Annotated in this window: 158 protein-coding genes, 1 tRNA gene and 3 pseudogenes; 89 read left to right on the top strand and 73 right to left on the bottom strand. The window is 69.3% G+C overall.

What is annotated here, in order from left to right:
- Positions 1 to 326, top strand: a pseudogene (locus NGJ44_RS12820) (hypothetical protein); the annotation flags it as partial.
- 350 nt (positions 327 to 676) lie between these two features.
- A complete protein-coding gene (locus NGJ44_RS12815; protein WP_053246439.1) occupies positions 677 to 871 on the top strand; it encodes a YjfB family protein in 195 nt (64 codons plus the stop codon).
- A 158-nt stretch (positions 872 to 1,029) separates the two neighbouring features.
- On the opposite strand, the gene lpdA (NGJ44_RS12810) is transcribed toward NGJ44_RS12815, so the two are convergent.
- The 3 genes from lpdA (NGJ44_RS12810) to aceE are packed head-to-tail and all read right to left on the bottom strand — an operon-like array spanning position 1,030 to position 7,188.
- Positions 1,030 to 2,796, bottom strand: coding sequence for a dihydrolipoyl dehydrogenase (gene lpdA / locus NGJ44_RS12810; RefSeq protein ID WP_251864149.1), 1,767 nt, complete (start codon positions 2,794 to 2,796; stop codon positions 1,030 to 1,032).
- A gap of 12 nt (positions 2,797 to 2,808) precedes the next feature.
- Complete coding sequence (aceF, locus tag NGJ44_RS12805) at positions 2,809 to 4,467, bottom strand: dihydrolipoyllysine-residue acetyltransferase (protein WP_251864148.1); 1,659 nt, start codon at positions 4,465 to 4,467, stop codon at positions 2,809 to 2,811.
- Between the two features lie 12 nt (positions 4,468 to 4,479).
- Positions 4,480 to 7,188 carry a pyruvate dehydrogenase (acetyl-transferring), homodimeric type gene (gene aceE, locus NGJ44_RS12800; protein WP_251864147.1) on the bottom strand — a complete coding sequence of 903 codons (2,709 nt, stop codon included), beginning with the start codon at positions 7,186 to 7,188 and terminating at the stop codon, positions 4,480 to 4,482.
- Between the two features lie 373 nt (positions 7,189 to 7,561).
- On the opposite strand from aceE, the gene NGJ44_RS12795 reads away from it, so the two are divergent.
- From NGJ44_RS12795 to NGJ44_RS12780, 4 genes are all read left to right on the top strand, one after another.
- Positions 7,562 to 9,316: a PAS domain-containing sensor histidine kinase gene (locus NGJ44_RS12795; protein ID WP_053244768.1), complete on the top strand. Its 1,755-nt coding sequence runs from the start codon at positions 7,562 to 7,564 to the stop codon at positions 9,314 to 9,316.
- Positions 9,313 to 9,939 (top strand): response regulator transcription factor, encoded by a 627-nt coding sequence (locus tag NGJ44_RS12790; protein ID WP_053244767.1) that lies wholly within the window; start codon positions 9,313 to 9,315, stop codon positions 9,937 to 9,939. The genes NGJ44_RS12795 and NGJ44_RS12790 overlap by 4 nt, the downstream gene beginning before the upstream one ends.
- A gap of 85 nt (positions 9,940 to 10,024) precedes the next feature.
- The gene (gene folD, locus NGJ44_RS12785; RefSeq protein ID WP_053244766.1) at positions 10,025 to 10,876 is read left to right on the top strand and encodes a bifunctional methylenetetrahydrofolate dehydrogenase/methenyltetrahydrofolate cyclohydrolase FolD; all 852 of its coding nucleotides are present in this window, start codon (positions 10,025 to 10,027) and stop codon (positions 10,874 to 10,876) included.
- A 201-nt stretch (positions 10,877 to 11,077) separates the two neighbouring features.
- Entirely contained in the window at positions 11,078 to 13,141 is a 2,064-nt protein-coding gene (locus tag NGJ44_RS12780; protein ID WP_251864146.1) for a M3 family metallopeptidase, read from the top strand.
- 51 nt (positions 13,142 to 13,192) lie between these two features.
- Here the strand turns inward: NGJ44_RS12780 and NGJ44_RS12775 are convergent, their stop codons facing one another.
- Positions 13,193 to 13,924: a class I SAM-dependent methyltransferase gene (locus NGJ44_RS12775; protein ID WP_082308313.1), complete on the bottom strand. Its 732-nt coding sequence runs from the start codon at positions 13,922 to 13,924 to the stop codon at positions 13,193 to 13,195.
- Positions 13,925 to 14,156: 232 nt separating this feature from the next.
- Here NGJ44_RS12775 and NGJ44_RS12770 point away from each other — a divergent pair, with 232 nt between their 5' ends.
- On the top strand, positions 14,157 to 14,771 hold the full coding sequence (locus tag NGJ44_RS12770) for an SCO family protein (protein ID WP_251864145.1): 615 nt from the start codon (positions 14,157 to 14,159) through the stop codon (positions 14,769 to 14,771).
- 102 nt (positions 14,772 to 14,873) lie between these two features.
- Entirely contained in the window at positions 14,874 to 15,125 is a 252-nt protein-coding gene (locus NGJ44_RS12765) for a GlsB/YeaQ/YmgE family stress response membrane protein (protein WP_053244764.1), read from the top strand.
- A 95-nt stretch (positions 15,126 to 15,220) separates the two neighbouring features.
- Here NGJ44_RS12765 and adeC read toward each other — a convergent pair whose 3' ends face one another.
- The 3 genes from adeC to NGJ44_RS12750 are packed head-to-tail and all read right to left on the bottom strand — an operon-like array spanning position 15,221 to position 21,080.
- Positions 15,221 to 16,690: an AdeC/AdeK/OprM family multidrug efflux complex outer membrane factor gene (gene adeC, locus NGJ44_RS12760; RefSeq protein ID WP_053244763.1), complete on the bottom strand. Its 1,470-nt coding sequence runs from the start codon at positions 16,688 to 16,690 to the stop codon at positions 15,221 to 15,223.
- The gene (locus tag NGJ44_RS12755; RefSeq protein WP_053244762.1) at positions 16,687 to 19,863 is read right to left on the bottom strand and encodes an efflux RND transporter permease subunit; all 3,177 of its coding nucleotides are present in this window, start codon (positions 19,861 to 19,863) and stop codon (positions 16,687 to 16,689) included. The genes adeC and NGJ44_RS12755 overlap by 4 nt, the downstream gene beginning before the upstream one ends.
- Before the next feature lie 14 nt (positions 19,864 to 19,877).
- Positions 19,878 to 21,080 (bottom strand): efflux RND transporter periplasmic adaptor subunit, encoded by a 1,203-nt coding sequence (locus NGJ44_RS12750; protein WP_502802127.1) that lies wholly within the window; start codon positions 21,078 to 21,080, stop codon positions 19,878 to 19,880.
- 301 nt (positions 21,081 to 21,381) lie between these two features.
- Between NGJ44_RS12750 and NGJ44_RS12745 the strand changes: the two genes are divergently transcribed.
- The gene (locus NGJ44_RS12745) at positions 21,382 to 22,287 is read left to right on the top strand and encodes a LysR family transcriptional regulator (RefSeq protein WP_053244761.1); all 906 of its coding nucleotides are present in this window, start codon (positions 21,382 to 21,384) and stop codon (positions 22,285 to 22,287) included.
- A 48-nt stretch (positions 22,288 to 22,335) separates the two neighbouring features.
- Here NGJ44_RS12745 and NGJ44_RS12740 read toward each other — a convergent pair whose 3' ends face one another.
- Positions 22,336 to 23,067 (bottom strand): pseudouridine synthase, encoded by a 732-nt coding sequence (locus NGJ44_RS12740; RefSeq protein WP_053244760.1) that lies wholly within the window; start codon positions 23,065 to 23,067, stop codon positions 22,336 to 22,338.
- 53 nt (positions 23,068 to 23,120) lie between these two features.
- Between NGJ44_RS12740 and NGJ44_RS12735 the strand changes: the two genes are divergently transcribed.
- Together NGJ44_RS12735 and NGJ44_RS12730 are read left to right on the top strand one after the other, a co-directional pair.
- On the top strand, positions 23,121 to 23,741 hold the full coding sequence (locus NGJ44_RS12735; RefSeq protein ID WP_251864143.1) for a chorismate--pyruvate lyase family protein: 621 nt from the start codon (positions 23,121 to 23,123) through the stop codon (positions 23,739 to 23,741).
- A 65-nt stretch (positions 23,742 to 23,806) separates the two neighbouring features.
- Positions 23,807 to 24,487 carry a glutathione S-transferase family protein gene (locus NGJ44_RS12730; protein ID WP_251864142.1) on the top strand — a complete coding sequence of 227 codons (681 nt, stop codon included), beginning with the start codon at positions 23,807 to 23,809 and terminating at the stop codon, positions 24,485 to 24,487.
- A 16-nt stretch (positions 24,488 to 24,503) separates the two neighbouring features.
- Here the strand turns inward: NGJ44_RS12730 and NGJ44_RS12725 are convergent, their stop codons facing one another.
- Together NGJ44_RS12725 and NGJ44_RS12720 are read right to left on the bottom strand one after the other, a co-directional pair.
- Positions 24,504 to 26,210, bottom strand: coding sequence for a sensor domain-containing diguanylate cyclase (locus NGJ44_RS12725; protein WP_251864141.1), 1,707 nt, complete (start codon positions 26,208 to 26,210; stop codon positions 24,504 to 24,506).
- Positions 26,211 to 26,350: 140 nt separating this feature from the next.
- Complete coding sequence (locus NGJ44_RS12720; protein ID WP_251864140.1) at positions 26,351 to 26,887, bottom strand: YaeQ family protein; 537 nt, start codon at positions 26,885 to 26,887, stop codon at positions 26,351 to 26,353.
- Between the two features lie 93 nt (positions 26,888 to 26,980).
- Between NGJ44_RS12720 and NGJ44_RS12715 the strand changes: the two genes are divergently transcribed.
- Complete coding sequence (locus NGJ44_RS12715; RefSeq protein ID WP_251864139.1) at positions 26,981 to 27,640, top strand: LysE family translocator; 660 nt, start codon at positions 26,981 to 26,983, stop codon at positions 27,638 to 27,640.
- 29 nt (positions 27,641 to 27,669) lie between these two features.
- Here the strand turns inward: NGJ44_RS12715 and NGJ44_RS12710 are convergent, their stop codons facing one another.
- The 6 genes from NGJ44_RS12710 to ggt all read right to left on the bottom strand — a co-directional run bounded on the left by NGJ44_RS12710 (position 27,670) and on the right by ggt (position 35,845).
- On the bottom strand, positions 27,670 to 28,650 hold the full coding sequence (locus tag NGJ44_RS12710) for a Bug family tripartite tricarboxylate transporter substrate binding protein (protein WP_251864138.1): 981 nt from the start codon (positions 28,648 to 28,650) through the stop codon (positions 27,670 to 27,672).
- 209 nt (positions 28,651 to 28,859) lie between these two features.
- Positions 28,860 to 30,719 (bottom strand): dipeptide ABC transporter ATP-binding protein, encoded by a 1,860-nt coding sequence (locus NGJ44_RS12705; protein WP_251864137.1) that lies wholly within the window; start codon positions 30,717 to 30,719, stop codon positions 28,860 to 28,862.
- Between the two features lie 16 nt (positions 30,720 to 30,735).
- Positions 30,736 to 31,614, bottom strand: coding sequence for an ABC transporter permease (locus NGJ44_RS12700; protein WP_251864136.1), 879 nt, complete (start codon positions 31,612 to 31,614; stop codon positions 30,736 to 30,738).
- Positions 31,611 to 32,555: an ABC transporter permease gene (locus NGJ44_RS12695; RefSeq protein WP_053245367.1), complete on the bottom strand. Its 945-nt coding sequence runs from the start codon at positions 32,553 to 32,555 to the stop codon at positions 31,611 to 31,613. The genes NGJ44_RS12700 and NGJ44_RS12695 overlap by 4 nt, the downstream gene beginning before the upstream one ends.
- A gap of 88 nt (positions 32,556 to 32,643) precedes the next feature.
- Positions 32,644 to 34,155: an ABC transporter substrate-binding protein gene (locus tag NGJ44_RS12690; RefSeq protein WP_251864135.1), complete on the bottom strand. Its 1,512-nt coding sequence runs from the start codon at positions 34,153 to 34,155 to the stop codon at positions 32,644 to 32,646.
- Between the two features lie 61 nt (positions 34,156 to 34,216).
- Positions 34,217 to 35,845, bottom strand: coding sequence for a gamma-glutamyltransferase (gene ggt / locus NGJ44_RS12685; RefSeq protein ID WP_251864134.1), 1,629 nt, complete (start codon positions 35,843 to 35,845; stop codon positions 34,217 to 34,219).
- Positions 35,846 to 35,947: 102 nt separating this feature from the next.
- On the opposite strand from ggt, the gene NGJ44_RS12680 reads away from it, so the two are divergent.
- Complete coding sequence (locus NGJ44_RS12680) at positions 35,948 to 36,850, top strand: LysR family transcriptional regulator (protein ID WP_053245366.1); 903 nt, start codon at positions 35,948 to 35,950, stop codon at positions 36,848 to 36,850.
- Between the two features lie 21 nt (positions 36,851 to 36,871).
- Here NGJ44_RS12680 and NGJ44_RS12675 read toward each other — a convergent pair whose 3' ends face one another.
- The 4 genes from NGJ44_RS12675 to NGJ44_RS12660 form a co-directional block, all read right to left on the bottom strand.
- Positions 36,872 to 39,046 (bottom strand): phosphocholine-specific phospholipase C, encoded by a 2,175-nt coding sequence (locus tag NGJ44_RS12675; protein WP_251864133.1) that lies wholly within the window; start codon positions 39,044 to 39,046, stop codon positions 36,872 to 36,874.
- Positions 39,047 to 39,086: 40 nt separating this feature from the next.
- Complete coding sequence (locus tag NGJ44_RS12670) at positions 39,087 to 39,269, bottom strand: hypothetical protein (protein WP_251864132.1); 183 nt, start codon at positions 39,267 to 39,269, stop codon at positions 39,087 to 39,089.
- Between the two features lie 49 nt (positions 39,270 to 39,318).
- The gene (locus NGJ44_RS12665; RefSeq protein ID WP_251864131.1) at positions 39,319 to 41,322 is read right to left on the bottom strand and encodes a LamG-like jellyroll fold domain-containing protein; all 2,004 of its coding nucleotides are present in this window, start codon (positions 41,320 to 41,322) and stop codon (positions 39,319 to 39,321) included.
- A gap of 226 nt (positions 41,323 to 41,548) precedes the next feature.
- Entirely contained in the window at positions 41,549 to 43,489 is a 1,941-nt protein-coding gene (locus NGJ44_RS12660) for a PhoX family protein (RefSeq protein WP_251864130.1), read from the bottom strand.
- Positions 43,490 to 43,692: 203 nt separating this feature from the next.
- On the opposite strand from NGJ44_RS12660, the gene NGJ44_RS12655 reads away from it, so the two are divergent.
- The 12 genes from NGJ44_RS12655 to NGJ44_RS12600 all read left to right on the top strand — a co-directional run bounded on the left by NGJ44_RS12655 (position 43,693) and on the right by NGJ44_RS12600 (position 52,494).
- On the top strand, positions 43,693 to 44,139 hold the full coding sequence (locus NGJ44_RS12655; RefSeq protein WP_251864152.1) for a general secretion pathway protein GspC: 447 nt from the start codon (positions 43,693 to 43,695) through the stop codon (positions 44,137 to 44,139).
- A gap of 59 nt (positions 44,140 to 44,198) precedes the next feature.
- Positions 44,199 to 44,627 carry a type II secretion system major pseudopilin GspG gene (gene gspG, locus NGJ44_RS12650; protein WP_353506957.1) on the top strand — a complete coding sequence of 143 codons (429 nt, stop codon included), beginning with the start codon at positions 44,199 to 44,201 and terminating at the stop codon, positions 44,625 to 44,627.
- On the top strand, positions 44,599 to 45,093 hold the full coding sequence (gene gspH / locus NGJ44_RS12645; RefSeq protein ID WP_251864129.1) for a type II secretion system minor pseudopilin GspH: 495 nt from the start codon (positions 44,599 to 44,601) through the stop codon (positions 45,091 to 45,093). Before gspG ends, gspH begins: the two co-directional genes overlap by 29 nt.
- Positions 45,080 to 45,469 carry a type II secretion system minor pseudopilin GspI gene (gene gspI / locus NGJ44_RS12640; protein WP_251864128.1) on the top strand — a complete coding sequence of 130 codons (390 nt, stop codon included), beginning with the start codon at positions 45,080 to 45,082 and terminating at the stop codon, positions 45,467 to 45,469. Before gspH ends, gspI begins: the two co-directional genes overlap by 14 nt.
- Positions 45,466 to 46,074 carry a PulJ/GspJ family protein gene (locus NGJ44_RS12635; RefSeq protein ID WP_251864127.1) on the top strand — a complete coding sequence of 203 codons (609 nt, stop codon included), beginning with the start codon at positions 45,466 to 45,468 and terminating at the stop codon, positions 46,072 to 46,074. Before gspI ends, NGJ44_RS12635 begins: the two co-directional genes overlap by 4 nt.
- The gene (gspK, locus tag NGJ44_RS12630) at positions 46,071 to 47,003 is read left to right on the top strand and encodes a type II secretion system minor pseudopilin GspK (protein ID WP_251864126.1); all 933 of its coding nucleotides are present in this window, start codon (positions 46,071 to 46,073) and stop codon (positions 47,001 to 47,003) included. The genes NGJ44_RS12635 and gspK overlap by 4 nt, the downstream gene beginning before the upstream one ends.
- Positions 47,000 to 47,986 (top strand): type II secretion system protein GspL, encoded by a 987-nt coding sequence (gene gspL, locus NGJ44_RS12625; protein WP_251864125.1) that lies wholly within the window; start codon positions 47,000 to 47,002, stop codon positions 47,984 to 47,986. Before gspK ends, gspL begins: the two co-directional genes overlap by 4 nt.
- Complete coding sequence (locus NGJ44_RS12620) at positions 47,983 to 48,564, top strand: type II secretion system protein M (RefSeq protein WP_251864124.1); 582 nt, start codon at positions 47,983 to 47,985, stop codon at positions 48,562 to 48,564. The genes gspL and NGJ44_RS12620 overlap by 4 nt, the downstream gene beginning before the upstream one ends.
- Complete coding sequence (locus NGJ44_RS12615; RefSeq protein WP_251864123.1) at positions 48,564 to 49,322, top strand: type II secretion system protein N; 759 nt, start codon at positions 48,564 to 48,566, stop codon at positions 49,320 to 49,322. The genes NGJ44_RS12620 and NGJ44_RS12615 overlap by 1 nt, the downstream gene beginning before the upstream one ends.
- A 168-nt stretch (positions 49,323 to 49,490) precedes the next feature.
- The gene (locus NGJ44_RS12610) at positions 49,491 to 50,111 is read left to right on the top strand and encodes an isochorismatase family protein (protein WP_251864122.1); all 621 of its coding nucleotides are present in this window, start codon (positions 49,491 to 49,493) and stop codon (positions 50,109 to 50,111) included.
- Between the two features lie 283 nt (positions 50,112 to 50,394).
- On the top strand, positions 50,395 to 51,747 hold the full coding sequence (locus NGJ44_RS12605) for an MFS transporter (protein ID WP_251864121.1): 1,353 nt from the start codon (positions 50,395 to 50,397) through the stop codon (positions 51,745 to 51,747).
- Positions 51,748 to 51,876: 129 nt separating this feature from the next.
- On the top strand, positions 51,877 to 52,494 hold the full coding sequence (locus NGJ44_RS12600; RefSeq protein ID WP_251864120.1) for a LuxR C-terminal-related transcriptional regulator: 618 nt from the start codon (positions 51,877 to 51,879) through the stop codon (positions 52,492 to 52,494).
- A gap of 44 nt (positions 52,495 to 52,538) precedes the next feature.
- On the opposite strand, the gene gspE is transcribed toward NGJ44_RS12600, so the two are convergent.
- Positions 52,539 to 53,966 (bottom strand): type II secretion system ATPase GspE, encoded by a 1,428-nt coding sequence (gspE, locus tag NGJ44_RS12595; RefSeq protein WP_251864119.1) that lies wholly within the window; start codon positions 53,964 to 53,966, stop codon positions 52,539 to 52,541.
- Positions 53,963 to 56,563 carry a type II secretion system secretin GspD gene (gene gspD / locus NGJ44_RS12590; RefSeq protein WP_251864118.1) on the bottom strand — a complete coding sequence of 867 codons (2,601 nt, stop codon included), beginning with the start codon at positions 56,561 to 56,563 and terminating at the stop codon, positions 53,963 to 53,965. The genes gspE and gspD overlap by 4 nt, the downstream gene beginning before the upstream one ends.
- Positions 56,564 to 56,741: 178 nt before the next feature.
- On the opposite strand from gspD, the gene gspF reads away from it, so the two are divergent.
- Positions 56,742 to 57,947 carry a type II secretion system inner membrane protein GspF gene (gene gspF / locus NGJ44_RS12585; protein ID WP_251864117.1) on the top strand — a complete coding sequence of 402 codons (1,206 nt, stop codon included), beginning with the start codon at positions 56,742 to 56,744 and terminating at the stop codon, positions 57,945 to 57,947.
- 313 nt (positions 57,948 to 58,260) lie between these two features.
- Here the strand turns inward: gspF and NGJ44_RS12580 are convergent, their stop codons facing one another.
- The 3 genes from NGJ44_RS12580 to NGJ44_RS12570 all read right to left on the bottom strand — a co-directional run bounded on the left by NGJ44_RS12580 (position 58,261) and on the right by NGJ44_RS12570 (position 62,221).
- A complete protein-coding gene (locus tag NGJ44_RS12580; RefSeq protein ID WP_251864116.1) occupies positions 58,261 to 58,599 on the bottom strand; it encodes a P-II family nitrogen regulator in 339 nt (112 codons plus the stop codon).
- Between the two features lie 131 nt (positions 58,600 to 58,730).
- Entirely contained in the window at positions 58,731 to 60,791 is a 2,061-nt protein-coding gene (locus tag NGJ44_RS12575; protein WP_251864115.1) for an NAD(+) synthase, read from the bottom strand.
- 35 nt (positions 60,792 to 60,826) lie between these two features.
- Entirely contained in the window at positions 60,827 to 62,221 is a 1,395-nt protein-coding gene (locus NGJ44_RS12570) for a mechanosensitive ion channel family protein (protein ID WP_251864114.1), read from the bottom strand.
- Positions 62,222 to 62,358: 137 nt separating this feature from the next.
- Here NGJ44_RS12570 and argH point away from each other — a divergent pair, with 137 nt between their 5' ends.
- A complete protein-coding gene (gene argH / locus NGJ44_RS12565) occupies positions 62,359 to 63,777 on the top strand; it encodes an argininosuccinate lyase (RefSeq protein ID WP_251864113.1) in 1,419 nt (472 codons plus the stop codon).
- 94 nt (positions 63,778 to 63,871) lie between these two features.
- Here the strand turns inward: argH and lpdA (NGJ44_RS12560) are convergent, their stop codons facing one another.
- The 6 genes from lpdA (NGJ44_RS12560) to cadR all read right to left on the bottom strand — a co-directional run bounded on the left by lpdA (NGJ44_RS12560) (position 63,872) and on the right by cadR (position 70,224).
- Complete coding sequence (gene lpdA, locus NGJ44_RS12560; protein WP_251864112.1) at positions 63,872 to 65,272, bottom strand: dihydrolipoyl dehydrogenase; 1,401 nt, start codon at positions 65,270 to 65,272, stop codon at positions 63,872 to 63,874.
- A 2-nt stretch (positions 65,273 to 65,274) separates the two neighbouring features.
- Entirely contained in the window at positions 65,275 to 66,603 is a 1,329-nt protein-coding gene (locus NGJ44_RS12555; RefSeq protein WP_251864111.1) for a dihydrolipoamide acetyltransferase family protein, read from the bottom strand.
- Position 66,604: 1 nt separating this feature from the next.
- Positions 66,605 to 67,648 (bottom strand): alpha-ketoacid dehydrogenase subunit beta, encoded by a 1,044-nt coding sequence (locus NGJ44_RS12550; RefSeq protein ID WP_251864110.1) that lies wholly within the window; start codon positions 67,646 to 67,648, stop codon positions 66,605 to 66,607.
- A 2-nt stretch (positions 67,649 to 67,650) separates the two neighbouring features.
- Positions 67,651 to 68,883 carry a 3-methyl-2-oxobutanoate dehydrogenase (2-methylpropanoyl-transferring) subunit alpha gene (locus NGJ44_RS12545; protein ID WP_053246558.1) on the bottom strand — a complete coding sequence of 411 codons (1,233 nt, stop codon included), beginning with the start codon at positions 68,881 to 68,883 and terminating at the stop codon, positions 67,651 to 67,653.
- A gap of 198 nt (positions 68,884 to 69,081) precedes the next feature.
- Positions 69,082 to 69,675, bottom strand: a complete 594-nt coding sequence (locus NGJ44_RS12540) for a nitroreductase family protein (RefSeq protein WP_053246560.1) — start codon at positions 69,673 to 69,675, stop codon at positions 69,082 to 69,084.
- A 114-nt stretch (positions 69,676 to 69,789) separates the two neighbouring features.
- Complete coding sequence (gene cadR / locus NGJ44_RS12535) at positions 69,790 to 70,224, bottom strand: Cd(II)/Pb(II)-responsive transcriptional regulator (RefSeq protein WP_053246557.1); 435 nt, start codon at positions 70,222 to 70,224, stop codon at positions 69,790 to 69,792.
- Between the two features lie 100 nt (positions 70,225 to 70,324).
- Here cadR and NGJ44_RS12530 point away from each other — a divergent pair, with 100 nt between their 5' ends.
- Positions 70,325 to 72,688 (top strand): heavy metal translocating P-type ATPase, encoded by a 2,364-nt coding sequence (locus NGJ44_RS12530; protein WP_353506956.1) that lies wholly within the window; start codon positions 70,325 to 70,327, stop codon positions 72,686 to 72,688.
- A gap of 19 nt (positions 72,689 to 72,707) precedes the next feature.
- Here NGJ44_RS12530 and speG read toward each other — a convergent pair whose 3' ends face one another.
- Positions 72,708 to 73,292, bottom strand: coding sequence for a spermidine N1-acetyltransferase (gene speG, locus NGJ44_RS12525; RefSeq protein WP_251864109.1), 585 nt, complete (start codon positions 73,290 to 73,292; stop codon positions 72,708 to 72,710).
- Between the two features lie 211 nt (positions 73,293 to 73,503).
- Between speG and NGJ44_RS12520 the strand changes: the two genes are divergently transcribed.
- From NGJ44_RS12520 to NGJ44_RS23125, 4 genes and pseudogenes are all read left to right on the top strand, one after another.
- On the top strand, positions 73,504 to 73,818 hold the full coding sequence (locus NGJ44_RS12520; protein WP_251864108.1) for a hypothetical protein: 315 nt from the start codon (positions 73,504 to 73,506) through the stop codon (positions 73,816 to 73,818).
- 67 nt (positions 73,819 to 73,885) lie between these two features.
- Positions 73,886 to 74,608: pseudogene (locus NGJ44_RS23190) on the top strand (Tar ligand binding domain-containing protein); the annotation flags it as partial.
- A 21-nt stretch (positions 74,609 to 74,629) separates the two neighbouring features.
- Positions 74,630 to 75,152: pseudogene (locus NGJ44_RS23185) on the top strand (methyl-accepting chemotaxis protein); the annotation flags it as partial.
- A gap of 48 nt (positions 75,153 to 75,200) precedes the next feature.
- Positions 75,201 to 75,527 carry a hypothetical protein gene (locus tag NGJ44_RS23125; RefSeq protein ID WP_286012354.1) on the top strand — a complete coding sequence of 109 codons (327 nt, stop codon included), beginning with the start codon at positions 75,201 to 75,203 and terminating at the stop codon, positions 75,525 to 75,527.
- 114 nt (positions 75,528 to 75,641) lie between these two features.
- Here the strand turns inward: NGJ44_RS23125 and NGJ44_RS12505 are convergent, their stop codons facing one another.
- Positions 75,642 to 76,343: a riboflavin synthase gene (locus tag NGJ44_RS12505; protein WP_053245883.1), complete on the bottom strand. Its 702-nt coding sequence runs from the start codon at positions 76,341 to 76,343 to the stop codon at positions 75,642 to 75,644.
- 100 nt (positions 76,344 to 76,443) lie between these two features.
- Complete coding sequence (locus NGJ44_RS12500) at positions 76,444 to 77,877, bottom strand: aldehyde dehydrogenase family protein (RefSeq protein WP_251864107.1); 1,434 nt, start codon at positions 77,875 to 77,877, stop codon at positions 76,444 to 76,446.
- 301 nt (positions 77,878 to 78,178) lie between these two features.
- On the opposite strand from NGJ44_RS12500, the gene NGJ44_RS12495 reads away from it, so the two are divergent.
- Positions 78,179 to 78,982 carry a FadR/GntR family transcriptional regulator gene (locus NGJ44_RS12495; protein ID WP_251864106.1) on the top strand — a complete coding sequence of 268 codons (804 nt, stop codon included), beginning with the start codon at positions 78,179 to 78,181 and terminating at the stop codon, positions 78,980 to 78,982.
- A 61-nt stretch (positions 78,983 to 79,043) separates the two neighbouring features.
- Here NGJ44_RS12495 and NGJ44_RS12490 read toward each other — a convergent pair whose 3' ends face one another.
- The 3 genes from NGJ44_RS12490 to NGJ44_RS12480 form a co-directional block, all read right to left on the bottom strand.
- The gene (locus tag NGJ44_RS12490) at positions 79,044 to 80,660 is read right to left on the bottom strand and encodes a GGDEF domain-containing protein (protein ID WP_251864105.1); all 1,617 of its coding nucleotides are present in this window, start codon (positions 80,658 to 80,660) and stop codon (positions 79,044 to 79,046) included.
- 119 nt (positions 80,661 to 80,779) lie between these two features.
- Complete coding sequence (locus NGJ44_RS12485) at positions 80,780 to 81,010, bottom strand: hypothetical protein (RefSeq protein WP_152968124.1); 231 nt, start codon at positions 81,008 to 81,010, stop codon at positions 80,780 to 80,782.
- 237 nt (positions 81,011 to 81,247) lie between these two features.
- Complete coding sequence (locus tag NGJ44_RS12480; RefSeq protein ID WP_053245881.1) at positions 81,248 to 81,451, bottom strand: cold-shock protein; 204 nt, start codon at positions 81,449 to 81,451, stop codon at positions 81,248 to 81,250.
- Between the two features lie 394 nt (positions 81,452 to 81,845).
- Here NGJ44_RS12480 and xth point away from each other — a divergent pair, with 394 nt between their 5' ends.
- The 5 genes from xth (at position 81,846) to NGJ44_RS12455 (ending at position 85,514) form a co-directional block, all read left to right on the top strand.
- Complete coding sequence (xth, locus tag NGJ44_RS12475; RefSeq protein WP_053245880.1) at positions 81,846 to 82,628, top strand: exodeoxyribonuclease III; 783 nt, start codon at positions 81,846 to 81,848, stop codon at positions 82,626 to 82,628.
- A 65-nt stretch (positions 82,629 to 82,693) separates the two neighbouring features.
- Positions 82,694 to 82,769 (top strand) — tRNA-Ala (locus NGJ44_RS12470).
- Positions 82,770 to 83,018: 249 nt separating this feature from the next.
- Entirely contained in the window at positions 83,019 to 83,372 is a 354-nt protein-coding gene (locus tag NGJ44_RS12465) for a DUF4189 domain-containing protein (RefSeq protein ID WP_286012355.1), read from the top strand.
- Positions 83,373 to 83,480: 108 nt separating this feature from the next.
- Positions 83,481 to 84,506 (top strand): TauD/TfdA family dioxygenase, encoded by a 1,026-nt coding sequence (locus NGJ44_RS12460; RefSeq protein ID WP_251864103.1) that lies wholly within the window; start codon positions 83,481 to 83,483, stop codon positions 84,504 to 84,506.
- 54 nt (positions 84,507 to 84,560) lie between these two features.
- Positions 84,561 to 85,514 carry a Bug family tripartite tricarboxylate transporter substrate binding protein gene (locus NGJ44_RS12455; protein WP_251864102.1) on the top strand — a complete coding sequence of 318 codons (954 nt, stop codon included), beginning with the start codon at positions 84,561 to 84,563 and terminating at the stop codon, positions 85,512 to 85,514.
- 78 nt (positions 85,515 to 85,592) lie between these two features.
- On the opposite strand, the gene NGJ44_RS12450 is transcribed toward NGJ44_RS12455, so the two are convergent.
- The 9 genes from NGJ44_RS12450 to NGJ44_RS12410 form a co-directional block, all read right to left on the bottom strand.
- Entirely contained in the window at positions 85,593 to 86,123 is a 531-nt protein-coding gene (locus tag NGJ44_RS12450; RefSeq protein WP_053243777.1) for a MarR family winged helix-turn-helix transcriptional regulator, read from the bottom strand.
- A gap of 445 nt (positions 86,124 to 86,568) precedes the next feature.
- Positions 86,569 to 87,219 (bottom strand): metallophosphoesterase, encoded by a 651-nt coding sequence (locus tag NGJ44_RS12445; protein WP_353506955.1) that lies wholly within the window; start codon positions 87,217 to 87,219, stop codon positions 86,569 to 86,571.
- A 136-nt stretch (positions 87,220 to 87,355) separates the two neighbouring features.
- Positions 87,356 to 89,020, bottom strand: a complete 1,665-nt coding sequence (locus NGJ44_RS12440; RefSeq protein ID WP_251864101.1) for a N,N-dimethylformamidase beta subunit family domain-containing protein — start codon at positions 89,018 to 89,020, stop codon at positions 87,356 to 87,358.
- A 14-nt stretch (positions 89,021 to 89,034) separates the two neighbouring features.
- Positions 89,035 to 90,036: an ABC transporter ATP-binding protein gene (locus NGJ44_RS12435; RefSeq protein WP_053243780.1), complete on the bottom strand. Its 1,002-nt coding sequence runs from the start codon at positions 90,034 to 90,036 to the stop codon at positions 89,035 to 89,037.
- Positions 90,033 to 91,016: an ABC transporter ATP-binding protein gene (locus tag NGJ44_RS12430; RefSeq protein ID WP_053243781.1), complete on the bottom strand. Its 984-nt coding sequence runs from the start codon at positions 91,014 to 91,016 to the stop codon at positions 90,033 to 90,035. Before NGJ44_RS12430 ends, NGJ44_RS12435 begins: the two co-directional genes overlap by 4 nt.
- A complete protein-coding gene (locus NGJ44_RS12425; protein ID WP_251864100.1) occupies positions 91,016 to 91,909 on the bottom strand; it encodes an ABC transporter permease in 894 nt (297 codons plus the stop codon). The genes NGJ44_RS12430 and NGJ44_RS12425 overlap by 1 nt, the downstream gene beginning before the upstream one ends.
- Entirely contained in the window at positions 91,902 to 92,846 is a 945-nt protein-coding gene (locus NGJ44_RS12420) for an ABC transporter permease (RefSeq protein ID WP_251864099.1), read from the bottom strand. Before NGJ44_RS12420 ends, NGJ44_RS12425 begins: the two co-directional genes overlap by 8 nt.
- 12 nt (positions 92,847 to 92,858) lie before the next feature.
- The gene (locus NGJ44_RS12415; RefSeq protein ID WP_251864098.1) at positions 92,859 to 94,406 is read right to left on the bottom strand and encodes an ABC transporter substrate-binding protein; all 1,548 of its coding nucleotides are present in this window, start codon (positions 94,404 to 94,406) and stop codon (positions 92,859 to 92,861) included.
- 74 nt (positions 94,407 to 94,480) lie between these two features.
- Positions 94,481 to 96,709: a penicillin acylase family protein gene (locus tag NGJ44_RS12410; RefSeq protein ID WP_251864097.1), complete on the bottom strand. Its 2,229-nt coding sequence runs from the start codon at positions 96,707 to 96,709 to the stop codon at positions 94,481 to 94,483.
- Positions 96,710 to 96,842: 133 nt separating this feature from the next.
- Between NGJ44_RS12410 and NGJ44_RS12405 the strand changes: the two genes are divergently transcribed.
- The 4 genes from NGJ44_RS12405 to NGJ44_RS12390 all read left to right on the top strand — a co-directional run bounded on the left by NGJ44_RS12405 (position 96,843) and on the right by NGJ44_RS12390 (position 100,799).
- Positions 96,843 to 97,574: a GntR family transcriptional regulator gene (locus tag NGJ44_RS12405; RefSeq protein ID WP_053243784.1), complete on the top strand. Its 732-nt coding sequence runs from the start codon at positions 96,843 to 96,845 to the stop codon at positions 97,572 to 97,574.
- 106 nt (positions 97,575 to 97,680) lie between these two features.
- The gene (locus NGJ44_RS12400) at positions 97,681 to 98,937 is read left to right on the top strand and encodes an aminotransferase class III-fold pyridoxal phosphate-dependent enzyme (RefSeq protein WP_251864096.1); all 1,257 of its coding nucleotides are present in this window, start codon (positions 97,681 to 97,683) and stop codon (positions 98,935 to 98,937) included.
- 9 nt (positions 98,938 to 98,946) lie between these two features.
- A complete protein-coding gene (locus NGJ44_RS12395; RefSeq protein ID WP_251864095.1) occupies positions 98,947 to 99,816 on the top strand; it encodes a transketolase in 870 nt (289 codons plus the stop codon).
- Positions 99,813 to 100,799 (top strand): transketolase family protein, encoded by a 987-nt coding sequence (locus NGJ44_RS12390; RefSeq protein ID WP_251864094.1) that lies wholly within the window; start codon positions 99,813 to 99,815, stop codon positions 100,797 to 100,799. Before NGJ44_RS12395 ends, NGJ44_RS12390 begins: the two co-directional genes overlap by 4 nt.
- Positions 100,800 to 100,833: 34 nt before the next feature.
- Here NGJ44_RS12390 and NGJ44_RS12385 read toward each other — a convergent pair whose 3' ends face one another.
- A complete protein-coding gene (locus NGJ44_RS12385) occupies positions 100,834 to 101,757 on the bottom strand; it encodes a LysR family transcriptional regulator (protein ID WP_251864093.1) in 924 nt (307 codons plus the stop codon).
- Positions 101,758 to 101,913: 156 nt separating this feature from the next.
- Here NGJ44_RS12385 and NGJ44_RS12380 point away from each other — a divergent pair, with 156 nt between their 5' ends.
- Both NGJ44_RS12380 and NGJ44_RS12375 read left to right on the top strand, forming a co-directional pair.
- Entirely contained in the window at positions 101,914 to 103,227 is a 1,314-nt protein-coding gene (locus NGJ44_RS12380; RefSeq protein WP_251864092.1) for an MFS transporter, read from the top strand.
- Positions 103,228 to 103,232: 5 nt separating this feature from the next.
- Complete coding sequence (locus tag NGJ44_RS12375) at positions 103,233 to 104,729, top strand: M81 family metallopeptidase (protein ID WP_251864091.1); 1,497 nt, start codon at positions 103,233 to 103,235, stop codon at positions 104,727 to 104,729.
- Positions 104,730 to 104,808: 79 nt separating this feature from the next.
- Here NGJ44_RS12375 and NGJ44_RS12370 read toward each other — a convergent pair whose 3' ends face one another.
- The gene (locus tag NGJ44_RS12370; RefSeq protein ID WP_251864090.1) at positions 104,809 to 105,411 is read right to left on the bottom strand and encodes a hypothetical protein; all 603 of its coding nucleotides are present in this window, start codon (positions 105,409 to 105,411) and stop codon (positions 104,809 to 104,811) included.
- A 230-nt stretch (positions 105,412 to 105,641) separates the two neighbouring features.
- On the opposite strand from NGJ44_RS12370, the gene hutG reads away from it, so the two are divergent.
- On the top strand, positions 105,642 to 106,448 hold the full coding sequence (hutG, locus tag NGJ44_RS12365) for an N-formylglutamate deformylase (protein WP_251864089.1): 807 nt from the start codon (positions 105,642 to 105,644) through the stop codon (positions 106,446 to 106,448).
- Positions 106,449 to 106,511: 63 nt separating this feature from the next.
- On the opposite strand, the gene NGJ44_RS12360 is transcribed toward hutG, so the two are convergent.
- Positions 106,512 to 107,480: a LysR substrate-binding domain-containing protein gene (locus NGJ44_RS12360; RefSeq protein WP_251864088.1), complete on the bottom strand. Its 969-nt coding sequence runs from the start codon at positions 107,478 to 107,480 to the stop codon at positions 106,512 to 106,514.
- 116 nt (positions 107,481 to 107,596) lie between these two features.
- Between NGJ44_RS12360 and NGJ44_RS12355 the strand changes: the two genes are divergently transcribed.
- Positions 107,597 to 111,175: an ABC transporter ATP-binding protein/permease gene (locus tag NGJ44_RS12355; RefSeq protein WP_251864087.1), complete on the top strand. Its 3,579-nt coding sequence runs from the start codon at positions 107,597 to 107,599 to the stop codon at positions 111,173 to 111,175.
- 10 nt (positions 111,176 to 111,185) lie between these two features.
- Here the strand turns inward: NGJ44_RS12355 and NGJ44_RS12350 are convergent, their stop codons facing one another.
- A complete protein-coding gene (locus tag NGJ44_RS12350; RefSeq protein ID WP_251864086.1) occupies positions 111,186 to 113,762 on the bottom strand; it encodes a penicillin G acylase in 2,577 nt (858 codons plus the stop codon).
- Between the two features lie 137 nt (positions 113,763 to 113,899).
- Between NGJ44_RS12350 and NGJ44_RS12345 the strand changes: the two genes are divergently transcribed.
- The gene (locus NGJ44_RS12345) at positions 113,900 to 114,850 is read left to right on the top strand and encodes a LysR family transcriptional regulator (protein ID WP_251864085.1); all 951 of its coding nucleotides are present in this window, start codon (positions 113,900 to 113,902) and stop codon (positions 114,848 to 114,850) included.
- 358 nt (positions 114,851 to 115,208) lie between these two features.
- On the top strand, positions 115,209 to 117,092 hold the full coding sequence (locus NGJ44_RS12340) for an ABC transporter ATP-binding protein (RefSeq protein ID WP_251864084.1): 1,884 nt from the start codon (positions 115,209 to 115,211) through the stop codon (positions 117,090 to 117,092).
- On the opposite strand, the gene NGJ44_RS12335 is transcribed toward NGJ44_RS12340, so the two are convergent.
- The 3 genes from NGJ44_RS12335 to NGJ44_RS12325 are packed head-to-tail and all read right to left on the bottom strand — an operon-like array spanning position 117,093 to position 119,542.
- The gene (locus NGJ44_RS12335; protein ID WP_251864083.1) at positions 117,093 to 117,767 is read right to left on the bottom strand and encodes a DJ-1/PfpI family protein; all 675 of its coding nucleotides are present in this window, start codon (positions 117,765 to 117,767) and stop codon (positions 117,093 to 117,095) included.
- A gap of 51 nt (positions 117,768 to 117,818) precedes the next feature.
- Positions 117,819 to 118,541: an SDR family oxidoreductase gene (locus NGJ44_RS12330; RefSeq protein ID WP_053246260.1), complete on the bottom strand. Its 723-nt coding sequence runs from the start codon at positions 118,539 to 118,541 to the stop codon at positions 117,819 to 117,821.
- On the bottom strand, positions 118,538 to 119,542 hold the full coding sequence (locus tag NGJ44_RS12325; protein ID WP_053246261.1) for a Bug family tripartite tricarboxylate transporter substrate binding protein: 1,005 nt from the start codon (positions 119,540 to 119,542) through the stop codon (positions 118,538 to 118,540). Before NGJ44_RS12325 ends, NGJ44_RS12330 begins: the two co-directional genes overlap by 4 nt.
- Positions 119,543 to 119,649: 107 nt before the next feature.
- Between NGJ44_RS12325 and NGJ44_RS12320 the strand changes: the two genes are divergently transcribed.
- The 7 genes from NGJ44_RS12320 (at position 119,650) to NGJ44_RS12290 (ending at position 127,179) form a co-directional block, all read left to right on the top strand.
- Complete coding sequence (locus tag NGJ44_RS12320) at positions 119,650 to 120,684, top strand: cyclase family protein (protein WP_053246262.1); 1,035 nt, start codon at positions 119,650 to 119,652, stop codon at positions 120,682 to 120,684.
- A 26-nt stretch (positions 120,685 to 120,710) separates the two neighbouring features.
- Entirely contained in the window at positions 120,711 to 122,312 is a 1,602-nt protein-coding gene (locus NGJ44_RS12315; protein ID WP_251864082.1) for an AMP-binding protein, read from the top strand.
- A gap of 15 nt (positions 122,313 to 122,327) precedes the next feature.
- Entirely contained in the window at positions 122,328 to 123,071 is a 744-nt protein-coding gene (locus tag NGJ44_RS12310) for a GntR family transcriptional regulator (protein ID WP_251864081.1), read from the top strand.
- Positions 123,072 to 123,185: 114 nt separating this feature from the next.
- Positions 123,186 to 124,436: an ABC transporter substrate-binding protein gene (locus NGJ44_RS12305; protein WP_053246264.1), complete on the top strand. Its 1,251-nt coding sequence runs from the start codon at positions 123,186 to 123,188 to the stop codon at positions 124,434 to 124,436.
- Positions 124,437 to 124,447: 11 nt separating this feature from the next.
- Positions 124,448 to 124,885, top strand: coding sequence for an NUDIX hydrolase (locus tag NGJ44_RS12300; RefSeq protein WP_251864080.1), 438 nt, complete (start codon positions 124,448 to 124,450; stop codon positions 124,883 to 124,885).
- An 87-nt stretch (positions 124,886 to 124,972) separates the two neighbouring features.
- The gene (locus NGJ44_RS12295; RefSeq protein WP_251864079.1) at positions 124,973 to 126,367 is read left to right on the top strand and encodes a GntP family permease; all 1,395 of its coding nucleotides are present in this window, start codon (positions 124,973 to 124,975) and stop codon (positions 126,365 to 126,367) included.
- Between the two features lie 68 nt (positions 126,368 to 126,435).
- Complete coding sequence (locus tag NGJ44_RS12290) at positions 126,436 to 127,179, top strand: SDR family oxidoreductase (protein WP_053245149.1); 744 nt, start codon at positions 126,436 to 126,438, stop codon at positions 127,177 to 127,179.
- A gap of 18 nt (positions 127,180 to 127,197) precedes the next feature.
- Here NGJ44_RS12290 and NGJ44_RS12285 read toward each other — a convergent pair whose 3' ends face one another.
- The gene (locus NGJ44_RS12285) at positions 127,198 to 129,294 is read right to left on the bottom strand and encodes a TonB-dependent receptor (RefSeq protein ID WP_251864078.1); all 2,097 of its coding nucleotides are present in this window, start codon (positions 129,292 to 129,294) and stop codon (positions 127,198 to 127,200) included.
- A gap of 404 nt (positions 129,295 to 129,698) precedes the next feature.
- Here NGJ44_RS12285 and NGJ44_RS12280 point away from each other — a divergent pair, with 404 nt between their 5' ends.
- A complete protein-coding gene (locus NGJ44_RS12280) occupies positions 129,699 to 130,583 on the top strand; it encodes a crotonase/enoyl-CoA hydratase family protein (RefSeq protein WP_053244949.1) in 885 nt (294 codons plus the stop codon).
- Between the two features lie 60 nt (positions 130,584 to 130,643).
- Here NGJ44_RS12280 and pdeR read toward each other — a convergent pair whose 3' ends face one another.
- Positions 130,644 to 132,638 carry a cyclic di-GMP phosphodiesterase gene (gene pdeR, locus NGJ44_RS12275; RefSeq protein WP_053244950.1) on the bottom strand — a complete coding sequence of 665 codons (1,995 nt, stop codon included), beginning with the start codon at positions 132,636 to 132,638 and terminating at the stop codon, positions 130,644 to 130,646.
- Between the two features lie 191 nt (positions 132,639 to 132,829).
- On the bottom strand, positions 132,830 to 133,828 hold the full coding sequence (locus tag NGJ44_RS12270; RefSeq protein ID WP_053246316.1) for a Bug family tripartite tricarboxylate transporter substrate binding protein: 999 nt from the start codon (positions 133,826 to 133,828) through the stop codon (positions 132,830 to 132,832).
- A 220-nt stretch (positions 133,829 to 134,048) separates the two neighbouring features.
- Between NGJ44_RS12270 and NGJ44_RS12265 the strand changes: the two genes are divergently transcribed.
- On the top strand, positions 134,049 to 135,821 hold the full coding sequence (locus tag NGJ44_RS12265) for an IlvD/Edd family dehydratase (protein WP_251864077.1): 1,773 nt from the start codon (positions 134,049 to 134,051) through the stop codon (positions 135,819 to 135,821).
- Positions 135,822 to 135,829: 8 nt separating this feature from the next.
- Positions 135,830 to 136,522: a GntR family transcriptional regulator gene (locus NGJ44_RS12260; RefSeq protein ID WP_251864076.1), complete on the top strand. Its 693-nt coding sequence runs from the start codon at positions 135,830 to 135,832 to the stop codon at positions 136,520 to 136,522.
- Between the two features lie 16 nt (positions 136,523 to 136,538).
- Here the strand turns inward: NGJ44_RS12260 and NGJ44_RS12255 are convergent, their stop codons facing one another.
- A complete protein-coding gene (locus NGJ44_RS12255; RefSeq protein WP_251864075.1) occupies positions 136,539 to 137,447 on the bottom strand; it encodes a LysR family transcriptional regulator in 909 nt (302 codons plus the stop codon).
- Between the two features lie 124 nt (positions 137,448 to 137,571).
- Between NGJ44_RS12255 and NGJ44_RS12250 the strand changes: the two genes are divergently transcribed.
- From NGJ44_RS12250 to ccmI, 16 genes are all read left to right on the top strand, one after another.
- A complete protein-coding gene (locus tag NGJ44_RS12250) occupies positions 137,572 to 138,534 on the top strand; it encodes a 3-hydroxyacyl-CoA dehydrogenase family protein (RefSeq protein ID WP_251864074.1) in 963 nt (320 codons plus the stop codon).
- Positions 138,531 to 139,385, top strand: coding sequence for a beta-keto acid cleavage family enzyme (locus NGJ44_RS12245; RefSeq protein ID WP_251864073.1), 855 nt, complete (start codon positions 138,531 to 138,533; stop codon positions 139,383 to 139,385). The genes NGJ44_RS12250 and NGJ44_RS12245 overlap by 4 nt, the downstream gene beginning before the upstream one ends.
- 172 nt (positions 139,386 to 139,557) lie before the next feature.
- Positions 139,558 to 139,716: a periplasmic nitrate reductase, NapE protein gene (gene napE, locus NGJ44_RS12240; RefSeq protein WP_053246323.1), complete on the top strand. Its 159-nt coding sequence runs from the start codon at positions 139,558 to 139,560 to the stop codon at positions 139,714 to 139,716.
- A gap of 21 nt (positions 139,717 to 139,737) precedes the next feature.
- Entirely contained in the window at positions 139,738 to 140,052 is a 315-nt protein-coding gene (locus NGJ44_RS12235) for a chaperone NapD (protein ID WP_053246322.1), read from the top strand.
- Positions 140,036 to 142,531, top strand: coding sequence for a periplasmic nitrate reductase subunit alpha (gene napA, locus NGJ44_RS12230; RefSeq protein WP_251864072.1), 2,496 nt, complete (start codon positions 140,036 to 140,038; stop codon positions 142,529 to 142,531). Before NGJ44_RS12235 ends, napA begins: the two co-directional genes overlap by 17 nt.
- 18 nt (positions 142,532 to 142,549) lie before the next feature.
- Positions 142,550 to 143,026: a nitrate reductase cytochrome c-type subunit gene (locus NGJ44_RS12225; protein WP_053246320.1), complete on the top strand. Its 477-nt coding sequence runs from the start codon at positions 142,550 to 142,552 to the stop codon at positions 143,024 to 143,026.
- Between the two features lie 15 nt (positions 143,027 to 143,041).
- Positions 143,042 to 143,668, top strand: a complete 627-nt coding sequence (locus tag NGJ44_RS12220; RefSeq protein WP_053246319.1) for a cytochrome c3 family protein — start codon at positions 143,042 to 143,044, stop codon at positions 143,666 to 143,668.
- The gene (gene ccmA, locus NGJ44_RS12215; protein ID WP_251864071.1) at positions 143,655 to 144,317 is read left to right on the top strand and encodes a heme ABC exporter ATP-binding protein CcmA; all 663 of its coding nucleotides are present in this window, start codon (positions 143,655 to 143,657) and stop codon (positions 144,315 to 144,317) included. The genes NGJ44_RS12220 and ccmA overlap by 14 nt, the downstream gene beginning before the upstream one ends.
- Positions 144,283 to 144,948 carry a heme exporter protein CcmB gene (ccmB, locus tag NGJ44_RS12210; RefSeq protein WP_251864070.1) on the top strand — a complete coding sequence of 222 codons (666 nt, stop codon included), beginning with the start codon at positions 144,283 to 144,285 and terminating at the stop codon, positions 144,946 to 144,948. The genes ccmA and ccmB overlap by 35 nt, the downstream gene beginning before the upstream one ends.
- A gap of 7 nt (positions 144,949 to 144,955) precedes the next feature.
- A complete protein-coding gene (gene ccmC / locus NGJ44_RS12205; RefSeq protein WP_251864069.1) occupies positions 144,956 to 145,720 on the top strand; it encodes a heme ABC transporter permease CcmC in 765 nt (254 codons plus the stop codon).
- Entirely contained in the window at positions 145,717 to 145,881 is a 165-nt protein-coding gene (ccmD, locus tag NGJ44_RS12200; RefSeq protein WP_251864068.1) for a heme exporter protein CcmD, read from the top strand. Before ccmC ends, ccmD begins: the two co-directional genes overlap by 4 nt.
- A 44-nt stretch (positions 145,882 to 145,925) precedes the next feature.
- Complete coding sequence (ccmE, locus tag NGJ44_RS12195) at positions 145,926 to 146,378, top strand: cytochrome c maturation protein CcmE (RefSeq protein ID WP_251864067.1); 453 nt, start codon at positions 145,926 to 145,928, stop codon at positions 146,376 to 146,378.
- Positions 146,375 to 148,381 (top strand): heme lyase CcmF/NrfE family subunit, encoded by a 2,007-nt coding sequence (locus NGJ44_RS12190; RefSeq protein ID WP_251864066.1) that lies wholly within the window; start codon positions 146,375 to 146,377, stop codon positions 148,379 to 148,381. The genes ccmE and NGJ44_RS12190 overlap by 4 nt, the downstream gene beginning before the upstream one ends.
- Complete coding sequence (locus NGJ44_RS12185; RefSeq protein ID WP_251864065.1) at positions 148,381 to 148,902, top strand: DsbE family thiol:disulfide interchange protein; 522 nt, start codon at positions 148,381 to 148,383, stop codon at positions 148,900 to 148,902. The genes NGJ44_RS12190 and NGJ44_RS12185 overlap by 1 nt, the downstream gene beginning before the upstream one ends.
- Positions 148,899 to 149,351 (top strand): cytochrome c-type biogenesis protein, encoded by a 453-nt coding sequence (locus tag NGJ44_RS12180; protein ID WP_251864064.1) that lies wholly within the window; start codon positions 148,899 to 148,901, stop codon positions 149,349 to 149,351. Before NGJ44_RS12185 ends, NGJ44_RS12180 begins: the two co-directional genes overlap by 4 nt.
- A complete protein-coding gene (gene ccmI, locus NGJ44_RS12175) occupies positions 149,348 to 150,667 on the top strand; it encodes a c-type cytochrome biogenesis protein CcmI (protein ID WP_251864063.1) in 1,320 nt (439 codons plus the stop codon). Before NGJ44_RS12180 ends, ccmI begins: the two co-directional genes overlap by 4 nt.
- Positions 150,668 to 150,750: 83 nt before the next feature.
- Here ccmI and NGJ44_RS12170 read toward each other — a convergent pair whose 3' ends face one another.
- The 3 genes from NGJ44_RS12170 to NGJ44_RS12160 form a co-directional block, all read right to left on the bottom strand.
- Positions 150,751 to 151,278 (bottom strand): DNA-deoxyinosine glycosylase, encoded by a 528-nt coding sequence (locus NGJ44_RS12170; RefSeq protein WP_251864062.1) that lies wholly within the window; start codon positions 151,276 to 151,278, stop codon positions 150,751 to 150,753.
- A gap of 2 nt (positions 151,279 to 151,280) precedes the next feature.
- Positions 151,281 to 153,137 (bottom strand): phosphoenolpyruvate carboxykinase (GTP), encoded by a 1,857-nt coding sequence (locus NGJ44_RS12165; RefSeq protein ID WP_251864061.1) that lies wholly within the window; start codon positions 153,135 to 153,137, stop codon positions 151,281 to 151,283.
- A gap of 163 nt (positions 153,138 to 153,300) precedes the next feature.
- Positions 153,301 to 154,929 carry an acyl-CoA synthetase gene (locus NGJ44_RS12160; protein ID WP_251864060.1) on the bottom strand — a complete coding sequence of 543 codons (1,629 nt, stop codon included), beginning with the start codon at positions 154,927 to 154,929 and terminating at the stop codon, positions 153,301 to 153,303.
- Positions 154,930 to 155,039: 110 nt separating this feature from the next.
- Between NGJ44_RS12160 and NGJ44_RS12155 the strand changes: the two genes are divergently transcribed.
- Positions 155,040 to 155,777: a TetR/AcrR family transcriptional regulator gene (locus NGJ44_RS12155; protein ID WP_053245832.1), complete on the top strand. Its 738-nt coding sequence runs from the start codon at positions 155,040 to 155,042 to the stop codon at positions 155,775 to 155,777.
- Here NGJ44_RS12155 and NGJ44_RS12150 read toward each other — a convergent pair.
- The gene (locus NGJ44_RS12150) at positions 155,741 to 156,655 is read right to left on the bottom strand and encodes an SDR family oxidoreductase (RefSeq protein WP_251864059.1); all 915 of its coding nucleotides are present in this window, start codon (positions 156,653 to 156,655) and stop codon (positions 155,741 to 155,743) included. The genes NGJ44_RS12155 and NGJ44_RS12150 overlap by 37 nt on opposite strands.
- Positions 156,656 to 156,789: 134 nt before the next feature.
- Between NGJ44_RS12150 and NGJ44_RS12145 the strand changes: the two genes are divergently transcribed.
- The 4 genes from NGJ44_RS12145 to NGJ44_RS12130 are packed head-to-tail and all read left to right on the top strand — an operon-like array spanning position 156,790 to position 160,213.
- Complete coding sequence (locus NGJ44_RS12145; protein WP_251864058.1) at positions 156,790 to 157,599, top strand: enoyl-CoA hydratase/isomerase family protein; 810 nt, start codon at positions 156,790 to 156,792, stop codon at positions 157,597 to 157,599.
- A gap of 54 nt (positions 157,600 to 157,653) precedes the next feature.
- Positions 157,654 to 158,919 (top strand): N-carbamyl-l-glutamate amidohydrolase ErtE, encoded by a 1,266-nt coding sequence (gene ertE, locus NGJ44_RS12140; protein ID WP_251864057.1) that lies wholly within the window; start codon positions 157,654 to 157,656, stop codon positions 158,917 to 158,919.
- A 14-nt stretch (positions 158,920 to 158,933) separates the two neighbouring features.
- Positions 158,934 to 159,269 (top strand): thioredoxin family protein, encoded by a 336-nt coding sequence (locus NGJ44_RS12135; protein WP_053245830.1) that lies wholly within the window; start codon positions 158,934 to 158,936, stop codon positions 159,267 to 159,269.
- The gene (locus NGJ44_RS12130) at positions 159,269 to 160,213 is read left to right on the top strand and encodes a DMT family transporter (RefSeq protein ID WP_251864056.1); all 945 of its coding nucleotides are present in this window, start codon (positions 159,269 to 159,271) and stop codon (positions 160,211 to 160,213) included. The genes NGJ44_RS12135 and NGJ44_RS12130 overlap by 1 nt, the downstream gene beginning before the upstream one ends.
- A gap of 74 nt (positions 160,214 to 160,287) precedes the next feature.
- Here the strand turns inward: NGJ44_RS12130 and NGJ44_RS12125 are convergent, their stop codons facing one another.
- On the bottom strand, positions 160,288 to 161,031 hold the full coding sequence (locus NGJ44_RS12125) for a GNAT family N-acetyltransferase (protein WP_053245840.1): 744 nt from the start codon (positions 161,029 to 161,031) through the stop codon (positions 160,288 to 160,290).
- Between the two features lie 97 nt (positions 161,032 to 161,128).
- Between NGJ44_RS12125 and pdxR the strand changes: the two genes are divergently transcribed.
- Positions 161,129 to 162,580 (top strand): MocR-like pyridoxine biosynthesis transcription factor PdxR, encoded by a 1,452-nt coding sequence (gene pdxR, locus NGJ44_RS12120; protein WP_251864055.1) that lies wholly within the window; start codon positions 161,129 to 161,131, stop codon positions 162,578 to 162,580.
- A gap of 15 nt (positions 162,581 to 162,595) precedes the next feature.
- Here pdxR and NGJ44_RS12115 read toward each other — a convergent pair whose 3' ends face one another.
- Entirely contained in the window at positions 162,596 to 162,895 is a 300-nt protein-coding gene (locus NGJ44_RS12115; protein ID WP_053246829.1) for a hypothetical protein, read from the bottom strand.
- A gap of 290 nt (positions 162,896 to 163,185) precedes the next feature.
- Between NGJ44_RS12115 and NGJ44_RS12110 the strand changes: the two genes are divergently transcribed.
- On the top strand, positions 163,186 to 164,004 hold the full coding sequence (locus NGJ44_RS12110) for a DUF72 domain-containing protein (RefSeq protein ID WP_251864054.1): 819 nt from the start codon (positions 163,186 to 163,188) through the stop codon (positions 164,002 to 164,004).
- A gap of 25 nt (positions 164,005 to 164,029) precedes the next feature.
- On the opposite strand, the gene gorA is transcribed toward NGJ44_RS12110, so the two are convergent.
- Positions 164,030 to 165,388, bottom strand: a complete 1,359-nt coding sequence (gorA, locus tag NGJ44_RS12105) for a glutathione-disulfide reductase (RefSeq protein WP_251864053.1) — start codon at positions 165,386 to 165,388, stop codon at positions 164,030 to 164,032.
- A 108-nt stretch (positions 165,389 to 165,496) separates the two neighbouring features.
- Between gorA and NGJ44_RS12100 the strand changes: the two genes are divergently transcribed.
- Positions 165,497 to 166,192, top strand: coding sequence for an aspartate/glutamate racemase family protein (locus tag NGJ44_RS12100; RefSeq protein WP_251864052.1), 696 nt, complete (start codon positions 165,497 to 165,499; stop codon positions 166,190 to 166,192).
- Here the strand turns inward: NGJ44_RS12100 and NGJ44_RS12095 are convergent.
- Positions 166,183 to 166,893, bottom strand: a complete 711-nt coding sequence (locus NGJ44_RS12095) for a Crp/Fnr family transcriptional regulator (RefSeq protein WP_053245498.1) — start codon at positions 166,891 to 166,893, stop codon at positions 166,183 to 166,185. The two genes, NGJ44_RS12100 and NGJ44_RS12095, sit on opposite strands and share 10 nt — an antisense overlap.
- 182 nt (positions 166,894 to 167,075) lie before the next feature.
- Here NGJ44_RS12095 and NGJ44_RS12090 point away from each other — a divergent pair, with 182 nt between their 5' ends.
- Together NGJ44_RS12090 and NGJ44_RS12085 are read left to right on the top strand one after the other, a co-directional pair.
- Entirely contained in the window at positions 167,076 to 168,731 is a 1,656-nt protein-coding gene (locus NGJ44_RS12090) for an acyl-CoA synthetase (RefSeq protein ID WP_251864051.1), read from the top strand.
- Between the two features lie 34 nt (positions 168,732 to 168,765).
- Complete coding sequence (locus tag NGJ44_RS12085) at positions 168,766 to 170,535, top strand: acyl-CoA dehydrogenase (protein ID WP_251864050.1); 1,770 nt, start codon at positions 168,766 to 168,768, stop codon at positions 170,533 to 170,535.
- Here the strand turns inward: NGJ44_RS12085 and NGJ44_RS12080 are convergent.
- Entirely contained in the window at positions 170,517 to 171,443 is a 927-nt protein-coding gene (locus tag NGJ44_RS12080) for a LysR substrate-binding domain-containing protein (RefSeq protein ID WP_251864049.1), read from the bottom strand. The genes NGJ44_RS12085 and NGJ44_RS12080 overlap by 19 nt on opposite strands.
- A gap of 142 nt (positions 171,444 to 171,585) precedes the next feature.
- Between NGJ44_RS12080 and NGJ44_RS12075 the strand changes: the two genes are divergently transcribed.
- Positions 171,586 to 172,224 (top strand): flavodoxin family protein, encoded by a 639-nt coding sequence (locus NGJ44_RS12075; RefSeq protein WP_251864048.1) that lies wholly within the window; start codon positions 171,586 to 171,588, stop codon positions 172,222 to 172,224.
- A 20-nt stretch (positions 172,225 to 172,244) separates the two neighbouring features.
- Here NGJ44_RS12075 and NGJ44_RS12070 read toward each other — a convergent pair whose 3' ends face one another.
- The 3 genes from NGJ44_RS12070 to hmpA form a co-directional block, all read right to left on the bottom strand.
- Positions 172,245 to 173,492, bottom strand: a complete 1,248-nt coding sequence (locus NGJ44_RS12070; protein ID WP_251864047.1) for a D-amino acid dehydrogenase — start codon at positions 173,490 to 173,492, stop codon at positions 172,245 to 172,247.
- Positions 173,493 to 173,653: 161 nt separating this feature from the next.
- On the bottom strand, positions 173,654 to 174,091 hold the full coding sequence (locus NGJ44_RS12065; protein ID WP_251864046.1) for an Rrf2 family transcriptional regulator: 438 nt from the start codon (positions 174,089 to 174,091) through the stop codon (positions 173,654 to 173,656).
- Between the two features lie 44 nt (positions 174,092 to 174,135).
- Positions 174,136 to 175,356: an NO-inducible flavohemoprotein gene (hmpA, locus tag NGJ44_RS12060; protein WP_053245495.1), complete on the bottom strand. Its 1,221-nt coding sequence runs from the start codon at positions 175,354 to 175,356 to the stop codon at positions 174,136 to 174,138.
- 142 nt (positions 175,357 to 175,498) lie between these two features.
- Between hmpA and NGJ44_RS12055 the strand changes: the two genes are divergently transcribed.
- Positions 175,499 to 175,957, top strand: a complete 459-nt coding sequence (locus NGJ44_RS12055) for a GatB/YqeY domain-containing protein (RefSeq protein ID WP_053245494.1) — start codon at positions 175,499 to 175,501, stop codon at positions 175,955 to 175,957.
- A 31-nt stretch (positions 175,958 to 175,988) separates the two neighbouring features.
- Here the strand turns inward: NGJ44_RS12055 and dinB are convergent, their stop codons facing one another.
- Positions 175,989 to 177,068, bottom strand: a complete 1,080-nt coding sequence (dinB, locus tag NGJ44_RS12050) for a DNA polymerase IV (protein WP_053245493.1) — start codon at positions 177,066 to 177,068, stop codon at positions 175,989 to 175,991.
- Between the two features lie 115 nt (positions 177,069 to 177,183).
- Here dinB and NGJ44_RS12045 point away from each other — a divergent pair, with 115 nt between their 5' ends.
- A complete protein-coding gene (locus NGJ44_RS12045; RefSeq protein ID WP_053245492.1) occupies positions 177,184 to 177,600 on the top strand; it encodes a PaaI family thioesterase in 417 nt (138 codons plus the stop codon).
- 12 nt (positions 177,601 to 177,612) lie between these two features.
- Here NGJ44_RS12045 and NGJ44_RS12040 read toward each other — a convergent pair whose 3' ends face one another.
- A complete protein-coding gene (locus NGJ44_RS12040; RefSeq protein WP_053245491.1) occupies positions 177,613 to 178,065 on the bottom strand; it encodes a BPTD_2524 family lipoprotein in 453 nt (150 codons plus the stop codon).
- Positions 178,066 to 178,253: 188 nt separating this feature from the next.
- Here NGJ44_RS12040 and NGJ44_RS12035 point away from each other — a divergent pair, with 188 nt between their 5' ends.
- On the top strand, positions 178,254 to 180,158 hold the full coding sequence (locus tag NGJ44_RS12035) for a S9 family peptidase (RefSeq protein ID WP_369798757.1): 1,905 nt from the start codon (positions 178,254 to 178,256) through the stop codon (positions 180,156 to 180,158).
- Here the strand turns inward: NGJ44_RS12035 and NGJ44_RS12030 are convergent.
- Positions 180,148 to 181,401: a GGDEF domain-containing protein gene (locus tag NGJ44_RS12030; protein WP_251864045.1), complete on the bottom strand. Its 1,254-nt coding sequence runs from the start codon at positions 181,399 to 181,401 to the stop codon at positions 180,148 to 180,150. The two genes, NGJ44_RS12035 and NGJ44_RS12030, sit on opposite strands and share 11 nt — an antisense overlap.
- Positions 181,402 to 181,732: 331 nt before the next feature.
- On the opposite strand from NGJ44_RS12030, the gene NGJ44_RS12025 reads away from it, so the two are divergent.
- Entirely contained in the window at positions 181,733 to 181,870 is a 138-nt protein-coding gene (locus NGJ44_RS12025; protein WP_251864044.1) for a hypothetical protein, read from the top strand.
- A gap of 5 nt (positions 181,871 to 181,875) precedes the next feature.
- Here NGJ44_RS12025 and NGJ44_RS12020 read toward each other — a convergent pair whose 3' ends face one another.
- The gene (locus NGJ44_RS12020) at positions 181,876 to 183,126 is read right to left on the bottom strand and encodes an MFS transporter (RefSeq protein WP_053245487.1); all 1,251 of its coding nucleotides are present in this window, start codon (positions 183,124 to 183,126) and stop codon (positions 181,876 to 181,878) included.
- Between the last annotated feature and the right edge of the window lie 157 nt (positions 183,127 to 183,283).

Genomic DNA, 183,283 nt, shown 5'->3' with positions numbered 1-183,283 from the left:
GCCCCGCCCCCGCCGCCAAGCCCGCCGACACGCCGCAAGCCCTGCACCAAGACGCGGCGCCGCGGCCGTCTGCCGCCCCGGCAGACGACGCGCCCAGAACGCAGGCGGCGGTTCCTTCCCCTGCCGGACCGCAGTCCACCCTGCGCATTACGGAGATCCCGGCGCAGGACCCGAGGGCCTGGCTGCGCGAACTGCGCCAGGCGCTGGACGCCTGCGCGGAGCGCGGGTTCTTCGAGCGCCCGGAATGCGCCTGGGAAGCGCGCGAACGGTACTGCGCGCCGCATCGCGCCTGGGGCGCGGTCAAGGAGTGCCCGGACCGGCCTTGAGCGGGCATGCGCCCGAATCGAAGTTCAATGAACTCACCGGCCGTCGCGGCCTGAGCCAGGCCGAGGCCGCCGCCATCGCCGGCGTGCCGCAATCCAACGTCCCCGGGTCCGCCGCTGCAAGCTGCGGAACATTTCGCCGGAACGCCTGATGCGGCCCCTGGTGGCGCTGGACCAGCATGCCGGGATCGCGGTGGCGCCGGCACGCCGGTCCTGCAAACGCGGCATTTCCGTCGCCGCATGACGCTGCGACGCCGCGTCCGCGGAATGCTTTGGCTTTGCGCCGCGCCCGGTCCGCGCCATAATGCGCAACCGCGGCTTGCGCCGCCCCTCATGCACAGGAACTCCTGAATATGGACGCTACCCTCAGCAGCACCGTCGACACCGCCCTGGCTTTGCAGGGCGCGAACGTCAATCAGGAGATCCAGGCCCGGGTGCTGAAAAAGGCCCTGGATGCGCAGGCCGATACGGCCCTGACCCTGATGCAATCGCTGCCGGTGCTCGCCGTGGACGCAACGCTGGGTTCGCGCATCGACACCTACGCCTGACCGGCCGCGACGACCGGCAGCGCCTGCGCCCGCCCACAGCCTGTCGGACGCCGCAATAAGCGCGTCACGCTCGCCACAAGCGCCAGCCGATCAAGAAAAACGCCGGCCCTTTGGAGGAACCGGCGTTTTCCGTTGCACCCTGCGGCTTGCCCGCGGACTTATTTCTTCTTCATCGGCGGCAAATCCGTGCACACGCCTTCGGCGACTTCGGCGGCCATGCCGACGGATTCGCCCAGGGTCGGGTGCGGATGGATGGTCTTGGCGATGTCGACGACGTCGGCGCCCATTTCCACGGCCAGGGCCAGTTCGCTGATGAGGTCGCCGGCGTGGGTGCCGACGATGCCGCCGCCGAGGATGCGGTGCGTTTCGGCGTCGAAGATGAGCTTGGTGAAGCCTTCGTCGCGGCCGTTGGCGATGGCGCGGCCGGAAGCGGCCCAGGGGAAGACGCCCTTCTCGATCTTGATGCCCTGCTTCTTGGCTTCGTCTTCGGTGAGGCCGACCCACGCGACTTCGGGGTCGGTGTAGGCCACCGAGGGAATGACGCGGGCGTCGAAGAACGACTTCTGGCCGGCGGCCGCTTCGGCGGCGACGTGGCCTTCATGGACGGCCTTGTGGGCGAGCATGGGCTGGCCGACGATGTCGCCGATGGCGTAGATGTGGGGCACGTTGGTGCGCATCTGGCGGTCGACTTCGATGAAGCCGCGGTCGGTAACGGCGATGCCCGCCTTGTCCGCGCCGATCTTCTTGCCGTTGGGGCTGCGGCCCACGGCCTGGAGCACCAGATCGTAGCGCTGGGGCTCCTTGGGCGCGCCTTCGCCTTCGAAGCTGACGTAGATGCCGTCCTTCCTGGCTTCGGCGCCCACGGTCTTGGTCTTCAACATGATGTTGTCGAAGCGGCCGGCGTTTTTCTTCTGCCACACCTTGACCAGGTCGCGGTCGGCGCCCTGCATCAGGCCGTCGAGCATTTCGACCACGTCCAGGCGCGCGCCCAGCGTGGAATAGACGGTGCCCATTTCCAGGCCGATGATGCCGCCGCCGATGATGAGCATCTTCTTGGGGATTTCGCGCAGCAGCAGCGCGCCGGTCGAGTCGACGATGCGGTCGTCCTGGGGCAGGAACGGCAGTTTCACCGACTGGCTGCCGGCGGCGATGATGGCCTGCTTGAAGCGGATCGTCTGGGTCTTGCCGTCCTTGGCGGTGACGGTCATGTGGTGCGGATCGGCGAATTCGCCGACGCCGCGCACCACGGTGACCTTGCGGGCCTTGGCCATGCCGGCCAGGCCGCCGGTCAGCTTGGCGACCACGCTGTCCTTGTAGGCGCGCAGCTTGTCGAGGTCGATCTTGGGCTCGCCGAAACTGATGCCGTGGGCGGCCAGTTCGCGGGCCTCGTCGATGACTGCGGCGTTGTGCAGCAGGGCCTTGGACGGGATGCAGCCCACGTTGAGGCAGACGCCGCCCAGCGTGTCGTAGCGTTCGACCAGCACGGTGGCCATGCCCAGGTCGGCGGCGCGGAAGGCGGCCGAGTAGCCGCCGGGGCCGGCGCCCAGCACCAGCATGTCGCATTCCAGATCGGCCGAACCCGAGTAACTGGCCGCGGCCGGCGCGGCAGGCGCGGCCTGGGCGGGCTGCGGCTGGGCGGCCTCGGCCCTGGGCGCTTGCGGCGCGGCCGCCGCGGCGCCGCCTTCGGCCGCTTCCACTTCCAGGATCACCGAGCCTTCCGACACCTTGTCGCCCACCTTCACGCTGACCGACTTCACCACCCCGCCCTGCGAGGCCGGAATCTCCATCGACGCCTTGTCCGATTCCACGGTGATCAGGCTCTGCTCGGCCTTGATCGTGTCGCCCGCCGACACCAGCACCTCGATGACTTCCACTTCCTTGAAATCGCCGATGTCGGGAACTTTGATTTGCACGGTATTGCTCATGAGGCTCCCCGTTTACAGCGCGATGCGGCGGAAGTCGCCCAGCACGGCGCCCAGATAGGCGTTGAAGCGCGCGGCGGCGGCGCCGTCGATGACGCGGTGGTCATATGACAGCGACAGCGGCACGATCAGGCGCGGCACGAACTGCTTGCCGTCCCAGACCGGCTTGTGCGCCGAGCGCGAAACGCCCAGGATGGCCACTTCGGGCGCATTGATGATGGGAGTGAACGAGGTGCCGCCGATGCCGCCCAAAGACGAGATCGAGAAGCAGCCGCCCTGCATTTCCGCGGGGGAGATCTTGCCGTCGCGGGCCTTCTTGGACAGCTCGCCCATTTCCTTGGCGATTTCCAGGATGCCCTTCTTGTCGGCGTCGCGGATCACGGGCACCACCAGGCCGTTGGGCGTGTCGGCGGCGAAGCCGATGTGGTAGTACTGCTTGAGCACCAGGTTGTCGCCGTCGAGCGAGGCGTTGAATTCCGGGAACTTCTTCAGGGCCGCGACCACGGCCTTGATGATGAAGGCCAGCATGGTGACCTTGATGCCGGACTTCTCGTTTTCCTTGTTGAGCGTGACGCGCAGGGCTTCCAGGTCGGTGATGTCCGCTACGTCGTTGTTGGTGACGTGCGGGATCATGACCCAGTTGCGGTGCAGGTTGGCGCCCGAGATCTTCTTGATGCGCGACAGCGGCTTGGACTCGATGGGGCCGAACTTGGTGAAATCCACCTTGGGCCACGGCAGCAGGCCCAGCGCCGCGCCGTCGGCCGAACCGCCGGCGGCGGCGCCCGGCGCCGCGCCCGAGGCCAGCGCCTGCTTGACGTAGGCGCGCACATCGTCGGCCGTGATGCGTTCTTTGGGTCCGGTGCCCTTGACCTTGCTGAGGTTCACGCCCAGCTCGCGGGCAAACTTGCGCACCGAGGGCGAGGCATGCGGCAACTGGCCGGGTTTCAGGCCCGGGTCTTCGAGCGCGGCGGTAGGCGCGGGACGCGCGGCAGGGGCCGGCGCGGACGGCACGGCGCTTTCCGCCTTGGGCGCGGGCGCGGCGGCCTCGGCCTTGGGTGCGGGCGCGGCGGCGGCCGGCTGGGCCTTGGGCGCGGCCTGGCCTTCGACCACGGCGATCACGGAGCCCTTGGACACCTTGTCGCCCACCTTGACCTTCACTTCCTTGACCACGCCGCCCTGCGAAGCGGGGATCTCCATGGAAGCCTTGTCGGATTCCACGGTGATCAGGCTCTGCTCGGCCTTGATCGTGTCGCCCGCCGAGATCATGACTTCGATGACTTCGACTTCCTTGAAGTCGCCGATATCGGGAACCTGGATTTCAACCGGGCCGGAGGAAGCGGCTTGCTCGGCGGCGGCCGGCGCGGCCTGGGCGGGCTGCGGCTGGGCGGCCTCGGCCCTGGGCGCTTGCGGCGCGGCCGCCGCGGCGCCGCCTTCGGCCGCTTCCACTTCCAGGATCACCGAGCCTTCCGACACCTTGTCGCCCACCTTCACGCTGACCGACTTCACCACCCCGCCCTGCGAGGCCGGAATCTCCATCGACGCCTTGTCCGATTCCACGGTGATCAGGCTCTGCTCGGCCTTGATCGTATCGCCCGCCGACACCAGCACCTCGATGACTTCCACTTCCTTGAAATCGCCGATGTCGGGAACCTTGATTTGCACGACGTTGCTCATGTCTCTTTACCCTTAGGCGTATTGCGGGTTGGCTTTGTTCGGATTGATGCCGTACTTCTTGATGGCTTCGGCCACCTTGGAGGCGGGAACCTTGCCTTCGTCGGCGAGCGCGCGCAGCGCGGCCAGCACCACGAAATGGCGGTCCACTTCGAAGTGCTCGCGCAGCTTGTAGCGGAAATCCGAGCGGCCGAACCCGTCGGTGCCCAGCACCTTGTATTCGCGGCCCTTGGGCATGAACGGACGGATCTGGTCGGCAAACAGCTTCATGTAGTCGGTGGAGGCGATGATGGGGCCCTCCGTCTTGGCGAGCTGTTCGGTCACGTAGGCGACCTGCGGGGTCTTGTCTTCGGGATGCAGCATGTTGTGGCGCTCGGCGTCCAGGCCGTTGCGGCGCAGCTCGGTGAAGCTGGTCACGCTCCAGACGTCGGAAGCCACGCCGAAGTCGGCCTCCAGCAGTTCCTGGGCGGCCAGGACTTCGCGCAGGATGGTGCCCGAGCCCATGAGCTGCACGCGGTTCTTGCCCTTGCCGTGCGATTTCAGCTTGTACATGCCGCGGATGATGCCTTCCTCGTCGCCCGGGGTCAGGCCGGGCTGCGGGTAGTTTTCATTCATCACCGTCAGGTAGTAGTACACGTTCTCCTGGTCTTCCACCATGCGCTTGAGGCCATGCTGGATGATGACAGCCAGTTCGTGCGCGAACGTGGGGTCGTAGGACACGCAGTTCGGGATGGTCGAGGCCAGGATGTGGCTGTGGCCGTCTTCGTGCTGCAGGCCCTCGCCGTTGAGCGTGGTGCGTCCGGCCGTGCCGCCCAGCAGGAAGCCGCGCGCCTGCATATCGCCGGCGGCCCAGGCCAGGTCGCCGATGCGCTGGAACCCGAACATCGAGTAGTAGATGTAGAACGGGATCATGATGCGGTTGTTCGAGGAGTACGACGTGGCCGCCGCGATCCACGAGCTCATGGCGCCCGCTTCGTTGATGCCTTCCTGCAGGAGCTGGCCGTCGGCCGCCTCCCGGTAATACATGACCTGGTCCTTGTCGACCGGCACGTATTTCTGGCCTTCCGGCGCGTAGATGCCGATCTGGCGGAACAGGCCTTCCATGCCGAAGGTGCGCGATTCGTCGGCCAGGATGGGCACGACGCGCGGACCGAGCTGCTTGTCGCGCAGGATCTGGTTGAGCACGCGCACGAAAGCCTGGGTGGTGGAGATCTCGCGGCCCTCGGCGGTGGGTTCGAGCACGGCCTTGAAGGCGTCCAGCGCCGGCACCTTGAGCTGCTCGTCGGCCTTCTGGCGGCGCTTGGGCAGATAGCCGCCCAGGGCCTTGCGGCGCTCGTGCAGGTATTGCATCTCGGGCGAGTCTTCCGCCGGCTTGAAGTACGGCAGCTCGGCCAGCTTGTCGTCCGGGATCGGTATGGCGAAGCGGTCGCGGAACTCGCGGATGGAATCCAGCTCCAGCTTCTTCTGCTGGTGAGTGGGGTTCTTGGCCTGGCCGACGTGGCCCATGCCATAGCCCTTGATGGTCTTGGCCAGGATGACGGTGGGCTGGCCCTGGTGCTTGACGGCGGCGTCGAAGGCGGCGTAGACCTTGTGCGGATCGTGGCCGCCGCGGTTCAGGCGCCAGATGTCTTCGTCGCTCATGCGCGAGACGGCCTCCAGCAGCTTGGGATGCTTGCCGAAGAAGTGCTCGCGCACGAACTTGCCGTCGTTGGCCTTGTAGGCCTGGTATTCGCCGTCCACGGTTTCTTCCATGATGCGGCGCAGAATGCCTTCCTTGTCGTGCGCCAGCAGCGGATCCCAGTAGCCGCCCCAGATCAGCTTGATGACGTTCCAGCCCGAGCCGCGGAAGTCGCCCTCGAGTTCCTGGATGATCTTGCCGTTGCCGCGCACCGGGCCGTCCAGGCGCTGCAGGTTGCAGTTGATGACGAAGATGAGGTTGTCGAGCTTTTCGCGGGCCGCCAGGGCGATGGCGCCCAGCGACTCGGGTTCGTCCATTTCGCCGTCGCCGCAGAACACCCAGACTTTGCGCTTGCTGGTGTCGGCGATGCCGCGGGCGTGCAGGTACTTGAGGAAGCGCGCCTGGTAGATGGCCATCAGCGGGCCCAGGCCCATGGACACCGTGGGAAACTGCCAGAAGTCCGGCATCAGCTTGGGGTGCGGGTACGACGACAGGCCCTTGCCATCGACTTCCTGGCGGAAGTGGTTGAGCTGGTCTTCAGTGAGGCGGCCTTCGAGATAGGCGCGGCCGTACATGCCGGGCGAGGTGTGGCCCTGGAAATAGACCAGGTCGCCGCCATGGTCTTCCGTCTCGGCGTGCCAGAAGTGGTTCTGGCCGCAGCCGATCATGGTGGCCAGCGAGGCGAACGAGGCGATGTGGCCACCCAGGTCGCCGCCGTCGGGCGGGTTGTGCTTGTTGGCCTTGACCACCATGGCCATGGCGTTCCAGCGCACGTACGAGCGGATGCGCGCCTCGAGTTCGAGGTTGCCGGGGTGGGCGGGCTCCAGGCCGGGAGGAATCGTGTTGACGTAGGCGGTATTGGGCGAGAACGGGATGTGCGCGCCGGAACGGCGGGCTTCGTCGATCAGGCGCTCCAGCAGGTAGTGCGCGCGCTCCGGCCCTTCGCGGTCGAGGACTGCCGCCAGGGCTTCAAGCCATTCCTGGGTTTCTTGGGTGTCTTCGTCGTTGGCGGCCTGCACGGCGCCGGCCTGGGCGTAAGAGGACATCGTGTGTCTCCTGTTGGGGTTCGTTCATGACCACGCCCGCTTATTCGATGTATATGTCGATGTACTCGCGGACCAGGCGCGCCGGCCGGGATCTTCCGGGCCGCCACGGCAGGATGGGTCGGGCTGTATCGAGAAAGACCGCTGCAGGGTCGGTTCCCTATCAGCGGGCATTCTAAGAAAGAAGACGGATCGCCCGCAAGGAAAATTTCATGTTGCGGTACGGCATTTTATAATGTGAAAAATTGACGAAAAGCTGAACACCTGCGACCGCGATTTCGTCATACTTTGCGGACTATGGCAAAAGAGAGGCCCGGTCTCCGGGAATTACGTCCCGACACGAATTAAAATGCGGACTCATTCCCAGCCTAATTCCATGTCCAGCGCGCCAAAGTCGAATATACCCACTCCGTTTCACGATCACGCCCGCACGCGCCGGCGTGGGGTGTACTGGCTGACGCCCGCCCTGGTGCTCGTCCTGTACATCTGCGTGATGGGGGTGTTTTTCTGGTTGCAGCGCATCCATGACGACAGCGTCATGTTTGTGACCATCGACCAGGAAATGCGCCAGCAGCGCCTCATCTGGGTGGTGCTGGCGCTGTCGTGCGTGATTGTCATCAGCCTGCTGATGCTGTGGCGCTACACGCGCTTCCGCTCGGCCGCCGAGGCCGCGCTCATCGCCGAGACGGGTTTCCGCCGCGCCATGGAGAACTCCATGTCCACCGGCATGCGCGTGCTCGACATGGAAGGCCGCATCGCCTACGTGAATCCGGCGTTCTGCCGCATGATCGGCTGGAACGAGGCCGACCTCATCGGCCGCAGCCCGCCCTTCCCCTACTGGGTGCCCGGCCGCCACGAGCAGCACCAGCACACGCTGGATGTGCTCATGTCGGGCAAGACGCCCAGCAGCGGGCTGGAAGTGGAGGCGCAGCGCCGCGACGGCTCGCGCTTCACGGCGCGCATGTACGTGTCGCCGCTGCTGGACCCCAACGGCAACCAGATCGGCTGGATGACCTCCATGACCGACATTACCGAACCCAAGCGCATCCGCGAGGCGCTGACCGCCGCGCACGAGCGTTTCATGACCGTGCTGGAGGGCCTGGACGACGCGATTTCCGTCACCGCCGACACGCACGACGGCCTGGAGCTGCTGTTCGCCAACCGCACGTACCGGCGCGTGTTCGGCGCCCAGACGGGCGGCCACGACGAGCTGCTGGCCGGCCGCCGGGGCCGTTTCACGGACGAATCGGTGGAAGTGTTCGCGCCCTCCGTGCAGCGCTGGTTCGAGGTGCACCACCGCATGCTGGCCTGGACCGACGGCCGGCGCGTGCGCATGCAGGTGGCCCGCGACATCACCGAGCGGCGCAATCACGAGGAAGCCTCCCGCATACAGCAGGAAAAGATCCAGCTCACCAGCCGCCTGACCACCATGGGCGAGATGGCCTCGTCGCTGGCGCACGAGCTGAACCAGCCGCTGACCGCCATCGCCAACTACAGCATGGGCGCCGTGGCCCTGGTGAAAGCCGGCCACACCAGCCCCAACATGCTGCTGCCGGCGCTGGAAAAGGCCGCCTCGCAAGCCGAGCGGGCCGGCAAGATCATCAGCCGCATCCGCGAATTCGTGAAGCGCAGCGAGCCGCGCCGCCAGCGCGTGGCCATCGGCCGCATCGTGGAAAACGCCATCGGCTTCGCGGAAATCGACGCGCGCAAGCGCCGCATCCGCATCGAGAGCTTCGTGCCCTCGAACGCGCCCGACGTGCTGGCCGACCCGATTCTCATCGAACAGGTGCTGCTCAACCTGCTCAAGAATGGCCTGGAGGCCATGGAAAAGAGCGAGTCCGACGAACTCAAGGTGGCGGTCATTCCGCACGAGCAGCATATCGAAGTGGCGGTGGTGGACCGCGGCCACGGCCTGGCCGAGCCCGAGCGCCTGTTCGAACCGTTCTTCAGCACCAAGTCCCAGGGCCTGGGCATGGGATTGAATATCTGCCGTACCATTATCGAATCGCATCACGGCCGCCTGTGGGCAGATCCCAACCCCGCCGGCGGCACCATCTTCCGCTTCACCCTGCCCTGCGCAACCTCCCAGGCGCAGGCCCAGAACGATCAGTCCGAGGAGTTGCATGCATGAACACGCCCCCCCTGTCGAGCACGGTTTTCATCGTCGATGACGACGAAGCGGTACGCGATTCGCTGCGCTGGCTGCTGGAAGCCAATGGCTACCGCGTGCGCGCCTACGCCAGCGGCGAGACCTTCCTCGAAGATTACGACCCCGCCCAGGTGGGCGTGCTCATCGCCGACGTGCGCATGCCCGGCATGAGCGGCCTGGAGCTGCAGGAGCAGATCATCGCCCGCAACGCGCCCCTGCCCATCGTCTTCATCACCGGCCACGGCGACGTGCCCATGGCGGTGTCGACCATGAAGAAAGGCGCGGTGGACTTCCTGGAAAAGCCGTTCAACGAATCCGACCTGCGCGAGATCGTGGCCCGCATGCTGGAGCAGGCCACCGAGCGCGTGAGCAAGCACCAGGCGCAGAAGGATCACGAAGCCATGCTGGCGCGCCTGACCGCGCGCGAGCAGCAGGTGCTGGAGCGCATCGTCGCCGGCCGCCTCAACAAGCAGATCGCCGACGACCTGGGCATCAGCATCAAGACCGTCGAGGCGCATCGCGCCAACATCATGGAAAAACTCGAAGTGACCACCGTAGCAGACCTGATGAAAGTCGCCCTGGCAAAGCCGGAGGCGCACGCATGACCGCCATCCGGCCGAACCAAGGCGGTTCCGCAAGCCGCGAGCCCCTGACCCCTGGCCTGCGCGCCGGGCGCGCGGAGGCCCGCGCATGACCGCAAGAATCATCGACGGCGCCGCCCTGTCGCAACGCATCCGTGAGGAAGTCGCCCGGCGCGTGGCGGCCCTGTCGGCCCGGGGCGTGCGTCCCGGCCTGGCCGTGGTGCTGGTGGGCGAAGACCCGGCCTCCCAGGTGTACGTGCGCAACAAGGTCGCCGCCTGCGAAAAAGCCGGCCTGCATTCCGTCAAGGAGCAGTACCCGGCCGACATGACCGAGGCCGAGCTGCTGGCCCGCATCGACGCGCTGAACCAGGACCCGTCCATCCACGGCATCCTGGTGCAGCTTCCCCTGCCCAAGCACATGGACGCCCACCGCGTCATCGAGGCGATCGCGCCCGAGAAAGACGTGGACGGCTTCCATATCAGCAACGCCGGCCTGCTCATGACCGGCCAGCCGCTGTTCCGGCCCTGCACGCCCTACGGCGTCATGAAAATGCTGGAATCCGAAGGCGTGCCGCTGCGCGGCGCCGAGGCGGTCATCGTGGGCGCGAGCAACATCGTCGGCAAGCCCATGGCCATGCTGCTGCTGGCGGCCGGCGCCACCATCACCATCTGCAATTCCAAGACGCGCGACCTGGGCGCCCAGACCCGCCGCGCCGACGTGCTGGTGGTGGCCACGGGCAAGCCCGGCATGATCGACGGCTCCATGATCAAGCCTGGGGCCGTCGTCATCGACGTGGGCATCAACCGCGGCCCCGACGGCAAGCTGTGCGGCGACGTGGATTTCGCCTCCGCGAAGGAAGTCGCCGGCGCCATCACGCCCGTGCCCGGCGGCGTGGGCCCCATGACCATCGCCATGCTGCTGGTCAACACCGTCGAAGCGGCCGAGCGCGCCGCGGGCTGACGCGCGCGCCATGCCGGGAAGGCGCGCCGCTTTCCCGGCCGGCGAGCCCCGCCCCGCCGGCGGGATCCTCCGGTGAACCCTTGCCGATGCGGCCTTTCCGGCAAAGCCCGTTCTCTGGCGTCCGCCGCGCCGGCCGCGCTTGATTTCCCGCGTTCAGCCCCCACCCTTTACCTATTCCCGTTTTCTTTACGCGTGCAGGCCATGACCCAGAATCCCCTTCTCGCTCCCGTTTCAGACCTGGTCGATTACGCGGCCGTCAAGCCCGCGCACATCGTGCCCGCCGTCGAGGAGCTGCTGGCCGGCGCGCGCCTGGCGGTGGACCGCGCCGCCGATCCCGCCCTGCCCCCCACCTGGGAGGCCGTGATCGAGCCGCTGGACACCGCTTCCGAACGCTTGTGGCGCGCCTGGTCGGTGGCCGGACACCTGAACGCCGTGGTCAACACGCCCGAGCTGCGCGAGGCCTATAACGCCGCGCTGCCGCGGGTTACCGAATTCTCCACCTGGGTGGGCCTGCACGAAGGACTCTACCGGCAGTACCAGCGCCTGGCCGCGTCCGCCGATTTCGCCTCGTGGAGCCCCGTGCGCCGCCGCATCGTCGAACTGGCCCTGCGCGACTTCCGCCTGAGCGGCGTCGAACTGCAAGGCGCGGACCGCGAGCGCTACGCCGAGATTTCCGACCGCGAGGCCCAGTCCTCGCAGAAGTTCTCGGAAAACGTGCTGGACGCCATCGACGCCTGGTCGCTCCACGTCGAAGACGAATCGCGCCTGGCCGGCATTCCGGCCGACGTGCTGCAGGCCGCGCGCGCCGACGCCGAACAGGAAGGCAAGGCCGGCTGGAAACTCACGCTCAAGATGCCCTGCTATCTGCCCGTGATGCAGTACGCCCGCGACCGCGCGCTGCGCGAGGCGCTCTACCGCGGCTACGGCACCGTGGCCTCCGAGCAGGGCGACGCCCGCTACGACAATTCGCCGCTCATCGAAGAGCTGCTGGCGCTGCGCGCCGAGGAGTCGCGGCTGCTGGGCCTGGGCACCTTCGCGGCCTTGCGGCTGCAGACCCGCATGGCGCGCGACGCGGCCGAGGTCACCGCCTTCCTGCGCGACCTGGCGGCGCGCGCCAAGCCCTATGCCGAACGCGACCTGGCCGGGCTCAAAGCCTACGCGGCCGCCGAGCTGGGGCTGTCCGACCTGCAGCCCTGGGACGTGCCCTACGCCTCCGAGCGCCTGCGCGAGGCGCGCTATGCCTATTCCGAAGACGAGGTTAAGCAGTATTTCACCGAGCCCAAGGTGCTGTCCGGCCTGTTCGAGGTGATCGAGACGCTGTTCGGCGTGCGGCTGCGCGAAACCCCGGTTTCGTCCTGGCACGCCGACGTGCGCGGTGTGCGCGTGGAAAGCCCCTCGGGCGAACTCATCGGGCACCTGTACCTGGACCTGTACGCCCGCGCCGGCAAGCAAAGCGGCGCCTGGGTGGACAGCGAGCGCACCCGCCGCGTGGCGGGCGGACGCCTGCAGACGCCGGTCGCCTACCTGACCTGCAATTTCTCGCGGCCGGCGGGCGGCAAGGCGGCCATGCTCACGCACGACGACGTCATCACCCTGTTCCACGAAACCGGGCACGCCCTGCACGCCCTGCTCTCCGAAGTGGACGAGCCCGGCGCGGCGGCCTTCGCCAGCGTCGAATGGGACGCCATCGAGCTGCCCTCGCAATTCATGGAAAACTTCTGCTGGGAGTGGGCCGTGGTGCAGAAGCTGTCGGCCCACGTGGACACGGGCAAGCCCCTGCCCCGCGAACTCTACGACCGGCTGGTGGCCGCGCGCAACTTCCAGAGCGGCATGCAGACGGTGCGCCAGATCGAGTTCGCGCTCTTCGACATGCTCATGCATGACCGCCCGCAGGGCATTTCCATCGCCGACGTGCTGGCCCTGCTGCAGGAGGTGCGCGCCGAGGTGGCCGTGCTCTTCCCGCCTTCGTGGCACCGCCTGCCCCATGCTTTCTCGCATCTGTTCGCGGGCGGCTACGGCGCGGGCTACTACAGCTACAAATGGGCCGAAGTGCTGTCTGCCGACGCCTACGAGGCTTTCGAGGAAGCGGCGGCGCGCCAGCCCGGCAATGTCCTCGGCACGCTGGACCCCGAAACCGGCGCGCGCTTTCGCCGCGAAGTGCTGGCCGTGGGCGGCTCGCGCCCGGCGGCCGAGTCCTTTGCCGCCTTCCGGGGCCGCGCGCCCCGCATCGACGCGCTGCTGCGGCACAGCGGCATGGCCGCCTGACGCAGGAACCGGGGCCCGCCGCGCGGGCCCCGTTGCCATGGAGCGGCCGCTTCAATCCGCGGCGGGCCTGCGCGCCGAAACCACCAGCCAGCGGCCGTGCACCGACTGGCGCGAAGCCGCCTGGCGCCAGAAACTGCGGCATTCCTCGTTTTCGGCGCGGCGGATGCGGCGCCGGTAGTACAGCTGCGAAGGCACCGCCAGCAGGTGCTCGATGGCCCGCTTGGGCTTGACCTCGTCTACCTCGTGCAGGGTGATGTCCTGGAAGCCATAGTGATGCAGCAACAGGTGCAACTGCGGGAAATTCCAGGGAAAGTACGTGATGTAGTCGCGGCCGCGCTGGCGCCCCACCATGGGCCGGAAGCCCGAATGGAACCCGCGCAGCAGGAACTGCAGCCGCGAGCGGAAATACCAGGTGTTGGGCGTGGTGACGATGAGCGTGCCGCCGGGCCGCAGCGCCCGGTAAAAGCTCTGCGCGAGCACGCCGGGGTTCGTCAGGAGATGGATGGCTTCGCAGCAGACCACCGCGTCATAGGCGCGCTCGCCCCGCAGCGGGGTGTCGAGATCGTGTTCGGCCACATGGCGGTAGCCGCCGTCCGGCCCGGGGAATTCCCAGAGGCCCAGGCCGTCGAGCTGGATGGCGAGATCGGGATGGCGCCTGAGCGCGCTGCCCAGCCAGCCGTCGCCGCATGGGGCGTCCAGCACCTCGGCGGCGCCGCGTTGTCTGAGGATGTCCAGCACGACCGGCTGGTAGGGGAACGTGATTGGGACCTGGGTTGACTGCATGTTACTGTTGCTGGCGCCGGCGGCGTTGGGAATGCTTATCATGGCTGACGAAACCCCGACTTTATTTCATCGCCGCGATAATACGGGGGATTCTCCCAACTGCTCACAATTTAGAGAGTTTTCTTAATTCGTTTTCCCGATCGGCCCGCCCCGGCGGGATTGCGCCAGGACAAAGCCGCCGGGCGCCCGCACGGGTAGAATCCGGGATCGACCCTGGCTGACTGTCCGACTCATGCGAATCCCGCTTGCCCTCCGCGCATGGCGCGGCCTGCTTCTCGCCCTCTGTGTCCTGGTTGCGGCCTGCGGCCCGGCCGCGGAACCGTGGGCCCTGCACGACGTCAAGGGCCACCTGCCCGATCTGAAGTTCTCGCTTTCCGGCGCCGGCGGCAAGCGCGTGAGCGCCGACGACTTCAAGGGCAAGACCGTGCTGCTGTTCTTCGGCTACGCGAGCTGCCCCGACATCTGCCCCACCACCATGGCGCAACTGAGCGCCGTGCTGCAGAAGCTCGGCGACAAGGCCGCCGACGTGCGCATCGTATTCGTCAGCGTCGATCCGCACCGCGACACGCCCGACGTGCTGCAAGCCTATGTGGACGCCTTCTCGGCCAACGCCATCGGGCTGACCGGCAACGAGAAGGAAATCGCCGACCTGGCGCGCCGCTACCGCGTCGCCTACCAGATCGAAAAACCCCGGCCCGGCGACGCCCCCGACTCGTACGAAGTGACCCACAGCCGCGGCGTCTATATTTTCGACAACCGCGGCAAGGCCCGCCTGCTGGCTTCGGACACCGACAGCACCGAAGCCCTCGTGCACGACCTTTCCCGGCTCGTCGACGCCGCTTCCTGAGCGGCCCGGCGTTCCGCATACGTGTTGTTACACCCGCCCCGCGCCGGGCATGGGTATCATCACTGCGCAAGCCCAACTTTCCTTTGGACAAGGAGCAAGCGCATGAGCATTATCATCATGATCATCGTCGGGTTCGTGGTCGGGCTGATCGCCCGCGCCATCATGCCCGGAGACCAGAACATGGGCATCATCATGACCACCATCCTGGGCATCATCGGCTCGGTGGTCGCCGGCTTCCTGGGCCAGCAATTGGGCTGGTACGCGCCAGGCGAACCGGCAGGCTGGATCGGCTCGGTCGTGGGCGCCATCATCGTGCTTTTCGTCGTTGGGCTGATTGCCAAGAAACGCGCCTGACGCGTCAGCGCAAGAAAAAAGCCGATCGCGCGATCGGCTTTTTTCTTGCCTCTTCGGGAGCGGGGCGGGCTCGCAGAGCGTCCCGCCCTGCCCCGTCAGCCGCCTTCGGCCTGCGCGGACCTGACGGTGCGCTCGCTCCAGCCGCCGCCCAGCACTTTGTAGAGCGTGACGAGGTTGGAGAGCCGCGACAGGCGGGTGTTCACCAGCACCTGCTGCGAGCTGTAGAGCGCGCGCTGGGAATCGAGCACGCTGAGGTAGTCGTCGATGCCCTGCCGGAAACGCTGCTCGGAAAGATCGTAGGAGCGCTGGTTGGCGGCCACGAGCTGTTCCTCGGCGAAGATCTGGCGGTTCAGGGTGCCGCGGCCGGCCAGCGCGTCGGCCACTTCGCGAAAGCCCGTCTGGATGGCTTTCTCGTACTGCGCGACCTGGATGTTCTTCTGCACCTTGGCCAGGTCCAGGCCCGCCAGCAGCGAGCCGCCGGCGAAGATGGGCATGGTGATCTGGGGCGTGAAGCTCCAGGCGCCCGAGCCCGCGTCGAACAGGCCGCCCAGGCTGGCGCTGGCGGTGCCGGCCGAACCGGTGAGGCTGATGGTGGGGAAGAACGCCGCGCGCGCCGCGCCGATGTTGGCGTTGGCCGCCTTGAGCTGGTGCTCGGCGGCGCGGATGTCGGGCCGGCGCGCCAGCAGGTCCGACGGCAGGCCGGCGGGCAGGTTCGCGGCGAGCATGCCGTCGTCGAGCCGGGCGGCGCGGTCGAGCCCGTCCGCCACGTCGGGCGGCAGCGGCTGGCCCGCGAGCAGCACCAGCGCATTGCGGTCCTGCGCGGCCTGGCGGGTGTAGAGCGACAGGTTGCGCTCGGCCGTGCGCAGCGACACCTCGGCCTGGCTGAGATCCAGCGCCGTGGACAGGCCCTGGTCGTAGCTCTGCTTGGTGAGCGCGTATGAATCCTGCTGGCTCTTGAGCGTTTCGCGCGTGAGCTGCAGCAGTTCCTGGTCGGCGCGCAGGGTGAGGTAGGCGTTGGCCACTTCCGCGATCAGGCTGAGCTGCGTGGCGGTGCGCGTCTCGTCCAGCGCGAGGTAGGTTTCCAGCGCCTTGTCGCTCAGGCTGCGGATGCGGCCGAAGAGGTCGATCTCCCAGGACGCCAGCGCCCCGCCCACCTGGTAGCTGTGGCTGGTGGTGGCCTGGCCGCCGTAGGACAGGTCGGCCGGCGTGCGCTGGGCCGATTCCTGCGCCGCCACGCCCACGCTGGGCATGAGGTCGGCACGCTGGATGCGGTACTGCGCGCGCGCGGCCTCCACGTTGAGCGCGGCCACGCGCAGGTCGCGGTTGTTGGCCAGCGATATCTCGATGAGCCGCTGCAGCAGCGGGTCGGCGAAGAAGTCGCGCCAGCCGATGTCGGCGGCATTCACGCCGGGCGCGCCCTGCCCTTCGGCCTGCGCATAGGCGGGGCCGGAGGGATAGGCCGCGTCCACCGGCGCCTGCGGCCGCTCGTAGGTCGGAGCCAGCGAGCAGCCCGCCAGGGCCGCCGCCAGGGATACAGACAACAAAGTTCTCATCGGGTAATTCATTTCGGTTGTCCTTCCTCGCCCAGCGGACCCTCGGCGGCGGGCGCGTGCTTGTCGCCGCGCTCGCTCTGGCGCTGCACCTTGAAGACGCGCAGCATCACGACGAAGAAGGCGGGCACGAAGAAGATGGCCAGGAAGGTCGCGGTCAGCATGCCGCCGATCACGCCGGTGCCGATGGCGTTCTGGCTGCCCGAGCCCGCGCCGGAGGAAATGGCCAGCGGCACCACGCCCAGAATGAACGCCATGGACGTCATCAGGATGGGACGCAGACGCTGGCGCGCCGCATGGATGGCGGCTTCCGTCAGGCTGGCGCCCTGCTCGTAGTGCTCCTTGGCGAACTCCACGATCAGGATGGCGTTCTTGGCCGCCAGGCCGATGGTCGTGAGCAGGCCCACCTGGAAGTACACGTCGTTGGACAGGCCGCGCAGCAAAGTCGCGCCCAGCGCCCCGATGATGCCCAGCGGCACCACCAGCATGACGGCGGACGGGATGGTCCAGCTCTCGTACAGCGCGGCCAGGCACAGAAACACCACGATCAGCGAGATGGCATAGAGCGCGGGGGCCTGGGCGCCCGAGAGCCGCTCTTCGAACGACAGGCCGGTCCATTCGTAGCCCACGCCGGTCGGCAGCTTGGCCGCCAGGCGCTCCATTTCCTGCATGGCCGCGCCCGAGCTGTAGCCGGGCGCCGCCTGGCCCTGGATGTTGTACGACGGCACGCCGTTGTAGCGGTTGAGCTTCTGCGGACCGAAGGTCCATTTAGCGGTGGCGAAGGCCGAGAACGGCACCATGCCGCCTTCCTGGTTGCGCACGTACCACTTGTTCAGGTCTTCGGGCAGCATGCGCGCGGACGGCTCGCCCTGCACGAACACCTTCTTGACGCGGCCGCGGTCGATGAAGTCGTTGACGTACGACGAGCCCCAGGCCGTGGCCAGCGTGGCGTCGATGTCCGAGACGGCCACGCCCAGGGCGCGCGCTTTCTCGCGGTCGATGTTCAGCTCGTACTGCGGCGCGTCTTCGATGCCGTTGGGACGCACGCCCACCAGCATCGGGCTCTGCGCCGCCTCGGCCAGCAGCTGGTTGCGGGCGGCCAGCAGCTTCTCGTGGCCCACGCCGGCGCGGTCCATGAGCTGGAAGTCGAAGCCGCTGGCATTGCCCAGCTCCATGACCGAGGGCGGCGGCACCACGAACAGCATGCCGTCGCGGATGGTCTGCCGGAAATGGGCGTTGGCGCGGGCGGCGACCGCGGCCGCCTTCAGCGACGAATCGGTGCGCTCTTCCCAGTCGCGCAGCTTGACGAACAGCAGCGAGGCGTTCTGGCCGCGGCCGCCGAAGTTGAAGCCGTTGACCGCGAACACCGACGCGACCGCGTCCTTCTCGTTTTCGAGCAGGTACTTGGTGGCGGTGTCGATCACCTGCTTGGTGCGCTCCGCCGTGGCGCCCGGCGGCGTCTGGATCTGCGCGAACAGGATGCCCTGGTCTTCGTCGGGCAGGAAGGCCGTGGGAATGCGCATGAACATCCAGCCCATGGCGATCACGATGACCACGTAGATGAGCATGAGGCGCTTGGTGCGGTGCAGGCCGCGCGCCACGGAGTTGGCGTAGCCGTGGCTGCTGGCCTCGAACTTGCGGTTGAACCAGCCGAAGAAGCCGCGCTTGGTGCCGTGATGGCCCTTGGGAATAGGCTTGAGCAGCGTGGCGCACAGCGCCGGCGTGAAGACGATGGCCACCAGCACGGACAGCACCATGGACGAGACGATGGTGATGGAGAACTGGCGGTAGATCACCCCGGTCGACCCGCCGAAAAAGGCCATGGGCACGAACACGGCGGCCAGCACCATGGCGATGCCGATCAGCGCGCCGGTGATCTGCGTCATGGACTTGCGCGTGGCCTGCTTGGGCGTGAGCCCCTCCTCGGCCATCACGCGCTCCACGTTCTCCACCACCACGATGGCGTCGTCCACCAGCAGGCCGATAGCCAGCACCATGCCGAACATGGTGAGCGTGTTGATGGAGTAGCCGAAGGCCGCCAGCACGCCGAAGGCGCCGAGCAGCACCACCGGCACGGCCAGCGTCGGAATCAGCGTGGCGCGGAAGTTCTGCAGGAAGAGGTACATCACCAGGAAGACCAGGACGATGGCCTCGACCAGCGTCTTGAACACTTCCTCGATCGACAGGCTCACGAAGGGCGTGGTGTCGTATGGGTAGACCACGTCCATGCCCGGCGGGAAGTACGGCTTCAGGCTGTTGATGGTGTCGCGCACGTTCTGCGCGGTGTCCAGCGCATTGGCCCCGGGCGCCAGCTTGATCGCCAGGCCCGAAGCCGGCTTGCCGTTGTAGAAGCTGTCGATGGCGTAGGTCTGGCCGCCCAGCTCGATGCGGGCCACGTCGGCCAGCAGCACCCGCGAGCCGTCGGCGTTGACCTTCAGCAGGATGCGGCCAAAGTCCTCGGGCGTCTGCAGGCGCGAGGGGCCGATGATCGTGGCGTTGAGCTGCTGGCCGCGCACGGCGGGCAGCCCGCCGAGCTGGCCGGACGAAACCTGGACGTTCTGTTCCTTGATGGCGTTGACCACGTCGACAGTGGTCAGGTTGTAGTTGACCAGCTTGTCGGGATCCAGCCAGATGCGCATGGCGTACTGCGAGCCGAAGAGCTGGAAGTCGCCCACGCCCTGCGTACGGCTGATCGGATCCTGGACGTAGGAGGCCACGTAGTCGGCCAGGTCTTCCTTGGTCATGGAGCCGTCGGTGGAGACGAAGCCCGCCACGATGAGGAAGTTCTTCGTGGCCTTGGTGACGCGGATACCCTGCTGCTGCACTTCCTGCGGCAGCAGCGGCTGGGCCAGCGACAGCTTGTTCTGGACCTGCACCTGGGCGGTGTCGGGGTTGGTGCCCTGGCGGAACGTCAGCGTGATGCTCATGCTGCCGTCGGAATTGCTTTCCGAGGAGATGTATTCCAGCCCGTCAAGGCCGTTCATCTGCTGCTCGATCACCTGCACCACGGTGTCCTGCACGGTCTGCGCCGAGGCGCCCGGATAGGTCACCGAGATGCCGATGGCCGGCGGCGCGATGTTGGGGTACTGCGACACCGGCAACTGCAGGATGGAAAGCGCGCCGGCCATCATGAGCACGATCGCGATCACCCAGGCGAACACCGGCCTGTCGATAAAAAACTTTGCCATGCAAGGCTCCCTGACTACTGCTGCTTCGCGGCGGCTGCGCCGGCCTGCGATTGCGCGGGCGTGGGCGCCGCGGCCTGCGCTTCGTTGGCCACGACTTCAATGCCGGGCCGCACCATCTGCAGACCTTCGACGATGACCCTGTCGCCGGCCTTCAGGCCGGACGTGACCAGCCATTTGTCGCCGATGGCGCGGTCGGTCTTGAGTTCGCGCAGCTCCACTTTGTTGTCGGCGTTGACCACCAGCGCCGTGGGCAGGCCGCGCTGGTTGCGCGTGACGCCGCGCTGGGGCACCAGCAGGCTGTCGGCGTCCACGCCATCGGCCAGCCGGGCGCGCACGAACATGCCGGGCAGCAGCCGGTGCTCGGGGTTGGGGAACACCGCGCGCAGCAGCACCGAGCCGGTGCTCGGGTCCACCGTCACTTCGGAGAACTGCAGCTTGCCCGGCACCGGGTACTGCGAGCCGTCTTCCAGTGTCAGCGCCACCTGGGCCGCCTGCTCGCCCTCGGCGCGCTTGAGCTGCCCGCTGGCCAGCGCCTTCTGCAGGCGCAGCAGTTCCACGCTGGACTGGGTCACGTCCACGTAGATGGGATCGATCTGCTGCACCGTGGCCAGGGCCGCGCTCTGGTTGGCGGTGACGAGCGCGCCTTCGGTGACCGTGGAACGCCCGATGATGCCTTCGATGGGCGACAGCACCTTGGTGTAGACCAGGTTGATGCGCGCGGTCTCCAGCGCGGCCTTGGCCGACAGCACATCGGCCATCGCCTGGTCGCGCGCCGCCACCGCGTTGTCGTAAGTCTGCTGGCTGACCGCGCGCGTGGCGACCAGCGGCTTGTAGCGCTCGACGAGCAGCGCCGCGGTTTTCTGCTGCGCCTGCGCGCGGGCCAGCGCGGCCTTCTGGCTGTCGAAGCTGGCCTGATAGAGCGCGGGATCGATCTGGTAGAGCTGCTGGCCCGTCTTGACCTCGCCGCCCTCGGTGAAGAGGCGCTTCTGGATGATGCCGTTGACCTGCGGCCGCACCTCGGCCACGCGGTAGGCCGAGGTGCGGCCCGGCAGTTCCGTGCTGAGGGAAACCGGCTGGGTAGCCAGGGTAACGACGGTAACCTGGGGCTTGCCCGCCTGGGCCGCCTCCTGTTTCTTGCCGCAAGCGGCCAGGGTCAGGGCCGTTGCGGTCAGCGTCGCTACGGCCGCGCTGCGCCACAGGGCGCTGTGCTTGTTGATAGATTGCATTCCGATTTCCAAGAGAGTTACCCCTTTGCTGCAAAGTCGGGCCGCGGCGCCGCGGGACCGCGGGGCCGGCCGACGGTAAACAGGATTCCGCCGGGGCGGCGGGCGGCCGCGGCGCCGGAAGGAAAAATGTCGTACACGGGGGAACGGGAGATGATGCTGCGTTGCAAAAGTTGCATTTTGCGTTATCCCGCACGAGAAACAAAGAGGCACTTTGCGAAAACATCGTTCCAGTTATGGGACAATTTAAGCTCCGCCTCCATGACAAAATGCCCCCATGAAACGCCTGCAAGGAATGGAACTCTTCGTCGAGGTCGCCAAGACGCACAGCTTCAGCCGCGCCGCGGCCGCCCTGGGCGTGCCCAAGTCGACCCTGTCGAGGCAGGTGGCCGAGCTGGAACGCTCGGTGGGCCTGCGCCTGCTGAGCCGCACCACGCGCAAGGTCGAGCTGACCGACGCCGGCCGCCTGTATTTCGAGCGGTGCCAACGCATCGTGGCCGAGGCGCAGATCGCGCACGAAGAACTGCAGAAACTGGTCGACAGGCCGGCCGGACCGCTGCGGGTCAATATGCCCGCCGATTTCGGCACGGATTTCCTGGCGGAATCGTTCATGGATTTCTCCCGGCTTTATCCGGACGTCACTTTCTATCTGGACCTGGCCAATCCGGACCACGCGCAGCGCGTATTCCAGACCTGCGACATTTCCATCGAAATCGGCGAACTTCCCGATTCGAACCACATCGCGCGGCCGCTGGGCATGCTGCCCGCCTACCTGTATGCGTCGCGCGACTACCTGGAAAAGCACGGCGAACCGCGCCATCCCCATGACCTGACCCGGCACGAATGCATCGAGTTCCGCGCGAAAGGCGCGGGACAGGTCACACGATGGCCGCTCAACAACGGGGACCAGCACATCGAATTCACGCCGGGCAAGCGCTTTTCGGTCAACGGCGTCGCCATGGCGAGGCGGCTCGCCATGCTGGGCGCGGGCATCGTGGTGCTGGTGGGAGGGCAGTCCGCCGAACAGAAATCCGGCCAGTTGCAGCGGGTGCTGCCCGATTGGCAACTGGGGCCGTTTCCTGTCTATGCGGTGACCGAAACGCGGCTTCTGCCGGCAAAAACCCGGATCTTCATCGAGTTCCTCATGCAGCGGCTCGGCGCGGACGGCCAGGGCAAGAATACTCCCGCTTTCATGAAATAAAGATTAACGGGACGGTAATCGAAACCAACTGAAAAATCTGCAACGAGGTCAGAAGCGCTCGTCCTGGCGCAGATAGCGCCATTGCCCCAGCGGCAGGTCGCCCAGGGCCACGCGGCCGATGCGCACGCGCTTCAGGCCCACTACCTTCAGCCCCACCAGTTCGCACATGCGGCGGATCTGCCGCTTCTTGCCTTCGCGCAGCACGAAGCGGAGCTGGTCGCCGTTCTGCCAGCGCACCTGGGCCGGGCGCAGGGGCTTGCCGTCCAGCGACAAGCCATGATTGAGCAGGGCCAGGCCGTTCTCGGCCAGGCTGCCCTGCACGCGCACCAGGTATTCCTTCTCGACCGTGGAGTCCTCGCCGATCAGCTGCCGGGCCACCCGGCCGTCCTGCGTCAGCACCAGCAGGCCCTGCGAATCGATGTCGAGGCGGCCGGCCACCGCCAGGCCCTCGAGATGGCGGCGCTCGAAGCGCAGCGGCGAACGGTCGCCCGCGTAGCGGGAGCGCGCGTCGATGAGCGCCACCGCCGGGGTGTAGCCCTTTTCGGCCTGGCCGGACACATAGCCCACCGGCTTGTTGATGAGTATGGTCACGCGGGCGGTCTGCCGCGCCCGGGCGGCCCGCTCCAGCGTGATTTCCTGGTGGGGATAGGCGCGCGCGCCCAGCTCGGAAACCACTTCCCCGTCCACGCGGACCCAGCCGCGCTCGATGTAGTCGTCGGCTTCGCGGCGCGAACACAGCCCCCGCTCGGACATGAGCTTGGAGATACGTACTTTTTCCATGGGCGGTATTGTATGCGCGGGCCGCCCGCCGCCTCTTGGCATAATACGCAGCCATGATTACCGACGCAGCGCGATACGCCCCTCTTGCCCCCGGCTGGCTGGCCGGTCCGCCTCCCCTGCTCTCCCGCGCCCAGCGCCATTGGCTGTTCCGGCCCGGCGCGCTGACCGCCGGACTGCGGCAGCTCGGCCGGGTGCGGCTCGAGGTGCTGGCCGAATACGCCGAGGGCGCGCGCGCCGACGAGGCCTGCGCCATGCGCATCGCGGCCGGCTCGCCGGTATGGGTGCGCGAAGTGCTCATGTCCATAGACGGCGTGGACGGCGTGCCCGCCCGCAGCCTGACGCCGCTGCGGGCCTCGCACGGCCCCTGGCAGGGCATGCGCCGTCTTTCGACCCGGCCCCTGGCCGACATGCTCTACCACGACCGCACGGTGCAGCGTTCGCCCTTCGCCTGCCGCCGGCTGTCGCCGGAAGTGCCTTTTCACGCCACCGCCGCCCGTGTGCTGGCCGCGCGGCCCGGCGCTCGCGCCGATGTCTGGGCGCGGCGCTCGGTATTCTGGCGCCTGGGCGAGCCGCTGCTGGTGGCCGAGGGTTTCCTGCCCGCTTTCTGGGAAATCGCCGGGCGGCGCCCCGCCCCGCCGCTGCGGCCCCACCAGCGCACGCCGGGCGCGCGCTGAACTTTTTTCCGCGCGCCGCCATGGCCGGCTTATAGTGTCCTGCCCCCCAGGCAAGGAGACATGCCATGGCTTTGACGCTCTACCTGCACCCGCTGGCGTCGTTCTGCCACAAGGTGCTGATCGCCTTTTATGAAAGCGAGGTGCCGTTCCGGGCGGTGACGGTGGATCTGCAGGACCCCGAATCGGCCGCGCCCGTGCGCGACGCATGGCCGGTGGGCAAGATCCCGCTGCTGCGCGACGAAGACGCCGGCCGGGCGGTGCCGGAAAGCAGCATCATCATCGAGTACGTCCAGGCGCGCCGCCCCGGCCCCGCGTCCCTGCTGCCGCAGGATCCCGACGCCCGGCTGCAGGCGCGGCTCTGGGACCGCTTCTTCGACCAGTACGTCTCGGTTCCGATGCAGAAGATCGTGCTCGACCGCCTGCACCCGGAAAACGCGCGCGACCCGCAGGGCGTGGCCGCCGCCCGCCAGACCCTGAACACCGCCTACGCCATGATCGACGAGCGCGCGCGCCGCCACGACTGGGCGGCGGGCAACGCCTTCACGCTGGCGGACTGCGCGGCCGCCCCGGCCCTGTTCTACGCCGCCATCGTGCATCCGTTCCCGCCCGCGCTGGACGGCCTGGCCGCCTACTTCGAGCGCCTGCTGGCCCGCCCGTCGATGCGCCGCGTGCTGCGCGAGGCGCGGCCGTACTTCGGGATCTTCCCGTACCGCGACGCCATGCCGGCGCGCTTCCTGCAAGACTGAAGGCCGCCGCCCGCCCTCAACGCGACGCGCCCGCCGGCGGATCGGCCTGCCATTCGATGCGGTTGCGCCCGCGCTGCTTGGCGTTGTAGAGCGCGCGGTCGCTGCGGTTCAGGGCGAGTTCCGCGTTCTCGTCGCGCCAGTGCATGGCGGCGATGCCGATACTGACCGTCAGCGCGATGCCGCGCCCGCCGGCGGTGAACGACGAGGCAGCCACGCATTCCTGCAGGCGCACGGCGAAACGGTGCGCGTCGTCGAGCGCGGCGCCGGGCAGCAGCACGGCAAACTCCTCGCCCCCGATGCGCCCGCCCACGTCGCTGGTCCGCAATTGCCCGCGCAAGGTCTGGGCGAATTGCTGGAGCACGCTGTCGCCCGCGGCATGGCCCCAGGTGTCGTTGATGCGCTTGAAATGGTCCAGGTCGCACATCAGCACGGCGGCGTCCGGGCCGCCATGGCGCCGGATGCGCGCCAGTTCCTCGGCGATGCGGGCCATGAAATGGCGGCGGTTGGGCAGTGCGGTGAGCGCGTCGGTGGCGGCCAGTTCGCGCAGCTCGAATTCGGCCCGCTTGCGATCGGTGATGTCGGTGATGAAGCCGTGCCACACCATGTCGCCGTCCGGCCCGGTCTGCGGGCGGGCCTCCCCCTGGCGCCAGCGCGTGCCCAGGCCGGGCAGGCAGACGCGGAACTCCAGGCGCCAGCATGCCTGGCCGGCCATGGCGGCGCGCAGCGAGGCCCGGTAAGCCGCCAGGTCTTCCGCGTGCACCCGGCGTTCCACCGCCAGCGGATCGGCCACCGCCTCGGCCGGCGTCAGGCCGAACATGTCGGCGATGCCCGCGCTCACGTAGGTGAACCGCGAATCGCCGTCGCCGCGGTAGCGGAACTGGAATACCAGGCCGGGCACCGCATCGGTAAGATTCACCACCAGGTCCGCCGTGCGCTGCAGCCGCTCGGCCATGACGCGCATGGCGGTGATGTCGGTGGTGGTGCCTATCATGCGCAGCGCCCGGCCCTGCGCGTCGCGGCTGACCACCTTGCCCCGGCTGCAGATCCATTTGTAGGAGCCGTTCTTGCAGCGCACGCGGTGCTCGACTTCGTAGGCGTCGGTCTTGCCGTCGAAATGCGCCTGCATCGCTTCCCGCACGTAGGCCGCGTCGTCGGGATGCAGGCGGCCGTAGGCGTCTTCGATGCGGTCGGAAAGCTCGTGCGGGCCGTAGCCCAGGAGGGCCTTCCAGCCCGCCGAGTAATGGATCTGGCCGGTGACCACGTTGCGGTCCCACACACCCGTGCCGCTGCCCTCCACGGCCAGTTCCAGCTTGCGCGCCTCGTCTCGCCAGGACGCGTCGCCGGCCGGCGGGGAGCGCTGCGCCATCACGGCCGCGGCGAGCGCGGCGAAATCGCGCAGCGCCGCCACGTCTTCGCCGGACCAGGGCCGCGGCTGCCGGCGCAACAGGCGGAACGCGCCCAACGGGCGGCCGTCGGCGCCTTCGAGCGCGCAGGCGGCATGGAAATGGCAGTGGGCGTACGGCTGCGGCAGCGGGGCGCCCGCCCCGCCGGCCGGCCAGGCGGCGGCTTCGGCATCCGGAGTCACCAGCGCCAGGTCGACGGAGAAATGGCTGGCCGCCAGCCCGCACAGCCTCCGCAGCGCCGCGTCCGCTGCGGACGCCGCCGCCGGTTCCGCGCCGCCTTCGGCAAGCAGCGGCATGGCGGTTTCACGTGTCGCGCGCATGTCCCGTCGTGATGGCAAATGGGCTCCGGTCGCGCCCCGAGTCAAGCCGGACGCGCTGACATTTTGTCACGTTGCGGCGCGTTTCGGCATTAATTAATTGAGGAGCGAAAGCCGGCATGCCTGCGGCGCGCCGACACGCCCTAACGCCAGGCTTGCGGTTCCAGCGTGACCTCGCCCTTGTCGGCGGACAGGTACAGCACGCCGTCGGCCACATTGGCGTTGAGCCGCATGGTGCGTTCGGCCAGCGCCGCCAGCGCGCGGGTCTGTTCCGAGGGCAGGTTGACCACCCGCAGGTTGCGCGCGCGCTCCACCTTGTTGCGCACGCCGTCCCACCAGATCCGGCTGGCCGAGCCGCCGTAGCAGTAGATGATGACTTCCTCGGCCTTGCCGCAGGCGCGCAGGATGCGGCGCTCCTCGGGCTGTCCCACCTCGATCCAGCGGCGCACGGCCCCGGTGAGGTCTTTTTCCCAGAGGTCGGGCTCGTCGGTTTCGCTCAGGCCCTTGGTGAAGGCCAGGTCTGCGCTGGCGTGGAGCGCGTAGGCGGCCAGCCGCACCATCATGCGCTCGTCCGTTTCCGAGGGATGGCGGGCCACGGTCAGGGCATGGCTGCCGTAATAGTGGCGGTCGGTGTCGGCGACGTTGAGGTCGGCCTTGTAAATGGTGGCGCGCAGGGCCATGGGCGAATCCGGCGGAAAAATATGGGAAGGCGGCAATGATACCGCCCCCGGCCGGCGCTACACTGGCGCCACCGCCCCGACGCGCTGCCCGCCATGACCGCTACCGCCGCCCTGCTCGCCTTTGCGCTCGCCGCCGCCGTCCTGACCGTGACGCCCGGCCTGGACACCGCCCTGGTCTTGCGCACCGCCGCCATCGAAGGCGGCCGCCGCGCCCTGATGGCGGGCCTCGGAATCTGCACGGGCTGCCTGCTCTGGGGCGTGATCGCGGCGCTGGGCCTGGGATCGCTGCTGGCGGTGTCGCGCAGCGCCTACGACGTCCTGCGCCTGTGCGCGGCGGTCTACCTCTTTTACCTGGGCGCGCGCCTGCTGTGGCGCACCCTGCCCGGCCGGAGCGCGGGCCCCGCCGCCGCGGCCGGCCCCGTGCCGGTGCCGGCCGCGCGCGCGGAGCGCGCGGGCGCGTCCGGCTGGTTTCTGCGCGGCTGCCTGACGAACGCCCTCAATCCCAAGGTGGGCATTTTCTACGTGACCTTCCTGCCCCAGTTCATTCCCGCCGGCGCCGACGTGCTGTCGTTCAGCCTGCTGCTGGCCGCGGTCCATGCCGCCCTGGGCGTGGCATGGTTCGCCGTGCTGGTGGCCGCGACCCGCCCGCTCGCGCGCTGGCTGTCCCGTCCGGCGGTCATGCGCGCGCTGGACCGGCTGACCGGCGGCGTGTTCATCGCCTTCGGCCTGCGGCTGGCCCTGGAACGGCGCTGAATCGCGCCCCCGTCCGGCCGCCCTGTTGCCTATTGCACCGGCAGCCGGGCGGCCCGCACCACCCCGGCCCATTTGGCGGTTTCCCGTTCCGCATAGTCGAAAAGCGCCTGCGGCGGGCCGCCCACGATCTCGTCGTTGCCGATGGCCATGAGCCGCGACCGCACGGCGGGGTCCGCCAGCGCCTCGTTGAAGCAGCGATTGAGCCTGTCGATGAGCGCGTCCGGCGTGCCGGGCGGCGCCACGATGCCGCCCCAGGCCACGCCCTCGAAGCCGGGCAGCGCGCTTTCGGCCACCGTGGGCAGGTCCGGAAACTGCGGCGAACGCCGCAGGCTGGTGATGGCCAGCGGGCGCAGCTTGCCGGACCGGATGTGGGGCGTGATGCTGATCGTGTTGTCGAAAATGGCGTCGACCTGGCCGCCGATGACATCCGTGGTGGCGGCGGGGCTGCCCCGGTAAGGCACGTGCACCATTTTCAGCCCCGACGACTGAGCCAGCAGCTCGCCCGTCAGGTGGCCGGAAGTGCCCTGCCCCGGCGAGGCGTAGGTGACCTCGTCCGGATGCCTGCGCGCGTAGTCCACGAACTCGGCGAGGCTGCGCACCGGCATTTCCGGATTGACCGCCAGGATATTGGCCACCTTGAGCACGAAAACGACCGGCTTGAGTTCGCGCGGGTCGTAGGGCAGCTTGGCGAAGGTGCTGCGGTTGATGGCCAGCGTGACGTTGTTGGCGTAGCCCAGCGTATAGCCGTCAGGGGCGGCGCGGTATACCTCCAGGATGCCCGCGATGCCGGAAGAGCCCGGCTTGTTCTCGACGACCACAGGCTGGCCCAGGCGCCTGGCGGCTTCCTGCGCCAGGAGGCGCATGACCGTGTCGGGCGACCCGCCCGGCGCGGAGGGCACGACGAGCCGCAGCGGCCTGGAAGGAAAATCCTGGCCGTGGCTGGCCGGCGCGAGCAGCGCGGCCGCGGCGGCGCACAGGGCGGCAACTGCGTGTTTCAGTCGGTATGGCATGGATTCCCCTGGGCGGTTCTACGTCTGCGTGCTGCATCGTAAACGCCCATGAAACACATGATCCATTAATGTTTACCCTGAACTGTTTGTTCCACAAACAGGCTGGCGGCGCTTCCTGGCGGAGGCGTCTGCCCAGGACAGCCGCAAAGACGGAAACGCCGCCGGCGACGCCCCGAAAGACGCGCGCCGGCGGCGGGGAAGCGCGCCCTTCAATACACGCCGATGGGATGCCGGGCCACGAAGTGCCCCTCGCCCACCTGCGCCAGCGGCTGCACCACGGGATCGTCGCCCACCTTGCGCACCGGACTGGGAATCTCGTCGACCAGCAGCGAGCGCTCGCGGTGCCGCCGCTGCGGATCGGCGATGGGAACCGCGGCCATGAGCTTCTTCGTGTACGGGTGCTGCGGGTTCTCGAAGATGGCGCGGCGCGGCCCGATTTCCACGATCTGGCCCAGGTACATCACGGCCACGCGGTGGCTGATGCGCTCCACCACGGCCATGTCGTGCGAAATGAAGAGGAACGACACGCCCAGCTCGCGCTGCAGGTCGAGCAGCAGGTTGACGATCTGGGCCTGGATGGACACGTCCAGCGCCGATACCGACTCGTCGGCGATCACCACCTTGGGGTTCAGCGCCAGGGCCCGCGCGATGCAGATGCGCTGGCGCTGGCCGCCGGAAAACTCGTGCGGATAGCGGTCGATCATTTCGGGCGCCAGGCCGCATTTGTCCATGAGCCAGCGGACCCGTTCCTGGGCCGCCTTGCCGCGCGCCACGCCGTGGATGAGCAGCGGCTCCATGATGGAATAGCCCACCGTCATGCGCGGATCGAGCGAGGCGAAGGGGTCCTGGAAAATGAACTGGATGTGCTGGCGCAGCGTCTGCATGGCCGCGCCGCGCAGCGAACCGATGTTCTTGCCGTCGAACTCGATGGTGCCCGAGGTGGGCTTGACCAGTTGCAGCAGCGAGCGGCCGGTGGTGGTCTTGCCGCAGCCCGATTCGCCCACCAGCGACAGGGTTTCGCCGGGATAGAGATCGAAGCTGACCTTCTCCACGGCGTGCACGCGCTGGCGCACGCGGCCCAGGATGCCGCCCGCGATGTCGAAGCGGGTGGTCAGGTCGCGCACCTTCAGGACCGGGCCGTGCTCGCGGCGCACCGTGCTGCCCTGCGCCGGCGCGGCGGGAGCGGGCTGCGCGCCTTCGGCCGCCTCCTCCACGCGCAGCAGCGGGAAAGGCGCGGGCTCGCCGGTGCCGTGCATGGCGCCCAGGCGCGGCACGGCCGACAGCAGCGCGCGCGTGTAGGCATGGCGGGGCTGCGCGAACACCTCGTCGCAGCCGCCCTCCTCGACCTTGTCGCCGCGGTACATGACCAGCACGCGGTCGGCCACCTCGGCCACCACGCCCATGTCGTGCGTGATGAAGATCACGCCCATGTCCATTTCTTCCTGGAGCTGGCGGATAAGCTGCAGGATCTGCGCCTGGATGGTCACGTCCAGCGCGGTGGTGGGTTCATCGGCGATGAGCAGTTGCGGCTTGCAGGAAAGCGCCATGGCGATCATGACGCGCTGGCGCATGCCGCCGGAGAGCTGGTGCGGATAGCGGTCCAGGATGGCGCGGGCCTCGGGGATGCGCACGCGCTCGAGTATGCGCAGCGTTTCGGCGCGCGCGGCCGCCGCGTCCAGCCCCTGGTGCAGCTGCAGCGCCTCGGCGATCTGGTTGCCGGCGGTGAAGCTGGGGTTCAGCGAGGTCATGGGCTCCTGGAAGATCATGGCCACGTCGGCCCCGCGCACGCGCTGCAGCGTGGCGTCGGGCGCCTTGACCAGGTCCAGCACCTCGCCGCTGCGGCGGCGCAGCAGGATGTCGCCGTTGACGATGCGGCCGCCGCCGTATTCCACCAGGCGCATCAGCGCCAGGGAGGTGACGGATTTGCCCGAACCGGACTCGCCCACGATGGCCAAGGTTTCGCCGCGGTTCACATGAAACGATACGTCGCGCACCGCTTCCACGACGCGCTCGGGGGTCTTGAAGCGCACGGTCAGGCCATCGACCTGCACGACGCGTTGGGAATCCATTGTTGCCATGTCGAGGTTACTTGTCTTGTCGCGGATCGAGCGCGTCGCGCAGGCCGTCGCCCAGCAGATTGAAGCCCAGCACCACCAGGAAGATGGCCGAGCCGGGAAAGAGGGACATCCAGGGCGCCTGGGTCATGAAGTTCTTGGCCGTGTTCAGCATCGAGCCCCAGGACGGGTTGGGCGGCTGCAGGCCCAGGCCCAGGAACGAGAGGCTGGCCTCGGCGATGATGGCCGTGGCGATGGTGATGGTGGCCTGCACGATGAGCGGCGGCATCACGTTGGGGAACACGTGCCGCGCGATGATGCGCAGGTCGGAGGCCCCCAGGGCGCGCGCGCTCTGCACGTAGTCTTCGCTCTTGACGGCCAGCACCTGCCCGCGCGTGAGCCGGATGAACTTGGGCGCGGCCGACACGCCGATGGCGATCATGGCGTTGGTGAGGCTGGGCCCCAGGAAGGCCGCCAGCGCGATGGCCAGGATGAGGAACGGAATCGCCAGCAGCGCCTCCGTCGCGCGCGAGATGATGCTGTCGGTCCAGCCGCCGAAGTAGCCGGCCGCCAGGCCGAACGGCACGCCCGCGACGAGCGCGATCAGCACCGACACCAGGCCCGCCATGAGCGAGGCGCGCGCCCCGTAGACCATGCGGCTGAAGATGTCGCGGCCCAGTTCGTCGGTGCCCAGCCAGTAGGAGGCCGAGGGCGCCTTGCGGATGGTGGTGAAGCTGGTCTGGAACGGATCGTGGTTGGCCACCCAGGGCGCCAGCAGGGCGATGACGACGAAGAACAGCACGATCGCCAGGCCCAGCATGGCCACGCGATTGCGCTTGAATTTGCCCCAGGCGCGGCTGCGGCTCCCGGGCGGCGTGACGGCCTGCGCCGTCGGAGAAATGACGCTCATGAATGCCTCAGGCGGGGATTGACCAGGATGTAGAGAATGTCGGCCAGCAGGTTCATCAGGATGAAGCCCACCGCCACGCAGAGCACCACGCCCTGCACCACGGCGTAGTCGCGGGTGAACACCGCGTCCACCACCAGCTTGCCGAAGCCGGGAATCGTGAAGACCTGTTCCGTGAGCACGGCCCCGGCCAGCAGTTCGCCGAAGAGCAGCGTGACCAGCGTCACGATGGGCATCAGCGCGTTGCGCAGCGCATGGCGCAACACCACCCGGCGCGGCGACACGCCCTTGGCGCGCGCCGTGCGCACGTAGTCGGCCGACAGCGCCTCCAGCATGGCCGAACGGGTGTGGCGCATGAGATAGGCGGCAATGGCGGTGGACAGCACCAGCGAAGGCATCAGCATGGTCTTGATGGACAGCCAGAAGTCCTCGGCGGGCGACACGTAGCCCGAGGCCGGCAGCAGCTTCCATTGCACCGACACCACCATGATGAGAATGATGCCCAGCCAGAAATTGGGAATCGACATGCCCGACAGGGCCGCGATGTTGGCCCCCATCTCGATGGGCTTGCCTTTGCGCACGGCGGCGATGATGCCCATGGGTATGCCCACCAGCAGCGCGAAGAACATGGCCATGGCGGCCAGTTGCAAGGTGACGGGCAGCTTCTGGCCGATGAGCGTGGTGACGGGCACGTCGGTGCGCAGGGACTTGCCCAGGTCGCCCTGCAGGACCTGGCCCGCCCAGGCCGCATATTGCACCGGCAGCGGATCGTTCAGGCGGTATTTCTCGCGCAGGTAGTCCAGCACGGCCGGGTCGCGCTCTTCGCCGGCCAGGGTCAGCACCGGGTCGCCCGGCAGGATCTTCTGCAGCATGAAGACGATCATCGACACCAGTATCAGTGTCGGTATCGCGACGATCACGCGGCGCAGGATGAGTTTAAGCATGGGGAACAACCGTCAAACAAGCGCGGCAGGCCGGCGCCGGATGCGCCGCGCCTGCCGCCGGGAACGGGGGCCCTGGCGGGCCCCCGCCTCACTTCTGGGCCAGGCTGACGCCCTTGAGCCGGATCATGCCGTCGGGATAGGGCGTGAAGCCCTTGACCTTGCGCGACAGCGCGAACGGCCACGGCTGGTAATACGTGTAGACGCCCGGCAGCTCGTCCTGGATGATGGCCTGGGCCTGGTCGTAGATGGCGCGGCGCCTGGCCTCGTCGGTGACGGTGCGCGCCTCGTTGAGCAGCTTGTCCACTTCGGGGTTGCAGTAGTGGGCGTCGTTCAAAGCGCCCTTGCAGGTCACGAAGGCATGGATGTTGCCGTCCGGATCGACCCGGCCCGACCAGCCCAGCATGACCGCCTGGAAGTTGCCGCCGGCCGATTCCTTCTGCAGGGCGGCGTATTCCGTGGGCCGCAACGACAGGTCGAAGCCTGCCTCGGACGCCATGGCCTGCACCATTTCGGCCACCGACGAGGTGGTGGTGTTGTTGCCGAACATGAGCTCGGCCTTCACGCGCTCCAAGCCGGCCTGCTTGAGCAGCGCGCGCGCCTTGGCCACGTCGCGCTTGGTGACCGGGAACTTGTCGCTGTGGTAGGGGCTGGCCGGCGGGAACGGCTGCTGGGCGGGCTGGAAGATGCCGCCGCCGATCACCTCGTTGATGGCGTCGCGGTCGATGGCGTACTGGAACGCCTGGCGCACGCGCTTGTCCTTGAACGGATTGTCTTCGGCGCGCTTGCCGTTGGCGATGTTGAACATGAACTGCTGAAAGCCCAGCCCCGCCACCGGCGCGAACTGCAGGCTGGAATCGCCCTTGACCTGCGCGGCGTCGGAGGGGTTGAGCCGCTCCAGCATGTCCAGGTCGCCCGCGCGCAGGTTGGACAGGCGCACGGTGGTGTCCGGAATGGGCAGGAAAGTCACGCGCTGGAAGGCGTAGTCCTTGGCGTCGTAGTACTTGTCGAACTTCTCGAGCACGATGCGGTCGTTCTGCACGCGCTCGACGAACTTGTAGGGGCCCGAGCAGACGGGCTTGCGTCCCACGGCGGCCACGTCGTCGGTGAAGGTCTTGGGCGAGAGCATCATGCCGGCGCGGTCGGAAAGCTGCGCCAGCAGCGTGGCGTCGGGCTGCTTGAGCGTCAGCACCAGCGTCTGGGGATCGGGCGCTTCCACCTTCTCGATCGAGCGCAGCTCACCCTTGCGCAGGCTGTCGGGCAGCGTCATGGCGCGCTCCAGGTTGGCCTTGGCGGCGGCCGCGTCGAACTTGCTGCCGTCGTGAAACAGCGCGTCGGTGCGCAGCTTGAAGGTCAGCACCTTGTTGTCGGGGCTGAACGTCCACGAGGTGGCCAGTTGCGGCACGAAATGCAGCTTGGGATCGATGTCGACGAGCTTGTCGCACAGCGACGTGAAAACGATGCGGCCCACATAGGTGCGGGCGCGATGCGGGTCCAGGATGTCCGGGTCTTCCTGCAGGCCGATGCGGAAATTCTGGGCGCAGGCCGCGCCCGCGGCCAGCGCCAGCAGCGCGCCGCCGAAGGTGAGGGTCAGGCGTTTCATTATGGAGTTTCCCCTTGTGGTGCACGGACCGCGGCCCGCCGAAGCGGACCGCGGAGAATGATCAGAAGCCGACGGCCTGGCCGTCGCGGCGGCTGTCGCTGGCGGCCACATAGCCCAGTTCGTTGTCGCTTTCGGACATGCGCCAGATGAACTGGCCGGCGCCGAAATCCATGTACGGATCGTCGACCGACTTCAAAGCATGCCCCAATTGCCGCAGGCCGGCAACGGTGCCGGCCGGCATCGAGGTTTCGATATCGAGCGTGAAGTCGCGGTTGACCTTCCAGCGCGGGGCGCAGCACGCGGCCTGGGGCTGCTGGTGGTAGTCGAGCATGCGCACCACGGTCTGCAGGTGGCCCTGGGGCTGCATGTCGCCGCCCATGACGCCGAAACTCATGACCGGCTTGCCGCCGCGCGTGAGGAACCCCGGGATAATGGTGTGGAACGGCCGCTTGCCGCCTTCGACCACGTTGGCCGACTTGGGATCCATCGAAAAGCCCACGCCGCGGTTCTGCAGGCTGATGCCCGTGCCCGGCACCACCACGCCCGAGCCGAAGCCCATGTAGTTGGACTGGATGAACGAGATCATCATGCCGCTTTCGTCGGCGGCGGTGAGATAGATGGTGCCGCCGGCATGCGGGCGCCCCGCCTCGAAATGCGTGGCGCGGTCCAGGCGGATCAGCTTGGCGCGGCTCGCCAGGTAGGCGTCGGAGAGCATCTGCTCGGGCGTGACCGCCATGGCGCGCGGGTCCGCCACATAGCGGTACAGGTCGGCGAAGGCCAGTTTCATGGCCTCGATCTGCACGTGCTGCGACTGCACGGAGTCCACCGGCATGCCGGCCATGTCGAAATGCTCCAGGATGCCCAGCGCCATCAGCGCCGCGATGCCCTGGCCATTGGGCGGGATCTCGTGCAGCTCGTAGCCGCGGTACGACTTGGAAATGGGCTTGACCCAATCCGGACGGTAGTTGCGCAGGTCGTCCAGCGTCATCGCGCCGCCGCACTCCTTGCTGAAGGCGGCAATGCGCTCGGCCAGCTCGCCTTCGTAGAAGTCGCGGCCCTTGCTGGCGGCGATGCGGCGCAGCGTGTAGGCGGCGTCGGGGAAACGGAAATGCTCGCCCACCTTGGGCGCGCGGCCTTGCGGCATGAACGCCTGGGCATAGCCCGGCTGTTCGCTCAACTCGCTGGCGGCGGCGGCCCACTTGTGCGCCACGACCGGAGGCACGGCGTAGCCGCGCTCGGCGATTTCGATGGCGGGCTCGAACAACTGCTCGAACGGCAGCTTGCCCAGCTTCTCGTGCAGCGCGGCCCAGCCGGCCACCACGCCGGGCACCGTTACCGCGTCCCAGCCGCGCTTGGGCTGGATCGCCAGGCCGTTGGGGCCGGTGCCGTACTTGCGCTTGAAATACTCCACATTCCAGGCCGCCGGCGCCACGCCCGAGGAATTCAGGCCATGCAGCTGCTTGCCGTCCCAGACGATGGCGAAGCAGTCGCCGCCCAGGCCGCAGGAAACCGGCTCCACCAGCACGATGGTGGCCGCCGCCGCGATGGCGGCGTCGACGGCGTTGCCGCCCTTGAGCAGCATGCGCAGGCCGGCCTGCGCGGCCAGCGGATGCGAAGTGGACACCACGTTGCGGGCAAACAGCGGGATGCGCACGGAGGGATAGGGATTGGCCCAGTCGAAGGTCTTCATAGGGGTCTCGCAATGCAAGCCGGAAAGGGGAAGCCAGGGACGTTACTCTCGTGATTTAATTAAATCAATTTGAATTTTTGTTCTGTCATTTAAAAAATTCTTATGAGCACGATCCGCTTTTTCCGGACGTTCCTGGCCGTCGCGCACCATGGATCGTTCTCCGAGGCCGCCGAGCAGGTCGCGCTCACCCAGGCGGCGGTGAGCTTCCAGATGCGCTCCCTGGAGGCCGAACTCGGGCGCGAGCTGTTCGACCGCAGCGGCCGCCTCGCCATTCTCAATGCGGCCGGACGGGAGTTGCTTCCAGAAATCAAGCAGTTGCTTGATTTATACGACCGAATGAAGCTTCCGCGCACGGCCCCCGGTGAACTGGCCGGCTCGGTGTCGGTAGGCAGCATCGTCTCCTGCATGGGCACGCTCTCCAAGGTTGTGTCGGGCCTGAAGAAACGGCACCCCCGGCTGGACGTGCGCGTGCTGTCGGGCAAGGCCAGCGAACTGGCGGGCAAGGTCGAGGACGGCGAGCTGGACGCGGCCTTCCTGGTGGAGGCCGGGCGCAAGATGGCCAGCACGCGCTGGGTGCCGCTCTATGAAGAACCGCTGGTGGTGCTGGCGCCGCCCTCCGCCCCGGGCGCGGACGTGCGCGAGGTGCTGACGCGCAATCCTTTCCTGCGCTTCGACCGCACGCAGCGCACCGGCCTGCAGATCGACCGCCTGCTGCGCCGGCTGGGCGTGGCGCTGAACGAATTCCTGGAACTCAATGCCATCGAGACCCTGGTGGAGCTGGTGCGCCAGGAGGTGGGCGTCACCCTGCTGCCGCTCATCAATGGCGCCAACTGGCAGGCCAGCCCCGCGCTGCGCATCCTGCCCTTGCCGGCCGATCTGGGACCGGCGATGCGGGCGGTGGGCATGCTCGAACGCCGCGAGCATGCCCGCCAGGGCATCACGGCCGCCATCTGCGCCGAATGCGCGGCGGCCTTCCAGGCGCGGGCGGCGCAGGCCTCGGCCTGAACCGCCCGCGCCGCCCGCGCGTCAGGCCAGTCCCATGGCCGGGTCGGTCACCGAGGGCTTGCCCGTTTCCACCCGGCCCGCGAAACGGCGCAGATAGGCCGGGTCTTCCGCCAGGCCGACGCTGAAGTCGTACCAGCCGCCGCTGGCCGCCAGCGCCCAGTGCTCTTCCACCTGGGCGCCGGCCGGCACCGTGAATGTCCAGCGCTCGTGGTTGGCGTAGTACGCGTTGGGCGTGACGACGAAAGTGCAGGCGGCCGTGCCGGTATTGATGAAGCTCGCGTACACGTTGCCGTTGGCCACGTCGTAGCAGACGCGGATCTCCGGCTCCAGGCCCGCCGCGCGCGCCAGCGACAGGTCGCCCGCGAAGTGCCGGTGGTAGCCGTTGGGGCCGAGCACCCACAGATCGTACTTGCCGCCGTCGCCGGCCGCGTCCCAGCTGCCTTCGAGCTGCTTGCCCGGCTCCACCGTGTAGCGGCGCGGCAGCCGGTCCAGATGCAGGCGGTCGTACACATGGAACACCGCGCCGGCGCGGCCGCTGTTGGCGAAAACCAGCCACATGGCGGCCGAGCCGGCCTGGGCGCGGCCGCTGGTGTGCAGTTCGTAGGGCAGCGGCCGCGAATAGCGCACCCCGGTTTCCTGCACGGGCCGCGCCTGCGCCGTCGCGTCGGGCAGCGGCACCGCCGCCAGCGCCTGCTGCGCGGCGCGCAACTGGTCGGCGCCGGCGCGCGTCAGCAGGTTCAGGTCGGGCAACTGCTCGTTGTTGGGCGTGGCGAAGTTGAAAGCCGAGGTCAGGTCGCCCAGCACGGCGCGGCGCCAGGGGCTGATGTTCTCCTCGCGCACGCCGAAGCGGGCCTCCAGGAAACGCAGCACCGAGGTGTGGTCGAACGCCTCGGAGTTGACCCACCCTCCCCGGCTCCAGGGCGACACCACATACATGGGCACGCGCGGCCCGGGGCCGTATACCCGGTTGTCCGCCGGGTCCTGCGCCGAGGCGCGGGTGTGACGCTCGAGGTCGGTGGCGACCGTGGACGCCCCGGCCTGCGAACCGTCGGGGTTGATCGAGGGCGCGGCCGGCGGCGGCACGTGGTCGAAGAAGCCGTCGTTCTCGTCGAAGTTGATGAGCAGCACCGTCTTGCTCCAGACTTCGGGGTTGGCGGTGAGCGCGTCCAGCGTCTCCTGGATGTACCAGGCGCCCTGCACGGGGCTGGATGGCCCCGGGTGCTCGGAATACGTGGCGGGCGCCACGATCCACGACACTTGCGGCAGCGCGCCCGCCATGACGTCGTCGCGCAGCGCCTGCAGGAAGCCGCCGTCGGGCATGGTGTTGGCCACGCCCTTGTAGAGCGGATTGGAAGCGTCGGCCGCGGGAGTCCAGGCCGGGTACGGCGCGCCGCTGGCCTGGTTGCCGGCCTGCGCGTTGGCGCGGCGGTACTGCTGGAAGCCGGCCAGCGGGTTGTCGGTGTAGTTCTCCGGCAGGTTCTGGTAGAGCTTCCAGCTCACGCCGGCTTCCTGCAGCCGCTCGGGATAGGTCTTCCAGGTCCAGCCGACGGACGGATCGCCCAGGTCGTCCCACTGGTTGCGGGTGGACGGTCCGTTGCCCTCGCCCAGCGGATCGTTGGTGCCGGTCCAGTGGAACAGCCGATTGGTATTGGTGCCGCCGTGATGCGAGCAATGGTAGGCGTCGCACAGCGTGAAGGCCTCGGCCAGCGCGAACTGGAACTCCACTTCCTGCCGCCGGTAGTAGCCCATGGACTGGTTCTGCTTGTAGCGCGGCCATTGGTGCATGCGGCCGCCGTCCCAGGCCATTTGCGCGTCTACATAATCGTGCGGAGTGCCCGACACGCGCTGCGCGTTGCCCTGCGTGCTGTCCAGGTGGTAAGGCATGACCACGCGCGTGCCGTTGTGCTGCTCCCATACCGAGCGGCCTTCCGGCAGCGGAATGGTCAGCCGGTCGCCGAAGCCGCGCACGCCTTTGTAGGTGCCGAAATACATGTCGAAGGAGCGGTTTTCCTGCATCAGGATGACCACGTGCTCCACATCGTTGATCGTGCCGGTGCGGTTGTTGGCGGGAATGGCCAGCGCCCGGCGGATGGCGGGCGGGAACGCGGACAGCGCGGCGGCGCCGGCCGCGGACAGCGCAGTGGTGCGCAGGAAGCGGCGCTTGCCGGCGTGGACGGAATCTTTTTCTGACTTCACGGATGCGATTTCCTGTGTGGCGGATGGTGGGCCGTTGCGATCAGGGCGCGCAGCGCAGCTCGGGCCTGGCGGGCGGCTGCGGCTGCGGCGTCTCGGGCTGCGAGCCGTTGTCGGGAGGCGGCGTGGCGTCGTCGTCATCGCCGCCGCAGGCCGCCAGGGCCGCGGACAGCGCCAGCACGGCGCCGGCCCGCAGCAGGCGGCGCAGGATCAGGGAGTGGTTCATGGCTTGTTTCCTCGGTGCTTCAGGGAAAACGATGGGGGAAGGGAAAATCTCAGGGCAGCAGCGCGGACACCGACTTGCCCGATAGCGCGAGCGACTTGACCTCGTCCGGCGTGAGCGCGCGCGACCAGAGCGCCAGGTCGTCGAAATACATGGTGGAAGGGCTCTTGTCGTAGCTGCAGCAGGCGTTGTAGGTGCCGCGCCCGTCTTCGTTCAGGCCCAGGTGCGGCCCGAAAACGCCGGCCACCTTGCCCAGGTCCACCGATCCGGTGGAGACGGAACGGCTCATGAAGCCCAGCTCGGCGTCGTACACGTAGGCGCTCAGCTTCTTCGCGGCCTTGTCCACCGTCATCGCGATGTAGACCGGCTTGTTGGCCGTGAACTTCAGACCGTTGATGTCCACCCGGCCGCTGCCGCCCAGGTTGAAGCGCAGCTCCGCGCCCGCCCATTGCGCAATGGTGATGCCGGGGTTGCCGCCGCTGTTGTAGTCCTTGTTGGACACGATGGGCTTGTCGTTGCCCACGCCGTCCGACTGGTACCAGAAGCCGATGGTGAAGGCGGACAGCGTGTCCAGCAGGCCGGCCGGGTACTCCAGCCGGAAGGCGCCCATGGCGGCGGTGCCGCGTTCGTTCTTCAGGGATTGCCCGAAGATGCCGGGGTCGGCGTAGGCGGGCGCCTGGACGCCGTCGTAGGGCAGGATGCCGCCGCCTCCGGCGGCGCGGTCGTCCAGCGAGCCCTCGAACGGGAACAGCAGGGTCAGTCCGTTGCGCAACGAATCCAGCAAAGGCACCGGCTTCACATAGTTCACGGTCGCGCGCGCCGAGGCCGACGAGCCCGCCGCCGAAATGCCGTAGTTCAACGTATGCAGGCCGTCGGTGTCGAAAGAAAAGCCGCTGTCCTCGTACGAACCGGCAGTGCCGGGCAGGCGCGCGACCTCGGCGCCGTCGCGCGTGATCGCGATTTCCCGCGGCGGCTGTCCCACGCGCGTCCACGAGAGCGCCACGGTCTTGTTGTCCATGGACGTGCGCGCCAGGGCTCGGCGCAGGGCCGTCTGGCCGCCCAGCGGCGCGCCCGCGAGGTCGTACTCCGCGGCCGCGGGCAGGGCCTGCATATGCGCGAGAATGGTCGGCGCCACGTCGGCCGCGCTCGGCAGCCCATACCAGCCCGGATCCCACTGCCCGTCCACCGCGCTGTCGTCGGCGCTCGCGCCCAGCATGGCGGGCAGGCTGGCGCCGATCAGCACGGTCTTGTTGGACGCGAGCGGCAGGCCGTCCGCGGTGCCGGTCTTGCCCAGGCCATGGCTGCTGGCCAGCACCAGCAGCCAGTTTTCCTCGGGATGCTCGGCGCGGCGGGCCGCCACCTGCGCGTACAGGGCTGCGACGGACTCGTCGGTCTTCTTCAGCGTGGCCTCATAGGCCGCGCCGAAGCCGTTCTGCGCGGCCGCGCGGCCCGGCGCGCCGAACTGCGCCAGCACGACGTCATAGCCCTCGTTGATGCGGTCGCGCGCCTGCGCGGCCACGCAATCGTCCACGCCCGCGCAGTCGGTGAGCGCCTGCAGCGAGCCGGCGTCCCGGTCCGCGCCGGCCAGCGCGGCCACCCGCGACGAGTGAAAGGCCGCCCCCAGGCGGGCCTGCGGATGCGCCGCCCTGATGCGCGCAAACAGCGAGTCCGCCTTGAGCGCCTGGTTGTCCGCGTCGGACCGCACGCCATGGCGGTCGGCCCACAGCCCCGTGAGCAGCGTGGCCCAGCCCGGCAGCGCCAGGGTGGGCTGCTGCGTGGCTTCTCCCGTCACGCCGCCGGTCCAGCCGCGCGACACCGTAAACTGCGCCAGACCGGGCAGCGCCTGGGTCCCCATGCCCTGCCGGTAGGCCGGATAGGTGAGCCCGTCCACGCCGATGAACAACACCTTGGATACCGGCGCCGCGGGCTCGGTGACGGGCGGCTGGGGCGCCGGCTGGGCCGATTCCTCATCGTCGCCGTCCCCGCCGCCGCAGCCGGCCAGCAGGCTGGCCGCCGCCATCGTGGCGAGCCAGCGTTTCCAATTTCTGCTTTGCATGCTTCTCCCTCGCGCATACTGCTGGTTATGACGGATGCCATCATCGGGGCCGAAGGTGAATCCGCCATGAAACCAAGCGGAGATTCGTTGATCGAGGGATCAGGTTTTTTGCGGCCAGGCTGCCGCGGCCGGAAAAAAGCCCCCTCTGCACGCAGAGGGGGCCGCAAACCCCGCGACGCGGCGCGCAGGCCGCCGCGCCCGCCCCGGATCCGGGACGGGGGCCGCGCTAGGCGCCGATCTTCACGCCGGTGAGATAGCCCACCGAGGCGCCGAAGCCGTTCTTGTAGTTGGCCTTGACCAGCGGCTCCAGCGTGGGCTTGACCACCGAATGCACGCGGCCCCAGTCGGCCGCGTGCTGGAAGTTGCTGGTGATGTAGGTCCAGCCGTTGATCTCGTCCACCGCCTGCAGGCCGGTGGATTCGGCCGCCACCGGGCACGACAGGATGCGCGACAGCGCCTTGGTGTCCACGTTGTAGGCCCACAGGAAGTTGTTGACGTGGCCGCCGCTGTCCTCGCCGATGAACAGCGTGCGCAGTTTCTCGGAGAACTTGAGGTTGTCGGGGTTGGAGATGCGGTCGGCGTTGTGCGTGTTGCCCAGCGCATCGCGCGAGGCGAGCACCTCTCCCACCAGCTCCGGCACGGCGGCCATGTCCACGGGCACCCATTCGCTGTCGATGGCCTTGCCCGACGTGTCGGCCTGCCCGCCCTGCAGGTGGAGCTGGTACACCGCGCCCGCCGAGGGGCCTTCCACCTTGAGGTCGGGCGACGAGCCGTCGGTCATGGACGCCTCCACGCGCGACATCGCGCTGTAGGCGATCTTGTCCTTGATGTTGACGGTCGTGCCCTCCATCTTGGTGAACGCCAGCGTGCCGCCCACCAGCGCCGCGTAGCGGTGCGTCTCCAGGAACGCGGCGGCCTTTTCCCGGCCCCGCACCACGCGCACCCAGTTGTCCTTGCCCGAATAGCGGATGCGGGTGTAGCTCGCGTCCAGCGGGTCTTTGGTGGCCACGTCCATGATGTCGGGCGCGGTGAGCTGATCGGCCAGCGCCTTGATCTCGTCGCTGGTGGCGTGGCCCAGGTTGATCCACTTCAGCGCGCCCGCGCCGGGGCCCGCGCCCGAAGTCTGCGTCCACTTGGCCACGTACAGCGTGCCCGAGGAGAGGTCCGCCTTGCGGTCGGCCACGAACATGAACAGGCCGCCGTTGGTGGCGTCGTCGCCCATCAGCGCGGTGCGCTGGTCGGGCATGACCTGGATCAGCTCGTGCGAAATGCGGCCCATACAGTAATGCTTCTTGATGGTGCCCGTGCCGTCGGGATTCACCACCACCTCGGGCAAGTGGCCGTAGTGGTACGGATTGGCCTTGGCAGCGTCTCCGTACAGGTTCTTGCTGAACGCCTGGAACGACGCCTGCGTGGGCGCCACAGTGGCGTCGGGCTCGTACTCCTCGCTGGACAGGTGCGTGTTCCAGGGCGAGAGACTGGCGCCGCAGGTGATCCACAGGCCGTGCACCGACGAGGTGTCGACATTGCTGTACTTGACCAGGCTCAGCTTGCCGGTGGCGGGGTCTTGCGCCAGCGTCAGCACCGCGATGGGCGACGGCAGCAGGCCGTACATGTCGCCGCCCGCCTGGTCCATGGAAAGGTATTCGAATTGCACCACGGCGAACAGCGTGTTGCCGTTCACGCCCTCGACCTTGGGATCGGGCAGCGCCAGCAGCGACATGCCGTCGGGACAGTTCGAGAAGAACTGGCGCACCTGGCCGGCCACGGAGTTGTCCATGATGGGCGCGTTGTTGATGTCGAAGTAGCCGCCGGCCACCATGGCGCCGCCCTTGCCGTCGGGCACGCTGTCGCCCGTCATGAAGAACGGCTCGTAGCCCAATTGCACGGTGCGCTGGCTGCCGTCGCTGAAATTCAGCACCATCGACGAGCCCACCGTGGTGGTCGCCATGGCGGCGGGATCGGACAACGAAGGCGCGGCCATGGCCACGAACGAGGCCGATGAGAAGGCCGCGGCGGGCGGCCTGGTCTCGTCGTCGTCATCGTCGCCATCGGAATGACAGCCGGCCAGCAGCGCGCTCAGGGTAACGCCGCCCAGCGGCAGCATGGGTGCGCCCCCCAGCATCTTGAGTAGGCGTCGGCGATTGGCTTGCGTAATGTCTTGCATGCGGGTGTTCCCTTGTAGGAATGGAGGTGCGCCCTTCCGAATCCGGGCGTGGCCGCATGCTAGAGAGCCGGCGTTTAAGGTTCATGACAGTGCGCAGTGCCCGATTGAAAGCCCGCGCCGCCGGCTCGCGCCATCGGCGTGTCATGAAACGCGGCTATCGTGCTGCGCTTTCTCCTTTTCTCCACGCACCCGCCTTGCCTCGCATGATCGCGCTGCCGCGTCCCCGACTGCCCGACGGCCCCCGCGCCGCGCGCGCCTGCGCCTGCCTCGCGCTGGCTGCCGGCCTGGGCGTGTGGGGCGCCATCCTGCCCGCGCCCTCGCCCGGCCTGCCGCCGCCGGCGCTCGGCGCCCCCGCGCCGCGCGCCGCCGACAACGGCGCGGTCGCGCTGTGGTTCGGCAAGGACCAGGCCATCTCCACGCAAATCTCGGTGCTGGGCGTGATCGCAGCCGGCCCCGAAGGCGCCGCGGTGCTCAGTGTGGACGGCGGGCCGCCCGTGGCCGTGCGCGCCGGCGCCGAGGCCGCGCCCGGCATCGTGCTGCGCCGGGTCGCGCCGGACGCCGTCCTGGTGGAACAGGCCGGGCGCCAGAGCCGGCTGGCCGCGCCCGAAGCGCCCGCCGCGCCCGGCGGCATCATGCAAGCCCCGCGTTAGCGTTGCTGTCATATTTCAAGACCAGAATACGGCGCTCCATCCAGAACCGGAGTTGCAAAGTGCGTCAGTCAGCGCGCGGGCTTGCCCGCCAGCGGGGTTTCACCCTCATCGAAATCATGGTGGTCATCGTGATCATGGGGATCCTGGCAGCGCTGATCGTGCCCCGCGTGCTGGACCGCCCCGACCAGGCGCGCCAGGTCGCGGCGCGCCAGGACATCGCGGGCATCATGCAGGCGCTCAAGCTCTACCGGCTGGACAACGGCCGCTATCCCGCCGCCGCCCAGGGCCTGCGCGCGCTGGCCGAGAAGCCCGAGGGCGCCGCGAACTGGCGCGGCTACCTCGACAAGCTGCCCGCCGATCCCTGGGGGCACCCCTACCAGTATCTGAACCCCGGCGTGCACGGCGAGATCGACGTCTTCTCGCTGGGCGCCGACAACAAGCCTGGAGGCGAAGGCAGCGATGCCGACATCGGGTCCTGGGCGTTGTGAGCGCGGCTTCACGCTGGTCGAGATTCTCGTCGTGCTTGTAATCGTCGCCATCGCGGCCGGCATGGCGAGCCTGTCGGTGCGCCGCGGCGAAGACGGCCTGCGCGCCGACGCCGAGCGGCTGGCCGACGCGTTCGCGGTGGCCCAGAGCGAGGCGCGCAGCGACGGCCGCGTCATCCGCTGGCGCGCCGACGCGCAGGGATGGCGCTTCGAGCGCCAGGGCCGCCCGCCCGGCCCCAGCGCGCAGGACGGCGCGCCCGCGCCACCGGACCGTTTCGAGAACGACCCGCTGCTGCGCCCGCGCGCCTGGCAGGCCGCGCCCGTGCAGGTGCGGATCGAGCCGGAGCAGACGCTGGCTTTCACGCCCGAGTGGGTGGCCGATCCCTTCACGGTGCGCCTGAACCCCGGCGCGGCCGCGCCCGGCGTCGCCGTGTCGCGCGATGCCGAGGGACGCTATGCGCTGCATTGAACGCCGGCGCGCGCCCGCGGCGCAGGCCGGCTTCACCCTGATCGAAGTGCTGGTGGCGCTGGCCATCATCGCCGTGGCGCTGGGCGCGGCCCTGCGCGCCACCGGCCTCATGGCGGCCAACAACCGCGCGCTGGCCGACCGCACGCTGGCCCTGGTGTCGGCGCAGAACGCGCTGGCCCAGCTGCGGCTCGAAGGCGCGCTGCCGCAGGCCGGCGCCCGCACGCAGGACTGCCCGCAGGGCGGACTGGCGATGCGTTGCGAGCTGGTCTTCACGAACTCGATGAACCGCAGCTTCCGGCAGGTCGAAGTCCGCGTGCGCGACGCCTCGGGCGGCCTGCTGCTGCGCCTGAACGGCCTGCTGTCGCGCCTGCGATGAAACCGCACCGCCCCCCCGCCCGCGCGCAAGCCGGCTTTACCCTCATCGAAGTGCTGGCGGCGCTGTCGCTGATGGCGCTGGTCAGCCTGCTGGCCTGGCGCGGGCTGGACCGCCTGGGCGCGGCGCGCGCGCACCTGGCCGCGCAGGCCGAGGACACCGACGCCATCGCCCGCAGCCTGGGCCAGCTCTCGCGCGACATCCAGCTCTCCTACCACGGCCCCGCCTTCGACGCCCCGCCCCGCGACGCGCGCGCCATCACCACCGGATTGCGGCTGCTGCGCGGCACGCAGGGCGAGATGCTGGAAATCCTGCGTCCCGACGCGGGCGGCGCCGGCCTGTGGCAGCGCGTGCGCTGGCAGGTGAAGCCCGACGGCCTCTGGCGCGCCAGCGGGCCGGCGGCCGCCCGCTCGCCCCTGCCCGACACGCGCGACGGCGCGCTGCTGCTGCCCGGCGTGCGCGCCATGCGGCTCAGGCTCTGGGTGCGCGGCCGCGGCTGGGTGGACGCCGCCTCCACGCTGACCATCGCGCCGGCCGGCCTGGAAATCACGCTCGAACGCGGCGCCGCGCCCGCCCTGCGCTACACGCGCGTGCTGGAGCTGCCATGAGACTGCCGGGCCGCCCCCCGCGGGAACGCGGCGCCGCCGTGGTCAGCGCGCTCATCGTGGTCGCCATCGCGGCGGCGCTGTCGGCCAGCCTGTTCCAGCGCCAGACGGCCGCGGTGCGGCGCATGGAGAACGAGCAGTCGCGCGTCCAGGCCCTGGCGCTGCTGGCCGGCGGGCTGGACTGGGCGCGCATGGCCGTGCGCGAGCACGCCCGCCGCGAAGCCACCACCCGCAACGACCAGGTGTGGGCCACGCCCATCCTGGACACGCGCATCGAACAGCCCGGCGACGAACGGGTGGCAGTCTTCTCCGGCTTCCTGCAGGACGAACAGGGCAAATACAACCTCTACAACCTGGCCCGCAACGGCGTGCCGCAGCCCGCCGAGGAAAAAGTGCTGCGTCGCCTGCTCGCGCTGCTGGGGCTGCCCGACACGCTGGCGCCGCGCCTGGCCGAGGCCGTGGCCGAGGCGCAGGCGCCCGCCGCCTCGCAGGGGCCGCAGGCCGCCCCGCCGGCCGCCGCGCCGCTGCCGCGCGGGGTGGACGAGCTGGCCGCGCGGCTGGACCTGGAGCCGGCCGTGCGCGCCCAGCTGCGCCGGACGGCGACGCTGCTGCCCGCGCAGACCACGGTCAACGTCAACACCGCGCCGCCCGAGGTCATCGCCGCCCTCGTGCCCGGCCTCTCGCTGGCCCAGGCCCGCGCCCTCGCAGGCGAACGCGACCGCGGCAACTGGTTCAACAACGGCGGCGACTTCGCCAACCGCCTGGCCGGCGCCGGCGTCGAAGGCGCTGCGCCAGCCGTCACGACCGCCAGCGGCTGGTTCATGGCCACCGGCACCGTGGTCTACGAACGCGCCCGGCTGTCCATGCAGACCCTGCTGCGCAGCGCGCCGCCGGCCGCGCCCGAACCCATCTGGACAAGGGAAATCCCGTGACACGCCCTCTGCGCAATCAGTTGCGCATCGCCCTCCCTCCCCTGGACAGCCTCGGGCCGGACGCGCCGCTCGAATATGCCTGGTTCGACCGGCGCGGCCGGCGCGCGGGCCAGGGGGAAATGACGCTGGCCGCGCTGTCGCACGCTTATCCGCACGCTGCCTGCGACGCGGTGCTGCATCCGGCCGACGTGATCGCCGCCAGCGTGCGCATTCCCGCGCTGCCGGCCGGGCGCGTACCGGCCGCGGTGCGCGGCGCGCTGGAACCGCTGGTGCTCAGCGATCTCGACGCGCTCGCCATCGGCCATGGTCCGCGCGCCGGCGACGGCGCCGTCCCGGTGGCCTGGACCGCACGCGAGCCGCTGCGGCGCGCCTGGAGTCTGCTGGCTGCGCGGGGCCTGCGGGTGCGCTCGCTCACGCCGGCGCAGAGCCTCGTCCCGGCTTCGGAAGCGCCGCTGCGCGGCCCGGATGATCCCCGCTGGCTCGCGCCCGCGCCGGGCTGGTCGCTCGCGCTGCCTCAACTCGCGCCCGCCTCGGGCTCGCGCTGGCGCGGCGCGCGGCGCTGGGGCGCGGCGGCCGCCGCGGTCTGGATCGCCGGACTGAACCTGCACGCCGTCCAGCTGCGCGGAGAAGCGCGCGCCTTGCGCGAGGCCATGACGCGGCAGGTGCGCGAGGCTTTTCCCGGCATTGCCGTGGTGCTGGACCCCGCGCGCCAGGCCCGCCAGGGCCTGGAAGCGCTGCAGGCCGAGCGCGGCGCGGCCGGCGCCGCCGGCTTCCTGTCCCAGGCGCGCGCCGCCGCGCAGGCGCTGCCCTTCGCGCAGGAACGCGTGGTCCGGCTGGGCTATGACGGCCGCGCGCTGACCCTGCAGTTGGACGCTGCCGGCCCGCCGCTGCCCACCCTGGTCCCGCAGGCCGCCGCCCAGGGTCTGAAACTCGAACGCGGCGACAGCGATCTCGTCTGGCGCCTTTCCCGCAATCCGCAATGAAACCCCTGCCCTCCCTCTCTCCGCTCCTGGCGCCCGCCCGCGCGCGGCTTGCGCCCCTGCTGGACCAGGCCCGCCAGCGGCACCAGGCCCTGTCCGCGCGCGAGCGCCGCCTGCTGCACGCGCTGGCGCTGCTGGCCGCCGCCGCGCTGGCCTACCTGCTGCTCATCGAACCGGCGGCGCGCGACGTGCAGCGCCTGCGCGCCGAGCTGCCGGCCTTGCGCGCCCAGGCCGCGCAGGTGGCGGGCTTCGTCCGTGACGCGGCGGCGCTGCGCCGCCAGACGGCGGCCGCACGGCGCGAACTGCCGCCCGCCGCCGACGTGCAGGCCAGCCTGGCGCGTGCGGGGCTGGAAAGCAAACAGGGCGCGCTGGCTGCCGCCGACGGCGGGCTGCGGCTCACACTGGCGCAGGCCCCGGCCGCGCGGCTCATGCGCTGGCTGCAGGCCTGCGAACAGGACTGGGGATTGACCGTGAAGCAGGCCGACCTCGTCCGCGCCGCCAATCCCTACGGCAGGCTGCTGCCCGGCCTGGTGGACGGCACGCTGCTGCTGGATCTGCCGGACAAGGCGCCGGGCTCGTGATGGCGCGCCTGGCTGTATCCTGGCGGCGCGCCGCGTTGCCGCTCGCCTGCGCCGCCAGCGCCCTGGCCGGCGCGCTGGCGGTGCTGCCGGCCAACTGGCTGCTGGGCTGGCTGCCCGCTTCGGGGCCGGTGGCCCTGGCCGCGGCCGACGGCACGATCTGGCGCGGCAGCGCGTGGATCGCGCTCGGCCCGCCGGGCGCGCGCCGCCTGCTGCCGCAGCCCGTACAGTGGCAATGGCGCTGGTCGCCCCTGGACCTGGTGGTCACCCATCCCTGGCTGCAAGGCCCGTTGCGCCTGCGCCCCGCCTGGGGCGGCCTGGGTCTGTCGGCCCAATCGCTGCGCGCGCCCGCAAGCGTGCTCGCGGGCCTGGGCGCGCCGTGGAACACGCTGGCGCCGCAAGGCATGCTCGAACTGCGTTGGCAGGCGCTGGAATGGGGCGGCCGCCTGCCCGCCGGGCCGCTGGCGGAGCTGCGCTGGCGCGATGCGGCCACCGCGCTGGCCGCCGTCAATCCGGTAGGCAGCTATACGCTGCGCGTGCAAGGCGACGGCAAGTCCGGCGTCTCACTGACCCTGGGCACCGACGCGGGCCTGCTGGATGTCAGCGGACAAGGCAGCGCCGGACCGCAAGGCCTGCGCTTCAACGGGCAGGCCACGTTTGCGGCCAAGGCCGGGGAAACCGAACGCGCCGCGCTCGACGGCTTGCTGTCGATGCTGGGCCGGCGCAGCGCGGACGTGGTGACTTTCGGAACCGGCGGATGACTTCCGCGCCGCCACGCGCACGGCTTGCGCCGCCATCCCGCAAGCATGACGCGGATGCCAGCCCGTAAGGGTAATTCCATACGTGTCCGATACGTATTGTTGTAGGTATTTCGCAGTCCTAGACTTTTCCGTACCGCAACCAACAACCGTGGAAATTCGGAGAGGAAAATGGACGACTACAAGAATCGCTCGTACGGCGCCGTCGAGATCGGCATGAAAGGTAAGATCGGGATTGTCGTGGTGGACTACCAACTGGCCTTCACGGATGCCCGCTATCCGCTGGGCGGCGCGCCGCTGGTCATGCGCGGGCTGGACAACACCGCGCGCCTGCTCGGCGTCGCTCGCGCGCACGGGGTTCCCGTCGCGTCCTGCTTCACGGCCTACAAGTCCGAGCGCGACATGCCGCACTGGAAGATCACGGCCGTGCGCGAGCAGTTCCGGCACGACCATCCCAGCTCGGCCCTCGATCCGAAGATCCACGACCCGGACTATGACGTCGTGGTGTGCAAGTCCGGGCCGTCCATCTTCTTCCAGACGCCGGTCGTTCCCTACTTCATCAAGGAAGGGGTCGAAACCGTCATCATCACCGGCTGCAATACCAGCGGCTGCATCCGTGCATCCACCATCGACAGCTTCCAGTGGGGCTTCCGCACGATCGTGCCGGAAGACTGCGTCGGGGACATCGAAGAAGGGCCGCACCGGGACAACCTGCGCGACGTCGGCCGCCGTTACGCGGATGTCTCCAGCGCGGACGAGGTAATCGCCTACATCCAGCGTTCCTCGCGGTAGCCCGCGCGGGGCCGGGGCGCGACGGAGTCGCGCGCCAGCCGGACGGACCCGCCCTGCCCTGGCCGGCAGTCCGCCGCGCGCCTGCGCGTCCGCCGTCCGGCGGCGCCGCGTCCCGCGCCATGACCGCCGGCCGCGCGCCCGCAAGCCTGGCGGGCGGAGCAGGCGGCGCAGCCCCGCCATCGAGCCGCCGCAGCGACACCGCAGCGGGCTGCCGATTTGCCCGCGATCTTTCAGTATCCCAGCAACGGTCCGGTCTCCGGATCCCCTTCTCCTGGACAGCGCCATGCATCTCGAACATGCTCCCACTTCGCAGCCGGAAAAGGGCCAGCCGCCTCGCAGCATGAAGAAGATCGCCGCGGCCAGCGTCATTGGCACGACGGTCGAATGGTATGACCTCTTTATCTTCGCAACCGCGTCCGCGCTGGTCTTCAACAAAGTCTTCTTTCCGTCGTTCGACCCGCTGACCGGCACGCTGCTGGCGTTCGGCACGTTCGCCTCCGCCTATGTGGCCCGCATGGCGGGCGCCGCGCTGTTCGGCCATTTTGGCGACCGGGTCGGCCGGAAATCCATGCTGCTGGTGTCGCTCGTCATGATGGGCGCGGCCACCTTCGCCATCGGCCTGCTCCCGGACTACGACGCGATCGGCATCTGGGCGCCGACCCTGCTCCTGGCCTTGCGGGTCGTCCAGGGCCTGGCCCTGGGCGGGGAATGGGGCGGCGCGGTGCTGATGGCGGTGGAACACGCGCCGGCCGGACGCCGCGGCCTGTATGGCTCGTGGGTGCAGATCGGCGTGCCCGCCGGAACGCTGATCGCCAACCTGGTGTTCCTGCTGTGCAGCGCGGTCATGTCCGCCGAGGCGCTGCTGTCCTGGGGCTGGCGCATCCCGTTCCTGGCCAGCATTGTGCTCGTGGGCGTAGGCATGTACATCCGCCTGAACACGTCGGAAACGCCGTCGTTCAGCAAGATCAAAGCGTCCGCCGCGCAAGTGAAAATTCCGCTGGCGGAGGTGCTGGCGCGGTCCTGGAGGCAGGTCCTGCTGGGCGGCGTGGCGACCATGCCGACCGGCGCCTCGTTCAACCTGATCGTGGCGTTCGGCCTGTCGTATGGCACGCAGACGCTGGGCTACTCGCGCAACCAGATGCTGGCCATGGTGCTGGCCGCCTGCGCCCTGTGCATGGCGCTATTGCCGCTGTTCGGGCTGCTGTCGGACAAGATCGGCCGCAAACCGGTGATTGTCGGAGGCATCGTGGCCGAAGCGTTGCTGGCCTTCCCGCTGTTCTGGCTGCTGGACACCGGCGCGTTCCCGCTGGCCCTGCTGGGCTACCTGCTGATGATGAGCGCCTTCGCCGCGAACTATGGCCCCATCGCCACGTTCCTGGCGGAACTGTTCGGCGCCAACGTCCGCTACTCGGGGCTCTCCGTCAGCTATATGCTCTCCGGGCTGCTGGGCAGCGCCGCCACGCCCATCGTCACCACGGCGCTGCTGTCGGCCACTGGCCGCGGATCATCGGTCGCCTGGTACATGATCGGATCGGCGGCGGTTTCAGCCCTTGCCCTGCTGATGCTGGCCGAGACGCTGAGGCGCGAAGCCCCGGCGCATGTGCCGGCCGCCCGCGCCAAGGCCCAGCTTTCCTGAACGGCGCGGCGGACGGGCGGCGGCGTCCCCGCCGCTGCGCCACGCGGGCTGTTTCAGGAGTAAAAAGCAGTCATCGTGGTGTCCGCCGTCCGCCAGGCGCGGGTTTCGCGCCCGCCGGCGGGAGAACGTATGAACCGAAGACTTGGGATAGCCCCCCCGCAAGGCTCCCCGCTCGACTACCGGCATGTGTTCCTGAGCATGCCCGCGGCCCTCATGGTCACCCGCTACCGCGTGATATGCGACTGCAACAGTGCATTCCTGGACATGTTCAGGGCCTGCCGCAACGACTTCATCGGTCAGACCGTGCGAGTGCTGTATCCGAACCAGACGGATTTCGAGCGTTGCGGGGCCCGGGTGATTCCGACGCTCAAGCGTCACGGGCGGTTTACCGAGGCGCGGGTCATGCAGCGGATCGGCGGCGATCTGTTCTGGGTCAGCGTGACGGGCTTTACCGAAACGCGCGACGATCCCTACCGCGAGGCTTTCTGGTTCTTCTCGGAGCTCGGGCTGGCCGCGGCCGCCCCTGACGGCAAGACGTCCGTGCACCAGGCCGTCTCGGACGCCAAGAACTCGATGACGCAGCGCGAGCGCGACGTGGCGGCCCTGTTGATCCAGAACCAGACCGCCAAGGAAATCGGCAGGGCCCTGGGCATCAGCCCGCGCACCGTCGAGGTCTTCCGCAGCAAGCTCCTGAAGAAATTCAATGCTCCCTCGACCGCGGTCCTGGTCAAGTACCTGCTTGCCTAGGGCCATGCGGACCGCGCGCCGGGCCGGCCTTGCGCGACAGCCGCCTAAGCGTCTCGCGTCACCCGCAAGATTTCTTCCGGCGAAGTCTTGCCCTCGTCGATCCAGCGTTGTCCGTCATCACGCATGCTGCGCATGCCGGCGGCCACCGCGGCCAGACGCAGTTCGCGCTCGTCGCGCCCATCATGGATCAGCCGGCGCGCCTCGTCGTCGACGGTAAAGAGCTCGTGGATGCCGGAACGTCCGCTGTAGCCGGTGTGATTGCAGGCGGGGCAGCCCACGGGCTGGTAAACGCGCCGGCCGTCGACGGTGGCGGGCCGCTTGCAGACCGGGCACAGTTTGCGCACCAGGCGCTGCGCCAGCACGCCCAACAGCGAAGACGCCAGCAGAAAAGGTTCCACGCCCATGTCGGTCAGACGCGTCACCGCCGAGACCGCGTCGTTGGTGTGCAGGGTCGCCAGCACCAGGTGGCCCGTCAGCGAAGCCTGCACGGCGATCTGGGCGGTTTCCAGATCTCGGATCTCGCCGATCATGATGACATCCGGGTCCTGGCGCAGGATAGCCCGCAGCGCCAGCGCGAAGCTCATGTCGATCTTGGCGTTGACTTGCGTCTGGCTGATGCCGGGCAGGTCGTACTCGATGGGATCTTCCACCGTGAGAATGTTGCTGGTACTCGCGTCAAGCCGGCTCAGGGCGGCGTAGAGCGTGGTAGTCTTGCCGCTGCCCGTGGGGCCGGTGACGAGCACGATGCCGTGCGGCTGGCGGATCAGCCGGTCCAGCCGCGCCAGCACCTCGGGGCTCATGCCCAGCGTCTCCAGCCGCAGCCGCCCAGCCTCCTTGTCGAGCAGGCGCAGCACGGCGCGCTCGCCGTGGCCCGTGGGCAAGGTGGAGACGCGCACGTCGATGGGGCGCCCGCCCACGCGCAGCGCGATGCGGCCATCCTGCGGCAGGCGCTTCTCGGCGATGTCCAGGTGCGCCATGATCTTGATGCGCGAGATCAGCGCCGCGTGCAGCGCCTTGCGCGGCGACACCACGTCGCGCAGCGTGCCATCCACGCGGTAGCGCACCACCGAATGCGTCTCGAAGGGCTCGATGTGGATGTCGCTCGCACCGTCGCGCGCGGCCTGCGCGAACAGCGCGTTGATCATGCGGATGACGGGCGCGTCGTCCTGCGCCTCCAGCAGGTCGGCCACTTCGGGCATGTCCTGCAGCAGGCGGTCGAGGTCGATCTCGTTTTCCGCCACGCCCATGACCGAAGCCGCGTCCTCCGAATGCGTGTAGGCCGCCGTCAGCAGGGTTTCCAGCGCCTCGTCGTCCACGCACTCGATCTGCGCCTCTCCGTGGCAGCGGCGCACTTCCTGCAGCGCCCAGGCGGGCGTGCGCGGGCTGACCGTCAGCCGGGCCTGCCCCGCGCGCAGCGACAGCAGCGCCCGCTGCGCGCGCGCCCAGGCATAGGGCAAGGGATGCGTGCTCACAGCGACGACACCACCGTGCTCTTGAAGCCCAGTTCGCGCAGCAGCGCCGTGGCGGTGGACAGCGTGGCGGGATCCTTGGCGACCTGGCTGCGCACCACATAGCCCATGCCGCCGGGGCCCGTCTGCACATAGGCCTGCAGGCCGCTGGCCTGCACGCGCCGCGCGATGCGGTCGGCGTCGGCCCGCCCGTCCACCGACGCGAACTCCAGCGTGGCTACGCTGTCGTCGGTCTCGCCGTAGAGCGACGACGGGTCGCGCGCCACGCTCACGCCCAGCGGCAGGTTCGCCCGGATCGGCAGCGCCGGATCGCCCGCGCCGGGCGCGGCCGGCAGCTGGCGCACGGCAAAGGATTCCAGCGTCGCGGGCGGCGGGCGGCGCAGCGTTTCGGCCAACTGGCCCGGCCGCAGGTCGTACGCGTTGTTCGAGACGGGAGACGGCGCATCGGACGGCGGCAGCAGCGGCGCCTGCATGTCGGGCAGCAGCCAGTGCCGGCCGGGCTGCGCGTCGGCCTGGGCCCGCCGCATGTATTCGTAGCGGTCCAGCGTCACACCCGCGCTGCGGCGCGCGTCGCGCACCACGTAGGGGCGCAGGAACACCATGAGGTTGGTCTTGGTGCGCTTGCGCGAGTCATAGCGGAACAGCGAGCCCAGCACGGGAATGGAGCCCAGCCCCGGCACGCTGTCGGAGCTTAGCGTCACGCTGTCTTCCAGCAGGCCGCCCAGCACGATGATCTGGCCGTCGTCGACCAGCACGCTGGTGTCGATGGCGCGCTTATTGGTGACGATGCCCGTCGTGGCCGAGGACGCGCTTTCGTCGATGCTGCTGACCTCCTGGTAAATGTCCAGCTTCACCGCGCCGCCTTCCGAGATCTGCGGGCGGATGTTGAGCTTCAGCCCTACGTCTTCGCGCTCGATGGTCTGGAAGGGGTTGGAACTGCCGTTGCTGCCCGAGGTGACGTACTGTCCGGTCACGAACGGCACGGTCTTGCCCACCAGGATGCTGGCCGACTGGTTGTCCAGCGTAAGCAGGTTGGGCGTGGACAGGATATTGGCGTCGCCCGAGTTCTGCATGGCGCGCGCCAGCACGCCCAGGTTGATGACCTGGTTGCCCAGCACGTCCACCGTGCCCTTGACCACGCCCAGCGACAGGCCCTTGCCGATCGCGTCGATGGCGGTGGGCCCGGCGCCCGTAATGCCGCTGCCGCCGAGGTTGGTGCCGCCGATGAAGCTCGTGCCGCCGCTGTTGATGTTGCCCGCCCCGGTCATCCACTGGATGCCGAACTCGGCCGCTTTGGCCTCGCTCACTTCCACGATCAGGCTTTCCACCAGCACCTGCGCGCGGCGCTGGTCGAGCTGGTCTATCACCTCGCGCAGGCTGCGGTACAGCGGCTCGGGCGCGGAGACGATGAGCGAGTTGGTGGCCGGATCGGCCTGGATGGTGGCGCCGCCCGCCGAATACGACACGGCCTGGTTGCCGCCGTCGTCGCGCGCGATGCGCTCGGTGTCGCCGGACAGGCCGCTTTTCGTTCCACCGCCCGTGTTCGGCACCGGCGCCGCATGCGCGGCGTTCTGCTGCGCGCCGGCCGCCTGCGGTCTCGCCGGCGCGCCCGCGACGCCGCCCTGCCCGCCCGGCGCGTTGCCCGCCTGCCCCGCCAGCAGGCCGCCCAGCACCTCGGCGATGCGCGAAGCCTGCGCATTGCGCAGGTACACCACGTGCAGATTGCCCGAGCGGCTCTGCTGCGCGTCGAGCTTGACGATCAGGTCGCGCGCCAGGCGCGTGCGCGCCGGACTGCCCGAACGCACCAGCACGCTGTTGCTGCGCGGGTCGGCCACCACCGCGATGCGCTGCGTGGGGTCGTTGCCCTGCGTATCCAGCAGCTGCGCCGCCAGCGCCGCGATGTCCGAGGCGATGCCCGATTGCACCGGCACCACGTCCGTGTCGATGGCGCTGGGCACATCGATGCGAGCGATCACCTGCGCGATGCGTTCCAGGTTGTCGGCATAGTCGGTGATGACCAGCGTGTTGTTGCCCGGATAAGCGTTGACGGGATTGTTCGGCGGCACCATGGGGCGCAGCACCGGCACCAGGTTGGCGGCATTCTCGTACTTCAGTGGAAACACCCGCGTGATCATCTCGCCGCCGCCGGCGGCGCGCACGAACGACGATACGGGCACGGGACCGCCGCGCGCCGGGGACGCCGCGGCGCGGCCTGCCGCGGCGGAACCGGCTGTGGCGCCGCCCGCCACCGTGCTGCCCTGCAGCTTGGCGTCGGCCTCGGGCACCACGCGCGTCACGCCGTCCACCTCCACGATGGCGTAGCCCTGCATGCGCAGCGCGCCGCCCAGCATGGCAAGCGCCTGCGCGCGATCCACCGGATGCTCGGACACCAGCGTGAGCTTGCCCTTGACGCGCGGGTCCACCAGGAAATTGCGTTGCGTAAAGACGGACAGCGCCCGCAGCACGGCGGGAATGTCGGTGTCGACGAAATTGAGGCTGACGCGATGGTCTGCCTGCTGGGCCTGCGCGGGCCGCACGCCGGGCCCGAACTGGCTGGCGGCGAGCAGAACCGCAAGGCTGAATTGCGCGATGTGACGCATGGCGTGATAGCTGTCCGTGGCGAGAAAAGCGGAGAGAGAAAGCCGAATTCGCGTCGGAGTATACGGGGTGCCCCTGCAACACTACCGTCATATTCCAAAGGCATCGTGACGGCCTCGAAACCCTTTATCCACGGGCCTTCCGGGGCCGCGTGCTTTCGCGCGCCCGAGGCCGTTTCCCATGCCCGCCTTCCGATATGAAGCCGCCGACGCGCTGGGCAACACCGTGCGCGGCACGCTCGAGGCCGACAGCGAGCGCGGCGCGCGCAACCAGCTGCGCGCGCGCGGCCTGCTTCCGCTTTCCACCGAGCTCGCCTCACGCGCCGCCGGCGGCGCACGCGCATTCGGCGCCCGCCTTTCCGATGCCGATCTCGCCTGGCTGACGCGCCAGCTCGCCAGCCTGCTCGCGGCGCGGCTGCCGCTGGATGCGGCGCTCAACGCCACGCTGGAGCAGGCCGAAAAGAAGCACATCGCCGCCGTGCTGCAGGCCGTGCGCGACGACGTGCGCGCCGGCCACCGCCTGTCCGCCGCGCTGGCCGCAAGACCGCGCGACTTCCCCGAGATCTACCGCGCCCTGGTGGGCGCGGGCGAAGAATCGGGCGACCTGGCGCTCGTCATGGAGAAACTGGCCAGCTATATCGAAGAACGCAACGCGCTGCGCGGCAAGGTGCTCACGGCCTTCATCTATCCGGCCGTGGTGGCCTGCGTGTCGGTCATCATCGTGATCTTCCTGCTGGGCTACGTCGTGCCGCAGGTCGTGTCGGCTTTCAGCCAGGCGCGCCAAACGCTGCCGCTGCTCACCCGCGCGATGCTGGCGCTGTCCGCCTTCGTGCGCGACCAGGGCGCGGCCAGCGGCGCGGCCCTGACGCTGGGCATCGCGCTGTGGCGCCACGCGCTGCGCGCGCCCGCCGCGCGCAAGGCGTGGCATGCGCGCCTGCTGCGCATGCCGCTGGCCGGCCGCTTCGTGCTCGGCGTCAACGCGGCGCGCTTCGCCTCCACGCTGGCCATACTGTGCGGCAGCGGCGTCGCCCTGCTGGCTTCCCTGGAAGCGGCGCGGCGCACGCTGGGCAACGACGTGCTGCGCGACGCCGTGGACCAGGCCGCCTCCCGCGTACGCGAAGGCGCCTCGCTCTCGGCGTCGCTGGGCGCGCAGAAAGTTTTTCCCTCACTGCTCGTGCACCTCATCGCCAGCGGTGAAAAAACCGGCCGCCTGCCCGAGCTGCTCGACCGCGGCGCCCAGACCCTGTCGCGCGACCTCGAACGCCGCGCGCTCGCCATGACCGCCCTGCTCGAACCTGCGCTCATCCTGCTCATGGGCGGCTTCGTGCTGCTCATCGTGCTCGCCGTCATGATGCCCATCCTGGAAATGAACCAGCTGATCCGGTGACGCCACGCCTCGCCGGGCGGCAAGCATGACGCATCTTCGACGCGCATTGCAGGATCTCGCCGATTCCCTGCCCTCGCGGCCGATTTCCATCCTGCTTTCTCCAAGGCCGTCCGGTCGCGGCGTGCGCACGCAACCGGAACGTCGTCGTCCCCCGAAAGCACAGGCAAGCAGGGTGCTTGATCGTCTTGCACCAGATTCAACAATGACCGCGGCTGAAATGCCGAGGCCGACACCCCTGCAGGCGCGGCGTCGCGTCGCCATGAAACAAAACCCGCCACGAAGGGCGGGTTTGCGGCGGCGTCGGGGTGCGCGGTCAGAGGGCTTCTTCGTCGGCCTCGCCGGTGCGGATGCGGATGGCCTGTTCCACCGGGGTGACGAAGATCTTGCCGTCGCCGATCTTGCCGGTGCGGGCGGCCTTGAGCACGGCGTCGATGGCCTGCTCGACGCGGTCGTCGGGCAGCACCACTTCGACGCGGATCTTGGGGAGGAAGTCCACCACGTACTCGGCGCCGCGGTACAGCTCGGTGTGGCCTTTCTGGCGGCCGAACCCCTTGACCTCGGTCACGGTGAGGCCGCTGACGCCGACTTCGGCCAGCGCTTCGCGGACTTCGTCGAGTTTGAAGGGCTTGATGATGGCGGTGACTTGTTTCACGTTGCTCGTCCTGGTTTCTGGATCTGTTGCGGCGCCCGCCGGGCGCGATCGCCGGCCGGGCGCGATGGGTAAGAGAATACCACCGCCGGGGCGCCCCGGCGGGCCCGCCCGCCGCGCCGGGTAAACCCGGATCAGGGCTCCCGGTCGGGGATGAGATCGGCCTGGCGCAGCCAGACGGCGGATTCCGAATCGCTGGGCGCGCGCCAGTCGCCCCGCGGCGACAGCGACCCGCCGGAACCCACCTTGGGCGCATTGGGCACGCAGGTGCGCTTGAACTGGCTGAGGCGGAAAAAGCGGTCCAGGAAGAGCTTGAGATTGCGTTTGATGGCCGCCAGGTCGTAGGCGTTGCGCGCCACGTGGCCGCCCTCGGGCCAGTCGCCGGCGTCGCGGTCGCGCCAGGCGGCCAGCGCCAGGAACGCGACCTTGGTCGGCGCGAATCCGTAGCGCAGCGTGTAATACAGGTTGAAGTCCTGCAGCTCGTAGGGGCCGATGGCTTCTTCGCTCTTCTGCACCGGCTTGTCGTCGGCGTCGCCGGGCACGAGCTCGGGGCTCACGTCGGTGCCCAGCACGTCCAGCAGCACCGCGGCGCCCTCCCCGCCCAGGCGGCCCGATTCGGCGACCCAGCGCACGAGGTGGGTGATGAGCGTCTTGGGCACGCTGGCGTTGACGCTGTAGTGCGACATATGGTCGCCCACGCCGTAGGTGCACCAGCCCAGGGCCAGCTCGCTCAGGTCGCCGGTGCCGATCACGATGGCATTGTTCAGGTTGGCCAGCCGGAACAGGTGATTGGTGCGCTCGCCGGCCTGCACGTTCTCGAACGTGATGTCGTACACGGGCTGACCGCTGGCGTAGGGATGGCCCAGGTCTTTCAGCATCTGCAGGCAACTGGGCCGGATGTCGATTTCGGAGGCCGTGCAGCCCACCACCGCCATCAGGCGGCGCGCCTGCTGCAGCGTGCGCGCGCTGGTGGCGAAGCCCGGCATGGTGTAGGCCAGGATATTGGCGCGCGGCAGGCCCAGCGTGTCCATGGCTTGGGCGCAGACCAGCAGCGCGTGAGTGGAATCCAGCCCGCCCGAGATGCCGATGACGACCTTGGACATGCGGCTGGCCGACAGCCGCTGGACCAGGGCCTGCACCTGGATGTTGTAGACCTCCTTGCAGCGCTCGTCGCGCTGGCGGGGATCGGCCGGCACATAGGGAAAGCGCGCCACGCGGCGCGCCAGCGGCAGCTTCTGCGCCGCGCGCGGACCGCTCACCGGCACCGCAACGGCGCGAAAGCGCCGCACCTCGTCGTGGTGCCGCCGCACCGACTGGCCGAAGGTGGTCTGGCGCATGCGCTCGCGCGACAGGCGCTCGAGATCGACGTCGGCGAACACCAGATGCGAATGCGCCAGGAAGCGCTCCGATTCGGCCAGCAGTTCGCCGTTTTCGCAGATGATGGCCTGGCCGTCCCAGGCCAGGTCGGTGGAGGACTCGCCCCGGCCGGCCGAGGTATACAGGTAGGCCGACAGGCAGCGCGCCGACTGCTGGGCCACGAGCTGGTGCCGGTATTCGGACTTGCCGACCACGATGTTCGAGGCCGAGAGATTCACCAGCACGGTGGCGCCCGCCAGCGCCGCGTAGGAAGACGGCGGGATGGGCACCCAGACGTCTTCGCAGATCTCGACGTGGAACCGGAAAAGCGGCAGCCCCGCGAGCTGGAAGAGCAGCTCCGGACCGAAGGGCACGGTCTGCCCCAGCAGGGAAATCTCGCTGGCCGCCGCGCAGTCGGCCGCGCTGAACTGCCGGGCCTCATAGAATTCGCCGTAGTTGGGCAGGTAGCTCTTGGGCACCACGCCCAGGATGCGGCCGCCCGACACCACCACCGCGCAATTGAAAAGCTGGTGCGCCACGCGCAGCGGCGCGCCCACCACCAGCGCGATGTCCAGGTCGGCGGACGCCCGCGCCACCTCGGCCAGCGCCGTCTCGCAGGCATCGAGCAGCGCCTGCTGGTGAAAGAGATCGTCGCAGGTGTAGGCCGACAGGCCCAGCTCCGGAAACGCCGCCAGCACGGCGCCGCCCTGGGCCGCCTGGCGCGCCAGTTCGATGGTCTGCGCGGCGTTGTAGACCGGATCCGCGACCCTGCATTCGGGCACGCCCACGGCCACGCGAGCAAAGCCGTGGGAATACAGGTTGAAAAACGGGTTCGACATCGGGTTTCGCCTAGGATTCCAAGCGGAAAATTATCTCATGGGCCGTCGCCGCCCCGGCCGCGCGGCGCGGCGGCATCGCCGTCGCCGGCCGTCCCCGGCAGCATGGCCGGGCCCGGGCCGCCGCCCGGCCCGCTCTCGATGTCGCGTTCGGCCACGAGCGCCGCGCGGATCGCCCCCTCGCGCAGATAATTGCCCATGGCGCCGATGTCCGAACCCGAAGGCTGCTGGTACAGGCGCAGCCCGAGCTCGGGCAGGATGGCCAGCAAGTGGTCGAAGATGTCGCCCTGGATGCGCTCGTACTCCACCCAGGCCGTGATCGCGGTAAAGCAGTACACCTCCACCGGAATGCCGTCGGACTGCGGCTCCATCATGCGCACCATCATCGCCATGTCCTGGCGCACTTCCGGATTCTGCTTGAGATAGGCCAGCGCATAGGCGCGGAACGTGCCGATGTTGGTCAGGCGGCGGCGGTTGGCCGGCACCTGGGCCAGCTCGCCCATGCGCTGGTTGGTCTGGGCGATATCGGTGGTCTTGGCCTGCAGGTAGTCGCGCAGCAGCCTGAAGCGCATGAGCTGCTCGGCTTCCTCGCTGGTGAGAAAGCGCACGCTGCCGGCGTCGATGCGCAGGGTGCGCTTGATGCGCCGCCCGCCGGACTCGAACATCTGGCGGTAGTTGCGGTAGCTTTCCGAAAAAAGCTTGTACGTCGGCACCGTGGTGACGGTGTTGTCCCAGTTCTGCACCTTGACGGTATGCAGGGCGATGTCCTTGACGAAACCGTCGGCATTGGCCTGGGGCATTTCGATCCAGTCGCCGATGCGCAGCATGTCGTTGCTGGTGAGCTGGGTGCTGGCCACCAGCGAAAGCAGCGTGTCCTTGAAAACCAGCAGCAGCACCGCCGACAGCGCGCCCAGGCCGGAGATCATCCAGAGCGGCGAGCGGTCGATGAGAATGGAAAGCACCAGAATGGTGCACACGCCCAGGAGCACCAGCTTGCCGATCTGGATATAACCCTTGATGGACCGGGTCTGCGCCCGGGTGGAAGCCGAATAGGTGTCCTGCCAGGCGCTCAGCACGCCGGAAAACGCCGTGAAGAGGCAGATCCAGGCGCCCGCATGCGCCAGCCGGCCCACCACCGCGGCCACCTTCTCCACGTGCGGCACCAGTTCGATGCCCAGCGACACCACGGCGAACGGCACGGCGTACCAGAGATTGCGGTAGGCGCGCCGGCGCTGCAGGGCCTGGTCCCAGTCGCTGCGGCCGCTGAGCACCAGCAGGCGGTGCGCGAAAAACAGAACGATGCGCGCCACCACCCACTGGACGAAAAGCGCGGCCAGCACGAGCACGGCCAGGCCCACCAGGGTCTGGGCCCATATCTCGCGCGGCAGGTAGGTGTCGATCTGCGCGGTCAGGTCTTGCCATTCCACGGGCATAAGCGACGTATTCTCCGAGAATCGTTGTCAACCAGCAGGAATTATGCTGCATCCGCGCCCGGCCCCGCCGCCGGCCGGGATTCCGCGGGGCGGGGCCGGGCGCCCGCCGCCGGCGATCACCTATAATTCCGCCCATCATGGCAAAGACTCCCTCCTCCGACCAAAACCAGTTCGCCAACAAGGCGCAAGCCTGGTCCGCCCGGTTCTCCGAGCCGGTTTCCGAACTCGTCAAACGCTACACGGCGTCCGTGGACTTCGACAAGCGCCTGGCCCGCTGCGACATCCAGGGCTCGCTCGCCCATGCCGACATGCTGGCCGCCCAGGGCATCATCGGCGCGCAGGACCTGGCCGACATCCAGCGCGGCATGACGCAGATCCTGTCCGAGATCGAAGCCGGCAGCTTCCAGTGGCTGCTCGACCTCGAAGACGTGCACCTGAACATCGAGAAGCGCCTGGTGGAGCTGGTGGGAGACGCGGGCAAGCGCCTGCACACCGGCCGCTCGCGCAACGACCAGGTCGCCACCGACATCCGCCTGTGGCTGCGCGCCGAAATCGACAACCTGCTCGACCTGCTGCGCCAGTTGCGCCGCGCGCTGGCCACGGTGGCGCTGGAAAACGCCGCCACCATCATGCCAGGCTTCACCCACCTGCAAGTGGCCCAGCCCGTCACGTTCGGCCACCACCTGCTTGCCTACGCGGAGATGTTCGGCCGCGACGCCGAGCGCCTGGCCGACTGCCGCAAGCGGGTCAACCGCCTGCCGCTGGGCGCGGCCGCCCTGGCCGGCACGTCCTTTCCCATCGACCGCGAGCGCGTCGCCAAAACGCTGGGCTTCGACGGCGTGTGCCGCAACTCGCTGGACGCGGTGTCCGACCGCGACTTCGCCATCGAGTTCTGCGCCGCCGGCGCGCTCATCATGACGCACGTCTCGCGCCTGTCCGAAGAGCTGGTGCTCTGGATGAGCCCGCGCGTGGGCTTCATCGACCTGGCAGACCGCTTCTGCACCGGCAGCTCCATCATGCCGCAAAAAAAGAACCCCGACGTGCCCGAGCTGGCGCGCGGCAAGACCGGCCGCGTCAACGGCCACCTGGTCGCCCTGCTCACCCTCATGAAGGGCCAGCCCCTGGCCTACAACAAGGACAACCAGGAAGACAAGGAAGGCCTGTTCGACACGGTGGACACGCTGCGCGACACGCTCACCATCTTCGCGGACATGGCCGCCGGCATCAAGGTGAAGGCCGACAACATGCGCGCCGCCGCGCTGCAGGGCTACGCCACCGCCACCGACCTGGCCGATTACCTCGTCAAGCGCGGCGTGCCTTTCCGCGACGCCCACGAAGTGGTGGCGCACGCCGTGCGCGACTGCGAACAGCGCGGCTGCGACCTGGCCGACCTGTCGCTCGCCGACCTCAAGGCCTATCATCCGGCCATCGGCGACGACGTGCACCAGGTGCTCACGCTGGAAGGCTCCGTGGCCGCCCGCAAGCACGTGGGCGGCACCGCGCCCGAGCGCGTGGCCGAGGAGGCGCGGCGCGTGCTGGCCGAAACCGCGGCCTGATCCCGCGACTTCCGTTTCCGCACCCCGAACGGCCCCGGCGGCATCGACCGCCGGGGCCGTTTGCATCGGGCGCGGCGCCCGCCGCCGGCACGCGCTAAATATGCAGCGCGTGCCCCAGCGCCTTGAGCGCGGCTTCCTGCACCGCCTCGCCCAGCGTCGGATGAGCGTGGATGGTGCCGGCCGCGTCTTCCAGCGTGGCGCCCATTTCGAGCGATTGCGAGAACGCCGTCGCCAATTCCGACACGCCGCGTCCCACGGCCTGCCAGCCCAGCACCAGGTGGTTGTCGCGCCGGGCCACCACGCGCACGAAGCCGTCGGTGGATTCGAGCGTCATGGCGCGGCCGTTGGCCGCGAAGGGGAACTGCGCGACGACGCAATCCAGCCCGGCGGACTCGGCCTGCGCGGGCGAAAGACCGGCCACCACGACCTCAGGGTCGGTGAAGCACACGGCCGGGATGCTGGCCGGCTGGAAGTGCCGGCGCCGGCCCGCCACCAGCTCGGCCACCATCTCGCCCTGGGCCATGGCGCGGTGCGCCAGCATGGGCTCGCCGGTCAGGTCGCCGATGGCCCAGACGTTGCGCATGGAAGTGCGGCACTGGTCGTCCACGCGCAGCGCGTTGCCCTTGCGGTCGAGCTGCAGGCCCTCCAGCCCCCAGCCCTGCGTGCGGGGACGCCGGCCCACGGCGAGCAGCACGCGGTCGGCCGCGAGCAGCGTCTCGGCGCCGGCGCCGTCCTGCACGCGCAGCGCGTTGCCCGCCGCGTTCAGGCCGAGCACCTTGCGGCCCAGGTGCAGTTCGACGCCCATTTTCTCCAGCGCCGCCGCCACGGGCTTGGTGAGATCCGCGTCGTATGTGGGCAGAATGCGGTCCTGCGCCTCGACCACGGCCACTTCCGCCCCCAGCTTGCGATAGACCGTGCCCAGCTCCAGGCCGATATAGCCTCCGCCCACGACCACCAGCTTGCGGGGAATGCTGTCGGGCGACAGCGCCTCGGTGGAAGAGATCACCATGCCGCCGAACGGCACGGAGGGCAGCGGCGTGGGTTCGGAGCCGGCCGCCAGCAGCAGATGCTCGCACTGGATGCGCAGCCGGCCGTCGGCCGTCTGGACTTCGGCCGTCTTGCCGTCCAGCAGGCTGGCCCAGCCGCGCACCACTTCGACGCCGTTTTTCTTGAGCAGCGCCGCCACGCCGCCCGTCAGGCGCGAGACGATGCCGTCCTTCCAGGCCACGGTCTTGCGGATGTCGATGGCGGGCGCCTGCACCGAGATGCCCAGCGCCGACTCGCCCGCGTAATGCCTCGCCTTGCCGAACTCCTCGGCGGCGTGGATGAGCGCCTTGGACGGGATGCAGCCGATGTTCAGGCAAGTGCCGCCCAGGCTGGCGCCCTCCACGAGCACGGTGGGCACGCCCAGCTGCCCGGCTCGGATGGCGGCCACGTAGCCGCCGGGACCGCCGCCGATCACGAGCAGGGTTGTCGTCTTGGTAGTCTGGCTCATGATCACTCCACGAAAAGCAGCGCGGGTTGTTCCAGCAGCGCGCGCACGGCCTGGATGAAGCGCGCCGCGTCCATGCCGTCGACCACACGGTGGTCGAACGAGGAGGACAGGTTCATCAGTTTGCGCGCCACCACCGCGCCTTCCTTGAAGGCCGGGCGTTCCACGATGCGGTTCACGCCGACGATGCCCACCTCGGGATGGTTGATGACGGGAGTGGTGACGATGCCGCCCAGCGGCCCCAGGCTGGTGATGGTGATGGTGGACCCGGACAGCTCGTCGCGGGTGGCCGCGCCGGCGCGCACCGCCTGCGCCAGCCGCGCGATTTCGTCGGCCATGGACCAGAGGTCGCGCGCCTCGGCGTGGCGCATCACGGGCACCATGAGGCCGCCGTCGCTCTGGGTGGCGATGCCCAGGTGCACTGCGCCGTAGCGCGTCACCACGCCCGCTTCGTCGTCGTAGCGCGCATTGATCTGCGGGAAGTCGCGCAGCGCGATCACCATGGCCCGGGCCAGGAACGGCAGCAGCGTGAGCTTGCCGCGCGACTCGCCCCAGCGCTGGTTGAGCTGCGCGCGCAGCGCTTCGAGCTCGGTCACGTCGATTTCCTCGACGTAGCTGAAATGCGGGATGCGGCGCTTGGACTCCTGCATCTTCTGCGCGATCTTGCGCCGCAGACCGATGACGGGCACCGCTTCCTCGTCGTGGCGCTGCGCATAGGCGCCGCCGCGGACGGCCTGGCCGCTCCCGGACGACTTCAGGTAGGCATCCAGGTCTTCGTGCAGGATGCGCCCGGCCGGGCCGCTGCCCGGCACGTAGCGCAGCTCGATGCCCAGGTCCCAGGCGCGCTTGCGCACCGCGGGCGAGGCCAGCGGTTTTTCGCCCGGCTGGCGCGCGGCGGCGGGCGCTGCGGCGGGCCGCTCGCGCGGGATGCGCGGCGCGGGCGGCGGCGCGGGTTCGCGGGCGGCCGGCTCGCGCCGGGACTCGGGCCCGGTCGCGGGCCCGGTCGCGGGCCTGGCCGCCGGCGCGGCGGGCGCCGCCTTGGGATGCGCGGGTGCGGCTGCCGGCGCGGCGCCCGGCTTCTCGTTGCCCTCGCCTTCCACCTCCAGCCGGATCAGCTCGCTGCCCACGGTCATCACCTGGCCGACTTCGCCGCCCAGCGACACTACCTTGCCCACCACGGGCGAGGGAATCTCCACCGTGGCCTTGTCGGTCATGACGTCGGCCAGCGGCTGGTCTTCGGCGACCTCGTCGCCCACCTTGACGTGCCAGCCCACCAGTTCGACCTCGGCAATGCCTTCGCCGATGTCGGGCATCTTGATGACATGAATCCCCATCTCACACCTCCATCGTGCGTTTGAACGCTTCGCCGACCCGGCGCGGGCCGGGGAAGTACGCCCATTCCTGCGCGTGCGGATACGGGGTGTCCCACCCCGTCACGCGTTCCACGGGCGCCTCCAGGTGATGGAAGCAATGTTCCTGGACCAGGGCCACCAGCTCGGCGCCGAAGCCGCAGGTGCGCGTGGCCTCGTGCACCACCACGCAGCGGCCGGTCTTCCTGACCGAGTTCACGATGGTTTCCAGGTCCAGCGGCCACAGGCTGCGCAGGTCGATGATCTCGGCGTCGATGCCGGTTTCCTCGGCGGCCGTCGCCGAGACGTGCACGGTGGTGCCATAGGTGAGCACGGTGAGCGCCGAGCCCGGCCGCACGATGGCGGCGCTTTCCAGGGGCACGGTGTAGTAGCCCGTGGGCACCATGCTGCCCGGCCGCCCGGTCCAGGGCGTGACGGGCCGGTCGTGGTGGCCGTCGAAGGGACCGTTGTACAGGCGCTTGGGCTCCAGGAAGATCACCGGATCGTCGTTCTCGATGGCGGCGATGAGCAGGCCCTTGGCGTCGTAGGGGTTGGACGGCATCACGGTGCGCAGGCCGCAGACCTGCGTGAACATGGCCTCGGGACTCTGGCTGTGCGTCTGCCCGCCATAAATGCCGCCGCCGCAAGGCATGCGGATGGTCATGGGCGCGATGAACTCGCCCACCGAGCGGTAGCGCAGGCGCGCGGCCTCCGACACGATCTGGTCGGAGGCCGGATAGAAGTAGTCGGCGAACTGGATTTCGCACACGGGACGCAGGCCGTAGGCGCCCATGCCCACCGCCACGCCCACGATGCCGCCCTCGGAAATGGGCGTGTCGAACACGCGCGAGGCGCCGTACTTGGCCTGCAACCCTTCGGTGCAGCGGAACACCCCGCCGAAATAGCCCACGTCCTGGCCGAACACCACCACGTTGCCGTCGCGCTCCAGCATGACATCCATGGCCGAGCGCAAAGCCTGGATCATGGTCATCGACACGGAGGCCGGACCAGCGTTGTTATCGATAGCCATGATCACACTCCGAGCTGCTGGCGCTGCCGGCGCAGGTGCTCCGGCATGTCCTTGTACACGTCTTCGAACATGCTGGCGGCGCTGGGCACGTGGCCGTCGACCAGCGTGCCGTAGCTTTCCGCTTCCTTCTGGGCGGCCTGGATCTCGGCCTCGAGCTCGGCGCGCAGCGCCTCGTGCTGCTCGTCGGACCAGATGCCGCGCACGATCAGGTGCTTCTTGAAGCGCGCGATCGGGTCGCCCAGGGGGAAGTGGCTCCAGTCGTCGCCCGGCCGGTACTTGGAGGGGTCGTCGGACGTGGAATGCGGGCCGGCGCGGTATGTGACCCACTCGATGAGCGTGGGGCCCAGGTTGCGGCGGGCGCGCTCGGCGGCCCACCGCGAAGCCGCATACACGGCCAGGAAGTCGTTGCCGTCCACCCGCAGCGAGGCGATGCCGCAGCCCACGCCGCGCCCGGCGAAGGTGGCGCCCTCGCCGCCCGCGATGGCCTGGAACGTCGAAATGGCCCACTGGTTGTTGACCACGTTCAGGATGACGGGCGCGCGATACACGTGCGCAAAGGTGAGCGCGGTATGGAAATCGGCCTCGGCCGTGGCGCCGTCGCCGATCCAGCCCGAGGCGATGCGGGTGTCGCCCTTGATGGCCGAGGCCATGCCCCAGCCCACGGCCTGGATGAACTGCGTGGCCAGGTTGCCCGAGATGGAGAAAAAGCCCGCCTCGCGGTCGGAATACATGACCGGCAACTGCCTGCCCTTGAGCGGATCGCGCTCGTTGGACATGAGCTGGCACATCATGGTGACGAGCGACACGTCGCGCGCGAGCAGGATACTCTGCTGGCGGTAGGTCGGAAAACACATGTCGCCGCGTTCCAGCGCCATGGCATGCGCCGAGCCGATGGCTTCCTCGCCCAGGCTCTGCATGTAGAAGGAAATCTTTTTCTTGCGCTGGGCGGTCAGCATGCGCGCATCGAAAATGCGCGTCTTGAGCATGGCGCGCATGCCCGCGCGCAACTGGTCGTCGCTCAGCTCCGGCGCCCAGGGCCCCACCGCGCGGCCGTCGTCGTCGGTCACGCGCACCAGGCTGTAGGCCAGGCCCAGCGTATCGACCGCCGCGACATCAATAGGGGGTTTGGGCACCTCGCCGGCCGGCGAGACCTGCAGATAGGAAAAATCCGTCTTGCAACCCGGACGCCCGGTAGGCTCGGGGACGTGCAGCTTCAGCGGCCCGTATTGGCTCATGTATTGTCTCCACGCTTGATCGTGTCATGCGTCTTTCTTCTGTACAAGGCGCCGCGCGGAGGGATGGCCCGCGCGCCGCCGTCGCCGTCCGCGCATAAGGGATAAGCCATGCGCGGACCCGAGGAGATTAGCACAGGGGAGCGTCCCCGCACATCGCGCCCATGGCGGTGCGGGATGTGCCGGGCCGGGGCTGTCCGCTTATTTCGGGCCGGTCCATTCCGTGACGTAATCGCGGAAGTCCGGACGCTCGACCTGAGGCACGGCGCAGGCGGGCGTGCCCACGGCCAGAAAACCCAGGAAGCGGTAGTCCAGCGGGTCCAGCCCCAGGGCCTCCTGCACCGCCTCCACATATGTGCCCATGCCCGTGCTCCAGAATGCGCCATAGCCCAGCATGTGCACCGCGTTCAACAGGTTCATCGCGGCCGCGCCCGTGGCCAGCAACTGCTCCTGCTCGGGAATCTTGGTGTTGTCGTGGGCGATCTTCTGCGCCACGCCGATGAACAGCGGCACCGCCGCCATCCATTCGCGCACGGCCTTTTCCTTTTCCGGCGTCATGCGCGGATCGCCGCTTTCCTTCACGGCGGCCAGCGCCAGGTCCGCCAGCTTGCCGATGGCTTCGCCGCGGATCAGCACGAAGCGCCACGGACGCAGCTTGCCGTGGTCCGGGGCCGACATGGCGGTCTGCAGGATCTGGTCGAGCTCTTCGGGCTTGGGCGCGGGCGCGCGCAGGAACTTGACCGAACGGCGGGAAGCAAGGGCGTGCAGGGGCGTGACGGCAGTGGAGGAAGTCATGGGCAGGTGGGTGCGCAAACGTCGTAAATGGTAAAGAAACAGATTCTCATGATACGCCACGGCGCCGCCGCGGCCGGGCATCTCCACGCCCCGGCCGCGGTTATCGGCCGCGGGTCAGCCCAGGTGCGTGTGGCGCTCCTGGCGCTCTTCGACCTGCATCTCGGACAGGCCATGCAGAATGCCGCAGTCTTCGGCGTCGGGCCGCGCGCGCAGGCAGCGCTGCCGGATTTCCATCAGCTGCGTCTTGAGATGGGTCAGCTCGGCGATGCGCTCGTCCACGTGCGCGATATGTTCGTCGAACAGCTCGTTGATGGGGCCGCAGCCGCTCTGGTGGTCGTCGGCCAGCGACAAAATGGCGCGGATTTCGTCCTGCGTCATGTCCAGCGCCCGGCAGTTGCGGATCAGCCGCAGGCGGTCCAGATGGGCCTGCCCGTAGCTGCGGTAATTGTTCAGGCTGCGCTGCGGCGCAGGCAGCAGCCCCTCTTTCTCGTAGTACCTGACCGTCTCGACCGTGGTGCCGGCCGCCGAAGCCAATTCGCCAATTCTCATCGCTGCCTCCCGGGCCGGGCCCGCTGGGATCGTTACTTGACCCTATAGTAACTCCAAGGTGTGCAATAGCGTCGTCCAGCTTATCGGAGCCTCATACGCCATGTCCTTACCCCCGGTCAAATCCCCTGCAGATCACCCCGACGGCGACGCCCTGCGCTGCGCGGGCCATGGCTGCCGCCACGGCCATGGCGCTGCTCCCGACCATGGGCACGACCATAGACACGGCGGCGGACACGACGGCCACGGCCATCCTGCCCACGACCATGCCCCCGCCGGGGCCGGATCCCCCTCGCCCGGGCTGACCGCGGGCCCCGGACAGGCCGTCGCCCGGCTGCGCATCGGCCAGATGGACTGCCCCACCGAAGAAACCCTCATCCGCAAGAAGCTCAACGGCCTGGAGGGGGTGCACGCGCTGGATTTCAACCTCATGCAGCGCGTGCTCACCGTGGTGCATGCCGAAGGGGCGCTGGACCGCATCATGGCGGCCATCCACGCCCTGGGCATGACGCCCGAGCCGCTGGCCCGCGAGGCCGGCCGCGCGCCCGCCCCCGCGCGATCCCGCTCGCGCGCGCAGCTCTGGACCATGGGCGCGGCGGGCGTGCTGGCCGCGCTTTCCGAGGCGGTCCATTTCGCCGGCCTGCCCCTGGCGCTGTCGGCCGTGCTCGCCGTGGCCGCCATCCTGACCTGCGGCCTGGACACTTACCGCAAGGGCTGGATCGCCGTGCGCAACGGCAATCTCAACATCAACGCGCTCATGAGCATCGCCGTCACGGGCGCGGCGCTTATCGGGCAGTGGCCGGAAGCGGCCATGGTGATGTTCCTGTTCAATGTCGCCGAGCTCATCGAGGCCCGTTCGCTGGACCGCGCCCGCAACGCCGTGCGCGGACTGCTCGACCTGGCGCCCGAGAAAGCCACCGTGCGCCAGGCCGACGGCCAATGGCGCGAGACGCTGGCCGCAGCGCTACGGCCGGGCGACATCGTGCGCGTGAGGCCCGGCGAGCGCATCGCGGCCGACGGCGTCATCGTGGACGGCCGCTCCGCGCTCGACCAGTCGCCCATCACCGGCGAGAGCCTGCCAGTGGAAAAAACCCGGGACGATCCGGTATACGCCGCCACGGTCAACACTTATGGCTCCTTCGAATACCGGGTCACGGCCGCCGCCGGCGACACCACCCTGGCCCGCATCATCCACGCGGTGGAGCAGGCCCAGGGCGCGCGGGCGCCCACGCAGCGCTTCATCGACCGCTTCTCGCGGATATACACCCCGGCAGTAGTGGCCATCGCGCTGCTCGTCGCCGTGCTGCCGCCGCTGGCGCTGGGCCAGGCCTGGCACGAAGCCATCTACCGGGCCCTGGCCCTGCTCATCATCGCCTGCCCCTGCGCGCTGGTGATATCCACCCCGGTCAGCATCGTCAGCGGCCTCACCGCCGCCTCGCGGCGCGGCATCCTCGTCAAGGGCGGCGTGTATCTGGAAACCGGCCGCCACCTGAAATGGCTGGCGCTCGACAAGACCGGCACGCTCACGCACGGCAAGCCCGTACAGACCGACATGCGGGAATGGAACGCCGCGCCGACCGGCGCGGCGCCGGCGGCGCAGATCGCGGCCAGCCTCGCGGCCCGCTCGGACCACCCGGTGTCGCTGGCGCTGGCCCAGGCGGCCCGCGCGGCCGGCGAACCGCTGCTCGAGGTGCAGGACTTCGCCGCCCTGCCCGGCCGCGGCGTGAGCGGGCGCGTGCAGGGCAGGCTGTTCCACCTGGGCAACCTCCGGCTCATGACCGAGCTGGGCGTTTCCTCGGCCGAACTCGAAGCCCGCATGGACGAGCTCGAAAAACAGGGCAAGAGCGTCATCGCGCTCACCGATGGCGAGCGCCCGCTGGCGCTGGCCGCCGTGGCCGACACGGTGCGGCCGGCCAGCGCCGCGGCGGTGGCCGACCTGCACGGCCTGGGCGTGCGCACCCTCATGCTGACGGGCGACAATGCGCACACGGCGCGAGCCATCGCCTCCCAGGTGGGCATCGACGAAGCCCGGGGCGACCAGTTGCCCGAAGACAAGCTCGCGGCCATCGAATCCAAGCTCTCCGTCCAGGGCAAGGTCGGCATGGTGGGCGACGGCATCAACGACGCGCCCGCGCTGGCGCGCGCCGACATCGGATTCGCCATGGGCGCGGCCGGCACCGGCACCGCCATCGAAACGGCGGATGTCGCCCTCATGGACGACGACCTGCGCAAGATCGGCACCTTCGTGCGCCTGTCGCGGGCCACGCACCGGGTGCTGGTGCAGAACATCGTGCTGGCGCTCGGCATCAAGGCGGTATTCCTGGCGCTGGCCATCACGGGCCACGCCACGCTGTGGATGGCCGTGTTCGCGGACGTGGGCGCCAGCCTGCTGGTGGTGGCCAACGGGCTGCGCCTGCTGCGCGCAGCGCCTGCCGCGCCGCCTCCCGCGGCCGCCGGCGCGGCCTGAAAAGCGCGGGCCGGCGGCCTCAGCCGGCCTGCTCCTCCTGGGGCCAGTCTCGCAGCACGGGCGCGTCCGCCGCGCCCGGGCCCACGTCCCTCAGGTGGTCGTCCTGCAGGATCGACATGCGGTAGGCGTCGCGGTAGGCGCCGTTGGAAAAGAACTCCTCGCGCAGCAGCCCTTCCACCTTGAAGCCGCAACGCTCGTAGATGTGCACGGCGGCGGCGTTTTCCTTGTCCACCACCAGATAGACCTTGTGCAGGTTGAGCACGCGGAAGGCGTAGCCCACCGCGATGCGCGTGGCCGCCTTGGCGTAGCCCCTGCCCTGGAAGCTCGGCGCGATGATGATCTGGAACTCCGCCCGCCGGTGGATGTAGTCGATCTCGACCAGTTCCACCAGGCCGGCCGGCTGCCCCGTGTCGTGCTCGATGATGAAACGGCGCTCGCTCTGGTCGTGCAGGTGGCGGTCGTACAGTGCCACCAGCTCGTCGTAGGCCTCGTAGGGCTCTTCGAACCAGTAACGCATGATGACGTCGTTGTTGTTGATCTTGTGCACAAAATGCAGATCGCCGCGCTCCAGCGGCCTGAGCCTGATATCGGACACCGTGGTCATGTTTGCCTCTCGAAGTGCGGCCCATTGTAGGCCCGGCCGGCACGGCCCCCGCACGCGGCCCCGCCTCACGCCAGCCCGAGTTTAAGAAAACTCTTATCCATGGTGGCCCGCTCCTCCCTCAAGATTGCAAAATATTTCCGCACCTTTCAGAAATATTGCATTGCTGTGCCCAGCACAGGCCACCGCCGAGCCACCAGGAGGAATTCGGGCCATGGAGAACCAAGAACGCGAGCTGCTGCTGACGCTCACCGAAACCGTCCACAAGCTCGCCGAAATCATCGCGCACAACCACGCGCAGCTCGAGGCGCTGCGCACCGTCATGGTCGGCGTGCACGGCGCGCTCTGCGGCGAGCCCGAACTGCGGGCCCGCATCGAGGAATCGCTGGCCGCCTCGCTGGAAGGCAGCTACGCCATGGTGCTGGGCACATCCTTGTCCGACGACATCCTCACGCTGCGCGAGCAATGGCTGTCGGCCCTCATCCCCGCCGACGTCTGGAAACGCCTGCGCGCCCGCACCGAAGCCTGACCCCGCCGCCTGTTTTCCCGCGCGGGCGCTCTTTCCATGCCTGCGTCCCACCCTCTGGAGCCCCCCGATGTTCAGAAATATCACCCTGCGCCGCGGCATGCTCGCCCTGTTGCTGCTGCTGGCGGGCGCCATGTTCGTGTCCAACGGCACCGCCTGGATGAGCCTGCGCACCAGCAACCAGAACCTGGCCGCCGTCAACGACAGCTATTCCCTGCAGGCCATCGAGCTCAGCAACGCCTACCTGGTCTTCCTGCGGGCGCGGCTGATCATGGCGAACGCGTACATGGACCTGCAGCAGGGAGATTCCAAGCAGGCCGCCGCCGACCTGCAGCGCGCGACCGCCATGCACGCGCAAGCCGCGGCCCGCCTGCGGGATTTCATCGACGCGCCGCAGCTCGACGGCACCCGGGACCACGTGGCCGCCCTGACCCAGGCCTACGAGCGCTACCAGGCCGCCGTCGACGCCCAGGTGGAGGCGCTGGCCGCCCAGGACCCCGCCAGTTTCCAGAAGCTCGCGGCCCAATCCCGCGCCGTCACCTCCGAGTTCAACGCCGCCGCCATGGCATTCCTCGAGGCCATCGACAGAATCACCAACACCATGGTGACCGACGCCGCGCGCGATTATGCCCGCGCCCGCGCCATCGCCATCGCCATGGTGCTGATCTGCGTGGCGCTCACCGTCCTGGGCTGGACCTTCATGCGCAAGGTGGTGCTGCAGCCCCTGCAGGAAGCCGGCGCGCACTTCGAGCGCATCGCCCAGGACGATCTCACCGCGCGCATCGAGGTGCGCAGCGCCAACGAAATCGGCCAGATGTTCGCCGCCATCAAGCGCATGCAGGAGGCGCTGACGCGCACCGTGTCTTCCGTCTATCGCGGCGTCGAGGAAATCACCGTGGGCGCGCAGCAGATCGCCGCCGGCAACATGGACCTGTCGCGCCGCACCGAAGAACAGGCCGCCTCGCTGGAAGAAACGGCCGCCTCCATGGAGCAGCTTGCCGCCACCGTCAAGCAGAACGCCGAAAACGCGCGCCAGGCCAATGCGCTGGCGGGCGGCGCGTCCGAGGCCGCCGGCCGCGGCAGCGCCGTCATGGCCGAAGTCGTGCAGACCATGGAAGGCATCGCCACGAGCTCGGGCAAGATCGTCGAAATCGTGTCGGTCATCGACGGCATCGCCTTCCAGACCAACATCCTCGCGCTCAACGCGGCGGTGGAAGCGGCGCGCGCGGGCGACCAGGGCAAGGGTTTCGCCGTGGTCGCGGGCGAGGTGCGCGCCCTGGCCCAGCGCAGCGCCCAGGCTGCCAAGGAAATCAAGAATCTCATCACCCGATTCGGCCGCCTCCGTGCGGGCCGGCTCCGAACAGGTCGAACGCGCCGGCGCCACCATGAACGACCTGGTGACGTCCGTGGCGCGCGTGGCCGACATCATGGGCGAGATCAGCGCCGCCTCCGAAGAGCAATCGGTGGGCATCGACCAGGTCAACCTCGCGGTGTCGCAAATGGATAACGTCACCCAGCAGAACGCGGCGCTGGTCGAACAGGCGGCCGCCGCGTCCAAGTCGCTGGAAGAGCAGGCGCAGCATCTGCGCCAGGCCGTGCACATCTTCAAGATTTCGCCGGCCGATGTCATCGACATGAATGCCGGCTCGCTGGAGGTGCGCAAGCACGGCGGGGCGCTGAACGCGCCCGCCGCCGCGCTCGGGCGGGCCTGACCCGGCCGGGCCTGACCTGGCCGGGCCGGGCCGGGCCGGGCCGGGCCTGGACAGCGGCGGCGCGGGCCGCGGCGAACTGCCGCGGCCCGCGCCGCCGTCCGGAAACCGGAAAAATCAGCCCTTGGGCCGGGGGCTCGCGAAGTCTTCCAGCGCCAGCCCCTTTTCCTTCAGGATGGCTTCCAGCACCGGCTGCAGGCGCCCCAGGCTTTCCTGCACGGCCTCGCGCACGGTGTCCACCATGACCTGCGTGCCGCGCTCGATTTCGATGTTCACCAGATCGCCCGGCCGCTTGTCCTCGAAGACGGTCATGCGCCGGGTTTCCGGAATGAGCCACACCTCGAACCAGCCCTCGGCGCGGTTCACCTCGGACACTGTCAGGCTGGCCCCGTTGATGGCGATGTAGCCCTTGGCGAAAACGTATTTGCGAAACGCCTCGGGAATGTCGAAGCGCATGCGGCAGTTGGTGTCGGACGCGTCCACCTCCAGGACGCGCGAGGTGAAATCCACGTGGCCCGACAAAGGGTGGCCGCCGATTTCGGCGCCGTCCTTGGCCGCCCGCTCCACGTTGACGCGGCCGCCTTTCCGGTAGGCGCCCAGCGTGGTGATGGCCAGGCTTTGCAGCATGACATCGAAAGTGGCGCGGTCCGGCCCCAGGATTTCAGTTACCGTGAGGCAGACGCCGTCGGTGGACACGCTGGCGCCCACGGCCAGGTCGGCGCAGAAGCCCGGCGGAAAATCCAGCGTGAAGGTGCGCAGGCCCTCGCGGTCGGCGATGCCCGCAATGGCGGCGGTGCCTTGAACAATACCTGTGAACATACGGATCCTGAATGCGGGGCGGCGCGCCCCGCAGGCAAAACATCAACGGTAACCGATATTTTGCCAGCCGGCCGCGCCGTCCGGGGATCCGCCGCCGCGTTCAGTGGCGCACCGCGATGGTCTTGAGCGTGGTGAAGCCGTACAGCGCCTCGAAGCCCTTCTCGCGGCCGTAGCCCGATTGCCGCGAGCCGCCGAAAGGCAGCTCCACGCCGCCGCCCGCGCCGTAGTTGTTGACGAACACCTGCCCGGCGCGCAGCTTGCGTGCCAGGCGCAACTGGCGCGCGCCGTCGCGCGTCCAGACTCCCGCCACCAGACCGTACAGCGTGCCGTTGGCGATCTCCAGCGCCTGCTCCTCGGTGTCGAACGGAATGGCCGCCAGCACCGGGCCAAAGACCTCTTCCTGGGCCAGGCGGCTCTGCCAGGGCACGTCGCGGAACAGCACCGGCGGCTGGTAGAACCCGCCGGCGGGCGCGCCGTCCTTCAATTGGCCGCGCGCGGCCACCTTCATGCCCTGCGATTCGGCCTCGGACAGGAAACCGCGCACGCGATCCTGCTGGCGCGCATTGATGAGCGGGCCCACGTCCAGGTCCTGGGCGGCCGGGCCGGTCACCGTGGCGGCGAATGCGTCCGACAGGCGCTTGATGACGGTTTCGTACACGCCGCGCTGCACCAGCACCCGGCTGCCCGCCGAGCAGGTCTGGCCCGCGTTCTGGATGATGGCGGCCACCAGCACCGGCATGGCCGCATCCAGGTCCGCGTCGTCGAACACGATCTGGGGCGACTTCCCGCCCAGTTCGAGCGTGACCGGCACGTGGTTCTCGGCGGCGGCATGGGCCACCAGCTTGCCCGTCTGGGGCGAGCCGGTGAAGGAAATGTGGTCGATGCCGGGATGGGCGGACAGGGCCGCGCCGGCTTCGTGGCCGTAGCCCGTGCAGATATTCAGCGCGCCGGGAGGCAGCCCCGTCTCGGCGGCGATCTCCGCCACCTTGAGCAGCGACAGGCAGGCGTCTTCGGCCGGCTTCACCACGCAGGCGTTGCCCGCCGCCAGGGCCGCGCCCACGCTGCGGCCGAAGATCTGCAGCGGATAATTCCAGGGCACGATATGCCCGGTGACGCCATGCGGCTCGCGCACGGTCAGCACGGTAAAGCCCGGCGTATAGGGAATGGTTTCGCCGTGCAGCTTGTCTACCGCGCCGGCGTAGAACTCGAAGTAGCGGGCGACGGCGGCGGCGTCGGCGCGGGCCTGCTTGATGGGCTTGCCGGTGTCGGCGGACTCGATCTGCGCCAGCTCCTCCTGCCGGTCGATCAGCGCGAAAGCCAGGCGCATCAGCAGCCGGCTGCGCGCGGCCGGGGCCATCTGGCCCCACTCGCCCTCGAAAGCGGCGCGCGCGGCCCGCACGGCACGGTCCACGTCTTCCTCGCCCGAGCGGGCGATAGCGTCAAAGGGCTGGCCGTCCGAGGGGTTCAGGACGTCGATGGTTTCTCCGGTGGCGGCAGCCACCCATTCATTGGCGATAAAGTTCTTATGGCTCACGGTATGCGCGGGGTAAAGTGGCGGCCATGCGGCCGGAAATGGAAAGTGTCTCCGCATGCCAGGGCCGGACGGCGCGGGCATGGCCGGCGGAACGCGCCGGTTCTTGTCTGTCTGGTTCTGGCAGACAAAGTACGGGAGCGCCCTCCGACTTGTCAATTGCACTAACAGCTTTACACCCGAACCCCGCCGTTATCTGCATAAAAATACGGGTTTACCCTAAAACCGGTACCGATTTCTTGCACCGATCGTTTGTCACCATGATTGACAGCCTGACCGATAGCCTCCCCGCAGGACGGCGCCCATGAATTCCCTGGCAACGCCTGCCGCCACCGGTCCGGCCGACGACGCCGCGCGGCCCCGCCCCGACCTGGACGTACTGGCCGAAGTGGCTTCCGGCCTGGGCTACGTGCGCGCCGAACGCTTCGCCGAACGCGTGTACGAAAGCCTGTTCTATGCCATTGCCACCGGCAAGATCGCCCCCGGCGGCCGGCTGCCCTCCGAAATGGAACTGGCCGCCCTTTTCGAGGTGTCGCGCCCGGTCGTGCGCCAGGCGCTGGACCGCCTGCGCGAAGACCAGCTCGTGGAATCGCGGCGCGGCTCCGGCAGCTACGTCCGCGCCAAGCCCGACCTCATGGGCGGCCTGCCCGCCATGGACCCCGCCAAGCGGGTCAGCCACATCCTGGAAGGGCTGGAACTGCGCCGCGTCATCGAGCCGGAATGCGCCTATCTCGCCGCCCTGCGCCGCACCGACGCCGACCTGCGCGACATGGACCGCATGCTGACCGGCTACGAAGAAGCCGACGCCAGCGGCGCCATCGCGCACCACCACGACTACGGCTTCCACCGCGCGATCGCGGCCGCCACCGGCAACCAGCGCTTCGTGCAGGTGCTCAAATCGCTGGAATACGACGTAAGCCATGCCGTGAACCTCATGCGCCACCTGGTGCACATCCAGCCCTGGAAGCGCACCCGAGCCGCCATAGAGGAACACCGCCACATCTACCGGCTCATCCGCGACCAGGACGCGGAGGGCGCGCGCAACGTCATGCGCGCCCACATCGAAAAAGCCCGCAGCCGCATGCTCAACAGCGGCTCCGAAACCTGACACCTGTCCCGCCGCGCGAAGCGCGCAACGGCGCCGAAGCTCCTGCTTCCCCTGCGCCCCGTCAGGGGGCGGAATCCGGCGGCGTATGGCGGGCCGGCGCCGCGCCGAGCTTCGCGTCCGTGTCGGACACCGACCACGCCACCACGCGGTTGCGGCCGCCCCTCTTGGCCCGGTAGAGCGCCTGGTCGGCGCGCTCCAGCGCCTTTTCCGCATCGGGCGCATCGTCCGGACAGCGGGCCACGCCGATCGAAATCGTGATGCGGCCCACTCCGCCCGGCATCTCGCGCTTGGCCGTGGCCGCGCGGATGCGCTCGGCCACGGCGAGCGCCGCCTTGGCCGTCGCGCCCGGCATCACCACCAGGAATTCCTCGCCGCCGATCCGGCAAGGCGCATCCTCGCGCCGCACCTGGGCGCGCATGATCGTGGCCAGCTCGACCAGCACGCGGTCGCCGGCGGCATGGCCGTAGGTATCGTTGACCCGCTTGAAATGGTCCAGGTCCAGCGCCAGCACCGCGAAGGCCCGCCCGCTTGCCCGTTCCAGGGCATGGGCCAGACCCCGGCGGTTAAGCAGCCCGGTCATGGGATCGGTCAGCGTCTCGGCGTTCAGCTCGCCGATCCGGCGCTGATGCTGCTCCAGGGGGGCGCGCACCGCCTGGCGCAACTGGTCCGCCTCGAAATACCAGGCGCGCACCGACCGCAAGATGGGCTCGCCCCGCCCGCAATCGAGCTCGCGCACCGCTCGCGCCAGCGTCGAAAGCGGCTTGGCGATGCCATACCCCATCAGCGCGATGAGCACAATGCACACCAGCGCCGCCGGGATGGAATAGAGAAATATGGTCCACATCAGGCCGCGCAGCGGGCGCAGCGTCACGGACAGCGGCCGCTGCACCACGATGCCCCAGCCGCCATGCCTCATGGGCGCGTAGGCGGCCAGCATGTCTTCGCCATCGGCCCGCACCACCCTGCCCTCGGCGCCCCCGCCTTCCTTGAGCGCGCGCACCACGGCATGGTTGCGCGCGCGCAGTTCGCCGCGCTCGCTCTCCTGCCGGTACAAAACCTGGCCCGAGGCGTCGATGACGTAGCTGTATGAGCCGTCGCGATGGAAATGCTGGCTCAGCAGCTTGTCCACCTCGGTATCGCGCTGCAGGAAGATCGCCCCCGCGACCAGACCCAGGTAGTTGCCCTGCGCGTCGCGCACGGGCTCGGTAACCGCCACCGTCAGGCGCCCCGCGCACAGATAGGGCGCGGTCACGTTGCCGCGCTCCTCGCGCGCGCGCAGATCCGCCCCGCTCAGATCCCAGCGCTCCTGCGGCAGCGAGGGGTCCGCGGCGGCCTGGGCCAGCACCTTGTTGTCGCGGTCCACGATGAGCACCCCTGCCAGGCCGTCGGACTGCTGCGCCACGCGCGCAGCCTCGTCCTGCAACGCCGCGGGCGAATCCATGATGGCGGGGATCCGGCGAGCGCTCACGGTCAACTGGCGCTCGATGGATTCCATATAGAGGTCCACGACCTCGGCCAGCTTTTCCGCATAGGCCAGGTTCGACTCCAGCGTGCTCGCGACCAGCAGCTCCTTCTGGGCCCGGTACGCCGCGAACAAGGCATTGGAAAACGCAATGCCGGCGCTCAGGACGGCCAGCGCCACGATGAGGTAGACCAGGGTGATGCGCGTGCCCTTCAATCCGCGAGTCCTCCGCCGCCCAATGCGCGCCGCGGCCGCCATGCGGCCGGATTGCGCATCCTACAGCGAGAATCGGCCCCCGCGCATGAAATTCGCGCCGGCGCCACACGCCGCACGCGTCATCCAGGCACTTGCCGCCGCTCCAGCTCGACCAGCCTTTCCCCGCCCGCGCGGCGGTAGATGCGGTCGGATTCCCGCGTCAGCCGCTCCCCGGAGGTCAGGCGAAACACATAGTCGGGCACGACGCCCTCCTGGGTGCGGCGTCCCACCCGGAACCGCTCGATGCGAAACAGCTCGCCCGTATCCGAACGGGCAAGCACATCGTCGAGCCTGCGTATTTCCATTGACATGGCGCTCCCCTCGGGTAACGGCGCGCTCCCCCGCCACCGCCCCTCCTGCGCAAAAACCAGGCCTTATTTGGAAACGCCAAAATACGCCGGCCAGATTCCTCAACAATAGGGAGTATCACTAACGGCGGCATCGCCGCCCCGCCGCCGTTTCCCGGCGCGGAAACAAACAAGCCCTCTTGCGAGGGCTTGTCTGCATGGGCTGCCGCATGGCGCGGCGGCCGGGTAAGCCGCCGATATTTACAGCGGCGTGATCTTGGTGGCTTGGGGGCCCTTGGCGCCCTGGCCGGCGATGTAGCTCACGCGCTGGTTTTCGCGCAGCTCTTTGTAGCCGTTGCCCTGGATTTCGGAGAAATGGGCGAAAAGATCTTTGCCGCCATCTTCAGGGGTAATGAAACCAAAACCCTTGTCAGCGTTGAACCACTTTACGATGCCTGTTTGCATGGATATTCCTTGATGAAAGACGGACACGTGTCCGGAACGAGACGATCAAGGAAGGATATGGACAATGATGGCGCACTCTGCAATTCGCACACAACCGAACGGAATCGCTACTCTTGAAGATCTGCGGGCACTATGAGGCCCGGGACCGGACGAGTCAAGCGATATTTGACTCCCCGCCCGGCGCGCTTGCGGAAAAACATGTAACCGGGCGGATTTCACGGCATTCGCGGCGGCGGCGCGCCGTTCCTGGGGACGCAGCGGCGGCGCGCCTCGCCCCTGCGCGGGGCCACGGTATCATGTGCCATCGTCCGCCACGGCAAGCCCGCCATGGCACCATAAGAACCACCGCCGGGCCGTCCGCGGGCCCGCGCCTCCATAACGATCTGCCGAAACCATGAAGTTAGCCACCTGGAACGTCAACTCCCTCAACGTACGCCTGCCCCAGGTGCTCGCCTGGCTCGACGCGAACCCGGTGGACGTGCTCTGCGTCCAGGAGCTCAAGCTTCCCGACGACAAGTTCCCCCAGGCGGCGTTCACCGAAGCCGGCTACCACGCCGTGTGGGCGGGCCAGAAAACCTATAACGGCGTGGCGATCCTGTCGCGCGAGCCGGGCCAGGCCATGGTGCGCAACATCCCCGGCTTCGAAGACCCGCAGCAGCGCGTGCTCGCCCTCACCCTGCCCAGCCCCGACGGCGACCTGCGCGTGGTCTGCGCCTACTGTCCCAACGGCCAAGCCATCGGCTCCGACAAGTACGCCTACAAGCTCGAATGGTTCCAGGCCATGCGCGACTGGCTCGCCAGCGAACTCGAACAGCACCCGCGCCTGGCCGTGCTGGGCGACTACAACGTCGCTCCCGCCGACGAAGACGTGCACAACCCCGAAAAATGGGAAGGCCAGGTGCTCGTCTCCGAGCCCGAGCGCCACGCCTTCCGCGCCCTGCTCGATCTCGGCCTGACCGACTCCTTCCGCCTCTTCGAGCAGCCCGAGAAATCCTTCAGCTGGTGGGACTACCGCCAATTCGCGTTCCGCCGCAACGCCGGCCTGCGCATCGACCACGTCCTGCTCTCCGAGCCCCTGGCCAAGCGCTGCATCGCCTGCGTCATCGACAAAGACCCCCGCCGCAACGAACAACCCTCCGACCACGCCCCCGTCGTCGCAACGCTGCAGTTCGCGTAGAAAAAAATTCGAGTCCAGTTGCACACGCATCCGGATTTCATGTATAGTTGCGGTCTTCTGATTTTGGGGCGGTAGCTCAGCTGGGAGAGCGTCGCGTTCGCAATGCGAAGGTCGGGAGTTCGATCCTCCTCCGCTCCACCAAGATTCCAGACGGAAAAGCCTTGGACACGTAGCGTGTTCCAGGGCTTTTTTGTTTCTACGGGCTTGATTTCATTGGCCCACGGGCGATTTGAAGGACCAAAGCCACGACTGGGGAAACGACAGGCATCGTGGGCGCGGTGACCACAGCGTGGCGCGCCTCGCCTCGTTTCCTGGCGCCCGCCCTGCCCGGGACGATTCCTCCCCCCTTGAAATCGACGACCGCCTCCTGCTTGCGCTTCATGTGCGTTCCTGCAAGTCGCGTTCGCCACGAATGACGGGGATTCCAGCGCGGCCGTGGATCGACCCGATCGAGCGGCTGCGGAACAGGCCGCGCGCAATGAGCGCCATGCCAAGGGCAGCAAGACCTGCCGGGTCGAACTTTGTTGCGCCAACGCTTGCGCGGTCATGGTGCTCGGCGCCAGGAAATACGACATGCGCTCCGCCCCATCCGTCGAAGAAGGCATAAAAGCCGGTATGGCGCAATGCAAGGCGGCGAACGGCAGTTGCGACCTGTACCGCTCGGCACGCAGCAGACAGCAGCCGGAGTTCATGCCCTACCGGAAGGCGCTTTTCCCCAGGGGACCGCTGGTCCAGCCACCATAGCGGGCGGCATTTGCCGAGGGCGCCAGACCGGCTTGTGGACATCTGGACAGATCGCCGGCCCAGGCATATAGTCAACTTACTTTACCAAATAATCGTAAGGAGACTGCGATGCCAGCCACGCCGCACATGACGCCGATCCAGGGGCCGGACACCTGGAAAGCCGCGAATTTCAAAGAGCCCCGCACGTGGGTCGAGCATTACACGGAACGCGAGCTCAAGGAGATCGAGCAGGCGGTTCAGCGGTTTACGGCTCGATTCGATGGATTCGAGGCGATCACCCGGGAAGACGTGCAGATGCCTTTTTTGCAGGCAAAACTGGAGCGTATCCGGAATGAGATCGAAGGAGGCAAAGGCTTTCAGGTGCTGCGCGGCCTCCCCGTGGCCCGCTACACCATCCGCCAGTGCGAACAGCTGTTCTGGGCGCTCTCCTTGCTCGTCGGCGAGCCGGAAGCCCAGGACAAGAGCGGCAGCCGCCTGCACAGCGTCTACAACAAAGGCAAAAAGCTGACCGACGACCATTCCGCTCGCGGCTACGAAACGGATAACGAACTCACGTTTCACAATGACGGAGGAGACGCTTTCATGCTGCTGTGCATCAAGACAGCAGTGTCCGGCGGGGTCAGCAAGCTGGTCAGCGTGAACCAGGTATTCAACCAGATCCTGAAGCGCGCGCCGCATCTGGCTGCGACGCTGCAGCAGCCCTATTACTTCGACGCGCGCGGCCAGTATCCCGCCGGGCATGAAGTCCAATGTGTTCCCGTCTTCAACTATTTCGAAGGAAAGCTCAGCGCGCTGTACAAGCGCGACTACCTCGACATGGCGCAGCGCTTTGACCATGTCCCGCGCCTGACCGGCGACCAGATCGCCGCGCTCGATCTCCTGGATGAAATTTGCAGCGAGCCGGACATGCAGCTCTCGTTCATGATGGAGCCCGGGGATATCCAGATCGGCAACAACTACTCGATATTTCACTCGCGGACCAAGTACGAAGACCACGAAAAACCGGAAGACAAGCGGCGGCTGCTTCGCACCTGGCTGACGCTGCCCAATGGCCGCGCGCTTCCTGCGGCCTTCGCGGACACTCGTGAGTTTTGCCATTCTTACCGGGCCCGGCATGCGGCGGCAACAGCCTGACCCAGCAAGGTTCGCTTTCAGAAGATCGGCCCATAACGAACCCGGAGAGACAATATGTTCAGGCTTCCCACGCTTCTCGCAGGCTGCGTTCTTCTTGCCATGACTGCCCCGGCATGGGCCGCCTGGCCCGACAGGCCGATCAAGCTCGTGGTCCCCTACGCACCTGGCGGGTCTTCCGATCTCATCGCCCGAAAGTATGGCAGCTACGTCCAGTCCGTTCTGGATCAGCCCGTGGTGATCGAAAACAAGCCGGGCGCGTCAACCAATATCGGCAGTGAGCAGGTCGTTCGCGCCAGCCCCGACGGCTATACCTTTCTGTGGGGCATCGACACGCTTGCCACCAACCCTTCCACCGGCCCCGTGCCGTCGTTCGATCCGCAGAAAGATCTCGAGCCCGTCGGATTGGTTACGAGGATTCCCGGCCTGGTGGCGTCCAACGTCGATCTTGACGCCGGATCGCTTGAAGAATTGCTGGCAAAGGCGAAAGCAAACCCAGGAAAGTACAGCATTTCGAGTGCGTCGCTGTTCTTGCAAGTTGCGCTGCTGCAGGCGCATTCGGGCATCAGCCTCACTCATGTTCCCTATAAGGGCGGCGCACAGGCCGCCATGGACGCTGTGGGAGGACAAGTGAATCTGGTCTTCGCAAATATCCCCGTGTTGAAACCCCTCGTCGCCAGCGGGAAACTGCATCCTGTTGCCGTGACATCCGCCGAGCGCAGCAAGAGCCTGCCCGACGTACCCACGCTGGCCGAAGGAGGGGTGCACGCGGAAATCGCGAACTGGTATGCGGTCTTTGCCCCCAAGGGCACTCCCGCGAAGATCATCGAGCGCCTCAACGAAATCACGGTCGGATTCGTGAGCGACCCCAAGATCCGGGACGAGCTGGAGCCGCTGGGTTATCTGCTGGAGTCTTCCAGCCCCGAACATCTGGGCGCCCTGCTTCGGAAAGATACGGCCGTCACGGCTGATTTCGTACGCAAGAACCCGAAGCTGGCCCGGCCCAACTAGACACGCCTCCGGCCGCTGCCGACCGTGGCCGATACGGGAAACTCGCAGGGAGGAATGCCGTGCGCCAGCGGAAAGTCATTATTGCCCGCGCGGGCGCATCCGTTTTGCATCCGCGCGCCCCGTGACCTGGCGGCCGGCTCGATTCGCGTCCGGCCGCCACTGGTACGCCATTATTTCCAGGGCGGCGCGCAGATTTTTCATCTGCGCCTTGCCCAGCTTGCTGGCCAGATCATGCTCAACACGGTCGATCGCGGCATGCATGCCGGTGAGATATTCAATGCCCTGATCGGTGAACGAGACTAGCGTCGCCCGCGCATCATGGGGATCGACCAGTTTCTGCACCAAACCGTGGCGCTCCATCAGTTGAATCAACTGTGTCACCGCCTGCTTGGTCATGCCGGCCCGTTGGGCGATTTCGGTACTGCGTGTTCCTTCGAGGTCGATGTGCGGCAACAGCATCATGCACGAGTCGGGCACGCTTGGATTGCCGGTTTCGCTGATCACATTGCCAATGGCCAGGACAAAGTTCCGGCGGGCCAGCAACAGCAGCCGGCTCAGGCCCTTGGAACGCCGAGACTGAAGTCCTTTGAGATCGGGGTTGTCTGTCATCGTCGGTATGGAAACAGGCTATGTCCAAATAGTCAAACATGCTCCGCATGCCCGCGCTTTGACGCCGGCGACGCGCGAGCGCATGTCGCCTGCCTGTGCCGTTCGCGCGAGAACGTCGGGGCGCAATGCCCGCCGCCGGGCGTCTGGGTCGGGCCGGAGGCAATCCGCGAGATCGCTGCGCGACATGGTGCCGGTCGGACACAGCCCGATGCCAAGCGAAAAGATGCGATCAGCACGGTACGGAAAACCGGGGCAGGCGGCGGCAGGTTTTACTTCATGACGCCGCTCCGGTCAAAAGGCATCGTGGCGGCGAATGCGCGCGGCGATCAGGGAATAGCAGAACGGCGCGCGCGGTTGGGCCCGTCGTCCAGCGGCAGCTCCTTGGACGACTGCGTCCAGACTCGTCGATTTGGCGGTTTCCGGCCCGAGGGCGGGAAACGGAAACTCATCGCCCAGGCTTGAGCGTATGCAGATCCAGCAACGTAAACCTTCCGCCGTCCTGCCATCCGCCGGTGTCGATGTAATAGACATTGCCGAGCTGGGTCGGTTCGCGCAGTGTCATGTGCCCGTGCACCACGGCGCGCACGTTTCGGATGGGCCGGGCATATTGCATCCGATAGCGGTCTATGGACCACAGGCAGGCGTCTTCGTCTTCCGGGCTGAAGGCAGCGCCATGGATGGCTTGCCAATCGTCGTACGGAAAGTCGGCATGGACCAGCCCGACGACGCCGTTCGCCGTTTCCACCTCGATCGCCAGCGGCAAGGCCCGCAGGCATGCTGCGATGCGTGCCCGGGTGGGGCCATCGCAGGCATCCAGCCATCTGCCGCCATGGGCAAGATGGTCGACGTCGGGAATCGGGTCGTTGAGGGCCCGCCGCCAGGTCATCAGGTCATGGTTGCCGCAGATGGCATGGAACCAGGGCCGCTCCAGCCACGCCAGGACGTCGGCGGATTCCGGCCCGCGATCCACGAGATCGCCCACGGCGAACAATCTGTCGCGCCCGGGCGAGAATCCGATGGCCGTCAGCGCGGCGTCGAGGCGGTTAAAATGGCCGTGGATGTCGCCTACGGCCAGGTCGCGGCCCCTGGCGTTCAAGCCAAAGCGCCGAACGCGGCAATTGCCGGACTCCGTTCCTGACTTCATGTATGTTTCTGGCGGCGCGTGTTCATGATCGCGCTCATGATACTTGGCTGGCCGGCCAGCATGAGGGCCGAGCCTGCCCGCCCTCCCCTCACCCGCCCGCCAGAAACCGCCTGAGCACGTTGTGCGTCACGCCCTGGGTGTAGGGGCAGTTGCGGGTCAGGCCCATGACCCATTCGCAGCTGCCGGCGGTGAACACCTCGCCCTTGCCGCGCCGGAACGATACGATCATGCCGGAACCGTACTGATGACGGGCGATGGATTCGGGGCTTGCGTCGCCGCTGAGGGCTTCGGCCTTGCGCGCCAGGCCGCCGTCTTTGAGGTAGTAGCGGAAGCCTTCGCCGTCGTGCATTTCCTCCCCGTACAGCGCCGGCGACATGGCGAGGATTTCGGTGCCTTCGGGCGCGCCGTCTTCGTGGGTCGGATACGGCAGGCCGTGGCGGAAGGTGTATTCGAGCCCGTCGACCTCATACGCGAAGATGCCGGCCTGGGCGCCCATGACGTCGCCGTAGTGCACGTCCAGCCCCGCGTAGGCCCAATGGCGGGGGCGGTAGATGGTGAAGCCGCGGCTGGCGCGGGGAGCGAATCCGCCCCATGAGGAATACACGCCCCGCATTCCGTTGACGCCGAAGGTGGCCGCGCCGGGCCAGTTGACGGCCAGTTCTTCCCAGGCGCCGGTCAGGCGGGCATGGTCGGGCCCGCCCGCCACGGGGTCTTCGTCCTTGGCGCGCGCCTTGTAGCAGACTTGCCGGGCGCCCTCGTCTTCGAGCCGGATCTGCCACATGAAATTGCCGGCAAAACGCGCGACGCGTCCTCCGTCCTCGACGAAACGGTCGATGGTTTCGCGCATTTCGCGGGTCCAGTATTCGTCGTGGCCGGCGATCACGACGGCGCCGTAGGCCTGCAGGATTTCGGGCCGGTAGTGCAGGTCGGTCTGGGTGAGGTAGTCGAAGGCATACCCTTCCCGCTCAGCCCAGAGCGCGAAGTGGCGCTCGAACTGGGCCCAGCCCGAGGAGGCATAGTATTGGGCGTATCCGTTGGTGTAGGCCCACTCTTTGGTGGGGTAGCGCGGGGCTTCCCAGGGTTCGCGCGGCACGGGGTCGCACAGGCGCGGCGCGCCCGGCGGCAGCCACACCAGTCCGCGGGTCCAGGGCCGGCGGGTGCTCAAGACGGGCGAGAAGTCCTTGCCCTGCGGGCCGTCGATGCCGTCGTAGCTGTTGGCGCCGCCCCAGTCGTTGTAGGCCGTCCAGGTCGAGGTGCAGAGCAGGAAAAGGAAACGGTCTGGCTGGCGGGGCTGGCCGGCCGGCGGGCGCACGACGAAACAGTGATGCTGCAGGAAGCGCGAGCCGTCGGGCCGCTGGCACCATGCGGCCACGCGGTAGAAGCCGCTGGGGGTTGCGGCCGGCACGGTCCAGCGGTCGATCTCGGGCCATTGGCAGCCGTCTCGATAGGCGTGGGCGGGCATGGGCGCGAAGGGCGCGGCGATGCCGTCCCGCGCATAGACGCATTCGGGCCGCAGCCCGTCGCGCCAGATTTCGAGGCTTATGCCGGGCGCGGTGCTGGATCCGTGGAAGATGACTTCGTCGCCCGGCGCATAGGACATGGCATCGGTGTACACATAGACTTCCGGCTGGGCCGGGTCTTCGCGCGGCGCCTCATACCAGTGCGAGAGATGCCAGCCCTGATCGGGATGCATGATGCCCGTGGGACGGGCGCGCTGGTTGAGGGAACCGAATTCGGGACGTGGGCGGGACATCGCGCGGCTTCCTTTCATGAAGACGAAGATCCGGGCTGCGCCGGACGGATGGATTCGTGGAAATGGCAGGCCACCTGCCAGCCCGGCTCCACTTCGCGCAGCCGGGGCTTCTCCGCGCGGCAGCGTTCGGCGGCGTGCGGGCAGCGCGGGCTGAGGCTGCAGCCCTGGGGCCGGTTGAGCACGCTCAGCAGCTCTCCCTTGATGGGCGGCGTGCGGACGCGGCCCACGACCGGGCGGGGCACGGCCTGCAACAGGGCCTGGGTGTAGGGATGGCGCGGCGCGGCGTACAGGCGGCGCTTGTCGCCGATTTCCACGACCTCGCCGGCATACAGCACCGCCACGCGGTGCGAGATGGCCTTGACGATGGCCAGGTCGTGGGCAATGAACAGGTAGCTCAGGCCCAGCCTGTCCTGCAGGTCCATCAGCAGGTTGACGATCTGCGCCTGCATGGAAACGTCCAGGGACGCGACGGCCTCGTCGCAGACCACGAAGTCGGGGTTCAGGGCCAGGGCCCGGGCGATGACGATGCGTTGCCGCTGCCCGCCGGAGAATTCGTGGGGAAAGCGCGTGGCGAAGGCGGGCGGCAAGCCCACCATCTCGAACAGCTGGGCGATGCGTTCCTGGCGCTCGCGCGGCGGGGTGCGGCCGGCGATGTCCATGGGCTCGGCCACGGCATCGCCCACGCGCATGCGCGGGTTGAGCGAGGAATACGGGTCCTGGAACACGAACTGCAGCCGGCGCCTCACGGCGGCCAGGTTGGCCCGGCCCTGGCCGCCGGTAATCGATTTTCCGAAAAGCCGGATGTCTCCCTGCGAGGGGGCAAGCAGGCCGATCATCATGCGGCCGATGGTGGATTTTCCGGACCCGGATTCGCCCACGAGTCCCAGGGTTTCGCCGCGCCCGATGTCGAAGTTGACGTCGTCCACCGCGCGCAGCACCGCGTGCCGGCCCGCGGCGCGGCCCAGCTTGAAATCGCGCGTCAGGCGGCTGACCTGCACAATGGGTTCGGCCGTCATGCGCGCGCCTCCGAGGCCGCGCGGCGCGGCGGACAGCGCAACAGGCGTCCGTCGCGCAGCGTTTCGAGGGGTACGGGCGCGGCCAGGCACTCGGGCCGCGCCAGCGCACAGCGCGGGCCGAACCGGCAGCCGCGCGGCCATGCGCCGCCGGCGGGAATGTTTCCCGGGATGGCCGCCAGCCGAGGCGCGTCGTCGTCCAGGTTGGGAATGGCGTGCAACAGTCCCTCCGTATAGGGATGCAAGGGCCGCTCGAACAGGTCGGCGGCGGCGGCCTCTTCCACGATGTGGCCGGCATACATGACGATCACGCGCTCGACGAATTCGGCCACCAGGCCCAGGTCGTGGGAAATGAGAATGACGGACATGCCGATCTCGGCCTGCAGCTCGCGCAGCAGCTGCATGATCTGCGCCTGGATGGTCACGTCCAGCGCGGTGGTGGGCTCGTCGGCGATGAGCAGCCTGGGCCGGCAGGCGATGGCCATGGCGATCATGACGCGCTGGCGCATCCCGCCCGAGAGGCGATGCGGATATTCATCCAGGCGCCGCGCGGCGTCGGGAATGCGCACCATGTCCAGCAGTTGCGCCGCCCGGCGGCGCGCGGCCGCCTTGTCCAGGCCCTGGTGGATCCGCAGGGTTTCGCCGATCTGGTCGGCGATGGTCAGCACGGGGTTGAGCGAGGTCATCGGATCCTGGAAAATCATGGCGATGTCCGCGCCGCGCAGCTGCCGCAGCTCGCGCTCCGGCATGGCCAGCACGTCCCTGCCGTCGAAGCGCACGCGCGAGCCGGGCATGCGCGAGGTGCGCTTGTGGTGCAGGCGCAGCAGCGACAGGGCGCATACGCTCTTGCCGCTGCCGGACTCGCCCACGATGCCCAGCGATGCATTTTCCTCGAGCGAGAAGCTCACGTCGCTGACGGCCCGCGTCCAGCCCGCGTCATCGCGGAAATCCACGCTCAGGTTGTCGACTTCCAGCAGGCTCATCAGTTGCCCTCCACTTTCAGGCGCGGGTCGAGCACATCGCGCAGGCCGTCGCCCAGCAGGTTGATCGCCAGCGCGGACAGGCTGATCGCCAGGCCCGGGAACAGCATGATCCACCAGGCTTCCACGGCATAGTCGCGGCCCTCCGAAATGATGTTGCCCCAGCTCGGCATGGGCGGCGGCGGCCCGATTCCCAGGAAGCTCAGCGTGGCCTCGGCCAGGATGGCGTAGGCGAAAATGAAGGTGAGCGACACCAGCAGGGGCGCCAGCGTGTTGGGCAGGATGTGCTTGATGATGATGCGCCACGCGCTCGCGCCGCTGATGCGCGCCGCATCGACGTAGTCGAGCCGGCGTATGACCAGCACCGAGGCCCGCACGATGCGCGCGGTGCGCGGAACGTAGGCGCTGGCCAGCGCGATGATGACGCTGTGTATCTGGGGCCCCAGCACGGCGTTGATGCCGATCGCCAGCAGGATCGCCGGAAAGGCCAGCAAGGCGTCCATGACGCGCATCAGCAGCGAATCCAGCCACGGAAAGTAGCCGGCCGCCATGCCTACGACGGCCCCGCCGATGGCCGCCAGGATGGACACGGTGAACCCGATCCACAGCGACAGTCGCGCGCCATAGAGCACGCGCGCGAATACGTCGCGCCCATACTGGTCCGCGCCGAAGGGGTATTCCCACGAGGGTGCGTGAAAGCGGTTGACGATGCGCATCGCCATCGGATCCGACGGATAGAGCCAGGGGCCGAGGATGGCGGCCGCGACGATGAGCACGAGGATGACGGCGCCGATGCGGAAGGAGCGGTGGCGCCACAGGCGCCGGACCACCCGCATGCCGGCTCCGGCCTGGGGCTGTTGCGCCGGATTGGCCTGGTCGATGGCAAGCTCAGTCATAGCGCACCCGCGGATCGATGAAGGTGTAGACGATGTCGATCAGCACATTGATCAACACAAAGGCGAACCCCAGCAAGAGCATGGTGCCCTGCACGGTGGGGTAGTCGCGCGCCAGGATGGCCTGCACGAGCAGGCGGCCGATGCCCGGCAGGGCGAAGACCTGCTCCACCACGACGGAGCCGCCGATCAGCAGGCTGAGGATGTAGCCGCCCACGGTCACGACCGAAACCAGGGTATTGCGAAACGCATGCTTGCCCACCGTGCGGAACTCCGACACCCCCTTGGCGCGCGCGGTGCGCACGAAATCCTGGTCGAGTATCTCCAGCATCTCCGAGCGCGTCATGCGCGCGAGAAAGCCGATCTGGAACAGCGCCAGCACGACGGCCGGCTGGATCAGGGCGGCCAGCCAGGCGCCGAAGCCGTCCGACATGGGCACATAGCCCGCCGACGGCAGCCAGCCCAGGTTGACGCTGAACAGGATCACCGACAGGGTCGCGATCCAGAAGCTGGGCACCGACACCCCGACCAGCGCGAACCCCATGACGGCCGAGTCCAGCCAGGAATTGCGCCAGTAGGCGGCGACGATGCCCAGCGCCACGCCCACGGGCACGGTAATGGCGAACGCCACCGCGGCCAGCGAGAGCGTGACGGGCAGGCGCTCGGCGACGGCCTGAAGCACGGGCTGGTTGAGGATCAGGGAATCGCCGAAGTTGCCCTGCGCCAGGTGCGTGAGCCAGCGCCAGAGCTGCTCCGGCACCGGGCGATCCAGGCCCAGGCTGTGGCGCACGGCGGCGATCGCCTCGGGGCCCGCCTGGTCGCCCGCGATGATGACGGCGGGATCGCCGGGCAGCATGTGCATCAGCAGGAACGTCAGGATCGCCACGATGAGCATGACGGGCAGGGCCTGCGCAATGCGCGCGGTCACGATACGGTACATGGCGCGCCGTCCTTATTTCAGCCAGACGTTCCAGAAGTGGTTCATGTAGTAAGGCTCGAAGCCCCCGACCTTGCGGGTGTTGATGATCTGCACATTGCCCCGGTCGGCGACCTTGATCATGTAGCCTTCGTCGAGCACGCGCTGTTCGATGGTGAGCCAGGATTTCTTGCGGCCTTCGAGATCCGGGGTCTTGTAGAAGGCGTCGTAGGCGTCATCGAGCACCTTGTCGTTCTTGACGTGCGGAAAGTTGTAGATCATGGTCTGCCACTGCTGGGGCCCGAGAATGGGGTTGGAGCAGAAGCTGGTGGTCGAGACGTTCCAGTTGCCCTTGCCGGTCTGCAGGTTGGAGGCGTTGGTGGTCCAGTCGGTGATGTCGATCTTCACGTTCATTCCGGCGTTCTTGAGCTGCTCGGACAGCACCAGAATGGAGTCGCGCATGTAGTCGTAGTTGTTGTTGGTCTGCAGCACGATGGGCGCGTTCTGGTAGCCCGCCTCCTTGAGCAGCGCCTTCGCCTTGCCAGGGTCGTTCTCGTTATAGCGGCCGTCGGTGGCCTCGCCGCCGTAGTAGGCGCCGTCCGGGTACACCATGGAGTGGTTCTTCCTCGACGCGCCGATGACTTTCATGATGTCGTCCACGTGCACCGCGGTGCGGATGGCCTGGCGCACCTGCGACTTGTCCGTGGGCGGCTGTTGCGAGTTCACGATGAAATACTGCTGGCAGTATGGGTAGACCGTCACTTCCTGCAGGTGCTTCTGCGACTTCAGGCGCGCGGCCAGCTCCGGCGGAATGGTCGAGGTGAACACGGCTTCGCCGGTCTGCATGGCGGCCACGCGCGCATTGGCTTCGGGCACGAAGTTGAAGCGCACCGTATCGACATAGGCGGTGCGCTTGCCGGCGAAGCCGTCGGGCCCGCTGGCGCTGTCGTCGGGCACATAGTCGTCGAAGCGCTGGATCGTCAGGTAGCTGTCCTTGACCCATTGCCCGAGCTTGAAGACGCCCGTGCCGATGACGTCGATGCCGCGCGCGGGCTTGTCCTTCTGTTCGGCGGGCAGGATGACGAACGGGTAGACGGGCGTCTTGAGCACGTCCAGGAACACGGCATTGGGATTCTTCAGCCGAATGACGAAGGTGTCGGGGTCGGGCGTGTCGTAGCCCGCCACATCGTCGAGCACGGATTTGTTCGGGCTTACGCGGGCATAGCGCTCGAACGTGGCCTTTACGTCGGCCGAGGTCATGACCTTGCCGTTGTGGAATTTCACGCCCTTGCGCAACAGGAAAGTGAAGGTCTTCTGGTCGTCGCTGATCTTGATCTCGCGGGCCAGCAAAGGCTTGGTGTTGTAGTGGGAGTCGATGGTCACCAGGCCCTCGAAGAGGTGGTGTATGACTTCCAGGTCGACCATGCTGGCCGCCACCTGCGGGTCCAGCGTGCCCGGGCCGGACAGGCTGGCATACACCAGCGTGCCGCCCTTCCTGGGGATCTCCTCGGCCGCCGCGGCCGTCCACGTCAGGCTCAGCGCCGAGCACAGTGCCGCGGCTGTCAGGATCCGATGGGTTTTCATGATGTTCCCCTTGTGTAGGCTTCCGCCGCGCGGAAGACCGGATGAACGAGGACGAGGACGCCGCGCGTCCCGGCTCAAGGAATTTCGGGCACGTCGAGCGTCTGGCGCGATACGGCGGCCGCATCGACGGCGGCGCGCGAAAACGGCGCCGGCGCCAGCTCGCATCTCGCCCAGAGCGGGTTCTGGTCGCTGTAGTGCGGCGCGCCGGGCTCGCCGGCGCTGCCGTGGAATACGATCCAGCGGCTGCGGTCCCAGTCGGACGTGTCGAACACATAGCGCGCCACGGGACCGTAGGTCGCGGGCAGCCCCGAAGTCGGATAGGCGCCATTGGCGTTGACGCAATCTCCGTCGCCGGCCACCGGGTGCGAAGCCGGCGCGGGCAGCGCGCCGGGAAACTGCCTGCCCAGGGGATGGGCGTAGACCGGCTTGTGCGCCTCCCCCCAAGGGCCGGGCCGCAGCCTGGCGGCGGTGCAAGCCAGCGCCTGCGCCATGATCTCGTCCCAGGAACCCCCGCCCAGCAGGCTCGCATCGTCGCGGCGCAGGAGCTCGGGCAGCGTCCACCAGAGCTGGTTGACCGGCGCCACGCCGGGCGCCGCGAGCGTCGCGAACATGTCCGTGGCCGCGCCGTCCAGCCCGGACCTGGCGGCCAGCAGACGGGTCATTTCCTGGCGCACCGCCATATAGACGGTGGGCGCGGCCGCGTCGGGCGTCATGCGGCCGTCCCACTGGCGCAGGGTTTCCTGCAAGGCCCGCGCGGCCTCGTCTTCCACCCGCACGGCAATCAGGCGGGCGACGATTTCCCGCGCCCGGGCGCTGTCCACGTCGCCCAGGATGGACACCATGTCTTCCACGCCGGCGCGCGCCAGCGGCGCCAGACGCTCGGCGATGCGGCGCGCCCGGGTGGAAGGATGGCAGTCGGTGCAGAGATAGTCGCCATGGCCATCGGCGGCGATTCGGTTGTTGGCCGTCACCAGCAGGCCGTCTTCGGGATCCACCTGCCTGGGCATGCGTTCCCAGGGGATGAACCCCCGCCATTCGTGGCGCCCGGTCCACCCGGGCACCGGCAGCCAGCCGTTGAGGCGGTCGCGCTCGGGCACGATGGCGCGCACGTTGACGCTGATGTGCCCCGCGGTATCGGCCGAAACCACGCTGTGGTCGATCACACCCCAGGGCCGGCAGGCCTCGTTGAAGGCATGGACGTCGCGCGCGAGCAGCATCGGCAGCAGGCAATCGAGCGAACGGTCTACCGGGTCGAGCTGCACCGAGCGCAGGGCCACGCCCGTATTGCCGTGCCGGGCGATCACCGGGCCGTGGCGCGTCGTCGTCACCTCGACCTCGACGTCGCTGCCGCCCCGGACGCGGATGCGTTCGACGCGGCGGGACGAAGGCTGCCAGCCCTGCTCCGTTTCGTGCCGGCCGGCGTCGTCGAAGCGTTCGATATACAGGTCGTGGATGTCCGCGAACGCATGCGTGACGCACCAGGCCACCGAATCGGTATGGCAGAAATGCGGAAACGCGGGAACGCCGGGCACCGAGAACCCCAGCGCGTCGAAGGCATCGCAGCTCAGATGGAGCTGCGCATACATGGCGGGGATCTCGAAAATCCGGTGGGGATCGCCGGCCAGCAGCGGCAGGCCGCTGGCCGTGCGCGAGCCCGCGACGGCCCAGTTGTTGGAGCCGGCGATCGTGGCGTCGGGCGGCGCCAGCGCCAGCAGGGCCTCGATGCAGGGTTCCAGATCCTGCAGGCTGGCGATCCAGCGCGGCTCGTCGGCCAGCGCCTGCGAGGCGACCAGCCGCTCCTGCCCGCCGTCATCGTAGCGCAGCCACCGGACGGCTTGCGGCCCGACGGTGCGCAGCGCCGCGGCACGCCAGAGCTTGAACCAGATGCTGCCCATGAGCAGGCCGCGCTGGCGCATCACGGCCACGCAGTGCCAGGGCTCCCAGGGTTCGGGGCGTTCTTCGAGCAGCCGGTACTCCCGGGGCAGGGGCAGTTGCGCCATCGCCGCGTTGACGCCTTGCGTGTAGCAATCGAGCATGCGGCGGGTCTGCCCGGAAAGATGTTCGTAGTCGCGCCGCGAGGCGGCTGCCACGCCCATGCGGCGGGCGAGCGCATCGGCCTCGACCGCCTCGGCCCCCGCCCACTCCGCGTAGCGGCCGACCGCGCGGCGGCGCGCCGCGTCCATCTGCCAGAGGCGGTCTTGCGCATGCACATAGCCATTGGCGTAGAACAGCTCGTCGACACCGCGGGCCCGCACGTGCGGAATTCCCCAACGGTCTCGCAACACTTCCAGGGATGCAGACATCCGGCCTCCTATGCGGCAGCGCCTCGATTCGCAATCACAATATATAATATATCGTGTTACTTCAACCGCCCCGATATCGGTAGTTCTACCTAGATTCCCTAAAATATCGGCCGACGCCACCCGCAAAGACAACATGGCCACCGCAAAACCCTCTGTCGTCCGTTCCAGCCTCACGCACCAGGTCTACCGCACCCTGCGCGACCGGCTGATGTCCGGGCGCTTCCAGCCCGGGCAGCGGCTGAAGATCGGCGAACTGGCCGCCGACCTCAACGTCAGCGAAACGCCGGTGCGCGAAGCCATCCTGCTGCTCACCAACGATGGCGCCATCGAAATGAAGGCGGGCTACTACTTCCTCACGCGCCGCCTGTCGCTGGCCGAGTACATGGAAATCCGCCGGCTGCGCCTGATGCTCGAGCCGGTGGCCGCGGTCGAGGCCCTGCCCCATGTCGACGAGGCTTTCATCGCCGAGCTCGAGCACATCCACGCCACGCTGATCCGCGCCGAGAAGGTGAAAGACTATCCGCAGGCGGTGCAATCCAACTTCGATTTCCATTTCGCCCTCTATCGCCGTTCGGGCATGAGCCAGCTCACCGACATTCTCGAGCGGCTGTGGATCCAGGCCGGCCCGCTCCTGAATTACCTTTATCCGCACGGGCATCCCACCTATCGCGGCGAGCACCAGCACCAGCGCATCATCACGGCCCTCAAGCAGGGCGACGCCAATGCGCTCGCGACGGCCGTCGAGCAGGACCTGATCGAGGGCGGCGAGAGGTTCGTCGCCTATCTCGAAACCATCGACGGCACCGAGCCCGAACCCATCAAGAAGTCCTCGACGAAATCGGTGCGCCGCAAGCCGCGCGGCTGAACGTTTTGCATCGCGCCCGCGGCAAAGGCTTTACCCTGCGTCAAAACATCATATATCATGTATCGTGTTCACGCCCGGCCCCTGCAACGCAACGACAGGAAAAAAAATGACCGCCACCTCCATGGTAGTAACTCCTGGCAGTAGCAGTGTTCTCGAAGACGCGCGGCTGCGCAGCCGCGCCGAAAAGGTGATTCCAGGCGGCATGTACGGCCACCTGAACGCCAGGCTGTTGCCGCCGGGGTATCCGCAATACTTCGCGCGGGCGCAGGGATGCCGGGTGTGGGATGTCGACGGCAGGGAGTTCGTCGATTTCATGTGCAGCTGGGGTCCCGTCATCGCGGGGCACCGGCATCCGGCCGTGGAAGAAGCGGCGCGCCGCCAGGCCCTGCAGGGCGACTGCATGAACGGGCCCACCGCCCGCCTGGTCGAGCTGTCCGAGCGCATGGTCGCGCTGCTGCCGCACGCGGACTGGGCGCTTTTCCAGAAGAACGGCACCGACGCCACCACCGCGGCGCTGACCATTGCGCGCGCCGGCACCGGCAAGCGCAAGATCCTGCTGGCCCGCGGCGCCTATCACGGCGCGGTGCCCTGGTGCAGCCCTTCCCTGGCCGGCGTCACCGCCGAAGACCGCGCCCACCTCATCTACTTCCGGTATAACGACGTCGAGAGCCTGGAGACGGCCGCGCGCGAAGCGGGCGACGACCTGGCCGCCATCCTGGTGTCGGCCTTCCGCCATGACCTCGGCCAGCCCCAGGAACTGCCGCGGGCCGCCTTCGCCCGGCGCGCGCGCGAGCTGTGCGACCGCGCCGGCGCGGCCCTGGTCATCGACGAGGTCCGCGCGGGTTTGCGGCTGTCGTTGCACGGCAGTTGGGAACCGCTGGGCGTGCGGCCGGACCTGTGCGCCTGGAGCAAAGCCATCGCCAATGGCTATGCGCTGGCGGCGGTGACGGGCAACGACGCCTTCCGCCAGGGCGCGCAGCAGGTCTACATCACCGGCTCGTTCTGGATGGGCGGCGTGGCCATGGCCGCGGCGCTGGCCACGCTGGACGTGCTGGAAAACGCGCAGGCCGTGCGGCATTTCGAGCAGATGGGGCAACGCCTGCGCGAGGGCCTGGCGCGCCAGGCGGCGCGGCATGGCGTGGGCATCAGCCAGACCGGGCCGGCGCAATTGCCGCTGGTGCTGTTCGACGACGATCCCGACTACGCCAAGGGCGCGCGCTTTGCGGCCGAGGCGCTCAAGGCAGGCATTTACCTGCACCACCGGCACAACATGTTCCTGAGCCTTGCCCACACGGCCCAGGACATCGACCTGGCGCTGCAGGTCACGGATCATGCCTTCTCGCGCCTGGCCGCGACCCTGTGAGGAACTTCCATGGAAGCACCGCTCTCTTTCGCCCCCACCCGCGACATCGCCGGACTCGGCCGCATCGCGCATACGCTGCGCAAGCAGGTCGTGCGCATGGTGGCCCGCACGGGCCAGGGCTATGTGCAGCAGGGCCTGGGGGCCGCCGATCTCTTCGCCGTGCTGTATTTCGCCGAGATGCGCGAGCAGCCGGACGCGCCCGGCTGGCCGCTGCGCGATCGCTTCATCCTGTCCACGGCGCACAACACCGCCATCTTCTACGCCACGCTGGCGGCGCGCGGCTATTTCCCGCCGGCGCAGCTCGACACGTACTGCGCCGACGGCTCGCCGCTGGAAATCAACGCATCCGAACGGCTCGGCCCCATGATCGAGGCCACCTGCGGCTCGCTGGGCCAGGGCCTGTCCGTCGGCGTGGGCATGGCCGCCGCCATGCAGCGTGCGGGGCGCGACAGCCCGGGGCGCGACAGCCGGGTCTACGTCATGCTGGGCGACGGCGAATTGCAGGAAGGCCAGGTCTGGGAAGCCGCGCTTGCGGCCGGCAACTGGAAGCTGGACCGGCTCTGCCTGATCATCGACGCGAACAACATGCAGGTGGAGGGCCACGTGGACCAGGTCCAGCCGCACGAACCGCTGGCCGACAAATGGCGCGCCTTCGGCTGGCACGTGCAGGACATCGACGGCAACGACATCGCCGCCATCCTGCAGGCCCTGGCGCAGGCGCGGGCCGTCCGCGGGCAGCCGCAGTGCATTATTGCGCGCACCCTGGTCGGCAAGGGCGCGCCTTCCCTGGAGGGCATACTCGGCCACAATCTGCGCCTGCCCGCGGAAGCGGCGCGGCTGGCGCTGGAGGAACTCGACGCGCTGGAGGCACAACAATGAGCAGCCCTATGCTGACCGTCAACGATTTCACCGACCGCTCCGGCAATGCCGCGACGCCCAAGCCCTACGGACAGGCCCTGCTGGAGGCGGCCCGGCGCGATCCCCGCATCGTTGCCCTGACGGCCGACCTGAGCGGCCCCACCGAGACCGATCTCATCCGCGACGCGCTGCCGGCGCAGTTCTTCCAGGCCGGCATCGCCGAGGCCAACATGGTCGGCATGGCCGGCGGCATGGCGCGCTGCGGCTGCATTCCTTTCGTCCACACCTTCAGCGTTTTCGCGACGCGGCGCGCGTATGACCAGGTGGCGATGCAGCTCGCCTACCCGAATCTCAACGCCAAGCTGGTCGGCTTCATTCCCGGCCTGGACACCCTGCTGGGCGTGAGCCACCAGGCCATCGACGACATTGCCCTCATGCGCGCCCTGCCGAACATGCGCATCATCGAGCCGGCGCCGGGCCAGACGGCCCAGGCGGTGGCCGAGGCGCTGGCGCACGAAGGGCCGGTCTATCTGCGGCTGGCCCGCGCGGGCGGCGGCGCCGGCAAGGCCGGCATTCCGGCGGCCAACGGCCTCGCCCGGCTGCGCGCCGGGCGCGACGGCCTGCTGCTGGCCTGCGGCCTGAGCGTGCCCGCCGCCCAGGCCGCCGCCGGGCAACTGCAAGAGCGCGGGCTGGACGTGGGCGTAATCGCCGTCACGCGGCTCAAGCCCCTGCCCGAGGAACTGCTGGCGCACGTGCTGGAAGCCGGCACGGTGCTCACCATCGAAAACCACTCCGTCATCGGCGGCCTGGGCGCGGCAGTCGCCGAGGCCATTGCGGAAAGCGGCCGGGCCGTGCGCTTCAAACGCATCGGCGTGCCCGACCGCTTCGCCTACGGCGCCAGCACGCCCTACCTCATGCGCGAGTTCGGCCTGGACGCGCCCGCGGTCGTGGAAGCCTTCCTCGCCCTGAAAGCGAGCTCGGCCGGCGGACGCGCTGACGCTTGAGCCGCGCGGCGCCCCGGCCGCCCTGGCGCCGCCCTCATTGCCCGGACGTGCCCTTGAATAGCGGCAAACGCAGCTCGATCCTGCGCAGCAGTTCGGCGGCGGCGGTGGACAAGGGCCGGCCCAGGCGCACCATCAGCTGCATTTCGGTCTGCCGCAACAGCGGGTGGTCGATGGGCACGTGCACCAGCGCCCCGCCGGCCGCCTCGGGAGGCTGGCCGATGTCGGCCATGAGCACGGCGCCGGCTCCGCTCAGGGCGTACTGGCGCAGCACGGCCAGCGAGTTGGTGGTCAGGGCCGGCGACAGGTGGATCTTTTCGCTGAATTCCAGCATGTCCACGATGCGGCGCAGGCCGTAGGGCAGCGTCATCAGCGCCAGGGGATACTTGACGAGCTCCTTCACCGCGATGGCCCGGCCCTTGCGCGCGAGCGGGTGGTCGGCGCGCACCAGGGCGCCGACCGGAATGATGTGCCGCGCGCGCACGCGCACTTCGGGATGCACGGGCGGATTGAAGGCCAGGCCGATGTGGGCGCGGTCGGTGCGCACGGCTTCGACCACCTCGTCCACCGAGGCGGTATTGATGGCCACGCGGATGTGGGGAAACTCCTTGCAGTAAGGGCCCAGCGCATGGGTCATCAGCGCCTCGATCATGCCCTCGCTCATGCTGATTTCCACGTAGCCGCGCCGCATGCCGCGCAGCTCCTGCAGGCGGGTTTCCAGGTGTTCGCGCTGGGCGCGGTAGCCGCGCAGGAATTCCTCCAGCATCTCGGCCGCATCGGTGGGCGCCAGGCCGCGCGGACGCCGCTCGAAGAGCGGCAGGCCGATTTCTTTTTCCAGCAACTGGATCTGGCGGCTGATGACCGAGGGCGACATGTCCAGTTTTTCGGCCGCGCCGCGTATCGAGCCGCAAACGATGACCTCGTGCATGTAGCGCAGCCGGGTCTGGTTGAGATCCTTCATGGCGGGGCCGCGCCGGGGTGCGCGTGCGTTGCTCAAAAGCGAACGATAAGTGATGAAAACGGTTGTTGTCTACAACACCATGGTCTGCGAGCATGGCGCCTGCTGCGTGCAATGCCATCAGGGCCACGGGCCCGACAATCACAAAGGGAAACTTGCATGAGTTTGAGCGCCACGTCCGCCCGCGCCTGCGGTGCGCCGGCATCCGCCGACCTCGATTCGGTCTATCGCAAGATCAGCTGGCGCCTGTTGCCGCTGCTGCTGCTCTGCTACACCTTCGCCTACCTGGACCGCGTCAATATCGGCTTTGCGAAGCTGCAGATGCAGGCCGACGTGGGGCTGTCCGATGCCGCCTATGGCCTGGGAGCCGGCATTTTCTTCCTGGGCTATGTGCTCTTCGAGATTCCCAGCAACCTGCTGCTGGTGCGCATCGGCGCGCGCAGGACGATCTGCCGCATCATGATCCTGTGGGGCCTGACCTCGGCCTGCATGCTGTTCGTGCGCGGCGAGTACAGCTTTTATGCGCTGCGTTTCCTGCTGGGCGTGTTCGAGGCCGGCTTCGCGCCGGGCATGATTTTCTACCTGACCTATTGGTACTCCGGCAAGCGCATGGCGACGGTGATGGCGGTGGTGATGTGCGCCGGCCCGATCGGCGGCATGCTGGGCGGCCCGCTGTCGGCGTGGATCATGACGCGGTTCAGCGGCGCGCACGGCATGGAAGGCTGGCAATGGATGTTCCTGGTGGAGGGTCTGCCCTGCGTGGCCCTGGGCGTGGCGGCGTTCCTGTGCCTGGCCGACAAGCCGGACGAGGCGCGCTGGCTCGCGCCGCGCGAGCGCGAGCTGCTTGCCGCGGACCTGCAGCCGCGCCATGCCGCCCAGGCCACGCACTCGTTTCGCGACGTGCTGCGCGACCCCGGCATCTACGCGCTCGCCATCCCTTATTTCTGCCTGATCAGCGGCATCTACGCGGTGAGCTTCTGGCTGCCCACGATGCTGCAGGCCGCGGGCGTGCGCGACACCATGGAAATCGGCATCTGGTCGGCCGCGCCGTATCTCGCCGCGATGGCGGCGATGTTTGCGCTGTCGCGCAGTTCCGACCGGCTGCGCGAGCGCCGCTGGCACGTGGTGGGCGCAGCCCTGGCTGCCGGCGCCGCGCTGGCGGGCGCGCTCGCCCTGCCCCAGCACTTTTCCGTTTCCATGACGCTGCTCGTTCTCGCCACGGCGCTGATGTGGGGCGCGTACACGGTATTCTGGGCCGTGCCCTCGCAACACCTGAAAGGCGCGGCCGCTGCCGGCGGCATCGCGCTCATCAACAGCATCGGGCTGCTGGGCGGCTTCGTCAGCCCGGCGCTGATCGGCTGGGCGAAGTCGGCCACGCACTCGCTCGACGCCGGCCTGTACGCCATCGCCGCCCTGCTCGCCGCCGGCGTGCTGCCCCTGCTTTTCACGCGGCATGCCCGCGTCCAAGGATGAATGCCATGAAGATACTGGTTGCCGGTTTCCAGCACGAAACCAACACGTTCGCGCCCACCCGGGCCGATTACGCAAATTTCGTCAACGGCGAGGGGTTCCCGGCCATGGCGCGCGGCGCCGACGTGCTGGCCTATGCCGACGTCAACATCCCGGCGGGAGGCTTCATCCGCACGGCGCGGGCAGACGGCCACCAGCTCGAGCCCGTGATCTGGGCGGCGGCCAGCCCTTCTGCGCATGTGACGCGCGAGGCGTTCGAGCGCATCGCGGGCGAGATCGTGGAAGCCGCCCGCACCCGCCGCTACGACGCCATCTACCTGGACCTGCACGGCGCCATGGTCACGGTGGACAGCGACGACGGCGAAGGCGAGCTGCTGACGCGTCTGCGCGCCGCCATCGGACGCGCCGTGCCCATCGTGGCGAGCCTGGACCTGCATGCCAACGTCACGGCCGCCATGCTGCGCGAAGCCACGGCGCTGGTGGCCTACCGCAGCTATCCGCACGTGGACATGGCGGAAACCGGCGAGCGCGCGTACCGCCTGCTGATCGATGCCGTGCGGGCCGGCGGCGCGCTGCGCACGCACGCGCTGCGCCTGCCCTTCCTGATTCCCATCAATGGCATGTGCACGATGCTGGAGCCGGCCAGGTCCGTCTACGAGGCGCTCGCGACGCTGGAGCGCGACGCGGGGCTGGCCTCGCTGTCGTACGCGCCGGGTTTTCCGGCCGCGGATTTTCCGGAATGCGGGCCGGTGGTGTGGGGCCATGGCGTGGACGTCGGCCGGCTGGAACGGGCAGTGGCCGAACTGTACGAACTGACGGTCAGGGCCGAGCCGCAGTGGGCCGTGCCGTTCCTCGCACCGGACGAGGCGGTGCGCCAGGCGCAGGAAATCGCGCGCGGGGCCGGCCGGCCCGTGGTCATCGCCGACACCCAGGACAACCCGGGCGCGGGCGGCGACTCCAACACCACCGGCATGCTGCGCGCCCTGATCGAGGCCGATGCGCAGGACGCGGCGCTGGGGCTGCTGTGGGACCCGGACGCAGTGCGCGAGGCAATGCGCGCCGGCGTGGGCAGCCGCGTCGCGCTGGCGCTGGGCGGCAGATCGGGCGTGCCGGGCGATGCGCCGCTGCGCGGGGAGTTCGTGGTGGAGCATCTGGGCGACGGCAAATGCCGCTTCGACGGCCCCATGATGCACGGCGTGCAGGCCAATGTGGGGCCCGTGGCCTGCCTGCGCACGGGCGGCGTGCGGGTGGTGGTGAGCTCGGGCAAGTCGCAGATGCTGGACCGCAACCTCTTTCGCACCGGCAACGTGCATCCTGAGCAGATGAAGATCGTGGTCGTGAAAAGCTCGGTGCATTTCCGCGCGGACTTCCAGCCCATCGCGGAAGAAGTGCTGGTGGCCAAGGCGCCCGGCCCCATGCAGGCCGACAGCGCCGACCTGCCCTGGACGCGGTTGCGGCCGGGCATCCGCACCCGGCCGATGGGCGAGCCGTTCGCGCCCGCCTGACGGCACCGGCCCGGGCCTTCCGGTTCCACCGGCCGCCGGCCCGGGCGTTCTCCCGGCTTCCCTCCGCGCGGGCCGGCGCTCAGAATGCCGGCTTGACCGTCTTCGAGGCTTCCACGAACCTGATGCGCGCGTAAGTCCAGGCGGGGTCGATGAGTTCCATCTTGACCTGGCTCAGGGTGAGCCGGGCCTGGTCGCTGTCGCAGCCCATGCCGGGGTTGGGGCTGGGCTTTTCGCACCATTGCATGGGGAGCTTGTTGGGCGCATTGGATTGCACGCCGTACTTGGCGAGCGCGGCCTCGGCCATGGCCTGGGAGTTCTGCTGCGACCAGGGCAACTCGTACCGGACCATGGACACGGCCAGCGGACGGCGCTTGTCCACGGGCACGCGGCCTTCGAAGTAGACCGCGAAGCGCATGCCGCCCTGCTCATAGGTGAAATAATCGGGCAGCTTGGTGTGCGTGACCGGGTTCTCGGATGGCAGGGGGTCCGGCTTGAACTGGCCGGGCGCGACCTTGAAGTGGCTCGCGGCGGCGGCCAGCGCCTCGTCGTAGGACATGCCGGTCCTGACCCCGGCGATATCCAGCGTGCGGGCGTCGACCGACCGGGGCTGGGCCGCCTGGACCGAGGCCGCCAGGGCCATGCCTGCGACGATGACGATGGAGGCCGCGCTTGCTCTGCTCATGATGTTCCTGCTGTGAGGGTTGGGACGGCCGAAATTCTAGTGTCCCGCGCCGGCCTGCGCCGGCGCATTTGTGACAGTACGTCAATCATCATGACGAAACCCGTCGACCGGCGGGAGCGCGGCCCGCCAGGGCGCTTGGGCTATCATGGCGCGAGGCACCGGCCCGTCCGTTGCATGCCCGTGTTGTTCATGGAAGCGCGCGCCGCGCTTTCTTCCCGGAGTCTTTTGTCTTGAGCGCCATTTTCCATTTCAGCCGCGGCACCGCGCCGCTCCTGATTTCCATTCCCCATCTCGGCAGCCAGATCCCCGACGACCTGCGTGCGCTCTATACGCCGCTGGCCCTGCAGTCGGGCGACACCGACTGGCACCTGGATACGCTGTACCGCTTCGCCGAATCGCTGGGCGCGTCGGTGCTGGGCGCGCGCTATTCGCGCTACGTCATCGACCTGAACCGCTCGCCGGAAGACGAAGACCTGTACCCGGGCCAGACCAAGACCGGGCTGTGCCCGCTGTACACCTTCCGCGGCGAGTCGCTGTACAACGACGCGGCCGCGCTCACCGACGCCGAACGCGCGCGCCGGCTGGAAACGTACTGGCGGCCCTACCACGCCCAGCTGCGCGCGGAGCTCGACCGCCTGCGCGCCGAACACGGCGCGGTGCTGCTGTGGGAGGCGCATTCCATCGCCAGCGTGCTGCCGCGTCTCTTCGAGGGCAAGCTGCCCGACCTGAATATCGGCACGTCCGCCGGGGCAAGCTGTGCGCCGCAGGTGCAGGACGCGATCCGCGCGCGGCTGCGGGCCTGCCCGGACTATACCTGGGCCATCGACGGCCGCTTCAAGGGCGGATACATCACCCGCCATTACGGCGCGCCGGCGGACGGCATTCACGCCGTGCAGCTGGAAATGTGCCAGTCCACCTATATGGACGAAACCTACCCCTACGCCTACCGGCCGGATCTGGCCGAGCGCGTCATTCCGGTGGTGCGGGATATGGTGGGCGGGGCGTTCGAGCAGGTCCGGGCGCTGGCGCGCCGCTGACGCGCGCCGTTGACGGCATGCGCCGCGGGACGGCCTGGACGGCCCGGCCGGGACGCGGCGCGCTCAGGCCGTTTCCGTCTCCACCTGCCAGGCGCCCGGGCTGCGCCCTTCTTCGGCCAGGAACTCCACCAGCGCCGGCAAGGCGGGGCGCATCGGACGGTCGGCGCGCACGCGCATGACGTAGCCCCATGAGCCCGGCATGCGCAGCCGCGGCGCCAGCGGCGTCAGCCGGCCGCTGGCGATTTCCTCGTCGATGAGCGGCGCGCGGCCCAGGGCAATGCCCACGCCGGCGGCGGCCGCGGCCACCACGGTGCTCAGGCCGCTGAAAACCAGCGGCTCCTGCCGCGCCTCGGGCGCCAGCCCCAGCCGCGCCGCCCAGGTGCGCCAGTCGGTTTCCGGGCTTTCGATGTGTTTTTCCTCCAGCCAGCGGTGGCGCAGGAAGACGCGCGGATCGTCGCGCTCGGCCGGCGCGACGAGCGCGGCGCTGCACACCGGCACCACGGTTTCGGTAAAGAGCGGAATATCGCCCGGCTCCGGGCCGCGCGGCCCGGAGCCGCGCACGTGCAGGAAGGCGAGGTCGATGTCTTGCGCCTTCCAGGCCGGATCCTGGCTGGCGTGCAGGTGGACCTGCACGTCGATGCCGGGATGCAATTCGATGAAGCGCCCGATGCGCGGGGCCAGCCACAGCGCGGCCAGCGACGGGTTGGCCGAGATGTTCAAGGTGTGGGTGCGGCGGTTGCGCGCGGCGTCGGCCCGCACGTTGCGGCAGGCGGTTTCGAGCAGCGCCAGCGCTTGCTGCACCGAGGACAGCAGGCGTTCGCCGGCCTCGGTGAGCTGCGCCCGGCGCAGCGTGCCGCCGCGGCGCAGCAGCGCCGCGCCCAGGTCGGCCTCGAGCGAGCGCAACTGGTGGCTGACGGCGCTCTTGGTCACGTTGAGCTCAACGGCGGCGCGGCTCAGGCTGCCCAGCCGGGCCACCGCCTCGAAGGCGCGCAGGGCCGCCAGGGGCGGCGTGCGTAAAGGGAGGTCGGGCATGGGTTGAGTTTATCTCAACGGCGGATTGAAAAAACATCGCTTTCGCAATACCGCCGCTTGGCCGAACATGCGGGCTTGGGAGCCGCGCGGGCGTGCGCGGCCCCGGGGAGAACCTCATGTATTTCGATTTCAGACTCTGGCGGCTGACGGCGGGCCTGCGCGGCGCCATGGCGGGCGGCATCGCGCTGGGCCTGCTGGCGCTGGGGGCCGGCATTGCGCGCTATGTGTTCCTGGGGCAGATGCTGGCCCGGGTGTTCGGCCATGCGCCCTGGCGGGAGTGGCTCGCCCCCGCGGCCGGCGTGGCGGCGATGGTGCTGCTGCGCGCGGCGCTGGACCACTGGCGCACCGTGGCCGCCAACCGTTGCGCGGCGCAGGTGCAGCAGACGCTGCGCGGCCGGCTGTACGACCGCATCGTCGCGCTCGGACCTGCCTGGTTCGCCCAGCGGCGCACCGGCGGCGTGATGCTGACGGTGGTGGACGGCGTGGAGCAGCTGCAGACCTTCTTCGGCCAGTACCTGCCCCAGCTCGCCATTTCTGCGGCCGCGCCGTTCGCCATTTTCGCGGTCATGGCCTGCTGGGACGTGCCGGTGGCGCTGGTGTTCCTGGCAGCCGCCCTCTTTGCCCTGGCCGGGCCCATGGCGGTGCACCGTCTCGACCGCAAGGCCAGCATGGCGCGCTCGCAGGCGCTGGACCGCTTCGGCGAGGAATTCCTGGACGCGGTGCAGGGCCTGCCCACGCTGAAGGCCTTCGGCCAGGGCAGGGCCTGGGGCCGCAAGCTCGCCGCCAAGGCGCGCGAACTGTCGCGCCACACGTTCTGGGTGCTGTCGGTGAGCCTGCTCACCCGCGGCATCAGCGACCTGGGCGTAGCCCTGGGCGCGGCCCTGGCGCTGGCGCTGGGCGCCTGGCGCGTCAGCGCGGGCGAGATGAGCCTGGAGGCGCTGCTCATCGTGCTGATGGCGGGCACGGAAATCTTCCGCCCGCTGCGCGACCTGCGCGCCGTGCTGCATCGGGGCATGTTGGGGCAATCGGCCGCGGCGAGCATCCACGCTCTGACGGACGCCGAGCCGGCCACGCCGGCGCCCGGCGGGCAAGAGCGCCCCGCGCGCCTGGAACCCTCCATCGAATTCGACGGCGTGGCGTTCTCCTATACGCCGGAGCGCCCGGCCCACCGGGATCTCACGCTGCGCATCGGCGCCGGCGAGCGGGTGGGCATCGTGGGCCCCAGCGGCGCGGGCAAGTCCACCATCGTGCGGCTGCTGCTGCGCGAGCGCATGCCGCAGCGCGGCGTCATCCGCATCGGCGGCCATGACATCGACACGCTGGCGCCCGATGCGCTGCTGTCGCAGATCGCGCTGGTGAACCAGGACGCGACGCTGTTTCACGGCACCATCGAAGACAATCTGCGCCTGGGCCGCCCCGATGCCAGCCGTGACGAACTGCGCGCCGCCGCCCGCGCCGCCAACATGGACGACTTCATCATGGCGCTGCCGGAGGGCTACGCCACACGGATCGGCGAGCGCGGCCTCAGCCTTTCGGGCGGGCAGCGGCAGCGCCTGGCCATTGCGCGAGCCCTGTTGCGCGACGCGCCCATCCTGATCCTGGACGAGGCGCTCTCGTCGGTAGACACCGAGAACGAGGCGCTGATCCAGCAGGCGCTGGACCGTCTCATGGCGGGACGCACCACGCTCATCCTGGCGCACCGCCTGGCCAGCGTGGTCGGCGCGGACCGCTGCCTGGTGCTCGACGGCGGGCGCGTGGTGGAATCGGGCTCCCACGCCGAGCTCATGCGCGCCCGCGGCCTGTACTACCGGCTCATGCACGAGCAGGAGCACGCCCAGGGCGCCGCGCCCGGCCTGCCCGACGCGGCGCCTGCTCCGGAAGAAGACAGCGCCGCCCGGCACGCGGACCGGCCGCCGCCCCGCGCGCTGAACGCCGACGCCGAACGGGTCGGCTGGCGCGGGGTGCTGGGCACGCTGCTGGCCGTGGTGCGCCCCTGGCGCGGCACGCTCATCGCCACCATCGCGCTGGGCGTGGGCCGGGTGGCGGCGTTCATCGGGGTGGGCGTGCTGAGCGCGCTGGTGGTGGCCGCCATGCGCGAGGGCGAAGACGCCTCGGGCCTGATCGCGGCGCTGCTGGCGGTGGCGCCGCTGGCGGCGCTCTTCCACTGGCTGGAATCCTGGCTGGCGCACGCCATGGCCTACCAGTTGCTGGCGGACATGCGCGTCAAGCTCTACGACAAGCTGGAGCGGCTCGCGCCGGCCTACCTGCTGCAGCGGCGCTCGGGCGATCTGGTGGCGCTGGCCACGCAGGACGTGGAAATGGTGGAGTACTTCTACGCCCACACCATCGCGCCGGCTATCGTGTCGGTGCTGGTGCCGGCCAGCGTGCTGGGTTTTCTCATCTATTACGACTGGCCGGTGGCGCTGGCGCTGCTGCCCTTCCTGGCCCACGCCCTGCTCTCGCCCGTGCGGGGCCGCCGCCGCATCGACGCGCTGGGCGCGCAGGCGCGCCAGGCGCTGGGCGAACTGAGCGCGCACGCCGCCGACACCATCCAGGGCCTGGCCGACCTGACCGCCTTCCAGGCCACGGGGCGACGGCGCGCCGAGTTCCTGCGCGTGGCGCAGGAATACCAGCGCCAGCGCCTGGACATCCTGCGCGACCTGTCGCGCCAGAACGCCTGGCTCGAAGCCGCGGCCGGTCTGGGCGGGCTGGCGGTGGCGGCAACGGGCGCGCTGCAGGTGAGCGCCGGCACCCTACCGGCGGGCATGCTGCCCCTGCTCGTGCTGGTCGCGCTGGCGACGTTCCTGCCGGTGTCGGAGATTTCGCAAGTCAGCCGCCAGCTCGCGGACACGGTCGCGGCCACGCGGCGGCTGCACGTGGTGAGCCACGAGCCCGAACCCGTGGGCGACGGCCCGCTGTCCGCGCCGCATGGGGCCCAGGGCCTGTCGCTGGCATTCGAGCGCGTGAGCTTCGCCTATCCCGGCGCGCATGGCGACACGCTGCGCGACCTGAGTTTCTCGGCGCCGGCCGGCGCCACCGTGGCGCTGGTGGGCGCATCGGGCGCGGGCAAGAGCACGGTGGCCAGCCTGTTGCTGCGGTTCTGGGATCCGCGCCGGGGCGCGGTGCGGCTGGCGGGCGCGGACCTGCGCGACCTGGCGCTGGACAGCCTGCGCGAACGGGTGGCGCTGGTGAGCCAGGACACCTATCTCTTCAACGACACGCTGGAGAACAACATCCGGCTCGCGCGCCCGGAGGCCAGCCCCGAAGCGCTGCGGCGGGCGATCGCGCAAGCCGCGCTGGAAGATGTCGTGCGCAGCCTGCCGCAGGGGCTGGCCACGCCGGTGGGCGAACGCGGCGTGCAGCTCTCGGGCGGCCAGCGCCAGCGCATCGCCATCGCGCGCGCTTTCCTCAAGAACGCGCCCGTGCTCATCCTGGACGAAGCCACCTCGCACCTGGACACGCTGTCCGAAATGCAGGTGCGCCAGGCCCTGGACACATTGATGCGGCATCGCACCACCCTGATCATCGCGCACCGCCTGTCCACCATCCGCGATGCCGACCTGATCCTGGTGCTGGACCAGGGACGGCTCGCCGAGGCGGGCACGCACGAGCAACTGCTGCGGCGCCGGGGCGTCTATGCCCGGCTGGCGAGCCGCCAGGCGGCGGCCCGCCCCGCCGCCGGCGTGCCGCCGTGAGGCGGGAGCCTCAATAGCGCAGATGCTCCTCGGTGCGCGTGTGGGCGCGCACCTCGGCATCGGTGAACCACACGCGCTTGCTGCCGAAGCCGGTATAGAGGTCGAACTGGTCGCGCGCATGCGGCGACGGCGCGCCGTCCGGCGCCACGAAGCCGCTCTGCCCCGGCGCCACCACATCCACCGCGCGCACCGACCGGCCATCGAAGACGGTCATGTTGTTTTCGGTGCCCCGGTTCTGGGTGGCATGAAAGCGCAGCACCGCGGCCGCATCGGCCTGCGGAACGCCGAGGAAGTTCTTGGGCGTGAACACCAGCGGCGCGGCCGGCGCCTTCCAGGCCGCCATGTCGGCGCCCAGCCGCTGCTTCAGGGCGGCCAGGGCATCGTCCAGCGCCGCCAGCGTCACCGCCTCCGGCCGCTCGCCATTGAAGAAATCGTAGCGTTGCGGCACGCCGGACGCCTGGCCCGCCAGCGCGTTGTACAGGATCTTGGCGCCGGCGGTCAGATTGAGCGAACCGCTGGCCGGGGCCTCGGGCGTGGGATAGCCGGTGGCGCTGTACCACTTGAAGAAATCGGCGGGCATTTCGTCGGCCAGCGTGCGCTCGAGCATGGCGCGCAGCCAGGCGTCCATCACCGCCGGCCCGGCGTTGTCGTAGTAGCCCGGCTCGCGCTCGCTGGTGTTCATGCCGTCCCAGGCCGCCAGCGCGGCCACCAGGCGCGCCCGCTCGTCGCCGGCGGGCAGGCCCGCCACCGCGCGCTGCAGGAACGGCAGGAAGTGGCGGCGGTTCACGTCGGCATAGCTGGTGGTGCGGATGAGATCCCACATCTGCTGCGGGCTCACTTTGCCGCCGTCGGCCGTCATGGCTTTCAGCCGGCTCTCGATTTCGGCATAGCGATCGGCCTGGCCCCACACGATGGCGAACAGATCGGTGGACGGATAGCCGCGCATGGGCTGGTTGTTCCAGTTGGCGATAAAGCCCTGGCGCGGGTTGTAGACCTGTGGATTGGTGGAGAAAGGCAGGATGCCGTCCCAGTCCATTTCACCCGTGCCGGGTACGGGCAGGCGCGGGTCGTGGCCGGGCTTGCGCCGCGGATAGAAGCCGGTGTGCGCGTAGCCGATGTTGCCGCGGTCGTCGGCGTAGTACCAGTTGATGGTGAGCGCGTGGCGCGCGGCTTGCCGCTTCCACTGCTCCCAGTTGCCCGACTGCGCCTTGCGCGTCCAGGCGATCAGCGATTGCAGTTCGTAGCCCTCCCAGGCGCGCGCCTTGGCGTAGGCCACGTGCCGGCTGTCGTCGAACTTCGCCACGATGCCGTGCGCCGTGCGGTACACGTCCATGAGCACCGGCTCGGCGCCCTTGACCGCGATGAGCTCGGTGCGCTTTTCCATGGTCTTCCACCGGCCGTTGTGCCAGTAGCGCGTGCGGTCGGCAGGGTCGAGCTTCTCGGCGTAGATGTCCACGTCGTCGCCGAAGCCGGCGGTGGAACCCCAGGTCACGTGCGCGTTGTGGCCGAACAGGATCGCGGGATAGGCGAAGGGCGTGTTGCCCGCCACGTCGAAGCCCGCGCCGTGCAGGCCGATGCCGTAGGTGTAGGCGGGATTCCACCAGCCGAACTGCGGGCCGTTGAGCAGGATGGAACGCGCGCCGCGCGCATGGTCGCGCCCCACGATCCACACATTGCTGGTGGTGGGAAAACCGGCGATGCCAGGCTGCCCCGATTGCGCGTATTGCGCCAGCACCAGCGCGCGCGCCTGGGCGGGCGGCGCGTCCACCACGCCGCGCGTGCGCGCGTCGCGCGCCACCCGTTCGAGCATGGGCGGCACGCCGTCGTAACGCGGCAGCGAATACGACAGCCGGCGCGGCGGCTCGGCCGCGCCGGGCCGGTAGACGCCCTCTTCCTCGGGCACGGTGGTCGGCGCGCGGCTGTCGGTCAGCCAGCGAAGCTGGTTGAAGATCCGCATGCCTTCGTCCTCGCCATGGCGGTCCCTGAGGGCGGTGAGCAGCGCCAGGTTGTCGATTTCGCTATTGGCGTCCGAGAAGCGGTTGGCCATGGTGCCCACGAAGACCATGGCCACGTCGTAGGCGGTCCAGTCGGCAGGCGCGAATTGCAGGTCGTTGAACTCCTTGGGCATCAACCGGCCGGGCTCGGCGCGCACGCGCGCGATCCAGGCGTTCATGCCGGCGGCGTAGCCGTCCAGGATCTGCCGGTCGGCCGGCGCCAGCGCGGCGAGCTGGCGCCGGATGCGCTCGGGCGAGAAATTGCCCCGAATGGACTTGTCGAAGGCCACCATCGAGGGGCCCAGCACTTCCGCGACCCGGCCCTGCGTGCTGCGGCGCGCCATCTCCATCTGGAACAGCCGGTCCTGGGCCACGGCGTAGCCATAGCCATAGAACAGTCCATACACGGTGCCGGCGTAGACGTGGGGCATGCCGTACTCGTCGCGGCGGATCGTGACCCGGCCCTGCGCCAGGCCGGCGGGCGCGCCCGCCGATGCCGCCGGACCGGCGTTTTCCCGGGCCTGGACGGCGCCGGGCGCGGCCGCCAGCGATACCGCCGCGCACAGCGCGGCGGACAACAACTGCTGCTTCATGTGTCTCTCTCCGTTTCTTCTGGTCCGCGCCGGGCGCGGCGGGCGGCGGGCACGTGCGCGCCGTCCGCTGGCCATGATACGAAGCGGCCTTCTATAATTCCAATGCATTTATTTCATGCTTTTCATGCACCCGGCACATGGATTTCCAAAAACTCAAGCATCTGCTCGCGGTGGTGGAGCACGGCACGTTCTCGCGCGCGGCCGAAGCGGTGAACCTGTCGCAGCCCGCGCTCAGCCGCAGCATCCAGGCGCTGGAAGCCGAGGCCGGGCTGCCGTTGCTGGATCGCGGTTCCGGCAGGCCGCGCCTCACGGCATACGGGGCTTGCGCGGTCGAGCGCGCCCGCCGCATGCGCTACGAGGAAACCGAGCTGCTGCGCGAACTGCGCAACCTGCAGGGCGGCGAGTCGGGCCGGCTCTCGGTGGGTTTCAGCCCGGCTCCGGCGTCGCTGCTGCTGGCGCCCTTTCTGGCGCACATGGCCGAACGCCATCCGCAGGTGCGGGTGGGGGTGGAACTGGGCGCCACGCAAGCCCTGCTGGAGCTGCTGCGCGCCGAGCGCATCGACGCCATGGTGTGCGATGCGCGCATGCTGTACGACGCCTCCGACCTGGAGACGCGCGCCCTGCCGCCGCTGCGCGCGGGCCTCGTGTGCCGGCCGGGCCACCCCATCCTGGCGCAGCGGCGGCCCGGCATCGAGCATGTCAGGCGCTATCCCGTGGCCTCGTCCACCCTCAGCCCCGAAGTCTCGCTGCGCCTGGCCGAGACCCTGGGCCCGGCCGGCGCGCCCGACCAGATGGTGACGCTGCGCTGCGAAAACCTCGATGCGCTCGTGGACGTGGCGCTGCGCACCGACACCCTGCTCCTGGGCGTGCTCTGCGTCACCCGCAGCCAGCAGGAAGCCGGCCTGCTGGCGCAGGTGCCGCTGGCGCGCGACCCGCAGCGCCAGGGACACTATGCGCTGGCGCGGCTCGCGGGCCGCACCCCCATGCCCGCGCAGGACGCGCTGTACGCGTTTGCCCAGGCCCGCTGGGCGGAATTCTCGGCGTTCCGGCCCGGCGGACGCGGCCGCTCTTCCCGTCAGCCACGCTAGGGCGCGTTGATCCTCGCCCCGCGCCACAGGCGATGGTTGGAAAAACCCTACAGCCGCATTGATTCGCCTACCCCATTTCTATAGAATCGGCAATTCGGGCCTTCGCCCATGTTCCCCAACATCCACAGCAAGGGAGGCGTCATGATGTATCCGTTTACCGCCGTCCCGCGCGTATCCCCGCAACGCCATTAAGTTGCCGTTGCCCGCGCGGACACGCCGCAGAAGCGTTTTCTAGCTTCCGCGCGCGGTCCGCCGCGCCCGATCCCGACCCCTTAAGCCGTCGCCCGCGCCTTGCGCCCGGGCCGTTTCCGTTTTTTCCCACAAGGAAGCCTGCGCGCCGCGCGCCGGGCTTAGGCCTATGGTTCACGACAAGAAAAACTCCCGAGGACAGACATTCAGGAATGTCCTGCTCTACACCTTCCGCCACTGGGGACGCCAGCCCGCGCGCGCCGGCCTCATCATCGGCCTGGCGCTGCTGGGCGCGCTGGCCGACGTGCTGACGCCGATGTTCGCCGGCCGGCTGATCGACGCCGTGGCCTCCGGCGCCGCCGACGATGGGCGGGCCTGGACCATGGCCATGCACGCCTTCTGGGCGCTGATCGCGCTGGGCGTGGGCGGCACCCTGCTGCGCCAGGCCATGTTCCAGAGCATCATCGGCTTCACGCTCAAGATGATGAACGGCATCGTTTCGCATGCGTTTCACCGCGTGCAGCGGTTCTCCACGGACTGGCACGCCAACAGCTTCGCCGGTTCGACCGTGCGCAAGATCACCCGCGGCATGTGGGCGGTCGACCTGCTGAACGACACGCTGCTCATCGCCCTGCTGCCCTCGGTCGCGATGCTGGTGGGCGCGACGGTCATGCTCGGCCTGCATTGGCCGGTAATGGGCCTGGTGGTGGGACTGGGCTCGGTGCTGTACATCGCCGTCACCACCACGCTGTCGCTCACCTATGTAGCGCCGGCGGCGCGCCTGGGCAATGCCTGGGACACCCGCATGGGCGGCGCGCTGGCCGACGCCGTGAGCTGCAATGCCGTGGTCAAGGCTTTCGGCGCGGAAACGCGCGAAGAAGCGCGGCTGGAGCGCGTGGTGCGCAAGTGGCGGCTGCGGACGCGGCGCACCTGGGTGCGCGGCACGGTCAACGGCGGCATCCAGGGCGCCATGCTGGCGGCCATGCAGGCCGCCATGGTGGGCGCCGCGCTGCTGCTGTGGTCGCGCCGACAGGCCAGCGTGGGCGACATCACCTTCGCGCTCACCATGTTCTTCATGCTGCAGGGCTACCTGCGCGACGTGGGCATGCACATCCGCAACCTGCAGCGTTCGGTCAACGACATGGAAGAGCTGGTGGACCTGGACGCGCAGAAGCTGGGCGTGGAAGACCGGCCCGGCGCGGGCGAGCTGCGCGTGCCCCGGGGCGAAATCCGCTTCGAGCACGTGGATTTCCGCTACGGCAACCATGAACAGCCGCTGTACCGCGATTTCTCGGTGCGCATCGCGCCAGGCGAACGCGTGGGGCTGGTGGGCCATTCCGGCTCGGGCAAGACCACGTTCATCAAGCTGATCCAGCGTCTGTATGACGTGAACGGCGGGCGCATCGCGATCGACGGGCAGGACATCGCCCAGGTGCGCCAGGCCTCGCTGCGCAGCCAGATCGCCATCGTGCAGCAAGAGCCGGTGCTGTTTCACCGCACGCTGGCCGAGAACATCGCCTACGGCAGGCCCGGCGCCACCCAGGCGGAAATCGAGCAGGCGGCGCGGCTCGCCAGCGCCCACGACTTCATCATGGCGCTGCCGCGCGGCTACGACACGCTGGTGGGCGAGCGCGGCGTGAAACTGTCGGGCGGCGAGCGCCAGCGCGTGGCCATCGCGCGCGCTTTCCTCGCGGACGCGCCCATCCTCATCCTGGACGAGGCCACCTCCAGCCTGGACAGCGAAAGCGAAGTGCTGATCCAACAGGCCATGGACAGGCTGATGGTGGGCCGCACCACGCTGGTGGTGGCGCACCGCCTGTCCACGGTGCGCGCGCTCGACCGGCTGCTGGTCATGGACCGCGGCCGTGTGGTCGAGGAAGGCAGCCACGAGCACCTCATCCGGCTGCGCGGCGGGCTGTACCGCCGGCTCTTCGAACGCCAGGCGCTGGAACTCACCAAGGGCCTGGACCGCGGCGAGTTCCTGGACGACGGGGCCGGCGATCCGGCGCGGGCCGCGCCTGAGCCGGCCGCGCCTGAGCCGGCCGCAACCTGATCAGGGCATGGCGGCGGTCGCCCGCTGCACGGCGGCCGCGCGCCGCGCATGGCGCTCGGCCGAACGGGCAAGGTACCGCTGCACGATGGCCGGCTCCGACGTGTGCGGCGTGCCGCCCGGAAACGGCGGTTTGGGGTCGTATTCGATCTGGAGCTGGATGAGCTGCGCCGTCTCCAGGCCGCACAGGTCGGCCACCACCTTGAGCGCCATGTCGATGCCCGAAGTGACGCCGCCCGCGGTATAGAAGTTGCCGTCCACGCACAGGCGCTCGTCGCTGGGCGTGGCGCCGAAGGCCGCCAGCAGCTCGCGCGCGCGCCAGTGCGTGGAAGCGCGGCGGCCCTTGAGCAGCCCGGCCGCCCCCAGCAACAGCGAGCCGGTGCAGATGCCGAAGACATGACGCGCCGCCAGCGCCTGCCTGCGCGTGAACGCCACCCAATCGGGATCGAGCAGCGCCGCGTCGGTGCCCGGCCCGCCCGGCACCACCAGCAGGTCACAGGGCGGCGCGTCGTCCAGCGTGCGGGTCGGCACGAAGGCCAGCCCACGGTCGGAACGCACGGGCTCGCGCGTCTTGGCCACCAGGTCCACGGTGAAGCCCGGCGCGGCGGCCAGCACTTCGTAGGGCCCTGTCATGTCGAGCTGGGTCAGCCCCTCGAACAGCACTATGTTCACCTGCATCGCAACCCTCCTTCAAGGCACAGGCTTGCAGCATAGCGCGACCCGCGCGGCTCAACCCGCCGAGCCCGCGGAAACGCCGCCGCAGACGTACAGAAGCTGGCCCGTGATGAAGCCCGCGTCGCGGTGCAGGAACATGGCCACCGCGTGCGCCACCTCCTCCGGCCGCCCCACCCTGCCCACGGGAATGGCCGCTTCCAGCGCCAGCGTGCGCGGATCGCCGGGCGGATTGGACTGGTTGAACAGCTCCGTGGCCACCGGGCCCGGCGCCACCGTGTTGACGGTGATGCCGTCGGCCGCCAGCTCCAGCGCCCAGGTGCGCGACATGCCGGCCAGCCCGGCCTTGGACGCGCCGTAGGCGGTGCGCCCCGGCTTGCCCAGGCCGGCGCGGCTGCCGATATTGACGATGCGTCCGAAGCGCGCGGCGCGCATGGCCGGCAGCAGCGCCTGCGCCAGCACCATGGGCGCGATCAGATTGAGCGCCAGCGTGTGCGCCATGTCGGCCGGGCTTGCGTCCGCCAGCGGCGCCACGCGGATCAGGCCGGCGTTGTTGACCAGGTGCAGCACCTGACGGCTGGCGGCCAGCTCCCGGGCCGCCGCCGCGGCGGCCTCGGTGTCGCTCAGGTCCACCGGGCGGAAGGTTTCGCCCGGCATCGGATCGGCGGGCGGCGTACGGCTGAAATTGACCACGTCGAAACCGTCGGCCAGGAGCCGCGCCGCGATGGCGCGGCCGATGCCGCGGCTTGCGCCCGTGACCAGAGCGGTAGGCTTGTTCATTGCGCGGTGATCCCCTTGTCTTTGATGAGCTGCCCCCACTTCTTGCGCTCCGCGCGCTCGAAGGCGGCCAGGTCGTCGCCGAACAGCGTGCCCGGCTTGGCGCCCATGGTGGCGAAGCTCGCCGCCAGCGCCGGATCGCGCAGGCCGCCGCGCGCCGCCTCGATGAGCTGCTTCACCACCGGCGCCGGCGTGCTGCGCGGTGCGTACAGCGCGAACCATGCAGTGACGTCGAACCCGGGCAGGCCCGATTCGGCCACCGTGGGCAGGTCGGGCACGGACGGGTCGCGCTGGGCGGACGTAACGGCCACGCCGCGCACCAGCTTGCCGTCCTTGATCTGCGCCAGCGACCCGGGCAGGTTGTCGAACAGCAGGTCCACCTGCCCGCCCGCCACCGCCGGCAACGACGCCGAGGTGCCCTTGAACGGCACGTGCAGCAGCGGAATGCCCGCCATGGCCTCGAAATACGCGCCCGTGAGATGCACCGAGGAGCCCACGCCCGGCGAGGCATAGGTGAGCTTTTTCTCCTTGGCGGCACGCGCGGCCTCGATGATGTCGGCCACCGTCTTGTAGGGCGACTTGGCGCTGACGGCGATCACGTTGGGCGTGGTGGACACCAGGGCGATCGGGACCAGGTCGTGCTCCGGGTCGAACGCCATGTTGCTGTAGAGGAACTGGTTGATGGTCTGGGTGCCGATGGTGCCCAGGCCCAGCGTGTAGCCGTCGGCCTTGGCGCGCGCCACGTAGGCCATGCCGACGTTGCCGCCCGCGCCGGGCTTGTTTTCCACCAGCACGGTCTGCTTCAGGCCGGGCTCCATGGCGTGCGCGATGGCCCGGCCGAAGATGTCGGCGCCGCCGCCCGGCGGATACGGCACCACCACGGTGACGGGATGCTCCGGATAGCCTGCCGCGTGCGCGCCGGACAGGGCCAGCAGGCCGAGCGTGGCGGCCAGGGCCGCCGCCAGCCGGCGGCGGCCGGCCAGCGGGTGCGGGAAATGCTTCATGGACTGTCTCCTTGTCGGATCCGCTGCGGCGGATTTATGCTGTTCTAAAAGTACGTAAATACGTACTATATTCATATGAACACGAAAACCCTCGAGGAGACAATCCGATGAAACGCTGGAAACACCGCCCCGAAGGCTCCACCTGGGGCGATTTCGGCCCCGACGACGAGATCGGCCGCCTCAACCTGCTCACGCCCGAGAAAGTGCTGCAGGGCGTGCGCGAGGTGCGCGCCGGACAGGCGTTCTGCCTGTCGCTGCCGCTGGACCTGCCGGGCGGCAACGTGCTCAACCCCCGCCGCCACGCGCCCATTCTCGCGCCCACCACGCGCGAGGGCACGCCTTATCTCAATTTCGCCATGTCGGCCGTGCAGCCGGGCGCGGTGGACGTGCTGTCGGACGACCAGGTCACCCTGTCGATGCAGTACTCCACCCAATGGGACGGCCTGTGCCACGTGGGCGCGCTGTTCGACATCCAGGGCGACGGCGAACCCCGCCGCGTGTATTACAACGGCTACGCGGCCGGGGTGGACGTGCTGGGCGGCGCAGATGCGGGCGGCGACGCGTGCTGCCCGCCTGGCCGCTCGTATGCCCGCCGGCTCGGCATCAACCGCTACGCCGAGAAGGGCATGCAGGGCCGCGGCGTGCTGGTGGACCTGGAGCGCGCGTTCGGCCCGGGCCGCACCGTGGTGGACCATGCCGGCCTGCAGACGGCCATGCGCGCCCAGGGCGCGGTGGTGGAGCCGGGCGACATGCTCGTGTTGCGCACCGGGTTCGCCGAGGCCGTGCTGGCGATGAACGGCGAGCCGGACGCGCACGCGCTGGAGCAGACCGGCGCGGTGCTCGACGGCTCCGACCCCGCCTTGCTGCAATGGATCACCGATTCGGGAGTGGCCGCCATCTGCGCCGACAACTACGCCGTGGAAGCCTATCCGGCCCGCGGCGCGGGCTCCTCGCATTCCGTGCTGCCGCTGCATCACCACTGCCTGTTCAAGCTGGGCGTGCCGTTGGCCGAGCTCTGGTACCTGAAAGAGCTGGCCGACTGGCTGCATGCCAACGGACGCTCCCGCTTCCTGCTCACCGCACCCCCGCTGCGCATGCCCGGCGCGGTGGGCTCGCCCGTCACGCCCATCGCCACGGTCTGATTTTTTCCTGTCTTTCCATGCCTTCCATGTCCGACTCCGATACGTTTTCCGAGCGCCTGGCCGCGCTGGCGGCCAGCCGCCCCGACGCCGTCGCCCTCATCGACCGCGACCGCCCCCTGAGCCGCGCCGCGCTGTTCGGCCGCAGCCGCGCGCTGGCCGCGGGGCTGGCCAGCCTGGGCGTCGGGTCCGGCCACCGCGTGGCGCTGTGGCTGCCCAACTGCGCGGCCTGGGTGGAATCCTTCCTGGCCTGCGCGCACCTGGGCGCGCTGGCGCTGGCCGTGAACACGCGGTTCCGCGCCCTCGAACTGGCGGACATTCTCGGCCGGGGCCGGGCCGACTGGCTGATCTATTGGCCGGGCTTCAAGGCCATTGATTTCACCGGCATTCTCAACGGCGTGCCGCCGGAACGCCTGGGCCGGCTGCGCGGACTGGTGGCGGTGGACGAACAGGGAGGCGCGCCCTTGCCGCAGGCGCACGGCCTGCCGGCCTATCGCTATGACGAGCTGCTGCGCGCCCCGCAGCAGCCGCCCGCGGCCGCGCCCAACGCCGGCGTGCTGTGCTTCACCACGTCCGGCACCACCTCCAAGCCCAAGTTCGTACTGCACGACCAGCGCACCCTGCTCGCGCACGGCGACGCCATCGCGCGGGCCTACGGCTACAGCGACGATGCCTGCGTGCTCGCCAGCGCGCCGTTCTGCGGCGCCTTCGGCTTCGCCACGCTGGCGGGCGGCCTGGCGGCCGGCGTGCCGGTCGCGTGCGAGCCGGTGTTCGACGCCGCCGGCGCGGCGCGGGCGGTCAAGCGCCATCGGGTCACGCACACCTACGCCAACAACGAGGCGCTGGTCGGCATGATGCAGGCCGCCGCCGGCCCGGACGATTTCTCCTCGGCCCGGCTGTTCGGATTCGCCAGCTTCACGCCGGCACTGGACAACCTGCTGGACCTGGCCCGCGACGCCCGCGTGCCGCTGACCGGGCTGTACGGGTCCAGCGAGCTGATCGCGCTGGTGGCCGCCCAGCCGCGCACGCCGGCCGAAGGCGACACCGCCGCCCGCTACCTGCCGGGCGGCACGCTCATCTACCCCGAGGCCCGCGTGCGCGCGCGCGATCCGGCCACCGGCCAGATCCTGCCGCACGGCGAATCGGGCGAAATCGAAATCCTCTCGCCCAGCCTGATGCTGGGCTATCTGGACAACCCCGAAGCCACGGCGGCCGCCTGCACCGAGGATGGCTATTTCAAGACGGGAGATCTGGGCTACACGCTCTCGCCGCGCCAGTTCGTGTTCCAGACCCGCATGGGCGATTCCCTGCGCCTGGCGGGCTTCCTGGTGAACCCGGTGGAGATCGAGCAGGTGGTGGAATCGCTGCCCGGCGTGCGCGCCTGCCAGGTGGTGGGCGCCATGAAGCAGGGCAAGACCGTGCCCTATGCTTTCGTGCTGCTGCACGACGGCGCCCAGCCCGATCCGGCCGGCTGGACGGCCGCCTGCAAGGCGGCCATGGCCGGCTTCAAGGTGCCCGCGGGCTTCTCGGCGCTGCAGGCGTTCCCTTCCGTGGAAAGCGCCAACTCGGTCAAGATCCAGAAACATAGACTGCGCGAGATGGCCGAGGCTATGCTGGCGGCCTCGCCCTGACCCCCGGCCTTTTCCATGTCCGCGCGCAAACTCTTCTCGCACAGCCCCCAGCCCCTGTATCTGCAGGCGGCCGCTTTGTTCCGCAGCCACATCCAGAACCGGACGTGGAAGCCGGGACAGCAGATTCCGCCGCTGGAGTCGCTGACGCAGACCTACGGCATTTCGCGCGCCACGGTGCGCCAGGCGCTGGGCATGCTGGAAGAAGACGGCCTGATCCGCCGCTCACGCGGCTCGGGCACTTTCGTCAACGCGGCGCTGCCCGAAACCCCCACGCTGCTCATTCCCAAGACCTGGGCCGAAACCGTGGAACTCAGCAACCAGCTCGGCACCGTGGCGCTGGTGGAATCGAGCGCGGACTCGCCGCTGCCCGACACGCTGGGCATGCCCTGCGCGGCGCGGCGCGACGGCCGCTTCCAGTACCTGCGCCGCGTCCACACCGCGCAGGCCGGCCCCTTCTGCTACAGCGAGGTGTTCATCGACAGCGGGCTCTTCCGCAAGCATCGCGCCCGCATGCAGAAAAGCACCGTGGCGCCGGTGCTCGACCAATACTACGGCGCGCGCATCAGCGAGGCCAGGCAGGTGCTCAACGTGATCGAGGCCGGCCAGGAGTCCGCCGAATCGCTGGGCATTCCGGTGTCCTCGCCGGTGGCCGAGATCCGCCGCTACGCCTGCATCGACGGCCGGGTGGTGTACTACGCCCGCCTCGAGTTCCCGTTCCGCAAGGTGCGCATGGAGTTCGACCTGCTGTCGGACCGCTGAACCCGCCCCTTTTCTTTTCCACTACCCAGGAGACCGCCGCCCGCCATCGTCATTTGCGACATGCCGCAGCAACCGCCGCTTCGAACCATAAATCCGCATAACGGGAGACAAGCCATGTTTCATCGAAAGAAGCCCCGGATTTCGCAGCCGTTACGCAGCACCCTCGCCGTCCTGTCCCTGGCCGCCCTGCCGGCCCTGCCCGCCCACGCACAGCCCGCGCCCGCGATTTCCGATGACGTGGTGCGGCTGGGCCTGATTCTGGACATGAGCGGCGTCTACGCCGACGTGACCGGCAAGGGCAGCGTCACGGCCGCCGAGATGGCCATCGCCGATTTCGGCGGCGCCGTGCTCGGCAAGAAGATCGAATTGCTTACCGTCGATCACCAGAACAAGGCCGACCTCGCCTCGGCCAAGGCGCGCGAGTGGTTCGACACGCAGCACCTGGACGCCATCATGGACGTGGCCGGTTCCGCGCCGGCCCTGGCCGTGCTGGAAGTGGCGCGCGAGAAGAAGAAAATCGTGATGTTCAGCGGGCCCGGCACCGAGCGCATCACCAACGACTTGTGCTCGCCGTATTCGGTCCACTACACCTACGACACCTGGTCGCTGGCCAACACCACGGCGCGCGCCAACGTGGAGCATGGCGGCAAGACCTGGTATTTCCTGACGGCCGACTATGCTTTCGGGCACACGCTGCAGGCTTCGGCCACCGAGGTCATCGAGCAGCACGGCGGCAAGGTGCTGGGCGCCTCGCGGCACCCCATGGGCGCCAGCGATTTCGCCTCGTACCTGCTGCAGGCCCAGGCGAGCAAGGCCCAGATCATCGGCCTGGCCAACGCCGGCGGCGACACCGTCAACGCCATCAAGGCCGCCAGCGAGTTCGGCCTCACCAAGGGCGGACAGAAAATGGCCGGCCTGCTGCTGTACATCAACGACATCCATGCCATCGGCCTGGAAGCCACCCAGGGCCTCACCCTGACCGAGGCGTTCTACTGGGACATGAACGACCAGACCCGGGCATGGTCGCAGCGCTACTATGACAAGCTCAAGAAAATGCCCAACATGAGCCAGGCCGGCACCTACTCCTCCGTCATGCATTACCTGAAAGCGGTGCAGGCGGCCGGCACGGACGAAACCGCCGCCGTCATGAAGCAAATGAAGGCCATGCCCATCCACGACTTCTTCGCCCCCAACGGCCGCATCCGCGAGGACGGCCGCATGGTGCACGACATGTACCTCTTCGAGGTGAAAAAGCCGTCGGAGTCCAGGCGGCCCTGGGACTACTACAAGCTGGTGGCGACGCTGCCGGGCGACCAGGCCTTCATGCCCCTGTCGCGCTCGAGCTGCCCGCTGGTCAAGCACTAGGACCGCGCCCCATGGAAGCCGCGCCGCTCTACCCCATTCCCGCCACCATTGCCGCCGTCGTGCGCAACGGGCAGGTGCTGCTGGTGCGGCGCGCGCATCCGCCGGACCAGGGAAAATGGGCCTTTCCGGGCGGCAAGATCCATTGGGGCGAAGACGTGCGCGCCGCCGCGCTGCGCGAGCTGGAGGAAGAAACCGGCGTGCGGGCCCGGGCCCTGGCCGTTTTCGACGCGATGGACGTGCGCGACCTCGACGACGCCGGCCGGCTGCGCCGGCACTACGTGCTGATCGCCGTCGCCTGCCGCTGGGTGTCGGGCGAGCCCAGGGCGGGCGACGACGCGCTGCAAGCCCGCTGGACGCCTCTGGCCGATCTCGACCGCCATGCCCTGGCCACGAGCCTGGGCGTGGCCGGCCTGGCGCGGCGCGCGGCCGCGCTGCTCGACGCCGCCTGAAGCCGCGCCGGCGCGCCCATTTCCGGAAACGAATGAAGTAAGGTGTAGCCCAGCCGACCTGGACCTCATTCTTTTCCGGAGCACCGAATGACTGGACTGTTTATCGTGGTGGCGGCGCTGGCCTTCCTGATGCTGGCGGCCTACCGGGGCTACAGCGTGATCCTGTGCGCCCCCATCGCGGCCATGGGCGCCGTGCTGCTCACCGATCCTTCCGCCGTGGCGCCGGTTTTCTCGGGCGTGTTCATGGAGCGCATGGCGGGCTTCGCCCAGCTCTACTTTCCGGTGTTCCTGCTGGGCGCGGTATTCGGCAAGCTGATCGAGATCTCCGGCTTCTCGCGCGCCATCGTGCAGGCCGTGCTGCGCCTGATCGGGGCCGAGCGCGCCATCGCGGCCATCGTGCTGGTGTGCGCGGTGCTCACCTATGGCGGCGTATCGCTCTTCGTGGTGGTGTTCGCGGTCTACCCCTTCGCCGCCGAGATGTTCCGGCAAGGCGGCATCCCCAAGCGGCTGATGCCGGGCGCCATCGCGCTGGGCGCCTTCACCTTCACCATGACGGCGCTGCCCGGCACGCCGCAGATCCAGAACATCATTCCCACCACGTTTTTTGACACCACGACGTGGTCGGCGCCCTGGCTCGGGCTGACCGGCGCGCTGTTCACGCTGGCCGCCGGCCTGGCCTACCTCGAATGGCGGCGCCGCCGCGCCGCCGCCGCGGGCGAATCCTACGGCGCGGAATTGCGCAACGAGCCGGTCACGCCCGAAGGCCAGCCCGCGCACCATCCGCTGGTCGCCCTGCTGCCGCTGGTGGTCGTGGGCGTGGCGAACTTCCTGCTCACCCGCTGGATACCCGCCTGGTATCCGGCCGACGCCGCGGTGGAACTGCCCGGCCTGCCCGCGCCGCTGCCGGCCAACGCCAGCGACCGCGTGGCGCTGTGGGCCGTCATGGGCGCGCTGATCGCGGGCATCGCGACCATTCTGCTGTTCTCGTTCAAAAGCGTCAGGGCGCATTTCGCCGAAGGCAGCAAGAGCGCGGTATCGGGCGCACTGCTGGCCTCCATGAACACCGCCGCGGAGTATGGCTTCGGCGGCGTCATCGCGGCGCTGCCGGGCTTTCTGCTGGTGGCCGATGGCCTGAAGGCCATTCCCGACCCGCTGGCGGGCGAAGCGGTGGCCGTCACCGCGCTGGCCGGCATCACGGGTTCGGCCTCGGGCGGCATGAGCATCGCGCTGGCCGCGATGGCGCAGACCTTTGCCGAGAACGCCCGGGCGGCCGGCATTCCCATGGACGTGCTGCACCGCGTGGCGGCCATGGCCAGCGGCGGCATGGACACGCTGCCCCACAACGGCGCGGTGATCACGCTGCTGGCCGTCACCGGCCTCACCCACCGCCAGTCGTACGGCGACATTTTTGCCATTACGCTGATATCCACGCTTTCCGTATTCCTGGTGATCGGCGTGTATTACCTGACCGGCCTGGTCTGAGCCGCGGCCGGGCAGCCCGTCGCGCAGCCGCCCCTTTCCCGGTTTTCCGCTCATGGAGCCCCCCCGAAATGACGACACCGACTTCTCCCCGCACCGCCCTGGTCACCGGCGCCTCCCGAGGCATCGGCGCGGCCATCGCGCGCCGCCTGGCCCGCGACGGCATGGCGGTCGCCATCAACTATGCCTCCAGCGCCGACCGCGCCGAAGCGCTGGCCGAGGAAATCCGCCAGGCCGGCGGACGCGCCCTGCCCCTGCGCGCCGACGTCGCCCGCCCCGACGAGGTGCGTAACTTGTTCGACGAGGTGGAACGCCAGCTAGGCAGGATCGACGTGCTGGTCAACAGCGCGGGCATGCTCAAGCTGGCGCCGCTGGCCGACACCAGCGATGCGCTGTACGACCAGGCCTTCGACCTCAACACGCGCGGCACGTTCAATACGCTGCGCCTGGCGGCCACGCGCCTTGCCGAGGGCGGCCGCATCATCAACGTGTCGAGCACCACGCTGGCGCTGAACCTGCCGGGCTACGGCGCCTACATCGCCAGCAAGGCGGCAGTGGAAGGCTTTACCCGCGTGCTGGCCAATGAGCTGCGCGGCCGCCGGATCACCGTGAACGCCGTGGCGCCGGGGCCGGTGGCCACGGAGCTTTTCCTCAAGGACAAGAGCGCGGAGCTCATCGAACGCTATGCGAAGATGCCGCCGCTGGAACGCCTGGGCCAGCCCGAGGACATCGCGGGCGTGGTGTCGTTCCTGGCCGGCCCCGACGGCGGCTGGATCAACGGCCAGATCCTGCGCGCCAATGGCGGGCTGGCCTGAACGCCGGCCGTTGTCCGTTCAGAAGCGGTACCTGGCGGTGGCCACCACGGTGCGCGGCTCGCCCGGCCGGATCTGGCCGGCGCTGGCGGCCGAGGCGTAGTAGGTCTTGTCGGCCAGGTTGCGCATGGCCAGGGTCCAGTCCCAGCGCGCCTGTCGGTAGCCCACCGCCGCGTCCCAGCGCGCGTAGCCCGGCAGCGTCACGGTATTGGCGCTGTCGGCATAGCGCTGGCCCATGAACGTGGCGCCGATTTCGCCATGCCAGCCCTCGGCGGGCCGGTAAGCCAGGTAGATGCCGCCGTTGCGCTGCGCCACATTGCCCACGCGCCGGCCGGCCATGCCGTTGCCGTCCTTCACGATGGAGGCATGCTGCAGGCCCAGCCCGCCGCGCAGGTACCAGTTCGCGGCCAGCCGGCCGGCGGCGGTGAGCTCCAGCCCGCGCGAACGCTGCAGGCCGGTGAGCCGGATGAAGGAGGGATCGTCCGGGTCGCGCGTGCGCCGGTTGTAGAGTTCGAGCTGATAGACCGCCAGCGTGGTGCTCAGGCCGCCGCCCAGCCAGTCGCTCTTGACGCCCGCCTCGTACTGGCGGGTGTGCTCCGGCGGAAGGCGGTTGGCGTTGCCCCGGGCGTTGGGCGCGATGCCGATCGTGCCGCCGCCGGTGGGCGAGAAGGTCTTGCTGTATGAGGCATAGAACGAATGCGCGGGCAGCGGGCTCCAGACCACGCCCAGGCGGGGACTCACGCCGCGGCTGCGGTGCGAAGCCGACATGCCGAGCACGCGGTTGGCGGATTCGATGCGGAAGCGGTCCAGGCGCACCCCGGCCAGCACGCTCCACGCCCCGCTGAAGCGGATCTGGTCCTGCAGATAGAAGCCGCGGCTTTCCGCCTGGTGGCGGGCGTCGCTGGCAAGCTCCATGGCGCCCTGGTGCTGCTGCGACAGATCGGGGCGGTACAGATCGAGCTGGGGCACCGGCCGCGCGCCCGGGCCCCGCGACGCCGCCCGATGCAGCGTGGGAGAACGTTGCTGGTCGCCGAACTCCAGCCCCGCAAGCACGCGATGCTCGATGCCCGCGGTATGGAACCGCCCTTCCGTTTCCAGGTTGTTGACGATGTTGCGGGTGTTGAGGTCCTGCTGCCAGCGTACGCGGCCTACCTTGCCGGTGGCCGCGCGATAGCCGGTGAGGTAGGTATTGTCGAACTCGCTGTGCAGCCGGAAGACGCCCAGCGTGTGGCGCACCTGCCAATCGGGCGAGAGGCGGTAGGCGAGCCGCGAGCGGAAGCCGCGCGCGCGGTCGTCGATGTAGTCGCGCCCGGGGTCGCCGTAGGTGGCGCGGCGGCCCACATCGGCCGGGCGGCCGTCCACGCCGGGCACGCCCCGGTCGGGCGTGCGCCGGTAGCGGCTGTATTCGTACTGGGCCACCCAGTCCAGGCCCGGCGCGACGCGCCAATGGACCGAAGGCGCGAAGAGCTGCCGCGTGCCCTCGATGCGGCGGCGGAAGCTGTCCTGCTCTTCCTGGCCCGCGTTCAGGCGGAGGCTGACCGAGTCGCCGGGATCGGCGCTCAGGTCCGCGTAGAAGCTGCGCAGGTTCCAACTGCCCGCCTGCGCTTCGAGACTGGATTCGCGGCCGGGCTGCGGCGCCTTGCTCACCCGGTTGACGATGCCGCCCTGGCTTCCGCGTCCATAGAGCACGGCCGCCGGCCCCTTGAGCACCTCCACCCGCTCGATATTGCGCAGGTCGCGCACGTACTGGCTGTCGTCGCGGATGCCGTCGAGATAGAAATCGCTGCCGGCAGCGAAGCCGCGGATGCGCAGCGCGTCAAAGCGCGTGTCCTGTGCGCTGGACACGTTCGGGATGCCGGCCAGCGCCTCGCCCAGCGTGGACGCGCCGTACTTGCGCAGTTCGTCGAGCTTGACCGCGTCGATGGCCTGCGGCACCTCGCGCGCCGGCGTGCGCGTGCGGGTCGCCGTGTCGACCTCGGACACGCGCGGATCGTCGGCGTCCGCGCCGTCGACGCGGATCGCGGGCAGGTGCGCCGTGGCCGCATGAGCCGGCGGCAAAGGCAGGGCAAGAATTAGCGTGCCCAGGCCCAGGGCGCGGGAGAGAGTGGAAACAGACATCGCGAGCCTCGTTGTGTGGTGATGCGAGTCGCGATGCTATAGATAATGATAATCATTAGTATATAGGAAGAATCTGGGCCGGCGGCGGGGAAGACCGGCCGGCGCACCCGATTTCCCGACTCCTCCCTATGCATGAACCGCGGGCTTGCCGGCCCCGTTCCGCGCGTGCGCGGCGCCATGCGGGTTCTCGGGCGGCGCCTCATCCTTTTTCTCCACCCGCCCTTCCGCCAACGGTGGGAGGGCGCCGCGGCGCGGCGGCGTTTCCCGGCGGTTTCACTCCCGACTTTGGCCTACGGACAAGTCTGGCCAACCGGCGGAGTTTTGCATGAGACGAAGGACGAGTTCTCTGGATTAGTCTGATTACGCAGTACTTCGACTCACCTTGACCGATTGGACGAAAGCAAATGAATCAATTCATTCATCAGGACTGCCACCCCTTTACCGCCGCCGGCAATCTGAAACAGATCTCCGCGTACTACGAGGAGGGACGACGCGTCATGTGGATGATGCTGCGAGCGCAGCCGCGGCCCTGCTTCAATCATGAACTGATCGACGAGATCATGACGCTGGCGCGCGCCGCCAAGGACTCCGGCCTGCCGATCGACTTCTGGGTCACGGGCTCGCTGGTGCCCCAGATCTACAACGTCGGCGGCGACCTGAACTTTTTCGCCGAAGCCATCCGCAACGGCAAGCGCGAAGCGCTGCGGGCCTATGCCCGCGCGTGCGTGGATTGCGTGCACGCAGCCACCCGCGGCTTCGACACGGGCGCCATCTCGCTGGCCATGATCGAAGGCACGGCGCTGGGCGGCGGCTTCGAGGCGGCGCTGGCGCACCACTTCGTGCTGTCCCAGAACAACGCGCGCCTGGGCTTTCCGGAAATCGCCTTCAATCTGTTCCCGGGCATGGGCGGCTACTCTTTGGTGGCGCGCCGCTCGGGCATGAAGCTGGCCGAAGAGCTGATCGGCACCGGCGAATCGCACACGGCCGAATGGTTCCATGCGCGCGGGCTGGTGGACGTGCTGTTCGAACCCGGCGAGGCCTACCGGGCCACGCGCACCTTCATCGACGTGATGCGGCCCAAGCTCAACGGCATGCGCGCCATGCTGCGCGCGCGCCAGCGCGTGCTGGCGCTGTCGCGCTCGGAACTGATGGACATCACCGAAGACTGGGTGGAAGCCGCCTTCTCCATCGACCCGAAAGACCGGGCCTATATGGAACGGCTGGTGATCGCCCAGAACCGCCGCAGCGCGGCCAGCGGTGAAACCGCCATGGAGGCGACCATGCACTGAGCGCGGCGCGGACCGGCCTGCGGAGCCGCCCCGGCGGCTCCGCGATCGCGAACACGCCGTTCAGGCAATGAGGTGCAGGCGGCTGCGCCGGTTGAGCCAGGCCGTGAACTCCGGCCCGGGCATGGGCTTGGCGTACAGGTAGCCCTGCTTGGCGTCCACGCCCAGCGTATCCAGGAACGCCGTTTCTTCGTGGGTTTCCACCCCTTCGGCGATCACCTTGAGCTCCAGGGTGCGGGCCACCGCCACGATGGCGCGCGCCAGGGCCTGCGAAACGGGGTTTTCGTTGACGCCGCGCACGAAGCTGGCGTCGAGCTTGATGGCGTCCAGCGGCAGGCGCGCCAGTTGCGACAGCGACGAATAGCCGGTGCCGAAGTCGTCCATGTGCACGCGCGCGCCGAGCTGGCGGAACTGCTTGATGAGCCCGATGGCCGCGTCTTCGTCTTCGACCAGGCAGCTCTCCGTAAGCTCGATGTCGAGCATGCACTCGCCGCCTGCGTCGCTGATGGCCCGCATGAAATCGCTGACCACGCCCTTGTCGTCGAGCTGCCGCGCCGACATGTTGATCGCGATGCGGATGTCCAGGCCCTGCCTGCGCCATTCGGCGGCCTGGCGCGCCGCCTCGCGCATGACCCACACGCCGAGCTGCGAGATAAGGCCCGATTCCTCGGCATAGGGAATGAACACGTCGGGGCCGATGAGGCCGCGCTCGGGCGAGCGCCACCGCACCAGGGCTTCCACGCCGTCGACTTCGCCCGTGCGGCTGGCCAGCTTGGGCTGGTAGTAGAGCATCAGGTGGTTTTCGGCCAGCGCCTTGCGCAGGTTGGTGTCCAGCCATACGTAGTCGGCGTTGCGGCGGTCCATATCGGGCTGGAAGACCCGGTAGGTGTGGCGGCCCGCTTCCTTCGCCACGTACATGGCGATGTCGGCGCTGCGCACGACGCTGTCCAGGTCGGCGCCATGGTCGGGATACATGGCGATGCCGATGGAGCAGCTCGTGTAGACCTCGATCAGGCCCTGCCGGAATGGCTCGCGCAGACGCTCGATGATGCGCTGCGCGGTGGCCTCCAGCTCCCAGACCTGGGCGTGTTCCTGCAGCACGATGAACTCGTCGCCGCCCAGGCGGGCCAGCGTCTGGCCTTCCGAGAGGCAGCTCGAAATGGCCACCGACACGGTTTTCAGCAGGTGGTCGCCGAAACCGTGGCCGTAGTGGTCGTTGACGCGCTTGAAGTTGTCCAGGTCGAGGAACAGCACCCCGCCGCGTCCGCCCCCGCCCGCGGAAAGCGCCCGCTTCAGCCGCTCCGTGATGGCATGGCGGTTGGGCAGGTCAGTGAGCATGTCGGTATTGGCCAGCACCCGCAGCCGCTCCTGCGCCTGGCGCTCTTCGGTGATGTCGGTGCCCGAGCAGATGAGGTAGACGCGCTTCTCGCCGCTGCCGCTGGTGACGAACTTGTTGCGGAACAGGAAGAGCCGCGGCCCCTTCACGGTGTTGATGAGGCGCTCGACCTCGTAGGAATGGCCGTGCCGGTAGAAGGCGGCGATGTTGCGGCGGGACGCGGCCGCTTCCTCGCGCGTCATGAACATCTCGAAGACGCTGCGGCCCACGATGTCCTGCTCGCGCTTGCCGGTGTATTCCTCGCTGAGCTTGTTAAAGCGCTGGACGCGGCCGTGCTGGTCGACGATGACGATGACGGAGTTGGCCTCGGACACCACCGTCTCGGCAAACGAAAGGCCCTCGACCAGGTCTTTTGCCACGGATTCGGTGTCGGCCAGGGCGGATGCGGTGCCGGCCCATTCGTTGGGGCCGATTTTCCGGCCGACGAGGTGCAGGCGGATCGGGTCGCCGTAAAGCGTGACGTCGATGCGCAGGCTGGAAGTGATGCCCGTGAGCGAACGGATGCTGTCGGCCTGTTCGGGGCGCAGCGCCATCGCGATGTTGGTGGCCCCCTTCACGGCGGCGAGCTCGATGGCATCGCTGTCGCCGGCTAGCCGCCAATATGGGCTGTGTGTACCGAAATGCGTATACAGGACCGCTTTGTCGTCCTGATGCTCAGTCATTGGTATCCCCCCGCCGTCCTTGGATGGCTCGCAAAGTACATTACGGCCTAGTCCTTCCGGGGTCAACCACAATGTGCATTGCGGCAAAGGCGCGGCGCCCAGGCACGGGCCGGCGCGCCATGCGGCGCTGCGTCAACGGGCCGGCCCCGCGCAAGCGGAGCCGGGGCCGCGACGGGCCGGGCCGGGCCGGTTTACTCCGGCTTGACCCCCGCCTCGTCGATGACCTTGGTCCAGCGCGCCACTTCCGCCGACACGCGGGCGCGGGCATCGGCCGGCGAGGTCCAGGTGGCGATGGCGCCCTGCTTGAGCAGCGACGCCTGCACGTCCGGCTTGGCCAGGATCTTCTTCAGGTCGCCGTTGAGCCGTCCGATCACGGGCGCCGGCGTGCCGGCCGGGGCCACGATGCCGAACATCGAGCTCACCTCGAAGCCGGGCAGGCCGGCCTGGCTGGCGGTGGGCACGTCCGGCAGCGCCTCGACGCGCTCGGCGGAAGCCACCGCCAGGGCGCGCAGCTTGCCCGCCTTGATGTTGGCCTGCGCGGCGGGCACGGTTTCGATCATGCTGAGCACCTGCCCGCCCATCAGGTCGGTCATGGCCGGGCCGCTGCCCTTATAGGGCACGTGCAGGATGTCCACCCCGGCCATGCGCTTGAACATCTCGCCCGCCAGGTGCTGGGGCGAGCCGTTGCCGGCCGAGGCCATGGTGACGTAGCCGGGCTTGGACTTGGCCAGCGCGACCAGCTCCTGCAGGCTCTTGGCCGGCACCGACGGGTTGACCACGAAGACCAGGGGCACCGTGCCCACGATGGACACCGGCGCGAAGCTCTTTTCCACGTCATAACTGACGCGGCCCTTGTAGAGGGCGGCATTGATCGAGTGGCTGGTCAGCGCGCCCATGAGCAGCGTGTAGCCGTCGGGCGCGGCCTTGGCGACCTGGTCCGCTCCGATGTTGCCGGCCGCGCCGGCGCGGTTTTCCACGATGACGGACTGGCCCAGCGAGCCGGTCAGTTCCTGCGCCAGCACGCGGCCGATGACGTCGGTGGCGCCGCCGGGCGGGTAAGGCACGATGAGGCGCACGGGCTTGTCGGGATAGCCGTCCGCGGCGGCCAGGGCCGGCGCGCACAGCCCGGCACAGGCGGCGAGCAGCGAGACGAGCAGGGTGCGGCGCGGCCGCGAGCGCAGTGGGAACATAGGGGTCTCCTGCCGGGGTGGTATAGGAATGAAAGCGACGCCCGGTTCGTCGACGGCCCCAAGTTTAGGGGCCGGAACTTGATAGATGAATCAGAATTTTTCTATCGACTGATCTTGTTCTGATATCAATAAATCGGCCAAGGAAAATTTCTTGCGCGCGCTTTCCCGGCGTGAGTATGATGGCCGGTCCAGATTATCAATAATATTATCAGGATGACAAATGACGGATGAGATCAAGCGCGGCCAGCCTGGAAACGGCCCTTTCGATAGCGCCGACGACGCGCGCGGCGTGGCCCGCGGCCTGACCAACTACGGCGACCGCGGCTTCTCGCTGTTTCTGCGCAAAGCCTTCATCAAGGGCGCGGGCTACACGGACGACGCGCTCTCGCGCCCCATCATCGGCATCGTCAATACCGGCAGCAGCTACAACCCCTGCCACGGCAACGCGCCCCAGCTCATCGAGGCGGTGAAGCGCGGCGTCATGCTGGCGGGCGGGCTGCCCATGGACTTCCCCACCATCTCGGTGCACGAAAGCTTCTCGCAGCCCACCAGCATGTACCTGCGCAACCTCATGTCCATGGACACCGAGGAAATGATCCGCGCCCAGCCCATGGATGCGGTGGTGCTGATCGGCGGCTGCGACAAGACCGTTCCGGCCCAGCTCATGGGCGCTTCCTCGGCCGGGGTGCCGGCGATCCAGCTCGTGACGGGCTCCATGCTCACCGGCTCGCATCGCGGCGAGCGCGTGGGCGCCTGCACGGACTGCCGCCGCTACTGGGGCCGCTACCGCGCCGAGGAAATCGACGCGCAGGAGATCGCCGACGTGAACAACCAGCTGGTGGCCAGCGTGGGCACCTGTTCCGTCATGGGCACGGCCAGCACCATGGCCTGCCTGACCGAGGCGCTGGGCATGATGGTGTCGGGCGGCGCCTCGGCGCCGGCCGTCACCGCCGACCGCATCCGGGCCGCCGAGCGCACCGGCGCCACCGCCGTGGCCATGGCCGCCTCGCGCCTCACGCCCGAGCGCATCATTACGGGCAAGTCCATCGAGAACGCGCTGCGCGTGCTGCTGGCCATCGGCGGCTCCACCAACGGCATCGTGCACCTGACCGCCATCGCCGGCCGCCTGGGCATCGACATCGACCTGGCCGGACTGGACCGCCTGAGCCGCGAAACCCCGGTGCTGGTCGACCTCAAGCCCTCCGGCCAGCACTACATGGAAGACTTCCACCATGCCGGCGGCATGCCCGCCCTGCTGCGCGAACTGCGCCCCCTGCTGCACCTGGACGCGCTGACGGTCTCGGGCCGCACGCTGGGCGAAGAGCTGGACGACGCCCCGCCCCCCTTCGCGCAAGACGTGATCCGCACGCCGGCCTCCCCCATCTATCCCGCTGGCGGCCTGGCCGTGCTGCGCGGCAATCTCGCCCCCGGCGGCGCCATCATCAAGCAGTCGGCCGCCAACCCGCAACTGATGGAGCACGAAGGCCGCGCGGTGGTGTTCGAAGACGCCGAAGACATGGCGCGCCGCATCGACGACGACACCCTCGACGTGAACGCCGACGACATCCTGGTGCTCAAGCGCATCGGGCCCACGGGCGCGCCCGGCATGCCCGAGGCCGGCTACATGCCCATTCCCAAGAAGCTGGCGCGCGCCGGCGTGAAGGACATGGTGCGCATTTCCGACGGCCGCATGAGCGGCACGGCGGCCGGCACCATCGTGCTGCACGTCACGCCCGAGGCCGCCATCGGCGGGCCGCTGGCCTATGTGCAGACGGGGGATCGCATCCGCCTGTCGGTGGCCCGGCGCGAAATCAGCCTGCTGGTCGACGATGCCGAGCTGGCGCGGCGCGCGGCGGCCGGGCCGGTAGAGCGCCCGTCGGCCGAGCGCGGCTACCGCAGGCTTTTCATGCAGGCGGTGACGCAAGCCGACCAGGGCGTGGACTTCGACTTCCTGCGCGCCGCCGTCACCCGCGACACGGTGCCCAAGCCCTGATCCCGCCCATGAACGCCATCGACCCGTCGGCCTCCCGGGCCGCCGCGCCCGCCGCCTCGCGGGACGCGCTGCAGGCCGCCATCGAGACCCTGGAAGAAGACATCGTCTTCGGCCGGCTGCATCCGCGCCAGCGGCTCACCGAAGACGAGCTCATGGCCCGCTTTGGCCTGAAGCGGCACGTAGTACGCCAGGCGCTGGCCGAGCTGGAGCAGCTGGGCGTGGTGGAGCGGCGGCGCAACGTGGGCGCGGTGGTGCGGGCCTACACGGCCCGCGAAGTGAGCGAGCTGTATGCCCTGCGCGAAGTGCTGGAAGTGCATGCGGCCGGCCTCATTGCGCTGCCCGTTCCGCCCGCCCGCCTGGCGGCCCTGATCGCGGTGCAGCGCGAACACGACGAGGCGGTGGCCGACGGCGACGCGCCGCGCGTGTTCCGCAGCAACCAGCGGTTCCACCGCGAGTTCTTCGCCCTCATGGACAACGCCGTGCTGGCCCAGGCCATCGAGGAGTACGCGCGCCGCACCCATCCCATCCGCTTCGGCACGCTGACCTCGCCAGCCTGGCGCGAGCGTTCGCGTCAGGAGCACTGGGCCATGATCCAGGCCCTGCGCGAAGGCAACCGCCAGGCGCTGGCGGCCGTGTGCCGCGAACACCTGCTGCCCTCGCGCGACGCCTATCTGGCGGCCGAAGCCGCCCGTCTCGGCTAGGGCCTGGCTCGGCCGCTCAGCGCGGTGCGTCCGCCAGCGATTCGCGCAGCATGCGCACCAGCGCGGCGGCAGCCGGCGCCAGGCTGCGGTTGCGCGCCGTGACCAGCCCGATGGACCGCTCGGCCACCGGCCCGACGAGCGGCCGCTGCACGATGCCGCGCTGGGCCACGGCCCCGGCCGCGATCTCCGGCAGCGCCGCCACCCCGAAGCCGCATTCCACCATGGCCACGATGGTGGTCAAGTGCTCGGCCTCGAAGGCCGGAACGAAGCGGATGCGGTTCTGCAGAAAGGCCCATTCGGTGTACTGCCGCACACTGCTGGGATGCACCATGGAGACGTGCGCCGCGCCCGCGGTGTCGGCCCAGCGCAGCGGCCCCTGCGCGCGGGCCAGCGCGTGCGCCTCGGGAATCAGGAGCAGAAAGCTGTCGGACATCAGCGGCACGTAATGCAGGTCGGCCTGCTGGGGGTCGGCCGCGGTCAGCGCGAAGTCCACCTCGCCCGCGCGCACCAGGTCGAACGCCGGGCCGGAAAGCGTGTCGCGCACCTTGAGCGCCACGTGCGGATGGGCCTGGCGGTATGCCATGAGCACGCGCGGCAGCAGCCGCGCCGCCAAGGAAGGCAGCGCCGCCACGGAAACCTCGCCGTGCTCGGCGCTGGCGATGGCGCCCACCGCCGCGATGGCGTCGCGAAACGCGGCCTGCAGGCTGGCGGCCTGCTGCATGAAGGCCTGCCCCGCCGCCGTCAGCCGCACGGTGCGGGTGGTGCGGTCGAACAGGCGCACGCCCAGCGCGTCCTCGATGCGCTGCACCTGCGTGGACAGCGCCGATTGCGACAGGTGCAACTGCGCCGCCGCCTGCCGGAAATTGAGCGTGCGCCCCAGCACCAGCGTGGTGTCGATGTCGCGCATCGACAGGTTGATCTGCATGAGTCCCCCGCCACATTAATCGTGAATTTCGATCATTCTATAAAAAAAATCTGATTCATCAATCAAATCGGCTTCTCTACACTCGTCGCCGGCGCAACCCAGAATTCCGAGCAAGGAGCCGAACATGCAGAGCAATACAACCCCGCTGCCCAACCCCGGCGCGGCGCACGCCGTGGTGGTGGGCGGCGGCACCATGGGCGCCGACGTGGCCGTGGTGCTGACCCGCGCGCAATGCCGCACCACCATCGTCGAACCCGATGCCGCCCGCGCCGCGGGCCTGCCGGCGCGCGTGGCGGAGAACCTGCGCGCCATCGGGCGCGAAGGCAACGCCGGCCGGCTGGCGGTGGCCGCCGGCCTGGACGACGTGGACTGGTCCGGCGTGGACCTCGTCATCGAGTGCATTCCCGAACGGCTGGACATCAAGCAGGCGCTCTTTGCCGAGCTGGAGCGCCGGGCCCGGCCCGACGCCATCCTGGCCAGCAACAGCTCCAGCTTTCCCATCAGCGCGATCGGCCGGGGCCTGGGCACCGGCGCCCGCATGCTGGGCCTGCATTTCTTCATGCCCGCCCACCTGGTGCCGCTGGTGGAGGTCGTCATGGGCGAGTCGTCCGACGAGAGCCGCGCCGATGCGCTCATCGCCTTCATGCGCCGCTGCGGCAGCGTGCCGGTGAAGGTGCGCCAGGACCTGCCGGGCTTTCTGGCCAACCGGCTGCAGCACGCGCTTTCGCGCGAGGCCTTCGACCTCATCGACCGCGGCATCGCCTCGCCCGAGGATGTGGACGCGGCGGTGCGTTTCGGCTTCGGCTTCCGCTTCCTGGCGGCCGGGCCCGTCATGCAGCGCGACCACGCCGGCATCGACGTGCATGCGGCCGCCGGCGCGACCATGTACCCCACCTTCTGCAATGCGGACCATCCCGCGCGCTGCCTGGCCGAGCGCGCCCGCGACGGCCGCCACGGCATGAAGGCGGGCGCGGGCTTCTATGAATGGACGCCCGAGACTATCGCCGCCGAGCGCGCCCGCTACGACAGGCTGCTGTGCGCGGGCCTGGACCTGATTGCCCCCGAACTGCCGGAGATCCAGCCTTGAACGCCGCCGCCACGACGCGCCAGCCCCTGGCGCAATCGCCCGTCATCATTACCGTCGCGCCCAACGGCGCGTACAAGAAAGCCGCCGACCATCCCGCCGTGCCGACGACCCCCGAGGCGCTGGCCCGCGAAGCGCGCGCCTGCCTTGAGGCGGGCGCGGCCATGATGCACATGCACGTGCGCAAGCCCGACGGCAGCCACCTGCTCGACGCCGGCGCCTACCGCGAGGCGCTGGCCGCCGTGCGCGAGGCCGTGGGCGACGAGATGCTGGTGCAGGTGACCAGCGAGGCGGCCGGCGTCTACCGCGCCGCCGAACAGATGGCGGTGGTGCGCGAGCTGGCGCCCGAGGCCGTGTCCATCGGGCTGCGCGAGATCGCGGTGCCCGAGATCGCGGAGGCCGAGCTCGCGGCGTTCCTGGCATGGCTGGCCGAACGCCGCATCATGACGCAGATCATTCTCTACGACGAAGGCGACGTGCGGCGCTGGCTCGCGCTGCGCGCCCGCGGCCTGGCGCCTCCCGGCGCATGGTCGGTGCTCTTCGTGCTGGGCCGCTACAGCGCGGGCCAGGTGTCGTCGGCCTACGACCTGCTGCCGTTCCTGCAGGCCTACGACCACTCCCTGCCCTGGGCGGTGTGCGCGTTCGGCCCCGAGGAAAACGCCTGCGTCGCCACGGCGGCGGCCTTCGGCGGCCACATGCGCGTGGGCTTCGAGAACAACCTCAGGCTGCGCGACGGGGCCATCGCGGCCGGCAACGCGGACCTGGTGCGCCAGGCGGCCGAAGGCGCCCGCGCCCTGGGCCGCCCGCTGGCCACCGCCGCCGACGCGCGCCTCATCTACGGCCAGGTGCGCTGACCGGAAACCGCGCGCCGGACGCGCTCGCCATATACCAAACCTCATTTCGCGCGCGCCCGACGGCGCGCTTTTTTTTCGCGGCGCGGCGTTGACGCGCCGTCCCCCGCGCTGCTACAAATTCACGAATCCGCACGTTGAACGCAATACCCCGACCTTTCCAGTGAGGTGGTGTGTGTCAAACGATTCCGATGCGCTGACCAAGTCCCAGGAACTGCGCAGCTTCGTGTTCCTGGCGGCGATCATTGCTCCCGTGCTGGCGGTCGTCATCGTCGCGGGCTACGGGTTCCTGGTCTGGTTCTATCAGATGCTCGCGGGCCCTCCGGGCTCCTGAAACGCCGTCATGGAGCCAGCCATGCACGCGCTTTCCTGTTCCCCCTGTCCTCCGCCCGCCGAGCTGCACATCGCCAGCATGGTGGTGCATGCGCTGGTGCGCAAGCTCGACACCGTGCGCGCCGGCATCCTCGCCGTCGAAGGCGCGGAGATCCATGCCGTTTCCGGCGCCGGCAAGATAGTCGTCACCCTGGAAGCCCCCTCCACCGAGCAAATGATGGCGCGCATCTCCGAGATACAGCGCCTCGACGGCGTGCTCGCGTCCGCGCTGGTGTACCAGCACGCCGAGACGCTGGACGCCATGAACGAGGAGATCGACGATGGCAATGCCCCGTAGGGAATTCATCAAGCAATCGGCCGCCGCGGCCGCCGCCACGGTGGCGGGCATTCCGATCGTCGGCTACGCGCAGAACATCGTGACCGAATCCGAGGCCGCCAAGCTGAAATGGTCCAAGGCGCCCTGTAGATTCTGCGGCACGGGTTGCGGCGTGAACGTGGCGGTCAAGGACAACCAGGTCGTGGCCACGCACGGCGATTTCAACGCCGAGGTCAACAAGGGCCTGAACTGCGTCAAGGGCTATTTCCTGTCCAAGATCATGTACGGCGCCGACCGCCTCACGCAGCCGCTGCTGCGCATGAAGAACGGGCGGTACGCCAAGGACGGAGAATTCGCGCCGGTGTCGTGGGACCAGGCGTTCGACGTCATGGCCGAGCAGTTCAAGCGCGTGCTGCGCGACAAAGGCCCCACCGCCGTGGGCATGTTCGGCTCGGGGCAATGGACGGTATGGGAAGGCTACGCCGCGCTCAAGCTCATGAAGGCGGGCTTCCGGTCCAACAACCTCGACCCCAACGCGCGCCATTGCATGGCCTCGGCCGCCGTGGGGTTCATGCGCACCTTCGGGGCCGACGAGCCCATGGGCTGCTACGACGACATCGAGAACGCCGACGCCTTCGTGCTGTGGGGCTCCAACATGGCGGAGATGCATCCCATTCTGTGGACCCGCGTGACCGACCGGCGCCTGTCCGCGCCCAAGACCCGGGTGGCGGTGCTGTCCACCTTCGAGCACCGTTCCTACGACCTGGCCGACCTGACGCTCACCTTCACGCCGCAGACCGACCTGGCGATCCTGAACTACATCGCGAACCACATCATCAAGACCAAGCGCGTGAACCGCGACTTCGTGGACAAGCACACGGTCTTCCACCAGGGCGTGACCGACATCGGCTACGGGCTGCGGCCCGATCATCCGCTGCAGAAGGCCGCCAAGAACGCCGCCAACCCCGGCGCGTCCAAGCCCATCGATTTCGAGGAGTACGCGCGCTTCGTCTCCAAGTACGACCTGGACTACACGGCCAAGCTGAGCGGCGTGCCCAAGAACCGGCTGGAAGAACTGGCCGAGATGTACGCCGACCCGAAGGTGCGCGTGACCTCGTTCTGGACCATGGGGTTCAACCAGCACACGCGCGGCGTGTGGGCCAACAATCTCGTCTACAACATCCACCTGCTGACGGGCAAGATCTCCACGCCGGGCAACAGCCCCTTCTCGCTCACGGGCCAGCCCTCGGCCTGCGGCACGGCGCGCGAAGTAGGCACGTTCTCGCACCGGCTGCCGGCCGACCTGGTGGTCACCAATCCCAAGCACCGCGCCCACGCGGAAGAACTCTGGCAGCTGCCCGAGGGCACCATTCCCGACAAGGTGGGCGCGCACGCCGTGCTGCAGAACCGCATGCTCAAGGACGGCTCCATCAACGCCTATTGGGTGATGGTCAACAACAACATGCAGGCGGCCGCCAACCTCATGAACGAAGGGCTGCCGGGCTACCGCAATCCCGACAACTTCATCGTGGTGTCGGACGCCTACCCCACGGTCACGACCATCTCGGCCGACCTGATCCTGCCGGCGGCCATGTGGGTGGAAAAGGAAGGAGCCTACGGCAACGCCGAGCGCCGCACGCAGTTCTGGCACCAGCTGGTCGATGCGCCGGGACAGGCCCGCTCCGACCTGTGGCAACTGATGGAGTTCTCCAAGCGATTCAAGGTGGAGGAAGTCTGGCCCGCCGACCTGCTCGCCAAGAAACCCGAGTACCGCGGCAAGACGCTGTACGACGTGCTGTTCGCCAACGGCCAGGTAAACCGGTATCCGAACTCCGAGCGCGATCCCGGTTACGCCAACCAGGAATCCGACGCCTTCGGCTTCTACGTGCAGAAGGGCCTGTTCGAGGAATACGCGGCCTTCGGGCGCGGCCACGGGCACGACCTCGCGCCTTTCGACACCTACCACCAGGTGCGCGGCCTGCGCTGGCCGGTGGTCGACGGCAAGGAAACCCTGTGGCGCTACCGCGAGGGCAGCGACCCATACGTGAAGGCCGGCAAGGGCTTCGAGTTCTACGGCAACCCCGACGGCCGCGCCATCATCTACGCGCTGCCCTACGAGCCGCCGCCCGAATCGCCCGACGAAGAGTATCCGTTCTGGCTGTCTACCGGCCGCGTGCTGGAGCACTGGCATTCCGGGTCCATGACGCGGCGCGTGCCCGAGCTTTACCGCGCCTTTCCCAACGCAGTCTGTTTCATGCACCCCGACGATGCGCAGAAGCTGGGCCTGCGGCGCGGCGACGAGGTGGAGATCGTGTCGCGGCGCGAGCGGATGCGCTCGCGGCTGGAGACGCGGGGCCGCGACAAGCCGCCGCGCGGCCTGGTCTTCGTGCCCTGGTTCGACGCCGGCCAGCTCATCAACAAGGTCACGCTGGACGCCACCGACCCCATCTCGTTCCAGACCGACTTCAAGAAGTGCGCGGTCAAGATCGTCAAGGCCTGAGATCGCCGGGAGACAGCCATGAAGATCCGAGCCCCCGCCATCGCGCTTGCCCTGCTGCTGGCCTGGCCGGCCCTGGCCGCGCCGCCCCAGGACGTGGAAGACCCCATGCGCGGGCCCACGCCGGTGGCCGACGAGACCGATCCGCCGCTCATCAGCCCGATCGAGAACAAGGACATCAAGCGGGTGCGCAGCTATTCCATGCAGCCGCCCACCATTCCGCACAAGATCGACGGCTACCAGGTCGACCGCAGCTTCAACCGCTGCCTGGCCTGCCACGCCCGGGTGAACACCGAGGCCACCCAGGCCCCGCCCCTGAGCGTGACGCACTACATGGACCGCGACAGCAACGTGCTGGCCGAAGTCTCGCCGCGGCGGTATTTCTGTACGCAGTGCCACGTGCCGCAGGCCGAGGCCAGGCCGCTGGTGTCCAACACCTACCAGGACATCGACGTGATCCTGAAGCGGCTGACCGCCCCGGCGCCCGCGCAGAAATAAGGCACGGAGCCCGCCATGCTCGATCTCATCAAGCGCTACTGGAAAGTCATCACCCGCCCCAGCGTGCACTTCAGCCTGGGCTTTCTGACGGTGGGCGGTTTCATCGGCGGCGTGCTGTTCTGGGGCGCGTTCAACACCGCCATGGAACTGACCAACACGGAGAAATTCTGCACCGGCTGCCACGAGATGCGCGACAACGTCTTCGCCGAGCTCAAGAGCACCATCCATTACACGAACCGTTCCGGCGTGCGGGCCATCTGCTCCGACTGCCACGTGCCGCACAACTGGACCGACAAGATCGCGCGCAAGATGCAGGCATCCAAGGAAGTGTGGGGCAAGATCTTCGGCACCATCGACACCCGCGAGAAGTTCGTGGAGAAGCGGCTGGAACTGGCGCAGCACGAGTGGGCCCGCCTCAAGGCCAACGATTCGCTGGAATGCCGCAACTGCCACAACTACGACTCCATGGACTTCACGCGGCAGAGCGTGCGGGCGCAGAACATGCACTCGACCTACCTGGCCGACAAAAGCAAGACCTGCATCGACTGCCACAAGGGCATCGCCCACACGCTGCCGCCCATACCGCCCGACCTGGCCTCCAAGCTGGGCATGGGCGCGGAGACGGGCAATGCGCCCCATTGAGGCCGGCCCGCCCCTGCTGGCGGCGCGCGGGCTGCGCTGCCGGCGCGGCTGCGGCCGCGCGCTGGACTTCGAGCTGCCCGGCGGCCAGCTGCTGCTGGTGCGCGGCCCCAACGGCAGCGGCAAGACCAGCCTGCTGCGCACCCTGGCCGGGCTGCTGCGGCCCGCGCAGGGCAGCCTGCGCTGGCGCGGCCTGGACACGGCCCGCGAAGCGGGCGCCTACCGCGCGCAGATGGCCTATCTGGCGCACGCCAACGGCCTCAGCCCCGAATTGAGCGCGCGCGAGAACCTCGCCTGCGCGCTGCACGTGGCCGGCGCGCCGCTGCCCGCCGCGCGGCTGGAGGCGGCGCTGGAACGCTGGCGGCTGGCGGCCTGCGCAGACCTGCCGGCCGGCAGGCTGTCGCAGGGACAGCGGCGCCGGCTGGCGCTGGCGGCCATCGCCGGCAGCGGCAAACCGCTGTGGCTGCTCGACGAACCCGACGCCGGCCTGGACGCCGACGGCCTGGCGCTGCTGGACGCGGCGCTGGCCGCGCACCGCGCCGAAGGCGGCGTGGCGGTGCTGGCCTCGCACAGGCTGGCCGCCGCCGGCGCGCAAACCCTGGACATGGACGAACCGGATGCTGGCCACGCTGTCGCAGCTCACGCTGCGTGAAATCCGACTGTCCTGGAGACGGCCCGCGGAAACGCTGGGGGCCGCGCTGTTCTTCGTGGTGGCCGCGAGCCTGTTTCCGCTGGCCGTGGGCCCCGACCCGCAACGCCTGGCCGCCATCGGCCCGGGCGTGCTCTGGGTCTGCGCGCTGCTGGGCATTCTGCTCACGCTGCAGCGGCCCTTCGCGCAGGACCACGACAGCGGCGCGCTGGAGCAATGGCTGCTCTCGCCCCTGCCCCTGCCGCTCCTGGTGGGCGTGAAGCTGGCGGCCAACTGGCTCAGCGCATGCCTGCCCCTGGTGCTCGCCAGCCCCGTGGTGGCCCTGCAGTTCGGCCTGCCGCCGTCCGCGCTGGCGGTGCTGGCCCTGTCCCTGCTGCTGGGCACGCCCACGCTCGCGCTCATCGGCGGCCTGGGCGCGGCGCTTACGCTCGGCCTGCGCGGCGGCGCGCTGCTGCCGCTGCTGGTGCTGCCCCTGTACGCGCCCGTGCTGATCTTCGGCAGCGGCGCCGTCTCGGCCACCAGCGCGGGCCTGGGCGCCGGGCCGCAGTTGTCCCTGCTGGGCGCGTTCCTGTGCCTGGCGATCCTGCTCTGCCCCTGGAGCGCGGCGGCCGCGCTGCGCGTGGCGCTGGACTGAGGCGCGCATGCAGAAACATCCCGCCCTGCCGCAATCCCGCGCTTCCGCCTCCGGCCGCTGGCTGCGCTATGCCTCCCCCGTCCACTTCTATCCGCTGGCCGGCCGGCTGGCGCGGCGGTTCGCCGCGGCAGCGGCCGTGCTGGCCGTGGCGGGCCTGTATCTGGGGCTGGCGGTGGCGCCGGTGGACAGCCAGCAGGGCGAGGTCTACCGCATTCTGTTCATCCACGTCCCGGCGGCCTGGATGTCGATGTTCCTCTACGTGCTGACGGCGCTGTACGGCGCGCTGGGCCTGGTGTTCCATACCCGGCTGTCGTTCGTGATGATGCGCGCGCTGGCGCCCACGGGCGCGCTCTTCACCTTTCTCACGCTCTGGACCGGCGCGCTCTGGGGCAAACCCACCTGGGGCACGTGGTGGGTGTGGGACGCGCGCCTGACTTCCGAACTGATCCTGCTGTTCCTGTACCTGGGCTTCATGGCCTTGCAGGCCGCGGCCGCGGACGACGAGGCGCGCGCCGACCGCGGCGGCGCCATTCTGGCGCTGGCCGGCGTCGTCAACATCCCCATCATCTATTTCTCGGTGCAGTGGTGGAGCACGCTGCACCAGGGCGCGTCCATCCGCCTGGACAGCGCCCCCAGCATGACGCGCATCATGCTCGCGGCCACGCTGCTGATGCTGGCCGCGTGCTGGCTGTACAGCGCCGCGGCGGCGCTGGCGCGGGCCAGAACCCTGATCGCCCGGCGCGACCCCCCGGCGGCGCGGGAGCGGCCATGAGCTGGGACGCGCTGTTCTCGCCGGGCGGCCACGGCCCTTACCTCCTGGGAGCCTATGGCGTCTTCCTGGCCCTGCTGGGGCTGGAGGCATGGATGCTGTGGCGCGCGGGCCGGCGCCGCCGGCGCGCCGGTTCCCGCCGGCGCGCGGGAGAACCATCATGAGCCTCGCCCGGCCGCCGGGGAACGCGCGGCGCGGCGAAGCTCCGATGAGCCCGCGCGCGCGGCGCGCGCTCGCGCTGGCGGGCGGACTGGGCCTGCTGGCCCTGGCTGTCGCCCTGGTGCTCAACGCGCTGCAATCGAACCTGGTCTTCTTCTTCAGCCCCAGCCAGGTGGCGGCGCGCGAAGCGCCCCAGAGCGGCAGCTACCGCCTGGGCGGCCTGGTGGAACGCGGCTCGCTGCGGCGCGAGGCCGACGGCGTCACGCTGCGCTTCGTGGTCACCGATACGGCGCACGCGGTGCCGGTGCGCTACCAGGGCCTGCTGCCGGACCTGTTCCGCGAGGGCAAGGGCGTGGTGGTGGCGGGCCGGCTGGAGCCCGACGGCGTGTTCCGCGCCACCGAGGTGCTGGCCAAGCACGACGAAAACTACATGCCGCCCCAGGCCGCCGACGCGGTACGGCGGGCCTCGGCGCCCGGCCCGCGGCCAGGAGAGGCCCGATGATTCCCGAGATCGGGCTTTTCAGCCTCATCCTGGCCCTGCTGGTGGCGCTGGCCCAGGGCGTGCTGCCGCTCGCGGGCGCGGCGGCGGGCTGGGCGCCCGGCATGAACGTCGCGCGGCCCGCCGCCGCCGGGCAGTTCCTGCTGGTGGCCCTGGCCTTCGGCTGCCTGGCCTGGAGCTTTCTGGACAACGACTATTCGGTGGTCTACGTGGCCGCGAATTCGCATGCCGACCTGCCCGCCGCGTACCGTTTTGCCGCGGTCTGGGGCGGACACGAGGGCTCGGTGCTGCTGTGGCTGTTGCTGCTGTCGGCCTGGACCCTCGCGGTAGCGTTGTGCAGCCGCGGCCTGCCGCCGGCCTTCGCCGCCCGTGTGCTGGCCGTGATGGGCTGGATCAGCGTGGGATTCCTGCTCTTCCTGCTCTTTCTTTCCAACCCGTTCGAGCGCCTGGTGCCGCCGGCCATGGCCGGGCGCGATCTGAACCCCCTGCTGCAGGATCCGGGCATGATCGTGCATCCGCCCATGCTGTACATGGGTTATGTGGGTTTTTCCGTGGCGTTTGCTTTCGCCATCGCCGCGCTGCTCTCGGGCGAGCTGGACGCACTCTGGGCGCGCTGGGTGCGTCCCTGGACGCTGGCGGCCTGGACCTTCCTGACGCTGGGCATCCTGCTGGGCAGCGCCTGGGCCTACTACGTGCTGGGCTGGGGCGGATGGTGGTTCTGGGATCCGGTGGAAAACGCCTCTTTCATGCCCTGGCTGGCCGGCACCGCGCTCATCCATTCGCTCATCGTCACCGAGCGGCGCGGCGCCTTCCGGAGCTGGACCGTGCTGCTGGCCATCTGCGCCTTTTCGTTGAGCCTGCTGGGCACCTTCCTGGTCCGCTCGGGCGTGCTGACCTCGGTGCACGCCTTCGCCGTGGATCCGGGACGCGGGCTGTACATCCTGGGCTTCATGACCGTGGCGGTGGGCGGCTCGCTGGCGCTGTACGCCTGGCGCGCGCCCACGGTCGGGCTGGGCGGCGGTTTTGCCGTGCTGTCGCGCGAATCGCTGCTGCTGGTCAACAACGTGGTGCTGACGGTGGCGGCCGCGTCGGTGCTGCTGGGCACCCTGTACCCGGTGGTGCTCGACGTGCTGGAGCTGGGCAAGATATCCATCGGGCCGCCCTATTTCGAGGCCGTGTTCGTGCCCCTCATGACGCCGGCCGTTTTCCTCATGGGCGTGGGGCCGGTGGCGCGCTGGAAGCAGGCGCACGTGCCCGAACTCGCGCAGCGCCTGCGCATCGCCTTCGCCGTCAGCCTGGCCACGGCCCTGCTGCTGCCTTTCGCGCTGCCGGGCCGCGCCTGGCACGCCTCGCTGCCCATCGTGCTGGGCCTGTGGCTGGCGGCGTGGTCCGTCGCCAGCGCCTGGACGCATGCCTGGCAACGGCTCACCGACGGCGACGGACGCTGGGCGCTGCGGCTGCGCCGCCAGCCGCGCGCCTGGTACGGCATGCTGCTGGCCCATGCGGGGGTGGGCGTGTTCATCGCCGGCGTCACGCTCGCCAACGGCTACGAGGACCGGCAGGAACTCAAGCTGGAAATCGGCGCAAGCGCGCAGGCCGGCGGCTACCGCTATCTCTTCGAAAGCGTGGGGCCGGCCGCCGGCCCCAACTACAGCGCCCAGCGCGCCGTGTTCCGCGTCACGCGCGACGGCCGGCCGGCGGTCACGCTCTACCCCGAGAAACGCCTCTACACGGTGCAGAACATGGCGCTCAGCCAGGCCGGCATCGACAGCGGCTTCACGCGCGACCTGTTCGTGGCGCTGGGCGAGCCGGTGGGCGCGCAAGCCTGGACCGTGCGCATCCAGGTCAAGCCTTTCATGGCCTGGATCTGGGGCGGCTGCCTGTTGATGGCCGCGGGCGGCGTGCTGGCCGCCGCCGACCGGCGCTACCGGCAGGCCCGCGCGGCCGACGCATCGCAGCGCCTGCGCCCGGCCTCGCTGCCGGCCTCGGCGCGGGAGGGCGGCTGATGCGCCGCACCCTGCTGCCCCTGGCCGTGTTCCTGGCCCTGGCGCTGCTGCTGGGCATGGGCCTGTCGCGCGATCCGCGCGCGGTGCCCTCCGCGCTCATCGACCACCCCGCCCCGCCCATCGGGCTGCCCTTGCTGCAGGCCCCGGAACAGCGGCTGGAGGTGCAGTCCCTGCGCGGACAGGTGTGGCTGCTCAATGTATGGGCCTCGTGGTGCGAACCCTGCCGCCAGGAACTGCCCGTGCTGCGCGACCTCGGCCAGCGCGCCGGCATTCCCATCTACGGCCTGAACTACAAGGACGACCCCCGGGCCGCGGCCGAATGGCTGCGGCGCAACGGCAACCCCTACCGCGCCTCGGCCAGCGACACCGACGGCCGGGTCGGCATCGAGTACGGCGTGTATGGCGTGCCGGAAACCTTTCTCATCGACGGCAACGGCCGCATCCGCTACAAGCAGCTCGGCGTCATCACGCCCGGCATCTGGGAAAAGCGCCTGCTGCCGATAATAGAGGCGCTGCGATGAAAACCTGGCCCGCCCTGCTGCTCTGCCTGGCGCTGTTCGGCCCCTCGCCCGCGCCCGCGGCCCCCGGCGCGCCGGCCGACGCCGCGCTGCGCGAACGGGCCGACCGGCTCGCGCACGGCCTGCGCTGCATGGTGTGCCAGAACCAGACCCTGGCCGAATCGAACGCGCCGCTGGCGCGCGACATGCGCCGGATCATCCGCGACCAGCTCGCGCAGGGCCGCAGCGATGAGGAGATCATGCGCTTCTTCCAGGCGCGCTACGGCGATTTCGTGCGCTACGACCCGCCGTTCAAGCCCCTGACCTGGCTCCTGTGGATCGGCCCCTTCGCCCTGCTGGCGCTGGGCCTGGCGGCGCTGTGGCGCGCCGTGGCGCGCCGGCCGGCCTCGCGCGCGCCGCTCACCGCCGACGAACGGGCGCGCGCCGCCCGCTACCTGGATTCCGGCCCATGAACGCGCTCTGGCTTGCCGTCGTGGCCCTGCTGCTGGGCAGCCTGTGCTGTCTCATCGTGCCGCTGTTGCGCCGCGGGCCGCCCGCGGGCCCCCGCTCCGCCGACAGCCTGCGGGCTTTTTATGCGGCCCAGCGCGAACAACTGCGGCGCGACCGGCAGCAAGGCGCGCTCAGCGCGGACGCGCACATGCGCGCCGAAGAAGAACTGCAGCGCGACCTGCTGCAGGACATGGCCCGGCGCGACGCCCCCGGCGGCGGCCCGGCCGGCCGCCGGGCCAGCCTGGCCGCCGCCTGCGCGCTGGCGCTGGGCCTGCCCCTGGCGGCCGCGCTGCTCTATGGCAAGCTGGGCAACCCGCGCGCGGCCGCCAGCGCCGCCGCGGCCCAGGGCGCGCCCGCCCACGCCGGCTCCGAAGACGACATGGACCTCGCCATCTTCGCGCTGGCGCGGCGCCTGCGCGCCGCGCCGGACGACGCCGACGGCTGGTACACGCTGGCCCGCTCGTACGAAACCCTGGGACGCTACGGCGACGCGGTGGCCGCCTACCGCGAAGTGCTGCGCCTGGTGCCGGGCCAGCCCGCGGTGCTGGCGGACCTGGCCGATGCCAGGCTGTCGCAACAGGGCGGCCAGCCCGACGCCGAGTCGGTGGCCGCGGTGGCGCAGGCGCTCGCCGCGCAGCCCGACCAGCCCAAGGCGCTCGCCCTGGCGGGCATGATGGCGCTGCGCCGCGGCGATCCGGTCGAGGCGCTGGCCTACTGGGAACGCCTGCGCCCCCAGCTGCCGCCCGGCTCCGAAGCCAGCCGCCAGATCGAGTCCAACATCGCCCGGGCCAGGGCCGCCGCCGGCCCGGACCCGATGGCGCGACCGCTGCCCGCGCGCGAAGCCGCTGCCAGGGCCGAAGGCCCGGCCGCCGCCAACGCCGGGACCGGCACCGGTTCCGCCTCCCCGGCCCGCCCGGGCGCCGCCGCCCGCATCGCGGGGCGCGCGAGCATCGCGCCCGCCGCCGCCGCGCGGGTCCGGCCGGACGATACGGTATTCATTCTCGCCCGCCCGGCCGGGGGATCCCGCATGCCGCTGGCCGTGCTGCGGCTGCGCGCGGCGGACCTGCCGCGCGACTTCGTGCTGGACGACAGCCTGGCGATGTCGCCGCAGGCGCGGCTGTCCGGCGCCCAGCGGGTCGACGTGGAGATCCGCGTGAGCCGCAGCGGCAACGCCATGGCGCAGCCGGGCGACCTGGCGGGCATCGTGGAAAACGTGCCGGTGCCCGCCGAGGGGCTGGAACTGAAGGCAGGCCCCGCCGAAGGCGCGGGCGCGCGCTAGGGCCGCCGGGAAACGCCCGCAGCCCTGCGCCGCGGCCTTGCCGGGTCCGTTTCCCGGGCCTGCCGAGGCCCGCCCGGGCCGGCTCAGACGCCGGTCAGCGCCTCGCGCCAGCGCCGGCGTTTTTCTTCGTAAGGCATGGCCGCATGCGCCGGACTGGTGGACGGCAGCGCCACGAATTCCAGGGCCTGCGCCCGCGGCGGCAGCGCGGGCCGCACATGCCGCGCGAAAAGCGCCGCCGCCTTGGCTCCGTTGAAGCAGATGCGCCGTATGCCGGCATGCGCCGCCAGAAACGCCGGAAAATCATTGGGCGCCAGGCCCTCGCGGCGGATGTCGGCGTCCAGGCTGCCGGGGCGCACGCAGCCGGCAAGCACGTCCCACAACGCCACGCCGGCCGCCCGCAGCGCCCGCAGCCGGGCGTCGTAATGCAGCGCGGCATCGAAGCCCAGCGCGTCCGCCGCGATGGGCCAGAACGCATTGCGCGGATGCGCGTAGTACTGCGCGCGCCGCAGCGACGCGACCCCGGGCATGGACCCCAGCACCAGGATCCGCGCATCCGGCGCGGCCACGGGAGCGAAGCCCTGGACCGCGCCGCGGGAGGGCGGCGCGTCCACCCCTACGCCGCCAGCCGGCTTTCGATGCGGGCTTTGGCTTCGGGCAGGTCTTCGGGCAGCCGCTGGGCGAGCTGGCCGAAGAGTTCTTCGTGCAGCGCCAGTTCGCGGCGCCAGGCGTCGGCGTCGACGGACATGATCTGCTCGAACTTGTCGGGGCTGAATTCCAGCCCGGTCCAGTCGATGTCGCCATAGCGCGGCGACACGCCAAAGACCTGGTCCACGCCCTGGGCCTCGCCGTCGATGCGGCCCAGCATCCAGCGCAGCACGCGCATGTTCTCGCCGAAGCCCGGCCATACGAACTTGCCGTCGGGCCCCTTGCGGAACCAGTTCACGCAGTAGATGCGGGGCAGCGTGGCGCCGGCGTCTTCGAGCTGGCGGCCCAGCTTGAGCCAATGCGCGAAGTAGTCGCTCATGTTGTAGCCGCAGAACGGCAGCATGGCGAACGGATCGCGCCGCACCACGCCCTGCTGCCCCGCGGCGGCGGCGGTGGTTTCGGAGCCCATGGTGGCGGCCATGTAGACGCCCTCGACCCAGTTGCGCGCCTCGGTGACGAGCGGAACCGTGGTGGAGCGCCGTCCGCCGAAGATGAAGGCGTCGATGACCACGCCTTCCGGGTTCTCCCATTCGGGGTCGATGGAGGGGCACTGCGAGGCCGGCGCCGTGAAGCGCGCATTGGGATGCGCGGCCTTGCGTCCGGTTTCGCGCGCGATGGCGGGCGTCCAGTCTTGGCCCTGCCAGTCGGTGAGATGGGCGGGCGGCGTGTCGGTCATGCCTTCCCACCAGACGTCGCCGTCGTCGGTGAGCGCCACGTTGGTGAAGATGACGTTGGCCTTGAGCGTGGCCATGGCGTTGAAGTTGGTCTGCTCGCTGGTGCCCGGGGCCACGCCGAAATAGCCGGCCTCGGGGTTGATGGCGCGCAGGCGGCCGTCGGCGCTGGGCTTGATCCAGGCGATGTCGTCGCCGATGGTGGTGACTTTCCAGCCGTCCATGCCCTGCGGCGGGATCAGCATGGCGAAGTTGGTCTTGCCGCAGGCGGACGGAAAGGCGGCGGCCACGTGGTACTTGCGGCCCTTGGGCGAGGTCACGCCCAGGATGAGCATGTGCTCGGCCAGCCAGCCCTGGTCGCGTCCCATGGTGGAGGCGATGCGCAGCGCGAAGCATTTCTTGCCCAGCAGCGCGTTGCCGCCATAGCCCGAGCCGTAGCTCCAGATTTCGCGGGTCTGGGGAAAATGCACGATGTACTTGGTGGGGTTGCAGGGCCAGGGCACGTCCACCTCGCCCGGTTCGAGCGGCCTGCCCACCGAATGCACGCAGGGCACGAACTCGCCGTCCGTGCCCAGCACTTCGTAGACCTGCTTGCCCATGCGCGTCATGATGCGCATATTGGCAACCACATAGGGGCTGTCGGACAGCTCCACGCCGATGTGGGCGATGTCCGAACCCAGCGGTCCCATGGAGAACGGCACCACGTACATGGTGCGGCCGCGCATGGCGCCGTCGAACAGCCCGTTGAGCGTGTCGCGCATTTCGGCCGGGTCGGACCAGTTGTTCGTGGGTCCGGCATCTTCGGGACGGTCGGAACAGATGAACGTACGGTCTTCGACGCGGGCCACGTCCGAGGGATCGGACCAGGCCAGATAGGAATTCGGCCGCTTGGCGGGGTTGAGCCTGCGCAGCGTGCCGGCCTCGACCATTTCCTGGCACAGCCGGTCGTACTCCTGCTGCGAACCGTCGCACCATACGACGCGATCGGGCTTGGCCAGGGCGGCGATGCGGGCAACCCAGTCGACCAGACCGCGGTGCCGCACCCAGGCGGGCACGTTCAAGGCTGCCAGTCCCCCATCCAAAGGCTTATTCATCGGACCTGTCTCCATACAAAGAATAGGGATGATGCGGCCCCCAACCGGAGGCGGCCGCATCGTGTGTGAGGCCATCATACCGGCAGCGCAGGGCTGCCCGTCAACCCATCCTTATGGGGGAGTTTGTCACGGGTTGAGACGGCCCCGCGGGGCGTGCGCGCCGTCAGCCCTGGCCGGCGCTGGCATCGCGCAGCGCCTTGCGGATGATCTTTCCGGTGGCCGTGGTGGGCAAACTGGTTACAAACCGGATGAGGCGCGGATACTCGTGCGCCGCCAGCCGGGTGCGCACGTGATCCTGCAGCGCGCGGGCCAGCTCGTCGCTGCCCTCGTAGCCGTCGTTGAGCACGACGAAGGCGGCCACGATCTCCGTGCGCTGCGCATCCGGCATGCCCACCACCGCGGCCATCCGCACCGCCGGATGCGAAATGAGGCAGTCTTCGATCGGCGCCGGGCCGATGCGGTAGCCCGCGCTGGTGATCACGTCGTCCTTGCGGCCCACGAAGCGGATGAACCCGTCGGCGTCGCGCACGCCCTGGTCGCCGGTCAGCAGGTACTCGCCCGCGAACTTTTCCCGGGTGGCCTCGGGGTTGTTCCAGTATCCGAGGAACATGACCGGATCGGGCCGCAGCACGCCGATGTTGCCCTCTTCGCCGTCGGGCAGGAGGCGGCCCGCGTCGTCCACGATGTCCACGCGGTGGCCGGGCACCGCGCGGCCGATGGAGCCGATGCGCGGCTCGAACAGCGACGAGCACGAAGACACCAGCATGTTGCACTCGGTCTGCCCGTAGAACTCGTTGATGGTCACGCCCAGCACGCGCCGCCCCCAGTCGATGAGTTCCGCGCCCAGCGACTCGCCGCCGCTGGCCACCGAGCGCAGGCCGAGGCTGCCGGCCGCCGGCGGCGCCGAAGCGCGCATCATCTTCAGGGCCGTGGGCGGCAGGAAGGTGTGGGTGACGCCATGGCGCGCCATCAGGTCGAAGGCGGACTCGCCGTCGAACTTCTCGAAGCGCCGCGCCAGCACCGGCACGCCGTGGTGCCAGGACGGCAGCAGCACGTCCAGCAAGCCGCCGATCCATGCCCAGTCGGCGGGCGTCCACATGAGGCGGGCGTGCTCGGGAAAGAACTCGTGCGACATCTCCACCCCCGGCAGGTGGCCGAGCAACACGCGGTGCGCGTGCAGCGCGCCCTTGGGCTTGCCCGTGGTGCCCGAGGTGTAGATGATGACGGCCGGGTCGTCGGCCGCGGTGTCGACGGCGGTGTAATCGCCGCTTTCGGCGGCCAGCGCGTCGTGGAACGACAGCGCCTGGCCGCCGGCAACCGGCCCGTCCACGCAGTACACCACCTTGAGGTCGGGCAGGCTGTCGCGGATCTGCGCCAGCCGGCGCACGCCCTCGGCGTCCGTCACCAGCGCGGCCGCGCCGCTGTTCTGCAGCCGGTACTGAATGGCGTCCACGCCGAACAGGGTGAAGAGCGGCACGGCCACCGCGCCCATCTTGTAGACGGCGATGTGCGTCACGGCGGTTTCGGGGGCCTGCGGCAGGTACACCGCCACCCGGTCGCCGCGCCGCACGCCATTGCGCTCCAGGCTGCGGGCCAGGCGATTGGACTGCTCGTGGATGTCGTCGAAACTGTAGCGCGCCTGGGAACCGTCGCTCTTCTCGTAGATGAGGGCCAGCCGTCCGCTGCCGTCGGCCCATTTGGCGCAGACGTCCACGCCGATGTTGTACCGTTGCGGAACCTCCCAACGGAATCCGGAAACCAGGGTTGTGTAGGATTGCGCTCTGGACAGCATGATCTTGTCTCGTATCGTCGTTATGAAAAATCAGCGGAAGGCCGGCTTGCCGCCATGGACGCCGCAGTCCAATAATAAGCCCCGCCTTTCCCGCACCAATGCATCCACGCATGGAAAAATCCGCCGCCCCGCCGCCCCGCACCCCGATGCGCCGCGCGCCCGCCAGCGCCAAGTCCGAGCAGCGCATCCGCGACATCCTGCGCACCGCCCGCCAGGTATTCGCCGAAGCCGGCTTCCAGGCCGGCACCACCACCGAGATCGCGCAGCGGCTGGGCGTGTCCGAAGCCACCATCTTCACGTACTTCGGCGGCAAGCGCGAACTCTGCGTGCGCGTCATCAGCGACTGGTACGACGAGATCATCGCCAAGGTCGAAGACGACCTGCCGCGTGTGCAGGGCACGCGCGCCCGGCTGCGCTACCTGGTGCACGCCCACTTGCGCCACCTGCTGGCGGAGGGGCCGGGCCTGTGCGCGTTCATCCTGTCGGAAGGCCGCGCGCGCGACGACGAATTCGCCGACATCTACGCCCAGCTGCAGCGGCGCTACACCGCCCCGCTCATGCGCATCCTGGCCCAGGGCCAGGCCGAAGGGCAGATCCGCCGCGACATGCCCCTGCGGCTGCTGCGCTCGTCGGTGTACGGCCCCATGGAGCACGTGCTCTGGGACGCGATCCTGCGCGAGCGGCGCGTGGACGTGGCGGCCACGGCCGACCAGCTCACCGATTTCCTCTGGCAGGCCCTGCAGCCGCCGCCGCGCGACACGCTCGCGCTGGCGCGCTTTCGCGCCGACGTCGAAGAAGCGCTGCACCGCTTTCATGCCTCCGAGAACAGCGACGGCGGCGCATACTGAGGAAACCCGTCGAAAGTCTCGCCGCGCTCGGCCGGGGCCAGCGTCCATGAATGGCGCGCGTTGGGCACGCCGCCGTCGACGCGCATCACCGTGCCGTTGATGAAGGCCGACGCGGGCGACAGCAGAAACACCACGGCCGCCGCCACCTCGGCTTCGGTGCCGAAGCGCGACAGCGGCACCTTGTCGCGCAGCCCGCGCAGCACGGCCCGGTAGTCCTCGTCGTAGCTGTCCATGCCGCTGGAGGCGATCCAGCCCGGCGCCACGGCGTTCACCCGCACGCCGGCGTGCGCCCATTCGCAGGCGGCCGTCTCGGTGAGATTCCAGACGCCCGCGCGCGCCGCCCCGGAATGCCCCATGCCCGGCATGCCGCCCCAGATGTCGGCCAGCATGTTCACGATGGCGCCGCCGTGCCCGCGCATGTATTGCGTGTACACCTCGCGCGACATCAGGAACGTGCCGTGCAGGTTGTTGCGCACCACCGCGTCGAAGCCGTTGTGGCTGATGCGCTCCAGGGGCGCGGGAAACTGCCCGCCGGCGCAGTTGAAAAGGCCGTGGAGCGCGCCGTGGCGTTGCAGCGCCGCGCCCACCGTGGCGCGCACGCCCGCCTCGTCGCGGATGTCGCAGGCATGCACGCTGAGGCGGCCGGCCGCCTCGGGATAGATGCCGGCGATCTCGTCGCGCACCGCCTGCAGCTTCTCGGGCTTGCGGCCCACCAGCGCCAGGCCGGCGCCCAGCGATGCCAGCTCGTGCGCCGTGCAGCGACCCAGGCCGCTGCCGCCGCCCGTCACGAGGACGGTGCGCCCCTCGAACAGCCCGGGCCGGAATACCGAGGCGTAGCGCGCGCCCGGGCGGCGCGCCGGATCCGCATCCCTGCTCATGTCTCGCTCCTTTGTTTTTTTGAGGATAACTCAATATTTGACCCGCAGACGCCTTTGAACGAACATCGGGTTTCCCCTTCCCCCTTATCATCCGGGAACGGAGAGTTGAGACAAATTCAAAACGGAGACCCGCGATGCGCCCCAACCCGCCCCTGATCGTCGTGCGCGAAGGCCCGGTGGCCCGGCTGACCCTGAACCGCCCCGACGTGCGCAACGCCTTCGACGAAACCCTCATCGCCGCGCTGACGCAGGCCGTGCGGCAAGCGGCCGACGACGAAGCCGTCCGCGTGCTGCTGCTGACCGGCGCGGGCAAGGCGTTCTGCGCCGGCGGCGACCTGAACTGGATGCGCCAGATGGGCTCGCTCACCCCCCAGCAGAACCGCGAAGACGCGGCGCGCCTGGCCGACATGCTGCACGCGGTGTGGTCCTGCCCCAAACCGGTCGTGGCCGCCGTCAACGGCGACGCCTATGCGGGCGGCATGGGGCTGGCGGCGGCCTGCGACATCGCCATCGCGGCCGACTCGGCCCACTTCTGCCTCTCCGAAGCCAGGCTGGGGCTGCTGCCGGCCACCATCAGCCCCTACGTGCTGCGCGCGATCGGCGAACGCGCGGCGTCGCGCTATTTCCTGACGGCCGAGCGCTTCGACGCCGGCACCGCGCTGCGCCTGGGGCTGGTCCACGAAACCTGTCCGGCCGAGGCCCTGGCCGAGCGCGCCGAGGCCGTGTGCCGCGCCCTGTGCGGCAACGGCCCGCAGGCGGTGCGCGCCAGCAAGCGGCTGCTGCGCGACGTGGCCGGCCGCGCGATCGACGGCGCCCTCATCGCCGATACCGTGGAGCGCATCGCGGCCATCCGCGAATCGGCCGAGGCGCGCGAAGGCGTGAGCGCCTTCCTGGAAAAGCGCCGGCCGGCCTGGACCGCCGCGCCCGGCGCGGCGCCGCGGTAGCGGAGCGGCCTGCCGCCGCATGCCATAATCGGCGGCGATTTTTCAGGAAGTGCCATGCCCCACGTTTTTCCCCCGCTGGACGCGGACCGCCTCTGGGCGCGCGTCGAAACCCTGTCCCGCTACACGCTGCCCGGGCAGCCCTGGACCCGCCGCGCCTTCACGCCGCTGTTCGACGAGGCGCGCCTGTGGCTGCGGCGCGAGTTCGAGGCCGCCGGCCTGCGGACGCGGCTGGACGCCGGCGGCAACCTGGTGGGCACGCTGCCCGGCCGGGACGGTCGCCGCAAGCCCATTAGCACCGGCTCGCACAGCGACACCGTAATGAGCGGCGGCCGCTACGACGGCATCATCGGCGTGCTGGCGGGCATCGAGGTGGCCCATGCGCTGCGCGATCACGGCGTGCAGCTCGCGCACGATTTCGAGGTCATCGATTTTCTCTCCGAGGAGCCCAGCGACTACGGCATTTCCTGTGTCGGCAGCCGCGCGCTCGCCGGCCAGCTCTCGGCCGACATGCTGCAGGCCCGCAACCCCGAGGGCGAGACGCTGGCCGCGGGCATCGCCCGCGTCGGCGGCGACCCCTCCGCCCTCTCCGCGCCGCTGCGCGGTCCGGACGGCACCGCGGCCTTCGTGGAACTGCACATCGAGCAGGGCCCCGTGCTGGAATCGCGCGACCTGCCCATCGGCGTCGTGACCAACATCGTGGGCATCCGCCGGGTGCAGATCACGGTGCGCGGGCAGCCCGACCACGCCGGCACCACGCCCATGGACATCCGCCGCGACGCCCTGGTGGGCGCGGCGCGTGTCATCGAGGCGGCGCACCGCCGCGCCAGCCTGGCCAGCGGCAATCCGCATTACGTGGTGGCCACCGTGGGCAGGCTGGCGCTCACGCCCAACGCCGCCAATGCCGTGCCTGGCCGGGTGGAAATGACGCTGGAAGTGCGCAGCGACAGCGACGCGCTGCTGGAGGCGTTTCCGGAAGCGGTCATGGCCGAGGTGGCGCAGGATCTGCGCGCCCTGCGGCTGGAGGCGGACATGGCGCCCCTGAGCCGCGCCCGGCCCACCGATTGCGCGCCCCTGGTCATGGATGCGGTGCAGGCCGCGGCCGACCGCCTGGGCTACGCGTCCATGCGGCTGCCCAGCGGCGCCGGCCACGACGCCGTCTACATGGCGAGCACCGGCCCCGTGGGCATGATCTTCATTCCCTGCCTGGACGGCCGCAGCCACTGCCCCGAAGAGGCGATCACGCCACAGCAATTGCTGGACGGGACCTGCGTGCTGTATGAAACCGTGCTGGAACTGGACCGCCGCCTGGCCGGCGCCTGACCCTGCGAGGCCGCATGGAAGAAATCGAACTCAACGACGGCAACGCCGACCGCTATCTGCTGGACGCGCCCGGCCTGTCGCTGCTGGTGTTTTACAGCCGCACCTGCGGCAACTGCCGCATCGCGCGCGAACAGCTGCCGCGCCTGGAGCTGCCGGTGCAGCGCCTGTGCTGGGTGGACGCCGGCGAAAACGGCGGCCTGGTCGAGCGCTACGAGGTCTTTCACCTGCCCGCCATGTACGCCGTGCGCGACGGCGCCTTCTACGGTCCGGTGCAGGCCGCGCTGGCCGAATGGGATTTGCGCCGGCAGATCGGCCTGGCGCTGGACAGCTATCCGGCGGAGCTGCCCTGATGGCCGCGCCCCTGGCCCGCCCGGCCCGCCTGCCCCTGGACGCGCTGGCCGCCAGCGCCATGCTGGCGCTGTGCGTCTGCTGGGGGTTCCAGCAGATCGCCATCAAGCTGGTGGCCGCCGATGTGTCGCCCATCATGCAGATCGGCCTGCGCTCGGCCTTCGCCGCGCTGGTGCTGGCGTGCGTGGTGTGGCGCGCCGAAGGCTGGCGCGCCCTGTCCGACGGCACGCTGGGCGCGGGCCTGGCGGTGGGCGCGCTGTTCGCGGCCGAATTCGTCTTCGTGGCGCTGGGGCTGAACCTCACCACCGCCTCGCACATGTCGGTGTTCCTCTATACCGCGCCCATCTTCGCCGCGCTGGGGCTGCACGCGCTCCTGCCCGAAGAACGCATGAAGCCCCTGCAGTGGGCGGGCGTGGCCGTGGCCTTCGGCGGCATCGCCATCGCGTTCCTGGGCAGGGGCGGCGACCCGGCCGCGTCGTCTGCCGACATGCTGCTGGGCGACGCCATGGGCCTGCTGGCCGGCCTGCTGTGGGGCTCGACCACCGTGGCCATCCGCCGCACCGCCCTGTCCGAGGCGGCGCCCGCCAAGACGCTCTTCTACCAGATGGCGCTGGCCGCGGTCGTGCTGATCGGCTACGCCGCCGCCACCGGCCAGGCGGGTTTTCGCCCGACCGCGCCGGCCGTGGCCAGCGTGGCCTTCCAGGCCGTGGCGGTCGCGTTGACCAGTTACCTGGCCTGGTTCTGGCTGCTGCGGCGGTACCTGGCTTCGCGCCTGTCGGTGCTGTCGTTCATGACGCCCATTTTCGGCGTAAGCTTCGGCGTGCTCATCCTGGACGAACCGCTGGACGCCGCCTTCGTGACCGGGGCCCTGCTGGTGCTGGCGGGCATCACGCTGGTAAGCGGCTCGGAGCTGCTGCGCGAGAAACTGCGCGCCCGCGCGCACTGATCCGCCGCGCGGCTGCCGGACGCGGCCGCAAGGCCCCGGGCGCCTTGCACGGCCCCTTTCAGCGTCAACACGCCCTAGCGCCGCGCCTTTTCTTCCTCGATCAGGCGGGCCAGGGTTGCGCGCTGGCCGCCCGCCGCGTCGAAATTGGCGGGATCCAGCCAGCGTTCGTACGCCGCGCGCAGCGCCGGCCACTCGCGGTCGATGATGGAAAACCAGGCCGTGTCGCGGCTGCGGCCCTTGTAGACCGTGGCCTGCCGGAAGACGCCTTCGTACTGGAACCCCAGCCGCGCCGCCGCCGAGCGCGACGGCGCGTTCAGCGCATCGCACTTCCATTCGTAGCGCCGGTAGCCCAGCTCGTCGAAGGCCCGCCGCATCAGCAAATACTGGGCCTCGGTGGCCGCGCGGGTGCGCTTGAGCGCCGGCGAATACGAGACGAAACCCACCTCGATGGAGCCGGCCGCCGGGTCTGCCCGCATCAGCGCCAGCGAGCCCAGGGCACGGCCGGTGGACAGTTCGATCACGGCATGGTGCAGCGGGTCGTCGTCGCGCTCGGCCTTTTCGGCGAAGGCGCGGTAGTCCCCTTCGCTGGCGAACGGCCCCACGCCCATGTAGGTCCAGTCGCGGCCGTCGGGCGCCTGGCTGAAGGCGCGGTATAGATCGGCCGCGTGGCGCGCGGCCGACAGCGGCTCCAGGCGGCAGTAGCGGCCCGCCGCCGGCTCGCGCGGGGGACGCGCGCGCGGCGTCCAGCCGGGCACATCCGGGCCGATGGGCTGCCGGTATTCGTTGAGGCGGACTGGGCTGACAGGAGAGTCTTTCATGTCGTTCTTCCGGTTGGCGCGCGCCTGGCGCATGCGGGCACGATAGCGAAACCGTGGCATCATAAAAAGTGCCACGACAATGATATTCGATGGAGCCATGATCTCTCCCGCCGCCCTGCTCGCCAGCCCGCTCGACCGCCGACCGGGCGCCCCGCCCCGCCAACGCCAGCTCATCCAGCGGCTGCGCTCGGCCATCCTGGCCGGGCAGTTTCCCGCGGGCGCCCGCCTGCCGTCGTCGCGCACGCTGTCCGAAGAGCTGGGCATTTCGCGCAACACCGTGCTCATCGCTTACGAACAGCTCACCGCCGAAGGCTATGTGGTGGCCGACCGCCAGGGCACCCGCGTGGCCGCGCTGTCGCGCGCGCCGGTCCGCAGTGCGCCCGGGCCGGCCGCTCCCGCGGCGGCCGCCGCCCGGCGCCTGGAACGCATCACCCAGGCCCGCCAGCCCCGCGCAGGCTCTCCGCCCTTCACCGCCGGCACGCCCGCGCTGGACCAGTTTCCGCTCGGCGCGTGGCGGCGCGCGCTGGAGCGGGCGCTGCGCGAATCGCCCGCGGCCACGCTGGACTACGGCGACCCGCTGGGCGAGCCCGCTCTGCGCGAAGCCATAGCCCAGCATTTGCGCGTATCGCGCGGCGTGCGCTGCGAAGCCGCCGGCGTCGTCATTACCGAAGGCGCGCAGGGCGCGCTGTCGCTCTGCGTGCAGCTGCTCACCAACCCCGGCGACGCGGCGTGGCTGGAAGACCCGGGCTATCGCGGCGCCAAGGCGGCTTTCTACGCCGGCGACCTGGACGTGACCGGCATGCGGGTGGACGCCGACGGCATCGTCATTCCGGAGTCGGCATGGACCCGGCCGCCGCGCCTTATCCAGACCACGCCCTCGCACCAGTACCCCACGGGCGCGGTGCTGTCGCTCGCCCGCCGCCTCGACCTGCTGGAGCGCGCCCGGCGGGCCGGCGCCTGGATCATCGAAGACGACTATGACAGCGAGTTCCGCCACCTGGGCGAACCCATCGCGGCCATGCAGGGCCTGTTGCCCGACGCGCCCGTGCTCTACGTGGGCACGTTCAGCAAGACCATGTTCCCTTCCCTGCGCCTGGGGTTCCTGGTGCTGCCGCAAGCCATCGCGGGCGCCACGCTGACGGCGGCCGCCGAGATGCTGCGCGGCGGCCGGCGGCTGGACCAGCTCTCCATGGCGGCCTTTATCGGCAATGGGCAGTTCGCGCGCCACCTGGGCCGCATGCGCCGGCTGTACCGCGAGCGCCAGGCGGCGCTGCGCGACGCGCTGGCCGCGCACCTGGGCGTGGACCACGAGGTGCTGGGCGGGCACGGCGGGCTGCATCTCACGTTGCGGCTGCCGCCGGAATTCCCCGACCGCGCGCTGGCGGCCCAGGCGCGCCAGGCGGGCATGAACCCGGGCGCGCTGTCATCGTTCGCGCTGGCGCCGCGCCCCGAAGACAACGGCCTGGTGCTGGGCTACGGCAACACGGACGCCAGCCGCTACCCCGCCCTGGTCAAGCGCCTGGCCCGGTTGCTCAGGCAGATGACGTAGCGGGCCCGCGCGGCCTCACGCCCCGATCAGCCCGCCCAGCAGCAGCACGGCCAGCACCAGCCAGAACAGGCAGGCCAGGAACGCGCTGCGCAGCAGCGCCTTGACCGCCGCCCACAGAAACGTCAGCCCCAGCGCCAGCAGCGCGAAATGAAAGAGGGAGGGGCTCATGCCCAGGGCGCTGGACAGGCCGGAAAAGAAGTCGCCGAGCGCCTCGCCCAGCCCGCCCAGCAGCCACTTCAGGCCGGCGACCACGCTGCGCAGCGCGCCGCCGATCATGCCGCCCAGCGATGCGAAAAACCCTTCTTCCGCCGGCATCAGGCCGCCTCGCGGTCGGGAAAGCTCGGGACGCGAGCGGACGGGTCCGGGCGAAAATGGCGATGGGGCATCGGAAACGGAACGGCATGCGCCTTAGGAAACACGGGGACACCCACCATAGCGCAAAAGCGTCCGCCGTGGCGCGGCGGGCCGCGTACCGCTTTTTTTCCTTTGTTACCCTTTGCCGCGCCGGCCGGCGATACAGTAGCCCGACGGCCGGCCCCGGATGGCCGGCCCCGGATGGCCGGCCCCCGGATGGCCGGCCCCCCACCAGGAAGGAGGCGCAACCCGTGACTTCCCGCAACCCCGCGCCGCGCGCCGGCGCCATCCGCGTCGGCATCGGCGGCTGGACCTACGAGCCCTGGCGCGGCACCTTCTACCCCGAGGGCCTGCCCCAGGCCCGCGAGCTGGAATACGCGAGCAGCCGGCTGACGGCCATCGAAGTCAACGGCACCTACTACGGCGCCCAAAAACCCGCCACCTACGCCAAATGGCGCGATGAGACGCCCGCGAGCTTCGTGTTCACCCTCAAGGCCTCGCGCTACGCCACCAACCGCCGCAAGCTCGCCGAGGCGGGCGAATCCATACGCCGCTTCGTGCACAGCGGCATCGCCGAGCTGGGCCCGAAGCTGGGCCCCATCGTATGGCAGTTCGCGCCGACCAAGGTGTTCGACGCCGGCGATTTCGGCGCCTTTCTCGACCAGCTTCCCGACGCCGTGGACGGAATCGCGCTGCGCCACGCGCTGGACGTGCGGCATCCCAGTTTTGCCTGCCCGGAATACCTGGCGCTGGCGCGGCAGCGCGGCGCCGCCACGGTATACACGGACAGCGACGACTACCCTTCCATCGCCGACCGCACGGGCAGCTTCGCCTACGTGCGGCTGATGCGCGCCAGCACCGCCTACAAGGCGGGCTATGCGCCGCACGCGCTGGCCGAATGGGAAAAGCGCCTGCGCGCCTGGGCGGCGGGCGAGCCGCCCGACCTGCCGCACGTGGAGGACGCGCCGCCCGCGCGGGCGGGCGGCCATGGCGAGGTCTACGCTTTTTTCATCAACGGCGCCAAGGAACGCGCCCCCGCGGGCGCGCTGGCCCTGCTCGACAGGCTGTAGGGCCGGCCGGCGCGCCGGGCCTGCCCTACTGCGCCACCGGCGTGCGCATGGTGACGAACTCTTCGGCTGCCGTGGGATGGATGCCGATGGTTTCGTCGAAGACGCACTTGGTGGCGCCCGCCTTGAGCGCCACCGCCAGGCCCTGCACGATCTCGCCGGCCTCCGGCCCCACCATGTGCACGCCCAGCACGCGGTCGGTGGCGGCGTCCACCACCAGCTTCATCAGGGTCTTTTCCTGCGAGTCCGTCAGCGTCAGTTTCATGGGGCGGAAACGGCTCTCGAAGATCTTCACCTCGTGGCCCGCCTCGCGCGCCTGCTCGGTGGTAAGCCCCACCGTGCCGATGTTCGGCAGGCTGAACACCGCGGTGGGAATGAGCCGGTAGTCCACCTTGCGGTATTCCTCGGGGCGGAACAGCCGGCGCGCCACGGCCATGCCCTCGGCCAGCGCCACCGGGGTGAGCGCCACGCGGCCGATCACATCGCCGATGGCCAGGATGGAGGGCTCGTCCGTGCGATACTCGTCATCCACGGCGATGAAGCCATGCGCGTTCAGCTTGACGGCCGTGTTCTCCAGGCCCAGGCCGTCCAGCATGGGGCGGCGGCCCGTGGCGTAGAACACGCAATCCGTCTCGATGACTTCGCCGTCTTTCAGGGTGGCGGCCAGCGAGCCGTCCGCGCGCTTGTCGATGCGCGCCACGTCGGTATTGAAGCGCAGCGCGATGCCCTTCTTGACGAGTTCGTCGCGCAGGTGCTCGCGCACGCCCTGGTCGAAGCCGCGCAGGAACAGGGGGCCGCGGTAGACCTGCGTGGTCTGCGCGCCCATGCCGTTGAAGATCGACGCGAACTCCACGGCGATGTAGCCGCCGCCCACCACCAGCACGCGGCGGGGCAGCGCCTCCAGGTGAAACGCCTCGTTGGAGGTAATGGCGTATTCCTTGCCGGGGATCTCAGGCACCTTGGGCCAGCCGCCCGTGGCCACCAGGATGTGCTCGGCGGTGCATGGCTTGCCGTCGACCTCCACCGTATGCGGATCGCGGATGCGGGCATGGCCTTCCAGCAGCGTGACGCCGCTATTGACCAGCAGGTTGCGGTAGATGCCGTTGAGGCGCGCGATTTCGCGGTTCTTGTTGGCGATCAGCGTGGGCCAGTCGAACCGCGGCTCGCCCGCCGTCCAGCCGAAGGCGCCGGCCTGCTCGAAGTCTTCGCCGTAGTGCGCGCCGTAGACCAGCAGTTTCTTGGGCACGCAGCCCACGTTCACGCAGGTGCCGCCCAGGTAGCGGCTCTCGGCCACGGCCACCCTGGCGCCGAAACCGGCCGCGAAACGCGCCGCGCGCACGCCGCCGGAACCGGCGCCCACCACAAACAGGTCAAAATCGAATGCCATGATGTACCTTGCATCCTCAATGCGGGAAAGCCTGTATTTAAACACCGGCGACGGGCGGCGGCATGGCAGTGCGCCCCTGCCCGGGCGCGACGGAACAAAGGAGACGCAATGACACGCCACATCGGCATCGTGGCCTGCTCCGCCGAAGGAGCAGCCCTCTGCTATCGCACCCTCTGCGCCGAGGGCGCCGCCCGGCTCGGTCCGCATGCCCACCCCGAAGTCTCGCTGCACTCGCATTCGCTGGCGGACTACGTGCGCTGCCTCGACGCCGGCGACATGCAGGGCGTGGCCGAGCTGATGCTGTCGTCGGCGCAGAAGCTGGCGCGCGCCGGGGCGGACTTCCTCGTCTGCCCCGACAACACCATCCACCAGGCGCTGCCGCTGGCGCTGCCCCGCTCGCCCCTGCCCTGGCTGCATATCGCCGAGGAAGTCGCCGCCCAGGCCTCCGGCCGGGGCCATCGCCGGCTCGGCCTGATGGGCACGCGCTGGCTGGTCGACAGCAGCGTCTATCCGCACGCGCTGCGCGCCCGCGGGCTGGACTTCCTCCGCCCCGACCAGGCCGACCGCGACCGGGTCGCGCGCATCATCATGGACGAACTCGTCTACGGCCGCTTCGAGCCCGACTCGGTACGGGCGCTGCAGGCGGTGGCCCGGCGGCTGGCCAACGCCGGCTGCGACGCCGTGGTGCTGGGCTGCACCGAGCTGCCGCTGGTGTTGGACGAGGCCGGCTGCGGGCTGCCCGTGCTGGATTCCACCCGCATCCTGGCCCGCGCGGCGCTGGCGCGGGCGGCCGGTCAGAGCTGATCCAGTCCGTGCCGGCGCAGCCGCTCCAGGTCCAGCACCCGGATCTGGTTGTAGGCCAGCGCCAGCATGCCCTGGTCGGCCAGCGACTGCAGGGCCTGGTTCACGCGCTGGCGCGACAGGCCGGTGAGATAGCCCAGCTCCTCCTGCGAAATGGGCAGGGCGAGGTCGGTGGACGGATAAAGATTGGGGTTGAACAACTGCGCCAGCGATTGCGCCACCCGCGCATCGGGGTCGAGCAGCCGGTGATTCTGGATAGAGGCGATGAACTCGCCCATGCGATTGTTGAGCTGGTCGATGACGAAGCGCGAGAACGGCAGGCTGGAGGCCAGCAGCTCGTGAAAAGTGTGCGCGGGCACCTGCATGACCAGCGAAGGCTGGATGGCCACCACATCGTACTTGCGCAGCTCGCGCTTGATGACGCTGCCCTCGCCGAACCAGCCGCCGGGCGGCACGCCCGAGAAGGTGCAGCTGCGGCCGGACTCGTTGTAGATCGCCAGCTTGAGCAGGCCGGTGTGCACGCCCAGCCAGAAATCCGCGGGCGCGTTGCGCCGGGCCACACAGGCGCCGTCGGGCACCCGCTCGGCGCGCGCCGCGCCCAGCACCAGCGCCTGGTGCGCCGGCGCCAGGGCCCGGAACCAGGCACAGGCGCGGAAAAGCGCCTCCCGTTCCGCCGGGGAAACGATGTTTGAAACGTCGGACATGCTGAGATCCGTGTAAAACTCGGGATTGCCGAAGCGTAAAAGCGTCTGTCATGCAGGCGACAGACTGCATTTTCGACGCCTGGTTAAGCTAGGGCAATCGGCCCGGATCAAACGATCTGCCCAGATCAAACAAGTCCGGCACAGCAATAAGGGGCGCCGCAGCGCCCCGCAGGAGACAACGCATGAGCGGCATGTTCGAACATGGCCTGGCGCGCCGCGAGGCCAACTACCAAGCTCTCACCCCGGTGGATTTCATCGCCCGCGCGGCCGAGGTCTACGGCCACCGGCTGGCCGTGGTCCATGGCCGGGTGCGCCGGACCTGGGGCCAGACCTACGAACGCGCGCAACGCCTGGCCAGCGCGCTGGAGCGCGCCGGCATCGGGCGCGGCGACACCGTCGCCGTCATGCTGCCCAACATTCCGGCCATGATCGAAGCCCATTTCGGCGTGCCCATGCTGGGTGCGGTGCTCAACACCCTCAACACCCGCCTGGACACGGCCAGCGTGCTCTTCATGCTGGGCCACGGCGAGGCCCGCGCCCTCATCATCGACACCGAATACGCCGAGATCGCCCAGCGCGCCCGCGCCGAGTTTCCCCAGATCAAGCTGATCTCGGTGCACGATCTGGACGGCGCGCCGGCCGCCCTGCCCGGCGCCGTCGATTACGAGGAATTCCTGGCCGCGGCCGATGCCCGCTACGACTGGCAGCCTCCGCCCGACGAATGGGACGCCATCGCCCTGAACTACACCTCCGGCACGACGGGCGATCCCAAAGGCGTGGTCTACCACTACCGGGGCGCCTATCTCAACGCGCTGTCCAACATCCTCGAATGGGACATGCCCAAGCACCCGGTGTATCTCTGGACCCTGCCGCTCTTTCACTGCAACGGCTGGTGTTTCGCCTGGACCGTCGCGGCGCGCGCCGGTGTCAACGTGTGCCTGCGCAAGTTCGACCCGCAGACCGTCTTCGACCTGATCCGCGCCGAGGGCGTCACCCATTACTGCGGCGCACCCATCGTGCAGAGCGCCCTGGCCAACGCGCCCGCCGCCCTGCGCGAGGGCATCGCGCATACGGTGCGCACCATGGTCGCCGGCGCCGCGCCCGCGCCGTCGGTCATCGCCAAGATGCGCGAAATCGGCTTCGAGCTGACGCACGTGTACGGCCTCACCGAAGTCTACGGGCCGGCCGCCGTCTGCGCGCGGCAGGAATCCTGGGACGCGCTGGACGACGAGCGCCGCGTCCTGCTTACCGCGCGCCAAGGCGTGCGCTATCACCTGCAGGCCGGCGTCTCGGTGCGCCACCCCGACACCATGGAGCCCGTGCCGGCCGACGAACAGACCGTGGGCGAGATCATGTTCCGCGGCAATATCTGCATGAAGGGCTATCTGAAGAACGAGCGCGCCACCGAGGAAGCCTTGCGCGGCGGGTGGTTCCACACCGGCGACCTGGGCGTCATGACCGCCGACGGCTACGTGCGCATCAAGGACCGCAGCAAGGACATCATCATTTCCGGCGGCGAGAACATCTCCAGCATCGAGGTCGAGGACGCGCTGTACCGGCACCCGGCCGTGGCCGCCGTGGCGGTGGTGGCCATGCCCGACCCCAAGTGGGGCGAAACGCCCTGCGCCTTCGTGGAACTCAAGCCCGGCTGCGCCGCCACGCAGGAGGAGATCATCGCCCACTGCAAGCTGCTGCTGCCTGGCTTCAAGGTGCCGCGCGCGGTACGCTTTGGCGAACTGCCCAAGACCTCCACCGGCAAGATCCAGAAGTTCGAGCTGCGCGCCGCGGTGGGCGCCACGCGGGCCATCGACCTGGCCGACCCCAAGCGGCCCGCCTGAGCCCCAACCCGTTTTTTCCAGGAGCCATTACGCCATGCCGTACCAAGCCCCCGTCAAGGACATGCTGTTTGTGCTGAACCACCTGGCGGGCCTGCCGCAGGTGGCCGCCCTGCCCGGCTTCGAGGACGCCACCGCCGACACCGTGCGGGCCGTGCTGGACGAGTCCGCGCATTTCGCCGCCGACGTGCTGGCGCCCCTGAACCAGACCGCCGACCGCGACCCCGGCGGCTGGCGCGACGGCGAGGTCAGCACCGCGGCCGGCTTCAAGCAGGCTTTCCGCCTGTACGCCGAATCCGGCTGGCAGGGCATGAACCATCCCGCCGAATACGGCGGCCAGGGCCTGCCGGGCCTGCTGGGCGCGGCCTGCGCCGAAATGCTCAATTCGGCCAACCTGTCCTTCGCGCTCTGCCCGCTGCTGACCAACGGCGCCATCGAAGCGCTGCTCACCGCGGGCTCGCCGGCATTGCGCCAGCGCTACATCGAGCCCATGATCTCCGGCCGCTGGACCGGCACCATGAACCTGACCGAGCCGCAGGCCGGGTCCGACCTGGCCCTGCTGCGCACCCGCGCCGAACCCGCCGGCGACGGCACCTACCGCATCAGCGGCACCAAGATCTTCATCACCTACGGGGAACACGACCTGGCCGAGAACATCATCCACCTCGTGCTGGCCCGCGTGCCCGGCGCGCCCGAAGGCGTGAAAGGCATCTCGCTCTTCCTGGTGCCGAAGTTCCTGGTCAACGAAGACGGCAGCCTGGGCGAGCGCAACGACGTGCGCTGTGTCTCCATCGAACATAAGCTGGGCATCAAGGCCAGCCCCACCTGCACGCTGCAGTACGGCGACGCGGGCGGCGCGGTGGGCTATATCGTGGGCGAAGAAAACCGCGGGCTGGACGCCATGTTCATCATGATGAACGCCGCCCGCTTCGCCGTGGGCATGCAGGGCGTGGCTGTGGCCGAGCGCGCCCACCAGCACGCGCTGGCCTATGCCGCCGAACGGGTGCAGAGCCGCCCGGTGGACGGCTCCTCGCGCGAGGCCGTGCCCATCATCCGCCACCCCGACGTGCGCCGCATGCTGGGCACCATGCGCGCCCTCACCGAAGCCGGGCGCGCCCTGGGCTACTACACGGCCGGCCACGCCGACCTGGCCCACGCCAGCCCAGATCCGGAGGCGCGCAAGCGCCACCGCGCGGTGCAGGAATTCCTGGTTCCCATCGTCAAGGGCTGGTGCACCGAGATGTCCGTCGAGGTCGCCAGCCTGGGCGTGCAGGTGCATGGCGGCATGGGCTACATCGAGGAAACCGGCGCGGCCCAGTACTACCGCGATGCGCGCATCCTGCCCATCTACGAAGGCACCACGGCCATCCAGGCCAACGACCTGGTGGGGCGCAAGACGCTGCGCGACGGCGGCGCGACGGCGCGCTGGCTGCTGGACGAAATCGCCAAGACCGAGCACGACCTGCAGGCCCGCGCCGAACCGCAGGCCAGGCGCATGCTGGCTCCGCTGCGCCAGGCGCGCGAGGCGCTGGCCAGCGCCGTCGGCTTCGTGCTGGAGCACGCCGCCTCCGCCCCCAATGCCGTGTTCGGCGCGGCCGTGCCCTATCTGCTGCTGGCCGGCACCACGCTGGCCGGCTGGCAGATGGCGCGGGCGCTGCTCGCCAGCCTCGACCTCAAGGCCGAAGATCCGGCATTCCACGAGGCCAAGATCGCCACGGCCCAGTGCTACGCCCTGCACAAGCTGAGCCAGGCGCCCGGCATGGCGGCGGCGGTGCTGGGCTCGGCCGATTACGAGGTCGAGCCCTGAGGCGGGCTCGCGGCGGACCCCGCTTCCGCCGCGAACTCGCGCTCCAGCCAATCCAGGAAGGCCCGCACGGGCGCGTGACGCTCCCGGCCCGGCGCGCACAAGGCCGTATACGCCGCGCCGGGCACGCTCACCTCGGGCCGGTACGGGGCCAGCGCGCCGCCCCGCACGCAGTCCGACACCATCACGGAGCTGGCCAGCACCAGCCCCTGCCCGGCCGTGGCGGCCTGCAGGGCGTAGTGCTCCTCGGCGTAAGGCAGCACCAGGGCCGGCTCGCGCCAGCCCGGCCGGTCCGCCGCCGCGCACCAGTCGCGCCAGCCCTCGTCGTACAGCGCCGAATCGCGCCACCGCACCGTCACCAGCGGCGGCGGGCCGGCGTCCAGCCTGGCCAGCAGCGCCGGCGCGCCATACACGCGGAACACCTCGGGCAGCCGCGCGGCTTCGCGCAGCGCAGGGTAGCGCCGCCGGCTGTAGCGCACGGCCACGTCCACGCTGGCGTCCTGCAGCAGGTCCACCGGCTCGCTGCGCGCGTCCAGGCGCAGGCGGTATTGCGGAAACGCCGCGTAGAAGCGCCCGAGACGAGGCACCAGCCACAGCGCGGCAAAGGAATGCGTAACGGAAACCGTCAGCGCGCCGGCGGCCGGCCTGGGCCGCAACGCGTCCATGGCGCGGGCCACGTCGAGCAGCGCGGCATGCACCGACTGGAACAGGCTCCCGCCTGCCGCGGTCAGTCTCACTCCGCGCGGCACCCGCTCGAACAGCGGCGCGCCCAGGTGTTCTTCCAGGGCGCGCACCTGATGCGACACGGCCGTGGGCGTGACGGCCAGCTCGGCCGCCGCCAGCTTGAAGCTGCGCAGGCGCGCGGCCGCCTCGAACGCGCGCAGGGCGGTGATGGGCATGGCGGCGAACATGGCATGCTCCCTGGGGCACAGCCCCGCTATGGATGAATTGAATTCATCCAGATATAGGAATCGTCGTTTGTGGCGGCCCTGCGGACGCCCTAGAGTTCTCCCTGATGGAAGGCAACCGCCTTTTGCTTCCGAGGAGAGAACCATGAATTCAGGTCATCATACCCAACGGCTGCTCGTGCTGGTGGGCAGTCCGCGGCGCGACGGCAACAGCGCCGCGCTCGCGGTCGCCGCGCTGGAGGGCGCCCGCCAGGCCGGCACGAGCGCCGAACTGCTGTTCCTGGACGACTACCTGAACGGCTTCCTGACGGATCTGCGCCACCGGCCGGCGCCCGACGACCGATATGCCGAGCTGTTCCTGGAGCACTTCCTGCCCGCCGACGGCGTGCTCTTCGCCACGCCCATCTATTGGTATGGCATGTCGGCCCAGACCAAGGCGTTTTTCGACCGCTCGTTCGCCCACTACGCGGGCGATTCCGACGAGGCCGCGCGGGTGCGCCGGCGCATGGCAGGCAAGCGGCTGGGACTGGCGCTGGCTTCCGAGGAAACCTATCCGGGCGCGGCGCTGGGCATCGTGCACCAGTTGCAGGAGTACGCGCGGTACTCGCACTCCGCATTCGTGGGCTACGTGCATGGCGCCGGCAACCTGCGTGGCGAGATTGCCGGCGATCCGCGCCAGCCGCTGCGCGCGGCGCACACCCTGGGCGTCGAATTCTTCGCCCGCAAATATTCCGACTACGCCATCGACACCCCGCGCAGCCACGCCGTGTGGGCGCCGGCCTGAAGGCGCGCCTTCACCTTCAGTCAGGGCCGGAACGGCGCCGGGTCGAGCGGCAGTTCGACCCCGCCGATCTGGGCGCTCAGCAGCGCCGCGCTGCCGCAGGCCAGCGTGAAGCCCAGCGCGCCCTGTCCGATGTTGAGCCAGAGATTGCTCGCCGCGCGGCTGCGCCCGATGAGGGGCTTGCCGGTCGGCGTGGCCGGCCGCAGGCCCGCCCAGGGTATGGCCTGGCGCAAGTCCAGCGCGGGAAAAGCCTCGCTCACCTGGCGCTTGAGCAGCGCCACGCGGGCCGGGTCGATCTCGGCATCGCGGCTGCCGATGTCCACCATGGCGGCGATGCGCAGCACGTTGCCCACGCGCGCATACACGATGCGGCGCTCGTAGTCGGTCACGCTGATGGAAGGCGCGACACGGTCGCCGGCCGCCAGCGGCACGCTCAGGCTGTAGCCCTTGAGCGGATAGAGCGGCACGTCTTCGCCCAGGGGCTCGAGCAGCGCGCGGGTGCCGATGCCGGTGGCCAGCACCACGGCGTCGGCCGCGATGTCGCCCTGGCGCGTGTCGACGGCGACGATGCGCCCGCCCTCGCGGCGCAGACCCGACACCGGATTGGACATGACGCATTCGGCGTTGCCCAGCGTGCCGAGGCGTTCGAACAGCGCCTCGGTGAACTGGCGGCAATCGCCCGCCTCTTCGCTGGGCGTATAGATGGCGCCGGCCAGGCTGCCGCCCATGCCGGCCAGGGCGGGCTCCAGCGCCAGGGTCTCGTCGGCGTCCAGCACGCGCTGCTCGGCGCCGTGCTCGGCCTGGTAGGCCACCAGCGCGCGCGCCTTCTCCAGCAGCGGGGGGCTGCGATAGGCGATCAGCTTGCCGTTCGTGAGATGGCCGAAATCCAGGTCTTCCTGCTCGAGCAGGCGATGCATGACGTCGCGGCTCAGATAGGAAAGCGTCAGCATCTCGGCGGTGGAGGCGCGGGCCACCGAAGCGCGGCAGGCCAGCGCGAACTGCAGGCACCAGCGCCATTGATGAGGATCGAGCCGGGGACGGAAACGCAGCGGGGAATCGTCGCGCAGCAGCCAGCCGGGCACGCTGGAGAGCACGCCGGGGCCGGCCAGGGGCGCCACGTAGCTGTAGCTTAGCTGGCCGCCGTTGGCGTAGCTGGAGACTTCGGCGGGCCGCGCCTGGCTGTCCACCAGGATCACGTCGTGGCCCTGGCGCGCCAGGAAATAAGCCGAGGTGACGCCCACCACGCCCGCGCCGATCACGCAAACCCGCATACCGCTCCCGAGAAAAAGCTGAATGTCCCGCCGATTCTGAACCGGGCCGTCCCCCGCGGCAAATAGCAAACTCGCGGGGAGCCATAACAAAACATCATGGGGCGGAGCCCGCCCGCGCCGCACGGCGCGGGCGGAAAAAAGCGGGCATGCCGACGGCGGACTCAGGCCGCGCGGTGCAGCGTGATGATGGCGGCGGCGGTGGGTTCGCGCACCAGGTCGGCCAGGGTGTGGGCGTCCAGGGCCGCGTAGAAAGCCTGCAGCGACCGCGCCAGCGCGCCCGCCAGCAGGCAGGAACCGTCCAGCGCGCAGGGCGGCTGGCGACAGTCGACCAGCGGCCCCTGCCCTTCGAGCTCGCGCACGATCTCGCCCAGCCGGTATTCGCCGGCCGGACGCGCCAGCGCCAGCCCGCCGCCCTTGCCCCGCGCGGTGCGCACCCAACCCCGCCGCGCCATGAAATGCACCACCTTGACCAGGTGGTTGCGCGACACGCCGAACCGCTCCGAAATCTCCGGAATCGTCACCGGCGCGGGGCGGTCGCGGCATTGCGTGAGATACATCAACACGCGCAGGCCGAAGTCGGTAAAGCGGGTCAGTTGCATGGCAGTGTCACGATGCGAAACGGCGGGGCGCCAGCATACACCGCTCAGGCCGGCACGCCGCCCGTGCCGAAGGCCTCGGCATGGATGCGCGAGGCGGGCACGCCCAGTTCCAGCAAGGCTTCGCGCTGGGCGCGCATGAAGCCGGCCGGACCGCACAGATAATAATCCGCGTCCGGCAGGATGGCTTCGTCGCGGATGGCGCGCAGGTCGACGCGGCCCTGGTGGTCGTAGTCGCGGCCGCGCTGGTCGCCGTGGCCCACTTCTTCGTAGAACACCGTCTTGCGCACGTTGGCGCGCGACGCGGCCACTTCGTTGACGTGCTCCTTCATGGCGTGCACCGAAGCATTGCGACAGCCGTGCACGAAGCGGATCTGGCGGTCGTCGTCGTTGCGCACGAGGTGGTTCAGGATGGACAGCATGGGGGTCACGCCCACGCCGCCGCTCAGCAGCACCACCGGACGCTTGTCGTCTTCGCGCAGGTAGAAATCGCCCTGCGGCGGCGCCACGTCCAGCACGCTGCCCTCCTCGAAACGGTCATGCAGGGTGTTGGAAACCATGCCGGCCGGCGTGGCATCCGTGGCGGCCTCGCGCTTGACGGAAATGCGCAGGCGCCCCTGGCCCGGCGCGTCCGACAGCGTGTACTGCCGAGGCTGCATCAGGCCCAGCTCGGGCACGTAGACGCGCACCGAGACGTACTGGCCGGGACGGTATTCCGGCACCGGGCCGCCGTCGGCGGGCGCCAGATAGAAAGACGTGATCTCGGCGCTTTCGCGCTGCTTGCCCGCCACGCGGAAAGCCCGCCAGCCGGTCCAGCCGCCCGGGCGGGCGGCCGCTTCGGCATACAGCTCCGATTCCATTTTCACCAGCACGTCGGCGAGCTGGCCGTAGGCGGCCGCCCAGGCGCCGATGAGCTCGTCCGTGGCCGCTTCCGCGCCCAGCACTTCGCGGATGGACGCCAGCAGGTGCTTGCCCACGATGGCGTAGTGTTCGGCCCGGATGCCCAGGCTCACGTGCTTGTGGGCGATGCGTTCCAGCACCGGCAGCAGCACGGAGGGATCGTCGATGTGCTCGGCATACGCCGTCACGGCGCCGGCCAGCGCGTGCTGCTGCTGGCCGCCGGCCTGGTGGCCCTGGTTGAAGATCTGGCGCAGTTCCGGGTTGTGGCGGAACATGCGGGCATAGAAATGGCGGGTGAGATCGACGCCGTGGGTTTTCAGGACGGGCGCGGTGGCCTTCACCAGCGCACGGACTTCAGGGCTCAACATCTACGACTCCTGGCTTGCCGCGGCAATGCGGCGTTAAAAGATGTGCGAATAATACATGTTTAAAAAGCGGCGCGCAAAACGGCCGGGCGCCGCGGTTTAAACTTGGCGTTCCGCCGCAACATCTCATCAGAAAGGTTCACCCATGAGCACCGCTACGCTCAAGACGCGTCTGTCCGACTCCGTAAAGGACGCGATGCGCGCCAAGGCCTCCGAGCGCCTGGCCACGCTGCGCTTCCTGCTGGCCGCGGTCAAGCAGAAGGAGGTCGACGAGCGCCGCGACCTGACCGACGCCGAGATCACCGCCATCATCGAAAAACAGGTCAAGCAGCGGCGCGAATCCATCGCCGCCTTCGAGCAGGCGGGCCGCGCCGAAACCGCCGCGCAGGAAAAGGCCGAGCTGGCCGTGCTGCAGGAGTTCCTGCCGCAGGCCGCGACCCCGGAAGAAGTGGATGCCGCCATCGACGCCGCCCTGGCCGCAGTGGCCGCGCAAGGCGTCACCGGCGCGCCCGCCATGGGCAAGGTGATGGCCATCCTGAAGCAGTCGCTGGCCGGCCGCGCCGACATGAGCGCCCTGTCGCAGCAGGTGAAGTCGAGGCTGTAGCCGGGGCTGGCAGGCCGCATGCGAGGCCGGCCTAGAACGCCCCGCCGAAAAGATCGTACTGGCGCGACTGCTCGGCGGAATCGGAAAAATTGCTCATCCCGACGCCGGCCAGCCGATACAGGGTGTGGGGCGGCAAGTCCACCCGCTCGCACAGCATGCGGGCCACCGCCGCCAGCTCTTCGGACGAGGCCGGCGGCCGCGCGCTGGTCTGGCTGCGGGTCAGAATGCGGAAGCGGTCGGTCTTGAGCTTGAGCACCACCGTGCGGCCCAGTGCTCCTTTCCGGCGCGCCTGGGCCCAGACCTTTTCCGCCATGCGGTCGATGGCCTCGCCCAGCGCGTCCAGCCGCAGGTCTTCCGAGAACGTCGTTTCGGCCGATACCTGCTGCAGCGGCTGGTCGGCCTGCACCTCGCGCTCGTCGATGCCGCGCGCCAGCTCATACAGCCGCAGGCCGTGGCGGCCGAAATAATGCTCCAGCTCGGCCGCGCCCAGCATGGCCAGATCGCCCACCGTACGCACGCCCAGCTCCTGCAGCCGCGCCTGCGTCACCTTGCCCACGCCCGGCACCTTGCGCACCGGCAGCGGCTGCAGGAACTCCCGCACCCGCGTGGGCCGGATGACGAACAGCCCGTCAGGCTTGTTCCAGTCGGAGGCGATCTTGGCCAGGAACTTGTTGGGCGCCACGCCCGCCGAGGCGGTCAGCCCGGTTTCTTCGCGGATCTGGCGGCGGATGGCCTGGGCCACTTCCGTGGCCGACGGCAGTCCGCCCTTGTTCTCGGTGACGTCCAGGTAGGCCTCATCCAGCGACAGGGGCTCGATCAGGTCGGTATGGCGCGAGAAGATCTCGCGCACCTGGCGCGACACCTCGCGGTAGCGGTTGAAATCGGGCGGCACGTAGATGGCGTGCGGACAGAGGCGCTGCGCGCGGGCCGCCGCCATGGCCGAATGCACGCCGTAGCGCCGCGCCTCGTACGAGGCGGCGCACACCACGGAGCGCGGGCCGGTCCATGCCACCACCACGGGCTTGCCGCGCAGCTCGGGATTGTCGCGCTGCTCCACCGACGCGTAGAACGCGTCCATGTCGATGTGCACGATCTTGCGCTGGAATTGCATGGGATGAAAAAAGCGGAATGGCCGGGCCGGCGAGGGTGCGCAAAAGCGATATTATGACCGGCCGCCGCGCGCGCCGCGCGCCGGCCCCGTGTCCAACCCTGCTCCCGACGTTTCCATGACCGCTAGCGCCCCGCAAGACTATTTCGGCCTGACCATTCCCTTCATGAGCTACATCGGCCTGGTGCCGGAAAGCATTGCCCCGGGCCACGCCCGCGCCTTCCTGCCCTGGCGCCAGGAACTCACCAACAGCCGAGGCGACGTGCACGGCGGCACGCTCATGAGCGTGCTGGACTTCGTGCTCAGCGCGGCCGCCCGCGGCTCGGCCGACGCCGCCGAGGGCATGGCCACCATCGACATGAACACCACCTTCCTGTCGCCCGGCACGGGCGACCTTACCGTCGAGGCGCGCTGCCTGCGCCGGGGCGCCTCCATCGCCTTCTGCGAAGGCGACATACGCCGCGCCGACGGCGAACTGGTGGCGCGCGCCACGGCCACGTTCAAGATCATCAAGCGCCGCCCGGGCGGCGACTGAGCGCGGCCCGCCCTATCTGGGCAGGTCCCTCGATGGCTTGACCGGCTTGGGGTCCAGCGGCATGTACGAGGAGCACGAGGTCAGGCCGTAGACGATGGCGTCGCTCATGGCCCGCACCGCCGCGGCGTCCCAGGTGCCCTTGCCCCACATCACGATGCGCACGGCCGTTTTCCCCGGCCCGGCGCCCTTCACATCCACCAGCGCCATTTCGTTGTCGCTGTACGGGGCCAGCACGCGCACGGTGCCCGCCTGCGAGGCAGTGTCGAGCCGGCCCGACACGCGGTAGGCGTTGTCGGTGCTGCGCAGGCAGGCGTTGGCCTGCCGCACGGCGGTGTCATACGCGTCTTTGTAATCCACCGGCGCGGTGAATTCGGCGCGCGGCGAATGGCTGTCTTGCGAAATGCCGATGGAGCAGCCCGCCAGCCCCAGGGCCAGCGCCGAGGCCGCGACCAGATTTCTATACATGAGGAATCTCCAGATTGCCAGGCGGAATTATCACGCATAACCGTCTTCGCGCACGCGCGGCCCGCCCCGCAGGGCCCCGGGCGGCCGGTTCGACACCGCGTCGGCGGGTGTGGCATCATCGCCAGGGCATACGCCGCGCCGGCGGCGCCGTTCACGCAGCAAACCGGAGGCTCCCCTTGTTCTCTTTCATGAAACGCACCGTGCTGGCCGCCAGCATCCTGGGCATCTCGCTCGGCGCGGACGCAGCCCAGCCGCCGCAGGTCTACCCCCTCAAAGACTTCTTCCGCAATCCCGAACGCGGGTTCTTCCGCCTGGCCGACGACGGCAAGACGCTGGGGTTCATGCAGCCCGCCAGCGTGGATGGCCAGCCCGCCCGCATGAACATCTACGTCCAGCCGCTCGAAGGCAGCAAGCCGGTGGGCGAACCGCGCCGCCTTACCGCCGAAACCGCGCGCGACATCAGCAATTTCTTCTGGAAAGGCTCCGACGTGGTGCTCTACCAGAAGGATTTCGGCGGCGACGAGAATTTCCACGTGCTGGCCGTCAATGCCAAGACCGGCCAGATCACCGACCTCACGCCCTATGACGGCGTGCGCGCCGGCATCGAAGACGACCTGGAAGACGATCCCGACCACGTCCTCATCAGCCACAACCGCCGCGACCCCCAGGTCTTCGACGTCTACCGCGTCAATGTGCACACCGGACAGTCGGTGCTGGTGGCGCAGAACCCGGGCAACGTCGTGGGCTGGCAGACCGACCACGCCGGCAAGGTGCGCGCCGCCATCACCAGCGACGGCCTGAACACCACCCTGCTCTACCGGGACGACGAAAACGCCGAGTTCCGGCCACTCATCACCACCGACTACCGCAGCAGCGTCAGCCCCACGTTCTTCACATTCGACAACCGCAAGTTCTACGCGCTGAGCAACCGCGGACGCGACAAGCTCGCGCTGGTGGTGATCGACCCGGCGCTGCCGGACATCGAGGAAGAAATCTACAAGACCGACGAAGTGGACCTGGACGGCGCGGCGTTCTCTCGCAAGCGCCAGGTGCTCACCCTGGCCGCCTACCAGACCGACAAGCCGCAGTACAAGTTCTTCGACGCGCAGACCGAGCAGCTCTTTGCGCGGCTCCGGCAGAAGCTGCCCGGCTACGATCTCGCCATTCAGGGCTCCAACCGCAACGAAGACAAGTTCATCGTGGCGGCCTACAACGACCGCACGCCCGGCTCGCGCTATATCTACGACAGCGGCGCCGACACGCTGGGCAAGCTGGCCGACATCAATCCCGCGATTCCCGAGTCGGCCATGTCGGAAGTGCGCCCCATCAGTTACCGTAGCCGCGACGGCCTCACCATCCATGGCTACCTGACCCTGCCCGCCGGCCGTGAGCCGCGCAACCTGGCCTGCGTGGTCAATCCGCACGGCGGCCCGTGGGCGCGCGACGGCTGGGGCTACAACCCCGAGGTGCAGTTCCTCGCCAACCGCGGCTTCTGCGTGCTGCAGATGAACTTCCGCGGCTCCACCGGCTACGGCCGCCAGTTCTGGGAAGCGGGCTTCGGCCAGTGGGGCCTGAAAATGCAGGACGACATCACCGACGGCGTGAAATGGCTGGTCGAGCAGGGCATCGCCGACCCCAAGCGCATCGGCATCTACGGCGGCAGCTACGGCGGCTACGCCACGCTGGCGGGCGTGACCTTCACGCCCGACCTGTACGCAGCGGCGGTGGACTACGTGGGCGTGTCGAACCTGTTCACGTTCATGAACACCATTCCGCCTTACTGGAAGCCCCTGCTTGCCAAGATGCACGACATGGTGGGCGATCCCGAACGCGACAAGGCGCGGCTGGCGGCCACCTCTCCGGCGCTGCACGCCGACCGCATCGAGACGCCGCTTTTCATCGCCCAGGGCGCCAAGGATCCGCGCGTCAACAAAGACGAAAGCGACCAGGTGGTCAAGGCGCTGCGCGCGCGCGGGGTGGAGGTGGAATACATGGTCAAGGACAACGAAGGCCACGGCTTCCACAACGACGAGAACAAGTTCGAGTTCTACGAGGCCATGGAAAAGTTCCTGACCACCCACCTCAAGCCGTAGTCCCCGAAGGGCTCTCGGCCGCCAGCGCGGCGGCCAGCGGCGCGTGGGCGGCCGGCGCGATCTCCCCCTCGAACCGCGCCAGTCCGGCGCCGCAGCCCTTCCACGCCATTTCCACGCGATCGCGGCCCAGGCGCTTGGCCTGGTAGAGGGCCGCGTCGGCGTTGGCCAGGATGACGTCGGCCGTATCGCCCGGCTGGTACGAGGCCAGGCCGCCGCTGGCGGTCATGGGCACCTCGATGCCCTGCAGGTAGAACGGCGCGTCGCGCAGCGCATCGCACACGCGCTGTGCGTGCACCAGGGCCCGCGCCGGCTCGCAGTCGTACATCAGCAGCACGAACTCTTCGCCGCCGAGCCGGCCGAAACGATCGCTCGCGCGCACCGCCCGCTGCACCACCCGCGCGAAATGGCGCAGGGCCGCGTCCCCGGCCGCGTGTCCGTAGCGGTCGTTGATGGATTTGAAGTGATCGATGTCGAGCACCAGCACGGCCAGCTTGCCCTCGCCCCGGGCGCAGCGCCGCAGCTCGCGCCCCAGCTCGTCCAGTATGCTGCCCCGCGTATACGCCTGCGTCAGCGTGTCGAAGGTCAGCGCCGCCTGCATGCGCTCCGACATCCGCGTCTGCAGGAGCAGCAGCAGCGCCAGGAACAGGGCCGGCACGGTCACCGACCCGCACACGATGAAAAACAGCCCCCAGGGCGTTGGCTGCTCCAGCGGCCCCGGCGCCTGCAAGCCGCTGCCGTAGACCACCACGCGCAGGAAATGCAGCGCGGCCAGGCCGAATACGGAAATGAGCAGATAAGGCACCACGCCGCGCGTCTGGATCTGGTGGCGCTGCAGCCGTATCAGCGCGCCCGTGGCCGTCATCGCCGCACAGGTGTACGAGGAATACAGCACGATGCGCCCGGCCAGGTGCCCCGCCTCCATGCCCAGCAGGCCGATGCCGGCCAGGCAGCCGCCCGCCAGGGCGAAAATGCGGACGAACCACGGGCGCAGGCCGAAGAACTGCCGCAGCCCCGCGTGCACCAGCCCCATGGAGAACAGCCAGCTCGCGTCGGCCACCGCCATACAGGCCGCCTGCGCGCCGACCCCGGCGCAGGCGCTGGCCAGCAGCGACAGCACCGCCAGCACGTTGGCGGCGGCGAAGGCGCGCGCGCCGGCCAGGCCGCGCACGCAGAACGGCAGCAGCAACGGCACGGCCAGTGCGGTGGCCAGGGCCCACACCAGGAAGAATAAAGAAGTCGTCATGTCATCACGGCAGGCATCTTGGCGGGCGCCTGGCCGCTCGGAACTGCTGTTGCACCGGGTTCATGGGACGCCTGCGCGGCAGGGCAGCCCGCGCAGGCGTCATGCCGGCCTGGCCGGCATGACTCGCGTTACAGGCACGCACGCTTGACTCTTTTTGTTACTTGCGCGACGGACCGTGGAACGCGTTTCTCCTGCCCCGCCGCGGCCCTCGCCGGCACAATGGCGCGAGCACGGCACGAAGAATACGACAAGCCATGGCCCGCCGGAATCCTCTTTGCAGTAATTGACAGTCGATTTGCGAGAAAACCCCTACAGTTTGCCGCCTGCCGGCATGCGGCGGCGGTCCTGGCGGGCCGCCGCCGGCGCCTCCCGCCCGATTCCGACGCCCTGCCCCTCCATGCTCAACCTGCCCATACGCCTGCTGCTCGCGGCCCTCCTGCTCGCCGCCTTCCTGGCGCTGACCGCCTGAGACGCTCAGGCGCGCCGGCGCTCCACATCCGGCAGCAGCGCGGCCACGATGCCCAGCAGCGGCAGATAGGCGCAGACCTGGTAGACATAGGCGATGCTGGTGGCGTCGGCCAGCTTGCCCAGCGCAGCGGCTCCCACCCCGCCCATGCCGAACGCAAAGCCGAAGAACAGGCCGGCGATCATTCCCACCTTGCCCGGCACCAGCTCCTGCGCGTACACCACGATGGCGGAGAAGGCCGAGGCCAGCACCACCCCGATGATCACCGCCAGCACGCCGGTCCAGAACAGGTCGGCGTGGGGCAGCAGCAGTGTGAACGGCGCCACGCCCAGAATCGACACCCAGATCACGATCTTGCGGCCCACGCGGTCGCCCACCGGGCCGCCCACCACCGTGCCCACGGCCACCGCCGCCAGGAAAATGAACAGGTAGATCTGCGCCTGCTGCACGGTCAGCCCGAAACGGCCGATGAGGTAGAACGTGAAATAGCTGTTCAGGCTCGCCAGGTAGAAGTACTTGGAGAAAACCAGCACTCCGAGCACCGCCAGCGCGCCCAGCACCTGCCCGCGCGACAGGCCATGTCCGGCGGCCGCGCCGGCGCGCCGCGCCCGGGGTTTGAGCCGCTCGCGGTTGCGGCCGTACCAGCGCCCGATGCCCACCAGCACCACCATGCCGAACAGGGCCGCCAGGGAGAACCAGGCCACGCTGCCCTGCCCGTGCGGAATGATGAACAACGCCGCCAGCAGCGGCCCCAGGGCCGAGCCCACGTTCCCGCCGACCTGAAAGAGCGATTGCGCCAGGCCGTGGCGGCCGCCCGAAGCCATGCGCGCCACCCGCGAGGACTCGGGGTGGAACACCGACGAGCCCGTGCCCACCAGCACCGCCGCCAGCAACAGCCAGCCGAAGGACGGCGCCAGGGAAAGCGTCAGCAGGCCCACCAGCGTGAAGCCCATGCCCACCGGCAGCGAATAGGGCTTGGGGTTGCGGTCGGTATAGAACCCGATGAACGGCTGCAGCAGCGAGGCGGCGAGCTGGTAAACCAGCGTGATCAGGCCGATCTGCGCGAACGACAGCCCGAACGATCCCTTGAGCATCGGATAGATGGCCAGCAGGATGGACTGGATCATGTCGTTCATCATGTGCGCCACGCTGATCGCTCCCAGCACCTTGAAGGCGGTGGAAGAGTCGGCGTCCGGAGCCGGCGCGGTCGCCGGGGCGCGGCCATCGGGGGCCAGGGCGGGATTCTGGGCGGAATTCATGACGGGGGAACGGAGGAGTCCTGATAAGAGAAAACCTGCCTCACAGTGTAGGAAGATGCCCCTGGGCCGATCTGACATATTTCGTCGGGAAAGTGACAGACATGCCCAATAGCGCCTATGCTGCGGGCTCAGGCCATCCTACGGAAGTGACACTGTG

Origin of the sequence: Achromobacter sp. Marseille-Q4962 (genome assembly GCF_943737005.1) — a bacterium.
Classification (GTDB): domain Bacteria; phylum Pseudomonadota; class Gammaproteobacteria; order Burkholderiales; family Burkholderiaceae_B; genus Achromobacter.
The sequence above is the reverse complement of the archived record's forward strand: the minus strand, read 5'-3'. Positions and strand labels throughout refer to the sequence as shown.

What these genes read in the sequence shown, in the direction of transcription:
- NGJ44_RS12815 (WP_053246439.1), top strand. Translation starts at nt 677, where the DNA reads ATGGACGCTACCCTCAGCAGCACCGTCGACACCGCCCTGGCTTTGCAG.
- lpdA (WP_251864149.1), bottom strand. Translation starts at nt 2,796, where the DNA reads ATGAGCAATACCGTGCAAATCAAAGTTCCCGACATCGGCGATTTCAAG.
- aceF (WP_251864148.1), bottom strand. Translation starts at nt 4,467, where the DNA reads ATGAGCAACGTCGTGCAAATCAAGGTTCCCGACATCGGCGATTTCAAG.
- aceE (WP_251864147.1), bottom strand. Translation starts at nt 7,188, where the DNA reads ATGTCCTCTTACGCCCAGGCCGGCGCCGTGCAGGCCGCCAACGACGAA.
- NGJ44_RS12795 (WP_053244768.1), top strand. Translation starts at nt 7,562, where the DNA reads ATGTCCAGCGCGCCAAAGTCGAATATACCCACTCCGTTTCACGATCAC.
- NGJ44_RS12790 (WP_053244767.1), top strand. Translation starts at nt 9,313, where the DNA reads ATGAACACGCCCCCCCTGTCGAGCACGGTTTTCATCGTCGATGACGAC.
- folD (WP_053244766.1), top strand. Translation starts at nt 10,025, where the DNA reads ATGACCGCAAGAATCATCGACGGCGCCGCCCTGTCGCAACGCATCCGT.
- NGJ44_RS12780 (WP_251864146.1), top strand. Translation starts at nt 11,078, where the DNA reads ATGACCCAGAATCCCCTTCTCGCTCCCGTTTCAGACCTGGTCGATTAC.
- NGJ44_RS12775 (WP_082308313.1), bottom strand. Translation starts at nt 13,924, where the DNA reads ATGCAGTCAACCCAGGTCCCAATCACGTTCCCCTACCAGCCGGTCGTG.
- NGJ44_RS12770 (WP_251864145.1), top strand. Translation starts at nt 14,157, where the DNA reads ATGCGAATCCCGCTTGCCCTCCGCGCATGGCGCGGCCTGCTTCTCGCC.
- NGJ44_RS12765 (WP_053244764.1), top strand. Translation starts at nt 14,874, where the DNA reads ATGAGCATTATCATCATGATCATCGTCGGGTTCGTGGTCGGGCTGATC.
- adeC (WP_053244763.1), bottom strand. Translation starts at nt 16,690, where the DNA reads ATGAATTACCCGATGAGAACTTTGTTGTCTGTATCCCTGGCGGCGGCC.
- NGJ44_RS12755 (WP_053244762.1), bottom strand. Translation starts at nt 19,863, where the DNA reads ATGGCAAAGTTTTTTATCGACAGGCCGGTGTTCGCCTGGGTGATCGCG.
- NGJ44_RS12745 (WP_053244761.1), top strand. Translation starts at nt 21,382, where the DNA reads ATGGAACTCTTCGTCGAGGTCGCCAAGACGCACAGCTTCAGCCGCGCC.
- NGJ44_RS12740 (WP_053244760.1), bottom strand. Translation starts at nt 23,067, where the DNA reads ATGGAAAAAGTACGTATCTCCAAGCTCATGTCCGAGCGGGGGCTGTGT.
- NGJ44_RS12735 (WP_251864143.1), top strand. Translation starts at nt 23,121, where the DNA reads ATGATTACCGACGCAGCGCGATACGCCCCTCTTGCCCCCGGCTGGCTG.
- NGJ44_RS12730 (WP_251864142.1), top strand. Translation starts at nt 23,807, where the DNA reads ATGGCTTTGACGCTCTACCTGCACCCGCTGGCGTCGTTCTGCCACAAG.
- NGJ44_RS12725 (WP_251864141.1), bottom strand. Translation starts at nt 26,210, where the DNA reads ATGCGCGCGACACGTGAAACCGCCATGCCGCTGCTTGCCGAAGGCGGC.
- NGJ44_RS12720 (WP_251864140.1), bottom strand. Translation starts at nt 26,887, where the DNA reads ATGGCCCTGCGCGCCACCATTTACAAGGCCGACCTCAACGTCGCCGAC.
- NGJ44_RS12715 (WP_251864139.1), top strand. Translation starts at nt 26,981, where the DNA reads ATGACCGCTACCGCCGCCCTGCTCGCCTTTGCGCTCGCCGCCGCCGTC.
- NGJ44_RS12710 (WP_251864138.1), bottom strand. Translation starts at nt 28,650, where the DNA reads ATGCCATACCGACTGAAACACGCAGTTGCCGCCCTGTGCGCCGCCGCG.
- NGJ44_RS12705 (WP_251864137.1), bottom strand. Translation starts at nt 30,719, where the DNA reads ATGGATTCCCAACGCGTCGTGCAGGTCGATGGCCTGACCGTGCGCTTC.
- NGJ44_RS12700 (WP_251864136.1), bottom strand. Translation starts at nt 31,614, where the DNA reads ATGAGCGTCATTTCTCCGACGGCGCAGGCCGTCACGCCGCCCGGGAGC.
- NGJ44_RS12695 (WP_053245367.1), bottom strand. Translation starts at nt 32,555, where the DNA reads ATGCTTAAACTCATCCTGCGCCGCGTGATCGTCGCGATACCGACACTG.
- NGJ44_RS12690 (WP_251864135.1), bottom strand. Translation starts at nt 34,155, where the DNA reads ATGAAACGCCTGACCCTCACCTTCGGCGGCGCGCTGCTGGCGCTGGCC.
- ggt (WP_251864134.1), bottom strand. Translation starts at nt 35,845, where the DNA reads ATGAAGACCTTCGACTGGGCCAATCCCTATCCCTCCGTGCGCATCCCG.
- NGJ44_RS12680 (WP_053245366.1), top strand. Translation starts at nt 35,948, where the DNA reads ATGAGCACGATCCGCTTTTTCCGGACGTTCCTGGCCGTCGCGCACCAT.
- NGJ44_RS12670 (WP_251864132.1), bottom strand. Translation starts at nt 39,269, where the DNA reads ATGAACCACTCCCTGATCCTGCGCCGCCTGCTGCGGGCCGGCGCCGTG.
- NGJ44_RS12665 (WP_251864131.1), bottom strand. Translation starts at nt 41,322, where the DNA reads ATGCAAAGCAGAAATTGGAAACGCTGGCTCGCCACGATGGCGGCGGCC.
- NGJ44_RS12660 (WP_251864130.1), bottom strand. Translation starts at nt 43,489, where the DNA reads ATGCAAGACATTACGCAAGCCAATCGCCGACGCCTACTCAAGATGCTG.
- NGJ44_RS12655 (WP_251864152.1), top strand. Translation starts at nt 43,693, where the DNA reads ATGATCGCGCTGCCGCGTCCCCGACTGCCCGACGGCCCCCGCGCCGCG.
- gspH (WP_251864129.1), top strand. Translation starts at nt 44,599, where the DNA reads ATGCCGACATCGGGTCCTGGGCGTTGTGAGCGCGGCTTCACGCTGGTC.
- gspI (WP_251864128.1), top strand. Translation starts at nt 45,080, where the DNA reads ATGCGCTGCATTGAACGCCGGCGCGCGCCCGCGGCGCAGGCCGGCTTC.
- NGJ44_RS12635 (WP_251864127.1), top strand. Translation starts at nt 45,466, where the DNA reads ATGAAACCGCACCGCCCCCCCGCCCGCGCGCAAGCCGGCTTTACCCTC.
- gspK (WP_251864126.1), top strand. Translation starts at nt 46,071, where the DNA reads ATGAGACTGCCGGGCCGCCCCCCGCGGGAACGCGGCGCCGCCGTGGTC.
- NGJ44_RS12620 (WP_251864124.1), top strand. Translation starts at nt 47,983, where the DNA reads ATGAAACCCCTGCCCTCCCTCTCTCCGCTCCTGGCGCCCGCCCGCGCG.
- NGJ44_RS12615 (WP_251864123.1), top strand. Translation starts at nt 48,564, where the DNA reads ATGGCGCGCCTGGCTGTATCCTGGCGGCGCGCCGCGTTGCCGCTCGCC.
- NGJ44_RS12610 (WP_251864122.1), top strand. Translation starts at nt 49,491, where the DNA reads ATGGACGACTACAAGAATCGCTCGTACGGCGCCGTCGAGATCGGCATG.
- NGJ44_RS12605 (WP_251864121.1), top strand. Translation starts at nt 50,395, where the DNA reads ATGCATCTCGAACATGCTCCCACTTCGCAGCCGGAAAAGGGCCAGCCG.
- NGJ44_RS12600 (WP_251864120.1), top strand. Translation starts at nt 51,877, where the DNA reads ATGAACCGAAGACTTGGGATAGCCCCCCCGCAAGGCTCCCCGCTCGAC.
- gspD (WP_251864118.1), bottom strand. Translation starts at nt 56,563, where the DNA reads ATGCGTCACATCGCGCAATTCAGCCTTGCGGTTCTGCTCGCCGCCAGC.
- gspF (WP_251864117.1), top strand. Translation starts at nt 56,742, where the DNA reads ATGCCCGCCTTCCGATATGAAGCCGCCGACGCGCTGGGCAACACCGTG.
- NGJ44_RS12575 (WP_251864115.1), bottom strand. Translation starts at nt 60,791, where the DNA reads ATGTCGAACCCGTTTTTCAACCTGTATTCCCACGGCTTTGCTCGCGTG.
- NGJ44_RS12570 (WP_251864114.1), bottom strand. Translation starts at nt 62,221, where the DNA reads ATGCCCGTGGAATGGCAAGACCTGACCGCGCAGATCGACACCTACCTG.
- argH (WP_251864113.1), top strand. Translation starts at nt 62,359, where the DNA reads ATGGCAAAGACTCCCTCCTCCGACCAAAACCAGTTCGCCAACAAGGCG.
- lpdA (WP_251864112.1), bottom strand. Translation starts at nt 65,272, where the DNA reads ATGAGCCAGACTACCAAGACGACAACCCTGCTCGTGATCGGCGGCGGT.
- NGJ44_RS12555 (WP_251864111.1), bottom strand. Translation starts at nt 66,603, where the DNA reads ATGGGGATTCATGTCATCAAGATGCCCGACATCGGCGAAGGCATTGCC.
- NGJ44_RS12550 (WP_251864110.1), bottom strand. Translation starts at nt 67,648, where the DNA reads ATGGCTATCGATAACAACGCTGGTCCGGCCTCCGTGTCGATGACCATG.
- NGJ44_RS12545 (WP_053246558.1), bottom strand. Translation starts at nt 68,883, where the DNA reads ATGAGCCAATACGGGCCGCTGAAGCTGCACGTCCCCGAGCCTACCGGG.
- NGJ44_RS12540 (WP_053246560.1), bottom strand. Translation starts at nt 69,675, where the DNA reads ATGACTTCCTCCACTGCCGTCACGCCCCTGCACGCCCTTGCTTCCCGC.
- cadR (WP_053246557.1), bottom strand. Translation starts at nt 70,224, where the DNA reads ATGAGAATTGGCGAATTGGCTTCGGCGGCCGGCACCACGGTCGAGACG.
- NGJ44_RS12530 (WP_353506956.1), top strand. Translation starts at nt 70,325, where the DNA reads ATGTCCTTACCCCCGGTCAAATCCCCTGCAGATCACCCCGACGGCGAC.
- speG (WP_251864109.1), bottom strand. Translation starts at nt 73,292, where the DNA reads ATGACCACGGTGTCCGATATCAGGCTCAGGCCGCTGGAGCGCGGCGAT.
- NGJ44_RS12520 (WP_251864108.1), top strand. Translation starts at nt 73,504, where the DNA reads ATGGAGAACCAAGAACGCGAGCTGCTGCTGACGCTCACCGAAACCGTC.
- NGJ44_RS23125 (WP_286012354.1), top strand. Translation starts at nt 75,201, where the DNA reads ATGAACGACCTGGTGACGTCCGTGGCGCGCGTGGCCGACATCATGGGC.
- NGJ44_RS12505 (WP_053245883.1), bottom strand. Translation starts at nt 76,343, where the DNA reads ATGTTCACAGGTATTGTTCAAGGCACCGCCGCCATTGCGGGCATCGCC.
- NGJ44_RS12495 (WP_251864106.1), top strand. Translation starts at nt 78,179, where the DNA reads ATGAATTCCCTGGCAACGCCTGCCGCCACCGGTCCGGCCGACGACGCC.
- NGJ44_RS12485 (WP_152968124.1), bottom strand. Translation starts at nt 81,010, where the DNA reads ATGTCAATGGAAATACGCAGGCTCGACGATGTGCTTGCCCGTTCGGAT.
- NGJ44_RS12480 (WP_053245881.1), bottom strand. Translation starts at nt 81,451, where the DNA reads ATGCAAACAGGCATCGTAAAGTGGTTCAACGCTGACAAGGGTTTTGGT.
- xth (WP_053245880.1), top strand. Translation starts at nt 81,846, where the DNA reads ATGAAGTTAGCCACCTGGAACGTCAACTCCCTCAACGTACGCCTGCCC.
- NGJ44_RS12460 (WP_251864103.1), top strand. Translation starts at nt 83,481, where the DNA reads ATGCCAGCCACGCCGCACATGACGCCGATCCAGGGGCCGGACACCTGG.
- NGJ44_RS12455 (WP_251864102.1), top strand. Translation starts at nt 84,561, where the DNA reads ATGTTCAGGCTTCCCACGCTTCTCGCAGGCTGCGTTCTTCTTGCCATG.
- NGJ44_RS12450 (WP_053243777.1), bottom strand. Translation starts at nt 86,123, where the DNA reads ATGACAGACAACCCCGATCTCAAAGGACTTCAGTCTCGGCGTTCCAAG.
- NGJ44_RS12440 (WP_251864101.1), bottom strand. Translation starts at nt 89,020, where the DNA reads ATGTCCCGCCCACGTCCCGAATTCGGTTCCCTCAACCAGCGCGCCCGT.
- NGJ44_RS12435 (WP_053243780.1), bottom strand. Translation starts at nt 90,036, where the DNA reads ATGACGGCCGAACCCATTGTGCAGGTCAGCCGCCTGACGCGCGATTTC.
- NGJ44_RS12430 (WP_053243781.1), bottom strand. Translation starts at nt 91,016, where the DNA reads ATGAGCCTGCTGGAAGTCGACAACCTGAGCGTGGATTTCCGCGATGAC.
- NGJ44_RS12425 (WP_251864100.1), bottom strand. Translation starts at nt 91,909, where the DNA reads ATGACTGAGCTTGCCATCGACCAGGCCAATCCGGCGCAACAGCCCCAG.
- NGJ44_RS12420 (WP_251864099.1), bottom strand. Translation starts at nt 92,846, where the DNA reads ATGTACCGTATCGTGACCGCGCGCATTGCGCAGGCCCTGCCCGTCATG.
- NGJ44_RS12415 (WP_251864098.1), bottom strand. Translation starts at nt 94,406, where the DNA reads ATGAAAACCCATCGGATCCTGACAGCCGCGGCACTGTGCTCGGCGCTG.
- NGJ44_RS12410 (WP_251864097.1), bottom strand. Translation starts at nt 96,709, where the DNA reads ATGTCTGCATCCCTGGAAGTGTTGCGAGACCGTTGGGGAATTCCGCAC.
- NGJ44_RS12405 (WP_053243784.1), top strand. Translation starts at nt 96,843, where the DNA reads ATGGCCACCGCAAAACCCTCTGTCGTCCGTTCCAGCCTCACGCACCAG.
- NGJ44_RS12400 (WP_251864096.1), top strand. Translation starts at nt 97,681, where the DNA reads ATGACCGCCACCTCCATGGTAGTAACTCCTGGCAGTAGCAGTGTTCTC.
- NGJ44_RS12395 (WP_251864095.1), top strand. Translation starts at nt 98,947, where the DNA reads ATGGAAGCACCGCTCTCTTTCGCCCCCACCCGCGACATCGCCGGACTC.
- NGJ44_RS12390 (WP_251864094.1), top strand. Translation starts at nt 99,813, where the DNA reads ATGAGCAGCCCTATGCTGACCGTCAACGATTTCACCGACCGCTCCGGC.
- NGJ44_RS12385 (WP_251864093.1), bottom strand. Translation starts at nt 101,757, where the DNA reads ATGAAGGATCTCAACCAGACCCGGCTGCGCTACATGCACGAGGTCATC.
- NGJ44_RS12380 (WP_251864092.1), top strand. Translation starts at nt 101,914, where the DNA reads ATGAGTTTGAGCGCCACGTCCGCCCGCGCCTGCGGTGCGCCGGCATCC.
- NGJ44_RS12375 (WP_251864091.1), top strand. Translation starts at nt 103,233, where the DNA reads ATGAAGATACTGGTTGCCGGTTTCCAGCACGAAACCAACACGTTCGCG.
- NGJ44_RS12370 (WP_251864090.1), bottom strand. Translation starts at nt 105,411, where the DNA reads ATGAGCAGAGCAAGCGCGGCCTCCATCGTCATCGTCGCAGGCATGGCC.
- NGJ44_RS12360 (WP_251864088.1), bottom strand. Translation starts at nt 107,480, where the DNA reads ATGCCCGACCTCCCTTTACGCACGCCGCCCCTGGCGGCCCTGCGCGCC.
- NGJ44_RS12355 (WP_251864087.1), top strand. Translation starts at nt 107,597, where the DNA reads ATGTATTTCGATTTCAGACTCTGGCGGCTGACGGCGGGCCTGCGCGGC.
- NGJ44_RS12350 (WP_251864086.1), bottom strand. Translation starts at nt 113,762, where the DNA reads ATGAAGCAGCAGTTGTTGTCCGCCGCGCTGTGCGCGGCGGTATCGCTG.
- NGJ44_RS12345 (WP_251864085.1), top strand. Translation starts at nt 113,900, where the DNA reads ATGGATTTCCAAAAACTCAAGCATCTGCTCGCGGTGGTGGAGCACGGC.
- NGJ44_RS12340 (WP_251864084.1), top strand. Translation starts at nt 115,209, where the DNA reads ATGGTTCACGACAAGAAAAACTCCCGAGGACAGACATTCAGGAATGTC.
- NGJ44_RS12335 (WP_251864083.1), bottom strand. Translation starts at nt 117,767, where the DNA reads ATGCAGGTGAACATAGTGCTGTTCGAGGGGCTGACCCAGCTCGACATG.
- NGJ44_RS12330 (WP_053246260.1), bottom strand. Translation starts at nt 118,541, where the DNA reads ATGAACAAGCCTACCGCTCTGGTCACGGGCGCAAGCCGCGGCATCGGC.
- NGJ44_RS12325 (WP_053246261.1), bottom strand. Translation starts at nt 119,542, where the DNA reads ATGAAGCATTTCCCGCACCCGCTGGCCGGCCGCCGCCGGCTGGCGGCG.
- NGJ44_RS12320 (WP_053246262.1), top strand. Translation starts at nt 119,650, where the DNA reads ATGAAACGCTGGAAACACCGCCCCGAAGGCTCCACCTGGGGCGATTTC.
- NGJ44_RS12315 (WP_251864082.1), top strand. Translation starts at nt 120,711, where the DNA reads ATGTCCGACTCCGATACGTTTTCCGAGCGCCTGGCCGCGCTGGCGGCC.
- NGJ44_RS12310 (WP_251864081.1), top strand. Translation starts at nt 122,328, where the DNA reads ATGTCCGCGCGCAAACTCTTCTCGCACAGCCCCCAGCCCCTGTATCTG.
- NGJ44_RS12305 (WP_053246264.1), top strand. Translation starts at nt 123,186, where the DNA reads ATGTTTCATCGAAAGAAGCCCCGGATTTCGCAGCCGTTACGCAGCACC.
- NGJ44_RS12300 (WP_251864080.1), top strand. Translation starts at nt 124,448, where the DNA reads ATGGAAGCCGCGCCGCTCTACCCCATTCCCGCCACCATTGCCGCCGTC.
- NGJ44_RS12295 (WP_251864079.1), top strand. Translation starts at nt 124,973, where the DNA reads ATGACTGGACTGTTTATCGTGGTGGCGGCGCTGGCCTTCCTGATGCTG.
- NGJ44_RS12290 (WP_053245149.1), top strand. Translation starts at nt 126,436, where the DNA reads ATGACGACACCGACTTCTCCCCGCACCGCCCTGGTCACCGGCGCCTCC.
- NGJ44_RS12285 (WP_251864078.1), bottom strand. Translation starts at nt 129,294, where the DNA reads ATGTCTGTTTCCACTCTCTCCCGCGCCCTGGGCCTGGGCACGCTAATT.
- NGJ44_RS12280 (WP_053244949.1), top strand. Translation starts at nt 129,699, where the DNA reads ATGAATCAATTCATTCATCAGGACTGCCACCCCTTTACCGCCGCCGGC.
- pdeR (WP_053244950.1), bottom strand. Translation starts at nt 132,638, where the DNA reads ATGACTGAGCATCAGGACGACAAAGCGGTCCTGTATACGCATTTCGGT.
- NGJ44_RS12270 (WP_053246316.1), bottom strand. Translation starts at nt 133,828, where the DNA reads ATGTTCCCACTGCGCTCGCGGCCGCGCCGCACCCTGCTCGTCTCGCTG.
- NGJ44_RS12265 (WP_251864077.1), top strand. Translation starts at nt 134,049, where the DNA reads ATGACGGATGAGATCAAGCGCGGCCAGCCTGGAAACGGCCCTTTCGAT.
- NGJ44_RS12260 (WP_251864076.1), top strand. Translation starts at nt 135,830, where the DNA reads ATGAACGCCATCGACCCGTCGGCCTCCCGGGCCGCCGCGCCCGCCGCC.
- NGJ44_RS12255 (WP_251864075.1), bottom strand. Translation starts at nt 137,447, where the DNA reads ATGCAGATCAACCTGTCGATGCGCGACATCGACACCACGCTGGTGCTG.
- NGJ44_RS12250 (WP_251864074.1), top strand. Translation starts at nt 137,572, where the DNA reads ATGCAGAGCAATACAACCCCGCTGCCCAACCCCGGCGCGGCGCACGCC.
- NGJ44_RS12235 (WP_053246322.1), top strand. Translation starts at nt 139,738, where the DNA reads ATGCACGCGCTTTCCTGTTCCCCCTGTCCTCCGCCCGCCGAGCTGCAC.
- napA (WP_251864072.1), top strand. Translation starts at nt 140,036, where the DNA reads ATGGCAATGCCCCGTAGGGAATTCATCAAGCAATCGGCCGCCGCGGCC.
- NGJ44_RS12225 (WP_053246320.1), top strand. Translation starts at nt 142,550, where the DNA reads ATGAAGATCCGAGCCCCCGCCATCGCGCTTGCCCTGCTGCTGGCCTGG.
- NGJ44_RS12220 (WP_053246319.1), top strand. Translation starts at nt 143,042, where the DNA reads ATGCTCGATCTCATCAAGCGCTACTGGAAAGTCATCACCCGCCCCAGC.
- ccmA (WP_251864071.1), top strand. Translation starts at nt 143,655, where the DNA reads ATGCGCCCCATTGAGGCCGGCCCGCCCCTGCTGGCGGCGCGCGGGCTG.
- ccmB (WP_251864070.1), top strand. Translation starts at nt 144,283, where the DNA reads ATGCTGGCCACGCTGTCGCAGCTCACGCTGCGTGAAATCCGACTGTCC.
- ccmC (WP_251864069.1), top strand. Translation starts at nt 144,956, where the DNA reads ATGCAGAAACATCCCGCCCTGCCGCAATCCCGCGCTTCCGCCTCCGGC.
- ccmD (WP_251864068.1), top strand. Translation starts at nt 145,717, where the DNA reads ATGAGCTGGGACGCGCTGTTCTCGCCGGGCGGCCACGGCCCTTACCTC.
- ccmE (WP_251864067.1), top strand. Translation starts at nt 145,926, where the DNA reads ATGAGCCCGCGCGCGCGGCGCGCGCTCGCGCTGGCGGGCGGACTGGGC.
- NGJ44_RS12190 (WP_251864066.1), top strand. Translation starts at nt 146,375, where the DNA reads ATGATTCCCGAGATCGGGCTTTTCAGCCTCATCCTGGCCCTGCTGGTG.
- NGJ44_RS12185 (WP_251864065.1), top strand. Translation starts at nt 148,381, where the DNA reads ATGCGCCGCACCCTGCTGCCCCTGGCCGTGTTCCTGGCCCTGGCGCTG.
- NGJ44_RS12180 (WP_251864064.1), top strand. Translation starts at nt 148,899, where the DNA reads ATGAAAACCTGGCCCGCCCTGCTGCTCTGCCTGGCGCTGTTCGGCCCC.
- ccmI (WP_251864063.1), top strand. Translation starts at nt 149,348, where the DNA reads ATGAACGCGCTCTGGCTTGCCGTCGTGGCCCTGCTGCTGGGCAGCCTG.
- NGJ44_RS12165 (WP_251864061.1), bottom strand. Translation starts at nt 153,137, where the DNA reads ATGAATAAGCCTTTGGATGGGGGACTGGCAGCCTTGAACGTGCCCGCC.
- NGJ44_RS12160 (WP_251864060.1), bottom strand. Translation starts at nt 154,929, where the DNA reads ATGCTGTCCAGAGCGCAATCCTACACAACCCTGGTTTCCGGATTCCGT.
- NGJ44_RS12155 (WP_053245832.1), top strand. Translation starts at nt 155,040, where the DNA reads ATGGAAAAATCCGCCGCCCCGCCGCCCCGCACCCCGATGCGCCGCGCG.
- NGJ44_RS12150 (WP_251864059.1), bottom strand. Translation starts at nt 156,655, where the DNA reads ATGAGCAGGGATGCGGATCCGGCGCGCCGCCCGGGCGCGCGCTACGCC.
- NGJ44_RS12145 (WP_251864058.1), top strand. Translation starts at nt 156,790, where the DNA reads ATGCGCCCCAACCCGCCCCTGATCGTCGTGCGCGAAGGCCCGGTGGCC.
- ertE (WP_251864057.1), top strand. Translation starts at nt 157,654, where the DNA reads ATGCCCCACGTTTTTCCCCCGCTGGACGCGGACCGCCTCTGGGCGCGC.
- NGJ44_RS12135 (WP_053245830.1), top strand. Translation starts at nt 158,934, where the DNA reads ATGGAAGAAATCGAACTCAACGACGGCAACGCCGACCGCTATCTGCTG.
- NGJ44_RS12130 (WP_251864056.1), top strand. Translation starts at nt 159,269, where the DNA reads ATGGCCGCGCCCCTGGCCCGCCCGGCCCGCCTGCCCCTGGACGCGCTG.
- NGJ44_RS12125 (WP_053245840.1), bottom strand. Translation starts at nt 161,031, where the DNA reads ATGAAAGACTCTCCTGTCAGCCCAGTCCGCCTCAACGAATACCGGCAG.
- pdxR (WP_251864055.1), top strand. Translation starts at nt 161,129, where the DNA reads ATGATCTCTCCCGCCGCCCTGCTCGCCAGCCCGCTCGACCGCCGACCG.
- NGJ44_RS12115 (WP_053246829.1), bottom strand. Translation starts at nt 162,895, where the DNA reads ATGCCGGCGGAAGAAGGGTTTTTCGCATCGCTGGGCGGCATGATCGGC.
- gorA (WP_251864053.1), bottom strand. Translation starts at nt 165,388, where the DNA reads ATGGCATTCGATTTTGACCTGTTTGTGGTGGGCGCCGGTTCCGGCGGC.
- NGJ44_RS12100 (WP_251864052.1), top strand. Translation starts at nt 165,497, where the DNA reads ATGACACGCCACATCGGCATCGTGGCCTGCTCCGCCGAAGGAGCAGCC.
- NGJ44_RS12095 (WP_053245498.1), bottom strand. Translation starts at nt 166,893, where the DNA reads ATGTCCGACGTTTCAAACATCGTTTCCCCGGCGGAACGGGAGGCGCTT.
- NGJ44_RS12090 (WP_251864051.1), top strand. Translation starts at nt 167,076, where the DNA reads ATGAGCGGCATGTTCGAACATGGCCTGGCGCGCCGCGAGGCCAACTAC.
- NGJ44_RS12085 (WP_251864050.1), top strand. Translation starts at nt 168,766, where the DNA reads ATGCCGTACCAAGCCCCCGTCAAGGACATGCTGTTTGTGCTGAACCAC.
- NGJ44_RS12080 (WP_251864049.1), bottom strand. Translation starts at nt 171,443, where the DNA reads ATGTTCGCCGCCATGCCCATCACCGCCCTGCGCGCGTTCGAGGCGGCC.
- NGJ44_RS12075 (WP_251864048.1), top strand. Translation starts at nt 171,586, where the DNA reads ATGAATTCAGGTCATCATACCCAACGGCTGCTCGTGCTGGTGGGCAGT.
- NGJ44_RS12070 (WP_251864047.1), bottom strand. Translation starts at nt 173,492, where the DNA reads ATGCGGGTTTGCGTGATCGGCGCGGGCGTGGTGGGCGTCACCTCGGCT.
- NGJ44_RS12065 (WP_251864046.1), bottom strand. Translation starts at nt 174,091, where the DNA reads ATGCAACTGACCCGCTTTACCGACTTCGGCCTGCGCGTGTTGATGTAT.
- hmpA (WP_053245495.1), bottom strand. Translation starts at nt 175,356, where the DNA reads ATGTTGAGCCCTGAAGTCCGTGCGCTGGTGAAGGCCACCGCGCCCGTC.
- NGJ44_RS12055 (WP_053245494.1), top strand. Translation starts at nt 175,499, where the DNA reads ATGAGCACCGCTACGCTCAAGACGCGTCTGTCCGACTCCGTAAAGGAC.
- dinB (WP_053245493.1), bottom strand. Translation starts at nt 177,068, where the DNA reads ATGCAATTCCAGCGCAAGATCGTGCACATCGACATGGACGCGTTCTAC.
- NGJ44_RS12045 (WP_053245492.1), top strand. Translation starts at nt 177,184, where the DNA reads ATGACCGCTAGCGCCCCGCAAGACTATTTCGGCCTGACCATTCCCTTC.
- NGJ44_RS12040 (WP_053245491.1), bottom strand. Translation starts at nt 178,065, where the DNA reads ATGTATAGAAATCTGGTCGCGGCCTCGGCGCTGGCCCTGGGGCTGGCG.
- NGJ44_RS12035 (WP_369798757.1), top strand. Translation starts at nt 178,254, where the DNA reads ATGAAACGCACCGTGCTGGCCGCCAGCATCCTGGGCATCTCGCTCGGC.
- NGJ44_RS12030 (WP_251864045.1), bottom strand. Translation starts at nt 181,401, where the DNA reads ATGACGACTTCTTTATTCTTCCTGGTGTGGGCCCTGGCCACCGCACTG.
- NGJ44_RS12025 (WP_251864044.1), top strand. Translation starts at nt 181,733, where the DNA reads ATGCGGCGGCGGTCCTGGCGGGCCGCCGCCGGCGCCTCCCGCCCGATT.
- NGJ44_RS12020 (WP_053245487.1), bottom strand. Translation starts at nt 183,126, where the DNA reads ATGAATTCCGCCCAGAATCCCGCCCTGGCCCCCGATGGCCGCGCCCCG.